161 protein-coding genes, 5 other RNA genes and 10 pseudogenes (1 of these 176 cut by a window edge) are annotated in these 230,686 nt (G+C 64.5%); 74 read left to right on the top strand and 102 right to left on the bottom strand.

All coding sequences use genetic code 11. The features are described from left to right. The 5 genes from treS to ACCQ06_RS00860 form a co-directional block, all read right to left on the bottom strand. Positions 1-741, bottom strand: the beginning of a protein-coding gene (gene treS, locus ACCQ06_RS00880) for a maltose alpha-D-glucosyltransferase (protein WP_316689889.1). Its footprint begins 2,610 nt before the window's first position; only the first 741 of its 3,351 coding nucleotides appear in the window; the start codon lies at positions 739-741; its stop codon lies off the left edge, out of view. After that, positions 738-3,851, bottom strand: coding sequence for a maltotransferase domain-containing protein (locus tag ACCQ06_RS00875; protein WP_316689888.1), 3,114 nt, complete (start codon positions 3,849-3,851; stop codon positions 738-740). The genes treS and ACCQ06_RS00875 overlap by 4 nt, the downstream gene beginning before the upstream one ends. A gap of 566 nt (positions 3,852-4,417) precedes the next feature. Next, the gene (locus ACCQ06_RS00870) at positions 4,418-5,074 is read right to left on the bottom strand and encodes a DUF799 domain-containing protein (protein ID WP_104617412.1); all 657 of its coding nucleotides are present in this window, start codon (positions 5,072-5,074) and stop codon (positions 4,418-4,420) included. Next, positions 5,071-5,439: a DUF4810 domain-containing protein gene (locus tag ACCQ06_RS00865; RefSeq protein WP_104617413.1), complete on the bottom strand. Its 369-nt coding sequence runs from the start codon at positions 5,437-5,439 to the stop codon at positions 5,071-5,073. The genes ACCQ06_RS00870 and ACCQ06_RS00865 overlap by 4 nt, the downstream gene beginning before the upstream one ends. A gap of 18 nt (positions 5,440-5,457) precedes the next feature. Beyond that, entirely contained in the window at positions 5,458-5,955 is a 498-nt protein-coding gene (locus ACCQ06_RS00860) for a CsgG/HfaB family protein (protein WP_238692077.1), read from the bottom strand. Positions 5,956-6,970: 1,015 nt separating this feature from the next. Between ACCQ06_RS00860 and ACCQ06_RS00855 the strand changes: the two genes are divergently transcribed. From ACCQ06_RS00855 to ACCQ06_RS00840, 4 genes and pseudogenes are all read left to right on the top strand, one after another. Beyond that, positions 6,971-8,713: a ShlB/FhaC/HecB family hemolysin secretion/activation protein gene (locus ACCQ06_RS00855; protein WP_316689887.1), complete on the top strand. Its 1,743-nt coding sequence runs from the start codon at positions 6,971-6,973 to the stop codon at positions 8,711-8,713. Positions 8,714-8,735: 22 nt separating this feature from the next. After that, complete coding sequence (locus ACCQ06_RS00850; protein ID WP_316689886.1) at positions 8,736-19,625, top strand: hemagglutinin repeat-containing protein; 10,890 nt, start codon at positions 8,736-8,738, stop codon at positions 19,623-19,625. Positions 19,626-20,373: 748 nt separating this feature from the next. Continuing rightward, positions 20,374-20,559: pseudogene (locus tag ACCQ06_RS00845) on the top strand (hypothetical protein); the annotation flags it as partial. Positions 20,560-20,729: 170 nt separating this feature from the next. Then, positions 20,730-20,992 (top strand): annotated as a pseudogene (locus ACCQ06_RS00840) (hypothetical protein); the annotation flags it as partial. A 776-nt stretch (positions 20,993-21,768) separates the two neighbouring features. On the opposite strand, the gene ACCQ06_RS00835 reads toward ACCQ06_RS00840, so the two are convergent. From ACCQ06_RS00835 to ACCQ06_RS00775, 13 genes and pseudogenes are all read right to left on the bottom strand, one after another. After that, the gene (locus tag ACCQ06_RS00835; RefSeq protein WP_316689885.1) at positions 21,769-22,374 is read right to left on the bottom strand and encodes a hypothetical protein; all 606 of its coding nucleotides are present in this window, start codon (positions 22,372-22,374) and stop codon (positions 21,769-21,771) included. A gap of 78 nt (positions 22,375-22,452) precedes the next feature. After that, a complete protein-coding gene (locus ACCQ06_RS00830; protein WP_316686182.1) occupies positions 22,453-23,667 on the bottom strand; it encodes an IS4 family transposase in 1,215 nt (404 codons plus the stop codon). 190 nt (positions 23,668-23,857) lie between these two features. Further along, positions 23,858-23,956: pseudogene (locus ACCQ06_RS00825) on the bottom strand (IS5/IS1182 family transposase); the annotation flags it as partial. Positions 23,957-24,083: 127 nt separating this feature from the next. After that, on the bottom strand, positions 24,084-24,506 hold the full coding sequence (locus ACCQ06_RS00820) for a hypothetical protein (protein WP_316689884.1): 423 nt from the start codon (positions 24,504-24,506) through the stop codon (positions 24,084-24,086). An 86-nt stretch (positions 24,507-24,592) separates the two neighbouring features. Next, complete coding sequence (locus tag ACCQ06_RS00815; RefSeq protein WP_316689883.1) at positions 24,593-26,476, bottom strand: ATP-dependent nuclease; 1,884 nt, start codon at positions 26,474-26,476, stop codon at positions 24,593-24,595. A gap of 85 nt (positions 26,477-26,561) precedes the next feature. Continuing rightward, positions 26,562-26,762, bottom strand: a complete 201-nt coding sequence (locus ACCQ06_RS00810; RefSeq protein WP_316689882.1) for a KTSC domain-containing protein — start codon at positions 26,760-26,762, stop codon at positions 26,562-26,564. A gap of 53 nt (positions 26,763-26,815) precedes the next feature. Further along, positions 26,816-27,199: a hypothetical protein gene (locus ACCQ06_RS00805; RefSeq protein ID WP_316689881.1), complete on the bottom strand. Its 384-nt coding sequence runs from the start codon at positions 27,197-27,199 to the stop codon at positions 26,816-26,818. Positions 27,200-27,259: 60 nt separating this feature from the next. Continuing rightward, complete coding sequence (locus tag ACCQ06_RS00800; protein ID WP_316689880.1) at positions 27,260-27,469, bottom strand: hypothetical protein; 210 nt, start codon at positions 27,467-27,469, stop codon at positions 27,260-27,262. Between the two features lie 187 nt (positions 27,470-27,656). After that, positions 27,657-31,502 (bottom strand): LamG-like jellyroll fold domain-containing protein, encoded by a 3,846-nt coding sequence (locus ACCQ06_RS00795; protein ID WP_316692468.1) that lies wholly within the window; start codon positions 31,500-31,502, stop codon positions 27,657-27,659. A gap of 207 nt (positions 31,503-31,709) precedes the next feature. Beyond that, on the bottom strand, positions 31,710-32,738 hold the full coding sequence (pelA, locus tag ACCQ06_RS00790) for a pectate lyase (protein WP_316689879.1): 1,029 nt from the start codon (positions 32,736-32,738) through the stop codon (positions 31,710-31,712). After that, positions 32,738-33,715 (bottom strand): pectinesterase family protein, encoded by a 978-nt coding sequence (locus ACCQ06_RS00785; protein WP_104616027.1) that lies wholly within the window; start codon positions 33,713-33,715, stop codon positions 32,738-32,740. The genes pelA and ACCQ06_RS00785 overlap by 1 nt, the downstream gene beginning before the upstream one ends. A gap of 13 nt (positions 33,716-33,728) precedes the next feature. Next, complete coding sequence (locus ACCQ06_RS00780; RefSeq protein WP_316689878.1) at positions 33,729-36,929, bottom strand: TonB-dependent receptor; 3,201 nt, start codon at positions 36,927-36,929, stop codon at positions 33,729-33,731. Positions 36,930-37,113: 184 nt separating this feature from the next. Continuing rightward, complete coding sequence (locus ACCQ06_RS00775) at positions 37,114-39,894, bottom strand: TonB-dependent receptor (RefSeq protein WP_228324564.1); 2,781 nt, start codon at positions 39,892-39,894, stop codon at positions 37,114-37,116. A 285-nt stretch (positions 39,895-40,179) separates the two neighbouring features. On the opposite strand from ACCQ06_RS00775, the gene ACCQ06_RS00770 reads away from it, so the two are divergent. Beyond that, positions 40,180-41,202 carry a PfkB family carbohydrate kinase gene (locus ACCQ06_RS00770; RefSeq protein ID WP_316689877.1) on the top strand — a complete coding sequence of 341 codons (1,023 nt, stop codon included), beginning with the start codon at positions 40,180-40,182 and terminating at the stop codon, positions 41,200-41,202. 185 nt (positions 41,203-41,387) lie between these two features. Here ACCQ06_RS00770 and ACCQ06_RS00765 read toward each other — a convergent pair whose 3' ends face one another. Both ACCQ06_RS00765 and fabV read right to left on the bottom strand, forming a co-directional pair. Next, on the bottom strand, positions 41,388-41,687 hold the full coding sequence (locus ACCQ06_RS00765) for a hypothetical protein (protein ID WP_316689876.1): 300 nt from the start codon (positions 41,685-41,687) through the stop codon (positions 41,388-41,390). 439 nt (positions 41,688-42,126) lie between these two features. Next, positions 42,127-43,335 (bottom strand): enoyl-ACP reductase FabV, encoded by a 1,209-nt coding sequence (gene fabV / locus ACCQ06_RS00760; RefSeq protein ID WP_316689875.1) that lies wholly within the window; start codon positions 43,333-43,335, stop codon positions 42,127-42,129. A 317-nt stretch (positions 43,336-43,652) separates the two neighbouring features. Here fabV and ACCQ06_RS00755 point away from each other — a divergent pair, with 317 nt between their 5' ends. Both ACCQ06_RS00755 and ACCQ06_RS00750 read left to right on the top strand, forming a co-directional pair. Then, on the top strand, positions 43,653-46,991 hold the full coding sequence (locus ACCQ06_RS00755) for an nSTAND1 domain-containing NTPase (RefSeq protein WP_316689874.1): 3,339 nt from the start codon (positions 43,653-43,655) through the stop codon (positions 46,989-46,991). Then, entirely contained in the window at positions 46,988-47,410 is a 423-nt protein-coding gene (locus tag ACCQ06_RS00750) for a hypothetical protein (protein ID WP_104616034.1), read from the top strand. The genes ACCQ06_RS00755 and ACCQ06_RS00750 overlap by 4 nt, the downstream gene beginning before the upstream one ends. Here the strand turns inward: ACCQ06_RS00750 and ACCQ06_RS00745 are convergent. The 4 genes from ACCQ06_RS00745 to ACCQ06_RS00730 form a co-directional block, all read right to left on the bottom strand. Next, a non-coding RNA gene (locus tag ACCQ06_RS00745) (sX9 sRNA) lies at positions 47,405-47,475 on the bottom strand. The two genes, ACCQ06_RS00750 and ACCQ06_RS00745, sit on opposite strands and share 6 nt — an antisense overlap. A gap of 399 nt (positions 47,476-47,874) precedes the next feature. Then, a complete protein-coding gene (locus tag ACCQ06_RS00740; protein WP_228324559.1) occupies positions 47,875-48,126 on the bottom strand; it encodes a hypothetical protein in 252 nt (83 codons plus the stop codon). A 744-nt stretch (positions 48,127-48,870) separates the two neighbouring features. Next, the gene (locus ACCQ06_RS00735; RefSeq protein ID WP_316689873.1) at positions 48,871-49,503 is read right to left on the bottom strand and encodes a response regulator transcription factor; all 633 of its coding nucleotides are present in this window, start codon (positions 49,501-49,503) and stop codon (positions 48,871-48,873) included. Further along, the gene (locus ACCQ06_RS00730; protein ID WP_316692467.1) at positions 49,500-50,726 is read right to left on the bottom strand and encodes a sensor histidine kinase; all 1,227 of its coding nucleotides are present in this window, start codon (positions 50,724-50,726) and stop codon (positions 49,500-49,502) included. The genes ACCQ06_RS00735 and ACCQ06_RS00730 overlap by 4 nt, the downstream gene beginning before the upstream one ends. 33 nt (positions 50,727-50,759) lie before the next feature. Here ACCQ06_RS00730 and ACCQ06_RS00725 point away from each other — a divergent pair, with 33 nt between their 5' ends. The 4 genes from ACCQ06_RS00725 (at position 50,760) to lldD (ending at position 54,880) form a co-directional block, all read left to right on the top strand. Beyond that, the gene (locus ACCQ06_RS00725) at positions 50,760-51,326 is read left to right on the top strand and encodes a methyltransferase family protein (RefSeq protein ID WP_104616037.1); all 567 of its coding nucleotides are present in this window, start codon (positions 50,760-50,762) and stop codon (positions 51,324-51,326) included. Positions 51,327-51,533: 207 nt separating this feature from the next. Further along, entirely contained in the window at positions 51,534-51,956 is a 423-nt protein-coding gene (locus ACCQ06_RS00720) for a DUF2141 domain-containing protein (protein ID WP_228324556.1), read from the top strand. 25 nt (positions 51,957-51,981) lie between these two features. Then, complete coding sequence (locus tag ACCQ06_RS00715) at positions 51,982-53,499, top strand: carotenoid oxygenase family protein (RefSeq protein ID WP_316689872.1); 1,518 nt, start codon at positions 51,982-51,984, stop codon at positions 53,497-53,499. Positions 53,500-53,719: 220 nt separating this feature from the next. Beyond that, entirely contained in the window at positions 53,720-54,880 is a 1,161-nt protein-coding gene (lldD, locus tag ACCQ06_RS00710; RefSeq protein WP_316689871.1) for an FMN-dependent L-lactate dehydrogenase LldD, read from the top strand. A gap of 229 nt (positions 54,881-55,109) precedes the next feature. Here the strand turns inward: lldD and ligD are convergent, their stop codons facing one another. Genes ligD through ACCQ06_RS00695 form a run of 3 tightly spaced genes read right to left on the bottom strand, consistent with a single transcriptional unit; the run spans position 55,110 to position 58,519 of the window. Further along, positions 55,110-57,125 (bottom strand): DNA ligase D, encoded by a 2,016-nt coding sequence (gene ligD, locus ACCQ06_RS00705; protein WP_349810206.1) that lies wholly within the window; start codon positions 57,123-57,125, stop codon positions 55,110-55,112. 39 nt (positions 57,126-57,164) lie between these two features. Further along, a complete protein-coding gene (ku, locus tag ACCQ06_RS00700; RefSeq protein ID WP_316689869.1) occupies positions 57,165-58,121 on the bottom strand; it encodes a non-homologous end joining protein Ku in 957 nt (318 codons plus the stop codon). Next, positions 58,121-58,519: a hypothetical protein gene (locus ACCQ06_RS00695; protein ID WP_316689868.1), complete on the bottom strand. Its 399-nt coding sequence runs from the start codon at positions 58,517-58,519 to the stop codon at positions 58,121-58,123. The genes ku and ACCQ06_RS00695 overlap by 1 nt, the downstream gene beginning before the upstream one ends. Before the next feature lie 152 nt (positions 58,520-58,671). Here ACCQ06_RS00695 and ACCQ06_RS00690 point away from each other — a divergent pair, with 152 nt between their 5' ends. Further along, the gene (locus tag ACCQ06_RS00690; protein WP_316689867.1) at positions 58,672-58,845 is read left to right on the top strand and encodes a hypothetical protein; all 174 of its coding nucleotides are present in this window, start codon (positions 58,672-58,674) and stop codon (positions 58,843-58,845) included. A gap of 33 nt (positions 58,846-58,878) precedes the next feature. Here ACCQ06_RS00690 and ACCQ06_RS00685 read toward each other — a convergent pair whose 3' ends face one another. From ACCQ06_RS00685 to ACCQ06_RS00665, 5 genes are all read right to left on the bottom strand, one after another. Further along, on the bottom strand, positions 58,879-59,271 hold the full coding sequence (locus ACCQ06_RS00685; RefSeq protein ID WP_316689866.1) for a DUF779 domain-containing protein: 393 nt from the start codon (positions 59,269-59,271) through the stop codon (positions 58,879-58,881). Between the two features lie 193 nt (positions 59,272-59,464). Further along, positions 59,465-60,994, bottom strand: a complete 1,530-nt coding sequence (adh, locus tag ACCQ06_RS00680; RefSeq protein ID WP_316689865.1) for an aldehyde dehydrogenase — start codon at positions 60,992-60,994, stop codon at positions 59,465-59,467. A gap of 375 nt (positions 60,995-61,369) precedes the next feature. Further along, complete coding sequence (locus tag ACCQ06_RS00675; RefSeq protein WP_316689864.1) at positions 61,370-61,861, bottom strand: hypothetical protein; 492 nt, start codon at positions 61,859-61,861, stop codon at positions 61,370-61,372. An 88-nt stretch (positions 61,862-61,949) separates the two neighbouring features. Further along, entirely contained in the window at positions 61,950-62,246 is a 297-nt protein-coding gene (locus ACCQ06_RS00670) for a hypothetical protein (protein WP_316689863.1), read from the bottom strand. 137 nt (positions 62,247-62,383) lie between these two features. Continuing rightward, positions 62,384-64,504, bottom strand: a complete 2,121-nt coding sequence (locus tag ACCQ06_RS00665; RefSeq protein WP_316689861.1) for a TonB-dependent receptor family protein — start codon at positions 64,502-64,504, stop codon at positions 62,384-62,386. A gap of 156 nt (positions 64,505-64,660) precedes the next feature. On the opposite strand from ACCQ06_RS00665, the gene ACCQ06_RS00660 reads away from it, so the two are divergent. Both ACCQ06_RS00660 and ACCQ06_RS00655 read left to right on the top strand, forming a co-directional pair. Continuing rightward, on the top strand, positions 64,661-65,863 hold the full coding sequence (locus ACCQ06_RS00660; protein WP_228324546.1) for an amino acid aminotransferase: 1,203 nt from the start codon (positions 64,661-64,663) through the stop codon (positions 65,861-65,863). A 421-nt stretch (positions 65,864-66,284) separates the two neighbouring features. Beyond that, the gene (locus tag ACCQ06_RS00655) at positions 66,285-67,301 is read left to right on the top strand and encodes a class 1 fructose-bisphosphatase (RefSeq protein ID WP_228324545.1); all 1,017 of its coding nucleotides are present in this window, start codon (positions 66,285-66,287) and stop codon (positions 67,299-67,301) included. 258 nt (positions 67,302-67,559) lie between these two features. On the opposite strand, the gene ACCQ06_RS00650 is transcribed toward ACCQ06_RS00655, so the two are convergent. Next, positions 67,560-68,198, bottom strand: coding sequence for a TetR/AcrR family transcriptional regulator (locus tag ACCQ06_RS00650; protein ID WP_104616048.1), 639 nt, complete (start codon positions 68,196-68,198; stop codon positions 67,560-67,562). 176 nt (positions 68,199-68,374) lie between these two features. Here ACCQ06_RS00650 and ACCQ06_RS00645 point away from each other — a divergent pair, with 176 nt between their 5' ends. The 11 genes from ACCQ06_RS00645 (at position 68,375) to ACCQ06_RS00595 (ending at position 85,492) form a co-directional block, all read left to right on the top strand. Then, positions 68,375-69,292, top strand: a complete 918-nt coding sequence (locus ACCQ06_RS00645) for an NmrA family NAD(P)-binding protein (RefSeq protein WP_267191115.1) — start codon at positions 68,375-68,377, stop codon at positions 69,290-69,292. 1 nt (position 69,293) lies between these two features. Continuing rightward, positions 69,294-70,448, top strand: coding sequence for an epoxide hydrolase family protein (locus tag ACCQ06_RS00640; protein WP_104616049.1), 1,155 nt, complete (start codon positions 69,294-69,296; stop codon positions 70,446-70,448). A gap of 485 nt (positions 70,449-70,933) precedes the next feature. Beyond that, entirely contained in the window at positions 70,934-72,562 is a 1,629-nt protein-coding gene (locus ACCQ06_RS00635) for a TldD/PmbA family protein (protein ID WP_316689860.1), read from the top strand. A gap of 1,188 nt (positions 72,563-73,750) precedes the next feature. Next, entirely contained in the window at positions 73,751-75,385 is a 1,635-nt protein-coding gene (locus ACCQ06_RS00630; RefSeq protein ID WP_316689859.1) for a TldD/PmbA family protein, read from the top strand. A gap of 14 nt (positions 75,386-75,399) precedes the next feature. After that, positions 75,400-76,734: a TldD/PmbA family protein gene (locus tag ACCQ06_RS00625; protein ID WP_316689858.1), complete on the top strand. Its 1,335-nt coding sequence runs from the start codon at positions 75,400-75,402 to the stop codon at positions 76,732-76,734. After that, a complete protein-coding gene (locus tag ACCQ06_RS00620; protein ID WP_228324540.1) occupies positions 76,731-77,543 on the top strand; it encodes a DUF4159 domain-containing protein in 813 nt (270 codons plus the stop codon). Before ACCQ06_RS00625 ends, ACCQ06_RS00620 begins: the two co-directional genes overlap by 4 nt. Before the next feature lie 207 nt (positions 77,544-77,750). Further along, a complete protein-coding gene (locus ACCQ06_RS00615) occupies positions 77,751-78,743 on the top strand; it encodes an AAA family ATPase (RefSeq protein ID WP_316689857.1) in 993 nt (330 codons plus the stop codon). Positions 78,744-78,753: 10 nt separating this feature from the next. Further along, positions 78,754-79,650 carry a DUF58 domain-containing protein gene (locus tag ACCQ06_RS00610; RefSeq protein ID WP_316689856.1) on the top strand — a complete coding sequence of 299 codons (897 nt, stop codon included), beginning with the start codon at positions 78,754-78,756 and terminating at the stop codon, positions 79,648-79,650. 666 nt (positions 79,651-80,316) lie between these two features. Next, entirely contained in the window at positions 80,317-81,507 is a 1,191-nt protein-coding gene (locus tag ACCQ06_RS00605; RefSeq protein WP_228324537.1) for a BatA domain-containing protein, read from the top strand. Beyond that, on the top strand, positions 81,504-83,753 hold the full coding sequence (locus tag ACCQ06_RS00600; protein WP_316689854.1) for a hypothetical protein: 2,250 nt from the start codon (positions 81,504-81,506) through the stop codon (positions 83,751-83,753). The genes ACCQ06_RS00605 and ACCQ06_RS00600 overlap by 4 nt, the downstream gene beginning before the upstream one ends. After that, entirely contained in the window at positions 83,750-85,492 is a 1,743-nt protein-coding gene (locus tag ACCQ06_RS00595; protein ID WP_316689853.1) for a carboxypeptidase regulatory-like domain-containing protein, read from the top strand. The genes ACCQ06_RS00600 and ACCQ06_RS00595 overlap by 4 nt, the downstream gene beginning before the upstream one ends. 183 nt (positions 85,493-85,675) lie before the next feature. On the opposite strand, the gene ACCQ06_RS00590 is transcribed toward ACCQ06_RS00595, so the two are convergent. From ACCQ06_RS00590 to ACCQ06_RS00565, 6 genes are all read right to left on the bottom strand, one after another. Beyond that, positions 85,676-86,113, bottom strand: coding sequence for a nuclear transport factor 2 family protein (locus ACCQ06_RS00590; RefSeq protein WP_228324534.1), 438 nt, complete (start codon positions 86,111-86,113; stop codon positions 85,676-85,678). A gap of 92 nt (positions 86,114-86,205) precedes the next feature. Further along, a complete protein-coding gene (locus ACCQ06_RS00585; protein ID WP_316689852.1) occupies positions 86,206-87,579 on the bottom strand; it encodes an NAD-dependent succinate-semialdehyde dehydrogenase in 1,374 nt (457 codons plus the stop codon). Between the two features lie 124 nt (positions 87,580-87,703). Further along, positions 87,704-88,474, bottom strand: coding sequence for an SDR family NAD(P)-dependent oxidoreductase (locus tag ACCQ06_RS00580; protein WP_228324532.1), 771 nt, complete (start codon positions 88,472-88,474; stop codon positions 87,704-87,706). A 342-nt stretch (positions 88,475-88,816) separates the two neighbouring features. Next, complete coding sequence (locus ACCQ06_RS00575) at positions 88,817-89,113, bottom strand: YciI family protein (protein WP_104616060.1); 297 nt, start codon at positions 89,111-89,113, stop codon at positions 88,817-88,819. 45 nt (positions 89,114-89,158) lie between these two features. Further along, a complete protein-coding gene (locus ACCQ06_RS00570) occupies positions 89,159-89,965 on the bottom strand; it encodes an SDR family NAD(P)-dependent oxidoreductase (RefSeq protein WP_104616061.1) in 807 nt (268 codons plus the stop codon). Between the two features lie 107 nt (positions 89,966-90,072). After that, a complete protein-coding gene (locus tag ACCQ06_RS00565) occupies positions 90,073-91,041 on the bottom strand; it encodes an enoyl-CoA hydratase/isomerase family protein (protein ID WP_316689851.1) in 969 nt (322 codons plus the stop codon). 219 nt (positions 91,042-91,260) lie between these two features. On the opposite strand from ACCQ06_RS00565, the gene ACCQ06_RS00560 reads away from it, so the two are divergent. Next, positions 91,261-92,313, top strand: coding sequence for an AraC family transcriptional regulator (locus ACCQ06_RS00560; RefSeq protein WP_228324529.1), 1,053 nt, complete (start codon positions 91,261-91,263; stop codon positions 92,311-92,313). A 183-nt stretch (positions 92,314-92,496) separates the two neighbouring features. On the opposite strand, the gene ACCQ06_RS00555 is transcribed toward ACCQ06_RS00560, so the two are convergent. Both ACCQ06_RS00555 and ACCQ06_RS00550 read right to left on the bottom strand, forming a co-directional pair. Next, the gene (locus ACCQ06_RS00555; RefSeq protein WP_228324528.1) at positions 92,497-93,132 is read right to left on the bottom strand and encodes a DUF938 domain-containing protein; all 636 of its coding nucleotides are present in this window, start codon (positions 93,130-93,132) and stop codon (positions 92,497-92,499) included. A 719-nt stretch (positions 93,133-93,851) separates the two neighbouring features. Further along, complete coding sequence (locus ACCQ06_RS00550; protein ID WP_104616064.1) at positions 93,852-94,646, bottom strand: EcsC family protein; 795 nt, start codon at positions 94,644-94,646, stop codon at positions 93,852-93,854. A gap of 167 nt (positions 94,647-94,813) precedes the next feature. Between ACCQ06_RS00550 and ACCQ06_RS00545 the strand changes: the two genes are divergently transcribed. Next, a complete protein-coding gene (locus tag ACCQ06_RS00545) occupies positions 94,814-95,272 on the top strand; it encodes an SRPBCC family protein (protein WP_170068641.1) in 459 nt (152 codons plus the stop codon). A gap of 13 nt (positions 95,273-95,285) precedes the next feature. Here ACCQ06_RS00545 and proP read toward each other — a convergent pair whose 3' ends face one another. Further along, positions 95,286-96,776: a glycine betaine/L-proline transporter ProP gene (gene proP / locus ACCQ06_RS00540; RefSeq protein ID WP_228324527.1), complete on the bottom strand. Its 1,491-nt coding sequence runs from the start codon at positions 96,774-96,776 to the stop codon at positions 95,286-95,288. 450 nt (positions 96,777-97,226) lie between these two features. Here proP and ACCQ06_RS00535 point away from each other — a divergent pair. After that, positions 97,227-97,301: non-coding RNA, sX9 sRNA (locus tag ACCQ06_RS00535), on the top strand. Positions 97,302-97,385: 84 nt separating this feature from the next. Here the strand turns inward: ACCQ06_RS00535 and ACCQ06_RS00530 are convergent. The 6 genes and pseudogenes from ACCQ06_RS00530 to ACCQ06_RS00505 form a co-directional block, all read right to left on the bottom strand. Then, positions 97,386-97,715, bottom strand: a complete 330-nt coding sequence (locus ACCQ06_RS00530; RefSeq protein WP_228324526.1) for a thioredoxin family protein — start codon at positions 97,713-97,715, stop codon at positions 97,386-97,388. 157 nt (positions 97,716-97,872) lie between these two features. Continuing rightward, a pseudogene (locus tag ACCQ06_RS00525) lies at positions 97,873-98,271 on the bottom strand (host attachment family protein). A gap of 106 nt (positions 98,272-98,377) precedes the next feature. After that, positions 98,378-98,515 (bottom strand): annotated as a pseudogene (locus tag ACCQ06_RS00520) (alpha/beta hydrolase); the annotation flags it as partial. A gap of 231 nt (positions 98,516-98,746) precedes the next feature. After that, on the bottom strand, positions 98,747-102,469 hold the full coding sequence (locus ACCQ06_RS00515) for a M48 family metallopeptidase (protein ID WP_316692466.1): 3,723 nt from the start codon (positions 102,467-102,469) through the stop codon (positions 98,747-98,749). 258 nt (positions 102,470-102,727) lie between these two features. Further along, the gene (locus ACCQ06_RS00510) at positions 102,728-103,168 is read right to left on the bottom strand and encodes an NUDIX domain-containing protein (protein ID WP_104616068.1); all 441 of its coding nucleotides are present in this window, start codon (positions 103,166-103,168) and stop codon (positions 102,728-102,730) included. Between the two features lie 217 nt (positions 103,169-103,385). Then, positions 103,386-104,597, bottom strand: coding sequence for an MFS transporter (locus ACCQ06_RS00505; RefSeq protein WP_316689850.1), 1,212 nt, complete (start codon positions 104,595-104,597; stop codon positions 103,386-103,388). 214 nt (positions 104,598-104,811) lie between these two features. Between ACCQ06_RS00505 and ACCQ06_RS00500 the strand changes: the two genes are divergently transcribed. From ACCQ06_RS00500 to ACCQ06_RS00485, 4 genes are all read left to right on the top strand, one after another. After that, positions 104,812-105,426 carry a TetR/AcrR family transcriptional regulator gene (locus ACCQ06_RS00500; RefSeq protein ID WP_228324525.1) on the top strand — a complete coding sequence of 205 codons (615 nt, stop codon included), beginning with the start codon at positions 104,812-104,814 and terminating at the stop codon, positions 105,424-105,426. A gap of 342 nt (positions 105,427-105,768) precedes the next feature. After that, complete coding sequence (locus ACCQ06_RS00495) at positions 105,769-106,425, top strand: SDR family oxidoreductase (RefSeq protein WP_316689849.1); 657 nt, start codon at positions 105,769-105,771, stop codon at positions 106,423-106,425. Positions 106,426-106,535: 110 nt separating this feature from the next. Next, positions 106,536-107,600 carry a M4 family metallopeptidase gene (locus ACCQ06_RS00490; protein ID WP_316689848.1) on the top strand — a complete coding sequence of 355 codons (1,065 nt, stop codon included), beginning with the start codon at positions 106,536-106,538 and terminating at the stop codon, positions 107,598-107,600. Further along, positions 107,597-107,908 (top strand): protealysin inhibitor emfourin, encoded by a 312-nt coding sequence (locus tag ACCQ06_RS00485; protein ID WP_228324522.1) that lies wholly within the window; start codon positions 107,597-107,599, stop codon positions 107,906-107,908. Before ACCQ06_RS00490 ends, ACCQ06_RS00485 begins: the two co-directional genes overlap by 4 nt. Positions 107,909-108,308: 400 nt before the next feature. On the opposite strand, the gene ACCQ06_RS00480 is transcribed toward ACCQ06_RS00485, so the two are convergent. Beyond that, positions 108,309-108,905, bottom strand: coding sequence for an SRPBCC family protein (locus ACCQ06_RS00480; RefSeq protein WP_372364773.1), 597 nt, complete (start codon positions 108,903-108,905; stop codon positions 108,309-108,311). Positions 108,906-109,029: 124 nt separating this feature from the next. Here ACCQ06_RS00480 and ACCQ06_RS00475 point away from each other — a divergent pair, with 124 nt between their 5' ends. From ACCQ06_RS00475 to ACCQ06_RS00465, 3 genes are all read left to right on the top strand, one after another. After that, positions 109,030-110,163: an HDOD domain-containing protein gene (locus ACCQ06_RS00475; protein ID WP_316689846.1), complete on the top strand. Its 1,134-nt coding sequence runs from the start codon at positions 109,030-109,032 to the stop codon at positions 110,161-110,163. 490 nt (positions 110,164-110,653) lie between these two features. Then, positions 110,654-112,381, top strand: coding sequence for a S10 family serine carboxypeptidase-like protein (locus tag ACCQ06_RS00470; RefSeq protein WP_316689845.1), 1,728 nt, complete (start codon positions 110,654-110,656; stop codon positions 112,379-112,381). A 34-nt stretch (positions 112,382-112,415) separates the two neighbouring features. Then, on the top strand, positions 112,416-112,823 hold the full coding sequence (locus tag ACCQ06_RS00465) for a hypothetical protein (protein WP_316689844.1): 408 nt from the start codon (positions 112,416-112,418) through the stop codon (positions 112,821-112,823). Between the two features lie 108 nt (positions 112,824-112,931). Here the strand turns inward: ACCQ06_RS00465 and ACCQ06_RS00460 are convergent, their stop codons facing one another. Continuing rightward, the gene (locus tag ACCQ06_RS00460) at positions 112,932-115,187 is read right to left on the bottom strand and encodes a PAS domain-containing protein (protein WP_228324517.1); all 2,256 of its coding nucleotides are present in this window, start codon (positions 115,185-115,187) and stop codon (positions 112,932-112,934) included. Between the two features lie 405 nt (positions 115,188-115,592). Between ACCQ06_RS00460 and ACCQ06_RS00455 the strand changes: the two genes are divergently transcribed. Beyond that, the gene (locus ACCQ06_RS00455; protein WP_316689843.1) at positions 115,593-115,772 is read left to right on the top strand and encodes a CsbD family protein; all 180 of its coding nucleotides are present in this window, start codon (positions 115,593-115,595) and stop codon (positions 115,770-115,772) included. A gap of 712 nt (positions 115,773-116,484) precedes the next feature. Here ACCQ06_RS00455 and ACCQ06_RS00450 read toward each other — a convergent pair. Further along, on the bottom strand, positions 116,485-117,108 hold the full coding sequence (locus tag ACCQ06_RS00450) for a dihydrofolate reductase family protein (protein WP_316689842.1): 624 nt from the start codon (positions 117,106-117,108) through the stop codon (positions 116,485-116,487). Between the two features lie 450 nt (positions 117,109-117,558). Here ACCQ06_RS00450 and ACCQ06_RS00445 point away from each other — a divergent pair, with 450 nt between their 5' ends. Then, positions 117,559-118,740, top strand: coding sequence for an MFS transporter (locus tag ACCQ06_RS00445; protein WP_316689841.1), 1,182 nt, complete (start codon positions 117,559-117,561; stop codon positions 118,738-118,740). 240 nt (positions 118,741-118,980) lie between these two features. Next, positions 118,981-119,427, top strand: a complete 447-nt coding sequence (locus tag ACCQ06_RS00440; protein ID WP_316689840.1) for a hypothetical protein — start codon at positions 118,981-118,983, stop codon at positions 119,425-119,427. A gap of 417 nt (positions 119,428-119,844) precedes the next feature. Here ACCQ06_RS00440 and ACCQ06_RS00435 read toward each other — a convergent pair whose 3' ends face one another. The 3 genes and pseudogenes from ACCQ06_RS00435 to ACCQ06_RS00425 all read right to left on the bottom strand — a co-directional run. Continuing rightward, the gene (locus ACCQ06_RS00435; RefSeq protein WP_316689838.1) at positions 119,845-120,492 is read right to left on the bottom strand and encodes a hypothetical protein; all 648 of its coding nucleotides are present in this window, start codon (positions 120,490-120,492) and stop codon (positions 119,845-119,847) included. Positions 120,493-121,046: 554 nt separating this feature from the next. After that, positions 121,047-121,208, bottom strand: coding sequence for a hypothetical protein (locus ACCQ06_RS00430; protein WP_228324512.1), 162 nt, complete (start codon positions 121,206-121,208; stop codon positions 121,047-121,049). Between the two features lie 21 nt (positions 121,209-121,229). Then, a pseudogene (locus ACCQ06_RS00425) lies at positions 121,230-121,873 on the bottom strand (IS5 family transposase); the annotation flags it as partial. A 63-nt stretch (positions 121,874-121,936) separates the two neighbouring features. Between ACCQ06_RS00425 and ACCQ06_RS00420 the strand changes: the two are divergent. Next, positions 121,937-123,039: pseudogene (locus ACCQ06_RS00420) on the top strand (IS3 family transposase). 121 nt (positions 123,040-123,160) lie between these two features. Here ACCQ06_RS00420 and ACCQ06_RS00415 read toward each other — a convergent pair. From ACCQ06_RS00415 to ACCQ06_RS00405, 3 genes and pseudogenes are all read right to left on the bottom strand, one after another. Continuing rightward, positions 123,161-123,573 (bottom strand): annotated as a pseudogene (locus tag ACCQ06_RS00415) (transposase); the annotation flags it as partial. A 65-nt stretch (positions 123,574-123,638) separates the two neighbouring features. Beyond that, positions 123,639-124,288 (bottom strand): annotated as a pseudogene (locus ACCQ06_RS00410) (IS5 family transposase); the annotation flags it as partial. A gap of 194 nt (positions 124,289-124,482) precedes the next feature. Next, positions 124,483-124,782: a nucleotide exchange factor GrpE gene (locus ACCQ06_RS00405; RefSeq protein WP_316689837.1), complete on the bottom strand. Its 300-nt coding sequence runs from the start codon at positions 124,780-124,782 to the stop codon at positions 124,483-124,485. Between the two features lie 153 nt (positions 124,783-124,935). On the opposite strand from ACCQ06_RS00405, the gene ACCQ06_RS00400 reads away from it, so the two are divergent. Together ACCQ06_RS00400 and ACCQ06_RS00395 are read left to right on the top strand one after the other, a co-directional pair. Then, the gene (locus ACCQ06_RS00400; protein ID WP_316689836.1) at positions 124,936-127,023 is read left to right on the top strand and encodes a M13 family metallopeptidase; all 2,088 of its coding nucleotides are present in this window, start codon (positions 124,936-124,938) and stop codon (positions 127,021-127,023) included. Between the two features lie 471 nt (positions 127,024-127,494). Next, positions 127,495-127,674: pseudogene (locus tag ACCQ06_RS00395) on the top strand (NAD(P)H-dependent oxidoreductase); the annotation flags it as partial. Positions 127,675-127,694: 20 nt separating this feature from the next. Here the strand turns inward: ACCQ06_RS00395 and ACCQ06_RS00390 are convergent. The 3 genes from ACCQ06_RS00390 to ACCQ06_RS00380 all read right to left on the bottom strand — a co-directional run bounded on the left by ACCQ06_RS00390 (position 127,695) and on the right by ACCQ06_RS00380 (position 130,027). Next, on the bottom strand, positions 127,695-128,264 hold the full coding sequence (locus ACCQ06_RS00390; protein ID WP_316689835.1) for a hypothetical protein: 570 nt from the start codon (positions 128,262-128,264) through the stop codon (positions 127,695-127,697). 263 nt (positions 128,265-128,527) lie between these two features. Beyond that, entirely contained in the window at positions 128,528-129,241 is a 714-nt protein-coding gene (locus ACCQ06_RS00385) for a hypothetical protein (protein WP_316689834.1), read from the bottom strand. Between the two features lie 132 nt (positions 129,242-129,373). Beyond that, complete coding sequence (locus ACCQ06_RS00380; RefSeq protein ID WP_316689833.1) at positions 129,374-130,027, bottom strand: glutathione S-transferase family protein; 654 nt, start codon at positions 130,025-130,027, stop codon at positions 129,374-129,376. Positions 130,028-130,482: 455 nt separating this feature from the next. On the opposite strand from ACCQ06_RS00380, the gene ACCQ06_RS00375 reads away from it, so the two are divergent. Then, positions 130,483-131,586 (top strand): ATP-grasp fold amidoligase family protein, encoded by a 1,104-nt coding sequence (locus ACCQ06_RS00375; RefSeq protein WP_372364766.1) that lies wholly within the window; start codon positions 130,483-130,485, stop codon positions 131,584-131,586. Positions 131,587-131,973: 387 nt separating this feature from the next. On the opposite strand, the gene trhA is transcribed toward ACCQ06_RS00375, so the two are convergent. Next, positions 131,974-132,639, bottom strand: a complete 666-nt coding sequence (gene trhA, locus ACCQ06_RS00370) for a PAQR family membrane homeostasis protein TrhA (protein ID WP_316689832.1) — start codon at positions 132,637-132,639, stop codon at positions 131,974-131,976. Between the two features lie 177 nt (positions 132,640-132,816). Here trhA and ACCQ06_RS00365 point away from each other — a divergent pair, with 177 nt between their 5' ends. Then, on the top strand, positions 132,817-135,312 hold the full coding sequence (locus tag ACCQ06_RS00365) for a DEAD/DEAH box helicase (protein ID WP_316689831.1): 2,496 nt from the start codon (positions 132,817-132,819) through the stop codon (positions 135,310-135,312). Continuing rightward, positions 135,309-136,823, top strand: coding sequence for a ribonuclease H-like domain-containing protein (locus ACCQ06_RS00360; RefSeq protein ID WP_228325461.1), 1,515 nt, complete (start codon positions 135,309-135,311; stop codon positions 136,821-136,823). Before ACCQ06_RS00365 ends, ACCQ06_RS00360 begins: the two co-directional genes overlap by 4 nt. A 102-nt stretch (positions 136,824-136,925) precedes the next feature. On the opposite strand, the gene ACCQ06_RS00355 is transcribed toward ACCQ06_RS00360, so the two are convergent. The 3 genes from ACCQ06_RS00355 to ACCQ06_RS00345 all read right to left on the bottom strand — a co-directional run bounded on the left by ACCQ06_RS00355 (position 136,926) and on the right by ACCQ06_RS00345 (position 139,855). Continuing rightward, on the bottom strand, positions 136,926-138,071 hold the full coding sequence (locus ACCQ06_RS00355; protein WP_316689830.1) for a saccharopine dehydrogenase family protein: 1,146 nt from the start codon (positions 138,069-138,071) through the stop codon (positions 136,926-136,928). Positions 138,072-138,137: 66 nt separating this feature from the next. Beyond that, complete coding sequence (locus tag ACCQ06_RS00350; protein ID WP_316689829.1) at positions 138,138-138,995, bottom strand: hypothetical protein; 858 nt, start codon at positions 138,993-138,995, stop codon at positions 138,138-138,140. A 305-nt stretch (positions 138,996-139,300) separates the two neighbouring features. Beyond that, on the bottom strand, positions 139,301-139,855 hold the full coding sequence (locus tag ACCQ06_RS00345) for a hypothetical protein (RefSeq protein WP_372364762.1): 555 nt from the start codon (positions 139,853-139,855) through the stop codon (positions 139,301-139,303). Positions 139,856-140,130: 275 nt separating this feature from the next. Here ACCQ06_RS00345 and ACCQ06_RS00340 point away from each other — a divergent pair, with 275 nt between their 5' ends. Further along, the gene (locus tag ACCQ06_RS00340) at positions 140,131-140,397 is read left to right on the top strand and encodes a hypothetical protein (protein WP_372364759.1); all 267 of its coding nucleotides are present in this window, start codon (positions 140,131-140,133) and stop codon (positions 140,395-140,397) included. A gap of 499 nt (positions 140,398-140,896) precedes the next feature. Here ACCQ06_RS00340 and ACCQ06_RS00335 read toward each other — a convergent pair whose 3' ends face one another. The 4 genes from ACCQ06_RS00335 to ACCQ06_RS00320 all read right to left on the bottom strand — a co-directional run bounded on the left by ACCQ06_RS00335 (position 140,897) and on the right by ACCQ06_RS00320 (position 144,931). Beyond that, the gene (locus ACCQ06_RS00335; protein WP_316689826.1) at positions 140,897-142,507 is read right to left on the bottom strand and encodes a M56 family metallopeptidase; all 1,611 of its coding nucleotides are present in this window, start codon (positions 142,505-142,507) and stop codon (positions 140,897-140,899) included. A gap of 3 nt (positions 142,508-142,510) precedes the next feature. Continuing rightward, positions 142,511-142,900: a BlaI/MecI/CopY family transcriptional regulator gene (locus ACCQ06_RS00330; protein ID WP_104617140.1), complete on the bottom strand. Its 390-nt coding sequence runs from the start codon at positions 142,898-142,900 to the stop codon at positions 142,511-142,513. A 681-nt stretch (positions 142,901-143,581) separates the two neighbouring features. Further along, a complete protein-coding gene (locus ACCQ06_RS00325) occupies positions 143,582-144,391 on the bottom strand; it encodes a pirin family protein (RefSeq protein WP_316689825.1) in 810 nt (269 codons plus the stop codon). Between the two features lie 129 nt (positions 144,392-144,520). Further along, the gene (locus ACCQ06_RS00320) at positions 144,521-144,931 is read right to left on the bottom strand and encodes a DoxX family protein (RefSeq protein WP_316689824.1); all 411 of its coding nucleotides are present in this window, start codon (positions 144,929-144,931) and stop codon (positions 144,521-144,523) included. Positions 144,932-145,096: 165 nt separating this feature from the next. Between ACCQ06_RS00320 and ACCQ06_RS00315 the strand changes: the two genes are divergently transcribed. Further along, positions 145,097-145,969 carry a LysR family transcriptional regulator gene (locus ACCQ06_RS00315; RefSeq protein WP_316689823.1) on the top strand — a complete coding sequence of 291 codons (873 nt, stop codon included), beginning with the start codon at positions 145,097-145,099 and terminating at the stop codon, positions 145,967-145,969. Between the two features lie 99 nt (positions 145,970-146,068). Here ACCQ06_RS00315 and ACCQ06_RS00310 read toward each other — a convergent pair whose 3' ends face one another. Continuing rightward, entirely contained in the window at positions 146,069-146,944 is an 876-nt protein-coding gene (locus ACCQ06_RS00310) for a LysR family transcriptional regulator (RefSeq protein ID WP_228325477.1), read from the bottom strand. Between the two features lie 102 nt (positions 146,945-147,046). On the opposite strand from ACCQ06_RS00310, the gene ACCQ06_RS00305 reads away from it, so the two are divergent. Further along, a complete protein-coding gene (locus ACCQ06_RS00305; RefSeq protein WP_228325471.1) occupies positions 147,047-147,982 on the top strand; it encodes an NADP-dependent oxidoreductase in 936 nt (311 codons plus the stop codon). A gap of 35 nt (positions 147,983-148,017) precedes the next feature. Beyond that, complete coding sequence (locus ACCQ06_RS00300; protein ID WP_316689822.1) at positions 148,018-148,887, top strand: NmrA/HSCARG family protein; 870 nt, start codon at positions 148,018-148,020, stop codon at positions 148,885-148,887. 276 nt (positions 148,888-149,163) lie between these two features. Here ACCQ06_RS00300 and ACCQ06_RS00295 read toward each other — a convergent pair whose 3' ends face one another. Further along, positions 149,164-151,563 (bottom strand): penicillin acylase family protein, encoded by a 2,400-nt coding sequence (locus ACCQ06_RS00295; RefSeq protein WP_316689821.1) that lies wholly within the window; start codon positions 151,561-151,563, stop codon positions 149,164-149,166. Between the two features lie 383 nt (positions 151,564-151,946). Between ACCQ06_RS00295 and ACCQ06_RS00290 the strand changes: the two genes are divergently transcribed. Together ACCQ06_RS00290 and ACCQ06_RS00285 are read left to right on the top strand one after the other, a co-directional pair. Continuing rightward, positions 151,947-160,616, top strand: coding sequence for a glycoside hydrolase family 94 protein (locus ACCQ06_RS00290; RefSeq protein ID WP_372364753.1), 8,670 nt, complete (start codon positions 151,947-151,949; stop codon positions 160,614-160,616). After that, entirely contained in the window at positions 160,613-160,834 is a 222-nt protein-coding gene (locus tag ACCQ06_RS00285) for a hypothetical protein (RefSeq protein WP_104617132.1), read from the top strand. The genes ACCQ06_RS00290 and ACCQ06_RS00285 overlap by 4 nt, the downstream gene beginning before the upstream one ends. Positions 160,835-161,429: 595 nt before the next feature. Here the strand turns inward: ACCQ06_RS00285 and ACCQ06_RS00280 are convergent. Further along, entirely contained in the window at positions 161,430-162,353 is a 924-nt protein-coding gene (locus ACCQ06_RS00280) for an IS110 family RNA-guided transposase (protein WP_316687192.1), read from the bottom strand. 760 nt (positions 162,354-163,113) lie between these two features. On the opposite strand from ACCQ06_RS00280, the gene ACCQ06_RS00275 reads away from it, so the two are divergent. Continuing rightward, complete coding sequence (locus ACCQ06_RS00275) at positions 163,114-164,007, top strand: LysR family transcriptional regulator (RefSeq protein ID WP_316689820.1); 894 nt, start codon at positions 163,114-163,116, stop codon at positions 164,005-164,007. 42 nt (positions 164,008-164,049) lie between these two features. On the opposite strand, the gene ACCQ06_RS00270 is transcribed toward ACCQ06_RS00275, so the two are convergent. Together ACCQ06_RS00270 and ACCQ06_RS00265 are read right to left on the bottom strand one after the other, a co-directional pair. After that, positions 164,050-164,664, bottom strand: a complete 615-nt coding sequence (locus ACCQ06_RS00270; protein WP_228324969.1) for an FMN-dependent NADH-azoreductase — start codon at positions 164,662-164,664, stop codon at positions 164,050-164,052. Between the two features lie 248 nt (positions 164,665-164,912). Next, positions 164,913-165,794, bottom strand: coding sequence for a pirin family protein (locus ACCQ06_RS00265; RefSeq protein WP_316689819.1), 882 nt, complete (start codon positions 165,792-165,794; stop codon positions 164,913-164,915). A 369-nt stretch (positions 165,795-166,163) separates the two neighbouring features. Between ACCQ06_RS00265 and ACCQ06_RS00260 the strand changes: the two genes are divergently transcribed. Next, positions 166,164-166,508: a hypothetical protein gene (locus ACCQ06_RS00260; RefSeq protein ID WP_104615586.1), complete on the top strand. Its 345-nt coding sequence runs from the start codon at positions 166,164-166,166 to the stop codon at positions 166,506-166,508. 147 nt (positions 166,509-166,655) lie between these two features. On the opposite strand, the gene ACCQ06_RS00255 is transcribed toward ACCQ06_RS00260, so the two are convergent. The 4 genes from ACCQ06_RS00255 to ACCQ06_RS00240 all read right to left on the bottom strand — a co-directional run bounded on the left by ACCQ06_RS00255 (position 166,656) and on the right by ACCQ06_RS00240 (position 173,468). Further along, positions 166,656-169,748 (bottom strand): efflux RND transporter permease subunit, encoded by a 3,093-nt coding sequence (locus ACCQ06_RS00255; protein ID WP_316689818.1) that lies wholly within the window; start codon positions 169,746-169,748, stop codon positions 166,656-166,658. Then, positions 169,745-170,950 carry an efflux RND transporter periplasmic adaptor subunit gene (locus ACCQ06_RS00250; protein WP_316689817.1) on the bottom strand — a complete coding sequence of 402 codons (1,206 nt, stop codon included), beginning with the start codon at positions 170,948-170,950 and terminating at the stop codon, positions 169,745-169,747. Before ACCQ06_RS00250 ends, ACCQ06_RS00255 begins: the two co-directional genes overlap by 4 nt. A gap of 464 nt (positions 170,951-171,414) precedes the next feature. Continuing rightward, positions 171,415-172,806: an ATP-binding protein gene (locus tag ACCQ06_RS00245; protein ID WP_316689816.1), complete on the bottom strand. Its 1,392-nt coding sequence runs from the start codon at positions 172,804-172,806 to the stop codon at positions 171,415-171,417. Continuing rightward, on the bottom strand, positions 172,803-173,468 hold the full coding sequence (locus ACCQ06_RS00240; RefSeq protein ID WP_104615582.1) for a response regulator transcription factor: 666 nt from the start codon (positions 173,466-173,468) through the stop codon (positions 172,803-172,805). Before ACCQ06_RS00240 ends, ACCQ06_RS00245 begins: the two co-directional genes overlap by 4 nt. Before the next feature lie 390 nt (positions 173,469-173,858). Between ACCQ06_RS00240 and ACCQ06_RS00235 the strand changes: the two genes are divergently transcribed. Both ACCQ06_RS00235 and ACCQ06_RS00230 read left to right on the top strand, forming a co-directional pair. Then, positions 173,859-174,533 (top strand): response regulator transcription factor, encoded by a 675-nt coding sequence (locus ACCQ06_RS00235; RefSeq protein ID WP_228324965.1) that lies wholly within the window; start codon positions 173,859-173,861, stop codon positions 174,531-174,533. Beyond that, positions 174,530-175,894, top strand: a complete 1,365-nt coding sequence (locus ACCQ06_RS00230) for a sensor histidine kinase (RefSeq protein ID WP_316689815.1) — start codon at positions 174,530-174,532, stop codon at positions 175,892-175,894. Before ACCQ06_RS00235 ends, ACCQ06_RS00230 begins: the two co-directional genes overlap by 4 nt. A 75-nt stretch (positions 175,895-175,969) precedes the next feature. Here ACCQ06_RS00230 and ACCQ06_RS00225 read toward each other — a convergent pair whose 3' ends face one another. The 3 genes from ACCQ06_RS00225 to ACCQ06_RS00215 all read right to left on the bottom strand — a co-directional run bounded on the left by ACCQ06_RS00225 (position 175,970) and on the right by ACCQ06_RS00215 (position 180,562). After that, entirely contained in the window at positions 175,970-177,919 is a 1,950-nt protein-coding gene (locus ACCQ06_RS00225) for a MacB family efflux pump subunit (protein ID WP_316689814.1), read from the bottom strand. 70 nt (positions 177,920-177,989) lie between these two features. Continuing rightward, positions 177,990-179,180, bottom strand: coding sequence for an efflux RND transporter periplasmic adaptor subunit (locus ACCQ06_RS00220; RefSeq protein ID WP_211287672.1), 1,191 nt, complete (start codon positions 179,178-179,180; stop codon positions 177,990-177,992). Then, positions 179,177-180,562 (bottom strand): efflux transporter outer membrane subunit, encoded by a 1,386-nt coding sequence (locus ACCQ06_RS00215; RefSeq protein WP_228324962.1) that lies wholly within the window; start codon positions 180,560-180,562, stop codon positions 179,177-179,179. The genes ACCQ06_RS00220 and ACCQ06_RS00215 overlap by 4 nt, the downstream gene beginning before the upstream one ends. Before the next feature lie 428 nt (positions 180,563-180,990). Here ACCQ06_RS00215 and ACCQ06_RS00210 point away from each other — a divergent pair, with 428 nt between their 5' ends. From ACCQ06_RS00210 to ACCQ06_RS00195, 4 genes are all read left to right on the top strand, one after another. Continuing rightward, a complete protein-coding gene (locus ACCQ06_RS00210; RefSeq protein WP_244907798.1) occupies positions 180,991-181,554 on the top strand; it encodes a class I SAM-dependent methyltransferase in 564 nt (187 codons plus the stop codon). A 6-nt stretch (positions 181,555-181,560) separates the two neighbouring features. Then, positions 181,561-182,169, top strand: a complete 609-nt coding sequence (locus tag ACCQ06_RS00205; protein WP_104615576.1) for a DedA family protein — start codon at positions 181,561-181,563, stop codon at positions 182,167-182,169. Positions 182,170-182,714: 545 nt separating this feature from the next. Beyond that, positions 182,715-182,927, top strand: a complete 213-nt coding sequence (locus ACCQ06_RS00200; protein WP_316689811.1) for a hypothetical protein — start codon at positions 182,715-182,717, stop codon at positions 182,925-182,927. 73 nt (positions 182,928-183,000) lie between these two features. Further along, entirely contained in the window at positions 183,001-183,924 is a 924-nt protein-coding gene (locus ACCQ06_RS00195; protein WP_228324961.1) for an MlaA family lipoprotein, read from the top strand. Between the two features lie 132 nt (positions 183,925-184,056). Here ACCQ06_RS00195 and ACCQ06_RS00190 read toward each other — a convergent pair whose 3' ends face one another. Then, a complete protein-coding gene (locus ACCQ06_RS00190) occupies positions 184,057-185,370 on the bottom strand; it encodes a DNA topoisomerase IB (RefSeq protein ID WP_316692463.1) in 1,314 nt (437 codons plus the stop codon). A gap of 56 nt (positions 185,371-185,426) precedes the next feature. On the opposite strand from ACCQ06_RS00190, the gene ACCQ06_RS00185 reads away from it, so the two are divergent. The 5 genes from ACCQ06_RS00185 to ACCQ06_RS00165 all read left to right on the top strand — a co-directional run bounded on the left by ACCQ06_RS00185 (position 185,427) and on the right by ACCQ06_RS00165 (position 192,985). Then, the gene (locus ACCQ06_RS00185) at positions 185,427-185,807 is read left to right on the top strand and encodes an I78 family peptidase inhibitor (RefSeq protein ID WP_104615572.1); all 381 of its coding nucleotides are present in this window, start codon (positions 185,427-185,429) and stop codon (positions 185,805-185,807) included. Positions 185,808-185,867: 60 nt separating this feature from the next. Beyond that, positions 185,868-185,944: non-coding RNA, sX9 sRNA (locus ACCQ06_RS00180), on the top strand. 210 nt (positions 185,945-186,154) lie between these two features. Further along, positions 186,155-190,627: a glutamate synthase large subunit gene (gene gltB, locus ACCQ06_RS00175; protein WP_316689809.1), complete on the top strand. Its 4,473-nt coding sequence runs from the start codon at positions 186,155-186,157 to the stop codon at positions 190,625-190,627. Between the two features lie 431 nt (positions 190,628-191,058). Then, positions 191,059-192,546 (top strand): glutamate synthase small subunit GltD family protein, encoded by a 1,488-nt coding sequence (locus ACCQ06_RS00170; RefSeq protein WP_316689808.1) that lies wholly within the window; start codon positions 191,059-191,061, stop codon positions 192,544-192,546. A gap of 16 nt (positions 192,547-192,562) precedes the next feature. Beyond that, positions 192,563-192,985, top strand: a complete 423-nt coding sequence (locus tag ACCQ06_RS00165; RefSeq protein ID WP_316689807.1) for a hypothetical protein — start codon at positions 192,563-192,565, stop codon at positions 192,983-192,985. A 263-nt stretch (positions 192,986-193,248) separates the two neighbouring features. Here ACCQ06_RS00165 and ACCQ06_RS00160 read toward each other — a convergent pair whose 3' ends face one another. Then, positions 193,249-194,307 carry an NAD(P)-dependent alcohol dehydrogenase gene (locus ACCQ06_RS00160; protein WP_228324956.1) on the bottom strand — a complete coding sequence of 353 codons (1,059 nt, stop codon included), beginning with the start codon at positions 194,305-194,307 and terminating at the stop codon, positions 193,249-193,251. 305 nt (positions 194,308-194,612) lie between these two features. On the opposite strand from ACCQ06_RS00160, the gene ACCQ06_RS00155 reads away from it, so the two are divergent. Beyond that, positions 194,613-195,689, top strand: coding sequence for a glycoside hydrolase family 5 protein (locus ACCQ06_RS00155; RefSeq protein WP_316689806.1), 1,077 nt, complete (start codon positions 194,613-194,615; stop codon positions 195,687-195,689). Between the two features lie 671 nt (positions 195,690-196,360). Further along, entirely contained in the window at positions 196,361-197,410 is a 1,050-nt protein-coding gene (locus tag ACCQ06_RS00150) for a glycoside hydrolase family 5 protein (protein WP_316689805.1), read from the top strand. A 22-nt stretch (positions 197,411-197,432) separates the two neighbouring features. Here ACCQ06_RS00150 and ACCQ06_RS00145 read toward each other — a convergent pair. Next, a non-coding RNA gene (locus ACCQ06_RS00145) (sX9 sRNA) lies at positions 197,433-197,508 on the bottom strand. A gap of 402 nt (positions 197,509-197,910) precedes the next feature. Between ACCQ06_RS00145 and ACCQ06_RS00140 the strand changes: the two genes are divergently transcribed. Both ACCQ06_RS00140 and ACCQ06_RS00135 read left to right on the top strand, forming a co-directional pair. After that, on the top strand, positions 197,911-199,023 hold the full coding sequence (locus tag ACCQ06_RS00140; RefSeq protein ID WP_316689804.1) for a glycoside hydrolase family 5 protein: 1,113 nt from the start codon (positions 197,911-197,913) through the stop codon (positions 199,021-199,023). A gap of 246 nt (positions 199,024-199,269) precedes the next feature. Next, positions 199,270-199,713, top strand: a complete 444-nt coding sequence (locus ACCQ06_RS00135; RefSeq protein ID WP_316689803.1) for a PepSY domain-containing protein — start codon at positions 199,270-199,272, stop codon at positions 199,711-199,713. A gap of 264 nt (positions 199,714-199,977) precedes the next feature. Here the strand turns inward: ACCQ06_RS00135 and ACCQ06_RS00130 are convergent, their stop codons facing one another. Further along, the gene (locus ACCQ06_RS00130) at positions 199,978-201,804 is read right to left on the bottom strand and encodes a M28 family metallopeptidase (protein WP_316689802.1); all 1,827 of its coding nucleotides are present in this window, start codon (positions 201,802-201,804) and stop codon (positions 199,978-199,980) included. A 55-nt stretch (positions 201,805-201,859) separates the two neighbouring features. Beyond that, positions 201,860-202,516 carry a hypothetical protein gene (locus ACCQ06_RS00125; protein ID WP_316689801.1) on the bottom strand — a complete coding sequence of 219 codons (657 nt, stop codon included), beginning with the start codon at positions 202,514-202,516 and terminating at the stop codon, positions 201,860-201,862. Positions 202,517-202,613: 97 nt separating this feature from the next. Between ACCQ06_RS00125 and ACCQ06_RS00120 the strand changes: the two genes are divergently transcribed. Continuing rightward, positions 202,614-203,924: a murein hydrolase activator EnvC family protein gene (locus ACCQ06_RS00120; RefSeq protein ID WP_316689800.1), complete on the top strand. Its 1,311-nt coding sequence runs from the start codon at positions 202,614-202,616 to the stop codon at positions 203,922-203,924. Between the two features lie 505 nt (positions 203,925-204,429). Beyond that, positions 204,430-205,989, top strand: coding sequence for a S41 family peptidase (locus ACCQ06_RS00115; RefSeq protein ID WP_316689799.1), 1,560 nt, complete (start codon positions 204,430-204,432; stop codon positions 205,987-205,989). Between the two features lie 629 nt (positions 205,990-206,618). On the opposite strand, the gene ACCQ06_RS00110 is transcribed toward ACCQ06_RS00115, so the two are convergent. The 3 genes from ACCQ06_RS00110 to ACCQ06_RS00100 form a co-directional block, all read right to left on the bottom strand. Next, positions 206,619-207,602, bottom strand: coding sequence for a D-2-hydroxyacid dehydrogenase family protein (locus ACCQ06_RS00110; protein ID WP_316689798.1), 984 nt, complete (start codon positions 207,600-207,602; stop codon positions 206,619-206,621). Beyond that, positions 207,602-207,919 carry a DUF1820 family protein gene (locus tag ACCQ06_RS00105; protein ID WP_055852962.1) on the bottom strand — a complete coding sequence of 106 codons (318 nt, stop codon included), beginning with the start codon at positions 207,917-207,919 and terminating at the stop codon, positions 207,602-207,604. Before ACCQ06_RS00105 ends, ACCQ06_RS00110 begins: the two co-directional genes overlap by 1 nt. 108 nt (positions 207,920-208,027) lie before the next feature. Then, complete coding sequence (locus ACCQ06_RS00100; protein WP_104615560.1) at positions 208,028-208,720, bottom strand: rhomboid family intramembrane serine protease; 693 nt, start codon at positions 208,718-208,720, stop codon at positions 208,028-208,030. 218 nt (positions 208,721-208,938) lie between these two features. On the opposite strand from ACCQ06_RS00100, the gene ACCQ06_RS00095 reads away from it, so the two are divergent. Further along, positions 208,939-210,279 carry an outer membrane protein transport protein gene (locus ACCQ06_RS00095; protein ID WP_104615559.1) on the top strand — a complete coding sequence of 447 codons (1,341 nt, stop codon included), beginning with the start codon at positions 208,939-208,941 and terminating at the stop codon, positions 210,277-210,279. A gap of 361 nt (positions 210,280-210,640) precedes the next feature. Beyond that, the gene (locus ACCQ06_RS00090; RefSeq protein ID WP_228324948.1) at positions 210,641-211,342 is read left to right on the top strand and encodes a 2OG-Fe(II) oxygenase; all 702 of its coding nucleotides are present in this window, start codon (positions 210,641-210,643) and stop codon (positions 211,340-211,342) included. A gap of 265 nt (positions 211,343-211,607) precedes the next feature. On the opposite strand, the gene ACCQ06_RS00085 is transcribed toward ACCQ06_RS00090, so the two are convergent. Continuing rightward, complete coding sequence (locus ACCQ06_RS00085; protein ID WP_316689797.1) at positions 211,608-212,702, bottom strand: PA0069 family radical SAM protein; 1,095 nt, start codon at positions 212,700-212,702, stop codon at positions 211,608-211,610. A gap of 139 nt (positions 212,703-212,841) precedes the next feature. Here ACCQ06_RS00085 and cls point away from each other — a divergent pair, with 139 nt between their 5' ends. From cls to ACCQ06_RS00070, 3 genes are all read left to right on the top strand, one after another. Further along, positions 212,842-214,302 (top strand): cardiolipin synthase, encoded by a 1,461-nt coding sequence (gene cls, locus ACCQ06_RS00080; protein WP_316689796.1) that lies wholly within the window; start codon positions 212,842-212,844, stop codon positions 214,300-214,302. 71 nt (positions 214,303-214,373) lie between these two features. Further along, positions 214,374-214,643, top strand: a complete 270-nt coding sequence (locus ACCQ06_RS00075) for a hypothetical protein (protein WP_104615556.1) — start codon at positions 214,374-214,376, stop codon at positions 214,641-214,643. An 11-nt stretch (positions 214,644-214,654) separates the two neighbouring features. Then, complete coding sequence (locus ACCQ06_RS00070; protein ID WP_316689795.1) at positions 214,655-215,419, top strand: pyridoxine 5'-phosphate synthase; 765 nt, start codon at positions 214,655-214,657, stop codon at positions 215,417-215,419. A gap of 590 nt (positions 215,420-216,009) precedes the next feature. On the opposite strand, the gene ACCQ06_RS00065 is transcribed toward ACCQ06_RS00070, so the two are convergent. The 13 genes from ACCQ06_RS00065 to dnaA all read right to left on the bottom strand — a co-directional run bounded on the left by ACCQ06_RS00065 (position 216,010) and on the right by dnaA (position 230,686). Beyond that, complete coding sequence (locus tag ACCQ06_RS00065) at positions 216,010-216,417, bottom strand: ExbD/TolR family protein (RefSeq protein ID WP_316689794.1); 408 nt, start codon at positions 216,415-216,417, stop codon at positions 216,010-216,012. A 468-nt stretch (positions 216,418-216,885) separates the two neighbouring features. Further along, a non-coding RNA gene (locus ACCQ06_RS00060) (sX9 sRNA) lies at positions 216,886-216,961 on the bottom strand. Positions 216,962-217,217: 256 nt separating this feature from the next. Continuing rightward, positions 217,218-217,631 carry an ExbD/TolR family protein gene (locus tag ACCQ06_RS00055; protein ID WP_039411682.1) on the bottom strand — a complete coding sequence of 138 codons (414 nt, stop codon included), beginning with the start codon at positions 217,629-217,631 and terminating at the stop codon, positions 217,218-217,220. 3 nt (positions 217,632-217,634) lie between these two features. Then, positions 217,635-218,057: an ExbD/TolR family protein gene (locus tag ACCQ06_RS00050; RefSeq protein WP_005912447.1), complete on the bottom strand. Its 423-nt coding sequence runs from the start codon at positions 218,055-218,057 to the stop codon at positions 217,635-217,637. Positions 218,058-218,103: 46 nt separating this feature from the next. Then, a complete protein-coding gene (gene exbB / locus ACCQ06_RS00045; protein ID WP_005912445.1) occupies positions 218,104-218,865 on the bottom strand; it encodes a TonB-system energizer ExbB in 762 nt (253 codons plus the stop codon). An 85-nt stretch (positions 218,866-218,950) separates the two neighbouring features. Then, positions 218,951-219,622, bottom strand: coding sequence for an energy transducer TonB (locus ACCQ06_RS00040; RefSeq protein WP_033897859.1), 672 nt, complete (start codon positions 219,620-219,622; stop codon positions 218,951-218,953). Between the two features lie 152 nt (positions 219,623-219,774). Then, positions 219,775-220,971 (bottom strand): tetratricopeptide repeat protein, encoded by a 1,197-nt coding sequence (locus ACCQ06_RS00035; RefSeq protein WP_104615553.1) that lies wholly within the window; start codon positions 220,969-220,971, stop codon positions 219,775-219,777. A gap of 286 nt (positions 220,972-221,257) precedes the next feature. Then, positions 221,258-222,064, bottom strand: a complete 807-nt coding sequence (locus ACCQ06_RS00030; RefSeq protein WP_316689769.1) for a M48 family metallopeptidase — start codon at positions 222,062-222,064, stop codon at positions 221,258-221,260. 204 nt (positions 222,065-222,268) lie between these two features. After that, complete coding sequence (locus ACCQ06_RS00025) at positions 222,269-223,105, bottom strand: CPBP family intramembrane glutamic endopeptidase (RefSeq protein ID WP_228324941.1); 837 nt, start codon at positions 223,103-223,105, stop codon at positions 222,269-222,271. A gap of 67 nt (positions 223,106-223,172) precedes the next feature. Further along, positions 223,173-225,617, bottom strand: coding sequence for a DNA topoisomerase (ATP-hydrolyzing) subunit B (gyrB, locus tag ACCQ06_RS00020; RefSeq protein ID WP_316689768.1), 2,445 nt, complete (start codon positions 225,615-225,617; stop codon positions 223,173-223,175). A gap of 256 nt (positions 225,618-225,873) precedes the next feature. Next, a complete protein-coding gene (gene recF / locus ACCQ06_RS00015; RefSeq protein ID WP_104615549.1) occupies positions 225,874-226,980 on the bottom strand; it encodes a DNA replication/repair protein RecF in 1,107 nt (368 codons plus the stop codon). Between the two features lie 1,000 nt (positions 226,981-227,980). Next, entirely contained in the window at positions 227,981-229,081 is a 1,101-nt protein-coding gene (dnaN, locus tag ACCQ06_RS00010) for a DNA polymerase III subunit beta (RefSeq protein WP_005991691.1), read from the bottom strand. A gap of 276 nt (positions 229,082-229,357) precedes the next feature. After that, complete coding sequence (dnaA, locus tag ACCQ06_RS00005; protein WP_055852560.1) at positions 229,358-230,686, bottom strand: chromosomal replication initiator protein DnaA; 1,329 nt, start codon at positions 230,684-230,686, stop codon at positions 229,358-229,360.

Below are 230,686 nucleotides of genomic sequence, written 5' to 3'. Positions count from 1 at the left end.
GGTGGCGCGGATCTTGCGCAGGATGGCGTGGGTCTCGGGCAGGTTTTCGTTGGAGGTGCCGGAGCGCTCGATCAGGTACGGCACCGCGTCCAGACGCAGGCCATCCACACCGCGGTCCAGCCAGAAGCGCATCACTTCCAGCACCGCTTCCAGCACGGCGGGGTTGTCGAAATTCAGGTCCGGCTGATGCGAATAGAACCGATGCCAGAAGTATTGGCCGGCCACCGGGTCCCAGGTCCAGTTGGACTTTTCGGTATCGCAAAAAATGATGCGCGTGCCTTCGTATTCCTGATCGGTGTCCGACCACACGTAGAAGTCGCGCTCCGGCGAGCCGGCCGGCGCGTTGCGTGCACGCTGGAACCACGCATGCTGATCGGAGGTGTGGTTGATCACCAGCTCGGTGACCACGCGAATGCCGCGCGCATGCGCCTGCGCCACCAATTGCTCGAAGTCGGCGATGGTGCCGTAGTCCGGATGCACCGCCATGTATTCGGCGATGTCGTAACCGTCGTCGCGGCGCGGGCTGGGATAGAACGGCAGCAACCAGATGGTGTCCACGCCCAGTTCGGCGATGTAGTCCAGCTTGGAGATCAACCCCGGAAAATCGCCGATGCCATCGTCGTTGGAGTCGAAAAACGACTTGACGTGCACCTGGTAGATGATCGCGTCCTTGTACCAAAGCTGATCTGCGACCACCGCCGATTGTTCTGCGTCGGCCTGTAAAGCGGGAACTGCATTCATGCGACCTCTCCTGCGCGGATGCGCCATAACGCGAACGGTCGCGCTGCCTCTACACGGATGTGCTGATATTTGCCTTGCCACTCGAAGCGGTGCCCATCCCACAGATCTTCCACGGCAACAGTGGCGTGATCGGGCAGGCCCAGCTCCCACAACGGGATTTCGATATCCGCCTCCTGGCCGGCATGCGGGTCAAGGTTGATCGCCACCAGCACCATGCTGCGGCTGCGCGACAGATACCCGGCATCCAGGAACTTGCCGAAATACAGCACCTGGTCGTTATGCGCCTGATAGAAGCGCGTGCCCAGATGCGACTGCAATTCCGGGTGCATGCGCCGCAGCTGATTGAAGCGGGTGATCTCATCGACGATGTCGCCGGGCGCGCGCTCGGGCCAGGCGCGCAGCTGGAATTTCTCCGAGTCCAGATACTCTTCCTTGCCCGGTGCCAGCGGCGTGGCCTCGCACAGTTCAAAGCCCTGGTACATGCCCCACAGGCCCGACAACGTCGTCGCCAATGCAGCGCGGATCAGATGCCCGTTGCGCCCGCTGGTTTGCAGGAACAGCGGATTGATGTCCGGCGTATTGACGAAGAAGTGCGGGCGGAAGCACTCGCGCGGCACGCCTTCGTTCAACTCTTCCACATAGTCCTGCAGCTCGTGCTTGTGGTTACGCCAGGTGAAATAGGTATACGACTGCGAAAAGCCGCACTTGGCCAGGCGGTACATCATCTTCGGGCGGGTAAAGGCTTCGGACAAAAACACCACATCCGGGCGACGCCCACGCACATCGGCAATCAACCACTCCCAGAACGGGAACGGCTTGGTGTGCGGGTTGTCCACGCGAAACAGGGTGATGCCTTCGTTGACCCAGAACAGCACTGCATCGCGCAGCGTGTTCCACAGGTCCGGCACCGCGCCGCTGGCGTAGAAATCGACATTGACGATGTCCTGGTATTTCTTCGGCGGATTTTCCGCATACGGGATGGAGCCATCCGCGCGCCAGGTAAACCAATCCTTGTGATCGCGCAACCACGGATGGTCCGGCGCGCACTGGATCGCAAAGTCCAGCGCCACTTCCAGGCCATGCGCATGCGCGGCCTGGATCAAGCGACGGAAGCCCTCCAGCCCACCCAGCTCGGCATGCACCTCGGTGTGGCCGCCATCGGTGGCACCGATCGCGTACGGGCTGCCCGGCTCGCCATCGACGGCGGTGACCGAGTTGTTGCGGCCCTTGCGGTTTTTCGCCCCGATCGGATGAATCGGCGGCATGTACAGCACATCGAAGTGCATCGCGCGGATGTGCGCTAGCCGCCCGATCACATCGTCGAAGGTGCCGTGCCGTGCCACATCGCCGCTTTGCGAGCGCGGGAACAGCTCGTACCAACTGGCAAAATGCGCCGCGCGACGTTCCGATTCCACCCGGTAGGTCACCGGGGTCTCGGAGCGGAACGGCTTGTCGTCGGCCAATGCCATCGCCTGCGCGGTGTCCGGCTCCAGCACGATGGCCAGCTGCTGCAGCGGCTCGCTCTGCGCACCGATGCGGGTGAGGATGGCCTGCAAGCGCTCGGCCAACGCACCGGTGCTACGCGCATGCGCGGCCTGCACCACGGCCACCGCTTCCTGCACATCGACCGGTAATACCGTGTTGGCCGCGCGCTTCTTTTCCAGATCCGCATGCAAGGTGGCAAAGACATCGCGCCAGCCTTCCACACGGAATTCATAGGTACCGATGCGCTCGAGCGGAAACTCCGCGCGCCAACGGTCGTTGCCCAGCGCACGCATCGGCGCACTGGACCAGGTCTTGGCATCGGCCGGCCGCCACAGCACCGCCACCGCGATGCGGTCGTGCCCGTCGCAGAAGGCATCGGCTTCCACGCAGATGCGGTCGCCTACCGTGCGCTTGACCGGGAAGCGGCCGTTGTCGACCGAGGGCGTCACCGATTCGATGCACACCCGTGGCCAAGTGGCCGCCGTCTGCGCACGCGGGCGCATGCGCGGCACCGCCAGCACGTGTCGCGCCGGCACGCTGCGGTACACGCGCACTTCGCCCGGTTCCAAGGCGTCGAGCGTTGCGCCGGACAAGGTGCGGCCATCCTCGGCCACCAACGCCTCGGCATCGCCCAGCAGCCGCAACAGATCCGATGCCGGCACCGGCACCACATGCCGCGTGTCGCCATTGATCAATAGCAGGGCGGGCAGACCGCCCAACGGTTCCACCGCAATGGCGGTCAAGCCGGTGGATTCGCGCAGCAGCGGGCGCAGCCGCAGGCCGGCATTGCTGGTCGGCGCGCCGTCGGTCGCGCGTATCGACGGCGGCACCGCTTCCAGCTGCGTATCGTCCAGCAACCAGGCACCGCCCAAGGCCAACGCCAGTTGCCCGTGCTGCTCGGGCGAGGCCGCACGCTTGCCATCGGGCGCATCGAGCACCGCGATGACCTGCGACGCCAACGCACGCAGCGCCGTGTCTTCATCGAAGAACCAACTGCCGCGCCCGTCCCACCACGCCAGCGATGAAAACGCTGCATCGAAGCCGGCACCGGACAATTGCTGCAAGGCTTCCAGGCCCAGCCCCGGCGTCCACGCCGCAAACACCACCTCCGGTGCCTGCGCGTGCACGCGCGCGATCAACTCACGCCAGCGCTGCGCCGGCACCTGTTGCGGCTGCAACAACCGGAAACCGCCAACGCCCTGCCCCACCCACTCCAGTAGGCGCGCGCTCCACCACTCCACCAGCGCGGCACCTTCCTGCGCATAGGTAAAGCGCGCCTCGGCCACCTCCGGCGTGGCGCGCGGCTGGCGCGGGTCCGGCACCGCGGTGCTGCGCGCACGAAACCATTGCGGGTTGTCACGCACCACCGCGCTGGCACCGCCGACTTCATCCAGACGCACGTCGATCAGCAGCTTCACACCCGCCTGGCGCGCCGCCCGCACCGCCTCGCGCAGACGGCCGTCCCGCGCGTCGGCACCGGCCGCCGGCTCGATCAACCGCCCTTCCGCATCGCGTGCGAACGGCGCCGCCATCACCACGTAGTCGCAGCCCGCCTCACGGGCCGCCACACAACGCTGCTCCAGCCCGGCAGACCAAGACGCCTCATTGAGAACACAGATCCGCATGGCGCCCCCTCAGCAGACAGCGGCGCGCGAACGCACCGTGACGATGGAAGCAACCCGGGCCGCCCGGGTCTGCAGGCCTACCAGCGCGCGTCTAAGGCGCACCAGTCCGACTACCGTCCAGATCGGCCCCTGCCCACCCGATGCCTGGCCGACTTTTCCTACCGTGACTGCACTCATGCGCAACTCCGCAACGATTCTTGACCCTTGCAGTCAAGCACTTCCATTGCGAATACCGTGTGTCGGTGGAATTGACGAAAATCAAACAAGCGCGGCCGCGGTGATGCACCCGCGTGAGGGTCCGTCTATCAACGGATGCGTGTCCGCCACGCGCGGAGTGGCCAGTGCTGCCACTGTGTCCGCCCGGGACGCGCACCGACTTGAGTCGTCAGATCAAGGGCTCGCACCAACATTAGGCGTGAAAAAGAACACATGTTGCCTGTACGTAAGAGCCTACCGGGACTGCTTGCACACGACCGCGACGCCAGTGTCCACTTGCGCCTCGCCTGCAGCCCGTAACCACCGGACGAATGCGCTGGCGCATCGAAACGGCAGCGCATTCGTTGGCATCAATCCGTGCCGTACCTTGGGTTGTACGGGCCGTACAACAGTCCACCGGAATGGCCGGTCGAGAGCAGACGCTGGCTTGCGACATTGCCGATCTGGTGGCTCCGATCGGTGACCTGATTGATCACCTGGTTGACCGCTGCGGTAACCAGCATGCCGATCAAACCCCCGCCATTGTTCTGATTCTCACCGCTCGATGCCTGTGCCTGTCCCTGCCACAGGGTTGTCCCGGTACGCAGATCGACGAGCTTCGCCTTGGCCGACACAATCACCACGCTGTTGATCACCTGGTATACCGAACCATACTTGTCAACGGTGATATACAGCGCAGCATCGGCACCGAAGATCTCCCGCAACTTATCGGTCGACACATTCTGCGCGTCGTCGGCTACAGTGATGCCGTTCTGTTTGAACGTCTCATACACCGGCGCCACCGGCATCACGTAATACCCTGCCTCTGCCAGCGGCAACGTCGTCACCGACAGCACGCTCAAGCTCGCATCCACATCAGGCGCATTGCTCACAGGCGGCAGCACAAGAATAGAGCGTGGCTTGCTGGCTCTGTACGCGGTGTAGTCGCGTGATACAGGCTGGGTTGCACATGCAGCCATCACCAGGGAAACCGCTGCCACAGCTGCTAATTTCAGCATTTTCTTCATCGCGACTGTCCTTCGTGTTGGAACTTCTTCATCAAAAGATCGACGTATGTCGCAGACTCGGGATACTGCGCTTTCTCGGCGATCAGATTCTCCTGTGCCTTGCTGTCATTGCCAGTCTCCGCATACAGCATGCCCAAATGGACGCGCAGTCCCGGCGGCGTGCTCTTGTTGGAGGACTGCATTACCTGCATGTCCTTCTCCAGTGCCTGAATTTGTTGCTCAGGACTCCCACCCTTGAAGTGACTGTAGACCTGATCCTGGTAACTTCCCCATTGATACAGCGACGCCGACTGGTGGGCACACGCCGTCAATGCCAGTAGCGCACAGACGCTCAGACACCGCCTTGCATAAGACATCTTCTTCATGACTGTTTTATTCCCTGATTACTTGGCCGGCTTCCATGCGCCGGAGTCGATGGCAGCGGTCAGACTATTGACCGCTTCGCGGATAGCCAGGTCCAGTACCTTGCCGTTGAGTGTGGAGTCGTAGCTCGACGTGCCGCCGAAGCCGACAACCTCACGCGTCGACAGCGAGTATTCGCCGGCGCCCTGGACCGAATACACCACTTCGGACGTCGTGCTATCGACCACGTTCAAGCTGACTTTTGCATACGCCACTTGCTGCTTGCCACGCCCGAGGATGCCGAACAGTTGCGTATCACCCACTTCTTTGCGACCAAACTCGGTGACATCGCCCGTCAGCACGTAGTCGGCACCCTTGAGTTGCTGCGCCTGTTGCTTGATCTGCGCTTCCTGCTTGATCTCGCCCATGTTGTCGCGGTCGAGAACACGAAACCGATTGGTCTGCTGCAGATGCGTGACAAGAATGGTCTTGGCCTGGCTACCGAGACGATCGGCACCGTCGGCAAACAGACCGCGCATGAAGGACGACCGGTTATCGAACTTGCCCACCGCGATCGGAGCGCGAACGCCCGAATATGACGTCCCTGCGGTAGCCACGGTTTGCGGCCTGATGTTCTGGTGGCTTTCCGTCGCGCAGCCAGCCAGTCCGGCAAGCAAAACGGATGACACGCACAAACTCAGTACGACATGCCTCATTATTTTTCCTTTAAATGATCGAAAGACAAGATTTTCGGCTTCGGCAGAGCCATTCCATATGTCACTTTTCCAAGCCTGACTCAGATTTTTAAATCACAAAAACTGCATCGGCTTCGGATACCTCATGTAAACCCGCAACTGCACCCGCCGGATTTCGCAAGCATGAAATTCGACGCTGCGTGATTTTCTTGAGAGATGCCCACTGTAGTTCGCCGAGCCGCCGTAGCACCTTTGCAGTTGCGAAAGCGATGTCTGTCCATGAAAGCCCTCACAACAGATATAGAGTGGCAGCTCAAGACAGGCGAGCCGCACCAGGCAAGAAATCAAGGAAAACATGCTCGGCATGCCCTTATCGGCACCGCCGGTAGAAAATTTAGAAAAAATTTTCTACCGGCGGTGCGCACGGGTGGCTCACGGAGTTTTCCCACTTGGGGCTTGGCCTCCCCAGATTCACTCTAATTGAGCTGGCAGTTGCGCCTTATTTTTAAGAGAAAATTAAAATATATATATAAAATATTTCGGTATGCGGCTATTAAACAACAGATATGCCATTGCTTGGCAGTGCACCCCTCTCTATAAGCGCAGATGCAGTTCCCCAGATATCTCTTTGCTTCTTGCCATGCCCCAAGCCGTACAAGTTCCCGAAAAAAGGCTTACTTTGAGTCTGCTCTTTATCGTAGCCGGTTTAAATTTTTCAGATTGATAGCCAGTTATATGGCGCCCACGCAATACGTCAGGATTTTTCCTACAGGCAAGCTCTTCCGTTTGCATTAAAATACCGTTAGGGGCGGCGCGGAGGCGTCAGTACGTCGTTATCGAGTTGGGCGGTCATCTGCACATGGATTCAGGCAAAAAGGGAAGGGCACGCATGCGTGCCACGTGGTGTATTGCGCTTTTTGCGGGCACGGCAGCCCAGGTCTCTGCGCAACAGATCGTCGATCCCGCCGCGCAGGAGTTGTTGCGGCAGCAGGAGCGCGAACGCGTTCTGCGCGAGCAACAGGAAGCGCGGCCGGATGTTCGCCTGAAACGCGCCCCGGACGATGGCGTCGAGCGTCTTCCAACCAATGAATCGCCGTGCTTTCGGATCGAGCGCATCGTGCTCGATGGGCAGGCTGCGGATGAATTCCGTTGGTCATTGAAAGCTGCCAACCCTCGGCAAGACCCCGCCATTGGTCGCTGCCTGGGCACCGACGGCATCAACCTGGTGATGAAGCGTGTGCAGAACGCGGTCATTGCACGCGGCTATGTGACCACGCGCGTGCTAGCCGCGCCGCAGGATCTCACCGGCGGCACCTTGACGTTGTCGCTGGTCCCCGGGCGTGTGCATGCCGCCCGCTTCAGCGACCCGACATCCGCACGTGCAGCGATCGCCAATGCTGTGCCTGCACGTCGCGGCGATCTGCTGAATCTGCGCGACATCGAGCAGGGCCTGGAGAATTTTCAGCGTGTGCCGACCGTGGTTGCCGACATCCAGATCGCTCCTGCCGAAGGCCAGGGAACCGGCCCGGGAGAGAGCGACCTGGCCATTGCGTGGCAACAGCGGTCACGTGTGCGTGCCAGCCTGAGCCTGGACGATGCCGGCAGCGACGCCACCGGCAAACTGCAGGCAAACGGAACACTGTCGCTCGACAATCCCCTGGGCCTCAACGAGTTGTTCTACGTCAGCCTCGGCAAGGGCGTGTTCAATGGTGCCGGCAAGGACACCGATAGCTGGACGGTGCACTACGACGTGCCCTACGACTACTGGCTGTTTGGCGTCACCGCCAGCGCATACGACTACAGCCAGGCAGTGGCCGGCGCGATCGAGACCTATGATTACAGCGGGCGCAGTCGCACTGCCGAAGCGCGCATCGATCGCCTGCTATTTCGCAATGCCACGATCAAGTTCGGGGCGTATGGGCGCGGTTGGTGGCGACAGTCCACCAGCGCCATCGACGACACCGAAATCGAAGTGCAACGGCGGCGCACCGCCGGCTGGGAAGTTGGCCTGAACCACCGCCAGTTCCTTGGCAAAGTCACCCTGGATGCAAGCGTTGCGTATCGACGCGGCACCGGTGCGTTCGATGCATTGCGCGCTCCGGAAGAACTTGCGCGCGCGTTCGACCCGTCGATTCCGCTCGAAGGCACCTCGCGCATGAAACTCATCGTCGCCGATGCCCAGCTGACGGTGCCGTTCCAACTTGGCTCTCAACGTCTGCGTTACAGCGCCTCCTGGCGCGCGCAGTGGAACCGCACGCCATTGGCGCCGCAGGACCGCTTTGCGATCGGTGGGCGCTTCACCGTGCGCGGGTTCGATGGCGAATTGACGCTCAGCGGCGACCGTGGCTGGTCGCTACGCAATGACCTCAGCCTGGCACTCGGTGGCGGGCTAGAAACGTATCTGGGCGCCGATTACGGCCACATCGGTGGGCAGTCCGCGCGCTTTCAGAGCGGCGACCATCTGGCCGGCATGAGCCTGGGCCTGCGCGGAGGATGGCAACACGTCTCCCTAGACGGGTTCGTCGGCGCCGCGTTGGAAAAACCCGCGAACTTCCCGACTGACTACACCACGTTCGGCTTCAGCCTGTCCTGGCGCTACTAAACATTCCACAAGGATTAGTGACATGAATCGCGTCTACCGTCTGGTCTTCAACCGCGCGCTGCGCGTGTGGCAAGTGGCATCCGAGTTGGTCCGTGCACCGGGTGGCAGCACGGGTGTTGCCGCTACGCGCGCGCACAGGCTCACGATGGAGCCACTGCAGTTTGCGATGTTGTGCGCGCTAGGCTTGGTCGGTGTCATCGACCTTGCTCAGGCACAGTCGGCTGGCCGTATCGTGGCCGATCCAGCCGCGCCAGGTGGCGAGCGCCCGACGGTCCTGACCGCTCCCAATGGCGTGCCGATGGTCAACATCACCACGCCGTCGGCCGCAGGCGTGTCGCGCAATCGCTATTCGCAGTTCGACGTCGGCCGCGAAGGCGCCATCCTCAACAATGCCCGTGGACAGACACAGACCCAAATGGGCGGCTGGGTGCAGGGCAACCCGTGGTTGGCCACGGGCAGCGCCAGGGTGATTCTCAATGAGGTCAACGGGCCGGCGAGCCGGCTCAATGGCTACGTGGAAGTCGCCGGGCCTCGCGCAGAAGTGATTATTGCCAATCCAGCCGGCATCCAGGTCGACGGTGGCGGGTTCCTCAACGCCAGCCGGGTGACGCTGACCACCGGCACACCCATCCTCTCCGGCGGGGCGCTGGAAGGCTACCGTGTGACCGGCGGCGCCATCCAGGTGGGCGGTGCGGGCCTGGATACCAGCGGCGCGGATTACACCGATCTGATCACCCGCTCGCTGCAGGTCAACGCCGGCATCTGGGCAAATCAGCTGCAGGCCAGCCTGGGCAACAACGTGGTCAGTGCCGACCAGGCACGCATCGCGCCGCAGGCCGCCACCGGTCAGGCACCCACCTTCGCACTGGACGTCGGCGCGCTGGGCGGCATGTTTGCCAACAAGATCTGGCTGGTCGGCAACGAACGCGGCGTCGGCGTGCGCAATGCCGGCAACATCGGTGCGCAAGCCGGCGAACTGGTCGTCACGGTAGATGGCCGGCTGGAAAACACCGGTGCCTTGCAATCGCGGCAAGACACGCGCATCACCGCAACTGGCGGTATCGCCAATGCCGGCACGCTGAGCGCCACGCGCGAATTGCGCGCGTCCACAGTGGCCGATCTGGACAACAGCGGTGGCGTGCTCAATGCGCAACGGCTACAGATCGATGCGGCTGCATTACGTAACCAGAACGGCACTATCGAGCAGACCGGCGTGCAGGCACTGGCATTGAATGCCGGCAGTGTGCGTAACCGTGCCGATGGCAGCATCGGCGCAATCGCCGCCGTCGCGCCAAGCGACGGTGCAACGCCCGGCACCGGTGGCGACAACAGCGGCAACGGCAACAATGGCAGCACCGACGGTGGAAACGGCGGTACACCGCCTCCCGTCAGCGTGCCGACGCCTGGCATCGTGCCGCTTGCCGCAGGCGCGCTGACCGTCTCCGGCCTGATGGACAACGATGGTGGCCGCATCAACGGAGGCGGCTTGGTGTCGCTGTCTGCTGCAAATGGGCTGGACAACAGTGGCGGGCGGTTGGGCGTGTCCGCACTCAGCGCACGCGGCGACCTGAGCAATCGCGCCGGCACGCTCGCCGTCTATGGCGATGCCGATCTGCAGCTTGGCGCCTTGGTCAACGACCAGGGCCGCCTCACGGTGGCCAATACACTCGGTCTGGACACACAGGCGCTGAGCAATCGAGGCGGTGAACTGCGTCATGCCGGCGGTGCGGCGACCGCCTGGCAGGTGCGCGGGCTGCTGGACAACCAGGGCGGCGTAATTTCCAGTAATGCGGCAGCGCTGCAACTCAGCGCACAGGCAGTGGTCAATGCGCAGGGCCGCATCGAACACGCCGGAACGCAAGGTCTGACGTTGTCGGCGCAGGACTGGTCCGGTGCCGGCGGCAGCATCGCCACACCGGGCGCGCTCACCTGGCGCGCAGGTGCGGTGGATCACCGCAATGCCACGGTAAGCACCACACAGCTCGACCTGCAGGCAACCAGCGTCGATAACCGTGGTGGCGCGCTGCTCTCGACCGGCATTCAACCGGCGACGTTGCAAGTCCGTGACCGCCTCGACAACGGCGATGGCGGCACCATTGCCAGCAATGGCGATCTGCGTCTTGGCGCTGGCACGTTGGGCAACGCGGGTGGCCAGATTCAGCAGGCCGGTAGCGGCATGCTGACCATCGATACCACCGCACTCGAGGGCCGCGCAGGACGCCTGATCAGCAACGGTGGGCTGGCGATCAATGGCGGGCGCATCGATCTTGCGCAGGGCGTCACGTCCGCCCAGCAGATTGGCATCGCTGCGGACACGCTCAGTACCGCGGGCGGCCGCCTGACATCGCTGGGCGATCAGGCGCTGCGACTGACCGTGCGCGACAGCCTGGACAACCGCGATGGCAATCTTGCCAGCAATGCAGGCATCAACATCGTTGCAGGCTCCGTCGATAACCAGCGTGGCGCGATCCTGGCGGCAGGCAGCGAACAGGCCGCCCTGGTCGTGGGCGGCACATTGGACAACAGCGCCGGAACGATTTCCGGCAATGGCGCGGTGCAGCTGCAAGCCGGCAGCGTGATCAATCGCGGCGGCACGGTCGTTGCGGCCAATGGCGCTGCATTGCAGGTCACTGCAAGCAATCTGCTGGACAACAGCCAGGGCGGCCGCCTCGCCGCCAGTGGCAACCTCACCGCACGTGCCTCCACGCTGGACAACCGTGGCGGCGCCATCGAACACGCCGGTACCGGCACCTTGAACGTCGACGCCGATACGCTCCAGGGCGCAGGCGGTAAATTGCTCAGCCTGGGGACGCTGCAGCTGGACGGCGGCGACCTCGCTCTTGGCGCCGGCAGCACCACCCAGGCCGAGCGCATCGTTGTCGATGCCGGCAACCTCAGCACCGCAGGCGGCCAGCTGAGTGCCACCGGTACCGATGCGTTGCGCCTCACCCTGACCGGTGCGCTCAACAACGATGGCGGCGCTATTGCCGGCAACGGCGCGTTCGCCGTGCAGGCAGCGGCACTGTCCAACCGCGGCGGAACCCTGGTGGCCGCTGGCAGCGCCGGCGGCCGTCTCGACATCGGCGGGCAACTGGACAATGCAAACGGCCGCATTGCCAGCAACGGCAATACCCTGCACATCGGTGCAGATCGGCTGATCAATCAGGACGGAACGCTCAGCCACTCCGGTACCGGTGGTCTGGAGATCGCCGTCACACGGCTGGACGGCAGCAAGGGCACCATCGTGACCGGCGGCGCGCTGTCGGTGGCAGCAACCGCGATCGATCACCGTGACGCAACCATCGGTGCAGACAGCGTGGAGCTGCAGGCACAGACCCTGGACAACCGCGGCGGACGCATCGTCGCCAGTGGCAGCACGGCAAGCACTCTCCGCGCCAATGTAGTGAACAATGCCGGCGGCACCATTGCAGGCAATGGCGACCTGTCGCTGACCAGCGATGTGCTGGACAACACACAGGGCACGATCCAGCACGCAGGCAGCGGCCAACTGCAGATCGATGCACAGACACTTGCCGGCAACGCGGGCAAGCTGATCAGCAACGGCAGCCTGCACGTGACCGGCCAGAGCACCGATCTGCGCAATGCCACCACCTCTGCACGCACCATTGCAGTGGACACCGGCAACCTCACCACCGCAGGCGGCCAACTGTCGGCAAGCGGCAACCAGCAGCTGCGGCTGAGCGTTGGCAACACGCTGGACAACACCGGCGGCACCATCGGAGGCAACGGTGTGCTGGCAATCGGCGCACAGACGCTCATCAATACCCAGGGGACGCTGCAGGCCGCAGGTGCGGGGCAGTCCATGCTGAACATCGACCACGCCTTGCACAACCAGCGGGGCAAGATCCTGCTGGCCGGTGACGGGCGTGTCGCCGCTGCAAGCATCGACAACCAGGCCGGTACCTTGCACGCAGCCGGCGGCATGTTGCAGTTGGACGTGGACGGATTGCTCGACAATCGCAGCCAGGGTGTGGTGTCCAGTGCAGCTCAACTCGTCCTGGATGCCGGCACCCTCGATAACGCGGCCGGCAACGTCGTCGCCGGTACCGACCTCACGCTCGTCACCGATAACGCCATGGGCAACAACGGCGGCGCCATCCAGGCGACCAACGCACTGCGCCTGGAAGCGGCCGGTCTTTCCAACCGCGCCGGCAACATCATCGGCGGCAGCGCGGCGGTCGATACGCGGGCGCAACTGCTGGACAACGTCGGCGGCACCATCGGCAGCCAGGTCGGCACGCTGGAGATTCGCAGCGGCGCACTCAACAACGCCGGTGGTCGACTGCAGTCGCAAGCAGCCTTGTTGCTGCAAACCAATGGCCAAGCGATTACCAATACCGGCTCCGGCAGCAATGGCGGCATTCTCGCCAGCGGCCGTCTGCAGGTAGATGGCGGTGCATTGGATAACCGTGGCGGTGCGGTGTTTGCGCAAGGCGATGCACGCCTGACGGTCGCCAGCGTCGATAACAGCGCCGCTGGGGCCTTGAGCGCCGCAGGCAATTTCGCGCTCACCAGCACGAGCATGAATAACGTCGGTGGCCGACTGCAGGCGGGGCAGAACGTCGACCTGACCTTGAACGGTGCGCTCGATAACCAAGCGGGCCTGGTCGCTGCAGGCAACGTACTGACCTTGCATGCGTCCACCGTGGATAACCGCACCACGCGCGGCACCGGCGCACTGGGTCTGCAGGCCGGGCAGTTGCAGCTGCAGGCGCAATCGCTGGATAACCGCCAAGGACAAGTCATCACCGACGCTGCAGGCAACCTGCAACTGACGTCATCGCTCAACAATGCAGGCGGCCAGATTTCCTCTGGCGGCAGCCTGGACATGCGTGCCGATGCAGTCGCCAACAGCGCCGGCCTGCTGCGGTCGGACGGCAACCAGAGCGTGACCGCACGCAACCTGAGCGGCGACGGGCAACTGCAGTCGCAGAGCAATCTCACCCTCAGCTTGCGCGAAGGCCTGACCAACACCGGCGAGATGAGCGCCAACGGCACCCTGGCCATCCAGACCGATGGCGACTTGTCCAATCAAGGCATCCTGCGTGCAGGCAATCTCGACCTGGCTGCGCGCAACGTCGACAACGCCGCCAATGGCGAGATCAGCAGCCAGGGCATCACGCACATCAAGACCGGCGGCCAGCTGGTCAACCGCGGGCTGATCGATGGTGCGGTGACCCACCTGGAAGCCGCCACGCTGGACAACGTCGGCACCGGACGCGTGTATGGCGACCACGTCGCAATCGCCGCCGGTCTGCTGCAGAACCGTGCCGAAACCATTGCCGGCGTCACCCGCGTGGCCACGGTGGCCGCACGCGAGCGCCTGGACCTGGGCGTGGGTCAACTGACCAATACCGATCGTGGCCTGATCTATAGCGATGGCGATGCCGCCATTGGCGGCAGCCTGGATGGCAATCGCCTGGCCACCGGCGTGGCACGGCAGATCGACAACCTGGGCGCTGTGATCGACGTAGCCGGCGATCTCGATCTGCAAGCGACCACAGTCAACAATATTCGCCAGAACGTGGTGGTGACTCAAACCACTACCACCCTGGCGCCGGTGCGCCTGGATCAGCCGACCTGGCGTAACAACGGCGAGAACGACACGTCCAATATTCGTTCGACCAGCAATTACGCGGCCCTCGAGATCTACTATCTCAGTCCTGACGATATTCTTGAGGACACGCCCTACACCACCCCGGACGGCTACCAGGTGCGTCGCGCGGTCATCCGCGTCACGCCACAGACCAGCGCTTATTTCTTCGCACGCGGCGGCATGTATCAAGCCACGGGCGAACGATCGCGCCTGAATTCGCAATCGGGCACGCTGACCATCTACTACACCGGCCGCCAGGACAACCAGGTCAATCCGGACCAGGTGACCGCGGGCGCGGACGACCCGTTCCGAGAGCTGTCGCAGATCCAGCCCGGCTCGCCGGCGTTTCGCTATAACAGCGACACCTTGCAGTACTCCAACGCCTACGGCAACTGCACCACCAATTGCGTGCAGCTATGGGCGCAGTTCGCCTATACCGATCCCGATCACATCCTGATGAATCCGCAGGGCACCGGTGGCGGCAGGCTCAATGACAACGAGCGTTATCGCATGGCCACCCGTACCGTGGTCGAAGATGTATTGCAGCCGGGTGCAGGACCAGAGGCGGTCATCCAGGCCGGCGGCACCCTGCGGATCGGCACCGATGCGTTACGCAACGAATACGCACGCATCGCCGCTGGCGGCGATCTGGCGATCACCGGGCTGACGCGTACCGCCAGTATCACCAACCTCGCCTACACCCTGTTCCGCACACATAGCTTCAGCAACGTCACCACCGCCTACAACGGCACCACCCGGAGCTGGAGCAATCCCTCCATCTCCGAGCAGATTGGCCAGATCGGGAGCCAGCTCACCAGCGGCGGCACGCTGAGCATCGATGTCGGCGATGTGAGCAACCTCAACCAGGGGCGCGACGCACCCAACGTGCGCGATGGCGCAGCAGTTGCCAACCTCAATATTCGCGGGTCGCAAGCAGCGCCCACCGGCACCGGCATGGGTGGCATTGCCGGCCCGGGTGGCGTGGCGACCAATGCCGCCGACCGCGCGCTGGCGGCGGCAACGCAGACCGCAGGACAGAGCGGCGCCGGCAACGTCGGCGGCGTCGGGAGCAGCGGCCCGGTGACGGGCGCACGCGTGGTCGATGCGGCCGGCGGCTCGCCGGACCGTATCGCAATGGGCACGCCCGATACCCGCGCACCCAGCGGCAGCCTGTTCACGCTCAGGCCCGCCAGCGGCAACTATCTGGTCGAAACCGACCCGCAGTTCGCCGATTACCGCAGCTGGCTGGGCTCGGACTATCTGCTCAATCAGATGGGGTATTCCGCCGATGCGGTGCAAAAGCGCCTGGGCGATGGCTTCTACGAACAAAAGCTGGTGCGCGAGCAGATCGGCCAACTCACTGGCCGGCGTTTTCTGGAAGGCTACAAGAGCGACGAAGCCCAGTACCAGGCATTGCTGGATGCCGGCGCCACCGTCGGCAAGGCCTGGAACCTGCGTCCGGGCGTAGCACTGACCGACGCGCAGATGGCCCAGCTCACCAGCGACATCGTCTGGCTGGTGGAGCAGACCGTCACCCTGCCCGACGGCAGCACCACCACCGCCCTCGTACCGCAGGTCTACCTGCGGTTGCGCCCCGGCGACCTGGACGCCGGCGGCGCGCTGCTAGCCGGTGCCAACGTCGACGTCACCCTGGCCGGCGGCCTGAAAAACACCGGCACCATTGCCGGCCGTCAGCTGGTGTCCATCGACGCCGGCCGCATCGAGCACCTGGGCGGCAGCATCAGCGGCGACCAGGTAGGGCTGCGCTCGGCCAGCGACATCCGCATCGAAGGCGCCAGCGTCAGTGCAGTGGATGCGCTGAGCGTTCAGGCGGTCGGCGACATCACCGTTGCCTCCACCGTGGAAACACTCAGCGGCGGCGGCTATCACCAATACACCACCACCCAACTTGAGCGTGTGGCCGGCCTGTACGTCACCGGTGCCAACGGCAACGGCGTGTTGTCGGTCGTGGCAGGCCGCGACGTCAACCTGCAGGCGGCGCAGATTCGCAACGCCGGCACCGACGGCGTCACCCAACTGGTGGCAGGCAACAACCTCACCCTCAGCACGCAGACGCTCTCCAATAGTACAGACACCACCGCCAACGGCCGTAACTTCCAGCGCAGCAGCGAGACCACCCACCTCGGCACCACCGTGCAGGGCGCGGGCAGCGTGGTGCTGGCCGCCGGCAACGATCTCACTCTGACCGCAGCGCAGGTCGGTGCCGGCAAGGTCCTGGCTCTGCAGGCCGGGCGCGACATCAACAGCGTCGCGGCCGTGGACAGCAGCTCGCGCGATCGCAGCACGGTCACCAAGAGCAACTCGCTGGCCACCTCGACCTACGACGAAACCGTGCGCGGCACCCAGCTCGGTGCCGGCGGCGATATCGTCATGCAGGCCGGCCGCGACCTCACCCTGGCCTCCACCGCAGCGGCCAGCCAGACCGGCGGCATCGCGCTGGCGGCCGGCAACGACATCACGCTACTCGCCACGCAGGAGCAGCATGATGCGGTGGTGGAGAAGGAGGTCCGCAAGAAGCAAGCCCTGTCTGGTAAGACTGTCACGACACATGATGAGAGCCATGACAGCCTGGCGATGACCAGCTCGCTCAGCGGCGAGCGGATCTCCGTCGCGGCAGGCAATGATCTGCTGTCGCAAGGTACGCAGATCGTCGGCACCGGCGACGTCGTCCTGGCGGCAGGCAACAACCTGACCCTGGAAACAGCACAGAGCACGCATAGCGAAGCGCATGACAAAAAGACGGTGAAAACCGGCCTGTTCGGTAGCGGCGGCATCGGCTTCACCATCGGCAAGCAAACCGTCAAGACCGAGGCCGACATCGCCGATGTCAGCCACACCGGCACCACGGTCGGTAGCCTGGAGGGCAACGTCACCCTGGTCGCCGGCAACACACTGGCGATCACAGGTAGCGATGTGATGGCGCTGCAGGGCGACATCACCGCCAAGGCCAAGGACATCGCCATCACCGAGGTGCATGACACCTCAAGCAGCGAACAGCGTACCGAGTTCAAGCAAGGCGGTTTGTCGGTGACGTTGAGTGCAGCCGCGCTCAATCTCGCCCAGGCAGCAGTGAACGGTGGCGAGGCTGGCAAGAAGGCCGAAGGCGACTCGCGCATGCAGGCGTTAGCGGGCGCTTCGGCAGCCTACAGCGCCTATGGCGCAAGCCAGGCCGCCAGCAGTGTCATGAACGCCGACACCGCCAAGGGCGCCGCACAAGCGGCCAATGTCAGCATCTCGGTCACGGTGGGCGGCAGCCAGAGCGAGAGCGAGACCAAGCAGCGTAGCTCTACTTCCAAGGGCTCGACGCTGCAGGCCGGCGGCAACGTCAACCTGATCGCCACCGGCGGTGGCCAAGACAGCAACCTCCTGGTGCGCGGCAGCGACATCAAAGCCGGCAACACCCTGCTGCTGGCCGCCGACAACAACATCACCCTGGAGGCAGCGCAGGACACCTTCGAGCAGCACAGCACCAGCAAGAGCAAGAGCGCGGCGATCGGCGTGGCGGTCACTTACGGCCCAGACGGGATGGCCGCCGGTATTACCGCCAGTGCCAGCGGCTCGCGTGGCAAGGCGGACGGCGAAGACATGACCCAGCGCAACAGCCATCTGTCGGCGGGCAAGACCGCAACGATCATCAGCGGCAACGACACCACCCTGAAGGGCGCGGTGCTATCCGCCGACACGGTGCTGGCCGACATCGGTGGCGACCTCACCATCGAGAGCCTGCAGGACACCAGCACCTATGCCAGCAAGGACAAGGCGATCGGCGGCAGCGTGACTTTCGGTCTTGGCTTCAGTGCCAGCGCCAGCTATAGCAGCAACAAGGTCAATGGCGACTTCGCCAGCGTCACCGAGCAAAGCGGCATCCAGGCCGGCGATGGCGGCTTCAACATCCGCGTGGGCGGCAATACAGACCTGAAGGGCGGCGTGATCGCCAGCACCCAGGCGGCCGTAGACGTCGGCGTCAACCGCCTGCAGACCGGTACGCTCACGGTGAGCGACATCACCAACACCAGTCGCTATGAGGCCAAGGGCATCAGCCTCTCGGGTGGATACAGCTCTGACGGCAAAAAAGGCAACGACAAAGAGACACATCCCGGGAGTCAGACTCCCTCTACTGTCGACAAGGGAAGTACGTGGGCAGTCCAGAACTTTGGCGATGACACTAGCCTGGGGGCACCTGGCTTTGCCAGCGAGAAAGGAAGCGAAACAAGCGTGACAAGCAGTGGCATCAGTGGAGGGGCACTAACCATCACCGATACCAACTCGCAACTCGCGCTGACGGGCGCAGGTGTCGAATCAGTCCTTGCAGGACTGAATCGCGATGTATTGACCGGGGACAGCGCAGCAGCTCTGACAAAGAATTGGGATCCTGTTGCCTTGGCAGAAAAAGTACGTAACGAGGCACAGATCACTGCGACCTTCACTGAACAGGCCCGCGGTGCCGTGAACAGTTATGTAGGCTCTAAAAAGGATGCGTTGAGCAAACGTGAGCAGCAAGCGAAGACCCCTGAAGAAGTTGCAGCAATTGCGACTGAGCTGGATGAAATCGAGACGCAAGAAAAGATGCTGAATATCCTGATTGGCGCGGTGACAGGATCGACGACTGGAGCTATCTCTAAAGAAGGGTTAAGCTCTGCCGCAGACTGGATGCGTGAAAAAATGAAAGAGAGTTCTTCGACGTTTGCAGGCGTCATAGATCCCGGTGCTGCAGTCGTCGATCCCACGTCAAAAGACCCGAATGTACTTAACAATGAGAATGGCCCAAGTGTGGGCGTTGATAATGATAGGTATAAATTGGGAGGCACCCGAATCGACTTGGATGCGCTGTGCGGGCCTGATAATGGGCGTTGCTTGAAAAATCCGGATGGTTCATTGGCAATCGTCGACGGTTATGTTCAATGGGACGCCAAGACAGCTGGCAAGTCTCTTTCAGAATTCCTGAATAGTAAAGAAGGTAAGAAGTTGGGCGGACTCACCGGAGGTATTCAAGGAATACAGGGGACCTTGGTAGGCAAGCCATACGCTGCAGGTTCGTGGCAGGATAAACTGATAGAACAGTTTGCCGGTCCGCACGACATGATAGGCGGCCAATTGGCTGGCTTATACGATTCCCAGGGAAACGCGCTTCGCGATAGACCTGCAGCTGTAAAAATATTTCACGAGGCATGGACGGTAGCAGCTATTCCGGTAGCAGCACCATTTGCCATGGCCAAAGCACTTCCGCCTGATGTCTGGAATGCAATTTCAAAGCTTGTATCGGGGTCTCTGTGATCATAGTTCGCTCAATCTTTATTTTACTAATCCTGCAGATTTCCGGTTGCGTTATTGGAAACGGACGCATATGTGGACCACAGACACCACTTGCGCTGTGCGACAAGGAGGCGGAGAAGGCTTTGTATCACGCGACTCCCCTCAGAGATTACTGGAGCAATACTGAGATGCAAGCCGGCGATCTGAAGAACGCTTGGTTAGAGTGCGGTGGAGATGAGCGCGGAGGCTACATCAACGCTCAACGCAGAGCTAACGAAAGCAATTCTAGCTTTATGGAAAGAAATAACGAGGCGTTTGATTCTTTACAACGATGCATGATGGAAAAAAAATATCGTTACGATGGACCATGCGAGCCACCAGCTTGGCGAGCTGCACCTGCGTGTCAGGCGCGGTTATCTGGCACTCAATAAACTTTTCTCTAACAGGAAATCAGGTTCTTATGTGGTGATCGACTAAGCTCCGTATCACTGTAACTTTGCGCACGCGTGCGCAGGCATCTGTGGTTTGCCTTCAGCATTCCGTGCACAACGGTACCAAAATATGTGTACCAGAAATTCCACAGCTGCGATCTTTTCGGTCCGGCGAGTCAGTCATGCATCATCATTATCGGGACGCTATTGATATATGAACGAAATTCTTGACCGTCGACTACGCGCCCAGCGAATCCGAACGCTTTAGCGGTCAACCAGATGGTCTAAGAGTATCGGGCACTGCGAGGGTCTCAGAGGCTTCCTAGCTGCACTCGTACTACAACGATATCCACTGCCCCGAACGCGACGCGTTTCCTCCCGATCGCACCTGGTTTGGGCTTGGACATCGCGGCGGCGAACGCACCGTAGGCTTGTACCTGTGCTGGGCGTCGTGGCGAGGCAAATCCGCCAGCCGCGCGATCAGCAATTATCTGCGCCGCAAGCTGAGTGCGCTGCCGATCTGAGATGGGCAGGTAGCAATCGTCGTCTGCAAGATCGTAAGTTGGTTGCTGCAAAGGTTGCGCACATCCTTGAGGTTGTTGCCGAGTACGACAACGGCCTGTGCACGAGCACACGATGTACAACGCACACCGGCGTTAGGCCACACTAGTGCTCCACCTGATGAGTGATCGCGATGCACAAGGCCTGGTTATGGTTCTGTTGGCTGTCTCGGCGATCGCGCACGCCGCGCCCAGCGATGCCGACGCGGCAGTGTGCCGCAACGGCTTATTCACCAGCAGCCCGTCAGCATTTTCACTCGCAAAGGTTGTGGTGCCACGTCTATACCTGCTCAACGACAGCGATGGCTGCCCCGGCAAGGGCGAGGCGGCATGTAGGCAACGCAGCTACGTGGTGAAGGGCGATGTGGTGGTGCTGGCGCAGCACCGTGTTGGATGGTGCAACCATTCTCCCCAACACTGGCGCCTTGACTGAGTGTGCCACAGCTTGCTGGATGAAGCTTGCCCAGCGACGCAGCGTTGCGTGGTGACGCCGAAGACAAGCGCGATGAGCGAAGCCCGGCAATAACGTAATAAGGGGAAAGCACGAAATTTACCGCAACTTGCAACGGTGATGACTACTGCCGGTTGCCGACCATCTACATGCCAGCGAACCGCCCCAACGCACTGCAGATTGTTGCGGAAGTTAATCATGGCAATTAGTCAAACCATGCTCCGCTCTGCATCACACAGGTCATAGGGGGTGGCTGGAATCTCCAGGCGCGTACAGAGGCGAGTAGAACCTCCTCGTACTCGCCTTGAGGCAAGGCATCTTCGCCCTGGAAATGGATGTTAGAGAACGAGATACGGGGATTTACAACTTTTCCATCTCCAGTGACTTCAAAAACCAGGTCAACTCGACCGCGGTACTTTTTCGATGAGTGCGGCAACTCAAGTGGCGATACGTCACCTAAACGCCTCAACCCAGGATCGCATGAGGGAAAATCTGCATCTCTTACGCAAGCGGCGATAAGTACCGTTGAAAATAAAATTAAGTGCAGCTTTCGAACTAACCTCATAAGCCTACGTCCTTGATTCTCTGGCCGCGCCATCGGCTCGCACTATCCATCAAGATATTAATGCCAGCCCCATAGCACGGAAGTACGTAAGATTTTTAGACACCCATCAGTAGCACGCCACGCCGAGCTAGCGCGAGTATCAGGAAGGTCAGTGTCACTAAGGATATCCTATCTCCCGCGCCTGCTCGCACGTAAAATCGATGTCCGCCTCTGGATTGAGCCTCAGGATGATGGCCTCACTGAGAGGCTGATGAGCAAATAACGCCTTCACTGCATCAAGCGCTACCGGAACCTCAAAGTAGTCTTCAGCCCACTCTTTGTAACCGGGGGGCCCGGAGACAAGCAACCACAGCATTTCATCGGCTCCGTCATCATCAAGACTGCCGAGAACTTTGCTCCAGGCACTGTCCTCTGCTCTACGCCAATAGCAGAACGTGGCGTGTTGCATTGAGAACGCGGACTCATTGAGAAAAGACGAAAACTCGGCCGGAACTTGGGCTCGAATTTCCTGTGGAATGATAGAGCCGCCTGCAACTTCATGGGCAAAGCCCTTGATGGCTGCGCCCGTCTGGTCCAGGAGCAAGAACCACTCATCGCCAGACCCGTTGCGCATTGATGCCATTTCCGCTTTCGCCGCCCATGCGCTATTGAAGCTGTGGTAGCGGCAATCCCATTCCGGGCTAAGAATCGCATCAAGCATGGCGAGTGATTGCGTCACGCGACGCAACTCCGGGATAGGCGGCAGATCGATTGATTCTTGCATGTGCTTAAACTTCTCAATGGAACTTTGAGTTTAACCCGCCACTGAAATCGGAGCAGGCACTTAGGTATCCCCACGTTTTTAAGGTACCAGGGTCATCTGCTCGCGCACTGCGTCGGGCAGTGAGCGCAAGCGTTCTAGCCAGCGTGAGACAGGTTCCATGGGCCAACGTCGGATCAACGCCTCGCGGCCGACACGCAGTGTCGAGTAGAGCTTGCGCTGACTGTTGCGGGGCGACAGCCAGTGCGCGATGCCGGTGGCTTCGCAGCCCAGTCCTGCCAGCCAGCTGGCGAAGGTGGCCAGCGTATTGAGCAACAACAGGATCTGCAAGCGCTCACCGCGACGGGTCAGGCTGTCTTCCATCGCCTGACCGTAGCGATGCGACTTCAGATCCCGAAATGCCAGCTCGATCTGCATCCTTCGTGCGTACAGGTTGACCAACTGCTTTGCGCTGGGCGCTTGCAGTTGTGGGGAGGCGACGATCAGCCACGGCTCGCGCTCACGCGCTGCTGCTTTCAAACTTGATGATGCGCGCGAGACCTTGGCAGGTGAGCGTCGATTGCGTTGCTGACGTCCCTGCGGTGTCTTGGCATAGAGCACCAGACGGCAATCGAGTGGATCGCTGCGATTGGCCTGCATCGGTGGCAATGCGTGTGCACGGTTGGACGCCAGCCCATGCAAGCGTCGGCTATCGATCCATTGCGCTGCATCATCGGGCACGTCTTGCGGCTTGACCTGCGTGCGTCCGCGCAGACGCCCGACCCAATCCCAGCCCATCGCCGAGACCGCGCGAAACCACGGCGTGCGGAATCCGGCATCCGTGACCAGGATTGGACGCACATCGTCTGGAATCAGTTCCTTGAGGTGTTGCAGAAAACGCTTCTCCGCACCAGGCGAGCCTTGCTGTTTCCCAGCAACCACCATGTCCAGCAACGTGAGCGTGCGCCCACCGATCGGCACGGCTGCGCGCAGCAGACACCATGACTTGTCCGGCTTTAGATCGCTCCAGTCGATGACGATCACCGGCTGCGCGCCGCGCAGCAGCCAATGCGCCATGTCCCGCTCGATCACGGATCGTTCGCCCTGCAACGTGCGATTGCGCAGCAGGCGGTCGCATGCCTTGAGGGGCGCACGTACCCGCCTCGCGCCTGGCCATGCGCGTGCAATGTCGATCAAGGTCAGCCGGCCTCCGTGCAACAGCGCCTCAACCGCGCCAAGCAAGGCGCGTCGACGTAATGCATGCATGCCAGAGAGTGAGTGAGACAGGCATTTCTGCAATACTTCGCTGGCGCGCATGGTCGGCACTCTTCTCTGGCTTAGTCACCTTGAAGCGTGCACCATGCGCGCACCTTCTTCCACATCCTGATCCAGCAAGTACTTGATCTCGCAGGAAGAAATGTGGGGAAACCTCAGGGTCGGGTTCACTAATGAAGTCAACCCGACTCGCTCCACCAAAACCTCAACCTGCTCCCGTTATTCTCCGATCCTTCCACGGCACCACCTGATCCATCTCGCACAGGAAAACCTCGCGCCGCATCTGCTTGAGCTTGACGCCGTGCTCCGCGTCGCCGAGAGTCAGCTGCATCGAAATCATCCCCTCGGTTAGTTGATCGATCGTTGCAGATCAGTCTAATTTGTCCCGATCTTCCTTAAATGAAGCTTCCCGCCGCTCTTGGTCAACGTCCTTCTTAAGAAAATCCTACCTTAGGATTTCATTTTTTACCTAGAATTCTTTCCTCTATTTCCTTGATCTCATCATCAAACCACACAGTAGTGACCCGACCATTCTCCGCGAGCGATGCATCTATTTGCGCCCTCTTAAGTTTTATACTTACAATTGCGTTAAGACGCTCAAGTTCAAGTATTTCTCTTTGCAATAGTAAATTTTTCGATTGCGCCACATCTGCCGTGGCAAGTCCTTTACGAGTCTCAGCAAGCTCAACCGACTGGAGATGCACTGCAATTGCTGCGGCACAAAGAGCAAGCCCGGTGAATATCGCATTTGATGCACCGAAAAGATCGCCTAGCACCCCCTTTTCGGGATTATTTTTAAGTAACCAGAAATTGGCGGTGAAAACCAATATTACAAATGCTGGAGCCAGCCAGTACAAAATAGGTACATTTAGACGCTTCATATAATTTACGTATCTATAGATAATTTTTTTAAATTCTAGAAGAAGTCCAGGATAACTTATAAATTCAACTTAGCCCTGTTTTTCGGTTATCGCACCTCCTTCACCCTGACTAAAATATTCGTCAGCATTTCCGGAACCATGCCTCCGGAACGAAGTGTTGCTGCTCGGTAAGCGAGCTGATTTTTTGAAAGATTTAGCCCTGTCTCTGCCTCGACGCTAATGCAAGCAGCTGCCCACTCCGGCCAACTAAAATGCAAAAATCCTTCGAGGTGATCTTCAAATATTGCGACCAAATCAGAGTTAACCGCATCAGGAAAATCCTCTTCAGGAAGTTGGAAGTAGCGCAGCAATTTACGGTTTTCTACTGCGTGATTTCTTCTTTCCTTATCTATGTCAATTTGACTTTTATTATTTTCTTTGGCTCGATCTTCAAATCCCTTATCGGCATCAAAAAGCGCATAAACTGGCACTCCAACTGATTTCAAAATCGCATGAGCAAGCGGAATCGATGCTTTACTACCGACAGAAACAATAGAAATTCCTGCTGCCTCAAGACTCCCGGGAAAGTTTCTATCCCCAATGCCGTAAAATACAGCTGATTCGGTTGTTCCCTCCACGAGAAATGCTCGATTCGCAAACAGAGCTATGGAAAGTTGATCAGCTACATTATGGTCAAGTCTGCGATCAACTACGCCACCATCTACTATGCCATCCAGCTTTTCTTTCACGCCCTCGATAGTAGCAAAATGAACCGTTACAACCGGCACCGCATCTGTCGATCTAGTCAGCCGCCTGACTTGGTGGAAATAGCGCGCTTCTAAAAAGTAAGGACTATGCGTCGCGTAGGCTACCTGAATGCGCTTAGTCGAATCGTCTGCAAGCGATCTTAATACCTTTGCAAAAGTCTGTGCCTGGATAGGATGCTGGAAGAGCTCTGGCTCCTCAATTGCCAGACATATCACTCCCTCGGCTGAGGCTGCACCCGACTGCGCCAAAAGTTGTAGAGCGGAGATCAGTAGCGTGCGTTGAAAGCCGTGTCCTTGACGTTCCACTGCTGTTTCCGTGGTGCCATCGAGTACTGCCACATCAAATGTTGTGCGGGGTGCCCTGAGTTCGACTTCAGCCGGACAAACAGTAATTGTCCGGCCTGGCGCATAAGTTGTAACGACTTCGTTGAGCTGCGTTGTGATAGCCCCAAGCTGCTCTCTGAATTTATCTTGATAGAACTGCTGCTGCTTCGCGCGCGCATCTGCGACGATTTCTGCTATCGCTTCATCAGCAGCAGTGCGATCAATCGAACGCTCAAGAATTCGCCCAATGATACTTGCCTTCCCGTCGATTGACTCTTCGCTTGCACGAAGGTCTGCTGTTACCAGAACGAAGTCGAAGAGTCCGCCCATCTTGCCGCCACTATTGAAGCCAAAGAAGTTGGTCTGCAATGCCTCGGGCGCATCCAAAAGCTGAGCGGTGTGGGCTGCCTCCCAAGTTGTCATCGCTTGATCGACAGCCTGGCCAGTATTTGCTGCTGGAAGCTCAAGCTCAGGACGCTCACGTCGGAGATTCGCGTACAGTTCCTTCTTGGCCGTGGCGCTGCTTGCTCCCTTAATTGGATTAAAATCAAGAAAACCTTTGGCATTGGCGGAAAGCACGTCGATACAATCAGGCGATCGGCGCTTCCACGCAGTGAACGAAGTAACGCCGTCTGGCGCATACTTCCCGAGCGCCTCCCTATCTTTTTCCGTGAGGTCTTCGAAGGTAACTTGAACCTCAATGTCTTCGTCAGCTGCTCCAAAGGAGCAATCATTCGCTGTCAGCGAACCAGGCTTGCCATTGAAGAACCAGTCGAGCGCTCGGAGTACGGTGGACTTGCCAGTACCGTTTGGTCCAATCAAAGTCGTTACGCAATCAAAAGGAATCGTTACGTTTTTTAACGCACGGAAATTTTTGATGCCAACGGATCGGATCTTCATTTCGGACTGTTATCCCTGGTAAATTACGTCATCTTCTTACTTAACCATTGACAAAATCCACTTCCCGACTTTCGAAATTATTTAATCAGCATTGGTATCGATCCCGAATGTGTTCATTGTAGTAGCGACCTTTAGAATTTGCGATGAAAAGCCCTTGGAATATATGTGCTGGCACACCACAGAAGTCGTACGTATCTCCCTGCACAAACTGGATCTTCATACGTAGAGTAGCCGGGTCGTAGCCAATGGCGCTGATGGCTGACGAGGTGACACGAATCATATTCATCGATTTTCCTAGTACTTGAATTGAGTGGCACCACGTCGTGGCAGCTGTTCGAATCAATTGTCGGTACTAAGCTTCGTCATCTTGCGACGGCGAGCCAAGAGCAAGCGGAACATCAGAAGCATCGGAAACGCAAGTACAGCGACTCGCAGCTGAGGCGTCGGTATCACACCCTCTTTCGGCCAAAATGAAAGCCAGATCGCGAGTGCCGCGAGGCAGCACAGTGTCAGCATCAGCAATCGCTTGGCTGCGCGGATAGAAAACGGCGTTGCTAGCGCAGGCGCGGCCACCAAGAGAAATCCGATACCGCTGATCAGGGTACCGGTTTCACCCTCGCGCACTTTTCCAGCCAAAACCAGCGCTATCAGCAGTGCGCCTGCAGCCGCGAGCATGACACCGGCGAGGCCAGCCAGCAGTTTCAGGAGTTTTTGATAGCGCATTCTTCGCGTCCTAGTTCTTGCATTACGCTGCACTTCCGAGTGGCGTTGGCTTGAGGCCTGCTAGGACTTGTGACGCCGATAGTGGTTGTTGGTACTTGTGCTGCGGTAGCTGCCACCCTTATGCGAGGCGCCGTGGCCTGCGCTGTAGTGACCGCCGTGACTGGTGGTGTGGTGCGTGCCGGCGGCCCTGACGCGCGCTTGCGCTGTTGGGGTAAACACACCGAGTGCGGCCACAATCAGTGCCACGATGCTCCATGCCTTGCTCAACATTGTTTCTTCCCCCTGAAGAAATGTGTGGCTTTGCGGCTGCGTTACATGCTGCGTGTTTTGATCCTCGCCGAGTTTTTGGATTGCGTCAATGCGCTTGCGCGAGTGATCGTTGGCTTTATCGGCTTTGCCCTCATCCGCCCTTCGGGCACCTTCTCCCGCGTGCGGGAGAAGGGATTGGTGTGTTGGTTTATGGGCTGTGTTTTGTCGTTGGTGCTGTGGTTGGGGTTGGTAGAGGCAGCGTATTGTTGAGGTCGGTAATCTCTGCGACGTTGCCATCGGTGATGACGCGTAGTTGTGCGGCTTTTAGATTTGTCGCGTTGGGCAGCGGCAGGCGTACCTGCGTGGTGATTGGCTGCAGATCGCGTGGTGCTGCGAGCGCCTGGAACGCGGCTCTTGCCAGCTCCTTCCCACGCCCATCCGCCAACACCACAAACCCGGCCGGCGCATCCGCGTGGCCGAGGCTGTGCACGGTCACTTCGATGGCGTCTGCAGTCATGCGTACGTCGCCGTGGCCGATGCCCAGGTCCGGGCGCAGTTCGACCGGGGTGGTGGCTGCGATGCGTTCGAGCTGCAGGACGGTGGTGCGGGCTGCGGGGAAGTCGATGTCGATGGCCGCGCTTTTTTCGAACGCCACTTCGCGCGTTTTGGCTGGGCTGTCGAGCTTGCCGTCGCCATCGCGGTCCACGCCTTGGGTGACGCGCCATTGGCCTGGGGCGACGTTCCAGCCGGTCATGCTGGCACGCTGAGGTTTACTGGAGGTGTTGTAGGCGATGACGGTGAAGCGGTCTTGCTGCGGTGCGGGGATGGCGATGGCCACTTGCGTGGCGGCCTCTGGATCGGCGAAGCGCCAGCTGACGGTGTGGCCGGGATAAGTCTGATTACGTTTGAGGGCGACGCCGCCCAGGCGGGCGCGTTGCAGGTTGACGGTGGGGGATTCGACGCGGTCGCTCCACCAGTGGCCTTCGGTGTTCATGTAGAAGTTTTGCAGTTTCTCTCTTGCCTCGCTGCGGTAAATGGCGGCGAGATAATCGAGGTTGCCGGTTTGCTCCCAGGCAACAAAGTGCGGGAAGTCCGGGGCGCTGCCGTCGTCTTTATTTGCTGCATCCAGTAGCTTGCCGCTCCAGTCGCTGCGTTTGCCCATGACGTCTAGGAAGTTTTCGTTGAGCAGCGAGAGGCCATTGGGGCCGCTGTTGGCGACGCGGTAGTTGATCGGTTTGAGATAACGCTCGTCGCCGGTGAAGCGGTAGGCGGCCCAGAAGGTGTGCAAGGTGTCGGCGCCGCCGCTGCCTTCGAACAGTTCGCCGCCGCGGGTTTTGCCGGTTTGCCAGTTGATCTCGTTGGGCAGGGCCCAGTTGCCCTTGGCATTGGTGTAGGCATGGGCGAGATAGCCGTCTGCCAGGCCGGTGACGATGCGGCGGCTGTTGGGGTCGGCATTAAAGCCGCCCAGGATGATGGCCGGGTGCACGATGGGGAAGGAATACGGCTTTTGCCATTGCCAGTTGGGCTCGCGGTAGACCTTGCGGCCGCCGAACCAGTTGCTGGCGAACAACAGGTGGCCTTGCGGGTTGACCTGGATGATGGTGTCGAAGGCTTTCACCGTTTCCATCAGGCGCTCGACGGTGCGCGGGTCGCCCCAGTTGAGATACAGCAGGGCGCTGTTGAGGTTGATGCCCTCCTCGTAGGAATGCAGCTCGTCGGTTTCGATGGTGGACAGGCCGTTGGTGAACATGCCGTCGCGGTAGTTGGCATCGGACAGCGCCAGCATGGAGGCGTTGAGGATGTCCGGGTCCACGCCCATCAGGGCGACGCCGGGCCACTGCTGCACCAGGTCCGAGTCGTCGGAGATGCCGCCGCCGAAATCGCCGTAGGCCACCTGGCGCTGGTCGATCCACCAGTGGATGTAGCGGCGGGTAGCGCTGAGGTCTTGCAGCTGCCAGAACGCCCAGGCCGGCACGCCCTTGGGCACTGCCGGCATCTCGACAGGCAGCGTGCCCTGGTTGGCATAGCTGATGTCGTTCCAGTACTGGCGACCGAGGGCGTGGTCCGGGTCGGCGCGCAGCAGGTCGGTGATGTCGGCGTCCAGCCGCTTGTAGAGCAGTTGGCGCTTGGAAGTGGTGTGTTCTTCGACCAAGAAGCCCCAGTTGTCCTTGACCTGATTGAAGCGGTCGGCGACGTGCTCGGTGATGGCCTCGGCGCGTGGTTTGAACACCAGCTGCAACTGGGTGCCGTCGAGTGCGTTGGCATCGAAGCCGTGCGCGGCGGCGGCGATGCTGAGCATCAGGCTGTCGTTGCTCAGGATGCGGTCGCGCAGGTCCAGCCACAGCGTGCGCGGCTGGCCGGGGGTGACCGCGACCGAGACATCGATCATGTCGCGTGCGGGCCAGATGGGGTCTTTGATGCGGATGTTGAGCGGGATGCTGCCGTTGTGGGTGGCCGGCAGGTTCAGCGCCGGCAGGGTGATGGCGATGCCGTCCAGGCCGTCGTGCATGTTTTCCCAGCCGTACGACCAGCTGCGCATCAGCGCCTGGTCCGGCGGCGGGTCGCCCAGGCTGGACGGCACCAGGATGTGCACGATGGGGTGCTGCGCGCCTGCAACGGTCTTGTCGCTGGGGCGCTTGCGGGCCGGTGCCTTGGTGGGCAACGCGATAACGGTCTGCCGCTCGCTCAAGGGGTAGCGGCCGGCGATGTAGTCGCGCAGCGAGGCGAGGTTGTCGTAGTCGGGCTGGATGTCGCTGCGCACGGTGTAGCTGAGTTGCGCGCTGCCTTTGGGCACCTCGCCCGGTTGCACGTTGTAGGCCCAGATTTCCTGGATAGGGGTTTCCTGCGCGGTGTTGGCAAAGCGCAGCGTGCCGCCACGGCGCGGCGCGAACTGGTCCACGCTGCGCACCACCCCTTGCTTGCGCTCGAACAGCGGCTGCGCTGGGGCGTTGGGCGCGGCATAGCTGGCCTGGCCGTAGGCGGCGCCGCGCAGCTCGATGCGGTTGACCGGCTCGTCCGGCAGGGTGAGGTCCAGCGCCTTGCCGCCTTCGACGTAGGTGTTCCAGTCGGGCAGTTGGAAATAGTCGTTGCGCCCCGGCAGACGCGAGCGGTTGTAGACGCCGGGCCAGGTGGTTTCGGCGATGCCGTCGGTGGCCTTCCACATCCATTGCTTGAGGTCGCGCGCGTCGGTGAATTCCACCTTGCGGATGCTGGTGACCGGTGCGTCCAGCACGGGCGGTGCATGGCCGTTGTCCCAACCGAAGCGATGCAGGAAGGCGGCGCTCTGCGCGGCCTGGGTGGGCGGCTCGGCGGTGCTGGGCTCTTGCAGGCGCGCCAGTGCGGCGGCACCGTTGGCATCGAGCATGCGGTCGTAGATGCGGATCTCATCGAAATCGCTGCCGCGCAAAAAGTTGTAGCGGCTTTGCACCTGATGCGGCGACATGACGCGGCCGGCGAGGCCGAATTGGTCGAGTGCGGCATCAAAGTCGAGCGCACCGCCGTTGGCGCAGGGCGCACCGCACTCCACGCGTGCGGCCTCTTTGCCGTCCACGTACAGGCGCACGCCGCGGGTTTCGTCCCAGGCGAAGGCGATGTGGGTCCAGTCGCTGGCAGCGGGATTTTTATCCAGCTTGAAGGAGACGCGGGTGCGCACAAGGTTGGCATCGGTGACGAAGGCATCGAAGCCGTGGCCATTCCAGTCGATGCGCAGCCAGGCCATGTCCCAGCTGGTGTGGTCGGCGTAGCCGACGCGGAAGATCACGAAGGGCGCTTCGCCCACCGGGTAACGCGAGCGCCAGAAGAAACTCAGCGTGCCGCGCTGGGTGTAGAGGTTGCCGGGCGCGTTCCACGACAGCACGCCGTCGTCGGCCCATTCGATGGCATTGCCGCGTTTGCCGGTGGGCACCAGCGCGATCTTGTCGCGGAAGTTGGGCACGCGATCGCCGCGGGCCACATCGGCCTCCAGGCTGCGATCGGCCGAGACCCGGAACAGCAACTCCGGAGCCGTGGAAGTGGCCGCACTTGCCGGCAGCGCGATCAGACACAACACACCCATCCAAACCTTCAGCACACGCACCTCGTCTGTTTCAAAACCACTGCCGCACCGCATGGGCGACAGACACTGCAACGTGGCACCGCAACGCGGCACGCGGCGCATGCTTGGCGGCGAGCACGCGGGCCGGCACGTACGAGAGTACATGCCGTGCCTGCGTGCTGCGCGCGCCAGCGTGCGCCGCGTGCGGAGTTGCGATCGCTGCGTCCACTACAGCCCGTTTGCGGCCTTCCACTTGGGAATCTCGTCCTTCAACAACTTGTCCGGCCAGGTGCCATGCCAGGCATAGCCCACGCGGCGTTCGTTGGGCACCTGCATGTAGTCGGTCAAGGCCTTGCCGTCGCGGTTGGCATACAGGGGGCGTTGATTCTGCAGGTCGTAGAAGCGTGACCATAACGAGGCACCGGGTTGCGCGACCAAGATCACGTCCTTGCCGGTTTCCTGGTTGGGGTCGTCGATTTTCTTGGTGGCCAGATCGCGCATGCGGTGGGTGTCGAACCAGACACCGGCCGATTGCACGGCGGTCTTGATCTTGGCCGACGGGTTGGGCTGGCGCATCAAGAACCGCACGATGCTCACCGACTCGCTGGACGACAACGAGGCCAGCTCGTACGCGCGTGCCTTGGCCGGCTTGAGCGTGACCTCGTCGTACTGCGCGCCCCACACGGTGAGCGTGCTGCCGATCTTGACCTGGGTGGCGAGCACGCATTCCAGGCCTTTGGTCACCGCCTGCACTGCGCGTGCGCCGTGGCTGCTGCGCAATTGCGCGCCGGTGTCGCCCTTGCCCTCGCCGATGTCCTGCAGCAGGTTCAGCACGCGCACCATCGCATCGTCGTTGTAGGTGATCTGATGGTGGTAGGACGACAGGTCCGGATAGAACTGCGGCCAGCCGCCGTTGGCGTACTGCGCCTTGAGCAGATAGTCCACGCCACGGCGTGCGGCAGCGATGTACTTGGCGTTCTTTTCGTTCTTGAAGGCGGTGGACAGGTACGTGATTTCGTACGTGGTGGCCTTGTTGTCGATGGTGGCGTCGTCCTTGCGCCCGGGCTGTTGCAGCTCGGCGATTTCGGCGGCGGTAAAGGTGCGCGTGTAGTCCACCGCCACGCCCTTGTACTGCTTGGACCAACCACCGGAGGCGGTCTGCAGCAGCAACATGTTGTCGGCGATCTTGTCGGCCATGGCCGACAGCGGAGCCAGCAGCAACGCGGTCGTGAATGCGAGTGTCGATAAGCGCATCATCAGAACGGCCTCCAGCTGCCCAGGATGGTGTTGCGGTCCAGCGCGGCGGCCTGCGCAGCGGTGAGTTGGCGCGACCACTTCACGCGGCGCGACGGGTTGGCGCCGTTGCCGCTGCTCTGGTATTCGCTGTAGCGGGCAGTGGCCTCGTTGGCGGTGTTGCCCCAGTTGTTCCAGCCTTCGGGCAGGATGTGTGCGCCGAGCTGGCTGCTGATGAAGCTGACGCTGGCATACGGCCGCCACGGGCGCCCGAGGTGCACGCGCGACACACCGCTGGCCGCGGTGACGCGGGCATTGCGGAACACGAAGCCGCGCGCGCTTTCCTGCGGGGTGGAGGCGGCAGTGAGATAGCCATCGCCCAGCGAATGCAGTTGCACGTTTTCGAACAGCGCGGTGCCGGCGCCGAACACGAAGTCCACGGTGCCTTCGACGTAGCAGTCGAGGAAATACGACAGCTTGGCGCCGCGCAGGTACAGCGTGTCCTGGTAACCGAGGAAGCGCACGTTGCGGAACGCAGCGCGATCGCCATCCACACGCACCGCCACTGCCTGCCCGACCGGGCCGGCGTGATTGCCCAAGGCGAGTTTTTCGGCGGTGAAGTCGTTGCCGGCGATGATGACGCTGGACGAGCCGGAGGTGCCGTATTCGGTGCCGGTGGCCGGATTGATGCGCGAGGCGTAGTTGTCGTAGGTGATGATGGTCTGGGTGGGGCCGGCGCCGATGAGCTTGAGCGCCGGTGCGTTGGACGGCACTACGATCAGTTCCTGGTAGGTGCCCGCGCCGATGTTGATTTGCGCGCGTTTGCCGCCCTGTACGGCGGCGTCGATGGCGGCCTGTACGGTGCGGTAGCCGGCGCTGCCCTGCTTGGCCACGGTGTAGACGGGGTCGGCGGCCAGGGCCAGCGTGCTGCAGAGCGACAGCCCCGCCAGCATGGCGGTGGCGGCGAGGTTGCGTAACACGATCCTGCGATGCAATTGCATTGCTGTGCTCCTGTTAGAACTTGTAGCGCGCGCCGACGTAGTACTGGCGTCCGGTGACGGTGTATTTGTCCGGCAGTTCCAGCGTGGAATCGACGTAGCGACGGTCGGGGGTGTCGAGCAGGTTGATCGCCTCGAAGGTCAGCGATAGGTGATCGTTGAGCTTGTAGGACATGTTGAAATCGACGTTTTCAACGCTGTATTTGCCGGTGACATCGGCGGTGACCAGACGCTTGCCGTCCAGGTCGTAGACGTCCTCCTGGGCGAGGATGTTGTTGATGTAGCCATCGCGATAACTGGTGGACACGCGCGCACTGAAGCGGCCGTCGTCGTAATAGACAGTGGCGTTGTAGGAGTGTGGCGAGAGATTGAGCAGGTCGCGCTCGGTGGTGGTGGTGGTGATGCTGGTATTGCTGTTGCCGGCGGTGCTGAACAGGTAATTGATCGTGGAATCGACCTGGGTGTAGTTGAGCTGCACGCCGAAGTTGCGCCAGAAGCCGGGCAGGAAATCGAAGGCCTGCTGATACGTCAGCTCGAAGCCCTTGAGCGGGCCGCCGGGCGTGTTGAAGTAGCTCTGCACATTGAAGATGGTGTCCGGGGTGAAGCCTGCGGGCAGCAGATCCAGCGAGTAGCCCATCGCTTCCCAGGTGGTGAGCACGCGGGTGCGCTGCACGTAACTCTGGATGTCCTTGTAGAACACCGCCGCCGACAGCAGCGAGCCTTCGCGGAAATACCATTCGGCGCTGAGGTCGTAGTTGGTGGAGCGGAACGGGTCGAGCTTGGGATTGCCCAGATTGATCGAGAAAAAGCGCCCGTCATCGAAGAACTGGGTGGGGCCGCCGCTGACGCTGGGCGACAGGTAGGCCAGCGTGGGGCGTGCCATGGTCTTGGCCGCACCGAAGCGCAGCACGACCTCATCGCTGACGTCCCATGACAGGTTCAACGACGGCAACACATCGCGGTAGTTGTGATTGACGGTGGTGGGCACCAGCAGGCGCTCGCCGGGGTTGGCGGTGGCGCTGGCCACGCCGAAGAACGACTCGCAGTTGGGCGAGATGGCACCGGATGCGGTGGCCGTGCACGGTGCATAGCCGCTGGCGGCGATCTGCGTCTGCACGTAGCGCACGCCCAGGTTGCCGCGCAGCGCGCGACCCCACAGGTCGGTATTGAAATCCAGCTGCAGATACGTGCCCAGGCTCTTTTCGTTGACCGCGAAATTGTTGTTGGACGAGCCGAAATGGCCGACATCGGCCAGGCGGTAATCGCCACCGGGCACGCCGGTATCGCAGTTGCAATTGATGTTGAGCAGGTCGGCGACTTTCTGGAAATCCGGAATGACCCAGGTGGTGGGAAAATTGCCGTTCAAGCTGCGGCCGAAGCCATCCAGATTGGTGCTCAGCTCGTTGACACCCACACCTGCGGGCAAGGCCTGCGCCAGGCGGCCGTAGGAGATGTGCCGCGACTCCGACGTGTCCATGTCGTAGTTCTTGTAGGCCAGCCCGGTGCGAAAGGTGAAGGTGGAATTGATGTTGAATTCCAGATCCAGCTTGGCGGTATCGAAGGTGTTGCTGACCGACTGCGGGTTGAGCCGCACTTCGCTGATGTTGGTGCCGCGCGCGGTGCCGTTGCTGTTGACCGGCACCGCGCCGTAGCCCAGCCATTGCCAGTTGTTGGTATTGCCCGCATCGAACGGGAACGTCATGCTGGGGTAGTCGCCGCCGTTACGCCGGTCGAGCACGAAGCCGTCGAGGTTGGTGTTGTCGAAGCTGACCAGCGAAAACACCGGGCGCTCGTAATCGGAGGTCGAGTGGCCCACCAATGCGTTGAGGCGCACCTGGTCGTTGAAGCGGTGCGCCAGGTCCAGGTTGAACTGCTTGAACTCGGTGGATTCTTCGATGGTGCTGGATTCGGTGCGGAAATCGACGTTGTCGAACACGCCGTAGGTGAGGCGGTTCTGCTCGTCCACCTGCGCTTCGCGCACCGCAATCTGGGTCTTGCCGCCGAAGTTGGCAGTGCGGTGCAGGTTGGCGCCAACCGAATCTTCGCGCTGGTCCTTGTCCAACTTGGAGTACAGCAGGTCGACATTGAGCAGCGTGTCGTCGCTGAATTTGAATTGCAGTGCGCCAGTAACACCGAGCCGCTTGATCTCGTGATCGGTGCGGATATAGCGCGGGTAACGCGGAATCCACGCATCGGTGGCCGTTTCGTAAGCCTGGATGTTTTCCGGCGTGTTGGCCGGGCGCGGGATGCCGGTGCCGCAGGTGGTGGCGCTGATGCCGTAACTGCCCCAGCCGTTGTTGCGGTCCTGGTTGGCCTGCGAACCCACGCCGGCGCGCGTTTCATTCGACAACGGGTTGCGCGGGGTTTGCGGGTTGTAGCCCACTGGCGAGCAGAACCCGTAGGTGCCGTTGTTGGTGGCGGTGCTCTGGTTGGAGTTGCGGTAGTTGCCGTGCTCCCAGCGCACCGGGTTGTAGCCTTCTTCGCGCAGATGGCGCTCGCTGTAGGACACCGACATCAACGCGCCGACGCGACCATCGGCCCAGATGTTGCTGATCAGGCCGGAGAAGCGCGGGTCTTTTTCGCGCGAGAGATCGTTGTAGCCGTATTGCGTGGACGCGGCGGCTTCGAAGCCGTCGAAGTCGAACGGGCGCGAGCCACGCAAATCGACGGTGGCACCCAATGAGCCTTCGTCCATCTGCGCCGACTGGGTCTTGCTGATGGTGACGCGGCTGAACAACTCGGAGGCAAAGGTATTGAAGTCGAAACCACGGCTACGGTTGACGCCATCGCTGCCGCTGCCGGCGGTGGCCAGCGCTTCCAGCCCGTTGATGCGCACGCGGGTGAAATCCGAGCCCAGGCCGCGCACGGAGATCTGCTTGCCCTCGCCGCCTTCGCGGTCGATGGAGACACCGGCGATGCGCTGCATCGATTCGGCCAGATTCAGATCGGGAAACTTGCCGATATCTTCGGCATAGATCGCATCCACCTGCTCCACGCTGTAACGCTTGGCGTCCAGCGATTGCTGCAGGCTTTCGCGGTAGGTGGCCTTGACCTGCACCCGGTCCAGATCCACCGGATCGGTGGGCGTGGTGGGCGAACCGACGGTTTGCGCGGCAGCGCCGACACCGTGCAAGGCCAGCACAATGGCCACCGACAGACGCGCGACGGACAGGCGGGCGCCTGCCGCGTGGGCAGGACGACACGAACGGGCTTGCATGATGCGGCTCTCTCCCTGGCACTGGCTGCAAAGACGCGCTCAGCCCCCCAAGGCCATCGGCGTCGCACGAAACATCCCGCCCACCGCGTTGCATGCGCGCCCGAAAAACCGGGCGCAGGACGTCATCGCGATCAGGCGTTGGAATCAGGCCCGCTGCGCGTGTGCGCAGCGGGCGGACACGCTTTTAGAACTTGTAGCGGGCGCCGAGCAGGAACTGGCGACCGGTTTCACCGTATTGCAGCGGCAACTGGCCGGTGCGCGGCGAGGACACCCACTCGTCGGAGGCTTCGTTGGTGAGATTGATGCCTTCCAGGCTCAACTCCAGCTGCTTGCTGATCTTGTAGCGCAGCGAGGCGTCGATCATGGTGGTGCCGGTCATGCCGTGCACGCCATCGACGTTGAAGCCGGCTTCCGAACCCGGTGCCTGGGTCAGGTAGTCGTCGCGGTTGGTGGCCGACACGCGCCCTGCGAAGGATTCGCCTTCGTAGAACAAGGTGGCATTCCACGACGAGCGCGACAGCCCGAGCAGATCGTTCTTCATCACCGGCGCGCCGCTGCTGGCCAGGTACTGGATCTGCGAATCGACCCAGGTGTAGTTGAGCTGCACGCCCAGGTTGGCCCACTTGCCCGGCAGGAAGGTGAAGGGCTGGGTGTAGTTGGCTTCCACGCCCTTCAATTCGCCGCCCGGGGTATTGAGCGGGATGCTGAAGGCGAAGTCGTCGTTGACGGTGGCGCCGGTGCCGGCCAGCAATTCGGCCGGCAGGCCGCTGCTGGAGTACGGGCGCACTTCGCGCGCGGTCTGGATGAAGCTTTCGATGTCCTTGTAGAACAGGCCGACACCGACCATGGCGCCTTCGTTGAAGTACCACTCCAGGCCGAGGTCGACGTTGGTGGCTTCGATCGGGTCCAGATCCGGGTTGCCGCCGGCCACGGTGCGCGAGCCGCCGGCCACCGCCACGGTGACGCCGGGGGTGAGGCTGCCCAGGCCGGGACGGCTCATGACCTTGGCCGCACCCAGGCGCAGCAGCAGGTCGGGCATCAGCTCGGCAACCAGGTTGAACGAGGGCAGCGTGTTGTTGTATTTGCGGCCCACGGTGGTCAGCGCCGGTGCGTTGTTGATCAACGCATAGCCGGTGGACTCCTGCTCGGTACGCACGTAACGCACGCCGAAGTTACCTGACAGCGGGATGGACCCCAGGTCGGTGGAGAACTCGCCCATCAACCACACGCCGCGGTCCTTTTCTTCGACGCTGCGGCTGTTGTTGACGCGCGGGGCCACTGCAAAGGTGCCGCTGTTGCTGTAGATGCCGAACTGATCGGCCACCGCATCCAGGTTGGGCACGACCCAGGCATTGGGGCTGCCGTTGATGCCCTTGAGCCCGGCCTGTTCGGTCAGGTCTGCCGGCACGATGGTGGTGCCGTTGGCGAAGGTGGGCACGGACAGCTCGTTGGCGCGGCGCAGTTCGACGGTGCTGAAGGTGTAGTTCTTGGCCAGCACGCCGCCCTTGAGACGGAAGCCGGGGCTGATGTTCCAGTTGAAGTCGATCTGCCCGGTGTCGAAGTCGTTATCCACCGACTGCGGGCGCAAACGGATTTCGGCCAGCTCCCAGCCATTGGGATTGGTCGGGTCGATCCCGTAGTTCAGCACCGGCGCGCGGTTGTTGCCGCGGTAGTCGTAGCTGTACCCGTCGACGTCGTACTTGTCCATGATGATGGTGGTCTGGATCGGGTTCTCGTGCGCAGAGCGCGAGGTACCGACCCGGGCATTGACGCTGAAGGCATCGTTGAAACGATGCTCCATGTCGAAGCTGATCTGCTTGAACTCGGTGTTCCACTCGTCGTGGCGGTTTTCGGTACGGATGTCGACGTTGTCGAATTCGCCGTAGACCAGCGCGTTGTTGCGGATCTCGCCGTTGCGCACGATGGTGGCCGGCTTGCCGTCGCGCACTGCACGACGCGGGGTGAGCCCGTCGCGGTTGCGGCTGAAGGAGATCGCTTCGATGTAGTGCTCGTCGCGCTTGGCGTCGATCTTGGAATACAGCATGTCCAGCGACAGCGTGGTGCGGTCGGACGGCTTCCACTGCAGCGAGCCGGTGATGCCCAGGCGCTGCTGGTCGTGGATCTGCTGGGTGTAGCGCGGGAAACGCGGGTGGTAGACATCGGCCGAGCGCGCGGCGGCGAACGGCGAGGTGGCGCTGAAACCGCCGTTGCTGGGGCCATTGGCCCAGCGGCCGGTGTTGGAACCTTCTTCCAGCACTTCGCGCTCGGTGTAGGCCACCGACAGCAAGGCGCCGAAGGTGTTGTCGGCCCAGGTATTGGCGATCAAGCCGGCCACCCGCGGGTTGGCCTTTTCGGCCATCGCGTTGTAAGCGGCCTGGGTGCTGGCAGCGAAGGTGAAGCCGTTGTAGTCGAACGGACGCGCGGTGCGCAGGTCGACGGTGGCGCCCAACGAGCCTTCTTCCACGTCGGCCGAGGCGGTCTTGCGCGCGATCAGCTGCGAGAACAGATCCGAGGCGAACACGTTGAAGTCGAAGCCGCGGCCGCGGTTGGTGCCACCGCTCTGGTCGCCGGCGCCCACGGTGGTGAGCGCTTCCATGCCGTTGATGCGCACGCGGGTGAACTCCGGGCCCAGACCACGCACCGAAATGGCGCGGCCTTCGCCGGCCTCACGGGTGATCACCACGCCGGGGATGCGCTGCAGCGACTCGGCCAGGTTGAGGTCGGGGAACTTGCCGATGTCTTCAGCGACAATCGCATCGACCACGCCGGCTTCGCCGCGCTTGATGTCCAGGGCTTTTTCCACCGAGGCGCGATAGCCGGTCACCGTGACGGTGTCCAGGTCCACGGCCGGTTCTGCAGGCGCTTGGGTGGTTTCTTGTGCTGCCAGGTGGCCGCTCAGCGCCAGGCCGATCGATAACGCCAGCAAGGTAACCGGTGTCTTCCGGTTGGTGGTCCGAAATTGCATGTCCTCCCCTCCCAAGGGTCCATGAACAATGTGAAATGCGGGGGTGTGAGCGGCAATGACACCGCTGGTCAAAACGACGTTACCAGCTGAATCGTCGTTCAACATCTTGCAGCGCAGCAGAAATGGGCAGTGAATTCGCCTAAATGGGGCACAAGCCGTCACGCCGTGTCGCATAGTGGGGCTCGTCGGCGCTCTTGCGGGAAGGCTAGAATGACACCGATGGTCATCGTAACGCGCCACCGGTCCCCCGCCCCGTGACGCACCACACAGCCGAGGTACTGCCGCATGAGTCGAGCCCGCATCCTGTGTTTTGGAGAGTTGTTGCTGCGTCTGGGGGCGCCTGGTCATGAGCTGCTGTTGCAGCAGCCGCGACTGGACGTGCATTGCGGTGGTGCAGAAGCCAACGTCGGCGTGTCGCTGGCGCATTTCGGCCACGACGTGGCCATGGTCAGCACCGTGGCCGACAACCCGCTGGGCGCCGCGGTACTCGGCGAGCTGCGCCGGCACGAGGTCGATACCCGCCATGTGCGGCGGGTGGACGGCCGCATGGGCCTGTACTTTTTGACCACCGGCGCGATCCATCGCCCCAGCGAAGTGGTCTACGACCGCGCCGATTCGGCGTTTGCGCTGGCGTCCGCCGATGCCTACGACTGGCCGGCCCTGCTTGAGGGTGCGCAATGGCTGCATCTGTCCGGGGTGAGCCCGGCGCTGGGCGCCGAGGTGGCGCAGGCCACACTGGCGGCAGCGCGCGCCGCGCGGGCGGCCGGCGTCAAGGTGTCGTTCGACGGCAACTACCGGCCCAAGTTGTGGCAGCGCTGGCAGGGCGATGCGCGCGGCATCCTGCATCAGCTGTTCGACTGCGCCGATGTGGTGTTTGCCGACTACCGCGATATCGGTGTGGTGCTCGGTGGCGAGTTCCCGCAGGACACGCTGGAAGCGCGCGTGGAAGCAGCCGCGCAGCAGGCGTTTGCCGCATTCCCGCAGCTGCAGTTGATGGCCTGCACGCAGCGCGTCGCGCATCACGTGGACCACCACAGCCTGGGCGCGATGCTGGTGCCGCGCGAGGGCGCGGTGGCGCGCGCGCCCAGCGAAGAACTCACCCCCATCATCGACCGCATCGGCGGTGGCGATGCGTTTGCCGCCGGCGTGCTGCACGGCCTGATCGCAGGCTGGTCGTTGGACGACACGGTGCGCTTCGGCCTGGCTGCCGGTTGTTTGAAGCACTCGATTCCAGGCGATTTCAATCCGCTCTCGGTGGCCGATGTGCAGGCCTGTGTGGGCGATGCGCGGTTCGATGTGAAGCGGTGAATCGGGAGTGGGGAATGGGGAATGGGGAATGGGGAATGGGGAATCGTAAGAGCTGAAGCTGGTCGCCTCATCGGTTGAAACGCTGCAGCGCATGAAGCGCGCCGCGGTGCGAACCGACCAGGAGCGACTAACGAAACTGCTGGGCGGCCATGAGGCCGGCCGCTGCATCTGTTCCCCGCTCCACTTCAGATCGGTGCCACACGCCTAGCGCGTGCGCGGCGCTTGTTCGCGAGCCATGCCATGGCGGCGCTCACCACCACCACACACACCGATGCCGGAACGCTAAAAAACGCCGCGATCGGCAGTGCGTTCTGCCAGGGAGGCGCGGAGCCGTCCTGCATCACTACGACGCACACCGCGACTGTGGTGATTAGAAGATTGATGACGGCTTTCAGCGCGCTGTGCAACCGACTAAAGCGCAACAGCACAGCGCAGACGACACTGACGACAAACGCCAGGACGAGATGGGCGATGAGTTTGTCCATTGGGTGCCGGGATTAGGGAGTGATCGTTCGGAAGTGGTGGCGGTATCACTGAAGCAATGCTGCGTGTCTCTGGAAGCGATGAGCAACACGCGGACTGATTCTTTCCCTGCTGGCTCGGGAGAAGCTGGAACACGCTGCCCGAAGGGCGGATGAGGAGACGGTGGCTCGACGTTGCGCCATCCACCGGGTTGGCAATGAAGGCGTCACCGAGCGCGTCGAATCAGTCGCCGGGAGCCGCGCTGCAACACCGCAGCAGCGCGCCGCATCAATGCGCGGCGATAGCACATCCCGCCGCAGGGCCGCGCAACACCACCACGGCCGGCCTCGCGTAAAACGGCCGGCATGACCTGCAGGCCGTTTTCAAAGGCAACGGACCGGGAATTCCAAGCGCGCAGCTACCGCTCTTGCGAATCCCCATTCCCGATTCCCGATTCCCGATTCACCCCAGCTCGATGCAATCGAAGCTCACGTCCGTCGCCACATCGGCGTCGTAATCCACGTCGTCGCGCTCGAAGCCGAACAGCTTGAGGAACTCGTGCTTGTAGCCGGCGTAGTCGGTGAGCGCGAACAGGTTCTCGGTGGTGACCTGCGGCCACAACGCCTTGCAGGCGTCCTGCACGTCGTCGCGCAGTTCCCAGTCGTCCAGGCGCAGGCGGTTTTCGTCATCCAGCTCGGCCGGCTGGCCGTCTTCGCGGTACAGGCGTTCGCGGAACAGGCGGTCCAGCTGGTCGATGGTGCCTTCGTGCAAGCCCTTGTCCTTCATGATCTTGTAGACCATGGAGATGTACAGCGGCATCACCGGAATCGCCGCGCTGGCCTGGGTCACCACCGACTTGAGCACCGCCACATTGGCGCTGCCGCCGCGGGCGGCCAGGCGCGCGTTCAAGCGTTGCGCGGTGTGGTCCAGGTCGACCTTGGCCTTGCCGAGCGCGCCGTGCCAGTAGATCGGCCAGGTGATTTCGGTGCCGATATAGCTGAACGCCACGCTGCGTGCGCCATCGGCGAGCACGCCGGCGCCTTCCAGCGCGTCGATCCACAGCTCCCAATCCTGCCCGCCCATCACGGTGATGGTGTCGTCGATTTCCTGCTCGGTCGCCGGCTCGATCGAGGCCTGGATGATGGCGTCTTTGTTGGTGTCGATGGCCGTGGCGGTGTAGGTGTTGCCGATCGGCTTGAGCGCCGAGCGCTTCACTTCGCCGCTGCCCGGCAGCTTGCGCACCGGCGAGGCCAGCGAATACACCACCAGATCGACGCTGCCGCCCATCTCGGTCTTGATCAGTTCGATCACTTTTTCGCGTGCCGCATCCGAAAACGCATCGCCATTGATCGACTTGCTGTACAGGCCCGCAGCCTTGGCGTGTTTGTCGAAAGCCGCGGAGTTGTACCAGCCGGCGGTGCCGGCCTTGGTGGCGGTGCCGGGTTTTTCGAAGAACACGCCCAGCGTGTCCGCGCCAAACCCGAACGCGGCAGTGATGCGCGAGGCCAGGCCGTAGCCGCTGGACGCGCCGATCACCAAGACTTTCTTCGGGCCGTCGTTGCGCACGCCGCGCGTGCGCGTTGCGGCGATCTGCTCGAGCACATTGCGCTCGCAGCCAAGCGGATGCGTGGTGGTGCAGATGAAGCCGCGCACTTTGGGATGGATGATCAACGTGGACTCCTGGTCAGCAAGATGCTGGCGGCATCTTAATCGGTGCACCGCATGCGAAACAGCCTGATGCGCAACACACGCTGCTGTATGGAAGTCAGCGCACCCCGCGCGCGGCAACCGGCCGGCACGCGCATCGCCCCACTTCCTACCATCGCGCCACGCTCCAACACGCCGCCTTGCGCGCACGCGCAGCCGTGTGGGAAGCGCGACATCGGGCCATTGCTGCCGCAACAGCTGTGCTATTTTCAGGGGCTGCCGTGCCGTGTCTGTTGGCGATTGTCCAGGCCCCTTCCAATTGTACGACCGGTATCCGAACGATGTCTCTTCGTAGCGAGCGCGTCACGCAGCTGAGCTCCGTTCCGCGGTTCCGCCTGGGCCCGCTGCTGGTCGAACCGGAGCGGCTGACGCTGATCGGCGACGGCCAGACCATCACGCTGGAACCGCGCATGATGGAAGTGCTGATCGCACTGGCCGAACGCGCCGGCGAAGTGATCAGCGCCGAGCAGCTGCTGATCGAGGTGTGGCATGGCAGCTTTTACGGCGATAACCCGGTACACAAGACCATCGCGCAGCTGCGCCGCAAGCTGGGCGACGACAGCCGCCAGCCGCGCTTTATCGAAACCATCCGCAAACGCGGCTATCGGTTACTGCCCAAGGTGGTGTTTCCGCAGGAGTATCGCGGCGCGGTGATCGGCACCGGGTCGTGGGCGCAGGGCAGCCCGTACGTGGGCCTGCAGGCGTTCGACCCGACGCATGCAGAAGTGTTTTTCGGCCGCAGCCACGCAATTGCACAAGTCGTTGCGGCGTTGCGCGCGCAGCTGCACAGCCAGCGCGGGCTGGTGCTGGTAAGCGGGGCCAGCGGCTGCGGCAAGACCTCGTTGTTGCGGGCCGGCGTGGTGCCGTTGCTGTCGCACGCCGGCGGGCTGGATGGGCTGGAAGCGGTGGCGGTGACGTACTGCAACCTGGCGCAATGCCGCGGCGGCGATGTGCACGACACGCTCGCGCGCGCACTCGGCGCGTGGTCAATCGCCGAGCGTGCGGTGTTCTCGCCCGCGCAACTGGCACGGCTTGCCGAGTGGCTGCAACACCCTGCCCCGCTGCATGCCGCAATCGGCGAAGCGCTCCGGTACAGCGCCCCGGTACGCGATAGCGCGCAGACCCAACGGCATCTGCTGCTGGTGATCGACCATGCCGAAGCCATGGTGGCCGCACCCGGCATCACCGATGCCGACCGCAATGCGCTGGCCGCTGTATTGCAAGCGCTGTGCAACAGCGCGCATGTGGCAGTGTTACTGCTGACCCGTAGCGACTTTTATCCGCGGCTGATCGATGCCTTGCCGGACATCGTCGACCTCAAACGCGGCGACGGGCATGTGGATCTGCTGCCGCCGCGCGATGGCGAGATCGGCCAGATCATTCGCGTGCCGGCAGCGATGGCCGGGCTGCGCTTCGAAGAAGAGCACGACAGCGTCAGCCGCCTGGACGATGTGCTGCGCGACGCCACCGCGCGCCAGCCCGATGCGTTGCCGTTGTTGCAGCATTTGTTGCATGCGCTGCACGCGCAGCGCAGCGAGGATGGCTTGCTGACGTTTGCGGCCTACCGCGCCTTGGGTGGACTGGAAGGCGCATTGGCGCATCACGCCGAAGCGACCTTTCGTGCGTTGCCGGCCGCCGCGCAGGCAGCACTGGGCGAGGTGCTGACACAGCTGAGCGTCATCCACCCCGACAGCGCTGCGGTGACCGCACGCCGTGCACCCTGGTCGGCATTGCCGGCCGACGGTGCGGCGCATGCGCTGGTCGATGCCTTCGTGCATGCGCGACTGTTCGTCAGCGAACTTGTGGCCGGCGAGCCGGGGTTCGCGGTAGCCCACGAAGCCTTGCTGCGGCAATGGCCACGCGCGGCCGAGTGGATCCACGAAAACCGCCGACTGCTGCAGGCACGCAAGCGCCTGCAACTGGCCGCACAGCGCTGGGCAAGCGAGGGCCGGCGCACCGATCACCTGCTCAACAGCGGGCGCCCGTTGAGCGAAGCGCGCGAAGCCGCACGGCGCATGCCACAGGATCTGGATGCGGTGGATGTGGCGTTCCTGCATGCCTGCGAGCGCTCGCAGCAACGCCGCCGCGGCCTGTATGCGACAGCCGCCACCTTGTTGGTGGTGCTGGCCAGCGCATCGCTGCTGCTCGGTTGGCAGGCGCGCCAGGCCCAGCAAGTGGCAGAAGAGCGCCGCGATCAGGCCCAGCAACTGGTGAGCTACATGCTGGGCGATCTGGCCGAGCAGTTGCGCACGGTGGGCAATCTCAAGCTGCTCGACAGCGTGGGCAGCCGCTCGCTGCGCTATCTGGAAGATCTGCCCAACGCCAGCATGCAACCGGGCGATCTGATCAACCACGCCCGCGCCCTGCGCACCACCGGCGAAGTGCTGATGAATCAGGGCAAGCTGGACGAAGCGCAGGCGGCGTTTACGCGTGCGGCCGCCACCGCCGAGCAGGCACGCCTGCGCGCACCCGACATGCTGGATGCACATGCGGAAACCGGCCAGGCGGCGTATTGGCTGGGGAATATGGCCTATCGCAAGAAGCAGTTCGCGCTGGCGCATACCCATTGGTCGCAATATCTGGCCGCGAGCGAGTGGCTGGTGCGCCGCGTGCCGGCCGATCCTCACTGGCAGCTGGAGCTGTCGTACGCGCTCAACAATCTCGGCATGCTCGCCAACGCGCAGGGCGATGTCGCAACGGCGATCGGGTTTTTCGCGCGCGACATCGCGCTCAAACGTGAACTGGTGATGCGCACCCCGGGCAACGCATCGCTGCGTTATGAATTGATCGACAGCTTGTCCGGGCTGAGCCTGGCGCAGGAAAACCAGGGCTTGCTGGCGCCTGCAGAGCAGGGATATCGCGAACAGATCGCAATGCTGCGCGTGCTGGTGGACAGCGACCCGCAGGCGCAGGCCTGGCAGCGTCGCCTGGCGGTGTCGTTGATCCGCGTCTCCAATCTGGCGTTGGTGCAGGGTCATCTGACCCAGGCGCAGCGCGACGCGCAGGACAGCGTACGCATCCTGCAGCCGCTGGTGGCCTTGCAGCCGGACAATCAGACCTGGCGCAGCGATCTGGGGCATGCCTATACCCAGGCCGGCTGGATCGCCGCATTGGACGGGCAGTCTGCGCAGGCCAGGCAGCAATTGGGTCAGGCGCATCACACCATGGCCAGCCTGTTGCAACAGGCGCAGCCGCTGCCCGACTGGGAATTGCTGGATGCCATCATCGCGCTGCGCTTGCACCACATCCAGGCCGCGCATGCGGGCAGCCTGGATCAGATCGTGGCGCGCGTGGATGCACTGCATCGCGCCAAACCCGACGATCTGTCAGCCATCTCGACGTTGGCACTTGCACTGGTCTGGCAGGGCGAACAACGCGCAGCAGCGGGCGATGACAATGGCGCCCGTGCGGCATGGCAGCGCGCGGTGACGCTGTTTGGCAAGGACATCGGCAACAGCCGCGACAAGAACCTGCTCGACCCCTGGATTCGCGCCCAAGTGCATCTGGGCCAGCGCACTGCTGTTACGCAACAGCTCGGATGGCTGTACCAGGCGGGCTACCGCCACCCGGGGTTTGTCTCCTTCTATGCCCCGCCTCTCAAGGAACAGGACAAGTCATGACGGACTTCAGCATCAAGCTCACGGTTGCACGGGTGGGATTCGGCGGGAATACGGGCGCTGGCGAATACTTCTACAGTTTTGCTCCGGATCTGCTGATTGTCGACAAGGACGACGGCATATCCACGTTGACGTATCACTTCGATGAAACCGTTGTTCCGAAGCATTTCAAGATCAAGAGTCTGCTGACGACCGACGCGTTCAAACAGATCAGTGAACCCGTGATTGCCGCTGGCGGCCGCAGCGTCGAGGTCATCAACGCCAATAGCGTCCCTACACTGATCTTTCTGACCCTCATCGTTGAAGACCCAACCCGCAAGGACAAGAAAGGAAATAAAGTCTGGTTCAGTTGCGATCCCCAGGTCGGCAACGATCCAAAGATCAACCCGCAGGAACGTCCGCCCGTCGATGAAAACGGCTAACAAGACCTAGCAAGCGGCTGCCAGGCGGGTGTGGACGGCGCACAGGGACCGGCATTCGAGAGCGTGGTACGTGCCCGATTCTGAGTACCGGCCGCGCGCGTCTGGGAGTCGCACAGTCATTTTTAGTCGCTCCCCATCTGCTGCTGCGCGCGGTCTGGCGGTTCGCTGCCAGGCGATGTGCCGCTCAGCTAGGTTGAACGGTCGAGCGGGAAGGGCAGCGCAATGCGTGCGACCGTCAGGGCACTGAGCCGTGATGCGCTCACTGCTGGCAAGTGTCGCTGCGAATCAGTCACACCGGCGGCGTTGGATGCCGAGGTGCCAGTCGGTCAGAAATGCGGTCGGCACCGGGAGCGCACTGTCGTGCCGATCGGCGTCTTTGGAAAAGACGGTATGGGCCCGCTGGTTCCCGGCAACCCAGACAGACCGCTGTTTGCCTGCCGGTGGTTGCTCGCTCCCTGCGTTGGTCATAACCAGGCCGGGGACGCGTCGGGGCCGAGCGGATTGCAGGCATCTTTGTCGCAGACGCGGGCTGCGGCGCGCTGCCTGTCCAGCTCGCCAGGACCGAAGACCATGCGCAGAACAGGGTCGACCGCCGACGGCTTGGTCAGCAACGCGGCCTGGGCCCAGGGTGCGGGAAGTTCGGCCTGCGTTGGACCCGACCAGCCCACCATGACGAATAGAACGAAGAGCACGGCAAGGGATCGGGTATGGCGCATGACGGACTCCGCAGCAGACCGGAGCGCGGCGCGTTTCCGGGCGGCGCCAGTGGCCGCCGGATCACCTTGGTGCGTGGCCGCTCGCCAGACCTGACGGCAACCTTACGGTTGCTGTTGGGGGCTGACGGACTTTTAAAACCCCTTTTCAAACAGTTAGATAGCGCGGGTGTATGGAGTGAGGGCTGGTTGACCCTCCAGCTCGCTTGATGTCTCTGCGTCCCTTCACCCGGACCCCGTGAGCTGAGGGAAAAGGGGCTTTTTGGTCACGCTGTTAGGTCAAGCCGGGGGCAACCCTGGAGCGACTGGTCGCTGGCGCCGAGCCATGCGGACTGGCTGCGGGCTGTTACTTCTCCCTTTGCGTGAAGCTGCTCCGCAGGGATGGGCGAGGTTGATGCGAAGCTCCGTGTCGTCAAATTCCACGGGTGGCTTCGCCCCATACCCTCACCCCAACCCCTCTCCCGCAGGAGAGGGGCTTTAGGCTCCCCCCTTATCTGCTCGACAGAAGAAGATTCTCTCCTCGACAGCAGAAGATTTCCCCATCGACATGCTGATCAGCCTTGGTCAACCGGAGGCAGACGACAGGCTTCCCGGTCGCCATGGAGCTCTCCCTTCTCCCATCGGGAGGGAGCTCTTCCTTCTCCCGTCGGGAGAAGGTGCCCCGCAGGGGCGGATGAGGGTACGGGCGAAGCCTCGTGCTCCCACCACGCCTGCGGTTTCGCCTGGCACTTGCCCCAACCCCCGCCCTCAGATCACCCGCAAGGTGATCGCCTTCAGCACCGCGCGGGTGCGGTCGCGGGTGCCGAGCTTTTCCAGGATGGTGGAGACGTAGTTCTTGACCGTGCCTTCGGCCAGGAACAGGGTGCGGGCGATTTCCTTGTTGGAATAGCCGCCGGCCAGCAGGCGCAGGATCGCCACCTCGCGTTCGCTGAAGGTCTCGCTCGGCGCCTGTTGGTCGCGGAACCGGTAACGCGCGCGCACCGGGTCGGTGCTGACCGGTTGCAGCAGGGTTTCGCCGGCGGCGACGCGGGCGATGGCATCGCGCAGGTCTTCCGGGGCGGCGTCCTTGAGCAGGAAGCCCTGCGCGCCGACTTCGGTGGCGCGCAGCAACAGGTCGCTGTCGTCGAAGGTGGTCAGCAGCAGCACGGGGGTGCGGTCGCCGCGGGCGCGCAGTTGCTCCAGCGCCTGGATGCCGTCGACGCCGGGCATGCGGATATCGCTGAGCACCACATCCACCGCGGTGACACTCAGCGCATCCAGCAATGCCTGGCCGTCGTCGGCCTCGCAGACCACCTCCACGCCTTGCTGCTGCAGCAAGGCGCGCAAGCCGGCGCGGACCAGGATCTGGTCGTCGGCCAGGGCGATTCGAAGTGCACTCATAGCGGAACTCTCGCAGTCAGATGCATGCCGCCCGTGGCGGTGAGGCCTAGATCGAGGTGGCCGTGCAGGACCGCCAGGCGTTCGCGCATGCCGGTGATGCCGTTGCCTTCGCGGATGCGCTCGGCGCGGCGGCCGTCGTCTTGAATGTCCACGCGCAGCTGCGCGTTCTCGCAGTGCAGATGCACCGCGACTTCATCGGCATCGGCATGCCGCACGGCGTTGGTCAGCGCCTCCTGCACCAGCCGCAGCAATAACTCCGCCACGCGAGCATCGGTGATGCGCACGTCCGGGTCGATGCGCAGGCGCAGCGCCGGGCGCGGGAACGGGGCGGCCAGCGCGCGCAACGCGGTCTGCAGGTCCAGGCCGCGGTCGTCGCGCATGGACTGCACCACGTTGCGGATGTCGGCCAGCAGTTCGGCAGACAGCTGCTCCAGCACCGCAATGTCGTCGCGCTGCGCCAACGCGGGGTCGGCGCTGAGCAGGCGCAGATTGATGCGCATGGCGGTGAGTTTGTGCCCGGCCACATCGTGCAGCTCGCGCGCCAGGCGCAGGCGTTCGGCGTCGCGTGCGCTGTCGGCCAGCAGCGCGCGTGTGGCCAGCAGGTCGGCGTTGACGTAGGCCAGCGCATCGCGCGCGCGCTCGGCGCTGCGCGCGTAGTTGGCGGTCAGCGCGGCAAAGGCCTGGAAGCTGGTGTAGATGGTCACCATCAGCAGTGGGCGCGGGAGATGCGCCTGCACGAAAATCGCATACATGGCCGCATTGATCACCAGCATCAGCGCCAGCACCTGCGGCGGTTGCCAGCGCATCGCCGCCTGCGCGACCACCAGCACCAGCAACACCGGCGAGGTCCCGGTGCGCGGCTCCAGCCAGACCAAGGCCACCGCCAGCAGTGCCTGCAGCAACAGGGCGCCCTGCTGCGGCAGCGGCCGTGGCGGCAGCAGGTAGCGCAACAGGAACACCAGGGTGAAACCCATCAAGGTGGCCCAGCGCCATCGCGCAGACGGTGAGAGTTCCGGACCGAACGACAGCATGACCGCCGCGATGGTGAGCATGCCGGCCAGGTTCAGCGGTTTGGTGATGTCGCGCAGGAGGGATGTCATGCGGCGATGCTGACCGCCGCGTGGCCGCTCGGCAATGGTGCGCCTGCAGAAAGTGACTTCCGGCAGGTGGGATCGATGACCTGCGGCCCCTGTGCCGGGCGCAGCGCCTGCGCACACTGGCATCACCAACCCACCCCATCGCCACGGAGTCACGCCATGTCTGCTTCCAGTCTGTTTCTCGCACTCAATCTGATCTGGGGCGGCTATGAAGTGCTGCTCAGCCGCCGTCGCCGCGCCAGCGATGGCGGCGCGCACGATCAGGGCACGCTGCAGCAGTTGTGGCGGGTGCTGTATGCGGCGGTGGCCATTGCGGTGGCGCTGGCCTACAGCGGGCTGGCGCACTGGCCGCAGAGCTGGCACGCGCCGCTGCAGTGGGCCGGCTGCGCCTTGATCGGCGGCGGGTTGGCGTTGCGGGTGTGGGCCATCCAGGTGCTGGCACGCTGGTTCACGGTGGATGTGACCATCCAGCCGGACCACCAACTGGTGCGCAGCGGGCCGTATCGTTTGCTGCGTCATCCGTCTTATACCGGCGCGCTGATGGCCTTCTACGGGCTGGCGCTGGGCATGGGCAATGCGTTGTCGGTGGCGGCGATCGTGGTGCCGGTGACGCTGGCGTTCCTGCATCGCATCCGGATCGAAGAAGCCGCACTGCAACGCGCCTTCCCGGTTGCCTACCCGGCCTATGCCGCGCAGAGCCGCCGCTTGCTGCCGCTGGTGTGGTGAGTTGGCAGCAGCGCCTGCAACGCTGCAGGGCTTCGCGCGCTCGCACACCGGTTCGGCCTGCGCCACATGCACGCGGGAGCAGTGCCGCACTGTCTGGTGTCGCTGCGCATCGGCCGATCTGCGACGGCCGCCACCGCTGCCGGGTTGGCGCGCTGCGTACCATCGGGCTGCGCGCGCCGCATCCCCCATCGTTGCCAGGAGAGTTGCATGCTTGCCCGCACTTACGCCGTTGTCGCCTTGGTCAGCCTGCTTGGCAGCGCTGCCGTCAACGCCGCCGATCTGGACGTGGGCATCAGCGGCCTGCGCTCGCAACAGGGCCAGTTACGGATTGCGGTGATCGCCACCGCCGCGCAACTGGACAACGCCCAACCCCCGGTGCAGGCGCAGACGGTGCCGATCACCAGCAGCGCACCGCATATCCAGTTCAAGAATCTGGCGCCCGGGCGCTACGCGGTGATGGTCAATCACGACGAAAACGCCAACGGCAAGCTGGACACCAACCTGATCGGCATGCCGGTGGAAGGCTACGGCTTCAGCAACAACCCCACCGGCATGCGTAAACCCGGCTTCGACGAGATCGTCTTCGACCTGCCGGCCAGCGGCAAACGCCTCAGCGTGCAGATGCGCTGAGGCCCACGCGCGAAAGGAGCCATGCATGCACCGCCGCCGCTTCCTGCAATCGTTACTGGCCGCCACCGGCAGCGCTGCGCTGGGCGGCTTTGCCTTGCGCAGCCTGCCCGCACACGCCGCAGAAGCGGCCGCGTTCCAGGCGCAGTTGCAGCGCACGCCGTGGCTGTTGGGCTGGCGTAGCGTCACCAGCCCCACCCTGGGGCCGGCCACCGCAACGCTGCAGGGCGCATTGCCCGAGGGATTGGCAGGCAGCCTGTATCGCAATGGCCCGGCCTGGACCGAGCGCGCCGGGTTCCGCTACGAACACTGGTTCGACGGCGACGGCATGGTGCACCGCTGGCGGCTGGGCGGCGGCCAGGTGCAGCACCGCGGGCGCATGGTGGCCACCCACAAGTTCACCCAGGAGCAGCAGGCCGGGCGCTTTCTGTATCGCGCGGCCGGCACCTCCGTGCCGAACATGCAGCCGGCGCGCAACAACGACGACGTCAACACCGCCAACATCTCGGTGACGATGCTCAACGGCCGCCTGTTCGCGCTATGGGAAGCCGGCTCGGCGATCGAACTGGACCCGGACGCGCTAAGCACCATCGGCCCGGTCACCTGGCGCGAAGATCTGGCTGCGATGCCGTTTTCTGCGCACCCATTGACCGACCACGATGGCAGCGTCTGGAATGTCGGTTCGATCAGCGTGGTGGGCTCCACCGGCGTGGTGCTCTGGCACCTGGGCGCCGATGCCACGTTGCGCAACGTGCAGCTGCTGCAGACCGACGCGCCCGCCTACATGCACAGCTTTGCGATGACCGATCGCCATCTGATCCTGGTCATGGCGCCGTATCGGCGGCTGGACGGCGACGGCGCGTTTTTCGAGCAAATGCGCTTCACCCCGGATGCGCCCTGCCGGATTGCGGTGGTGCCCAAGGATGCACTGGACCAACCGCGCTGGTTCGAGGCCGACTTTGCGGTGGCCTACCACTTTGCCGATGCCTACGCGCAGCACGACCGCATCGTGGTGCGCACCATCGTGCACACCGATCCGGAAGAAGCCCGCTCGCCGATGCGTGCGGCCATGCACGGCGACCCGAACGCCGCGCCGGCAGCGGTGCAGCTACGCAGCCTGCATCTGGATCTGGCCAGTGGCCGCGCGCACTGGCAGGTGCATCCGGTGGACAACCTGGAACTGCCGCTGTTCGACCACCGCACCCCACGCACGCAGGGCGCACGTCTGTACGCGCCGTGCATCGATGGCCCGAACCAGTCGCCGTTTCTCAACGCCGTGGCCGGCTACGACCTGGAACGCGACCGCCGCCAGGTGCACCGCTACGGCCCGCATGTGCTGGCCGAAGAACATGTGTTCGTCGCCAAGCCGGGCAGCACGCGCCCGGACCAGGGCTGGCTGGTGGGAACGGTGCTCGACACCCAGCGCGCGCGCACCGGGTTGATGGTGCTGGACACACAGCACATCGATGCCGGGCCGATCGCGCAGGCATGGCTGCCTTACGCGATTCCGCTGGGATTCCACGGGCATTTTGTGGCGGCTGCGTAGCGCGGCGGCGGACCTGGCCGCGCTTGTGCCCTATGACCGCTGACAACCTGATCTACCGAGCGACGCATGGCGCGTTGCGAACGACAAGGCCATCGCCACACTGACGAACAGCGTGGCCGTTGTAAGACACGCGTTGCTACCAACAGACGCGCCGCCCATCCCCGCAACACACCGATCGCCTTACACTCAACGGCTACCCCGCAGCTGTCGTCCGTCTTCGATGATCATCTCTGCCGCTTCCGATTACCGTGCCGCCGCGCAGGCGCGCTTGCCGCCGTTCCTGTTCCATTACATCGATGGTGGCGCCTACGCCGAGCACACGCTGCGGCGCAATGTCTCGGATCTGGCCGATATCGCGCTGCGCCAGCGGGTGCTGCGCAACATGTCCGACCTGAGCCTGAGCACCGAGCTGTTCGGCGAAACCCTGGCGATGCCGGTGGCTTTGGCACCGGTCGGGCTCACCGGCATGTATGCGCGGCGCGGCGAAGTGCAGGCCGCACGTGCGGCGGCCGCGCGCGGGATCCCGTTCACCCTCTCCACGGTGTCGGTGTGCCCGATCGAAGAAGTGGCGCCGGCCATCAGCCGGCCGATGTGGTTCCAGCTGTACGTGCTCAAGGACCGCGGCTTCATGCGCAACGCGCTGGAGCGCGCCAAGGCGGCCGGCGTCACCACATTGGTATTCACCGTGGACATGCCCACACCGGGCGCGCGCTACCGCGATGCGCACTCGGGCATGAGCGGGCCCAATGCATCGCTGCGGCGGATGCTACAAGCGGTGACGCATCCGCGCTGGGCGTGGGACGTGGGCCTGCTCGGCAAACCACATGATCTGGGCAATATCTCGGCCTATCGCGGCAGCCCCACCGGCTTGCAGGACTACATCGGCTGGCTCGGCGCCAACTTCGACCCGTCGATCGCCTGGAAAGACCTGGAATGGATCCGCGAGTTCTGGACCGGGCCGATGGTGATCAAGGGCATCCTGGACCCGGACGATGCGCGCGATGCGGTGCGCTTCGGCGCCGACGGCATCGTGGTGTCCAACCACGGCGGGCGCCAGCTCGATGGCGTGTTGTCCAGCGCACGCGCGTTGCCGGCCATTGCCGATGCAGTGAAGGGGCAGCTCAAGATCCTGGCCGACTCGGGCATCCGCAGTGGGCTGGATGTGGTGCGCATGCTCGCGCTCGGTGCCGATGCGGTGTTATTGGGCCGCGCATTCGTCTACGCGCTGGCGGCCGGCGGGCAGGCCGGCGTGGAAAATCTGCTGAGCTTGATCGAGAAGGAAATGCGCGTGGCGATGACGCTGACCGGCACGCATTCGATTGCCGAGATCAGCGGCGATGCGTTGAGCCGGGTGACGCGCGAGAACGCTGTGTCGCCTTGAATCGGGAATCGGGAATCGGTAAAAGCGCTTGGCCGCACTGGTTTTGCTGGGTGCATGCCGGGCAATAAGCAATGGCGGCGTTGTCTGCCATCGCTCTGCGCCTTTTCTCTCAGCCGGCTAGAGCGGCTGCAGTCTTTGCTTGAGCGGGCACGATGCTTCGACATCGGGAAGTACGCGTACTTCCTACGCCGCACTGCTTCTGCGTAGCGACTGCGCGCCATATCAATCGTTAGCGCTTGCCCTCGCCTGTCGGCAACCGTTGCTTCACTGCCAGCACCTCCGCCCACGGGTCCACACGCTGGCGCTTGGCACGTTGCACGGCCTTGTCGATCGGAAATGCATCCGGCCCGCTGATCTTGCCGAGCTCTTCCCAGTGCAGCGGTACCGCGACGGTGGCCTTGTCGCGCGCGCGCAGCGACCACGAACACACGCTGGTGTTGCCGCGGCCGTTGCGTAGCCAGTCGACAAAGATCACGCCATGGCGCTTGGCCTTGCTCATGGTGGCCACGTAACGCGCAGGCGCCTGCGTGGCCAGCGCCTGCGCGAATGCCTCGCAGAAATCGCGCGCCTGCTCCCAGCTGACATCGGGCACGACCGGCACGACGACATGCAGCCCCTTGCCGCCGGATAAGCGCACTGCGCTTTCCAGTCCCGCCGCGCGCAGCTTGGTGCGGATGTCGCGCGCGGCGGCCACCACGGCGGACCAGGCGACCTGTTCGCCCGGATCCAGGTCGAATACCAGGCGGTCCGGATGCTCCGGGTCGTCGACGCACGCCCCCCACGGATGCAGCTCCAGCGTGTTCATCTGCACCAGCTCGAGCAAGCCGGCCGCATCCTCGATATACAAATAATCCTCAGTGCCGCTTTTCTGCTTGAGCGCAATCGCCTCGATATGCGCGCCCAGTTGCCGGCCCTGGTGCTTCTGGAAGAAACAGTCGCCGCCCACGCCATCGGGGCAGCGCAGCAAGGACAGCGGCCGGCGCGCAACCTCCGGCAACACCAGCGGCGCCACGGCGCGGTAGTAGTCCGCCACCTCGCCCTTGCTGATGCCCAGCGCAGGAAACACCACGCGCTCGGGATGGGTGATGGTGACGCCGTCGGTGGACAGCGCCGCCGCTGTCTTCTTCGACGTGGCCGATGCAGTGGTGGTGACGCTCGATGCCACGGATGTCCTGCTCTTGGACGCCGCCTCGCCAGCGCGTGTGCGTGTGCTCGCAACGCTGCTCGTGGTCGTGGAGACTTTTTTGCTCGCGGTCTCCCGCGTCGCCACGCTCGATTTCGCTGCTGCAGCGCGTGTCTTGGTCGCGCGCTTGGTGGGTGCAGCGCGGTCGCCACCCAGATCGATCATCGGTTTGTCCTGCCGTAGCCGCTTGAACGCAGCCTGCCGCAACAACCCTTGCTTGGCCCAGCCACGGAATGCCACTTCGGCGATCAGCGCCGGCCGCACCCAGTGCACGTCGCGCGGACGGCCAGGCAGATGCGATGGCAGTTCCAACGTGGCGGTGTCGCTATGCAACGCACGCAGTTGCGTGGTGATCTTGTCCAGCAATGCGTCATCGAAACCGGTGCCCACGCGGCCCACGTAACGCAGCGCCTTGCCGTCCGGTTGTGCAAGCAGCAACGCACCGAAGCCACTGCGCGCGCCCTTGGGATCTGTGTATCCCACCACCACAAACTCGTCGCTGTCTTCGTGCTTGGTCTTGACCCAATCCGCACCGCGGCCGCCGCGATACGCCGCATCGCTACGCTTGCTGACGATGCCTTCCCAGCCCTTGTCGGCACTGGCCGCGAACACCTCCGGCCCGTGCCCGATCACATGGTCGCTGTAAGCCAACGTGCCCGGTGTGTTGCCTAGCAATGCGCGTAGCAGCTGTTTGCGCTGCAGCAGCGGCGTATCGCGTAGATCGACGCCGGCCACACCGAGCAGATCGAACACGAGATAGCGCAGGGGTTGCCGCGCGCTGCCATCCAGCCGCGCGTCGCGCACCGGCAACGCCTGCAGCGCGCTCACTACCTGCGGGAAGCGGTCGGTCCATGCCTGGTCGTTACGCGAGCGCAGTTGCACACGGCCATCGACCAGATCGGCCAGCAGGCGATACCCATCCCATTTGATTTCATGCAGCCATCCATCGCCGTCTGGGGCCTGCTCGCGCAACAGCGTGAGCTGCGCACGCACGTCGGTCGGACACCGCGCATCGCGTGCGCCATCCAACTTCAGTGCACGCGTACGCCAGGTAGCCTGCATGGGCCTGCGCTTGGTGGCGTGGTCGTGCCGGCCCATCGGCTAGCCGGCCTTGCGGCGCGGTGCGGTTTTTGCAGCGGTTTTCTTGGTCGCCTTGCTCGCCGTCTTCTTGGTGGCTTTCTTGGCGACCTTCTTGGTTGCGGCCTTCCTGGCCGGTGCTGCATTCGAGCCAGCGTTGCTGGTCTTCTTGGCCGGTGTGCGCGTATTGGCCTGCAGGCTTTTCTGCAGCAAGGACATGAAATCCACCACATTGGTGGTGGCGTCTTCATGCTGGGTGGGCTCCACATCCACCTGCGTGGTGCCACCCTTGTCCTGGATGCGCTTGCGCAGGATCTTCTCGAGCTTGCCGCGGAATTCGTCGTGATAGTCCTCCGGCTGCCAGGTGCCGGACATCGACTCGATCAGCTGCCTGGCCATCTGCTGTTCCTTGGGCGTGATGCGGTACTCGCCCACCGCACCGGCCGGCAATTTGAAGTCCTGCGGGTCCACCACTTCCTGTTGATAGCGCAGCAGCAACAGGATCAACGCATCGCCCTGCGGCATCACCGCGGCCAGGTATTCGCGGGTGCGGATCACCACCTTGGCAATACCCACTTTGCCGGTGTCGCGCAGCGTTTCGCGCAGCAGCACATAGCCTTTTTCGGCCTTCTTGCCTGGCACCAGAATGTAGGGCTTTTCGAAATAGCGCGGGTCGATGTCGGCCGCATCGACAAAGGTTTCCACCTCCACCGTCTCGTGGCTTTCCGGCGACGCCGAACGGATGTCCTGCTCTTCGACAATGACGTAGCTGCCCTTGTCGTACTCGAATGCCTTGACGATTTCCTTCCACGGCACTTCATCGCCGGTATCGGCGTTGACGCGCTCGAAGCGGATCGGCTTCTTGTCGCGCGAGTCGAGCATGCGAAAATGCGGGTCCACCTTGCGTTCGCCGGACATCAGCGACACCGGCACGTTGAGCAGGCCGAACGAGAGGGTTCCGGTCCAGATCGGTCGTGCCATCAGTGCGCCGCTCCGTGGATGGCTGCCTCGGGAATATGATCCAGCGCCAGCCACGCGTCTTCGACGATGGTGCGCGCATGCGGCCAGTCCAGGCGCGAGTTGCCGCGCATGCTGTCCCACTGCGCCGCCAGCGCCTGCTCGCAGTGCGCATCGTTGCCGCGCGGCCAGTCTGCAGCGTGGGTGAGGCGGGCGAACGCATAGGCCGGCGACAGATCGCGCCAGGTCGGCCCGCCCCGCCGGCGGCGGCGCTGGTAATCGGCCAGGCTGTAGCACTGGAAGTCCTGCGCCACGCCGACGGCATCGACCGGCGGTCGCTTGCGATGGGTCCGCTTGGGCGCTGCAGGCTCCACCTGTGCACTGAACAGGCGACGGTCGGGACGGCGGTGCTGGGGGCGCATGGTCTGCTCCACGGTGCAGCATTGAGGGCCCACATCAGTAGCGCCGCTGCCGTGATCCAGACGTGAGAAATCCGCTTATATCGTGCGATTTGCGTGCCCTTCACCGCGCACGCGCTGAACTGGCAGCCCATCCAGACACCAGGAGCGGCGCCATGTCCCGCGACCCCTTACGCGACCAACCCACCCAACCGGGCGAACAGCACGGCAAGCGCGATGCCGAGCAGTATGAGGATCGCGGTGCAGGCGATGCACCAGGCCGCTTGATCCCGGCCGATGACGATACCCCGACCAAGACCCCGGGCAGCACACCGGCACCCGAGCGCTGACACCGGCGCGGTCGCCGGGCGAGTCTGGCGACGCTAGGCCCGCCCCGCCGCTTGCAGACGGCGGAATTCGTCATCGCTGAAGAGCCGCGAGCGCACCAGAAAGCGCACGCCTTCGCCATTTTCCAGCGAGAACATGCCGCCACGGCCCGGCACCACATCGATGATCAGCTGGGTGTGCTTCCAGTACTCGAATTGCGGCGCGCTGATGTAGAACGATGCTCCGCCGATCTCGCCCAGCAGCACGTCGCGATCGCCAACGATGAAGTCGCCCACCGCAAAGCACATCGGCGACGAGCCATCGCAACACCCACCGGATTGATGGAACAGCAGATCGCCGTGCCGCGCACGCAGCGTATCGATCAACTGTAATGCTGGCAGCGTGGCCATGACTTGCAATGGCAAGTCGGTTTCGGCAGCAGCTTGCATGGTTTCTCTCCCATAATGACCTCGGGCCGCCATCCCGGGCGCAATGCGCCCCTCGATGAAACAGGGGCGCATGCACGCATGACACGGTTGGCGGCGTCCAACAATTCAGCAGCCTTCCTGCCGTGTTGCACGCGCCGTGTGTCGCGTACAGCTGACGCACAGGCAAGTCGCGCTGCCTGTGCGCCCGGATGGCTCAGAAGAACCCCAGTGCCTTCGGCGAATAGCTCACCAGCAGGTTCTTGGTCTGCTGGTAATGGTCGAGCATCATCTTGTGGTTTTCGCGGCCGATACCCGACTGCTTGTAGCCACCGAACGCGGCATGCGCGGGATAGGCGTGATAGCAGTTGGTCCACACCCGCCCGGCCTGGATCGCGCGGCCCATGCGGTACAACCGCGACGCATCGCGGCTCCACACACCAGCGCCCAGGCCGTAGAGCGTGTCGTTGGCAATCGCCAGCGCCTCGGCTTCGTCCTTGAAGGTGGTGACCGACACCACTGGGCCGAAGATTTCTTCCTGGAACACGCGCATCTTGTTGTGGCCCTTGAACACCGTGGGCTTGACGTAGAAGCCTTCGGCCAAGTCGCCATCGAGCGTATTGCGCTCGCCACCGATCAACACTTGCGCGCCTTCCTGCCTGCCGATGTCGATGTACGACAGGATCTTTTCCAGCTGCTCACTCGATGCCTGCGCGCCGACCATGGTGTTGGGATCGAGCGGATTGCCCTGCTTGATCGCGGCCACGCGCTTGAGCGCTTTTTCCATGAACGTATCGTAGATCGATTCCTGGATCAGCGCGCGCGAGGGGCAAGTGCACACCTCACCTTGATTGAAGGCAAACAGCACAAAACCTTCCACCGCCTTGTCGAGAAAATCATCGTCTTCGGCCATCACATCGGCAAAGAAGATGTTGGGCGATTTACCGCCCAGCTCCAGCGTCACCGGAATCAGGTTCTGGCTGGCGTACTGCATGATCAGCCGGCCGGTGGTGGTTTCGCCGGTGAAGGCGATCTTGGCGATGCGTGGGTTGCTGGCCAGCGGCTTGCCGGCCTCCAACCCAAACCCGTTGACCACGTTGAGCACGCCGGGCGGCAGCAGGTCGCCGATGACCTCCATCAATACCAGGATCGACGCCGGCGTCTGTTCGGCCGGCTTCATCACCACGCAGTTACCGGCGGCCAGTGCAGGTGCCAGTTTCCAGCACGCCATCAGCAACGGGAAATTCCACGGAATGATCTGCCCCACCACGCCGAGCGGCTCGTGGAAATGGTAGGCGATGGTGTCGCTGTCGATCTCGGAAATGCCGCCTTCCTGCGCACGAATCGCACCGGCAAAATAACGGAAGTGATCCACGCACAGCGGTACGTCGGCATTGAGTGTTTCGCGCACCGGTTTGCCGTTGTCCCAGGTTTCGGCATAGGCCAGCAATTCCAGATTCTGCTCGATGCGGTCGGCGATCTTGAGCAGCACATTGGAGCGATCGGTGGTGGAGGTCTTGCCCCAGGCCTCTTTTGCCGCGTGCGCAGCATCCAGCGCCGCTTCGATATCCGGCGCGGTGGAGCGCGCAATCGAGGTAAACACCTTGCCGCTGATCGGCGTGGTGTTGTCGAAATATTGGCCGCCATGCGGCGCAAGCCACGCGCCGCCGATGTAGTTGTCGTAACGCGATTTGAAGATGGACTGCGGGTCGGTATTGAGCGGTTTGGTTGCAGATTGCGCGTTCATCGTGGGCTCCTGCTGAGAGATCGATGCCACGTGTATACCTGCCACGGTGCTAGCGCAATGTGGGCGTAGAAACTGTTGCGCTGCGTCATCCGAAAAACGGTCAGCGAGAAACGCATTACCTTTGAAATACGCTGCAGCGCGTCATCGCACGAGTGATGGGACATCACCTGATGCCGTGTTGCAGTGGACGGCAAGCGGTCGCGGTTGGACGATACCGGCACATGGCAGGACGCCCCCACCTGCCGGCATCGGCGTGACTGACGTCGCCGCCAGATCGCGAGATCGCTGCCCGGTTTGGTCTGCACGCTACCTGTGGTGCGGTACGGCCATGCTCCTGGTGCCTGACCCGATGATTGTCAAGCCACTGCCGGGGAATCAGGGGGTCTTTGCAGCTGATGTGAGCGGCATCGCCGCATCCGGCGGTGCAGCACAGTCGGCAACGGTTTTCATCTGATAGGTGCGCAGCTGCCATGCGGCAGCCGGCGTCTGCTGCCACACATAGACCCAGCGATGCCGCTGACCGGCGTTGCAGGCATCGATAGTGACTTCATCGCGCGGGCGGCCTTGCGACGGCAAAGGCACTGCCGCGGTGGCTGCATCGATGCGTGTGCCCACGGGCCTGTCGAAAAGGACGGTGCTGACGCGAACAGTGCCCAAATCGGCAGCGGCTGGCGGCGGCATCTGCCTGGTTTGGCCGCTCGGCCTGGGTTGCTGCAGCAGCCAAGCATGGATCTGTGCGATGGCCGGGGCACCGGCGGGGTAGTCGTGCACGATGCGCATGTCCATATGGTCTGCCCTGGCCACATTGCAGGCCAGCACACACGCCACCGTCGCCGAAAACACCAAGGCTTGCTTCCAGGCCGTCATCGTTGCGCTCCATGCAGTGGTTGAGTGAACAACGCTATCACGCGTGTGGGGAGTGACGACAGCCTTCTTCGCTTAGCGCGACGCTGCGTCAAGCCGCCGCCGTACCGCCTGCGGCGCGCCATGCCTGCACTGCCGCAAGCACGCGGTTGCCATGCAGCGCGCTGCTATCGCGCACGGCATAGGCCTGTGGTCTGGCTTGTACCTGGGCCGCCAGTTGCGCGCAGGCGGCGTGCGCGTCTGCCAACACATCTGCGCGCTCTATTGCGTTCAACGACAGCAGGATCGAGAAGCCGGTGGCCGACATCGTGCAGTTGATGTCCAGCCAGTAATGGTTGTCCTCGCGCAGGAGAAACCAGTCTGCGGGGGCGTGATCGATGACGCGCATGGCGTGGCCTGGTGTGGTGGGCACAGGTGTGGCGTGTCGATGGCAACCCATGCGTTAGCGAGAGGGCTTCGTCGCGCCCGGGTGCGCTCCTACGGGGGAGCGGGCGCGTTGTTGGACGCGCGCCGCCTGCGGCCTGCTCAGCCGCCAAAATCCCACTGCAGCCCCACCGTATAGGTGCGGTCCGGCCCGGGTTCGTAATAGCGGCCGTTGCCGTCGTTGACGATCACCGAGCCCACGTACTGCCGGTCCAGCGCGTTGTCGATGCGCGCAAACGAGCGCAGCGCCCCGTGCGCAGTGGTCCAGCGGCGCGAGGCTTCCAGATTGACCAACGCATAGCCGGGCGCGCGTTCTGTGGCCAGATCGTTGGCCACGGTGGCGTCGGAGGCCACCGCTTCGGCGGCGAACTGCCACTGCGCCGGCTGCCACTGCCAACGCGCGAACAATTGCTGGCGCGGCACACCGGGCAGGCGCGAGCCGCTGGCTACCGGTGCGGTGGGCGTGGCGCAACCGCTGCTGGCGCAGGTGAGATAGCCATCGCGCACGGTGGCGTCGACAAACGTGTAAGCCAGCTGCACCTGCTGGGTATCGCCCAGCGGTTGCTGCCAACTCAGCTCCGCGCCCTGGCGGCGGGTGGCGCCGATGTTGCGGAAAGTGCTGCGGCCGTTGGTGTTGCTGGCCACCGCCAGTTCGTCGTCGGTGTCGGCGCGAAACAACGCCAGCTGCAGCGCCGCGCCGCTCTGCGCGCGCCACTTACTGCCGACTTCGTAATTGCGGCTCGTGGCCGAGCCCAGATCCAGCGCCAGGCCGGCGCCGCCATCGTTGCGATAGCCCAGCTCGTTGAAGGTAGGCGTTTCGAAGCCGCGTCCGGCCGAGGCGTAAAAACGCAGATCGTCGGTGGCGCGGAACACGATACCGCCCACCGGCGTGGTCGCCGAATAATCGCGCCGCCCGCTGTCGTCGGGATTGCGGCCCACGATGTAGTGATCGTCCGACTTGAAACGCACCTGGCTATGCCGCACGCCCAGCAATGCCGACCAGCGGTCGCTCCACTGCCACCAGGCTTGCGCGAACTGGTCCACGTTTTCGACCTGATCGCGCTGATTGCGGCGCAGCGCGCCCTGCACGCCCAGCGTGGCGCCAACGAAGTTTTCGTAGCCGGTGCGGTGCTGCCGTTGGCGATCGACGTTCGCGCCCACGGTGAGCTGCAGCGGCCGGCCCAGCGCCTGCCCCTGCCACGCCCAGCGCGCGTCGGCGCCTTCGTAATTGCTGTCCAGATCGATCACGCCACCGGCGTGCAGCGGGTTGCGCTGCACCGCCACCGGCACCGCCAGAAACTGCTCCACGCTGCGCTGGCCGCCATAGGCCATCAGCCGCAGCGTCTGGCTGTCCAATTGCTGGGTGAAGATCGCACCGGCCTGCGATTGGCGCACCGATTTGCGGGTATTGAATTGCGTGGCCACCGACGTGGCCTGGCGCGGGTCGGCGTTGAATTGCGCGCGGGTCAGGCCCAGCGGGTCCTGTGCATCGGGCGCGTCGAGATAATTGAGCACCAGATCCAGCCGGCTGCCGGGCGCCAGATCGAAACCGAGCTTTGCGTTGACCGAGTCGCGCTTGGCGCGGCTATGGTCGCGGAAGCCGTCGGTTTCAAAGTGATTGGCGGCCAGGTTGTAGTGCACCGCGCCCTGCTGGCCGAGCAACTGCGCGCCCACATTGACGGTGGCATTGCTGCCGTAGGTGGCACGCAGCCGCCATGGATCATCCGGCTTGCCGTCGGCGCTCCATAGCTGCAGCACGCCGCCGGAAGAGTTGCCGTACAGCGCCGAAAACGGCCCGCGCAGCACTTCCACCCGCTCGGCGCCCAGCACGTTGAAGTGCGACAACTGGCCCTGACCATCGGGCATGCTGGCCGGGATGCCGTCGACCAGCAGGCGCACGCCGCGTACGCCGAAGGTGGAGCGCGCACCGAAGCCGCGGATCGACAGCTGGGTGTCCTGCGCGTAGTTCTGGCGGTCGCGCGCCACCAGCCCGGGGATACCGTCCAGCAGCTCGGACACCTGCGCGCCGCGGCGGTTGTCGTCGTCGGCAGACACCACGGTGAACGAGGCAGGCAAGTCGAAGTCGTCCACCCCGTGCACGCGCGCGGCATCCACCTGCACGGCCGGCAGCAGCTGGGGGGTGGGCTCGGCGGCCAGGGCGGGCGCGACGGCGCTCGCAACGAGCAAGCCGCACGCGGCGGCCAACAAAGTGAGTCTGGGCATGTGCGTAGTGTCCCTCATCGATCCTGTGGCCGTATCGTTGCGTGCGGAACCAAGCATGCTACGCCCGCCACGCCCTGCTACGATGAAGTGGTTTGGCCCAGCAGCAGCCAACGATCCGGAAGTACCCCACTCTTTCGTCCTTCAGTGAGTCATGCCGTGTCCTTCTTTGCAAACGTAGAACAGGTTCCAGGCGACCCCATCCTGGGCCTGACCGAGGCCTACAACGCCGATAGCCGCCCCAACAAGGTCAATCTGGGTGTGGGCATCTATTACGACGAAAACGGGCGCATCCCGCTGTTGCGCGCCGTGCACAAGATCGAGCAACAGCTCGCGCAGGACGCCAAACCGCGCGGCTATCTGCCGATCGACGGCCTGGCTGCCTACGACAAGGCCACCCAGGAGCTGCTGTTCGGTGCCGAATCGGCGCTGGTGGCCTCCGGGCGCGTGGCGACCTCGCAGACCGTCGGCGGCAGCGGTGCGCTGCGCGTGGGCGCGGACCTGCTCAAGAAGCTGCTGCCCACCTCCACCATCGCCATCAGCAACCCGAGCTGGGAAAACCACCGCGCGGTATTCGGTGCGGCCGGCTTCGAGGTGGTGGATTACACCTACTTCGATGCGATGACCCACGGTCTGAATTTCGACGGCATGCTGGCCGATCTGGCAAAACTCGCACCGGGCACGGTGGTGCTGCTGCACGCCTGCTGCCACAACCCCACTGGCGCGGACCTGACCAAGGACCAGTGGAAGCAGGTCGCCGGCCTGCTGAAAGAGCGCAACCTGTTCCCGTTCGTGGACATCGCCTACCAGGGCTTCGACAAGGGCATCGAGGCCGATGCCTACGCGGTGCGCCTGCTCGCTGCCGAAGGCATCGACAACTATGTGGTGGCCAGCTCGTATTCCAAGTCGTTCTCGCTGTATGGCGAGCGCGTGGGCGCGCTGTCGGTGGTCTCGGCCACTGCGGCTGAAGCCAAGGCCGTGCAGTCGCAGGTCAAGCGCATCATCCGCACCATCTATTCCAGCCCGTCCACGCACGGCGCCGCCCTGGTGGCCGGCGTGCTGACCAGCCCGGAACTGCGCGATGTATGGGAGCAGGAATTGACCGAGATGCGCGAGCGCATCCATTCCCTGCGTGCCGGCCTGGTCGAGCGGCTGGCCACGCTGGGCTCGCCGGAATTTGAGTTCATCCAGCGCCAGGCCGGCATGTTCTCGTACTCGGGCCTGACCAAGTCGCAAGTGGATCGCCTGCGCGACGAGTTCGCCATCTACGCCGTGGGCACCGGCCGCATCTGCGTGGCCGCATTGAGCCAGCGCAATCTGGACTATGTGGCACAGGCTGTGGCCACCGTCAGCCGGATGTAAGCGGCCAACGATGCGGTTGACCGCATCGGTCATCCCGCACAAACCAAGCACCGGGAGCGCGCAAGCCTCCCGGTTTTTTTATGCCCGCGCAGCAGAGCCTTTGGCAGGCCTGCGGCCACACGACGCGCTCCACAGCCCACCACGGCCAATGCAGGTGACAGGGCGGCGACGCGTTCCAGGCCCGACGCCGTCGCTTGCCAAAGGCACAAGCAGCGAGCGCTGACAGGCGCTGCGCCCACCAGCCCCGCATGCACGGGAGCAGCCGCGGTATCGACGGGCGACGCGCACTGCCTGCTCCCTTCCCCCGCCCGCGGGGGAAGGTGCCCGAAGGGCGGATGGGGGCAAGCGCAGCAAGTGATCGAAATCTAACGGCGCAATGGCGACAATGGCGGCCCACTTCCTGCACAGGCTGCCCGCCCCCATGTCGCGCCCCTCGCTGACCCGCTTCCTGATCGAAGAACAACACGCCGGCCGTATCGATGCGGAATTGCGCCAGCTCATCACCATCGTCTCGCGCGCCTGCAAGCGCATTTCCATCGCCGTGAGCAAGGGCGCGCTGGGCGGCGTGCTCGGCGATGCCGGCACCGGCAACGTGCAGGGCGAGGCGCAGAAAAAGCTCGACGTGCTGAGCAACGACATCCTGCTCGAAGCCAATGCCTGGGGCGGCCATCTGGCCGCGTGCGCCTCCGAAGAAATGGACCACAGCCAGCCGGTGCCCGACCAATACCCCAGCGGCGATTTCCTGCTGCTGTTCGATCCGCTCGATGGCAGCTCCAACATCGACGTCAACGTCTCGGTCGGCACCATCTTCTCGGTGTTGCGCGCGCCCAAGGGCACCGAAAAGCCCGGCGACGAACACTTCCTGCAGCCGGGCACCCAGCAGGTTGCCGCCGGCTACTGTATCTACGGCCCCAGCACCATGCTGGTACTCACGCTCGGCCACGGCACCCACGCCTTCACCCTGGAGCGCGAAGAAGGCAGCTTCCTGCTGACCCAGGCCGATATGCGCGTGCCCGAAGACACCGCCGAATACGCCATCAACATGTCCAACCAGCGCCACTGGGAGCCGGCGATGCAGGCTTATGTGGGCGATTTGCTGGCCGGTAAGGACGGCACGCGCGGCAAGGACTTCAACATGCGCTGGATCGCCAGCATGGTCGCCGACGTGCACCGCATCCTTACCCGCGGCGGCATCTTCATCTACCCCTGGGACAAGAAGGACGCGTCCAAGCCCGGCAAGCTGCGCCTGATGTACGAAGCCAACCCGATGAGCATGCTGGTGGAACAAGCCGGCGGTGCGGCCACCACCGGGCGCGAACGCATCCTGGACATCCAGCCCACGCAACTGCATCAGCGCGTGCCGGTGTTCCTGGGCTCGAAGAATGAAGTGGCGCAGGCCACGCGGTATCACCTGGATGCGGATCAGGCGCAGGGCTGACGTTCCGGCCCAGGCCACAGGCAACACTGATCCATGCAAGACACCCGCCTCGTGCGGGTGTCTGCGTTTATGCCAACGGCAGATTGCGCAGCACATGATGAAACCGGAGATTTGCCAATCTCACGGCGGGCCTGCTGGCGTTTGCCCAGACCCTCGGCGTCACCGGATATCAGTGACGTTGCCCCTCAATACACGTCGGGGAGGTCGCGCAGTTCTGGTGGTTCGGTCGGGGAGCTTCCTGCGATTTCAAAGGTGTCGCTAAGCACGTCCGGTCTCCAGCTGACCAGCATCTTTGAGTAGCGCAAGCGCCCACTCCACACGGTCCGATGCGGTAGCGATCAGGCTGTCCGGGTGCTCGCCGAGCAGCGCGCGCAGTTGATGCGGGGCAAAGACCAGATCGACGAAGTGGCTTGCCAACGCAGACGGATTGGCAGGTTGATCCGGGCCGTCGAGGATCGCCAGATGCACGCGCCGCACCCCACCCTCCCAGCCAATCCGGTTGACGTCAGCGGCAAGCGCTGGCGCCCGAATGGAGGTGCCGACGACCAAACGCATCATGGCCACCGTCTGGGGGTGTAACGCATGCGCAAGCATCCCCTGGCCTGCGTGTCTCAGGCGCCCCTCCAGACCCATGGGCACACCGGCTGCGGCGGGCAGTGGCTGGGTGTCGACATCGCGACGGATGACCGCTTCAAAAATGGCGTCTTTATTGGCGTAGCGCGCGTAAAAGCTTGCCTTGCCCGCGCCTGCCAGTCGCGCGATGTCCTCACACGAGGTGTCCTCGAAGCCGCGCTCCAGGAACAGTGTCAGTGCCGCATCGAGTAAGCGCCGCTGGACATCGCCGGCCTTATCGAGCGGCGGCCGTCCGCCTTTTGATTTTTGCTTGACCGCGTTCATGGACGAAAAGTTACACGTCGCTTGCATTCCCATCAACTGAACGATATCGTTCAGTTATTCGCTGCATGGTCTGCCAAACAGGCGAATGGCGCAGGTGCTGCGTGACAGAAAGCCTTCTGCTTCTGTCGCAGTTTTCGTTGCCGTTGTTGGCGCAAAAAGACCCAAGCGAGAGGCAAATGGTGAAGACAGAGGTGACATCCCAAATCGTTGTTGCAGGCGCCACCGGCGACCTTGGTTGCCGCATCGCTTTTGCCCTGAAAGAACAGGGGGCCACTGTGGTTGCGCTTGTTCGGCAAGGTGCCGGGAAGGACCGTGTTGCGGCGTTGCAAGACAGGAACATCAAGGTTCAATACGTCGAGATAGACGACGCCAGCGCGTTACGAGAAGCGCTCGAGAATGCGGCGTGCGTTGTTTCTGCGCTCAACGGTCTGGAAGACGTCATGCTGGGTCAACAGGGAAAGCTGTTGCATGCAGCGGTCAGCGCAGGCGTCCCTCGCTTCATCCCGTCTGATTTCTCACTGGACTATACGAAGACACGGCCGGGCGATAATCGAAACCTGGATTTGCGGCGCCGGTTCAGAGACCAACTGGATGCCACACCGATCGCGGCCACCTCGGTGCTGTGCGGCGGTTTTCTGGAACTGCTTGAGGGCAGTGCGCGCCTCGTGGTACCGGGCCGTCGTGTCATGCATTTTGGCGACGCACACCAGCAGCTGGATTTCACCGCCAAAGATGACGTCGCCAGTTACACCGCAGCGGCCGCACTGGATTCCACTGCACCACGCGACCTGCGCATTGCCGGCAACAGCATTTCGCCGAACGACATCGCGCAACTGCTCACCCAACTCACCGGCGAGCGCTATCGCACGCTCAGACCCGGCGGGCTCGGGACGATGTCGGCAATCATTGGTGCGGTGCGTGCGCTCACGCCCGCCAGCGATGCTCCTTTCCCTCCCTGGCAGGGCATGCAGTATCTACGCGACATGATGAGCGGACGCGGCAAATTGGTCCCGTTGGATAACGATCGCTACGGTGCGCGCTCCTGGCAAACAGCCCGCCAGACACTGGCCAAAACGTATGTACGGGAGTCGTGAGATGAGCGATGTCATTGCACCGTTTCACATCCAGGTTGCCCAATCACAGCTGGATGACCTCACACAGCGCCTTGAGCAAACGCGTTGGCCAAGCAGGGAAACAGTCGAGGACCACAGCCAAGGCCCACAGAGCGAGCCCATCCGGCGCCTGGTGGAGCGCTGGCAGTCCGGCTACGACTGGCGTGCGACAGAGCGGTTATTGAACGGCTGGAACAGCAGCCGCACGACGATTGATGGGCTGGAGATCCAGTTCCTGCATGTGCGCTCGCCGGAGCCAAACGCGCTTCCTTTGCTCCTGACGCACGGGTGGCCAGGATCGGTGCTCGAATTCCGCGAGGTCATCGGCCCGTTGAGTGACCCGGTCGCCCATGGCGGGCAGGCGTCGGACGCCTTTCATCTCATCATCCCATCCTTGCCGGGTTTTGGTTTCTCCGCAAAGCCAACGACCCGTGGTTGGGGAGTCGGTCGCACGGCTGCGGCATGGGTCGAGCTGATGCGCCGTTTGGGTTATGGCGAGCGGTGGGCCGCACAGGGCGGCGATTGGGGCAGTGCGATCACCACAGCGCTTGGATTCATGCAGCCACCCGGCCTGGTGGGTATCCATCTGAACATGCTGATGTTCGCGCCTAGCGAGGAGGAGATCGCACACGCCACACCGGCTGAGCAGAAGATGCTCGACGACGCCAAACGCTACTACACCGAATTTTCCGGCTACATGACGCTGCAAAGCACCCGACCGCAGTCGGTAGGCTTCAGCTTGGCGGACTCTCCGGTGGGCCTGGCTGCATGGATCTATGCACTCTTCCAGGACGTCTCCCAAAGCGACGGCGAACCGGAGAACGTGTTCGCCTTGGACCACCTCATCGATGACATCATGCTGTATTGGCTCCCCAACGCAGGACCCAGCTCTGCACGTCTGTATTGGGAAGCCGCGCATGAAGCCAGGACGCAGATGCCTTCGCATCCAATGCCAACGCCGACTGGCATCAGCATGTTTGCGGGCGAGCAGGTGCGCGTTTCCCGGCGCTGGGCAGAGCGACGCTTTGCGGATCTACGCTTTTTCGGAGAAGCGGAGCGTGGCGGACATTTTGCTGCGATGGAGAACCCACTGGCCTTTATCGATCATCTGCAAACAACCTTTCGGTCTCTTCGGTAACGGCTACCGAGTCTCACATGCCCGCAACGCCTTGGTACCCCCGCCATGCTGACGGTGCCGGTGTATCCGCTTTGCATTGAGCGAGCGTTATCGCGGCCAGGGAAGGCCAGCAATGCACCCAACGTCTCACTTCCAACCTGCTGCGTATCAACGACCCACGACGTGATTGCGCACGATGCGATTTCTGCGGTTTTTTTAGTGGTCTTGGCTGCCGCCAGGCGGCATTGCCCGTAGGCCGGCGCCAAGAGCTGACGCACCCTCCATAGATTCGATGTCTCGTCGTTGTGGGGGTTGGTCACAAGCTCCGGAGAACGCCCTGGCACGCTCCCAACACCATGGGGTACGCGACGGACATGACGGCACTGCAGGTGAAGCTGCCAGGCGCGATGCCTGCACTGCCCCCTTGACCGCCAACGCCCCCAGCGGCCAGTCTCGTGGGCTGGCACGGCGGGGGTCGTGTCGCGCGCCTTCAATGGAGAACCGCCGTGGACCGTCGTACCTTCCTCACCCTGTCTAGCATCGGGGCCGCCGGGCTGCTGCTGCCGCATACGCGCCTGATCGCTGCCGAACAATTGCTCAGCCCGGTGGATGCGGCGCGCAACCGCCGCTTGTCCGATACCGCATTGACCAGCGCCAAGGCCGCCGGTGCCAGCTATTGCGATGTGCGCGTGGGCCGGTATCTGCGCCAGTTCGTGATCACGCGCGAGGCGCAGGTGGAGAACGTGGTCAACGCCGAATCCAGTGGCGTTGGCGTGCGCGTGCTGGCTGATGGCGCCTGGGGGTTTGCCGCGACCAACACACTGACCAGCGATGGTGTGGCCGCCGCCACGCGGCAAGCGGTGGCGATTGCCAAGGCCAATGCGCGGCTGGGCGGCACGCCGGTGCAGCTGGCGCCGGTGACGCCGGCCGGGCAGGTCAGTTGGAAGACGCCGATCAAGAAAAACGCGATGGAAGTGCCGCTGCAAGATAAGGTCGCGCTGCTGATGGACGTCAATGCGGCTGCGCTCAACGCCGGTGCCACCTTCGTGGCCTCGCGCATGTTCGCGATCAACGAGCAGAAGTATTTCGCCAGCAGCGATGGCTCTTATATCGATCAGGACGTGCACCGGCTGTGGCTGCCCTTCACCGTGACCGCCGTGGACAAGGCCAGCGGCAAATTCCGTACCCGCGACGGGCTGTCTTCGCCGATGGGCATGGGGTATGAGTATCTGGACGGCGATGCGCGCGAGAAGCACGCACTGCCTGGCGGACTGGTCGGTTATGGGAAAAGCTACGATGCGCGCGAAGACGCCATTGCCGCCGCAAAGCAGGCGCGCGCCAAGCTCACCGCGCCCTCGGTGAAGGCCGGCAAGTACGATCTGGTGATCGACCCGAGCAATCTGTTTCTCACCATCCACGAGTCGGTGGGCCACCCGCTCGAGCTCGATCGTGTGCTGGGCTATGAGGCCAATTACGCCGGCACCAGTTTCGCCACGCTGGACAAGCGCGATGCGAAGTTCCGTTGGGGCAGCGACGCGGTGACCTTTGTCGCCGACAAGACGCAGCCAGGCAGCCTGGGCGCAGTGGGCTACGACGATGAGGGCGTCAAGACCAAGCAATGGGACCTGGTGAAGGACGGCATCCTGGTCGATTACCAATGCACGCGCGATCAGGCGCATCTGCTCGGCAAGACCGCTTCCGACGGCTGCAGTTACGCCGATTCGTGGTCCAACGTGCAGTTCCAGCGCATGCCCAACGTGTCGCTGGCCGCAGGCAAGACGCCACTGGCAGTGGCGGACATGATCAAGAACGTCGAGCGCGGGCTCTACATCCATGGACGCGGTTCGTACTCGATCGATCAGCAGCGCTACAACGCGCAGTTCGGTGGACAGCTGTTCTACGAGATCGAAAACGGCCAGGTCACGCGGTTGGTGGAAGACGGTGCTTACCAAATCCGTACACCCGAATTCTGGAACGCCTGCAGCGCGATCTGCGACGCGCGCGACTTCCGTCTGGGCGGCTCGTTCTTCGATGGCAAGGGGCAACCGAGCCAGGTGTCGGCGGTATCACATGGTTCGGCCACCGCACGCTTCGATGGCATCAACGTGATCAATACCGCGCGTTCGTTGGGCTGAACGTGTGGGACTGAAAGCAGTTGACGGCACGGATTTTTTGTTGGGCTTGGTGTGCCGCCCTCAGATCTTACGAAACACGGCGTGCCTCCATCGCTCGATGGTTCCGTTGGGCACCCAAACCGACACAGTTCGTCGAGGGCGCGGTGCCCTCACCGCACGCGGGACACGCTGTAAATCCATCCTTGGACGCTCCGTGGTGGCATCCATGCCGCCATAGGGTCCCGCAAGCGGTAAGAACACCGCACCAGCACGGTGGTCGGTCGCTTGTTGAAAACCCAACACACCGACCCTCTTCACTGGTCCTTGCCCGTCTACCGTCGCGGGACCTTTGGCGGCATGGATGCCGCCAAAGAGCTTACATGGGCGTACTTGCAGCGTGTCCCGCGATGGTAGGCGGGCAAGGACCATGCAGCGAAACCGCAGCCGTAGCAGTGCGCGACTGAGACATTCACTGTGGTCACTAGGCTCAGAAGCACAGAGACGTCGAGACATACCGCATCTTGGATGCCGTCAAATGCCTGGTGCGTCGGGGATGCGGTGCCCTCACCGCTCGCGGGACACGCTGTAAATCCGTCCATGGACGCTCCGTAGCGGCATCCATGCCGCCACAGGGTCCCGCAAGCGGTAAGGACACCGCACCGGCACGTTGATCGATCGCTTGTTGAAAACCAACACACCGACCCTCTTCACTGGTCCTTGCCCGCCTACCGTCGCGGGACCTTTGGCGGCATGGATGCCGCCAAAGAGCTTACATGGACGTACTTGCAGCGTGTCCCGCGATGGTAGGCGGGCAAGGGCCCTGCAGCCAAAGCGCAGCCCTATCACTGCGCGACTGGAATACCCACTGCGTGTTCAAGCTGTTTGGAACATGTAAGACAACTACTGCGCACAACGCTGCGATCTTCACGGAAGGCGCGATCGTCAACAGGACAAACGCGTGCGGCATCGATCAACCGCGTGTCGCGGCGATGATGTAGCACGCATGTGCAGCCAGTCGTGTTCGCCACGTTTCAAGACAGATCCGCCGCGTCACTGACGTCATGTGGGACATCGCTTACCCACACCCCCCTGCCGAAAGTCATTTGACGCCGCATTCTTCGCCCGGCAAGAATCGGAGATACCGCGTGCAGAGCCGTCTGCGCGTCACCACACCACCTGCGCGCCGCGCGGGACTATTGGGGAGTTGCCGTGCAGCGACGTGATTTCCTGGCCCTGACCGGGCTGACCATGGGCGGGCTGATCGTGCCGGCCTACTTCGGCAAGGCGATTGCCGCCGAACAGTTGTTGACGCCCTTCGATGTGGGCCGCAAGAAGCGCCTGGCCGATGCCGGGCTCACTGCCGCGCGTCAGGCCGGGGCCAGTTATTGCGATGTGCGCATCGGCCGCTATCTGCGCCAGTTCGTGATCACCCGCGAAGACAAGGTGCAGAACGTGGTCAACACCGAATCCATCGGTGCCGGGATCCGCGTGATCTTGGGCGGTGCGTGGGGCTTTGCTGCCACCAACGATCTGACCGAGCAGGGCGTGGCCAAGGCCGCTGCGCAAGCGGCTGCCATCGCCAAGGCCAATGCCAAGGTGCAGGGCACGCCGGTGCAGCTGGCACCCACGCCCGGTGTTGGCGAGGTCAGCTGGAAGACGCCGATCACCAAGAACGCGATGGAGGTGCCGATCAAGGACAAGGTGGACCTGCTGTTGGGCGTGAATGCCGCCGCCACCGCGGCCGGCGCCAGCTTCGTCAACTCGATGCTGTTCGTGGTCAACGAACAAAAGTATTTTGCCAGTACCGATGGCTCCTACATCGACCAGGATGTGCATCGCATCTGGGCGCCGCTGACCGTCACCGCCATCGACAAGGCCAGCGGCAAGTTCCGCACCCGCGAGGGGCTGTCTGCACCGATGGGACTGGGCTACGAATATCTGGATGGCGCAGCCTCGGGCAAGTTCGTCTCGCCCAATGGCGTGGTGAACTACGGCCTGTCCTACGACATGAAGGAAGATGCCATCGCCGCCGCCAAGCAGGCGCAGGAAAAACTCAAGGCGCCGTCGGTGAAGCCGGGCAAGTACGACCTGGTGCTGGACCCGTCGCACACCTGGCTCACCATCCACGAATCGGTGGGCCACCCGCTGGAGCTGGACCGCGTGCTCGGCTACGAGGCCAACTACGCCGGCACCAGCTTCGCCACGCTGGACAAGCTCAAGGCCGGTTTCCAGTACGGCAGCGACAAGGTGCATATCCTCGCCGACAAGACCCAGCCCGGCAGCCTGGGCGCGGTGGGTTACGACGATGAAGGCGTCAAGACCAAGCAGTGGGATCTGATCCGCGACGGCAAGCTGGTGGACTACCAGGCCATCCGCGATCAGGCGCATATCCTCGGCAAGACCGCCTCCGATGGCTGCTGCTATGCCGACTCGTGGTCGAGCGTGCAGTTCCAGCGCATGGCCAATGTGTCGCTGGCTGCCGGCAAGACGCCGCTGAGCGTGAGCGATTTGATCAAGAACGTGGAAAACGGCATCTACATCATCGGCGATGGCTCGTTCTCCATCGACCAACAGCGCTACAACGCGCAGTTCGGGGGGCAGCTGTTCTACGAGATCAAGAACGGTGCCATCACCCGCATGCTCGAAGACGTGGCCTACCAGATCCGCACGCCAGAATTCTGGAATGCCTGCAGCGCGGTGGCCGATCAGCGCGACTACCGCCTGGGCGGTTCGTTCTTCGATGGCAAGGGCCAGCCCAGCCAGTCCTCGGCGGTCTCGCATGGTTCGTCCACCGCACGCTTCGATGGCATCAACGTCATCAGCACCGCCCGCTCGCTCGGCTGACAGGAGAAACCCACATGAGCATCCTTACCGAAGCGCAGGCCAAGGCCATCCTGGACAAGGTCATCAAATTGTCCAAGGCCGACGAGTGCACCGCCACGCTCACCGGCGCGATCGACGGCAATATCCGTTTTGCGCTCAACAACGTGTCCACCAGCGGCATTGTCGACAACACCGATCTGCAGGTGCAGGTGGCGTTCGGCAAGCGCGTGGGCATCGCCACCATCAACGAGTTCGACGATGCATCGCTGGAACGCGTAGTACGCCGCGCCGAAGATCTGGCAAAGCTGGCACCGGAAAACCCCGAGTTCATGCCGGCCGTCGACAAGCAGACCTACAAAGCCAGCCCCACCTTCAGCGAATCCACCGCCGCCATCGACCCGGCATTCCGCGCGCAGGTGGCCGCCGATTCGATCGCCCCGTGCAAGGGCAAGGGATTGATCGCCGCCGGCTTCCTGGAAGACGGCCAGAGCTTTACCGCGTTTGCCAACAGCAAGGGCAACTTCGGCTATCAGCGCGACGCACGCTTCGACTACACCTGCACCGTGCGCACCGAAGACGGCCGCGGCTCGGGCTGGGTGGGGCGCAATCTGAAAGACGCGTCCGACTTCAAGGCCGAGCAGGACGTCCGCATCGCGATGCGCAAGGCCAGCGACTCGGCCGAAGCCAAGGCGCTGGAACCGGGCAAATACACCGTGATTCTGGAGCCGGCAGCAGCGGCCGGCTTGATCTCGTTCATGATGCGCTACTTCGATGCGCGCATGGCCGACGAGGGCCGCAGCTTCCTGTCCAAGAAGGGCGGCGGCAACAAACTGGGCGAGCAGGTGTACGACCCGCGCGTCAACATCACCGCCGACCCGTGGGACGCGCGTGCCGCGGTGATGCCGTGGGACGAAGAAGGGCTGCCACGCGAGAAGATGTCCATCGTCGAAAACGGCAAGGTCGCCAACCTGCAGTATTCGCGCTACTGGGCGCAGAAGAACGGCAAGCGTGCGATCGGCGAGCCGGGCAATCTGCTGATGGCCGGCGGCGACAAGAACATCGCCGAGCTGGTGCGCGGCACCGGAAAGGGCATCCTGGTGACGCGCACCTGGTACATCCGCATGGTCGACCCGCAGACGGTGCTGCTGACCGGGCTGACCCGCGATGGCACCTTTTACATCGAGAACGGGCAGATCAAATACCCGGTGAAGAATTTCCGCTTCAACGAATCGCCGATCATCATGCTCAACAACATCGACGAACTGGGCAAGCCGGTGCGCGTGGCCGGCGATGAATCCAGCTACGTGATGATGATCCCGCCGATGCGGCTGCGCGATTTCACGTTTACCTCGTTGTCGGATGCGGTGTGAGTAGAAGCCGGGAATCGGGAGTCGGGAGTCGGGAATGGGAGAGCAAGAGCCGCTTCTCTCAACCTGAATGTTCACGAGCGCTTCCGGTTCCCGCTGCCCTCCCGGCTCCGACATCGCGCCGCCATTTCCTGCAGCTATTGCTTGGCAGCGCCGCCGGTTTGGCGCTGCCATGGCCGGCACGTGCCGCCGGCAACTACGACTTCTGGTTCACGCGGCTGCGCTACGACTCCGGCGATTGGGATGTGGATGCGCGCATGCCATCCAACCTGATCACCTCGTTGATCGACTACACGCAATTGCGGGTGGACCCGGAAGAACACGTCATCGACCTGGCCGATCCGCGCATGTTGCTGGCGCCCTTCTGCTATCTGGCCGGGCACAAGCTGGTGGAATTCAATCCGGCCGAACGGCGCAATTTCGAACAATACGTGCGCAACGGCGGCTTCGTGTTCGTGGACGACTGCAACCACGATATCGATGGCTTGTTCGCTACCTCGTTCGAGGCGCAGATGACCGCGCTGTTCGGCAAGAGCGCGTTGCAGAAATTACCGAAGAACCATCGCCTTTACAGCGCCTTCTTCAAGTTCCCGGACGGCCCGCCCGCCACTAGCTTCGAGCTCAATGGCTGGGGCGACGATCTGGTGCACGACTATCTCAAGGGCATCAGCATCGATGGAAGATTGGGTGTGCTCTACAGCAACAAGGATTACGGCTGCGAATGGGATTACGACTGGCGCAACAAACGTTTTCTGGCCGAAGACAACACCAAATTCGCGGTCAATATCGTGATGTATGCGTTGACTAACTGACATGCTGCACAGCGCACGATGCGGCCCACCGAAAAAGCGTCGCGCGCGGGCACGCTCCTACGCAAGGCATGTTCCGCCGTGAACCGTCATCGGCATGCAGGTACCAGCACTGCCTTGATGGAAGCGCACGCAATGCAGCTCCACCAGTAACACCGCAGCACGCGCCAAACCGCCGTCCGCACGCCGCCACATCACCAGAGACTCCGCATGACCTCCCCCGACGAAGACAGACTCACTGCACAGCTCTCGCAACTTGGCGCGCTGCGCGCCGCTTTGGCCCAGGCCGTGGTGGGCCAGGCCGCGGTGGTGGAGCAGCTATTGATCGGCCTGCTGTCTGGCGGCCACTGTCTGCTGGAAGGCGCGCCCGGGCTGGGCAAGACGCTGCTGGTGCGCTCGCTCGGCCAGGCATTGGAACTGCAATTCCGCCGCGTGCAGTTCACCCCCGATCTGATGCCCAGCGACATCCTGGGCACCGAGCTGCTGGAAGAAGACCACGGCACCGGGCACCGGCATTTCCGCTTTCAGCAGGGGCCGATCTTCACCAACCTGCTGCTCGCAGACGAACTCAATCGCACCCCGCCCAAGACCCAGGCCGCGCTGCTGGAAGCGATGAGCGAGCGTACCGTCAGCTATGCCGGCACCACCTATGCGTTGCCGGATCCATTCTTCGTGCTGGCCACGCAGAACCCGATCGAGCAGGCCGGCACCTACCCGCTGCCGGAAGCGCAGCTGGACCGCTTTTTACTGCATGTGCGCGTGGAGTACCCCAGCGAGCAGGAAGAGCGCGACATCCTCAGCCAGACCACCGGCAGCGCAAGCGCGCAGGTGCCCAGGGTGATGGATGCGGCCAGCGTGCAGGCGCTGCAGCGGCAAGTGCGGCAGGTGCATGTGGGCGCGGATCTGCTGACCTGGATCAATCGCCTGGTGCGGGCAAGCCGTCCCGGCCCGCAGGCCAGCGATGACGTGCGGCAATGGATCAAATGGGGCGCCGGCCCGCGTGCGGGGCAGTCGCTGGTGCTGGCGTCCAAGGCGCGCGCGTTGCTGCATGGCCGGCTGGCCGCCACGCGCGACGATGTGCTGGCGCTTGCGGCGCCGGTGATGCGGCATCGCTTGTTGCTGTCCTTCGCTGCCGAAGCCGAACAACGCAGTGCCGATGATGTGGTCGCCGCGCTGCTGGGCGCGGTGCCGTTCCCGAGCTGAGCGCAGCGCCATGCATCCACCGCTGCCGGCCCTGATTCCCGCCGATGTGCGCAGCCGTTTGCGCGGCTTGCAGCTGCGTGCGCGTCAGGCGCAGGGCGGGCACGGGATCGGCCAGCACGCCAGCCGCAGCCGCGGCGCCGGGCTGGAATTTGCGCAATACCGCGCCTACGAGCCGGGCGATGCGCTGCGCCAGATCGACTGGAAGCTCTACGCGCGCTCGGACCGGTTTTTCGTGCGCGAAGCCGAACGCGAAAGCCCGCTGACGCTCTGGTTGCTGCTCGATGCCACCGCGTCGGCCGGGCAGACCGACAGCGCGCGGCCGGAGCACACCCGCCTGCAGACGATGGCGACGCTTGCCGCCTGCGCGGCCGAAGTGGCGCTGCAGCAAGGCGACCGTGTCGGCCTGTATGCCTTGCATGGCGGCGGCCTGGTTGCGGTGCCGGCCGGTGTCGGCAGCCGTCAGCGCGACCGGCTGTGGCTGGCCCTGCACGGCCTGCGCGCCGGCGGCCGCTGGCCCGGACTGGAAGCGCTGCGGCCGTTGTGGGAACGCATCGCCGCGCACGATCTGCTGCTGTCCATCGGCGATGGGTTCGATGAAGAACTGGCGAGCGCATTGGAAAAATTCGCCGCCGCGCGCCGTGAAGTACTGCAGCTGCAGGTCCTCACCTGCGACGAACGCGATTTTCAATTCAGCGGTGGGCACCGCTTCCGCGACCCGGAAACCGGCGAAGAACTGCTCGGCGACGGCGCGGCGATGCGCGACGACTACCTGCAACGCTTCGCCGCGGCCCAGCGTGCACGGCAGGCGCGCTGGGCCGCGGCCGGCATCGCGCATGCCGTGCATTACCTGGACGCGCCGGCCGATGCCGCGCTGCGCCAGCTGTTCGGCCAGGGTACGGCTCGATGAGCGTGTGCCTGCGCGGGGCGACGACGGCGCATTCCAGCGCGCGATCGGTCTCGCTGTCGGCAGTGGCGGTACAGCAGCCACCACAGCGGCAAACGCGTCCTGCAGTCAGCGGGCAACGTACGCAGAGGCAGCCATGCGTGCCGGGTAGCATCGCGCGTGGCATGTCGATACCAGCGCGGCGTACAGCGCCATGCGCGATGTATCTGCATCACCCGGGCGACGCATGCACATGAGTGCAGTGCAGACCAACGTTGCGCATGCGCACGCCATGCAACTGCGCATGCCACCGCTGTTGCGATTGCAATCGCAGTTGTGGGGGCAGTTACCTAGGCGAGGTCTTTGCATGGATACAACGCTGACCAACGTCGAGCACGTGCACGCCATGCAACTCTGCATGCCACTGCAGTTGCACTTGCGGCCACAGTTGCCTAGGCAACGTCTTCGCACGAGTACAACGCCGACCACCGTCGCGCGCGCGTGCGGCTTGCAACTCTGGATGCGATTGCGATTGCGATTGCGATTGCGATTGCGGTTGGAGTTGGAGTTGGAGTCACGGCTACAACTGCTGTTGCCGCTGAGCCAGCAAACCCACCCTACCCACAGACACCCGCACACCGGCAGCACCATGCATGCGCTCGCACCCAGCGTCAGCGCAGAGGCAGGGGCATGAACCTGCTGTTGCTGTTCCCCGCCGGGCTCGCGGCATTGGCCGCGTTGCTGCTGCCGCTGCTGATCCATCTGGCGCGGCGTAGCGAGCACCGGCCCACCGATTTCGCGGCGCTGCGCTGGTTGCGTGCAGTGCCGCGCCCGCGCCACCGCGTGCGCCTGGACGAGCTGCCGTTGCTGCTGGTGCGCCTGCTCTTGCTCGCCGCGTTGGCGCTGCTGCTGGCAGAACCGGCGTTGCGTGCGCAGCAGGATTCACGCCCGCGTATCGCAGTGAGCCCGGGTGTGGACCTGGCCGCAGCACGCGCGCTGCCGCAGCCCAAGGATGCGCAATGGGTGTGGCTGGCGCCGGGCTTTGCACCGATCGATGCCAAGGCAGATGTCGCCACCAGCAATGGTGCGCAGGCCGACAGGCCACAACCGGTTAGCAGCCTGCTGCGCGAACTCGATGCCAGCTTGCCTGCAGACGCGCCGCTCAGCGTGATCGTACCCGCGCAGTGGGGCGTGGTGGATGCGCAACGGGTGCAGCTGTCGCGTGCGGTGCAGTGGCAGGTGCTGCCCGGTGCATCGCCGGTGGCCGCCACGCCTGCCAGCGTACCGCTGCGCGTGCAGGCAATTGCCGACGACAGCGCTGCACCGGCCCTGCGTTATCTACGCGCGGTGCATGCCGCCTGGGCACTGCCGGGCAGCTTGCCGGTGGGCACGCCCGCCGATGCCGTGCCGGCGCGCTGGGCACCCGGCACGGTGGTGGCATGGCTGTCGTCCACCGCCCCGCCCGCGCCGGTGCTGGACTGGGTGGCGGCTGGTGGCCAGTTGCTGCTGGATGCGCGCACGCCGGTGTCGCCGGTACTCGCCGCCGCGCTGCAACCTGCCCTTGAACTCCACGAGCAGCCGTTACTCGACGCCGCCGCATTCGGGCATGGACGCCTGCTGCGCTGGGCCGCTCCATTGCAACCGCAGCAGCTGCCGGCGCTGCTGGACGCCGAGTTCCCCACCCGTCTGCACGCCGCATTGCAGCCACCGGCCATCCCGCAACGCGCCCTGGCGCAGACCCTCCAGCCGCAGCGCGGCGGCGCGATCCGGCTGACCACACCACCGTGGCCGCTGGCACCGTGGCTGATCGGTGCGGTGTTGCTGCTGTTTGCGCTCGAGCGTTGGCTGGCCACCGCGCCACGCCGGAGCAGCGCGGCATGAGCATGCCCGCACTGCAGCGCGCCTGGCAGGCCGCACGCCGACGTCGCGCTGCCGGGGTGCTGGTGTTCGGGTGGCCGCTGGCGCTGCTGCCGGGCGCGGGTGCCTGGCGCATGGGCGCACACGCCGCGGTGCTGCCGCTGTTGCTGGTGGGCGTCGCGATGCTGGCCGCCGTCGCGCTGCACGCGGCGCGGCAGCTGGACCAGACCTGGCTGATCCGCCGGCTGGATCGCGAACCGGACCTGGACGACAGCAGCGACCTGCTGTTCGCGCCGGCTGCGCAACTGGGCCCGCTGCAGGCACTGCAACGTCAGCGGCTGGAGCAGCGCCTGCGCAGCACTCCGCGCGATCTGCGCCCGGCTTGGCCGTGGCGGCGCGCGTGGCCCTGGAGCCTGCTCGGCCTGGTCGCCTGCAGCGCGCTGCTGCTGTGGCCACAGCGGGCGCTGCCGCCGGCCGCCCCCGCCGACCGCGTGGCCGCTGCGCGTGCCAGCAGCGGCGCCGCGATGCTGCGTCAGGCGCAGCTGCGCAGCACACCGCCGGCTTACACCGGCCTGCCCGCCGCGCGGCTGCCCGGCCTGGATGCGCGCGTGCCCGCCGGCACCCGGCTGCACTGGCAACTGCAGGTCAGCCCGGCCCCGCGCAACGTGGCGTTGCGGCTCACCGACGGCCGCCTCATCCCGCTGACCCGGCAGGGCAGCAGCGACCAGTGGCAGGGCCAATGGATCGCCACGCGCGCCAACCTGTACCGCATTCTCATCGACGGCACGCCCGCCGACCGCCACCTGCACCGGCTGGACGTGCTGCCGGACCGCCCACCGCAGGTGCGCGTGCTCGCCCCCGAGCAGAGCCTGGTGCTGTGGACGCCGGCCAATGGCGCCTGGGCACTACGCTTCGAAGCCAGCGACGATTACGCCGTGGCCGCCAGCGCCGAGCTGCGCCTGACCCTGGCCCAGGGCAGCGGCGAGAACATCACCTTCAAGACCCAGCGACGCACGCTCACCGGCAGCGGCCAGGCCACCCGCCGCAACTTCGCCGCCACGCTGCAGCCGCAGGCGCTGGGCATGGCCGCTGGCGATGACCTGATCGCGCAGCTCATCGTGCACGACACCCGCCAGCCCGGCCCGCAGGAAGGCCGCAGCGCCAGCGTGATCCTGCGCTGGCCGCCGCCGGAACAGACCATGGCCGCCGGCCTGGAGGCGAGCGTCAAACAGAGCTTGCCGGCCTACTTCCGCAGCCAGCGCCAGATCATCATCGACGCCGAGGCGCTGCTGAAGGAAAAGCCGCGCCTGGACGCGGCCACCTTTCTCAAACGCGCCGACGCCATCGGCGTGGACCAGCGCCTGCTGCGCCTGCGCTACGGCCAGTTCCTGGGCGAAGAAAGCGAAGGCGCGCCAAAGGGCCCGCCGACCGCCGACGCACCGCCCACCAGCGATGCCCCGGCCGATGACCTGCCCACCGCCGACATGCCCACCGCCCATGCGCCAGCCCCGCCGGCCGACCACGCCCATGACGCCACCCAGCCACACGCCGATCACGTCCCCGCCCCCGCCAGCGGCGCCGCTGCCCTGGACGATCACGATCACGCAGATGGACGCCCCGCGCGCAGCGGCTTCGGCCAGGCGCAGGACGTGCTGACCGAATTCGGCCACACCCACGATCACGCCGAAGCGGCCACCTTATTGGACCCGCAAACCCGCGCCCTGCTGCGCGCCGCGCTGGACCAGATGTGGCAGTCCGAAGGCGAACTGCGCCAGGGTCACCCCGAGCGCGCGCTGCCGTTCGCAAACAAGGCGCTGGGCTTCATCAAGCAGGTGCAGCAGGCCGAGCGCATCTATCTGGCACGCGTCGGCACGCAACTGCCGCCGATCGACCCGAGCCGGCGCATGAGCGGCAAACGCGACGGACTGGGCGACCGCCCCGCGGCCCTGGACACCCGCCCGCCACCGGACGCGTCGGCGCTGGCGCTGTGGACCGCGCTGGGCGAAGACGGCGCAGTGCCCGAGGCTGTGCTGGATCGTTACAGCCGCTGGCTGCAGGGCGCCCAGGAGCTGGTGCCCGACCCGCTCAGCGTGGCTGCCGCAGTGGAAACCCTGCGCAGCGCCCCTGCCTGCCTGGGTTGCCGCACGCAGCTGCGCGCATTGATGTGGCCCACGCTCAGCGCGCCGCCAGCACCGGTGCAACGGCGCCCGGCCGCCGACGCGCGTGGTCAGCGCTACCTGGATGCCTTGCGTGAGGTCCCACCACCATGACCCTTGCACCGCCCTGGCTGGTGGCCGCCGTTCTGGCGCTGCTGGTGGTCATCGGCTGGATCCGGCTGCTGCGCGCGCATGCACACCAGCCGCGTGCGCGGGGCAGGCTGTGGTGGTTGCTGGCCGCCCAGCCGATGCTCGCGGCCCTGCTCTATCCGGTGCTGCTGCCGCCACCGCGGGCCGGCACTGCCGGCGTGCTGCAGGTGGCCACGGCAGGCACCCGCGCGGCGCAGATCCGCGCGGGCGCGCAATGGGTTGGGTTGCCGGAGGCTCCGCGCCTGCCCGGGGTGGCGCGCGTGCCGGATCTGGCCACTGCGCTGCGTCGCAACCCCGGCACTGCCAGCGTGTTGGTGCATGGCGACGGCCTGCCCGCGCGCGACCGCGATGGCCTGGCAGGCGTGGCAGTGCAGGCCGCGCTGGGCCCGCCCGTGCGCGGGTTGGTCGCGGCCTGGGCGCCGGCGGCCGTGGCGCCGGGCCAGCTGGTCGCCATCACCGCGCAGGTGCAGGGCATGGCCAATGCGCAGGTGGATCTGCTCGACCCGTCCGGCCAACGCGTCGATCGCGCCCGCCCGGACGCACGTGGCCAGGTGCGCCTGCGCGGCCTGGCGAATGCACCAGGGCAGGTGCTGTTCGCGCTGCAGCTGCGCGATGCCGCCGGCGGCGACCAGGGCCGCCTCAACGTGCCGGTGCAGATCGCCGCCGTGCCGCCGGCCCGGGTGGCGCTGCTGGCCGGTGCGCCGCAGCCGGAGTTCAAGTACCTGCGCCGCTGGGCCAGCGATGCGGGGCTGGCGGCGCGCAGCCAGGTCAGCGTCAGCGCCGGCCTGCAGCTCGGCGATGCGATCAGCCTGGACGCCGCCAGCCTGGACCGGCTGGACGTGCTGGTGCTGGACAGCCGGCGCCTGCTGGCCATGCCCACACCGCAACGGCAAGCGGTGAGCGCAGCGATCGCCCGCGGCCTGGGCGTGCTGGTGCAGGCGGCCGAGCCGGCCGATGCCGCCACCCGCACCGCGCTGGGCGCGCTCGGGCTAGTGGTGACCGGCGGCGACGCCAGCACCGCCGTGACCCTGGCACCGGCGGGCACGCCTGGCGATGCGCGTGCACAGACCGCCCCGCCGCCGCTGCAACGCCGCAACCTGCAGCCGCAAGGCAGCGATGCGGTGATCGCCGCGCGCGCCAGCGACGGCACGGCCCTGGGCTGGTGGCGCAGCGTCGGCCGCGGGCGCATCGGTGTGAGCGTGGTCCAGGACAGTTACACGCTGGTGCTGGCCGGCCAGCGCGCAGTGCATGCGCAGCTCTGGGCGCAATTGCTCGGCGCGGTGGCGCGCCCGGCAGGTGCGCCACCGTCGGCGGTGCAGGAGGGTTGGTCGGGACAACGCATGACCGTGTGCGATCTGACCGCCGACGCCTCTGTGGGCGCGCCCGATGGCAGCCGCCAGCCGCTGCTGGCCGAACGCACCGGCAACCCGGCGCACTGCGCCGGCTACTGGCCGGCAACCACCGGCTGGCATCGGCTGTACGGCGGGCCCAGCCCGCGCTGGATCTATGTGCGCGCGCCCGCCGACGCGCCGGCGCTGTACCGGCATCAACTGCGCGCGCACACATTGGCGCTGGCTGCGGCTGGCGTCTCCACGTCTGCAACAACGCACCCTGCGCCGCAGCCCGGACCGCGCTGGCCCTGGCTGCTGCTATGGCTGGCGGTGGCAACCGCCACGTGGTGGCTGGAACGCAGGCGCGGCTGAGCGGCTGAGCGCCGGCAAGCGTGCGGCTGTGCGTACTGCACTGATCCGCGCTGTCGTTTCGGCGTCACTGCCGTCGTTTCATGGGCCCTGGCATCGCGCGCAGGCAATCATGAGCAGCCACAGCGGTAAGACATCCGTGCTGCGGCGATGCGGTGCCCTTGCCAACCATCCTTTGGGCCGCGCTTACTCGGTTTGCGCGTCGCCGTGCTGCGCGCGTCTTGCCAGTGCCGCGCCCAACGCATCCAGGCCCTCGCGCGGGCGCAGCATCACCACCAATTCCACCAGCTTGCCGTCCGCATCGAAGCGCACCAGGTCGATCCCGAACAGCGTGCTGTCGCCGACGCGTGCGGTGAACTCCAGCGCATGCCCGTCTTCGCCAGCGAAACTGCGCAGATACGCAAAGCTGTCGAAGGCACTGAACACCAGGCGCAGCACGTCGGTCACCGCCTGCCTTCCGCGTAGCGGCTCCAGCTGTGCAGGGGTGTGGTAAGTCACTTGCGCATCCAGCAGTGCCGGCAGCGCGTCCCAGTCGCGCGCCAGCACGATGCGGTGCCAGTGTTGCGCGGGCGCAGGCAGCGCGTGCGGGTTGGTGTGGGTGATGGACGATGCTTCAGGGTGCATGACAACGCTCCGCAATTGCAGTGCACGGCGGTCGCCGCCGTGCACGCGAGAAAGAAAGGCGCCAGGCCATGAGCTGCCAGGCGCCACTGACATCAACCGCCGGCGACAACCACCAGCTTGCGATTGACGAACTCCTTGATGCCGACATCGCCCAGCTCACGCCCGAAACCGGAGCGTTTGATGCCACCGAACGGAAGCTCGGGGCGCGAGGTGGTCGGGGTGTTGATGAACACCATGCCGGTCTCGATCTGCGCTGCCAGTGCGCGCGCGCGCGCGATATCGCCGGAGTAGATCGACCCGCCCAGGCCGAACACCGAATCGTTGGCAAGTGCCGCAGCTGCCGCGTCGTCTTCGACCACGAACAACAGTGCCACCGGGCCAAAGAACTCCTCGTAGAAAGCAGGGTTTTGCGGCGTAACATCGGTCAGCACCGTCGGCGCATAGAAAAATCCGGGCCGATCGATGCGCTGGCCGCCGGTCAGCACGGTGGCGCCGTGGGCGACGGCGGCGTCCACTTGTTTGCTCAGCCCTTCCAGCCCTTCGCGCGAGGCCAGCGGCCCCAGCAGGGTCTGCGCATCCAGCGGGTCGCCCACCGGCGCCGACTGCATGGCATTGACGAACGCATCGGTAAACGCCTGCGCGATGGAGGCGTGGACGATGAAACGCTTCGCACCGGTGCAGACCTGCCCCGCATTGCCCAGCCGCCCGAAGATGGCGCCTTCCACGGCCTTGGGCAGATCGGCATCGTCGAGCACCACGAAGACATCGCTGCCGCCCAGCTCCATCGTCGCCTTCTTCAGCATCTCGCCCGCACGCGCGGCCACCTTGCTGCCGGCGCCTTCCGAGCCGGTCAAGGCCACGCCCTGGATGCGGTCGTCGCCGATCAACTCGGCCACCTTGGCGGCGGAAATATACAGATTGCTCACCGCGCCGTGCGGCGCGCCTGCACGGCGCACCAGCTCTTCAAACAACGCTGCACATTGCGGCACGATGCTGGCGTGCTTGTAGATGACCGGATTGCCCACGGCGATCGCCGGCACCACCACGCGCACCAACTGGTACAGCGGGAAATTCCACGGCTCCACCGCCAGCAGGACGCCGATCGGGTGCAACTCCACCGTTGCCTGCCCCACATCGGTGTGCAGCGGCTGCGGCTTGAGCAAGTCCTCACCCATGCGTGCGTAGTAGCGTGCGATGTCCGCGCACAGATCCGCTTCCATCAGCCCTTGCAGCAGCGGCTTGCCCATCTCTTCGGCCATGGTGCGCGCCAGCAGGTCGCGCTCGCTGGTGATCACCTCGGCCAGCGTGGCCAGGACCGCCAGACGTTGGCTGCGTTCCTGGCGACACCAACTGGAGCGGTACAGTGCGTCGGCCGCGGCCAGCGCGGTTTCCACCTGCGCATCGGTGTGCTCGGGAAAGACGCGAATCACTTGTTCGGTATAGGGGTTAAGCGTTCTGTACGTCATGTCTGATCCTTACGCGGAGGGATGGAACGGGAGACAGCTGGCAACGGCGACGCTGCAGCAACTGCGCTGCAGGCCGATGTGGAAGATTGAAAGACGGCGCTGGTGACAACTGCGCCTGGCGCGATCAACCGCGATAGCGTGCTGCGGGTTCTGCATGACTGAAGCCCTTGGCAAGGGTCATGCGGGCCTGCTCGAAGGCGTCCCAGTCGGCGGCATCGGGCAGCGGCGGGATCGTCACCAGTTCCTTGCGGTCGAAGCCGACCAGCGCGGCATCTACTAGCGCGTCCACTTCCATCACATCCGGGACACGGCTGATGTCCATGCCGGCGCGGGTGTAGATCTCGGTCCGCGTGGCGGCCGGCAACACCGCTTGCAGCTGGATACCCCGGTTGCCCACTTCCACGTGCAGGCTCTGCGACAGTGCCAGCACATACGCCTTGGTCGCGGCGTAGATGCCCGGCGAGTACTCCGGCAACAGCGCCAGTGCAGAAGCGATGTTGATAATCGCACCGTGACCGCGTTCAAGCATGCTCGGCAACGCGGCGCGTGCAAGCAAGGTGGGCACCAATGCATTGAGGCGCAGCAGCTGTTCGAGTGCGGCGGGATCTGCATGCACCAGTCCGCCGCTGAGGCTGGCACCGGCGTTGTTGACCAGGATGTCGATCGGGCCGTCGCTGATGCGCTGGGTCACGCTGTGCAGCTGGGCCGCATCGGTCAGGTCGGCGGTGATCACCTCGACGATGACCGCATGTTCGGCGCGCAGTTGCGCGGCGAGTGCGTCAAGCCTGTCGGTGGCGCGCGCCACCAGCACCAGATGGTGGCCGCGTGCCGCAAACCGGCGTGCGTAGACTGCGCCGATGCCACTGGAGGCGCCGGTTACGAGTGTGGTTGTCATGACAATGCCTTGGTTGCCGAGTGGCGGAGAGCGCTGCAGCAATGGCCGGATGCAATCGTGTTGACGGTCGCTGCTGGAGCGGCGAACAGTGCGTAATGCGCTGTCTTTAAACGGAGGTGGGCAACGTACGTATCGCATGCCGATCCTGAGCGGCGTGCGCGACCAGATGGTGGGGCGCAGCCGCGTGGTTGGCAGCGCCGAGAGCCGCTGGCAACCGGTCACGCGCAGTCGTCAGCTGGTGCGTACGACGCGCCCAGAACAGGAGTATGCGAGTGGCACATGCCGCACCCAACACCGGCCGCGCCCACCTGGCGGTGAGCACAGTCGTCTTGTCGGCTGCGTTTAGTCGCGTGACTTCAGATGCAGCATCGGGTAATGCTCGTAGTGACCGGCACCGTTGCGCACGATCGGGTCCTGCGCAGTGAAGTGCTCGATCTGCTGATCGTCGGCAATGCGGTACAGCGACACGCCATATCCACCAGCCGGGTCCATCACCGGCCCATGCGCCACGATGATGCCCTCGGCCAGCAAGCTGTCCAGAAACAGGCCATGCTGCGTCATCCAGCTCTTTTCGTCCGCGCTCATGGTCTGCAGAAACTCTGCGCGTGGCGGCATGTACTTGCAAAGATAATATTTCACTGCGGTGTCCTAGATCGAAGGTGGTGATACGCAAGGCCTCGCCGCTTACGCGGCGCCGGCAACGCTCTTGAGAATGGAGCTTTCAAACATCTTTGGCGCATAGCTCTGGAGGAACAGGAACATGCCTGTCATCTTGCCGACCGGGTTGCTGAACTTGGGTTGCGTGGCATCCACCAGCTCGGAGATTTTCTTGACCACCGCATCGGGCTGCTCCGCCTCGTCCAGGCCCTTCTGCGTGGCCGCCTGTGCCTTGCGACGATACGCATCGTAGGCGGCAATGCCGCCGCTGGCCGCCGCCACTGCGTTCTTGCCCAGGTTGGTCTTGAACCACACCGGCTCCACCATCGCCACCTGGATGTTGAAGGCGTTGAGCTCGAACCGCAGCGATTTGAAATAGCCTTCCACCGCATGCTTGGAAGCGGCGTAGAACGCCAGGTTCGGCGGGCCGATCAACGCGACGATGGAGCTGACGGTAATGATCTTGCCCGAGCGCTGCTCGCGCAGGTACGGCAGCAACGCATTGGTCACTTTCACCGTGCCCCAGAAATTGGTCTCGAACTGCTGGCGTGCCGCATCCAGCGGAGTTTCTTCGGCCAGGCCGGTGAGCATGTAGCCGGCGTTGTTGACCAGCACATCCAGCTTCTTGATCGAGCGGAACAACTCGCGCGGAAATTCCTCGATGGAGGCGTCGTCGTCGATGTCCAGGCGCAGCAACTTGAACGGCACCTTGGAAGCATGCCGCTCAGGATCGCGACTGGTGCCGACAACGGTGTGGCCTTGCTTGTGCAACATCGTGGCCAGCATCAAACCAAATCCGGACGAGGCGCCGGTGACCAGAATTGTCTTCTTCATTGCTCTCTCTCCGAACCCTAAGTCATGGTGATGAAAAAAGTGGGATCGCAACGGCGTGGTTCGACGCGGCTTTCAGGCAGTAGCCACGGCCGCTGCACAACGGTGCGTTACTTGTTTGTGTCGTCCTGCAATCGGCGGTTGCCTTCGCCGATGTAGTAGCCCATCCGGCTTTCCACGGTGGCCGGGCCGGCCTCCTGGATGAGCTTTCCGAATACCGGCATGCGCGCGCTCAGGCCCGGCCAGGACAACGAGCCGAGAAACGCCTGATTGGCCTCCAGACGTTCTGCTTCCGTAGGCAAGGCGATCGCATCGATGTGGCGCTTGGTTTCCACCAGTGCGGTCTTGTCGAAACTGGCGATGCGCGCGGCAAGTGTGCTGACGAACGGCTGCAGCGCCGCAGCAGGCAATGCGCGGGTCACCCAGCCGAACCGCTCAGCGGTTGCGGCGTCGTAGTCATCGCTGCTCAGGAACACTTCTAGCGTCCTGTCGCGTCCTGCCAGCCGCACCAGATGGTCGGGGCCACCGCCGCCGGGGAACAGGCCCAATCCCACTTCCGGCTGGTCGAACACCGCATCGGTGCTGGCGTAGCGCAGATCCATCGCCAGGGTGAGTTCGTTACCACCACCCTGGGTGCGCCCGTCGATCTGGGCGATGCTGATGAACGGCGCCTTTTGCAGATTGGAAATCAGCTCGACCCATAACGGCTTGGACGCGGCGCCGGTCTGGCTGGCAAAGCCGGCGAACTGGCTGGTGTCGAAGTGATTGATAAAAAAGCCCGGCGTGGTGCTCTTGAAGATCACCACCTTGACCTGTGCGTCCGCGCTCAACGTGGTCACCAGCGCATTCAATTCCACCAGCGTGCGCGGCTCGATCAGATTCAGCGGCGGATTGACATAAGCCACTTCGCGGATGGCAGGCGAGATCTGCCGCACTTGCCACAGCGGCATCGCCGCCTGGCTGGCGGCCGGGTGATGCGTAGTGGCCGCTGGCGCGCCCGGCAGCCCGGCCGCACTGGCCATTGCAACGCTGCCAAGGGTTGCGGCAGACAACACGATCATGCGTTTGAACAGATGCACGTGGATTCCTGAAAGTGACGTGGAGCGTTGCGTGATGGAGGGATAGTCAGGCCTGGCAGCGGGGTAAGCGGCGCTACCGGGGCGCACTATGCGCGGCAATCGGCGCCAACGCTCTAGCCAATCACGCCAAGCATCATGCCGATCGCGCCAACCTGTCGAGATCGGTTTTCGATGTGTTTTTCTGTTGCTTACGCTGCCTGCGACACCTAAGCTTTTTTGATGATTCCTCAAAAAACCTCACTATCCGCACGCCCCGGCTCGATCCTCGATTACGCGATCTGGCCAGGTTGGAGATTGCTGATGCAGGACGCGGGCCTGGCCACTGCGCCGGTCCTACGACGTGCGCAATTGCCGGGCGATCTGTTTTCGCGCGACAACGTGCGCCTGACTCCGGCGATGTTTTTCGACCTCTGGCTTGCCATCGAAGCCGAAGCGCGCTCCATAGATGCGCAACTTCCCGCGCCGCTGCGCATCGCGCGGGTGATGACCAGCGACTGGTTCGACCCGGAGCTGTTTGCCGCGTTATGCAGCGCCAATCTGGGTAACGCGCTCGATCGCATCGGCAGCTTCGTCAAACTCATCGCACCGATGGTGATCGGCGTGGAGCGCGGCAAGACGCAGGCCAATGTCACCATCGGCTTTCTGGACCAGACCAAGCCGCCACCCAATGTCTTTTTGGCCTTCAAACTGGTGTTTTTCGTGCAATTGGCACGCCTTGCCACGCGCACGCCGGTGGTGCCGCTGCAGGTAGGCTGGCCGCTATCCGACGACGACAGCGAGGCCGACAGAGCGTTGTATGCGGAATTTTTCGGCAGGCCGGTGAAGGTCACGGCCGCACCGCTGCTGGTGTTTTCGATGGCCGATATCGAGCGCCCGTTTCTCACCGAGAACCATAAACTCTGGGAGTTTTTCGAACCGTCGTTGCGTCAGCGCCTGGCCGATCTTGATCGCACCGCCAGCATGGTCGAACGCGTCAGGAGCGCTCTGCTCGAAGCCCTGCCCGCAGGCGAAGTGGCGATGCAGGCGGTGAGCAAGCGCCTGGGAGTGAGCAGCCGCACATTGCAGCGCCGCCTGCATGAGGAAGGCACCACGTTTCAACACACGCTGGACAAGGTGCGCGCGGCGCTGGCCGAGCATTATCTGCGCAAGACCATGATGTCCAGCGCAGAGATCGCCTTGCTGCTCGGGTTTGAAGACACCAACTCGTTCGTGCGCGCCTTCCGGCTCTGGACCGGCAAGACGCCGCAGGCGGTTCGCCGCGATCCACCGTAGGAATGAATTGAAGCGATGGCACCGCGTGCGACCTTGCGCGCCGTGCAATGCGGCCTTGACGACAACACGATAGTTGCCAACGGCAGCGCGACAGGTTCGCCGATGCGATGACTGTCGCTGCTGGCGTGGATGCGGTCATCGCCAGCCACTGCACGACCGGCGCGCATCAAGCGCCAACGCGCTCTAATCCCGACGCCACACCCGGCAGCAGTTGTTGGCCGGCATTTCCACATCGTCCACCAGCTGCAGGCCCACCTGCGCCGCCAACGCGTCCACGTCGGCGGCATCGCGAATACCCGATGCCGCATCGCGCGCGCGCAACATCGCATCGAAGTCGCGATTGCTGTCGCTGGTGAACTGACCATCGCGATTGAACGGCCCATACACCACCAGCACTGCCTGCGGTGCCATCACCGCAGGCAAGCCCGCAAACAAGGCCTGCACCTGCGGCCAACCCATGATGTGCAAGGTATTGGCGCTGTAGATCGCATCGAAACCACGCTCACCATCGGGCAGTGCGGGCAAGGCCGGCAGTGGCGCCAGACCAGGCGTGGGCGTCAGCACCGCCTGCATGGCGATCGGCGGCGGCGTGTTGGGCAGCGCGGCCTCATCCAGCCATTGCCGCATGCCCGGCAGATGATCGGCGTGATCGCTGGCCTGCCACTGCAACCACGGCATCGCTGCAGCGAAATGCACCGCATGCTGGCCGGTGCCCGCGCCGATTTCCAGCACGTGATGCCGGTCGGCAAAGTGCATGCGCAGCACCTCCAGGATCGGGGCGCGGTTGCGTGCAGAGGCGGACGAAAATGGCTTTGGCATCAAAAATATCCTGGTGACTTTTTGGTTATCCATCAAAATTGAAGTTGCTGCCGCCAGATGAGCGAAGCGACAATGACGAACGCCTGGAACAGCAGATCACGAAGGTGTGTCCAGAAGAACGAGGGAGCTGCGCAATGCCAAGTGCGGATGATCAGTATCTTCCCCCGCGACACGCACTTCCGCTGTCGACGCCATCTGTTGAGAATTGACCATGCCATTTCACTCGCTTGTGAATTTTAAAGCGCTTTGTGCCTTAGCGTTTCTTGCCGCTGCGCTTCCTGCAGCGCAACCTGCCCGGGCAGCAGCGCAAGTCACCAAGAGAATCAGCTTCGTTGCGCCCGTCGCCTCCAGGTCGCACCACGCACGCGCAGGGAAACCGACGCCCACGGAAGTGATCAATTCATTGAAGAACGCCGCTTTCTCCTATTGCAAAGGCAGCGGAGCATCTGTCACGACGGTTGAGTTGGTCAGTCTGAGGGCAATGAGCACGAACACCACAGGCGTGTGGCCCAAGGTCATGACAACGTGGAACTGCGTCGCCACGCGTTGATGTCTGGCGTTACGTCGACGTTGCCTGTTACCGGTTTGTCTTGACAGACAATGACGTTTGACGATGCATGCCTCTGCTGACGGCATGCAGTGTTGCCAGGGTCTTTGCCTATCCGCTTACACGCTGCCCGAGCTGACGGGCAGCGTCGGCGGATGCGCATCGCAGTCGTTCAACGCGGTGCAGGTAATGCGTCATACGCGCGCCGCACCGCCTCCTCGCCGAACTGCCGTTCCAGCCGACGCACGATGAAGTGCCCGCGTGCCATGGCCTGGAAGTGGCGGATAAAGACCGTGTTAAGGGTGGCGCCGCTCACCGCGCCCACCAAGGGCACCGCCTGCACGGCGAGTTTCTCGCCCACGTTGACCGAGAACTTGGCGGCGATGCGCGAGACCAGCGACACCAAGGCCGGCGCGCCCTTGCTGGCGAAGCCATGCGCAGCGACATGGCGGGCAGCGGCGCTGAGTTGCTGCGCCATGGCCGCCCGCACTGCGAAATAACCCGATTCGGCGCCATCGTCTACCACGCTGCGGCCGCCGTGCGCCAGCACTTCCAGGCAGGCCAGCGCGGTGTCGGGGCTTTGCAGCGATTCGCCTTCGGCGCGCGCGATGTCGGCGATGGAGCGCAGCATCACGGCGGTGGTCAGCGGCAGCTCCACCATCAGGCCCGGCAGGCCGAAGAAGCCGCCGGCACCACCGGCCACGGCCACCGCCAGGGTGTGCCGGGTGGTGGAAGCCGGCCGCAGCGGTTCGCGCTTGCCGCGCAGGCTCAGCAGCGCCGACGTCATGGCCACCTGCAGCGCGCGGCGAGTGAGGCCGTCGATGCTGCGGGTCACCATCTTGGGCAGCCGCTTGGTGATCAAGCTCTCGATCGGCGCGCCCAGCGCGTTGGCCAGCTGGGCTGCGACGCCAGGGTTTTCCAGCAGCGCGTGCGCCCTGGCCAGGTCGCGCTGCGCGGCCACATCCATCACCGGTATCGGAAGCGTCGTCATACCTGCTCTCGTCATAGGGTCTGCGTCGATGGTACCCAGCGCCGTGTGAGCGCCGGACGAGCGGCCGGCCGCAGATCGGCCAAAGCTGCAATTGGCTGGCAAAATGCGCGATCATCGGCGTCCACGCAGGCAATGCCCATCAGATGAACCGTGAGATCCGCCACAGCATCGTGATCGCCGCCGCACCGGAAGTGGTGTCCGCCGCGCTGTCCGAGCCCGTGCAGCTGGCGCGCTGGTGGACGCGCGAGGTGCAGCCGGCCGACGACTGCGTACGCCTGGACTGGAGCAGCCACGGCTGGCAGGTGGTCCTGCGCATCGACGAAGGCGCCGACCATCGGCTGGTGCGCTGGCGCTGCGAGCGCTCCAACATGCGCGACACCGCCGCCTGGGAGGGCACGGTGATGCGCTTCGATCTGATCTCCACCAGCGAGGGCACGCGTGTGGAGTTCGTGCAGTCCGGCTACCGCGACTCGCCATGTCTGGAGGCGTGCACCCAAGGCTGGCAGTACGTCCTGGGCAGCAGCCTCAAGCGCTATGTGGAAACCGGGCAGGGCATGCCCTACCCGGACATGCCCGACACCCGCAACCTCGCACTGGGCTGAGTGAGGCGCGGGTTCATGCGGTGTGCGGCTGGCCCACCGACGGCGCGCCGGGCAGCGGCAACTGCGCATCCACCGTGACCGGGCTATCGGCCTGCAGCAGCGCGCGCGCTTCCGCAGCGCTGGCCACCGCCGGCGGCGAGCCACGCAACGGCAGCCCGGCGGTTTCGCGCACGAACAGCATCGTCACCAGCCCGATCGCCGCCGCCCCCATCAGGTAATACGCCGGCACCAACGGGTCGCCGGTGCGCTCCACCAGCCAAGCAGTGACCAGCGGCGTGGTGCCGCCGAATAACGACACCGACACGTTGAAGCCGATCGACAGGGCGCTGTAGCGCACCGGCGTGTAGAACAGCGCCGGCAAGGTGGACGGCATCGAGCTGGTAAAGCACACCAGCGCCAAACCCAGCAGCATCAAGCCGAGGAAGATCAGCGCATCCGAGCCGCTGCCGATCAGCAGCAGGCACGGAATCGCCAGGGCAAAGAGAGCGATGCACGCGCCGATGATCATCGGCCGGCGCCCCAGTTTGTCGCTGAACATGCCGCCGACGATGTTGAGCGGCATCATCACCAGCATCACCAGGATGATCAGCAGTAGTCCCTTGCTCTCGGCATAGCCCATGGTGACGCTGAGGTAGCTGGGCATATAGGTCAGCAGCATGTAGTCGGTGACGTTGAACACCAGCACCAGGCCGACGCACTTGAGCAGTTGCGGCCAATGCAGGCGCAGCAGGGTCATCAGGCCCTGGCCGGCAGTCTCCCGTTCGCGCTGTTCGGATTGCTCGGTGTAGGCACGAAACGCCGGGGTTTCTTCCAGTTTCATGCGCATGTACAGGCCCAGCAGCCCAAGCGGGCCGGCGATCAAAAAGGGCACGCGCCAGCCCCAATCGAGCATCTGCGCCGGTGTCACGCTCATGTGCAACGCGGTCACCGTGGCGGCACCGGCGATATAGCCGCCCAGCGTGCCGAATTCCAGCCAGCTCCCCATCACACCGCGATTGCGGTCGGTGGCGTATTCGGCAATGAAGGTGGCCGCGCCGCCGTATTCGCCGCCGGTGGAAAAGCCTTGCAGCAAGCGCGCCAGCAACAGCAATGCCGGTGCCCACAAGCCGATACGTTCGTAGGAGGGAATCAGGCCGATGCTGAAGGTGCCCAAGGCCATCAGGATCATCGTCGCCGCCAGCACCTTCTGGCGCCCATAGCGGTCACCCAGCGGGCCGAACACCATGCCGCCGATGGGACGCACCAGAAAGGCGACGGTGAAGGTGGCGAAGGTAGCGATCAACTGCGCAGTGGGATTGCTCGCCGGGAAGAACACCTGCCCCAGCGTCACCGCCAGATAGCCGTACACACCGAAGTCGAACCACTCCATCGCGTTGCCCAGCGCTGCAGCGCTCACCGCGCGGCGCAGCATGCTGCGATCCACCACGGTGACGTCGTCGAGTTGCAGTTGGCGGCGGCGTTTGAACCAACCGAAGTGCGAACGGATCGCGCGCGTGTCGTGCATGTGTTTGGTCTCCAGGTGCGTTGCAGCTGCGGGCCATCGCTGCCCGCTCGTCCTGACAACACACAGGACGCGGCACATCACACACACACGGCAGGAGCACATGCACTGGAGAGGCCGGAGGCATTCCCGGACGGCCGCGTCGACTCAGCGGCGCTGCGGGACAGATGACCAAAGGGATGGGCGTGCGCCCAAGGGCTTGATCAGCGTGTCATGTTACTACAGCAGGCAATGGGCTGCAGACGCGACCGTGCGCGCTGCGGGATCTGCGCCGATTTCAGGCGTTTTACGTTATTTTTGCAATTGCATCGACGGCGGCAACGCCTGCTTCGCGATGACAATGACGAGATTTCGATGCAGTGGTAATGCACGTGTCATGGCACTGCACGCTTGAAGCAGCCAGCACAACGACTGTCCAGTTGCGAGGTGGATGCGGCAGGTGCTCAGTGCGGCATGTACCACTCGTACACTCCAGTTGTGAGTGCGCCATCCGCACCTACCTGACGACTGCTCACTACAGTTTGAGCCGCGCTCAGTTCGTTTATGCGCCGTGACACGCGATCGCGCCAACCGCAGCACATCTACCACCACGCATGCTGCAACAGCGGCGCATCAACCTTTGTCCAGCGCCGCCAGCAAATCTTGCAGATCTTCACGGGTCTGCGGGCGCACCGCGCGCGCGACTTCTTCGCCATCGCGCAGCAGAATCACCGTGGGCCACAGCTTGACGCGAAACGAGCGACCCAGCGGCCGCCCTTTTCCATCTTCGAATTTGCGGTACGCCATCGCGTCATAACCACCCAGCAGTTTCTGCAACAGCGGCTGCGCCGCAATGCAATGCCCACACCAGTCGGTGCCGAATTCCAGTAGCTGCAGCCCGGTCTGGGCATCGATCTCGCCACGCTCCGGTGCCTGTGTGGCGTACTCGCGAACAAACCCCATCGACACTGTCTCCATGACCATAAGTGACCGACACCCTACCGCACAGCCGACCGATCACTGCGCAAGGCGCGTCCGGCAGCGCGGTGCACGAACGCTATCTCCCAGATCCCGACCGCCGGCCGCGCGGGACGAACGGCGCTCGGTTCGATCGTTGCGCTTACGATAACGCGCGCTGGATGTCTTCCAACGGCAGGTTGGTCAGGTCCTTGGCCAGATCGCCGACCAGGCGCTGTTGGGTTTCCTTGTGCAGCAACGGACGGATGCGGCCCAGCGTGGTCGGGTCGGCCACCAGCACCAGATGCGCGTAGTCGTGCTTCAGCGCGCCATCGTTCAAGGCCTGCGAGAGCTGCTTGGCGAAGGTCATTTCATCCCGGTCTGCGGCGGTGAGATCCTGCGGCGCCTTGCCGGCCGGGCCATCGTCGTCGACGTTCTACACATCGGTGCGCGCATGCTGGCGCAGCACGACCTTGGCTTCGTTGCCGGCATTGGTGAACCAGCGCGCTTCGCCGCCGTCGGCCACTACCACCAAGGCTCCCTGAGGAATTTGCAGGCTCATCCGATTTCTCCTGTTTCGATGATCGGTGCGGCATGTGCCGCACCCAGTCGGCCTCAACCTAGGCGAGAAGATGTAAGCACTGTGCCTAGTCGGTGTCAGTGCCGCGTTAGCGTGGCGCGGCCGAGGCTGGCACCTGCAGCCCCAGATGTCGGCTGAAAAAGCGCGCGGTCACGCGCAGCGCCTGCTGGCTTTCCGGCAGCGTGTCGATGCGATGGAACCCGTGGCCCAACCCATCCCACACGTGCGTGCCTGGCGTTGGCAGTCGCGTACGTGCGCGATGGCGCCACACGTTGCATCCCTGCTGAAGACGATCGGCGGCAGGGATGCAGATGCGCATGCAGTGGCGCATCCATCAGACGCGCGCTGTGCACGCGCATCGGCGCTCGGCGTTGGTGCGCCTTTCCCTTCCCCGCACAGCGACTGCTGCATCGCCGGCACGCAGCGGAGCACTGCGTGCCAGCTGCTGTCGCCACGCTCAGCCCAGATACGGCCGCTCGTTGACGAACAGCAAGTTCCGCGCGCCGTCGCGCCATGCTTGCGGACAGCGCTGACCAAGCAACACCGCCGCCATCGCATACGCCACGCCGCGCCCGGTCAGGCTGACCCCCTTCAATGCCGCCTCGGCATCTTGCTGGCTGTTGCCGGCCTGCACCGCGGTAAAGAAACGCGAGATCGCCGTGGCGTCGTCGCCGAGATCGCGCAGGGTGGTGTCGCGCGCTGTCTGCACCGGCCAGCCCTGACGTGCGGCCAAGGCCCACGCAACGGGTGCGGTGAAATAATCGATCCCCGCCTCATCGCCGAGCGCGCGTGCCTGTTGCAGGAGTGCCGCTGGGGCACCCTCCGATGCTGCCGCCAGCCGCACCAGCCGTGCCTGGACCTCGGGGTCTGCCGCAGCGCCCGCCACCGCAGCGTCCAGTTGGCCGGCGGCCAATGCGTGATAGCCCTGGTATGGCGTGTCCTGCGTGCCCTCGCCGCTTGCCAGCGCAAGCATCGAGGCCAACGCCGGCGAGCGCTGCGCCATCGCCGCAAGATCCGGGGCCAAGCCACGGTAACGCTGCAGCCGCACCAGCTGCGGCACGATGTCATCGGCCATCGCCGGAACCTGTGCGACTTGTTCGTAAAGCGCCTGCGCTTCCGGCAAGCGGCCTTGTTCGGCATGCACAGCAGCGGCAGCGCGTTGCAGCCACGGATCGTTCGGCCAGCGCGTGTGTGCGTCGAGGAAGGCCCGATCGCGCGCCGCCGGGTCGCTGCCGCAACGGATCGCCGCGTACTGCAATGCCGGCGCGTCGGGGCGGGCCAGGGCCATCGCGGTGTGCTGTTTGCAGACCTGCGCCCGCTGCTGCGCAGTGGCGGTGTCCTGCTGGACGCGCAAGGCCACCACATCCAGCGGGTCGCGCTGCAGGCGCTCGGCCAGGATCGCCGGCACCGCCTGCGGCGCCGCGCCGTGCAGGCGATCCAGCCATTGCTCCAGATAGGCCGATTGCGCGCCATCCCAGCGTGCGTGCGCCTGCATCAGCGCCAGATCCTGCGCTGGTGTCAGCTCGCCCAGCAGTTGATGCGGTGGCCGATCGGACACCGCAGTCACCACATCGCGGTACTGGCTGCCCTTGCCACTGACCGTTTGCGGCGGCTCGCTGAAGACCGCCTGCGCGGTGGTGCGTTCCCAGCGTGCGTTGTCGAGATGGCGTGTGCTGTCTTCTGCAGCCGCGCCATAGCTGGCGCGCCAGTGCAGCAGCAGCGCGGCGCCGGCCACGTTGTAGGCAAACTGGCCGCCGTGCCCGCCGCTGGGCGCATCGAAGGTTTCGATCACCCCGCCCGCCGCCGAGCGCGTGCTGATGTGGTGGCTTGCCTGCTCTGCCAGCTGGAACACATGCCGACCGTTGGGCGGCAGCGAGGCGATCTGGTCGTCGATGCGCACCGTCACCGTCTGCTGCAAGCCGTTGTAGGCCACCACCTCGGCCAGGCCGACCGTGCCGCCGGCCCACAACACCCCGGCCACGATGGACGCGGCCACCGCAACGCGCGCGATGGAGGGAAACAGGCCGTCGGCGGCCAGAAAGCGCTGCCACAGGTTTTGTTTGAGGTTGCGCTGGCGCTCCTCGCCCGGCAGACGCACCGGATAGTCTGCAGGTGCCGCCGCCGGTGTATCGCTGGTGGGCGCAAGCGTGCCGTGGCGCACCTGCTCGGCCACCGCGTCTTCGGCGTGCAGCAACTGCTCCAGGCTGGCATCGCGCAACTCGCCCAGCGCGCTCATGGTGACCTGCACCCAGCCCTTGGCCGCGTCCATCCACGGGTTGATATTGGTTTCGTCGGCCTCGGACAGCCGGAACTCCGGCAGGCACTGCTGCCACTGTTCTTTGCCCAGGGCAGCGGCCAGAGGGGCATTCAAGCGCATGTGCGCGACCTGTTCGTACACCCGGTGCAGCACCCGTTGCAGCTCATTGCACGCGGCCACCAGCTGGCGCAGCTCCTTGGCCGACACCCGGCCATCGGCGATCACGCTGTGGAAGGTCTGCAGATACAGCAGATGCGCATCGTCCAGATCGGCGAGGGTGTGGTCGGTGTAATGCAGCACGGCCAGGTAGCCACGCAACAGCTCGGGCCAGCCGCCGCCGAGGGTGTGGGCTGCCGCCAGATGCACGCTGCGGCAGCGTCGGTCGTGGCCGCTGACCCGCGCACGCAACACCTGCAGTTCGTCATCGAGTGTTGCGATCACCGCAGGCAGCTGCGCGCGCGTCAGGCTGGTGCCTTTCCAGGTCACCACGCCGCCATTTGCACGCAGCCCGCCGTCCATCAAGGCCTGCAGGCTGGCGCGTTGCCGCTCGCGTTCGCGCAGTTGCTCGATGGCCTGGCCATCCTCAGGCAGGTACAGCCCATCCAGCGCCTGCAGCAGATCGCCCTGCGGCAGCGGATCGGCATACAGCTCGGCCACGGTTCGCGCAGCGCGGGTGCAGGAGCGGCCCAGGTACAGGCCTTGATAGCGCCGCGATAACGACAGGGCCGCAAACTCGCGTTCCAGCGCGGCCAGCGACACCTCGATGTCGACACAGGTGGGCGCCTGCCCGTTGAACAAGCCAAGCGAGACCTGCTCGCGCAGCGCGTGTGCGTTGCGCAGCACGTCCATCGCCGGGCGTGCGTCGATCGGGCAGGCGATGTAGTGACGCTTGAGGTTTTCTTCGCGCGCTGCGCTGGGCGGATGGGTGGCCCACATCTGCGAGGGTTGTGCGATGTCGTTCTGAAACAGCCGGTACGCGTGCGCCGCATCCTCGGGTACCGCCGGTACCACGCCGTGGCCGGGGTCGTTCAAGACCACGCGCATGTGTTCGATGATGCGCGACTGGATGGCGAACAGATCCTTGACTGGCCGGTCCTGCGCAAACTCGCGCCCGGCAAAGCGCAGCGCGCGCTGCCAGCCGTCGTCGGCCGCTTCCAGCTTGTGCAGCGCATGCACCAGCGCGTCGCTGCCGGTGAGCGAGGCGGCCACCAGATCGGCCTGATATTCCATCTCGCGCGATAGCGCACGCTGCGCCAGCACCACGCCGCGGAAGGTGATTTCGACCAGGGAGCGGATCGACCACACGATCAACGACAGGCCCCAGCCGATCCACGCCACGCGCAGGTCGATCCGCGACAGCGTTGCCAACAGCTTGTCCAGGGCATCGCGCTTGCCCACGATATGCGCGGCGATCTGCTGGGCGATGTAGACCCAGCGGCCGACCGCCATCGTGCGCTGCGCGAAGTGGCCGAATTCGTGCGCGAGCACGGCCTTCAATTCGCCCAGGTTCAGCACATTGATCAGGCCCAGGCCGATATCCAGGTTCTTGCGCGAGGGCAGCAGCAGGTTGAGCAGCGACAGGTCGTAGAACACGCCGGCGTTGACCTGTGCCGACAGGTACACCTTATGCGGACGCGGCGCGCCGGCTTCGTCGGCCAACCGATGCAGGAAGGCGAACAGCTCTGGTTGCTCGGCCGGGCGCAGTTCCAGCGCGCGGGTATCGCGTTCGGCACGCTTGTTGAACACCAATGCCTTGGCCATGAAGACGGCCAGAAACGCGGCGCCTGCGGCCACCAGCCACAGCCACACGGCCTGCTCGCCGCCGGAGCCCTGCAGCAGCCCGGACGCCAGCCGGTAGGCTGTCCAACCGAACCACCCCAGCAATCCCAGATACACGGCGATGAAGCCGCCCAGCCCGAGCATGGCCAGCCAGGCATTGCGTCGGTATTTGCTGCTGGGTGCGGTGAGCCGTTCCGGCACCACCGCCGGGCCTTGCGGATACAGCGATTCCATTCTTCGTCCCTGTAATGAGTAACCGGGCGCCACGCAGTCAATCGGCATCCCGGCCTGGTGATTCGATCTCCGGGCGCGATCTCCCCCGCCCCGGAAGCGCCGAAAATAGCGGACTGGCGCTGCAAAATCCATGCGTGCCTGCGGGTAGCCCGCAGGCACCACCACGTGTCAGGCGGGCTGTGGATCCTGTTCCGCCTGGACTTGCTGCACCGCCTGCCTTGCCGAGCGGGTCAGCGGCGTGGGCAGCGCGTCCAGGGCAAACCAGCCGATATCCAGCAGCACCTGCGGTTCGCGCAGTTCGGCGGTCTCGCTGCCTTCGATGGTGGCCAGATACACCGGCGCCACCCAATGCTGCGGCGGGTCCATGTCCGGCTCGAAGTGGCTGACCACGCACAGCACGCGCTGCGGATGCACCTGCAGGCCGGTTTCTTCCAGCACTTCGCGCACTACCGTGGCTTCCACCGTTTCCATCCAGTCCACCTTGCCGCCGGGCAGGCCCCAATGCCCCTGCTCGGGCGCCCGCCCGCGCAATACCAGCAGCAAGTGGCCATCGGCGCGTTGGATGAAGGCACCGCAGCCAACGCGGGCACGCAGATCGGAATGGGGCATGAGCTGTCTCGTGAGCGGGCCGGTAATTGTCCCAGATGTGGCGGTACGGGTAACGCGGTCGCGCGCGGGTTGGCACTGTTGCGGCGTGGGTGGCGTCCCCGTCCACCGCTCACGTCTTCCAGGTACAGCTCACCTGCATCGCGCCTGGGCGTCAGCGCGTGCCTTGCCGCGCAGCGCCACCGCCGCCTGACACTGGGCGCAACGTCCCTCGCACGCGCTAGTGGTCAGAAACCGCTGCGCGCGCGCCGGCCGCAAATCCGTGGGTGCGTGCGGACCATGCAATCGCCCATCCGATTGCCAGCAACACTGCCATGGCGGTCGGAAAGCTCTGCGCTCCCCAATGCTCCAGCAGCACTCCTCCCAACACGCCACCGCCGGCGATGACGCTGTTCCAGGCCACGACATTAAGCGACAGCGCGACATCGGCGCCGTCGCCTGCGCTATCGGCAAGCGCGGTTTGCAACAGGGTCGCCGCACCGCCGAAGGTCAGCCCCCAGACCGCGACGCACGCATACACGACCGGCTGCACTCCCTGCAGCAAGGCCAGCACCACCGACACCCCAAAGAACGTCGCCAACGACACCAGCACGGTGCTGCGCAGATGCTGTTCCACCAACTTGCCGGCGATACCGATGCCCACCAGGGCCGCCATGCCGAAGGTCAGCAGCAGCACGTCCACGCGATGGCCAAGGCCTGCACGTGCGGCGAACGGTGCCACGTAGGTGTAGAGAATGTTGTGCGCCAGCATCCAGGCCATCACCGTGGCAAGCACCGGGCGGACGCCGGGCGTGCCGAGCACCTTGCGCAACGGCACCCGTTGCGTGGCCGCCTGGCCGGGGTAGTCCGGCACCTTGAGCAACACCCAAACGATCAGCGCGACCGTTAGTGCCGACATGGCCGCGAACGCGGTGCGCCAGCCGATCAGCCCGCCCATCCAGGTTCCCAACGGCACGCCGAGCGACAGCGCAATCGGCGTGCCCACCATCGCAATCGCCATGGCCTTGCCCTGCTGTTCCGGTTGCACCATGCGCCGGGCGTACCCGGCAAGCAGGCTCCACGCCAAGCCCGCCGCTGCGCCAGCGAAGAACCGTGCCACCAGGGTCAGACCGTAATGGGTGGACAGCGCGGTGACGGAGTTGAACACCAGAAAGCCGACGATGGTGAGCAACAGGACGCGACGACGACGCCAGTGCTGGGTGGCGATAGTCAACGGGATCGCCGCCAGCAGCGAACCCACCGCATAGGCGGTCACGGTCTGCCCGGCGAGCGCGGGGGTCACTGCCAAGCCGTCGGAGATCTGCGGCAGCAAGCCAGCCGGCAGGGTTTCGGTCACGATGCAGATGAAGCCGGTCATGGCCAAGGCCAGCAGCGCGGCGATGGGTAGCGGAGCAGCACCGGCAGGTGCCGGCGAGGCAGTGGAAGAGGTCACAAGAGATCCTTGGTCATGAGCAATGAAATTCTTTATTTATATATCGATCGATACATATCTGAGAAAAAAAAGAGACCCGCTGTGCAGGCCTGTCGACATCGTCGTCTCGCGACGCCGCAAGATATGTATCGATAGATATAAATCTAGGTCGGCAGGACTTGGTTGTCAATGACATATGTATCGAATAGTATTTATCTAAGCGGCGGAGCGCGTTATGGCACAGATGGGCAGACCACGGACCTTCGATCGGGATGTCGCGGTGGAGGAGGCACTGCATTTGTTCTGGGAACAGGGTTACGAGTCGACGTCGCTCAGCCAGCTCAAGGCTGCGATCGGCGGCGGAATCACCGCGCCCAGCTTTTATGCAGCGTTCGGCTCCAAGGAAGCGCTCTACAAAGAATGCATGGAGCGCTATCTGGCGACTTACGCGCAGGTCACGCATTGTTTGTGGGATGCGTCGCTTGCGCCAAGACAGGCGCTGGAACTTGCGCTGCGGCGCTCGGCCAAGATGCAGTGCGAGCGCGGGCATCCAAAGGGCTGCATGGTTGCCTTAGGGGTCATGAGCGCGCCCTCCCCTGAACTGGCTGCGATCTCGACCCCGCTGACGCGGTCGCGCGCGCGGACACGTGCGGGCATCCGCGCCTGCGTGGAGCGGGCAATTGCCAGCGGAGAATTGGCAGCCGACCTCGATGCAGCCGCATTGACCTGCGTCTTCGACAGCTTCCTGCTTGGGCTTTCCACGCTCGCCAGGGATGGCGTGGGCTTCAAGCTGATGGATGCAGCCATCGCGCAGGTGCTGCAGCTGTGGGATCACAACAGCGCTGCATAGCCGATGCCTGGCAATCGTTCGGTGCGGCAGCGCGTATGCATCGCCCGACGCGCCGCATCCACGGCAGCGACAACACGTATCGCTGGATGGCGGCTCCCATCAGAGAACGGTGACACTGCATGGCGAGCGCTCCTCAGCGTGGGATGGACGGTGTCGTGCCCCGGCAGTGCTGCGCTCTGCTTACTGCCTCTGGTCGCTGACAGCGTTCTTCGTATCTGCAAACCTTGCCCGCTCGATCCATCGGAAGACTCGCACGCCTCTGCGCTGACATCGTCTTAGCGTCGCATTGGCGAGGATGATCGCCCTCGGCGCTGTGTCGGCGCGCATCGGTTGGAGTTGTGCATGTCTCGTATCCTCGTCATCGGTGCCCACGGCAAGGTGGCACGTTTACTCACCCCACTGCTGTTGAACGGCGGCCACCACGTCACCGCGCTGTTCCGCAATCCCGAGCACGAAGGCGATGTGATTGCCGATGGCGCCACGCCGGTGGTGTTCGACATCGAACACGCCGATACCGACGCCATCGCCGCGCAGCTGACCGGCCACGATGCGGTGGTGTGGTCGGCCGGTGCCGGTGGCGGCGATGCCGCGCGCACCTATGCGGTGGACCGCGACGCGGCCATCCGTTCGATGCATGCGGCCGAACAGGCCCGCGTGCGCCGCTACGTGATGGTGTCGTATCTCGGCGCCGGGCTGGAACACGGCATCGGCCCGGACGACGGGTTCTTCGCCTATGCGCAGGCCAAGGCCACGGCGGATGCGCATCTACGCAGCACCCATCTGGACTGGACCGTGCTCGGCCCCGGCCGGCTGACGCTTGATCCGCCGTCGGGCCGCATCACCCGCGACCCGGGCAGCGATGCCGACGGTGGCGTCTCGCGTGCCAACGTGGCCCAGGTGATCGCCGCAGCACTGGCAACGCCGGCCACCATCGGCAAGACGGTCGGCTTTATCGACGGGCAGACCCCGATCCAGGACGCCTTGTCGCAGCTGGACTGAACGCCAGGCCTGTCGCAACCCGCTGCACGGGCGCAACACGACCAGGCCTAACGTTTTCCTAAACCCGGCCTCGGCATAGTCGCGGGCGCACCCCACTGTGGAGTCCGCTGATGTCTGCGCCCCTCGCCCCGCGCCGTGCCGGCATCCTGCCGCCGTATCTGCTGGACCATATGGCACAGGCGGCGCCCGAACATGCACGCCATTGCGCGCAACTGTCCCGCCAGATCACCGCCCACCTGCGCCAGCAGCGCGCGCGTGGGCCACTGGCACGCGCACAGGCACTCGCAGCGGATGCCGCACCGGCCATGCAAGCGGTGCGGCGGCGTATCTACGATGCGCAACAGGGCACCGCATTGCCCGGCATCCTGGTCCGCGACGAGGGCGCTGCGGCCACCGATGATGTGGCAGTGACCGAGGCCTACGATTCTCTCGGTGCCACGCACGAGTTCTTCCAGACCGTCTACGGGCGCAATTCCATCGATGGCGCAGGCATGCCGTTGATCGGCAGCGTGCATTACGAGCGTAACTACGACAACGCGTTCTGGGATGGCGAGCAGATGGTGTTCGGCGATGGCGATGGCGAGGTCTTCAACCGCTTCACCATCGCCATCGATGTGGTGGGCCATGAGCTCGCTCACGGCGTCACCGAACGCACTGCCAACCTGATCTACCAGGGGCAATCGGGCGCATTGAACGAATCGGTGTCGGATGTGTTCGGGGTGCTGATCAAGCAGTACACGTTGCACCAAACCGCAAGCGAGGCCGACTGGATCATCGGCGCAGGCCTGCTGATGCCCGGCATCAACGGAGTGGGCCTGCGCTCGATGCGGGCGCCCGGCAGCGCGTACGATGACCCTGCACTGGGAAAAGACCCGCAACCGGCCACGATGGCCGACTACGTCAACACACAGGAGGACGATGGCGGCGTGCACTACAACTCGGGCATCCCCAATCACGCGTTCTATCGCGCTGCGGTCGCGATCGGTGGCGCTGCGTGGGAGACAACCGGCCGCATCTGGTACCGCACGTTCACCGGTGGCGAACTCGCCGCAACTGCGGATTTCGCCACCTTTGCCGCACGCACCGTCACTGTCGCCAGCACCGATTACGGCGCTGACAGCGCAGAGACACGCGCCGTGCAACAGGCCTGGCGCGACGTGGGCGTGCTCGCATGAGTGCACAGCGGCCGCCGGTGGAGTTGGGCGTGACGCTACGTCTTGCACGCGAGGGCGGCGTGGCGGCATTCCCGGCCATGCGCCGCGAGCGGCAACTGCCAATGGATGCGTTGGACGATGCGCAGCGGCTGCGCCTGCGCGCGTTGCTGGACCAATGCCTGGTGCATGCGTTGCCGCGCCCGCAGGCGGGTGGCGGCGACCGGCGCTATTTCAGCATCGCCTGGGACGGTGCCAGCGAACCGTTGCGCATTCCCGAAGAACATGCGCCGGCCGAAATCGTGCGGCTGTGGAAGCAGGGCACGCTGTAGCGCGGTGTGCTGAGCGTGCGCTTGGTGCGCCGCGCGCGCATACCGCACAAACGAAGACACCGTGCAGTGCACGGTGTCTGTCGAAGATGGTCCAACTGCGGATGCCTGCACCCTTTAAGCTGCCTAGATGCTCTAGAACTGCACAGCTGGTGACGCATGGTGGGGATCGGTGCGTTAGCGCAACGTGCAGCGCAGTGGTCAGCTTGAAGACACACCCATCATTGCTGCAGTGCAGCCATTGCAGCGACTATCGTCCCACCCCTTGCGGCAGTTGATACCGCGGTCGTTGCGCACGCTCAGCCTGCCTGTGCGCACGCCAACCACCAGATGCACGGGTGATAACTGCCCATGCGCAACACGGCTGCGCGCACGTCGCCAAGCGTCTCTCGTGCTGGCGCGCTCAGTGCTGCGGTTGCGCTTCCACCAGATGCGCCAGCAACGTCAACGAGTCCTGCCACCCCAAGTAGCAGGCGTATAGCGGAATCTGCTCGGGGATGCCTTGCTGCACGATGTGCACATCGGTGCCGCAGGGCAGCGCGTGCAGCTGTACGGTGGTCAGCATGGTGCCCGGCAACGCAGGGTCGTCGAATACATCGTTGTAGCGCAGCAAGGCGCTGGGCTGCAGCTCCAGATAGGTGCCGCCAAAGGCATGCCGCTGACCATTGGCGAAGTTGGTAAACGCCATCCGGAAGGTGCCGCCCACCTGCGCATCCAGGTGTTCGACGTTGCCGGTGAAGCCGGCCGGTGGCAGCCACTTGGCCAATGCATCGGCATCGAGGAAGGCGCGGTAGATGCGCTCGGGGCTGGCACGTACGACACGGTGGAGCGTCACTGTGGACATCGGGCACTCGCTTGGCTGGCAGAGGACACCCATCATGCTACCGATCGATGACGCTGGAGTGCAGCTGCAGCCCGGGTGAAGCAGGCGCTGGCGGGCGACGCGGCAGGCGCTGCGTGGCCCGCGATCGCACCGAATGCGTCGGGGATGGCGTGGCATGGCGCCTGCCAGGCCGCGCTTCTTGCCAGACATCCACGGTCACGCGGTGCACGCGCCACTGCGCGCGACATTGCCGCCGCGCTCGCCATCGCCGATAGTCGCGGCATTCATCAGACAACGACCTATGATGCTCGCGATTGTGTTGCTGCTTGTTGCCGGACTTGTCGCTGTAGCGATGATTGTCGGTGCCATCGTGTGGTGGATGCGCCAGCCCGAGCCCACTGCCCCGGCAGTCGGCGGTTCCGCCGCGCCTGACGCGCCGGCACCGATCGCGATGGACGAGCAAGCGCCGCCGCCAGCGCGTGCCGCGGCACAGCCCTTGCAGCCCGAGCCGCCGCCGATGCGTCCGCTCTTGCGCCGCATGTATGCCGCCGTGATGGCCAACCCGTCGCTGGCCGACGGCAGCCTGCCCAGCGACCCCGCACAGGTCGCCGTGCTGGAAGTGGCGACCGCCGCGCTCGACCATGTCGACCTGCGCCCGCAGCTGTTGCCGCGTCGCCCGCACCTGTTGCCGCAGCTGATGCGCGCGGTCAACGACCCGGACGCGTCCGGGCGCGGGATCGCCGCGATCATCGCGCAAGACCCCGCGCTGTCGGCCAACCTGCTGCGCATCGCCAACAGTGCGCTGTACCGCCCGCAAGGCGCGCCACTGGAAAGCCTGGAGCGCGCGGTGGTGCACATCGGCACCGAGGGCGTGCGCCAGATCGTTGCCGCTGCGGTGATGCAACCGGTGCTGAGCCTGGATGGCGGCCTGCACTCGCGGCTGCCCGCGGCGGTATGGGACTACGCGCTGCGCACCGCCACCGCGGCGGCCGCCTATATGCGCGAGCGCGGCGGCGACACCTTGTCGGCGCAGCTGGCCGGCCTGCTGCAGGGGCTGGGCGCGGTGGTGATCCTGCGCGTATTGCGCGACGCCTATGCCGAACGCCCCGGCCTGCCCTACAGCCTGGAGGTAGCCGCAGCCCTGGTCGAGCGCCACACCGCCGCAGTGGCCAAGACCATCGCCACCACCTGGGAGCTGCCGGCAGTGCTGGGCACCGCACTGGACGAACAGCGCCCCGAGCACGACAGCAGCTTGTTGGCCACCTCGCTGGGGCGCGCACTCCGCTACGGGCGCCTGGCCGCCGCGCTGGCCATGCTGGCTCGCCATGGCGCCGAGCAGCAAGACCATGCCCTCAGCGTGCTCGCCACGCTGGAACCGGACGACGCAGTCAATGCGGCGTTATGGCAACGGCTGGTGGCTGCCAGCGTGGAGTAGACCGGCAGCTGCCTGCCGTTGGCTCGCGCATCGCATGCATTGGCCGTCGTCCGCGCAAGCGTTGCGCTGCTGGCCTGCACCGATGCGCCGACCGGCTGATCACGCAGCCAGGCCGGACGCATCTGCCGGACCCGCTCCCCGCTCAACGCGCATCGCCTCGGCGCGCAGCCACGCGAACAATCCGACTGCCTGATCTGCCGGACGGTCTGGTGCCGCCATGGGGCGCGCGGGAGCGATGTCGAGTCGGTCACAACGCGTTGCACCGGCGCTGGCCAGCGCCGTTTCCACTTCGCTCGCCATGCCGTGGCTTCGCATCGCAGTCTCCGAGGCGGCCGGCAGGCTCCACAAGCTAAGCACCGGTCTGATCCGCTCGCTGCATCACGACCTTGGGATGACATGCCGGCTGCAACGCACGTGCGCAATGACCGTGCGCGGCGGGTGCGTGTGATCGCCACACCCTCGCAGCGCCTCCCTCTGCCACAGGTGCACCATGTCCCAGCGCAATGTCGGTACCGTGCGACATCCGCTTGTCCTGCTGTTTGGTCTCTTGCTGGCTGTGCCGCACTGCGTTGGCGCGCAGCAGCCGGTGCAGGCGGCCAGTGCCGACACCCCGTATATCGATCGCATCGCCTATTCGATCAAGGCCGATGCCGGGCTGGATGCCAGCGTCGCCAACGAACGCTCTGCGCTCATGCATTACCTGTGGCGCGGCAAGCAGGACACCGTGGCCTACAGCGTGCGTACCGGCCACCTGATTGCGCGCGACGCTGCCGGACAACCGCAAGCGACCTTGTCGTATGTGGCCTACACCGCGCCGGCGCGCAACGGCAAACCGCGGCCGCTGACATTTTTCTACAACGGTGGTCCTGGCTCGTCGGCCTCGCTGTTGCATCTGGCCTCGTTCGCACCCAAGCGCATGGCTACCGCAGCGCCAGGCTTCGGCAGCTGGCCCAATTACCCGATGGTGGACAATGCCGAGAGCCTGATCGCCAGCACCGACATGGTGTTTATCGACCCACCGGGTACCGGCCTGTCGCAGGCGATCTTGCCCAACACCAATGCCAGCTTCTGGGGCAGCGATGCCGATGTGCGGGTGATGCGCGACTTCATCCAGCGCTATGTGCAGGTCAATCGCCGTGCCAACGCGCCGCTGTATCTGTTCGGCGAATCCTATGGCACCACCCGCTCCGCCATGCTGGCGCTGGCGCTGGAATCGGCTGGGGTACGTTTGCGCGGCATCGTGCTGCAGTCGTCGTGCCTAAACTACTACGCCGACGCGATTCAGAGCGGCGGGCTGTATTACCCGGATTATGCAAAAGGCATGAAATACAGCGGCGACACCATCGGCGGCTATTTTCCCAGTTACGCCGCAGTCGCCGCATACCACAAGCAGACCGAGGTCAGCGCAAGCGATGAGTTCTATGCGCTGCAGATGCGCGCGTTCGTCAGCGTGGTGCACGCGGAGTTTCAGCGCTACGGGCCCACCTGGGTGCTCAGTCAGTACGGGTTTCCAACCATCCTGGGCAAACCGGTGCAACCCGGTGCAGCGGTGCTGACGCGGTGGCGGCCACTGTCCGGGCTGACCACGCAGGCCCTGCAAGGCTACTTCTCGTTGGCCTCGTTCAATCAAGGCCTGCTGCCCGGCACTACCATCGGCCGCTACGACGGGCGCGTTAGCCTGCCCAACAGCGACGGGCGGCTGAAGAACGATGGCGATCCGTCCAACATCCTGATCGAGCGCCCCCTGGCCAACGCACTGGCCCAGCAGTTCCCCACCTATCTGGGGTATAGCGCGCCCAACGCCACCTACACCTCGCTCAACATGGACATCATCAGCGTCTGGGACTTCCGCCATGCAGGCCGGCTGCTGCCCGATACCTTGCCGGACCTGCTCGGCGCGCTGCGCCTGAATCCGGCGCTCAAGGTATTTGCGGTCAGCGGTTATCACGATCTTGCAACGCCGTTCTACAGCAACGAAAAACAACTCGCGCGGCTGCGCACCATCCGCAATCTCGATGCCGATGTGCAGGTGGCCACTTACGCGGGCGGCCACATGACCTATCTCGACGACAACTCGCGCCCCAAGTTGCAGGCCGACCTCACCGCGTACTACGCCAACGCGCCGATCGCCGATGCCGTGCCGTTGGCCTTGCTGGATTCGCCATGGCCGGACAACCGCAACGTCAATGCCGCGACTGCTGCAACCGCAACGCCATGAGCGCGCTCCGCTCATCCATCGCGAGGAACTCCTGATGCGCCTGCTCCGCTGCCTCCGTTACGCCACCGCCATGCTTGCCGTGGTGGCCACCACCGTCAGTGCGCAAGCGCTGCCGCCGCAACGCGTCGCTTCCATCACATCCAACGCCCACCACGGAGGGATCGATGGCCCATTCATGCCCACCGCGCAGCTCGGCCTCGAAGCCGAGCGCGCGGACAGCACCGGCGACACGCTGGAAGACCAGGCGCAACAGCGCATCACCAGCACGCTCGGCGCCGACGGTGCACTGGCGCATCGCGATGCGCTCACCAAACAGCAGGCGCAAGCGCGCGGGCTGGGGTTTGTAGCCACGCACTTCGAGCAGATCGATCGCAGCGGCAGCGGTCGTGTCACGCTGCAGGACGTCGAGGCGTACTTGCGCGATCAACGTCGCGACAAGTGATGCAGACCACTGCAGCCGCCAGTGAACACCGCCTCTGCCATGGACGCATGGCGGCAGCAGGGTCGCGGCGCAGGCACTCGCCGCGAGGGCGAGTGCCTGCCAGCGCACTCACGCCTGCGCGGCGATCAGCTCCTTCACCCGGGCGGTCAGCACGCTCACGCTGAAAGGTTTGGTCAGCACCGCCATGCCCGCTTCCAGGTGGCGGTCGTCCAGCAAGGCGTTTTCGGCAAACCCGGTAATGAACAGCACCTTGAGCCCGGCGCGGTGGGCGCGGCCGGCGTCGGCCATCTGACGGCCGTTCATGCCGCCGGGCAGGCCCACGTCGCTGATCAGCAGATCGATGCGCGCGTCCGATTGCAGCAGGCCCAGGCCCGCCACGCTGTCGCCGGCTTCGATGACGGTATAGCCCAACTCCTGCAACACCTCGGCCAACAGCAGACGGATGGACGCCTCGTCGTCGACGATCAACACCGTCTCGCCGGCATCGGTGGGCGTGAGTTGTAGCGGGTCGGTATGGGCATCGGGCTGCATTGCATCGCCCAGGTGGCGCGGCAGATACAAACATACGCTGGAGCCCTTGCCCACTTCCGACTGGATCCGCACCTGCCCGCCGGATTGCTTGGCAAAGCCATAGATCATCGACAGCCCCAGCCCGGTGCCTTCGCCCAGCGGCTTGGTGGTGAAGAACGGGTCGAACGCGCGCGCCACCACGTCCGGCGGCATGCCGGTGCCGGTGTCGCCGACGCACAGCCACAGGTACGGGCCCTGGCGCATGCCCAGTTGCCGTGCCATGTCGTGGTCGATCCAGTGGTTGCCGGTCTCGATCCGCAGACAGCCGCCATTGGGCATGGCATCGCGCGCGTTGATGCACAGATTGAGCAGTGCGTTTTCCAGCTGCGAGGCGTCCACCAGCGCGGGCCACAGCGCGGCGTTGGGCGTGTACTCCACCTGGATGCCTGGGCCCACCGTGCGCTGTACCAACTCCAGGATATCGACGATCAACTGGCTGACATTGGTCGGCTTGGGCAACAAGGTCTGCCGCCGTGCAAACGCCAGCAAACGGTGCGTCAACGCCGCCGCGCGCGTGGTGGCGCTCTGCGCGATGCCCAGATAGCGCGGCAACTCCGCAAAGCGCTGCTGCTCCACGCGCAGCATCATCAATTCCAGTGCGCCGGAAATGCCGGCCAGCAGATTGTTGAAGTCGTGCGCCAGCCCCCCGGTGAGCTGACCCACCGCTTCCATCTTCTGCGCTTGGCGCAGCGCTTCTTCGGCCACCATCAGCTCGCGCGTGCGCGCGGTGACGCGCTGTTCCAGCGTCTGGCTCAGATCGCGCAGCGCGGCCAACGCACGGTCGCGTTCTTCGGACAAGGCGTGGCGTGCGTCGATATCCAGCAGCACGCCGGGAAATCGCAGCGGCGTGCCGTCCGGCGCATGTTCGACACGGCCGTTGGCTTCCAGCCAGTAGTAATTCCCATCGCGACGCTTGACCCGGTACTGGTGCGCATACGCACCGCCACGCGCAATCGCCTTGCTGATCGCCGCACGCAAGCCATCTCTGTCGTCCGGGTGCACCGTGGCGATGACCTGCTCCAACGGCAGGCCGGTGCGACTGCACGACGGATCGAAGCCGAAGGTGTCGGCGAAGGCTTCGTCCACCGAAAACGCATCGTTTGGCAGATCCCAGATCCAGGTGCCGATGATCGCCCCGGCGGCCAGTGCCAACTGCACGCGCTCGGCATTGCGGCGCGCAACGGTCTCCGCTTCCAGCGCGCGATCGCGCTCGCTGGTACGGCTCACCACTTCATGCACCAGATGCGTGTTCGCATTGCTCAGCATCGCGTTCTGAATCTCGCGATGACGCTCGGCCGCCACTTGCGCGGTGGTTTCGATGGCGATGTTCAACAGCCCCACGATGCTGCCGTCTTCTCCGCGGATGGGCGAGGCGGTGGAATTCCAGTACGTGGTTTCACGCACGCCGTTGCGCACCATCGGCAACGAAACAACACCCTGGCCGTAGCCGTCGCCGGTCCGCATCACCTGTGCAAAATCCTCGGCGATGGGCGCATAGGTTTCGCCCCAGACCTCGGCCACCGGTTGCCCCAGTGCGTACGGATGGCGGTCGCCCAACGATTGCAGATACACATCGTTGTAGAACAGGCGCAGTTGCGGCCCCCACAGCACTGCGCCCAACAACCTGGCGTTGAGCATCATCGATAACGCCGTGCGCAGCGATTGCGGCCAGGTGTGCGGGTCGCCCATCGGCGTGGCCGCCCAGTCGTGCGCACGGATCGCCGCCCCCATGACGCCACCGCCGGAGAGGAATTCCAGACCGCTCGGCTCGATGGCGGGGTGCGCTGTGCTCACGTGGTAGCGGCCGTGCCTGGTTGTGAAGTGGCCGCATTGTGGCACGCGCTCCTGCACGGAATGTGCAGTGGCTGTGCACTGCCGTCGGCGTCAGAACGGAGGTGGTTGCGCTGGCGCGTGCAATCGCGCCGTTAGCCGGCAGCGCCCCGCGGCAGCGATCCTGGCCGGCCAAGTCCGACATCGTATTCAGCGTGCTGCTGGCCAATGTGTGGCCACCAGCTAGCAAGTACCTCGCCGTGTTAGACCGATCGCCCGGGGACGCGACTGTGACGCCGCCAGTCGCAGCGTCATATTGGATGCATGAAGCGCGCGGCACTCGCAACAGGGCGGCCAAATGCGAGCGCACATCATGCTCACACCGGCCCAGAGAGACTGGCCGGGTTCCCAAACTACGAGAAACGTCCCATGGATAAGAACCGTATCGAAGGCACCGCCAAGCAGATCAAGGGCTCGGTCAAGGAAGCCGTCGGCCGCGTCACCGGCGACAAGAGCACCGAGCTGGAAGGCGCCGCCGAAAAGAATATCGGCAAGGTGCAGGCCATGGCCGGTGAAGTAGCCGACAAGGTGCGTAACGCTGCCAAGTAAGGGTTTGTGAGTTGGAAGAATGCGAGAAACTGGCGCAACGCGTTGACGGCAGTCACTGAAAAGCAACGCGTCGATGGCCTCGGTCAGGAGCAGTGTGATTGTGGCGGGCAGGAGCTTAGCCGGCCGAATCGAGCAGTCACTTGGTTGGCCGGATGAGGTGTCTGGACGGATGAAGTGCCTGCATTATCTGCTTGCTACGACAGATAATCCGCTCGCTACGATCCGCCCCGCTCATTAACTCGCATTAGACGGCGCTACAGCGCTCGATACTTGCACCCCAGAGTACCCAACAATCAACGACGCCCCGACTGAATCGGGGCGTCGTTGTTTTTATCGTATCCAGTCAAAAACCAAATGACCTGAGCAAGCGAAAACCAGCTAACGCACGTCCGGCAAGTCAACCAAAGCACGTGCAGCCATTCCCTTCTCCCCTCGGGAGAAGGTGGCCCGAAGGGCCGGATGAGGGTACGGGCAAAGCCTGATGTAACTGAGCCATCACGTGTGGCCGTACCCTCACCCCACCCCCTCTCCCGCGGGGAGAGGGGGTGGTCACCGCATATGTCCAGCAAGCGCTGTCACAGCGCCTTTTTTCCTGTGCCACGTGGTGCGCACCAATGATTGCTATCGCTGCAACCAATAGCGCGCGGCACTGTTTTTATCGTTCGCCCGATGCCAGCAACTGTGCACTGGAAGATGACGCCGACGCCCTTGCTCACACCGGCCGATACGTCTGCGCCATAAACCCGCTTGGAAAGGTCTTGGTGCCGATCAGCGTGAGTGGCAGTGGTGCGGGTAGACCATCGAAGATCGGCAAGCCCTTGCCCAGCACGATCGGGTACACGCCCAGCACGTACTCATCGACTAGCTTGTGCGCAATCAAACTGCGCGCAAACGCCGCACCGCCATGCGCGATGATCGGCTTGTCGCCGTGCGCCTTGAGCTTGGCCACTTCTTCAGCCAGATCGCCACTGACCACATACGCCTGCGACCAACTCTGCGCGCCATCCTGCAATGGTGCGCCTGCCGCGTTGGCCTGTGCCTGCGCAGCCTGGAGCGCGGTAACAGCCGCTTCCAATACTGCTGCGCCCTGCGCAGAGAACACCGCCTTGGGGATCTGATTCATCGGCGGCGCAAACGGGGAGGTGGCCGTTGGCCAGAAAGTCGCCATACCCTGAAAGACGTGGCTGCCCATGATGTGCAGGCTGGCCTCCCACGCAGTGGCAACCTTCCAGGCGATCGCCTCCTGGTCACCGCTGAACATCCAGTCCACCTCGCCGTCCGGCCCGCTGACAAAGCTGTCCAACGACACCGACATCATCAATTTCAGCTCGCGCATTGCAGTTTCCTCGTGCGCCCCGGCAGGAGCGAGACGGCGGTGGGCGGGATACCAGCCTTGCAACAACGACGAACGGACTGTACGAAATTCGACATGCGTGTGCACTGACTGCCTGCGGCTATACAGACCGTCCGGCAGCGAGCGCGACCTTGCTGCAGGGGTGGGACAGTCTTGGTCCCTGCTTCTGACGATCAAAGGAGCTTCGCTGGCATCTTTTGGGGTACTCCCGCGTCATATGTCCAGGCATACCTGATCGACTCGCGAGCGAGAGCAGCGGGCAGGCACCTGCAGTAAGCTCATCGTCACGACACGACCGCGTCTGATTGGGTCCCGTGCCATGCCAGCAGCCGTAGACACCAGGCATTACTCACCTTCAGCTCGGCGTCCGCGACCAATAGCGCGATACGCATCCGCAAGGCGCATCCGATGACACACGCCGTGCCAGCACCCATGCGACCCAGCACTGCGCTGGTGGTGATCATCGTGGCGCAGTTGCTCGGCACCTCGTTATGGTTTTCGGCCAATAGCGCGGCCGACGATGTGATGCGGCAGTGGGGCGTGGGTGCGGCGGCCATCGGGTTGCTGACCATGGCCACGCAGGTGGGTTTTATCCTGGGTACGTTGAGCTTTGCGCTGAGCGGGTTGGCCGACCGGTTCGCGGCCAGCCGCATCTTTGCCAGCTGCGCGGTAGCCGGGGCGGCGTGCAATCTGGGCTTTGCGGTGTTTGCCAGCGGTGTCGCCACGGGGATGGTGTGGCGCTTTGCGGTGGGACTGTGCCTGTCTGGCATCTACCCGATCGGGATGAAGCTGGTGGTGCAGTGGGCACCGCAACATGCGGGCAAGGCGCTGGCATGGCTGGTCGGCATGCTGACGCTGGGCACCGCGTTGCCGCAGGGCATCAAGGCAGTGGGTGGCGCGTTGCCGTGGCAGACACCGATGCTGGTGGCGTCGGTACTGGCGGTGATTGCCGCAGTGATGATCCTGCGACTGGGGCAAGCTGCGTCTGCGCCGCGACGGGCGGGCGGCAAGCTGGCGTTCGGTGCGGTATTGCAGGCATTTTCGCTGAAGGACTTTCGCGCGGCCACGTTTGGCTACTTCGGCCACATGTGGGAGTTGTATGCGATGTGGACGCTGACGCCGCTGTTGATCACCCGCGCCGGGTTGGCGCAGGCGCTTGGGGTGAGCACAGCCACGTTGGCGTTTGCGGTGATTGCCGCAGGCGCCGTCGGCTGCGTGCTGGGCGGGCAGTTGAGTACGCGCATCGGCAGCGCGCGCGTGGCAGCAGTGGCGTTGCTGATGTCGGCACTGTGTTGCCTGGCGTTTCCGTGGGTGGGTGCGCAGTCGGGCTATGCGGCACTGGCGTTGATGCTGGTGTGGGGCGCCAGTGTAGTGGCGGACTCGCCGCAGTTTTCAGCATTGGCCGCACGTGCGTGTCCGCCCGCCATCGTGGGCAGCGCGTTGTCGATGCAGAACGCGATCGGCTTTGCGATCACGGTGGTGGCGATCGGCGTGACCACGCGGTATGTGGACGCGCTGGGGCTGCACATCGCGTGGGTATTGCTACCTGGCCCGCTGCTTGGGTTGGTGGCGCTGATGCCGTTGTGGCGCAGGCGGCCAGCAACGTCAGCGTGATGTGATGCTAAACGCGAGCGCCACGCGGTGTGGTGCAGTGCCCTACCCGGCAGGGGGCATCGCAGTCGGCAGAAGTGGCGCTAGATGCCGCGCGCACAGTTGAGGTGGCCGATCTTTCGTAGCGGCCTGCTTGTGTCGTAGCGGCGATAGACGTCAGAGACGGACCTGAGCACTAAGCGAACTGAACCACCCGCGCATGCAACACGTGGGCTAGGATCGGTGCGGGCCGGGGGGAACACCATGGACAGGATCACCATCGCGCGCCGTGGCGCGCTGGCGCTGACAGCGCTGTGCATGCTCGCGTGCGCACAAGGCGCGCCGGCACAGAGCATGCGCTCAGCCACAGGCAAGGCGAACAGCAAGTACATCCCGCCAACGCGGCAACCGTACAACTCCATGGCCCGCGACACCACGCCGTTCAATTGCGACCAATACCGCGCGCACCCGCATCCGGGCATGGTGCGTTACTGCCAGAGCATCGAGAACATGATGCTGCGTAACGAGGCGCGCAACCAGGGGCGCCCCGCTCCGTCGGATTCCATCATTGCGCTGCCGGGCCTGGGCACAGCAGAAGCCAAACAGCTGGGTTATGCCTGCGTGGGCGGGCAAGCGATGAAGCGGCTGCGCAATGGTTGGGAGCAGGTATCGGCTGCTGCGGGTGAGTGGCAGCGGTGTCAGGGTGGATAAGTGAACCTATTCTCCGCCAGCTCTGAACAAGGCCAACATCCGCCAGGAAACAGCGGCGCTGATCAGAAATGAAATCCCCACCGCTAGCACCAGAGCGAGGCGCAGTGGCGTACGGCTAAACCCGCCCACTAGATGCCCACTTGGCCAGGAGGCACGGACATCCCGGCACAAAGGCGAAGTGTACGACGGGTTTCGTTCCGTGAAGACCAGTTCAAGGCAAATCTTGAGCACGTAGGCGGCAAGGCGCTGACCTGATCCCCATGCAGCTAGACCGCGCTGACGCCCACCAAAAATCGTGTCAGTAGCACAAAACCGATCATTGCCAGAGTTGCAAACACAAAACCATTGACAGTGAGGTGAGAGCGGTTGCCGTGGCTGTCAGGTGGGCGACCGCTCGCTACCTTTTGTTAGGCGCTTTTAATCCGGTTTCTTCCAGTTCGGATTATTCCCCAATGTTGGGTATCGCCTGACCAGCGTTTGCAGTGCGTCGGCCAATGCAACCGGGTCTTCGCGTCTCTCCCTGACAGTGCCTAAGACCCCTCGTGGCAGAGGCGCCATTTCCGTAAGATTTTTAAGAAGATTCACTATGCGTCTCCCATGGTCTTCGCTAGGCGCATCGTATGTCTCCTCGATCCCGGACACCATGTTCGCAACCTGCGCTGCCACGTCTTGCTTGAGGATCAGGCCCTCCTCTAGCTGCAAGAACTTTGTATCGCCGCCTGCCTTGGCCACCTGGATCTCGAGGTCCACATCCGCCGCGAGTTGCCGCATCTGTTTGAACATGTGGTGGCCTGCGTAGTGCTCGATGCCGTCGACAGGCGGCGCGGCTGCGTCTGGGTTCGCATAATGCGCCGCGATCCGGTTCTGGATCCGCTTAATTTTTTCAGCAATATCGTCGCTACCGCCAACCGCACTTTTCCCGAGTGCACAATCACTCATGCGCTTGAGTAACTTGTGTGCTGACGTGTGCACGGCATGGAGGGCTTCATTATTGAGAGTGGGGGCAATGGCATTAAGCAATGTGTGCGCCATCCCCTGCATCTCCAACAGAATGCGAGTTTCCAAGCCCGATCGCTGTGGCCGCGTTGGCTGTGACGTCGTTGGCCGCGATGGGGTTGGCTGTGACGTTGGCCGTGATGGGGTTGACGAGCGCGGCGGGCGACGCTGCAGTCCATGCAATGGCGAATGATTCGGCAAGGGTGCGGATGGCGCCGGCAGCTGCGGCGTCCCCTGGAGCGTGGGTTCGTGCTGCGTGTAGGTCACGTGCGCGTGGGTGCTACTGACATTGTTTCGAAGACAGTTTCCCATCGGGTTTTTCCACTACTTCAATCATGGGAGACGAGTACATCAGAGCGAATCCCGGCACTGCGCAAGCAAATGCGAATGAGCGGTTGTCGATCCGAAGCGACCCCCTGCTGGTCAGCAATGCACAAGAACCCCTTCGTTACAAAGCACGCGCCCAGCTGCCATAGGCGGGCAGGCGATGCAGCGACTGCGTAACGGGTGGGAGCAGGTGTCTGCGGGTGCAGGTGGATGACAGCGGTGTCAGCGTGGCTAGGTGGCTCAGGTTGGCAGGCGTGAGGGCTTGGTGCATCTGCCCGGCTGCTTGTGATGTGCCGCTAAGGCGCACAAGCCGTGTGCTCCACCAGTTGCTCAAGGATCTCGCGCACTGCGTTGGCGGCGTCGAAGATGGCCTGGCCCAAGGTTGGCGACGTCTGTGCGTGCAGGCACTGTGGGGCGCTCATGGCGATCACGTCACCGTGCGCGGCGATGGTGCGCATCAGGCGGTCGAGTTGGTCGATTTAGGGCCTGTTAACACATCCGAAGCCCATCAACACTAGGACGAAGCTGAGGAATCCAAGAAACATGACATCCAGCTTCTCGAAGCGCGAGAAAATCCGTCGGTAGCCTTTCAAGCGGCGGAACAGTCTCTCCACTTCGTTGCGCCGCTTGTACATCTCCCGGTTGTATTCCCAAGGCTCGACCCGATTGGATTTCGGCGGGACCACCGGCACGAAGCCAAGATCGAGCGCCAACTGGCGGGTTTCGTTGCCTTCGTAAGCACGGTCCATCAACAGCTGAATCGGCCGCTCCACTGGCCCCAAGTGTTCAAGCAACGCGCGGCCTGCAGGTGCGTCATGCACGTTACCAGGCGTCAATCCAAAGGTGATGGCTGTTCGAGCATCTGCGGCAACCATATGAATCCTGGTGTTCCATCCACCGCGGGACTTGCCGACGGCCTGCGGGCCGCTTTTTATAATGCACCCGTGCCATCGGGATGGACCTTGACGCTGGTGGAGTCCAGCGAGACTGCTTCGATTTTGATGCGCACGATCTGGGACTTCTGCAATTGGGTGAACATCCGGTCCAGCACACCCGCCTTGGCCCAACGGTTCACGCGTGTGTACACCGTGTGCCAGTTGCCAAAGCGCTTGGGTAGGCGACGTCCCCCCAATTTTGAGTAGCACCTCAGTTTGGAGTCCAATTCCCTATCCCGAGGAGATTGGATGTGAAGAAGCGTTTTTCCGAAGAGCAGATCATCGGCTTCCTGCGCGAGGCTGAAGCGGGCGTGGCCATCAAGGACCTTTGCCGGCGGCATGGCTTCAGTGAGGCCTCGTACTACCTGTGGCGCAGCAAGTTCGGCGGGATGAGCGTGCCCGATGCCAAGCGGCTCAAGGACCTTGAGGCCGAGAACACGCGACTGAAGAAGTTGCTGGCCGAGCAGCTATTCGAGAACGACCTGATCAAGGATGCGTTGCGAAAAAAGTGGTGAGCGCACCGGCACGTCGTACGCTGGTGTGCGAGTGGATCGGGCGTGGTGCCAGCGAGCGTCGTGCCTTGGCAGTGATCGGCATGAGCGCCAGCGCGCTGCGCTATTGCCCACGCCAAGACCGCAACGGCGAACTGCGCGAGCGCATTCTTGCGTTTGCGCATCGCCATCGCCGCTACGGCGTGGGGGTGATCTATCTCAAGCTGCGACAGGAAGGACGCCTGGTGAACTACAAGCGCGTGGAGCGGTTGTATCGCGAGCAGCAGCTACAAGTCCGGCGTCGCAAGCGCAAGAAGGTACCGGTTGGCGAGCGTCAGCCACTGCTGCGGCCAGCGCAGGCCAACCAGGTGTGATCGATGGACTTCGTCTTCGACCGCACCGCCGAAGGCCGGGTGATCAAGTGTCTGGTGATCGTGGACGACGCAACGCACGAAGCGGTCGCCATCGAGGTGGAGCGCGCGATCTCCGGGCACGGTGTTGCACGCGTGCTGGATCGGTTGGCAGAGAGTCGCGGCCTGCCGCAGGTGATCCGCACCGACAACGGCAAGGAGTTTTGCGGTAAGGCCATGGTCGTCTGGGCGCATGCCCGTGGCGTGCAGTTGCGGCTCATCCAGCCAGGCAAACCGAACCAGAACGCCTACGTCGAATCCTTCAACGGCCGGCTACGCGACGAATGCCTCAACGAGCACTGGTTCCCGACGTTGCTGCATGCGCGCACCGAGATCGAACGCTGGCGACGCGAATACAACGAGGACTGACCCAAGAAAGCAATTGGCGGCATGACGCCGTCCGCTTATGCCCAACATCTGGCAAACACCGATATCATCAACCCCGGACTCTAAACCCGATCGCTACTCAGGGCGGGGGGACGTCGTCGGAAAAACGCTTCTTCACATCCAATCTCCTCGGGATAGGGAATTGGACTCCAAACTGAGGTGCTACTCAAAATTGGGGGGACGTCGACAGTGCAATGACCTCCTCGTCGCGATCAGGACGACGCCGATAGCGCGCCGTCGAGCGAGCCACGCCAACGACCGCACAGGCCCGGCGCTCGCTCCAGCCATGTTGCTCGACGAGCCAGGCAAGAAGCGGGCGTTTATGCGCCGGGTCTACAGCTTTTTTGCGATGACATCCTTGAGTGCATGGTTTTCCATCGCAAGCTCGGCGTACATGCGTTTGAGCTTGCTGTGCTCGGTCTCCAGGTCGCGAAGGCGCTGCACATCAGCTACCTCCATGCCACCGTACTTGGACTTGCAGACGTAGTACGTCGCGTCGGAAATACCCAGCTCACGGCACACATCCTTGACCTGGCGGCCGCCCTCAACCTGCTTCAGCGTGGCGACAATCTGGCTTTCTGTGAACTTGCTCTTGCGCATCGTTGGTCTCCTCGGTGGCTAGTGTGCCCGGAGACCTGTAGTGATGGATGGATCAATTTTACGGGGAGTCGACAGTTGCGCTCGATCCCCTTGCGTGCAATCCGCGCACGGATGCCGCGCTGTTTGAGGAAGGTGCGACACCGTTGGATGTCGTCGGCCTTGTCGGCATGCAGCTTGCCGGGCCAGCGTCGCGGACGCCCTGGTTTTCCGCAGATGTGCGGCAAGGCGTCGACCAGCTCCTCAAACACCACCGAGTCGTGCCGATGAGCCCCGGTGACGCACACCGCCAAGGGGACGCCGTTGCGGTCGACGATCAGATGCCGTTTGCTGCCGAGTTTTCCACGATCGGTCGGGTTCGGGCCGGTGTAGGCGCCCCCCGGGGGGCGGCCACACTGGCCGCGTCCAGACTCGCTCGGCTCAGATCCAGCCGCTCGGCGCGACGTCGCTCGGCCAGCAGCACCTGATGCAGACGATGCCACACACCGGCAGCTTGCCAATCGCGCAACCGGCGCCAGCAGGTCATGCCGCTGCCATAGCCGAGTTCGATGGGTAGGTCTTCCCAGGGAATGCCCGTACGCAAGACATAGATGATGCCGTTGAGGGCTTGCTGATCACTGATACGCGGCCGTCCACCTTTGGGCGAACGCTTCACGTGCGGAATCAGTGGCTCGATGCGCTTCCACAGCGCAATGGGGATCTCTTTGCGACGTGTCATGTACGCAATTTTGTCATCGGCGAGGCAAGATTCAAGCGGTTTTGTTAGCCGCTCTAAGCAGGAGAGCTGACGCAACGAAAATCTTCATAGAAGCTCTACCGACCACCGCTAGACCAGCAAGGGTAAGCAACCTGGTCCCGATTCGTTGCCTGGAATAAGCTGTGCCGCAAGGCGGCGTCGGCAGGATTGAATTGTCAGCTACCGTAGTCGATCAGGCATGTGGCTTGCGGAAGTTCTGCAATGAACTGCGCTAACTGCTCGTTGCGAGAGGCCGACCGGATAGCAGCTGCCTCTTGTGCGCATGTCCGAATGAGGGCGTCCTTTTCTTCTGCCGATGAAGATTGCAGCTGTGCTGTCATCTCCTCCATCGCTCCAATTGCAGAGTCCGGATCAACGACGTCATCACCGGAAAACTCTAGGAAGACAAACGCAGCAATAAGGGATTTGCAGAGATTTTCCATAAAGATCGACGAGTTGGATTCCTGAGTGGACAAAGAATGACTCTACCTCTTTGTTTGCGGTAGCCATACAGTCGCACTGGCCGGTCAATCTGAACGTGGATCCTCAACTTTACTCACCTGCAACTGGCACACCCTGATACGTCGACTAAGCTGAGCGAGCGACTTCCTCGACTTATTGCGGCCCCTATGCCAATTCCAAAAAAAACCACGATCACGCTGGCCATTCTTATGGCGTTAACGGGCTGCAAGCAGGCCGGCGACCAAGCGATGACAGCCAAGCAAGCCACACCTTCGCCAGCCGCCAAACCGGCCGTGTCGGCGCTGGATCTCAACGAATTGGACACCGGTGTGGACCCGTGCCAGGACTTGAATGGGTTTGCCAACGGCAAGGCCTTGGCGAAGGGGATTCCGGCCAACGAGACCGGCATTGGCACCTCGTATGACATTTACAATGCAAGTTACAAGGATAAGCACGCTATTGCGGAGGGGGCGTTGCACTCGCACGCCGCCGACGGCGCGATCGAACAGCTGGTCGGCACGTTCTATGCCTCCGGCATGGATGAGGCGACGATTCAGACCTTGGGCCTGACACCGATCAAACAGCGACTGGACACGATCGATGCCTTGAGCAGCACACAGGACATCGTCGGTTTCATCACCGCACGTCACGCCCAGGGCGCAACACCGTTATTCCGTTTTGTTGCGCAGCCTGATAATCAGGACACGTCGAAGATGGTGGCTTATGTCTACGTAGAAGGCCTGACGTTGCCCTCGAAGGACTATTACAGCGATCCGCAGTATGCCGCTATCCGTCAGGCGTATCTTGCCTATATCACACAGTCGTTTGTGCTGGCGGGAACTCCAGCCGATCAAGCGTCCGTGCAGGCAGCACACGTCTTGCAGCTGGAGAGCCGGCTGGCCACCGCGTTACTGGCACCGTCCGAGCTGCGGGATCCGCACAAGATGTACCAGTGGCTCAGCGTCTCCGAGGCCAATGCGCTGACCCCGTATTTTCCCTGGGACACCTTCATGCAGGCGCAAGGCATCCAGCCACAGAAAGGGCTGGCGTTGTCGCAAGTGGCGTTCCTCAAGAACTTCGATTCACTTCTGCACACCGCACCGGTAGCGGAGTGGAAGTCGTACCTGCGCTTCCATGCCATCGATGATGCCGCCCCCGCACTGAGCAAGCCGTTTGCTGACAATCACTTCGCTTTCTATTCAAAGACCCTGGAAGGCCGGCAAACAGAACCGCCGCGCTGGAGAGAGGTGATCGATTCCATGGATGCAACGATTGGAGAAGCCATGGGGCAGCTCTACGTTGCCAGTAAATTTTCTGCTGCATCCAAGCAGCACGCACTCGAGCTGGTACAAAATCTGCAGGAAGCCATGCGCGCGCGCCTGGAACGTGCCGATTGGATGAGCGCCCCGACCAAGGCCGAGGCCTTGAAGAAGCTGGCCAACATGCTGCCCAAGATCGGATACCCCGATACATGGCGGGATTGGTCCGGGCTTCGGTTGGAGCGGGGCGCGTACCTTCGCAATATCGAGAGCGCCGCTGCGTTCAATCACAAGAACGAACTAGCGAAAATCGGCAAGCCTGCCAACCGACGCGGTTGGGGCGAAGTGCTGCCGCAGACGGTGAATGCGTACTACAACCCCACCGAAAACAGCATCGTCTTTCCTGCAGTGATCCTGCAGGCGCCGCTGTTCGACGTCCATGCCGACGATGCGCTGAATTATGGTGGGATCGGCGGCTTTATCGGGCACGAGATCAGTCATGGCTTCGATGACAAGGGCAGCCAGTTCGATGAAACCGGCGCGACGCGAAATTGGTGGCTGGCGGCAGATCGCAAGGCATTCGAAGCCCGCACCCGCAAGATCCTTGACCAGGTCAACGGCTACGTGCCGCTCAAGAGCAAGCCTGAGCTGCGCGTCAACGGGCAGCTCGTGCTCGGCGAAAGCATCGCAGACTTCACGGGCATCAACCTTGCGTACGATGCGCTCATGCTGGACCTGAAAAAACACCCGGAGCGCAACGTCGCCATCGACGGCTATACGCCCGAGCAGCGTTTCTTCATCAACTGGGCCCGGCTTTTCCGCAATGCGCGGCGAGAGGAAGCACAGGTGAAGGCACTCAATTCCGATCCACATCCGCCCAGCGTCATGCGCGTCAATGCGGGGCCTTCCAACATGCCGCAGTTTGCCAAGGCGTTTTCCTGCAAGCCGGGCGATGCGATGGCCCGCTCCGACCTGGAACGCGCCCAGGTCTGGTGATGCTGCGGTACGGCGGCAAGTGGCAGCGCGCGAAGGGCCAGACCCCGCTTCCAGGTCATTGTGCCAAACACCGGGCGTTTGCTGACGCAGCACAGGCATGGTCGCTGGGCTTGATGTATCGCGTCGGTCCAGCGGGCACCCGGTGTGAGAGAGCTCGACACTGGGCTTGTTTCAGCACGACCGCTCCGCAGGCAACCGGCATCGAACCGGCCGCCTGCGCAAACGGCGTGGGTGAGCGGCTGCTTGCCGGGCGCGTGCGTTGAAAACAGCAGATCGACGTACCGCGATCTGAGTCAGCTAAGCGATCGATGCCCACTGTGTCTGCCGTAGCAGCAGGTTATTCAAAAGGCCGTGGAGACGGCTGCCGGTTCTTGGCGTAGGTCTGGTACAGCCCTGCGGCGCGCTCGTCTGCAACGACGTTTTCGATGCTGCTCAGCCCCTTCGCGGCGATTGCCGTCGCGGACGACCGCCTACGCACGCCACGGCTGCTTTGCTGCGATGAAGATGCAGATTGTCGAAGGCATTTTCGATTTTTGCGGTGCGCCGGTGCGCACCACGGAGTTGCTGACAGTACCGGACCCCGCATTCCCGCAATCGCACCTTGCCACCGCGTGCGCGGTGGGTGAGCGGGTGTTTGCTACCAAGGCGTGAATAGGTCGCGTTGATACGACTTAAGGCCTTGTGGGTACGCCGGATGCCTTGCTGGGGGCTAGATACGCAGCATCTATGTGCACTGTGTTGGCAGTCGCTTGCTGCCAAGCTGCGCGTAGCGAATCGCGAGACGCATCCGCGAAGGCTGATCGTGGCCTGTTCAAATGCAGCACCGGGCTACGCAGGCTCACGGTGTAGGTTTGCCCAGGCGTGAGTCTATAGTTGCGTTGCAGGTCCACCGTGATGACCAGGCGCTGGCCTGGCGCGATGATGACGTAATCATCTTCCGGTGCATTTTCCAGATTGACGTAGATTCCGTAGTACTGCGCCTCGCTGCCGCTGGCATCGCGCAGGCTCAGCACGTTGTTCATCATCAAGCCCTGCCTGTTCAAGCGCGGGAAACTTTGATCGAGCAGCTCCACCGCCTGGTCGCCATCGTTCTGGACGACGATTTGCAGACGCATCGCTTGCTCGGGCAACTGAGCACTCTGTGCAGGTTGCTTGAGCTGCACGTGCAACCTGCCGGCTGCAATGACGGGGCTGCTGCAAAGTAGAGCGGTGGCAATCAGGAGTGCGGCCCAGGGCTTCATCGACGGTCCTTGTGCTTGGTGGGTGGCGCTTGGGTTGCTGTCTTGCGTGGCGTTTACGATGACGCCATTACGCGCCGCTCGAATTTGGTGCCTCACTCGGCTCATCTCCCGGTGAGAGCGTGGAGTCTGCGCATGCATCGGTGCCGTTGATCACCCACTATGTGACGGACGGGATGTCGGGCGATAACTAGTCACCTTTCTCTCGTTTCCGTCGCCGGGTTGATGACTCCTCATCTCCTCAACCTGCCCGCATCAAGGGATGCTTATTCAAACGGCCGCGGAGAAGGTTGCCGGTTCTTGGCGTAAGTCTGGTACAGCCCTGCGGCGCGCTCGTCTGCGACGACGTTTTCGATGCTGCTCAGCCCCTTCGCGGCGATGGCCGACGAGGCCTTGCCATCGCCCAATAGGTAGGCCAGGCGCAGATACGCCGCGCTATCCACCAGGTTCTTGTGCTCAGTGTCGCTGGCGTAGACCTCGGCCAGGCCGTAGTAGGCGTACAGGTTTCCGGTGGCTGCGGCCTTGCTCAAGATCGCCAGGCCTGAGTAGAAGCGGCCGCTCACTGCGGTCTTGGTGCCATAGAGCACCGTTGCGGCCTTGTTGCCTGCTTGCGATCCGGCCTTTAGCTGGGCCAGGTCCATGCGGTCCAGTCGCGCGCGTTCGGCGTGCGAAGGGTAGCCGTGGGTCAGCAGCCACTGCGCTTCTGCCCGCGAGTTGGCCACCAACGGGCTGCTGATTGAGCACGCGTGTGCGCCACGCTCGCACAGGTACTGCGCTGTGTCGGCGCCGGTTGCAGCTGGATGGGCAACCGCTGCTGGTGTTGGGTTGTTTGAAGCGGCAGTGCGGTTGGCCGTGGCTGCGTTGCGGCCGGGCGCACTGGCGGTTGATGCGGCATCGGCTTGGGTGTGTTGCTGTGCGCGTGCGCAGCCGGCCAAGGCCACTGCAACGATTGCCGCGAACAGGATGCCGGTCGGTCTCATCTCACTCTACCTTGTGGATGCGGTGACGACGGCAGTTATCCGTCATCGCCGCCATTGCGCGTTGCTGACGAATGCGCACCTTGGCGTGCAGCGATTGCGTGGTCAAGACCGATGCAACCACGCTGCTTGCGATCAGGCCGGTGCGCCACCGTCGCCATTGATCGCCCATTGCGCAGCAAACGCGCGTTGATACGCCGGCCGGCTTTCGCCACGCGCGACGTAGGCCTGCAGGTTGGGGAAGGAGTCCAGCAGGCCGGTGAGTTTGATGCGGATGAGCACGGAGATCATCAGCAGGTCGCCGGCGTTGAAGTCGCCTTCCAGCCAGGTGCTGTCGCGCAGATGGGCGCTCAGATGCTGCAGGCGGCGGTTGATGCGTTTTTGCAGCAGCGGCAAGCGCTCTGCCATCCACGGTTTGTCGGCTTCCAGTAGCAGGGCGTTGCCTAGTTCCAGCATCGGCGGCTCGACGGTGTTGAGGGCGGCAAACATCCAGGCGATGGCACGGGCACGGGCGTTGTGGTCGTGCGACAGCAAGCCAGCATGGTGCTGGGCGATGTGCAGCACGATGGCGCCGGTTTCGAACAAGGCCAAGCCATCCTGCTCGAAGGTGGGGATCTGGCCGAACGGGTGGATGGCCAGGTGCGCCGGTTCCTTGATCGCACGGAACGGCAGCAGGCGCACCGCATAAGGTTGGCCCACTTCTTCCAACGCCCAACGCACACGGGTGTCGCGGACCAGCCCCTTGCCGCCGTCGGGCGAGCGCTCGAACGCGGTGATGGTGATCGTCATGGTCGAAAGACTCCCTGTGGCCGGCGGCTGAGGACATAGCGTACGCCGGCGCCATACGTGGGGCGCTGCCGGCAATGACCCGGCTTCGATGGGGCGTCGATCGGTTGTCCGCCTCGCCTGCGCTGCCGCCACAAAGGTCGCGGCAAGCGCCGCATCCCTACGCATTGGTGTGGCGGTGGCAAATCTGGCGGCGGCAAGTACCCGACCAGCCAACGCGCTCACACCGCCGATCTCGGGCGCAGCACGGTCCGTCCAAAACCCTTTTGCACTGCACAACGGTAGCGGCCGGTTGCCCGGTTGGCACCCGGTTTTTAGGCGTAAAGCGCCTGTGCCTTTGCGTAATCAGGCCGATTGAGACGTTTTGCCATCTTCATCTCACTTCACCGTTATACCGTGCTCTACATCACACATTTGTGTGACGGAACGCACATTTATAGCCGAGAAGGAGAGCCGTCATGATCGATCAGGGACTGGGGTTGCAGACGCAGCCTATGGGGACGCGAAGCGCTGCAGGACAGGCGTGGGCCGGGTGTTTCCCCAGCTCGGCAACGCCACTTGCCAACACCCCGCCGGTGCGTCTGCCGCCCGCACCCGCGCCCCGCCCAGACGGGCTCACCCTCAAACGCCTGTTGCGTAAAAGCGCGCGCCGCCTGGTGCGGACGCTGCCCTGGCGGCATCAGGACCGGCTGTACTTCTTGAACACGTTCGGGCGGCTGCCCAATCTGTACCACCCCACCTGCTTCAACGAAAAAGTGCTGTACCGCAAATGCGTGCACGGCGATTACCCGCTGTATCAGCGGCTGGCGGACAAGGTGACGGTGCGGCCGTATGTGGCGGCGCGGATCGGCCAGGCGCATCTGATCCCGATGCTGCTGGACAGCGCCAACCCCGACGATCTGCTGCGCCTGCCGCGCTGGGAGCAGACAGTGATCAAGGCCAATCACGGCGCGAGCATGGTGGAAGTGGTGCGCGATGAGCCGGACGCGGCGCAGCGGCAGCGCATCGTGGCGCGCTGCAAGGACTGGCTGCGCACCGACTTTTCCGACATGGAGCGCGAGATCCATTACCACAACATCCCGCCGCGCATTCTGGTGGAGCAATACATCGGCGACGCGCAGCAGGTGCCGGTGGATTACAAGTTCCATATGTTCCGGCAGCCGGATGGCCGGTTTCAGTACGTGCTGCAGGTGATCTACGGCCGCTTCGATACGCCCAAGCTGTCGATGACGTTCTTTGTCGACAACCTGCACACGCCGTTCCACCGCATCCGCGACGACGGCCGCTCGCCGCCGTGCGCACCGGCGCTGCTGGAGCAGGCGCTGGAATTGAGCAAGGTGCTGGCGAGCGACTTCGATTACGTGCGCGTGGATTGGTACATCCAGCAGGGGCAGGTCTACTTCGGCGAACTCACCTTCACTCCCGGCGCAGGCATGGTCACCGGCCTGGACCGCGGGCTGGACCGGATGATGGGCGATATGTGGGTGCAGCGGCGCGCACCGGTGGAAGCGCGATTGCCGGCATATGGCATGGGTATGGGCATGCGGGTGCCGGTGCGGTGAGAGCTGCGCATGAACTTCCGTTTCCGGGTGAGTGGCACGCGCAGGTCTGCGTCCACGTGCGCAGACGCAGACCTGCGCGGGACGAGTGAGCCATCGCGCCATGATTGCGCTTGCCTACGCGTGACCTCGGCTGCGGCGTTCAATCACTGCGTGCCGCCACGCGCAATGCTGTCGCAGAGAGTCACGTGCCAACGCAGGCAGCCGTCACTTTCAATGTGACACGTGATGCGCACAGGCAGGCCGTGCTGCGCGTGCAAGATCGGCTAACGCTCGCGCTCGGTCGCTTGGCGCTTGAGTGTGGCAACGCGTTCGCCAGGCATGGTGAACCGTGAAACCTCACGCAGCATGCGGCCATCGCACCCCATCGATCGATGACGTGCGACGCCACTACGTCGCATCCACCACCGGGCGCAGGCACAGCCAGATCGCATACCAGTGCGACAGCGCGCCGCCCAACACGTGGGCATGCCAGATGGCGCGGTTGTAGACCATGGATTTGCGCACGTAGAACGTCACGCCCACGGTGTAGAACGCGCCGCCGGCGACGATGAGCCAGAGCACCGCGCTGTCCAGGCCGGCGATCATCTGGTCGACCACCACGATCCCGGCCCAGCCCAGCAACAGGTAAATCGCCACCCAGAAGCCCTTGGCGATGCCAGGCAAGCACAGTTTGGCGAACACGCCGAGCAAGGCCACGCACCAGACCGTCAGGATCATGGCCCAGCGCCAGCTGCCATCGAGCGCGACCAAGAAGAACGGCGTATACGAGCCGGCAATCATCACGAAGATGCCGGCGTGGTCGAACTTGCGCAGCATCGGCTGGCGCAGCGGCGGGGCGAAGTTGTACGCCGCCGAGCAGGCGAACATGGTCAGCAGGCCCAGCGCATACACGCAGGTGGCCAGCAACATGGTCTGGTTGGCGTGGGCGCGCCACACCATCCAGACGCCGCCGACGATGGACAGGAACAGGCCGGCGGTATGCACGATGACATCGGCACGGCGGGCAGCAGGGGTTTTGTAGTGCGGAGCAATGGCGCTGGGGGGCACGGGCACGGCGGGTCTTCGAGATGGGGGGCGCCCAGCAGCGTGCAGCGGCGGCGTGACGCGGTGGGGGCAACAGGATACCCGCTTGCTGAATCCGCTCAGTGAGGCAGGCTGGGCGGTTGCCCGCTGGTCTCATACCCTGAGACCTCTTTGATGTTTGATCTCCCGCTTTGGGAGCTATGCCGTATGCCTCCGTTTGCCCTCGCTCCCCGCACCGAAACCGCCGAACGCGCGCTGGCCACCACCGATGGCCGGCCCAGCCGCGATGGCGCACTGCTCACCGAACGCCTGGAACGCCGCTACCACGACCGCATCACCGGCAGCTTCACCCTGCCCGGGCGCGAAGGCAGCTACGCGCCGATCCCCGACGATGTGCCCAGCGCGCTGGCGGACGCCTTGCGCGCGCGCGGCATCAGCCAGCTCTACAGCCACCAGGCCGACGCCTGGGCGGCGACGCAGCGCGGCGAGCATGTGGCGATCGTGACGCCCACCGCGTCGGGCAAATCGCTGTGCTACACGCTACCCGTAGTGAGCGCGGCAATGACCGCCGGCGCCAAGGCGCTGTATCTGTTTCCCACCAAAGCGCTGGCGCAGGACCAGGTGGCCGAGCTGCTGGAGTTGAACCGCGCCGGCGAGCTGGGGGTCAAAGCCTTTACCTTCGACGGCGATACGCCCGGCGATGCGCGCCAGGCGATCCGCCTGCATGGCGACATCGTGGTGAGCAACCCGGACATGCTGCACCAGGCGATCCTGCCGCATCACACCAAGTGGGCGCAGTTCTTCGAGAACCTGCGCTATGTGGTGATCGATGAGATCCACACCTACCGCGGCGTATTCGGCAGCCATGTCACCAATGTGCTGCGCCGGCTCAAACGCATCTGCGCGTTCTATGGCGCCAACCCGCAGTTCATTTTGTGCTCGGCCACCATCGGCAACCCGCATGCGCACGCGCAGGCCCTGATCGAAGAACAGGTGCATGCGATCACCGAATCCGGCGCGCCCACCGGCGACAAGCACGTGCTGTTGTGGAACCCGCCGGTGGTCAATGCCGATCTTGGCCTGCGCGCGTCGGCACGCTCGCAGAGCAACCGCATTGCGCGCATTGCGATCAAGAGTGGGTTGAAGACGCTGGTGTTCGCGCAGACGCGCTTGATGGTAGAGGTGCTGACCAAATACCTCAAAGACATCTTCGACCACGACCCGCGCAAACCGGCGCGCATCCGTGCGTATCGCGGTGGGTATCTGCCCACCGAGCGGCGCGAGGTGGAGCGGGCAATGCGCGCGGGCAACATCGACGGCATCGTATCCACCTCTGCGCTGGAACTGGGCGTGGATATCGGCGCGCTGGACGTGGTGATCCTCAATGGCTACCCCGGCAGCGTGGCGGCCACCTGGCAGCGCTTCGGCCGCGCCGGGCGGCGCCAGCAACCGGCGCTGGGCGTACTGGTGGCCAGCTCGCAACCGCTGGATCAATACGTGGTGCGCCACCCGGATTTCTTTGCCGATGCCTCGCCCGAACATGCGCGTATCGCGCCGGATCAACCGCTGATCCTGTTCGATCACATCCGCTGCGCGGCGTTCGAATTGCCGTTCATTGCCAGCGAGCCGTTCGGGCCGATCGACCCGCTGGTGTTTCTGGAAGCATTGGCCGAGAGCGAAGTGATCCATCAGGAAGGCGACCGCTGGGAATGGATCGCCGACAGCTACCCGGCCAATGCGGTGAGCCTGCGCTCGGTGGCCGACGGCAACTTCGTGGTGGTGGACAAGACCGACGGCAAGCAGCAGATCATCGCCGAGGTGGATTATTCCGCCGCTGCGCTCACCCTGTACGAAGGCGCCATCCACATGGTGCAGAGCACCCCGTACCAGGTGGAACGGCTGGATTGGGAAGGCCGCAAGGCGTACGTGACGCGCACGCATGTGGACTACTACACCGACAGCATCGACTACACCAAGTTGAAGGTGCTGGACCGCTTCGACGGCGGCGTGGCCGGGCGCGGCGACTCGCACCATGGCGAAGTGCATGTGGTGCGGCGCGTGTCCGGCTACAAGAAGATCCGCTACTACACGCATGAAAACATCGGCTACGGCCCGGTCAATCTGCCCGACCAGGAATTGCACACCACTGCGGTGTGGTGGCAATTGCCGCAGGCCACGCTGGGCAAGGCGTTCGCGTCCAAGCAGGATGCGCTGGATGGATTTCTGGGTGCGGCGTATGCGCTGCATGTGGTGGCCACGGTGGCGGTGATGGCCGATGCGCGCGACCTGCAAAAGGCGGTGGGCAATGGCGACGGCGCGTGGTTTGCGGTGGCCGACCAAACCGGGCGCGGGCAACTGCGTGGGGTGGAAGAAGGCGAGCAAGGCGCGGTAGAACTGCAGCAGGCGTTCGTGCCCACGGTGTATCTGTATGACAACTTCCCCGGCGGCGTGGGCTTGAGCGAGCCGCTGTGGCTGCGTCAGGCCGAGCTGCTGCAGCGTGCGGACGAGCTGGTGCGCGGTTGCGATTGCACGGCCGGCTGCCCGGCCTGCGTGGGCCCGGTGCTGGCCGCGCATGAAGAAGGCAAAGGCGAGTCGCCCAAGTCGTTGGCATTGACGGTGTTGGCGCTGTTGTTCGATGCCGATGCGCCGTTGCCCCATGCCACCCAGGTGGACGACGACCTGGCGCTGGACGTGCTTGCATGAGGGTGAATGCAGACCGGCTGCGCGTGCTACGTCGGCAGGCGGGGCACGCGGATGTGCGCGAACCGGTGGCGGTTGCACATGCCGGTGCAGTGGACGATGCGGTCGGGTCGGCTGCGGTCGATGCAGCGGCCGATGCACACCCGCTGCACTCGGCAGTGGTCGGGCGAACCGCTGGTGATGCACTGGGTGCGGGTGGTGCAGTTGATGCGGCAGGCGATGCGCGCACGCGTGCCACAGGCGACCTGCCTGCGGCGGCGCAGCCGGCACGTGAGCCGGCAGGCCCGGTGTCTGGTAGCGATCCTGGGGTGAGCGCAGAACGTTTGCGCTTACTGCGCCGCCAGGTCGGCGGGCTAACGCCCACGGCACGCAAGGACGATGCGGTGATGCCGACACGTGCGCAACGCCAGCCTGCGTCGGGTCCTGCTGCGTCGGCCTCACGCGCTTCGCGCGAGGCCGTTGCGCGAAGCACGCAGCCCGGCAGCGCAGATGTTGTCGGTGCACCGCGTCCCCCGCACACCGCACCGGCCATGACGCGCCGCGCCTTGCAGGCGCCGGATGCCGCAGCACCTGCGCGCGATAGCTCGGCGTTTGCCTGGGTGGACCACGATGTGCGTCACAAGCCGGCAGGCGCGGCGGCCGATGCGGCAGCGCGCCTGCCGGCTGTGCGCGCGGCACCTGCGCTGCCCACATCCAACCCGGCACCGCAGCGACGCACCGACATCGCCGGCTTGCGCAAGATGATCGGCCTGCGCGAACGTGCGGTGTCGGCGCACACGCCGGTGCGCGCGCCGTCCACCGATCGGTATCTGCCCGGTAACGAGATCGCACCGGGATTGCATCTGATCGAAGCGTTCCTGCCGCAGCCGATTCCATGCGAACCGCTCTCGCTGGCCTTCGCCAAACGCGAGGATGCGCTGCAGCCAGAGCACGTGCTGTTCTTCGACACCGAAACCACCGGCCTGGCCGGCGGCACCGGCACACGCGCCTTCATGATCGGGGTTGCGCAGTGGTGCACCGATGCTACGCAAGGCGGCGGCTTGCGCGTGCGCCAGCTGATGATGTCCACCATGGCCGCCGAGAGCGCCATGCTGGAGTTGTTCTGCACCTGGCTCACGCCGCAGACGGTGCTGTGCAGCTACAACGGCCGCTGCTACGACGCGCCGCTGTTGAAGACGCGGTACCGGCTGGCGCGCCGCGGCGACCCGATTTCCGCATTGGATCATGTGGATCTGTTGTTCCCCACCCGCCGCCGGTATCGCGGCACCTGGGAGAACTGCAAGCTGTCCACCATCGAGCGGCAGCTGCTGCGCGTGGTGCGCGAAGACGACCTGCCTGGCTCCGAAGCGCCGGCAGCGTGGCTGAGCTACCTACGCGGCGGCAGCGCGCGCAACCTGCGCCGCGTGGCCGAGCACAACCACCAGGATGTGGTGACGTTGTCGCTATTGATGCAGCGGCTGGTGGCGGTGGAGGCGCAGGACAGAGAAGTGATTCCGTTGATGGAGTCGGTGTAGCGGTCTGGGGCGAGCGCGGGCGGTGTTGGTGGCGCGTCGGCATCTACACGCATGCGCGCGGATCTGTGCCGACTTCGCACGGCAGCACGCTGTCGCTACGATTCACGGTGTGGGGTGCAACCGCCCCCGTCCTGACGGACGCGTCTCCACCACGTCGGTGTGCATCTGCCAGGCGGCAAATTCCTGCTCGAAGTCGGCCAGGGTCAGCAGCCCCATGCAGGCGTGCGCGCCGCTGGGCAGCACCTGCCCTGCGGCGAGTTTGCGCACCAGCAGGATCGCAGCGAAGCAGGGGATTTCCGGGCCGTGCAACATCGCCGCGGTGAGGTCCCAACGCACGGTGAGCGGCTGTCCATCGCGCTCGCCGGCCAGCTCCACGCGCATGCCGCCCAGGTCGGTGCCGAAGCGGTCGAACCAGCGCCCTGCGCGTGCGAACGCTGGCGCCAGACGCGGTATCGGCACCGGGACACCGCGCTGGCGTAACCAGGCCAGCGCGGCCAGGCAGCGCTGCAGGAACGACACCTCCAGCGCGGCGCGAAACTGCACGCTACGCACGCCGGGGTAGCGCTGCGGCAGCAGGTCGTGGTCGGGCACATCGCAGGGCGATGCCAGCCGCGGTGCCAGCTGTGCAAACTGCACACGCTGCGGCGATGCCCAGCCCACCACGGTCTGCCAACGGCCCTCGCTCCACGACGTAAACGGCGTGCCGCAGTACGACAGCGCCGCACGCACGGTGGCCAGCCCCAGCGGCGTGCCCTGCGCGGGCGCGATCACCATGCCAATGGCGTGCAGGGTCGACAAGCGCGGCAGCAGTGCGTCGATCACTGCACTGGACAGTGCGGGTAAGGTGCTGGCACCGCTGATCGCCACGCGACCAGCGTGCTGTGCCAGGTCGTGCAATGCGGCCGGAAAATCGCGCACGAACGCGCGGCCGTCGGCCAGGTCGATGTAGTGCATGCCGGCCTGCAGACAGCTGCGCGCCACCGCATAGTCCTGGCCCTGGAATGGCCCGGCGGTGTGCACCACCACATCGGCGGCAGTGGCGGCCAGGCGCGTGGCGAAATCGTCGGCGGCACTATCCAGCCGGCATGCGGAAATACGGCCGGGCGCAGCTTCGGGCCAGGTCGCTGCGATCGCGCCGGGATGGCGCCCGGCAGCAATGACATGCAGGTGTGGCAAGGCGGCCAGCGCCCGCACGATGCGCGCACCGAAGTGCCCATAGCCACCCAACACCACCACCCGGTACGTCATCGCCTGCTCGCCCTTCCGCCAATGCCCTGCAGTATCGGCGAACCGTGGCCGCCGCGATCAACGCGATCAACGCGTCACAGGGCTTGCCAGGCCGTTGCGGATGGCCTCACGCATGACGTGCCGCGCCTGGTCGTCTGCACGCGCGCTGGCCGCGGCCTGTTGCGTGGCCAGATCGGCCTGCTGCGCAGCGAGCGCTTGCTGTTGCGTGGCCAATGCCTCGATCTGCTGCTGCGTGCTGCGTTGCCTGGCCGCGTTGGCCTGCTGCGTCGTGGACGTGGCCGGCCGCGCCGCAGCGGTGTCGCGCGTGAGCGAGGCACGTGCCTGCGCAACGGCAGCGGCCGCATCACGTGCCGCCACGGTGGCCATCTGCGTTCCCAACGCCGCTTGCTGCTCGCCCAGCCGGCCCTGCCGCTCGCCCAGCGCACCTTGGGCTTCGCCCAGCTGGCTGACCGGCGCGTACAGCACGCGGATGCGCTGCAGGGTGGCCGGATCGCGCACCACGTAGCTCTTGCCACCGTTACGAAACCACAGCAGTGCGCCCGTGTTGCCGGCCAGGCGACGTGCGCGGGCCAGATCCTCGGTGGAGCCATGCATCAGGGCCTCGCCGTCTTCAATCAGCACATACGCATCCTGATCGGGGCGATCCGACAGGGTGAGATGGCCATACGTGGTCACGTCGCCGGCCGGCGTGCGCGTGGGTGTCGCTGGTGGTGCCGGTGCGTGCGGTGCAGTGGGCATCGCGGTCGCGGCAACTGCAGCGAACGGGGCCAATGCAATGGCAGGTGTTTGCGTACCGAATGCCGGCGCAGTTTCTGGCTGACCGGCTGATCGCGCGGCCAGACATGGCGTCAGCACGCTGGTGAGCGCAAGCGCCAGGATGGCCGCCACGCCAGCGCGTGCCGATACAGGGGTGATGTGCCACATGGGAATTTCCTTGTGTGGATAAGCTTGGGAAAATCTGTCGTATCGATGCGCAAGTGCTACGCACGATCTCGTCTTGCAGTGCTACCGATTGCAGTGCGGCAGCGGCGAAGCGAACGCAGGTTTGGCGTTGCTTGCACATGTCGTTGCTAGGTGCTCGACAAGCACGGCTTGCGGTTGTTGGTGCTGTCTGACGAATGCCTCGCGTTGCAAGCGTGGTGCACTGGCCGCAGCAGCACGTTGTGCGCCGTTGAAGAGGCAGCCGTCACGGTAAGCCTGCGTCTACGCCGGTTCGCAGCTGCTGCTAGCTAGCCAGTCACCCGCGTCGCCCGGCCACTGGCAAGTGCTTCGCGCAGGACGCTCAGCGCCTGGCGGGTGGCCAGTCGCGTGGCGCCGGCCTGTTTTCTGGCGAGCACGGCCTGCTGTTGCGTCAACAGGCGCTGCTGCTCTTCCAGGGCCTGTGTGTCGTTGGCAGCGGCCTGCACCGGTTGCGCCGCTGTTGCCACAGACGCAGGCGTACCAGCGGCGGCGAGTTGCGCGGCAAGCGCTTGCTGACGCGCTTGCACACTGTCCTGGGCCGCGCGCAGTTGCAGGCTGCGCGCATAGCCAGTGCGCAGCCGATGCAGCAGGCCCGGATCGCGCACGACGTATTGCACACCGTTGGCCCGGAACCACAGCACCCAGCCATTGGCGTTGATATACCGACGTGCGGTCTGCAGATCGTCGGTGGTGCCGTGCATGAGATGGCGCTCGCCCTGCAGCAGCACATAGGCATCGCCATCGTCCTGGAGGTCCTGCGCGTTGCTGCCGCAAGCGGCTTTGGTCGATCGCGCGCCGGATGCGACGTGCCTGAGGCGTGGCATCGAAAGCGCAGGCGTTGGTGTGGGCATCACTGCGGGAGAGATCGGCGCAGCCGGGGGAGCCAGAGGCGCGTTTGGATGCGCGGGCTGTGCAGGCGCGACCGGTGCTGGCGTTGCCACGGACGTGGCGGAGGCCGATGGCGCCGAAGGGGCGACCGGCGCAGCAGCGGATGCGAAGGTCGAAGCAGCGCGCGGCGCAGCGTGATGGGCCGGCGCAGGCCCTGCGGACGGTAACGGCATCGCGGCTGCGTTGGCTGCGTTGGCTGCTACTACCGGTAATGTTGCTCTGGCTGGGTTTGTTGTTGCTGTTGTTGCTGTTGTTGCTGTTGTTGCTGTTGTTGCTGTTGTTGCTGTTGTTGCTGTTGTTGCTGTTGTTGCTGTTGTTGCTGTTGTTGCTGTTGTTGCTGTTGTTGCTGTTGTTGCTGCCGGTGCTGCCGGTGCTGCCGGTGCTGCCGGTGCTGCCGGTGCTGCCATCAGCATGGGCGCAGCGAGCGCGCCGAGAGCAAGCAGCAAGGCGCGGCGCAGACGCTGCTGTGGGAACGTAATCTGATGCATGTGCGATCTCCTTGGGGATGTGGGTGCCGCCCGCCGGTAGCGGTCAGGCGGATGGGGCAATAGCGAACACACGGCCACGGCGTTGCCGACGCTGGTTGCGTCGAGACGTGCTGAGTCGATGAGCGGGTACGTGGCTTAACCCGCGTGAGTGGAGTGCGGTGTCTGGTGCTGTGCGCGATCACTGCAGTGGTCGCGCTGGATAAAACGGTCGATCAGGTGGAGCGGTTACCGAACACCTGCACTGCCAGTGGACGAGCCAGCTACTGCCGCTTCTGTCATGCCCAGCGGCAAGCCGTGAGGTGCCTGCATGCCGGCCGCCGCCGGCGCAGAACAATCAGCGATCAGCCATCACCAGCGCCGTGTCTACCGGGCACGGCGCTGCCTACCTGGCGACTGCAGGCCATACCTCACGCCTGGCTGGTGCGCTACGCGTTGGATCTCCTGACGCGCACTGCCGTGGCAATGCGCGCTGTGCTGCGGCGCAGGTCGCTAGTTGTCTTGGTCCGTGCCGGCCGCGGAATGTTGGGCACGCGCGGCGTTGCGGCGGTCCTGGCGTGCGGCTTCCTTGTCCGCTTCGGCCTGATGGCGGCTCAACTCGGCTGCCTGGCGGGCGGCGGCAACATAGGCGTATTGCGCGTTGCGTTGTTGCAACGCCACCTCGCGGATCTGCTGCGCCGCTTCACGCACCTGCTGCTGCGCGTCCTGCTTGGCCTGCTCCAGCTCGGGGCCGAGCGACTCCAGTTGCTCGCGTGCTTCTACCAATGCGTCCTGCGCCGCCTGCAGCTCGTCCTGGCGCATCTGTGCATGCAGATCGCTCGCCTCGACGGCCTGCTGTGCGGCGGCCCGTGCCTCCACATCAGCGGCCTGCGCACTGCGCGTGGCCTCGTCGATGGCGTCGCGGACGTCTTGCTGTGCATCGGCATCCCAGCCGGTGGTCTCCATGTGCCAGCTGTCTTGCGCGCCCGGCGCATCCAGCACGCCCGCCAGCACGCCGTTTGCCGGTGACGCGGGAACTGCAGGAGCGGCCGGTGCCGCAGGCGCTGCCTGCAGCTGCAGTGGCGCAGCGCCATCGGCACTGCGCATGCCGTGCGACATCGCCGGCGATGCGCTGGCGGTGACCACGACCGGCTGCAGCGCAGGCGACGCCAGCGGCGCGGGCATGGCGACCAGACGCAGCGGTGCCACGCCCAGGACCGCCACCGCGACCAGCGCACGCGCGCCCCAGCCCGGTGTAGCGTTGGTGTTTTGCAACATGATCAAGCGGCGCTTGAGGCTCAGAAAACTCGGCGATGCGCTGGACACCCCGGCCACCGGCGCTGCAGACACCCCAAGGCTGACCAGCAGGCGGCCATAGTCGTGACGGCAGCGCACGTGACCGGCGACCACCGCCGCATCGCAGGCAGCTTCGCGGGCGATGGCGTATTCGCGCGCGGCCAGATGCAGCAGCGGATGGAAAAAGAACACGTGCTGCGCCAATGCCGGCAGCAGCCCCCACAACAGATCCTGCCGACGCAGATGCACCAGCTCGTGGGTCAGCGCCATGTCCAACTCATCGTCGCTGATGCTGGCCAGGCGACGGGACGGCAGCAACAACACTGGCCGCCACAGGCCGATGAGTTGTGGCGAATCGATCTGCGCGCTCAGGCGCAACGGCGGTGCGTGGCGCAAGCCGTGCGCATCGGCGGCCAGTTGCAGGGCCGCCAGCAGCGCTTGATCGGTGCACGGCTCGGTGGCCTGCACCTGGCGGCGGCTGATCCGCCACGCCACGGCGCTGCGCGCCAGCATCACCACCACACCGGCCAACCAGGCCGCCACCACCCAGCGGACCCACAGCGACGGCGATGCACTCGGCAGCGCCGTGACCGTGTCCCCAACCGCCTGCGCCACCGGTGCGGCGGCCGGCAACACCGCCAGCTCGACCGGCGCCACGAACAGGCCCAACACCGCCTGCAGCCCCACCATCCACCACAGCCAACACTGCGTGGATGCCGGCAGGCGCGGCATGGCTTTGCACAGCAGCCACACCACCGCCACCAGCGCGGCCGATTGCAGGCTGGTCATCGCCAGCCGCTGCACCACCACTTCGAACAGGCTCTGCATGACTCAGCTCTCCTTGCGCTGCGATTGCAGCTTGGCGACCAATGCTTCGAGTTCGGCCAGCTCGGTATCGCTGACCTCGTCGGCGCGCTGCGACATCCACGCCACAAACGGCGATACCGAGCCCTGCAGCGTCTTTTCCACGAACTGCCCCACCGCACCGCGCACCACGTCGTCCTGCCCGGCGGTGGCGCTGTAGCGGTACATGCCATCGACTTGCCTGCGCCGCAGGAAGCCCTTGGTACGCAAACGCTCCATCATGGTCAGCACGGTCGAGCGCGCCAGCCCGCGCGGCTCGCCGAACGCGGCCGCCACTTCGCCCACGCTGGCGTGGCGCTGTTCTTCGATGTATTGCAGCAGGGCCAGCTCCTGGTCCCCGATGGTCTTAGCGCTCATCTCGTGCCCCATGACTACAGATGTCGCTACCGTAGACATGACTACAGCTGTCGTCAATAGGTCGGATGGCAGGGGGTCGTACGGATGATGACTTCAAAAGCAGAGGCCGCTGATCGCTTTGATGCTGCCAATAAGGCGGATGTGGAAACACTGCCATAGGCCAAACGCTCCGATCAGTCGATGCGTACCGGGCATCGCAGTCGAAGCACTTGGGCTATCGCAGTGCCTTCAACACCCCATTGTCGTACGTGCCTTCCAAAGCGGTTGTCAGATCGCAGCGCCGCTGGTGACCCTTGGCACCCCAGGGGCGATGGCCTGACTGTGGCGAGCTGCGACGCAATCAACGGACCAAGGAACGTTGATCCAGGCGTTGTCGTTGAACCGATGACAGCGCCGCTTGAGCGGGTACCGGCATCAAGCGTCGATGCGCCTGGCATGTATCAAAGCCGGGATTAGACGTCCGCAGAGTCCTTGCAGAACCAGGCATCAGCTTTGCGGCCCGCAACGTCACTGTGCAACGGTGTCTGATGGGAACAGGGTTACCCGACGCAGGGACAACCACCACACAACATCGATTGAAGCGCCGCGTCGGAAACGTGCCGATGTCGCTTCAAACAGCGAGGCCTTTACTCATTGCCAGGAGTAAAGGCGTCTCGTGCCGCTTGCCCTTGAGCATCGCGTTTACTTGAATACCGGCGTCGTGCCGGAAGCAGTCGTGCGGTCGCCTGCTGCCTGCATCTGTTTCCCAAGCGTGCGGATGCGCTCTTCACCGATGGCGAGCGCGTGTGCAGTGGTGTGCACCGAGTAATAGCCAAGGTGCAGTGGGTGCGGATGTGGAATGGCCGAGCCGAGCACGAAGACTGCATCGCTGTTGCCAGGCGCCTGCAGCACGATGGGCGCGCCGTTATCGGCAAAGACCACCAGTTCGCCGCGTTGCAGCAGCTCACCGGCATCAAGGGTGCCACTGGCTACTGCCAACCACCCGACCAAATGACAGGCAGGCGGGTGGTAGGTCCAGCGTTCGCCGGGTTTCAAGGTGACCAATAGGTAATTGATGCCGTCAGGGGCATCGACCGGACTCTGCGCGCCCTCGTAGCGACCGATCACCACATGCGCGGGGCCGGTCTCGGCCATGTGCTGCGCTTCGATGTAATGGCTTTGCGGTTCCGCCAGCTCCACGGCTTCAGGCAGTGCCAGCCATAGTTGAAATCCCTGGATGCAGGAGGCGTCGGCTGGCGGAACCATTTCTTTGCCATGCCACACGCCGATTCCGGCACGCATCCATTCCACTCCGCCATAGGCAATCGTGCCGCGACCGGTTGTCTGGTCGTGGTAATGCATGCTGCCTTCGGTAAAGACCGTGACGGTGGCGATGCCCGAATGCGGATGCAGCGGCATGCCCGACATCGTGTGGATGACCGAACCCTGCGCATCGAAGATGTCGAGGAACACAAACGGCTTCAGCACCTGCCCAAGATCGGACGGGCTCATGAGCCGGGTGATGGGGCCGCCGGAGCTGTTGCCGCGTCTGCGGTGGACGATGGCGCGCGGCGCGGCAGCTGGCGCTTCTGTGGCGGGGAACGAAGGCTGCAATGAGAGAGTGCGCATGGCAGGCCCCGATCAAACCGAACGCGTTGCGCGCAGCACCGCGGCAATGCGGGCGCGATGCAACCAGGCGATTGTCGCGGTCACCGCCATCAGCAAGATCGCCGGCACCGGGCTGCCGCCGATAACGAACAGATGCACACCGGTCGCCACCAACATCATGGCCGCAAGCAGTGCACCGCTGAGCGCAAACGTTGTCGGTAGCAGCAATGCGATTGCCCCGATGATTTCGATCGCACCGGTCACGATGCGCAACCACTGACCGAGGCCGATGTGATCGAACACCTCGACCATCATCGGAACGCCGGCCAGCTTGACCGCACCCGCAGCGAAGAACGCCACGGCGGCGAACACGCGCAGGGTCCAGGAAAGGCCGCGAATGAATCGCCCGGCACTGGGCTGGTTGGGAATGGACGAGGTGTGCATGAGGTGTCTCTCGAGAAAGGATGTGGGCGAGGGGGCCGGGGTGGACGCGAATGGCGTTCCCGGTCAGAGCGTCTTGCCTGGCGCCCGTGAGCCCACTGTGGCGTTCCGAATACAGCTAAGCTAGCCGCGCGAAGCGACATGCCGTGTCGCAGAAACAGGGACGCCATGGAATTCGAAGACCTGCGGACGTTCGTCGAGGTGGCAGACGCGGGCGGGGTCTCGCCAGCAGCCAGGCGCCTGGGGGTTGCCAAGTCCATCGTCAGCCGCCGTCTCATTCGGCTCGAGGACGCTTTGGGGATCCAATTGCTCGCGCGCACCACGCGGGGCGCTGCCGTCACCGAGGCAGGCGCGACGTTTCGCGAGCATGCCGCGCGGATGGTTGCCGAGATGGACGTGGCGCGCGAGACCATCTTGCCCGCGGGCGATCTGCGTGGCCGCCTGCGTATCGCCGCGCCGCTGACGTTCGGCCCTACTCATTTGGCGCCGGTGCTTGCCGAACTGGCCAGCCGGCATCCGGCGTTGCAGATACATGCCTGCTACAGCGACCGCTTTATCGACATCGTCGCCGACGGTTTCGACTGTGCGATCCGGTTGGGATATCTCACCGATTCGAATCTGGTCGCGCGCCGCGTGGCGCCGATGCGCGGCAGCTTGATGGCCACTCCCGCGTACCTGCGCAAACATGGCGAACCTGATACGCCACAGGCGCTGCTGACGCACGAGGCGCTGCTGCAAGGCACGGAAAGCTGGCGGTTCATGGACGGCGACAAGCTGGTGACGATCCATCCACGCGGGCGCTTCAAGGCCGACAACGGCACTGCGATTGCGGCAGCGGCGCTTGCCGGACTCGGGATCGCGGCACTGCCGGATTTTCTCGTGGCCGAGCATCTTGCCTCCGGCGCGCTGGTTCGCGTCATGCCCAGGTACCCGTCTCCCGAGGCCGGGCTTTACGTCGTGCGGGCGCCTGCCGCGCATCCTGCGCGCAAGATCCGTGTTCTGACCGATCTGTTGATCGAACGCTTCGGTGGTGGTGTTTGAAGCACGGCGGCGCCATTTTGGGGTGATGCCGCCCCTCTCGCCTGGCCGCGACGTCGGCCGGCCGGCACGCACTGGCCCGCGCAGCCAGATGCAGCCGCCCTAGCCCTTCAGCACCAGCGATACATCGGGATATCTATCGCAGATGAAGTCCACGAAGGCACGCACCTTCGGCGCCGCCAACCGTCTGGACGTGTGCAATACCCACAATGCGGGCTCCACGCCGGAGACCGTGCCCCACTGCACCAGCTCACCGCAGGCGAGTTGATTCCATGCGATCGACTGCGGAATCAACGCCACGCCGCCACCTGCAAGCGCCGCATCGCGGACCATCAGGAACGAGGAAAACCTCAACCGTGGAATGGGCTCCAGGACCAGGCGCCCGTCATCCAGAGCCCATGTGGTCGGTTGGAAGCTCGACGTTACGACAGCGGCAATTGGCGCGACCGCGCTGCTGGTTGGCATGGCGATGCTGGGCGCGGCGACCACAACCAGCCGATCCTTGGCAAAACAGCGACCGACCAGGCTGCTGTCCGGGCTGGGGTTGATGCGGATGGCCACATCGAACTGTTCTTCCACCAGATCGACCGTGCGGTCCTCTGCCACCACCTCCAGCGTGATCTCCGGGTAAGCCGCACAAAACTCTGCGCCGATGCGCCCCATCGCCAATTGCGAGAACAGCACCGGAGACGCCACACGCAGACGGCCGCGCGGCGTTGAAAGCCCTTCGCGCGCAGCCGCCATGGCCTCGGCCACCTCGCTCAGCGGGACCTCGGTGCGCTCCATCAGCAACTGTCCGGCCTCTGTGAGCCGGAGGCCACGGGCGCTGCGCTCGACCAAGCGCACCCCCAGTTGCTCCTCGAGCTCGGCGATGCGACGGGACAGGGTCGCCTTCGACCGGCCACTGGCACGGCTGGCCTTTCCCAGGCCCTGGTTCGCTGCGACCAGGGCGAAATCGATCAATGCATTCAGATCCATGGTGTTCCAGATTTGAAACCAGGCGTCTATAGATTGGCGTCTTCGTATTACCTGCGCAACGCCATACAGTTTGTTCATCGCAACGCCAGACGAGCAACTGTCATGAGCACCACCCAACGCGCAGTCGTGATTCGGGCCTACGGCGGCGCCGATGCCGCCGAAGTGGCCACCACCGCAATGCCCCACGCCGGAGCCGGCCAGGTGCTGGTGCGCATCCGCGCCGCCGGCATCAACGGCATCGACTGGAAAGTCCGCGCAGGCTTGGTGCGGGAGGTCTTTACGCTGCCCTTGCCGGCCGTGCTGGGCGCCGAACTGGCCGGTGTGGTCGAGGCCGTCGGGCTCGGTGCCACGCGCTTTCAGGTCGGTGACCGGGTCATGGGCGCCATGGGCGCGCTCGGCGCATTTGCCGAGTTCATTGCGGTAGACCAGACCAAACTCGCACGCACTCCCGATGGCCTGGACGACGTGCATGCCGCTGCCATGCCGGTTGCTGCGGTGGCCGCCTGGAAGAGCCTGCACCACGCAGGCCCGCTCGCGGCAGGCCAGCGGATCCTGATCCATGGCGCAGCAGGCGGGCTGGGCGGCTATGCGGTGCAGTACGCCAAGCGCGCTGGGGCGCAGGTGGTCGCAAGCGCATCCACCGAGCACGTCGACTACGTGCGCAGCCTCGGCGCGGACCAAGTCATCGACTATCGATCGCAACGCTTTGAAGACCTCGTTGGCGACATCGACCTGGTGCTGGACTACGTCGGCGGCGATGTCCTGGACCGCTCGTGGCAAGTGCTCGCGCCGCACGGCGCGATCGTCGGCACCACCTCGCCGGACATCCTGGCCCGCACACCGCGTGGCCGCCGTGGCCTGTGGTTCATGAACACCCCGGACGTCGCGCTGCTGGAAACCCTGGCCGCACAAGTGGCCAGCGGCGCGCTGACATCCAAGGTCGGCGAGATCGTCGGTTTCGCCGAAATCCCGTCAGCAATCGAACGCAATCGCACCGCTTCGCGAGCCGGCAAGGTCGTGGCGGACATGTCGCACTAACTCACCCATCTACCCATCCACAGCAGGAGCGTCACATGAGCATTCTCGTTACCGGTGCCACCGGCACCATCGGTTCCCTCGTCGTCCAGGGCCTGGCCGACGCCGGCGCGCAGGTCCACGCACTGGTGCGCCAGACAGGCAAACGCGCATTTCCAGCCGGCGTCACCGAGGTTGTGGCAGACCTCACCGACGTTGCATCGATGCGCGCAGCACTGTCGTCGGCACGCACCTTGTTCCTGTTGAATGCGGTGACACCGGACGAAGTGACGCAGGCGCTGATCGCATTGAATCTTGCCCAGGAAGCAGGCATCGAACGCATCGTCTACCTATCGGTGATCCATGCCGACACATTCACCAACGTGCCGCACTTCACCGGCAAGCACACGGTCGAGCGCATGATCGAAAGCCTGAATATTCCTGCGACGATTCTGCGTCCGGCGTACTTCATGCAGAACGAGGCGATGATCCAGAAGACTATCGAAGGCTACGGCGTCTATCCGATGCCGATCGGCGCGACCGGTGTTGCCATGATCGATGCGCGCGACATTGCAGACATCGCGGTGATCGAGTTGCTGCGACGCGACCGCGCACCTGCAGCACTTGAGCGCGTCACGCTTGAGCTGGTGGGCCCGCATGCCGTGACCGGCGCTTCCGTCGCGAAGACCTGGAGTTCAGCACTCGGTCGCGAGATCGCCTACGCCGGCGACGACGTGGCGGCATTCGAAGCACAGATGGCTGCGTATGGCCCCTCCTGGCTGGCATACGACATGCGCCTGATGATGGCCGGCATCCAGACATTCGGCATGCAGGCAGCAGATGGCACGGTGGAAAAATTGCAGGCGATCCTGGGCCGCCCGCTGCGCTCCTATGAAGACTTCGTGCGCGAGTCAACCGCGCGGGTTTAAGCGCAGGGCACGCAGCAAGCGGGGTTAGTCCACGCTTGCTGCGCGTGTGCTGGTTCGGGTTCTGATTTCCGCTTGCAACATAGTGAGTGCGAGCGCCTGCGGAACGACGCAGGCGCTCGGGTGGAGTTAACGACGCAGGCTTTCTTCGGGCAATGGCTGCGCAGTCCACTGCTTGGACCTCGATGCCGCTTCAGGCCTTGGTCCCTGCATGCCAGATGCGCGTTGAAGGTCATCTGCGCTCTTCTTAGCCGACGGTCTGCTGCAGCCATCCACCGATCAGCGTGGCGTGGCCGGCACCAGATCGAACACTTGCTCGGTCGCCGCGTCGACCGCCGCACGCGTGTACAGCAACGGGAAATATTTGCCGTGCAGCCACAGTGGCGCCAGATCGCGGTAATGCGGGCTGGCCGGGTCGCCGGATTGGCCGGGGTAGTTCACCGCACGCGAATTGTCCCAGTCGCCCAGGTCGATGATCAAACGTGCGGACGGGCCGATGGTCTGGCGGAAATCTTTGGGGTCGTAGCTGGATTGATTGGGCGTGTACGGGCTGCCGCCCTTGGCGAATGGGCCGACATCCAGCCGCGCGCGTTCGCTGCCGAGCGCTGCGCTCATCGCATGGGTAACGGTGTTGGTGTGCAGCTTGCCCCACTGCCATTGCGCCGGATCCGGCCCTTGCCGGTCGACCAGCGATTGATAGGCGCTGCGCAGCGACTCCAGCAGCAACTGGTCGCGGCGTGCGGCGGGGGTTGGACCGAATGCGGCGCCCGGATGCTCCAGCGCATCCATCAGCACCGCGGCATCGGGCATGCCGAAGGTGGCCGCCTCTGCCGGCCGCAGGACCAGCGCTTTGTAAGCCGCGCCGAGATAGCTGCTGAACCACACTTCTTCCAGCGCGGCAGCGGCAGAAGTCGCACCGACCTCACCGTTCCACGGCCGCAGCAGTGCCAATGCCGCGTTGGTCGCCGGGTCCTGCGCGTGCAGCGGTTGCAGCAAGGCCACCAGCCGCTGTGCCAACAACGACACCTGGTCGTTCTGCAACTGCTGCGAATCCTGCAGGGTGACCTTGGGCAACCGCGCGAGTACCTGGGTGATGCGTGCGTGCCGCGCGTCGTTGGCCCATTCGAAGCCGATCTTGCGCGCCAGGGATGGATCGCCGGCCGGCAGATTCATCTCGTTGGACGTGGTGATGAAGCCGGAGGCGGGGTTCTTCGACGAGGGCAGCACATCGCTGTTCCAGAAGCCGTTCCACTCGTAGCGGCCATCGCCGGGAACCGGCAGCAACCCATCCGAACGTTCGCGGCGCGGGGTCATGCCGGCCGTCGCCCAACCGATGGTGCCGTGCACATCGGCATAGAGCTGATTCACCGACGGCGCGCCCCAGTGCGCGAGCGCGTCCTTGAACTGCTCGAACGATGCGCTGCGCAGATAACGCAGCGACCCCAGGTACGGCGCACTACCGGGTTGGCTCCAGACCGAGCGAATGGCGTAGGCCATGTGCTTGTCCGCATCGACATAGATCACCGGCCCATGCCGGGTGAATTGCAGCTCCACCGGTACCGATGCAGCGTCGCGCACCGCAATGGACTCGTGCTGCGTGCGCATCGGTTCCCAATGGCCCTGGTACCAATACGACGTGTGATCGGCCGGGTTCAGACGATAGACGTAGAGATCTTCCTGATCGATGTTGAAGATGGTCAGGCCGAAAGCGCTGGTGCGGTTGTGGCCGATCGCGATGCCCGGCGCGGTGGGCTCGCCGGCGCCGATGATGTCCAGCCCCGGGCTGTTGAGATGCACGAAGTAACGCAGGCTGGGCACGGTGTACGCGCGGTGCGGGTCGTCCGCCAACACTGCATGACCGGTGGCCGATTTGTGCGGGGCAATCACCCAGTTGTTGCTGCCTTCTGCAGCGGCTTCTTCTTCCGGACGGAGTGCTGCGATGTCTGCGATGGCGCTGCGCGGGTGGGTATCGGGGCTCAGCCTGGGGCTTTGCGTGGCCAGTTCGTAGACTTTCAACACCCCGTCCGGAACGCAGGGATCCAGTCCTTCGGGCACCTTCGTGGTCCAGGCCGGCTGCAGTTTCAGCCGGATCGCGTCGACGCGCAGCGCGGCCTTGCAGGCGACCTTGGCGCGGGCGACCTCGCTTTTGACGTTGCGGCTCAAACCGGTGGTGCGGATGCGCAATACGTCCTCGGGCGACCATGTCTGCGGCCGGTAGCCGAAGGTGCGGAATTCGTACGGCAACGCCTGTGGGTGCGCCTCCAGCCAGGCGATATAGGCATTGATGCCGGCAACGAATCGGCTGACGTCGCGCTGTGCATCGGGGCCGTAACTGGCCCATTCGGCGTGCATGTCGCCGCGATACAGAAACAGCCGCGACGCGCGGTCCTGTTCGACATAGGCCGGCCCGAACGCATCGGCCAGATGGCCCAGCCCTTTGCGGCGCAGCAGGTCGAGCTGAAACAGGCGGTCGCGCGCGACGTTGAATCCCTGTACGAAGAATGCGTCGTTATCGGTGCGGGCGTAAATGTGCGCTACGCCCCAGCGGTCGACGCGAATCTGCGCCGGCTGCTCCAGTCCGGCCACGGTCATGGACGATTGCGATGGCGCGGCGTTGCCGTGCAGGCTCAGGCTGCTCAGCAGCAGGCACAGTACCCACCGGTGTGTCGTGTGGAGCATGGATGACGCCTTGTGAATGCATGAAGGGAAGATGCCGCACGCCTGCGTGCGCGGAAACAGGCAGCGCTATAGCGTGCCGCATTGGCAGCGTGTGCTCACACCGAATGCAGAATGCCGGGCGCGCCAAGCGAATCATGCCGGCAACGACCTGCAGCGCGGGTGCAGTTCAAAGCATCGCGCTAAATGTGCACACGCGCACATGACTGTCGCGTCGGCTTGATCGCACGCTGCACGCCTGCGTTCGACGATGCCATCCACCGCCATCCACCGCCAACATCACCCGGCAGCGCGCGTTGCACATGCATCCCCGTTCACATGCCGCCTGACGCGAGCGCGCATGATCGTCGCTCTAGCGGCACCGATGCTGCACAGGCAATGTCTCCATGCCGCCAAAGCGGAAAGCGTCTGCGTTCTCTCTCTGGTGGCAATCGATTACCCAACCAGCAGTATCACTGCAAGCCCATCCGGTCCGTGATGCGGTCGCACCTGGCGTGGCCTTGCTCGGCGACGAGCAAATGGAAACGCTGGCGCGCACGCTGGCAACCTCGCACGCGCTCTATACCGGCCCGGCACGCGAGCTGTTGTTGTCGGGGCTCAAGTTCAACCAACGCGCGCTCGACGGTGCGGCGTCGCGCCTGACCGAGATGGTCGCCGCTGGCGTGCGGCTGCACCCTGCCGGCGACTGGTTGCTGGACAATTATTATCTGGTCGAAGAGCAGATGCGCCTGGCGCGCCAGCATCTTCCGCCGGGTTACAGCCGCCAGTTGCCGCGCCTGCGCACGCCAAGCTCGATCGGTCTGCCGCGGGTCTACGAGTTGGGTTTGCAAGTGGTGGCGCATGGCGACGGGCGCGTGGATGCAATCACGCTGAGCCGTTTCATTGCGGCCTATCAACAGGTGGCGCCGCTCAAACTGGGCGAACTGTGGGCCATTCCGATCATGTTGCGGCTGGCCTTGATCGACAACCTGCGCCGCATTGCCGACGGCATCATGCGCGACGGGCGCGACACTGCCCTGGCTGCGCAGTGGGCGGTCATGCTCAATGCCACCGCCGCCACGCAGCCCAAGGATGTGGTGGTGGTGGTGGCCGACATGGCGCGCTCGCAGCCGCCGGCCAGCGGCGCATTCGTTGCCGAACTGACCCGCGGCATCCAGGGCCGCGGCCCGGTGTTGTCGATGGCCAGCGCCTGGGTGGAACAGTGGCTGGCCAGCGAGGGCGACAGCGTCGAAGGGAGGGTGCATGCCGAAAGCCAGCGCCAGGCGGCCGAGCAGGTGTCGATCAGCAACAGCATCGGCAGCCTGCGCTTTCTCGATGAAATGGATTGGCGCGAATTCGTCGAAAGTATGAGCGTGGTCGAGCAGCGCCTGCGCAGCGATCCGGCCGATGTGTATGCGCGCATGGATTTCCAGACCCGCGATGCCTACCGGCATGTGGTGGAGCGCCTGGCTCAGCGCATGCAGTGCGACGAACCGGCGGTGGCCGACACCGTGCTGCGACTGGCCGCGCAAGCGCATGCGGCAGAGCCGGTGGCCGCACACGTGGGTTACTACCTGGTGGATGCGGGATTGCCGCTGTTGCGTGCCGCGCTGGGCGATCCATCCACGTCCGCGCGCCCCACGCCATTGCCGCGCGGGCGGCGCGCACGCCGCGTTGCGCTGCCGGTGTATCTGTTGCCGATCGCATTGATCGCCCTGCTCTGGACCGGCCTCTTGCTGCAGGGCGTGAGCGCACTGCCAGCGGCGCTGTGGTGGATCACCGCCGGTCTCGCGCTGCTGGCCGCCAGCGAGCTGGCCATCGCCCTGGTCAACTGGGTGGCGACGCTGTGGGTGCGCCCGCATCCGTTGCCGCGCATGGACCTCCGCCTGGGCATTCCACCGGATTGCCGCACGCTGGTGGTGATGCCGAGCATGCTGGCCGGTGCCGATGCCATCGATGAGCTGGTCGGCGCATTGGAGGTGCATTACCTGGCCAACCGCGACGCGCAGCTCTATTTCGCGCTGCTCACCGATTTTCTCGATGCCGCGCAGGCGCTGTTGCCGACGGACATGGCGCTGGTGGCGCATGCGGCGCAGCACATCGACCGGCTCAACGCGGCGTATGCCGACGCGCATGGCGATCGGTTCTTTCTGCTGCACCGCGCCCGCCAATGGAACGCGGGCGAAGGGTGCTGGATGGGCGCAGAGCGCAAGCGCGGCAAGCTCGAAGCGCTCAACCGCCTGCTCTGCGCCGACGATGCGCCGCTACAGGCAGCCAGCGACTTCCTGCAGGTGCAGGGCGATGTCGCCGCACTGGTGCAGGTGCGCTATGTGATCACGCTCGACAGCGACACCCATCTGCCCCGCGATGCGGCGCGCGCATTGGTCGGGGCGATGTCGCATCCGTTGAACATGCCGCGCAGGGATGCGTCCGGGCAGATCGTGCAAGCCGGTTACGGCATTCTGCAGCCTGGCCTGGGCACCGGCATGAGCGAGGGCGGCGAATCGCGCTTTGCGCGCATGTTCGGGATCGAACCGGGCATCGACCCGTACACGCGCGTGGTGTCGGACGTGTATCAGGACCTGTTCGGCGAAGGCTCGTTCATCGGCAAGGGCATCTATGCGGTGGCGACCTTCGAGCAGGTGCTGGCCGGCCGCTTCCCCGACAACCGCGTGCTCAGCCACGACCTGCTGGAAGGTTGCTATGTGCGCGCCGGTTTGCTCAGCGACGTGCGCCTGTACGAGCGTCATCCGCAGCGCTATGCCACCGATGCCAAGCGTCGCGCGCGCTGGGTGCGCGGCGACTGGCAGTTGTTGCCGTGGCTGCTGCCGTGGGTGCCCGACCGGGGTGGCCGGCACGCGCGCAATCCGCTGTCGTGGTTGTCGCGCGGCAAGCTGCTGGACAACCTGCGCCGCAGCCTGGTGGCACCGGCCGCCTTCGGCCTGTTGCTGATCGGCTGGCTGTGCTCGCCCACGCCGCTGCGCTGGACCGCGTGGCTGCTGGTGCTGTGGCTGCTGCCGGGGCTGTGTTCGGCGCTGTATGCGCTGGCGCACCCACCCGAAGGTCTGGGGTTGCGTCATCACGCGCGCCAGGTGGGCGCGGGGCTGCGTCAGACCCTGCTGCGCACCGGCGTGGTGCTAGCGTGCCTGCCGTTCGAGGCGGGACTGCAACTGGCGGCCATCGCCCGCACGCTGCTGCGGATGGCCATCACCCAGCGCCATCTGTTGCAGTGGGCACCGTCCAGCGAAGTGGAACGCAGCGCGCGCAGCGGCAATGCCGAGCATCGCCTGATGGCCGGCGCCGCCTGCGCCGCGGCGCTGGTGATCGCGGCGGTGGCGTGGTGGTCGCCGGCGGCGTTGTGGGCGGCACTGCCGCTTGGCGTGGTATGGATGGGCGCGCCTTGGCTGATGGCCTGGCTGGGCGAGCAGCCCGCCGCGCCGGTGGCGCAGCTGTCGCAGGAACAGCGCGATTTCCTGGGCAGGTTGTCGCGGCGCACCTGGGCGTTTTTCGAAACCCACTGCAGCGCGCAGCACCATTGGCTGCCGCCGGACAACGTGCAGGAATATCCGGTCACGGTGGTGGCAAACCGCACCTCGCCGACCAATATCGGCCTGGGCCTGCTGGCCAACCTGGCCGCCTACGATCTGGGCTACCTGCCCGTGGCCGGCGTCATGACCCGCGTGGCCGATACGCTGGCCACACTGGAATCGCTGCCGCGCCACCGCGGGCATTTCTACAACTGGTACGACACCGAAACGCTGGCGCCGCTGTTGCCGCGCTATGTCTCCACCGTCGACAGCGGCAACCTGGCCGGCCATCTGTTGACGCTGCGGCAAGGCTTGCTGGCGCTGGTGGATGCGCCAGCGGTATCGATGGCGGTGTTCGATGGGTTGGCCGACACGCTTGGCGTGCTGAGCATGCAAGCGACGCCGCGCAGCGATGCCGCCACTGCCGCACTGGGTGGGATGACGCAGCGCGTGCAGGCGATCCGCAACCAGCCCACGCCGACCCTGCACCAGGCCGATGCCGCCCTGCGGCTGCTGTTGGCACAGAGCCAATCGCTGCTGGCGTCGATGCCGAGCATCGGCGATGACGAAGAACCGTGGCCGCAGCGCTTGGTGGACTGTTGCAAGGCGACGTTGGACGAGTTGAGCCAGTGCACGCCGGCACTTGCCAGCCCGCCTCCGCACACAGCGGAAGCGCCCTCCCAGGCGATCGCCACGCTGCGGCAACTCGCCGACGGCAGCCAGCCGCCGCAGGTGCAGACCTGGGCCGCAGCCCGTGTGCAGGAGCTGCAGCGGCTTGCGCATGTGGCCGGGCAGTTGGCGCAGATGGACTACGATTTTCTCTACAACCGTGCCCAGCAGTTGATGTCGATCGGCTACAACGTCGACGACCGGCGCCTGGATAGCGGCCATTACGACCTGCTGGCCTCGGAGGCGCGCTTGGGGCTCTTCGTGGCCATCGCCCAGGGCAAGCTGCCGCAGGACAGCTGGTTCGCGCTCGGGCGCACGCTGACCGACACCGGCACCGAGCCGACGCTGCTGTCGTGGAGCGGCTCGATGTTCGAGTACCTGATGCCCGACCTGGTGATGCCCAGCTACCCGCAGACGCTGCTGAGCCGCTCGATGCGTGGCGCGGTGCAGGCGCAGATCCGCTACGGCGCGGCGCGCGATGTGCCGTGGGGCGTGTCCGAATCGGGCTACAACACGGTCGATACGCGGCGCAATTATCAATACCGCGCGTTCGGTGTGCCCGGGCTCGGACTCAAGCGCGGGCTGGGCCAGGATCTGGTGATCGCGCCCTATGCCAGCGCGATGGCGTTGATGGTCGAACCGGATGCGGCCTGCCGCAATCTGCAGCAACAGCAGGCGCTGGGCTTCGGCGGCCGCTTCGGTCTGTACGAGGCGATCGATTACACGCCCTCGCGGGTGCCGCGTGGCGAACAACACGCCGTGGTGCGCTCGTTCATGTCGCATCACCAGGGCATGGCGCTGCTGGCGCTGGATCACGTATTGCGCGATGCGCCGATGCAACAACGCTTTGTCGCCGATCCGCAATTCCAGGCCACGTTGTTGCTGTTGCAGGAGCGCGCACCGCGTGCCGGCGTCTACGTCAAAGGCCTGGTCGAAGCAGCCGAACGCCCGGTCGCCACCGAGGCGGGCATGGCGTTGCGTATCCATCGCGACCCCAACATGGCGCAGCCGGCGTTGCAACTGCTCTCCAACGGGCGTTACCACGGCATGTTGACCTCGGCCGGCGGTGGCTACAGCCGCGCGCGCGACATGGCGGTCACCCGCTGGCGCGAGGACGGCACCCGCGATCACTGGGGCACGTTCTGCTATCTGCGCGATGTGGACAGCGGCGCGGTGTGGTCGGCCGCGCATCAACCGACCTGCGTGCCGGTAGAGCGCTACGAAGCGATCTTTTCCGATGCAAAAGCCGAATTCAAGGGCAGCCACCAGCGCTACGACAGCCATCTGGAAATCGCCATTTCCGCCGAAGACGATGTGGAACTGCGCCGCTTGCGCATCCGCAACCGCTCGCGGCAGACGCGAGTCATCGAGATCACCACCTACGCCGAAGTGGTGCTGGCGCCGGCCGCCTCCGATGAGGCGCATCCGGCTTTCAGCAACCTGTTCGTGCAGACCGAGATCCTGGCCGACCGACAGGCCCTGTTGTGCACACGCCGCCCGCGCGGGCACGACGAGGCGCAACCGTGGATGCTGCATCTGGTGGCGGTACACGATGCCGATGTGGCGACGATCTCCTACGAGACCGACCGCGCCGCGTTCATCGGGCGCGGACGCAGCACCCGCAACCCGGCGGCCCTGAGCGAACAGACCGCGCTGTCGGGCGCGGCCGGCTCGGTGCTGGACCCGATCGTGGCGATCCGTTGCCGTCTTTCGCTGGCGCCCGATCAGCAGGCGCAGGTCGACATGGTCTATGGCGTGGGCACCCAACGCGCCGCTTGCACCGCGTTGATCGACAAGTACCGCGACCGCCGTCTGGCCGACCGGGTGTTCGATCTGGCGCTGACCCAGAGCCAGGTCACGCGCCGGCAGATCAATGCTTCGCTCGCCGATGCGATGCGCTACGAGCGGCTGGCCGCGCGCGTGCTGTTCGTCGACCCGCAACTGCGCGCCGACAACGAGGTGCTGCTGCACAACCACCGCGGCCAGTCGGCGCTGTGGAGTCACGCCATCTCCGGCGATCTGCCGATCGTGCTGTTGCGCATCACCGACCCGGACAATCTCGAACTGGCGCGCCAGCTGGTGCAGGCGCACGCGTATTGGCGCCTGAAAGGCCTGCGTGCGGATCTGGTGATCTGGAACGAAAGCCAGGCCGGCTATCGCCAGCAGTTGCAGGACGCCATCCTGGGCCTGATCGCCGCCGACCCCGAAGCCAATGTACTCGACCGCCCCGGCGGCATCTTCGTGCGCGCCATCGAACACATTTCGCAGGAAGACCGCGTGCTGTTGCAGACCGTGGCACGCGCGATCCTGAGCGATGCCAACGGCACCCTGGACGCGCAACTGCAGCGCCACCCCAGCGCACGTGCGCACCCGCCGCTGCTGGAGCCGATCCAGCAGCTGGACAGCGCCGAGGCGTTGGCCAGCACGCATGCCGCTTACCTGGACCACACCCTGCAGGCCGCAGCCGAAGAAGCGGTGCTGTTCGACAACGGCCTGGGCGCTTTTGCCGCCGACGGCCGCGAATACCGCATCACCCTGGACGAAGGCACCGCCACGCCGGCGCCGTGGTGCAACGTGATGGCCAATGCGCAGTTCGGCAGCGTGGTCAGCGACAGCAGCCCCGGTTACAGCTGGGCCGAGAACGCGCACGAATTCCGGCTCACGCCGTGGCATAACGACCCGGTCGGCGATGCCTCCAGCGAAGCGTTCTATCTGCGCGACGACGACACCGGGCAAGTGTGGTCGCCGATGGCGCTGCCATGCCGTGGCAGCGGGCGCTATACGGTGCGCCACGGCTTCGGCTACAGCGTCTGCAGCCATATCGAACACGGCATCGGCAGCGAGCTTTGGGTGTTCGTCGATGTGGAGCGGCCGATCAAGTTCAGCCATCTGCGGCTGAAGAATCTGTCCGGGCGTCCGCGCCGGCTCAGCGTCACCGGGTATGTGGAATGGGTGCTCGGCGACATCCGCGCACGCTCGCAACTGCATGTGGTCAGCGAGGTGGATCTGGGCAGCAGCGTGCTGACCGCGCGCAACCCGTACAACACCGAATTCGACGGGCGCGTGGCGTTCTTCGATGCCGATGCGCCCAGCCGCAGCATCACTGCCGACCGCAATGAGTTCCTCGGGCGCAACGGCAGCATGGCCGCCCCCGCCGCGCTCACTCGGCAGCGGCTGTCCGGGCGCGTCGGTGCCGGCCTGGACCCCTGCGCGGCGATCCAGATTCCAGTGACGCTGGCGGCCGAACAGAGCTTCGAAACGGTGTTCCGCCTGGGTGCGGCCGCCGATCGCGCCAGCGCACTGACGCTGGCACGTCAAAGCCGTGGCGTGGCCACCGCGCACACCGCCTTGCTGGCGGTGCGTGCGCATTGGCAGCAGACTCTGGGCACCGTGCAGGTGAGCACGCCCGATGCGGCGGTGGATCTGCTGGCCAATGGCTGGCTGCTCTACCAGACCATCGCCTGCCGGTTCCTGGCACGCAGCGGCTACTACCAGTCCGGTGGCGCGTTCGGCTTCCGCGACCAGTTGCAGGACAGCATGGCGATGGTGCACGCGCAGCCGGCGCTCACCCGGGCGCATCTGCTGCGCTGCGCCGCGCATCAGTTCGTACAGGGCGATGTGCAGCATTGGTGGCACCCGCCGCAGGATCGCGGCGTGCGCACGCAGTGTTCGGACGATTTTCTGTGGTTGCCGCAGGCGCTGTGCCGCTATCTGGACACCACCGCCGATACCAGCGTGCTGGATGAGCGCGTGGGCTTCATCGACGGGCGCGAACTCAAGCCCGACGAAGAATCCTATTACGACCTGCCGCAGCTCACCGGCAATAGGCAGTCGCTGTATGCGCATAGCGTGCTCGCGCTGCAACGTGGCATGGCGCGGCTGGGCGAGCGCGGCCTGCCGCTGATCGGCAGCGGCGACTGGAACGACGGCATGAACCGGGTCGGCAAGGATGGCAAGGGCGAGAGCGTGTGGCTGGGCTTTTTCCTCTACGACACGCTGCTGCGGTTCGCAGACGTGGCCGCGCAGCGCGACGATGCGGCATTCGCCGCCACCTGTCGCACGCATGCACAATCCTTGCGCGCGTCGCTGGAACAGCACGCCTGGGATGGTGGCTGGTATCGGCGTGCGTGGTTCGACGATGGCACTCCGCTGGGCGCAAGCGACTCGGACGAATGCCGTATCGATTCGTTGTCGCAGAGCTGGGCGGTGCTGTCCGGCGCGATGGACCCGGCGCGCATCGCACAGGCGATGGCCGCGATGCACCAGCATCTGGTCGACACCGACGCCGGCATCGTCAAGCTGCTGATGCCGCCGTTCGATCGCACCGAACACGACCCCGGCTATATCCGTGGCTACGTCCCCGGCGTGCGCGAAAACGGCGGCCAGTACACCCATGCAGCGGTGTGGGCGACGATGGCCTTCGCCCAGCTCGGCGACAGCGCGCGGGCCTGGCAACTGGCCGGTATGATCAACCCGATCCATCACGCCCGCGATGCTGCCGGCGCCCAGCGTTACAAGGCCGAACCCTATGTGCTGGCCGCCGATGTCTACGCGGTCGCGCCGCACGCCGGCCGCGGCGGCTGGAGCTGGTACACCGGCGCGGCCGGCTGGATGTACCGGCTGCTGACCGAATCGCTGCTGGGCCTGCAACGGCATGGCGAACGCATGCACATCGTGCCGTGCATCCCGGCCGGCTGGCCGGGCTACCAGCTGCGGTATCGCTTCGGCGCCAGCACCTACGTCATCGATGTCACCCAACGCCCAGGTGGCGCGGCGCGGCTGGAGCTCGACGGTGTGGTGCAGGCCGAGCTTGCTTTCACTCTCATCGACGACGGGGCGGTCCACGCTGTGGCGCTGGACTGGCCCGGAGATGCGACATGAGCTTGCGCACACGTACCCACACCAATCATCAGCTCTCCGAGCTGGGCAAGATGCTGTCGGTCTGGCCGCAGCGGGTGCGCGACCCCAGCCAGTTCTGGCCGCAGTTCGATGCACTGGCGCAGGATATTCTGGACGAAGCCGCCGACGCCGACCTGCAGCGGGTGCAGGACCGCCTGCAACAGTTGCTGCACCGTCATGGGCTCACGCGCACGCAATAAGCGTCCCGCAAGCGGCGAGAATGCCGCACCAGAAAGTTGGTCGGTTGCCGGGTAAAAAGCTGAGCGTCTTGCAAGTTGCATGGGCTTGGTGGTGCGGGTCGCAGAGCGACACGATAGCTAACCAATCAGAAGAACGTCCTGCATTGCCTGCACTATGCGCACCGACCATTTCGACTGGTCGTTGCCCGCTCACCATCGCGGGACTTTATGCGTCATGGATGCCGCAGAAGAGCTTACATCGGCGTACTTGCAGCGTGTCCCGCGACGGTGAGCAGGCAAGTGCACTGCAACCAAGCTGCAGATCACTCGCTTTGCATCTGATCTATCCGAAATATCTCATTCCATCGAGACACGCTGCAAAGGCAGCCAAGGATTCGAGTTGTAGAGGCGTTTAGATACCGTCACACGCTGAGTGAGTCGAGTGTGCGGTGCCCTCGCCGCTCGCGGGACACGCCGCAAGTACGTCCCTGTAGCAACTGTGTTGGTCAGGACCTCAATCCGCGACCTTTGATCAGTTTCCTTCGGGCGTGTTCATCGGTAGGTGCCGGCCGCTGGCTAGCACGCTTTTGCGTTTACTCACGGCCGCCGAGTGCGCTCAGGTGGGCTGCAGAGCGGCTCTTTGATCGCGCACGCGCGCATTGAGGATGACCAGCATCTTGCGCATCACCGCCACGAGGGCGACCTTGCCTTCCTTGCCGCGTGTGCGCAGCGATCTGTAAAAATCGCGCAGACCTGGCTCGTGCCGAGCCGAGGACATCGCCGCCATATACAGCGCCTGCCGGATATCGGCTCGGCCTCCGCCGATCCCCCGTTTACCACGCATCGCGCCGCTGTCGCGCGAGAGCGGGGCAACGCCAACCAATCGGGAGATTTGCTTTCCGCTGAGCGTCCCAAGCTCCGGTAACCGGGACACCAGCACGGCCAGCAGCACCGGACCGACCCCTTTGAGCGTCTTCAACGCGGCCAGGTGCGGTTGCTCGATGAGCAGCGTCTTCAGCTGCCCGGCGATCAGGTTGTCTAGCCGCGCCACGCTGCGCACAAGCTGGTTCACGTTGCCCTGCAGGATCTTTCGTAGCGCTTTTTCCGCAACCTGCAGCAACTGCTGCCTTGCTGCTTTCAGCAGTTCGACCAGTTGCCGACGGGCACGTACATGCTCGCCCAGATCGCGCTGCCAGGGTTCCAGTGGAACATACCGATGGAGTTCCATCTTCTCGGCCATGCAGGCCAACATGGCCGCGTCCAGCCGGTCAGTCTTGGCCAGTCCCAAACCGTTGGCCAGGTTGCGTGCCCGTTGTGCATTGACGCGCGCTACCGGCAGTGCGGCGTGATGCAAGGCATCCAGCGCTGCCAGCTCGTAGCCCCCGGTCGCCTCCAGCACCACCTGCCGCACCGACAGCGTCTTCAGCCAATCGACACGCTTCCGATGACCGCCTGCGGTGTTGGTGAACTGACGGGTTTGGCCTCGAAAAACGGCAACGTCCAGAAAGTGTTTGCACACATCGATCCCGATTCCGCTCATGGGAAATCTCCGCTAGGCTAAAAATGTCGAGAGCTCCCTCGCTTGCCCAGTCTTATCGTTTCGAGTGTCAGCTCGGGCAACTGTTCGGGCGAATCAAGGGAGAATCCGGCGTGGGTACCAAGCTACATGGCGATCGCTGAGATCCAGGCTCTGACGGCAGCCCACGCCGGCTCTCGACACCTAAACTGCCAGATTCCGAACAGATAAGGCTCGGTGGCGGCATCCATGCCGCCACACGGTCCCGCAAGCGGCGAGGACACCGCACCAGAACGTTGGTCGGCGGGCGCGTGAAAGCTGCTTGTAGCGCGTTGCACATCAAACGTTGCGCCGGCGCGTGATGATCCGACAACGCGCATCAAACACTGCTCCTACCGTGCACACCGACCATCTGCATGGTCCTTGGCCGCCCACCGTCGCGGGACCTGACGCGGCATGGATGCCGCGTAAGAGCTGACAAGGACGTACTTGCAGCGTATCCCGCGATGGTGGGCGGGCAACGGCCCCGCAGCAAGCACGCAGCACCAATGCTCTACGCATGCCTTACCACACCGTTCCACCACATCTGAGCAGGCAAGATTTTGCAACTTAGCTTCGTTAGACGCAGCGTCAAAATCTCAATCAACCGAGCGCGGGCAACAAGGCATGACGCGCTTTGCTGGCAGTGCATCTGATCCGCCGCATGCAGTGCCGTACGCCGCCATGATCGACTGCGCGCAGGCACCACGCTTAGACTCCGCGTTTACATGCGCCAAGGCTGCTGGTGATCGATCTCAATGACATCGCGCTGTACGTGCAGGTGGTGCGCAGCGGCAGCTTTGCCGAAGCCGCGCGCCGGCTCGGCACCGCCCCCAACAGCGTGAGCCGACGCGTGCAGCAGTTGGAAGCGCAGCTGGACACGCGCCTGATGCAGCGCTCCACCCGCAAGCTGACCTTGACCGATGCCGGGCAAGCCTTCTTCGAACGTTGCGCCGATGCGGTGGACGGGCTGACCTCGGCCGGGCAGAGCCTGGCGGCCGATGGCGACGAAGCCGCCGGGCTGGTGCGGGTGGCGGCACCCGCGGATTTTCTGGATGTTTTCCGTATCGAATGGGTCGGCGAATTTCTCGCAGCGCACCCGCGCGTGCGCCTGGAATTCGTGCTCAACGATGCCAAGGCCGATCTGATCGCCGAACGCATCGATGTGGCCTTCCGTGGCGGCACATTGCCGGACCTGGGGTATGTCGGCCGCCAGATCCTGGCCGACAACAGCGACCTGCTGGTCGCCAGCCCAGGCTATCTGCAGGCGCGCGGCAGACCGTTGCAGGTGGACGACTTGCGTCAGCACGACGGCATCGGCTTCCCGCACCCAAGCGGGCAGATGACCTGGACGCTGATCGGGCCGTCCGGGCTTGCCGAGCAGGTGCAGGTGCAGGCGCGTTTTGCTGCCACCACAGCGCGCGCCTTGCGCCTGGCGGCTGTGGCCGGGCTCGGCATCGCGCTACTGCCGCAGGCACTCGCGCGCCCGGACATCGAACAGGGCCGCCTGAGCGTGGTGCTGCCGGATTTCCAACGCCGCGGTCAGGGCCTGCACGCGCTCTACCCAAGCCGACGGCATCTGCCGCGTGCGGTCTCGGCGTTTATCCAGGCCGTGACCGTGCGATTGAATGCACTGTAGGCGCATGGGCAGTAGCAACGCCGCTCGCGGCGTCGCGCCAGCTCAGGCAGCCAGCCCATCGATCTGCTGATGGGCAACGGCAAGACCCGCTTCACGTCCCTCCTTGCCGGTGGCCAGACCCTCGGCAACGATGACCTCCGGATGATGCAGGCCGACGAAGCCCAGCGCGGTGCGCATGTAGGTTTCGGCATGCTCCAGCGACGCCAGCGGCGAGCCGGCAGCATAGAACCCACCGCGCGCCACCGCCAGGATCACCCGCTTGTCGCCGGCCAGCCCTTCGAGCACACCTTCGGACGTATAGCGGAAGGTCTTGCCGGCCACCAGCACGCGATCGATCCAGGCCTTGAGCTGGGTCGGCACGCTGAAGTTGTACAGCGCCACACCGATCACCACGGTGTCGGCATCCAGAAATTCCTGCAGCACCGCCGCACCATTGGCCAGGTCGGCGGCCAGTTCCGGCGTCTGATCGGCCGTGGGATTCTGCTGCGCAGCCAGGTGCGCGCCGGACAGATGCGCGATCGGGTTGGCGGCCAGATCGCGATGGGTAACGGTGACATCGCCGTTGCGCTGTTGCAGCTTGGCAACGATGCGTGCGCTGAGCTGACGGCTCGCCGAATGGTCGCCGAGGATGCTGGAATCGAGATGAAGCAGTTTCATTGGTAATGCCTTTGCTGGATAGGTGGCGGTGTAATGGGTCGGCGATGCATGGCGGGGGTGTGCGCGCATCGACGGTTGGGCGGTGCAGGCCATCGTTGAAGACCTGACGCCATGACTCGGGCGTGCGGGTTTGAAGGCGCGTTGCCTTCAGCACGATCGGCAGTGCGCTGTGTTGCCTGGCAAGCGCTGCGTGTTTGACGCCGCAGGTGCCGGGCAGCCATGTCTCGGCTGCCCGGCATGCGCGCGACTCAGGCCAGGCGGCCTTTGGCGCGCAATTGCGCGCCGATGCGGCGGATCTCCGCCTCGCCCTGCGCCAGTGCGGCGGTGCTGGTATGCACCGAGTAGTGGCCCATGACCAGGTCGTGCGGGTGCTTGACCGCCGAGCCCAGCACAAAGCTGGTCGCACCGACCGCCACCACATCGATGGCCTGCTCGGCATCCTTGAACACCGCCATCTCGCCGCTGCCGATGCTCTCGGCCGCTTCAAGTTGGCCGGTGTGCACCGCGATCCAGGCCACGCTGTGGCCGGCCGGCGGCACGTAACGCCAGCGCTCCCCGTCCTGCAGTTGCACGCTCAGGTAGGTCATGTCGGCCGGCGCCGGAATCTTGCTTTCCAACGCGCCGTAGCGACCCAGCAGCACACGCACCGGCCCGGCCACCGGCACATCGGCCGGCGACAGATACAGGCTTTGCGCCGGGGCGTTCTCTTCGGCTGCGGGCAATGCGACCCAAAGCTGGAAGCCCTTGGCCGAGGACTGGCCGACCGGCACACCGTCGTGCCACACGCCATTGCCGGCACGCATCCATTCCACACCGCCGGTAGGCAGCGTGCCCTGCTTGCCGGTGCTGTCCTCGTAGCCGACCTCGCCCTCCATCAGGTAGGTGAGCGTGGCAATGCCCGAATGCGGATGCATGCCCATCGGTGCTTCTCCCACGGACGGCTTGACGGTGAACAGGTCCAGGAACACGAACGGCTTGACCAGCTGGCCCAGATCGCCCGGGCTCATCAACCGGGTGATCGGGCCGCGGGTGCTGCCGCGGGTGCGAAACACCACCGGGCGCGGCGGCGCCTGCATGCTTGTCTCGCGCTGCGGCTGATCGGCGTAGGCGGTGGCCAGTTGTGCGTTCATGACAGATCTCTTTGCGGTGGTGGAGCCAGCTGCTCCGGTGATGCAAAGCGTAGAGATGCGCCTATTGATCGACTAGCCGGAAGATTGGGAGTGGAGTCGTCCAAAAATCGAAGTAATCCAGCCCACGTCAGGTCTCCTCGCGACGTGCGAACGCACCGGCGGTCGCCGCACCGCTTGCGCTGCATGCCCGATTAGGGCGGTCGCGCTGCCTGGATGGGTTCGCTCGGTGATCCAGATGCGCGTCGCCCACCCACCAGTCCACGCGCGCACAGCCTTGCGGTGCGGGCGCCGCGCCCCAGCGGGCGACCTTCATGCCATGCCAACAACGGATTCTTCACGCTTGCGCCATTCTTCCGCTGGAGATCTCCGATGATCCGCACCCTTGCCCCGCTCGCTGCCGTCCTGTTGCTCTCGGCCTGTGCCTCCAACCAGGTGGCGCAGGTGCAACCCATCGATGGCGCGATCTCCGGCCAGTGCCATATCGAAAAGGTCCGCGGCATCGTGGGTCTGGCCGCGGCGGCGCAGACCGTGGAGCGTGCACGCGTCGATAGCGACAGCCTGCAGGTCAGCGTGCGGCGCGGCGAACGCGCCACCGGCGGCACCACCGCCAGCGGCCTGGCCGACCCGGCGCAGGGCGCCAGCGAAAGCGGCGGCGATCAGCTGAGCATCGAAACCGGCCCGACCAACAACATCACCGCGGTGTATTGCGGCTGACGGCAAGGCGCGTGGCTGCGAAGCGCTTGCGTGCGATCGCGGCCGCCGCGCTTCGCCGTTTGAACTGCATCGCGCACCTGGGGTGGCTTTGAACTGCAAGGTGACGGCAGCTAGTGGTGCGTCGCTGTCACGTCTTGTTTACCGCGCTTAGTCCGCCGCACGCGCTTGGCCGCCCGGATCGTCATCCGCCCGCCCAAACGCGCCGCGCCAACGCCGATGCAGCCAGGTTTGGCCATCGTGGATGCAGCTGAAAACAGCGGGCACCACCACCAGGCACAGCAGGGTCGAACTGATCAATCCCCCGATCACCGCGATGGCCATCGGCTGGCGGAAACTGGCATCGGCACCGAAACCCAACGCAATCGGCAGCATGCCGGCGATCATAGCCACGGTGGTCATCACGATCGGGCGCGCGCGCTTGTGGCACGCATCCACCAACGCGGCGTCGACCGACGCGGCGCCATCGCGGATCGCGATCACCGCGTATTCCACCAACAGAATCGAGTTCTTGGTGACGATGCCCATCAGCATCACCAGGCCGATCATCGACGGCACATCGAGCTCGCTGCCGCACAGCAACAGCGCAATGAAGGCGCCGCCGAGCGAGAGCGGAATGGCCGACAGGATCGTCAGTGGCTGGAAAAAATCGTTGAACAGCAGGATCAGCACGCACAGCATGCACAAGGTGGCGATCGCGATCGCCAGCAGCAAGCCGGACGACAATTCCGCCGCCACTTCGGCATCGCCGGACTGGATCAGCGACACGTTCGCCGGCAGGTGCTGGATGGCAGGGCGCGTGGTGGCCAAGGCCAGCGCCTTGCTCAACGGCATGTCGCCCAGGTCGGCGCTCACCGTGACGTAGCGTTGGCGATCGTAGCGATTGATCTCGGTCGGCCCGCTCTCCATCGCCAACACCGCCACGCTGGACAACGGCACCAGCCCATTGCGCGATGGCACGCGCAGGTTGGACAACGCCTCCAGATCGGCACTGACCCGGTCGGGAACCTGCACGCGGATATTGATCTGCCGGTTGTCCAGATTGAGCTTGGCAAGTTGCGGTTCGAAATCGCCGCTGGTCGCAGTGCGCAGGGTCTGGCCGATATCGGCGCTGCTCACACCATAACGGGCGGTCTGGCGCTGGATCGGCCGCGCCACCAGTTCCGGGCGTTGCAGGCCTGCGGTGGTGCGCACACCCGACAGGCCGGCCGAGCGCAATTGGCTTGCGAACGCAGCGACGGTGGCATTGAGGGCATCTTCCGATTCGCTGGTGAGAATCATCGACAGGTGTTCGCCCGGCCCGCCGCCGCTCACGGTGACGCGTGCGCCGGTGATGTTGACCAGCACCCGCCGCACCGCGCGCTCGATCTGCGCCTGCGCCGCACGCGTCTTGCGCGGCGACAGCACCAGGGTCATCTCGGCCTTGCGCACCTCGGCCACCTGCGCATCGCGCCCGCCCGCAGTGCCGCCGATGCTGGTGAACACCGCGCCGACGCCGTCGATGCGGCCCACCGCCGCACGCACCCGCTCGGTGACCTGGCGGGTCTGCGCGATGTCGCTTTCCGGCCCCAGCTCGACGCTAACGGTGATGAAGCCGCGGTCGCTGGGCGGCACCAGGCCCTTGGACAGCAACGGCAACAACGCCAGCGACAACAGCAGAAACACGCCGGCGGCGCCCAACGTCGCCGCGCGATGCCGCAAGCTCCACTGCACCATCTGCAGATAGCGGGCGGTCAGCGCGCCGGTCGCCGGCTCGGATGGATCGCTATGCCGCGCGCGGAGAAAGGTGGCCGCCATGATCGGGGTGATCAGCCGCGCCACCATCAACGAGGCAACCACCGCAATCACCGCGGTCCAGCCGAACTGTTTGAAGAACAACCCCGGGATGCCGCCCATCAACGTGGTCGGCACAAACACCACCACCAGGGTGGCGGTGGTGGCCATGACCACCAGGGCGATTTCGTTGACCGCATCGGCGGTGGCCTGAAACGCGGATTTGCCCATCCGCCGATGGCGTTCGATGTTTTCGATCTCGACAATGGCGTCGTCGACCAGGATGCCGACCACCACTGCCAGGGCCAGCAAGGTCAGCGTATTGAGCGAGTAGTCCAGCCACCACATCACCGCAAACGCCGGCAGGATGGACAACGGCAGCGCCGATGCGGCGATCAGGGTCGCGCGCCAGTCGCGCAGGAACAGCCACACCACCAGCACCGCCAGCAGCGCGCCCTCGTACAGCATCGACATCGAGCCTTCGAATTGCTCCAGGGTATAGGCCACGCTGCCGGAGACCGGAGTGACGCGCAGCGAGGGGTCGCTGTGTTGCAACTGCTGCAGCGCCTGCGCAACGCCTTCGGCGATTTTGGTCTCGTCGAAGCCCTTGGTGCGATACAGGCTGAGCCCGATCACCGGCTTACCGTCGAGCAGCGCGGCCTGCCGACGGTCGGCGATGCCGTCGCGCACCCGCGCGATCTGCTCCAGGCGCACGCTGCCGCCGGTGGCGAGCGCAATCGACATGCCAGGCAATTGCGCGGCCTGCTGCACACCGGCCAGCGTGCGTACCGATTGCTCGGCGCCGCCCAGTTGCACGCGTCCGCCGGAGGAATCCTGCTGGGTCTGTTGCAGCGCGCGCGACACATCCGACGTGGTCACCCCCAGTGCGGTCATCTGCACCGGATCCACCTCCACCCGGATCTCGCGCTGCACACCGCCCAGGCGTTGCACGCGACCCACGCCAGGCACCTTCAGCAGCGCCTTGCTCATGCTGTCGTCGACATACCAGGACAACGCGGTCTCATCCAGCGTTGTCGATGTCACCGCATAGGTCAGGATCGGCGTGCCGGTTTCGGTTACTGCAATGATGGCCGGCTGCAGCAGTTCCGGCGGCAACGACGAACGCACCCGGTCGACCGCATCCTTGGTTTCGATCAACGCATCGGACAGCGATTTTTCCAGGTGGAATTCGGCCACGATCTGCACCTGTCCATCGCTGATGGTGGTGCGCAGATGGCGTAGGCCGCTGACGGTGGCGATGGAGTCTTCCACCTTGCGCGCCACCTCGGTTTCCAGCTGCGCCGGTGCCGCCCCCGGCTGCGTCAGCGCGACGGTGACGGTGGGCAGGTCCATATCCGGCAGCGCCTGGATGGAGAGATTGCGAAAGCCGTGCACGCCCGCCAGCGTCAGCAGGAAGAACAGCAACACCGCAGGAATGGGATTGCGCAGCGACCAGGTAGCGAAGTTCATCGTGGCGCACGTGGAATCAGTTGCATGCCGACCAGCGGGCCGGCCGGCGTGGTCTTGACCAACACCGTGTCGCCATCGGCAAGCAACCCGGCGCCCTGCGCCACGATGCGCTCGCCGCTGGCCCATGGCTGCAGCAATTCGACGTCGGTGCCGAGCCGCCGCCCTACCGTCACCGCTTGCGCGCGCACCCTGGACGCGGCGCCGCTGCCGACGATGCGGAACACCAGACTGCGGCCATCGCGCACCACCACACTCGACGCCGGCACCACCAGCGCGCGGCTGGGCGGCAACGCCACCGCGCCGTCGACGTACATCCCGCCGCGCAGCAGGCTGTCGGGCTGGATATCCGCATACACCACGCCAAGCCGGGAGCGCGCATCCAGCAGCGGCGCGATCTGGCGCACGCGTGCCACGGCGGCACTGCCGTCGGGCAGCCGCAGCCGGACGTCCTGGCCTACGGCGATCCGCGCGATCTGCTCGGGTGTGAACTCTCCACGCCATTCCAGGCGCCCCTGCCGCACCAGCCGAAACAGTTCCTGGCCGCTGCTGGCCACAGCGCCCAGCGTGGCGCTCTGCGCGCTGATCAACCCGTCGTCGGGGGCGGTGATGTCGGCTTGCTGCAGCTGCAGCCGGTTGGCATCCAGCTGCGCCTGCGCCACCGCGATCTGGGTGGTGGCGGTCACCGCTTCGGTCACGTAGCGCTGCACTTCCTGGTCGCTCATCGCCCCGGCCGCCTGCACGCGCACGGCACGTATGCGATTGGTATCGGCCTGGTGTGCAGCCGCCTGCGCCTTGGCCAGCTCCGCACGCAGTTCTGCACGTGCCGCCAGCAGGGTTGCGGTATCGAAACGCGCCAGCAGCTGCCCGCGCGTCACCACATCGCCGACCGCCACGTTGAGCGTCACCAGCCGTAGCCCGTTGCTTTGCGCACTGATCACCGCCTCCTGCCAGGGCGCCACGATCCCGGTCGCCGACAGCGTGCTTGGCCACTCCACCTGGCGTGGGGTGATCGCCGTGACCGACAACGCGCTGATCGGAAGCGCTTGGTTAAGCGGCTGCGCGCGCGTGGACCACCACCAGCCAGAGGCGATGGCGCCGCTGGCCAGCAGACACCACAGCAGCGGCATTGCGACGCGTCGCCGTCCGCGTTTGGATGCCGCAGCGGTGGAGCGCGCGCTGGACGTTGTGTCGGTTGGGGTCATGGTCGTTACGCGATCTGAGGCGAAGGGGGGACATCAAAACGCCGGACTCCCGTCGGACGCCTGGATGCGTGACCGCACCGCGGCATTGCGCTGAAGGGCAGCCGGGCTGACGCCACCTCTGGCGTCAGCCCGGCTGCCAAGGCGTTGGCGTTGGCAAGGTCGGCACTGCAACGTAGGCGACCAGCGGATCTCAAGCGCCAGCGAAGCGTGGCTGGGTGGCATCCTTTCAAACGGCCGTTAAAGAACTTTTAGTGCGTTGAAGAATTCTTTAAGCGCACCGGGGCGGCTGGGCGAAGCGTTCAGCCTCAGCCGCCAGCGCAGTCGCGCCGTGCTGCACTAGGTTGATGACGTGCAAGCTCCCATCGCCTACACCACGGCCGCCGCAGCGAAATGCACGACCCGCGCCTCGATCACGCGCATCAAGGCCCTGCACTCAATGCATGCCACAGACCAAAGGCACCTGCTCAGCCCTCGGCGCGGCCTGGAAAGACGATGCGCACACTGAACCCGCGCCCGCTCAGGCCAGGTCCGGTCTCGATACGGGCCTGGTGCAGATCCGCGATACCGGCGACCAACGACAGCCCGATGCCACTGCCGCGGACGGGGGTGCCGGCCACGCGGTGGAAGCGGACGAAGATCGCCTCGCGCTCCGACTCGGGGACACCGGGTCCATCGTCGGCGACCTGCAGATAGACATCGCCGACGGCATCTGCGCCGTCTTCACTCGTCGCATCGGCAACATAGCCGCAGCTGATCAGGATATTGCCGCCCTCTGACGTATAGCGCATCGCGTTATCAACCAGATTGCGTAGCAAGATGCCGATCTCGTCCACGTTGCACGCAACGACACAGCTATGGATGTCCAGATACAGCGCGCGCCCGTTCTGCGTCGCATGCACCTCGAATTCCTGTGCCACGTGATGCACCAGCACACTGAGTTCGGTCGGTTGATGCATCGATGCGCTGCGTCCCGCGTTCAACCGCGCCAGATCCAGTAATTGCTCGGACAAGCGCGTGCTGCGCTTGGCCACTTGCAGCAGCTTCAACAGCGCCTGATTCTTGCTTTGCGGATCTTGCGCGCCCAGCGCGATTTCGGCCTGCGCCTGCAATGCCGACAGCGGCGTGCGCAGCTCATGCGCGGCGTCGCCGATAAACCGGCGTTCGCCTTCGATCGCCGCATCCAGCCGTTCCAGCACATGATTGAACGACGCCACCAGCGCATGTATTTCGCGCGGGAGTCTGGACAACGGCAACGGGGTGAGGTCCAGCTGCTTGCGCCGCCGCAATGCCTTGCCCAGCGCTCTGACCGGCTGCAGCGAATGACGCACCACGCACCACATCACCACGCCCGCCACCACCACCAGAAAGGTGGCCAAGGCGAGCGCATGCAACGCTTCGTGGCGCAGGTCCGCATCCACCACGCTCTGCGGGTTGCCGACCTGCACGCTGACACGGCCGGTTCTGTCGGTGACCGAGTACACCCGCCAGTGTTCGCCCTGGATGAGGGTGGTGGCCGCCCCATCGGTAAACGATGGCTGCAGCGCCGAATCGGGCGCGCCAGGCGTGCGTGCCACCATCGTTGTGCGGTCGATCCAGACCTGGAACACCAACTGTTCGCGCGCACCGGTGAAGGTGTCCGGCAATTGCAGGCCCGGACCGGCCCTCTGGTCGAACCTGCTCTTGGCCGGAATGGTGATCAGCATCTGCGTGGCGATGGCTTCGAGCTTTTCGTCCCACGTACTCTTCAGATTGAGCGAGAGCAGCGTGAGCACCAGCGCGATGACCGCGACCCAGCACAAGGCAATGACGCTGACGATCACCATGAACAGCTGCGCAGTGATGGATTGGGGTCTCATCCGGTCGGCTGCCCCACCACGTAACCCAGGCCGTGCACGGTTCTGATCAGGTCCTCGCCCAGCTTGCGCCGCAACTGATGGATGAACACCGCAATGGTATTGCTCTCCAGCTCGCTGGTCGGCCCGTACACCAGGTCCTGCAGACGGTCGCGGGTCAGCACATGGCCGGGGCGTTCGATCAACGCCAGCAGCGTGCGGTATTCGTGTGCGCTCAACACCACATCGACACCGGCCCTGCTCACCGTGCGGCGGCTCCGGTCCACCTTCACGTCGCCGAAGCTGAAGATCGGCACCACGCTGCCCTGGCTGCGCCGAATGACCGACCGCACGCGCGCCCACAACTCGTCGAACTGGAACGGCTTGACCAGATAATCGTCCGCACCGGCGTCCAGACCGACGATGCGCTCACTCAGCTGCCCGCGTGCGGTCAGGATCAACACCGGAGTGGGGTCGCACCGGGCGCGCATGCCGCGCAGCACCGACAGCCCCGACTCGCCGGGAAGCCCCAGGTCCAGCAGCACTGCCGCATAGGGATGATCGATCAGCGCCACCTGCGCCGCAGCGGCATCCACGACATGGTCCACCTCCCACCCGCCCTGCTGTGCGCCATCGCAGATGGTGTCGCCCAACATGGCGTCGTCTTCGACAAGGAGCAGCTTCATTCGGTGCTGGTCGGTAGGCACTAGGGGGCCACAGCATCCTGGAGTGAGTTTAATTCTGCATTAAGCGGTCCGCGATGGCGGCCGGGTCCGCCAGTGTCGCGCGCGGGCTGGGCAGTTGCGTCCTGGCACTGTGCCTGTCGCAGTCAGTCGACAACCGACACGCTTGCGCCAGGAAAGCGGACATATGCAGGCAGGCAGGTAGGCGAAAACGCCGGCCGCAACCCGCCACTGCGGTCGATCGGCTGCACCGCCTTGCGCTCCAGTCCGCCATGCCCCCCCGCTCGCTGCAGGTACCAAGTCCTGCGGTAGGCTGGGGCGTCGCATGCCGGGACATGTTCACGACAGGTCGCGGGTGTAGAAGGACCGATCCATCGGGGCAGGAGCGCAACCATGAAGGTGCTTTTGATCGAGGACGAGCCCGAGATGGCGTCTGCCATCCGCGACGTCCTGGCAACGTACAACATGATCGTGGATCACGCCCCGACCTTGGCAGCGGCGGCCAGCGCGGCCGCACTGGGTGCGTTCGACGTGATGATTCTCGATCGGCAATTGCCCGACGGCGATGGCTTGCGGTTTCTCAAGACCCTGCGCGAGCAGGGCAATGTCACCCCCGTGCTGGTGCTCACCGCGCTGGCCGAGTTGTCCGAACGCGTGGTCGGCCTGGACATCGGCGCAGACGATTACCTTGCCAAGCCCTTCGCGGTGGAAGAACTGATGGCCCGGCTGCGCGCACTGGTCCGCCGGCCGGCGCATTTGCAGACCGATATTGTCACTGCCGGCAACCTGTCCTACGACTTCGTCAATCGCACCGCCAGCATCGGCGGCGAGGCGCTGGATCTCAAACGCAGGGAGTTGCTGGTGCTTGAAGCGTTACTCAAGCGCGTCGGACGCATGGTGCCGCGCGGCACGCTGATGCAGGCGGTGTTTTCGATGGACGACGACGTGCAACCGAATGCGCTGGACACCCACGTCTCGCGGTTGCGCCGCAAGCTGTCCGATGCGGGTAGCGCGCTTGCGATCAATGTGGTGCGCGGCGTCGGCTACATGTTGAGTGTAAGCGCATGACCTACAAGCCGCCGTCGTTGCGATGGCGTCTGGTGCGTGGCCTGGCCGCCGCGCAGACCGCCATGATCGCGCTGGCCGGAGTCGTCATCTTCGTCCTGGTCATCCAGGCCACGATGGAGTTTCCCAACGGCAACCTGACCTACGAGTTGCAGACCCTGGAAACGCTCACGCGGTCGATCGCGCACGACCGCGCGGGTCGGCTGTACATGCGCCCGAGCGCAGACATGTCCGAGCTACGTGCCAAGTCGACCACGTTGTGGTTCATCGTCACCGACAAACACGGGCAGCGCCTTACGGAGGGAACGCCGCCAGCGGGCATCCAGCCGGCGCTGTCCGCACTGCCGTTGGTGGAGTCCGCAAGCTTCGATGTGGGCGGTGCCAGCACCACCGACACGCGCGCAAGCGTGGCCTGGGTAGAGTCGGATGCCGGGCAGGTGCAGATCGCATTCTGGGCACGCGGACCGGTGAGCACGTGGGAACTGCTGCGGCTGGCCTTGCCGGTGCTGTGGCAAACCCTGTTGATCATTGCGCTGGTCTCGGTGTCCACCATGCTGGTGATGCCGCTTGCGGTGAAGCGCGGCCTCAAGGGGCTGGACAAGGCGGCGCAAGAGGCCAGATCGATCGATTTTCATCGCACCGGCATGCGCCTGGGCATTGACCAGGTACCAGCCGAAGTGGCGCCCTTCGTGCAGGCCATCAACGACGCCCTGGCGCGCCTGGACACTGCGTTGGCCAAGCACAAGCGGTTCATCGCCGATGCCGCGCACGAACTGCGCACCCCCGTGGCGATTCTGACCACGCGCCTGTCCGCGCTTCCGGCCAGCCCCTTGCGGACGCGGCTGATGGAAGATGCCGTCCGCCTCGGCGCACTGACCGGGCAGCTGCTGGATATCCAGCGGCTCGACTCCGACACCATCGTGTTTTCGCGTCTGAATCTGGCCACGATCGCCGAACGCGTGGTACTCGATCTGGCGCCGTTGGCATTCGCCGCAGGCTACCAAGTGACGTTCGAGACCGATGCTGCGGTGGTGCCCGTCGATGGCGATGAAGTGTCCATCGAGCGCGCACTCACCAACCTGATCCAGAATGCGATCAGCTATGGCGGGCGTCAGGGAACGATCACGATCCGGGTCTCGGCAACAGGCGCGGTGGATGTCGCCGACGAAGGATGCGGGGTCAAGGATTCCGAGCGCGAACGCATCTTCGAGGCGTTTCATCGTGACAGCAAGGACGGCCGTGGCGCCGGCCTGGGACTGGACCTGGTGCAAACCATCATGCGGCACCATGGCGGCAGCGTGTTGCTGGTCCCGGACAGCGCAGCGGGTGCCTGCTTCCGGCTGGTGTTTCCTGCGCCGGTGTAATGCCGGCATCCCTGCGCGGTCTTGCCTGGAGATGACCGCAGCGGGGCTTGTTCATCCACCTCACCGCAGCGTGCATCAGCTGCGTGCCAGCGCCTTGATCGGATCCAGGCGTGCCGCACGCCGCGCCGGCAGAAAACCAAACACCACGCCGATCGCTGTGGACACGGTGAACGCGCCGATGATCGACCACTGCGAGAACACCATTCCGAAACTCGGGCTCACCCAAGCGACGAGGACGCCCGCACCCAGTGCCAGCGCCACGCCCAGGGTGCCGCCGACCAGACAGACCAGCGTCGCTTCGATCAGGAACTGGCGCAGAATGTCGGACTGACGCGCACCCACCGCCATCCGCACGCCGATCTCCTGAATCCGCTCGGTCACCGACACCAGCATGATGTTCATCACCCCGATGCCGCCGACCAGCAACGAGATCAGCGCGATGGAGGAAATCAGCAACGTGATGGTGCGGGTGGTCTGTTCGACGGTCTTGCGCACGCTGTCGGAATTGGACAGAAAGAAATCCCGGCGCCCATGCCGTTGCAGCAGCAGTGTGTCGATACCACGCTCAGCCACCGCGCTTGGCACCTGGGTCGAGACACGCACCGTCAGGCTGCGCACGCGCGCATCGCCGGAGACGCGCGCCATCACCGTGGTGTAGGGCAGCCACACGTTGAGCGAGGTGTCGCCGGCAAACCCCGAGATCGGCCTGGCAGTGACGCCAACGACCCGCAGCGGCACCGCTCCCACCAGAATCACCTTGCCCAGCGCCGATGCGCTGCCCGGAAACAGCGCACGTTGGGTGGCCTGGTCGATGACCGCCTCCGGCGCCCTGGCCTGGATCGCATGCGCGTCGAACCCGCGCCCCTGCGCGAACGTGTAACCACGCACCCGGAAAAACTGATAGCCCACCCCGGTGATGCTGGCGGCGACGTCGTGGCGCCCATAGCGCAGGCCGGCGCTGGTGGAGATCGAGGGCGTGGCGCTGTCCACGTACTCCAGCCCGGCGATGGCGACCGCATCGTCGGCACTGAGCGTACGCACCGTATCGGCCGTACGATCGCCGATGCTCGCCCCCGGCATCACTTCGATCGTATTGGTGCCCAGCGCATCGATGTCGGACAGGATCGACCGCCGCGACCCTTCGCCGAGCGCAACCACCGACACCACCGACGAGATGCCGATGATGATGCCCAGCATGGTCAACAAGGTCCGCAGGCGATGGTTGAACATCGAACGCAGCGCCATCTGGCCGGCTTCGGCAAAGCGCCCCAGCAGGTCTGCCAGGCGCCCCGCCCTATCGGCGACCACGGTGTCCTTGAGCGCGGTGCGAGGGGTCGCCGGACGCAGCTGGCGGTCGGCCACGATCTGGCCGTCGCGGATCTCGATGATGCGTTGCGCATGCGCCGCCACCTCGGGGTCGTGCGTGACCAGGATGATGGTGTGACCTGCCGCGTGCAGCTCCTGCAGTACCGTCATGACCTCCTTGCCGCTGGCTTGATCCAGTGCGCCGGTCGGCTCGTCGGCCAGAATGACCTCGCCGCCATTCATCAGCGCGCGGGCGATCGACACGCGTTGTTGCTGCCCGCCGGACAGCTGCCCCGGCCGGTGGTGCAGCCGTGTGCCCAGTCCCAGACGCTCCAGCAAGGCCTGCGCGCGCGCGCGGCGCGCACTGGCCGCGGTCCCGTTGTAGATCGCAGGGATTTCGACATTGCCGATCGCATCCAGCTCCCCCAGCAGCTGATAGCGCTGGAAAATGAAGCCGAAGTGGGCACGCCGCAGACGCGCCAGGCTGTCCGGATCCAGTTGACCAATGTCCTGCCCGGCGACCTGGTAGCTCCCGTGCGTCGGGCGATCCAGGCAGCCCAGGATGTTCATCAAGGTGGATTTGCCCGAGCCCGATGGCCCCATGATGGCGACCATTTCCCCGGCGTGGATGCGCAGCGTGACATCGCGCAGGATCGCAACGCTGCCGTCGGCAGACGGAAACTCTTTGCAAAGCGCGCTCACTTGCAACAGTGCGGACATGACGCAGGCTCCAATGATGGATGTGGGCAGGCGGTGCATGAGCGCCTGCCCGTGACAACGCGACGACGCATCAAGGCGTCTGCGCAGGCAGATCGAGATCGCTGGTGATCACCCTCTCGCCCAGCTCAAGGCCTGCGATCACCTGTGCGTTGATGCGGTTATTGAGCCCCACACGGATGCGGCGCATCTGCCGCCCGCCATCGGCGGTCAGCACGTGGACCACATAGCTTCCATCGGCGGTGCGCTCGCCCAGCGCGCCACTCGGGATGAGGCGTGCACCGCGTGCGCGTGCCAACACGATCGTGGTCTGCGCGGTCATATCGATGCGCAGGGTGCGATGCGGATTGGGCACATCGAAGATGCCATTGAAGTACACCGCATTGGACGCGGCACTGGTCGCCTGGCCCGCCACGACGCCGGAGGCATCGCTGGCGATCGTGGTCGGACCCGGCTCCAATGCAGACAGCACCGCGCGATAGCGGGTGTCGGGCTCGCCCAGCAAGGTGAAATAGACGCCCATCCCGGCCGATACCCGGGTGACATCGGCTTCGGAGATCTGCGCCTTGACGGTCATGGTGTCCAGACGGGCGAGCTTGATGATGGTCGGTGCGCTCTGGTTGGCATTCACCGTTTGTCCCTGCTCGGTGACGATGGCCACCACTTCGCCATCCATTGGCGCCACCACGCGTGTGTAGCTCAGATTGAGCTCGGCGGTGCTTGCCGCGATCGTGGCTTGCTCCCGCTCCGCGCGTAATGCCTGGATGTCTGCGCGCACCGTCGCCAGCGTGGCTTCTGCCGCCTCGGCATCGACCCTGGCTACCGCATCCTCTGCCATCAATGCGCGCTGGCGACGGTCCGCCAGGGTGGCCTGGCGCAAGCTCGCCAACCGTGCCGTCAACCTGGCGTCGGCGCTGCGCACTTGCGCCTGTGCAGTGCGCAGCGCGTTCTGCTGCGGCAACGCGTCGATCTCGGCGATCGGCTGCCCTTTCTTGACCGAGTCTCCAAGTTTGACGTGCAGGGCCACTACCTGGCCGGTGACCTGCGCGCCAACGCTCACCAACTGCGAGGCGTTGATCCTGCCGGTCGCCAGCACGGTCTCTTCGATATCCCCCAGCACCACCGCCGAGCTGGCCACCTGCGGTGCAACCGGTGCAGGAAACAACTGCGCCTTCACCAGCCAGCCGACGAACAGCGACAGCACCACAATCGACCACCAACGGTAGCGCCCGAGGTGCTGCAACCACAGCATGGAGCGGCTCATGGCGCGCTGCCTCCCCGCGTGGGTGCCTGCATCCATTCGCCACCCAGCACGCGATAGGCGGTCACCAGGTTGCTGTCGCGTAACAGGGTGGTGTCCAGCAAGGCCTGCTGCGCCACATACAACGCACGCTCGGCATTCAGCAGGTCGACCAATCCGGTCTGCCCGCGCTCGTATCTGGCGGCGGCAATGCGCACCTGCCTGCTTGCGGCGTCGATCAGTTGCGTCTGCGCCTGCAGTCGCGCAGCGATGCTCCCCCCGATGGCCAACGCATCGGCCATATCGCGGAACGCGATCTGCAGCGTCTTCTGATACTGCGCCTGGGCGATTTGGGTATCGAGCTCGGTCACCTTCAGGTTGGCGCGGTTGGCGCCGTGATCGAACAGTGGCACCGCTGCGGAGGCGGCGATGTTCCAGCCACCTCCGCCAAGCAGCGTAGACAACGCCGTGCTGGTGTTGCCGTAGCTGCCGGTCAGGGCAATGCGGGGGAAGAATCGTGCGCGCGCAACCCCGATATCGGCATTGGCGCCGATCAGCGCATGCTCTGCGGCCATGACATCGGGGCGACGCAGCAGCAGTGACGACGGAACCCCTGCCGGCAACGGACCGTTGAGCGACAGTGCTGCATGACCACGCGCGTCGGCGTCGGGCAACAGCGTCTCGGGTACCTCGGCACCGACCAGCAAGGTCAGCGCATTGCGATCTTGCTGCAGCTGCGCTTCCAGGCCAGCCTGCTCGGTGCCGATCTGCGCCAACGCGGTGTCCGCCTGCGCCAACTCCAGCCCGCTGATCGCACCCTGGTTATAACGGGCCAGCGTCAACTCGTACACCCGTTGCAGATTACCCGCGGTCTTGTTCACCAACGCAAAGCGTTGCTGATCTGCATCCAGTCTCAGCCATGCAGTCGCCACTTCGGCGATCAGGCTGAGCGAGGCAGTGCGTCGATTCTCATCGCTCTGAAGAACATCCTGCAAGGCCGCTTCCTTGAGATTTTTCACGCGTCCAAAGAAGTCCAGCTCATAGCTGGCAAACCCGAGCGATACCGAAAGTTGACCTTGCTGACGACTGGCATCGACGCCGTTACCGTCCAGTGTCACTGTCGGCAGCGTCTCGGCGTCACGCAACCGGTAGCTCGCCCTGGCGCGCTGCACGTTGAGCATCGCAAGCGCCAGGTCCTGATTGCGCTCAAGTGCAAGCGCGACGGTATCGCGCAGGCGTGGGTTGGCGAACACCTCGCTCGGCGTTTTGATCGCAAAGTCATGTTCGAAGGTCGCTTGCTGTTGCGGGATCCGTGGCGACGGCCGCACGTACTGCGGCGCCAGGTTGGCGCAGCCACCCAGCGCCAGCAACGCCATCGCATAGGCGATGTTGGCTGAAAGTCTCATCGTGTTCTCAAACGTCGTTATGCAGCGGTAACGTGCATCGCATGTGGCGCGTATCGAGGCGGCAGTGCGACAGCACAGGCAGGAGTCGGTTGCCGCGCATGCTGGCAGCGCTCTCTGTCGATAGCCTGTCTGCTGCCGTGTTTAGTCCACCGTTACCCAGTGCATTCAGCCAACGGCAGCCATCGTCGGTCGCGCGAGGTGTTCTTTACCGCGCAAGGTTGCGACGATGCATCGCTGCCGAGCTGTAGTCGATACTGATGCGTGGCTGAACTTTCAATCACGGTTCGGCATCAACGACAGACTGCGGACAGATTGATGCCCTAGCCTTGTGATGCCGACTGCGTGTCGTCCATCGATCGGATGACTGTTGCGTTTCGCAGATTGGCCTAACTCTTTCAACGCTGTGAGGATAGATGGCACGTTCGTATATGGCTTCGTTTCTTCGCGAATGGATCACGGCCCCCTGTTCCGTTGCGGCAATCCTTCCTTCCGGACGTGCACTGTCCTCCATCATCACCTCCGAACTCTCGGAGCGTACCGGGCGTGTCCTGGAACTTGGTCCGGGTACCGGCGCGTTTACCCGGGCGATGATCGACAAGGGCGTGCGCGAAAAGAATCTCATTCTGCTCGAATACAACCAGAGGTTTGCATCGCTGCTCACGCAGCGCTTCCCGCACGCGTCAGTGCTGCAGATGGATGTCACCGATCTTGAATCGGTACCCCGCTTCGATGGAGCCTGCGTCGATGCAGTGGTATGCGGCCTTGGCTTCTTAAACATGCCCGCACATCAGGTGGCCGCCATCGTGCGTGGCGCCTTCCTGCATCTCAAGCCGGGCGGACGCATGTATCTGTTTACCTACGGCTTCAAATGCTCGGTGCCAGCGCACATTCTCGATGCGCTCGATCTGGAGGCCGTCAAGATCGGGCGCACGTATTGGAACGTCCCGCCAGCGACGACCTATCGTCTGCAGCGCCGCGCGTACACAGGCTAGGCCACCATGCAGACCAACGACGTATTGACGCTAGTGCTGAGCTTCGGCCTGCCAGGCGTGCTGGCGATGTCCTACCTCGAAAAATTCATCCCGGTGATCCCCTCCTATCTGATGCTGATGGTTGTCGGAATGACCGCCGAGAGCGTGCCGGCGCTGCTGGCGGTGTGGGCTATCAGCGTGGCCGGATCGGTACTGGCGACGGTCAGCTGGTATGAAATCGGCCGTGCGCTCGGTAACGATCACGTGCGCGCCCTGGTACGCAACTACGGCCGTTTCGTGTTTCTGCGCATCGCTACCTACGACCGCCTTGCGCTGTCGTACCGACGCAACGATTTCCGGGTCACGCTGGCCGGTCAGGCGATCCCGGTGGCACGGATCTATCTCGCCTTGCCGGCAGGCGTGATCCGGGTGCGCTTCTGGACCTTCCTGCTCGCCGCAGCGCTTGGAATTGCAGGCTACAACCTGTGCTTTCTGTTGGTCGGCTTCTGCCTGCGCGGAACCGGACATGATCCGCTGATCACCGGCATGGTCATCGCCGCAGCGCTGGTCGCATTGGAATGTGTGGTGTTCTTTTCGATACGCAAGAAATCGCGTGCCAAATCGTTGAACGTCTAGTCGGCTGGCGTGTTCCGCCGCGGTGATGACATCGAACCGCTTCGCTGGTTGCGCGCGGTGTCCTTGCATGCTCCGACATTGATGGCCATGCGTACTTAGGGTGCGATTGAGCGCTGCACAGCGCTCACGAGCACTGACGTGGATGGGCAAAGCGCATTGCAATGTATCGGCAGCACGCCGGACGAAGCGTATGAGGCCCATGCCGTGCAGTGATGCATGTCGTCCACCCGCATCGCTGCATGTCCAGCATGTGCTATCCGGGAAATCGAGGCGTATGCGCGATACCACGCCACGCGTTACCTGCCGCCTTTGTGCCGGAGCCGATCGAGTCGTCCGGTACACGCTCGCAGAAGGTATTCGTGAACGCATGCCTATCAATGGCAAGCGATCAAAAAACTCTTAAAACGTGATCCGCAGCGAATCCATAGGATCACTTCCAGCAACCTCGCTGCAGCACCGCCACCTCGCCATCGCATCCATCTGGCCGCTCGTCAGAGGCCGATGCGGTGTCGAGCGACTGCAGCCTCATCTCTTCGGAGCGCAGCATGATTTCCCAACGCCCCTCCACCGTTTCACGGCGGCCGTCGCCCACCAGCAATCGGCAGGCATGGCAGGACCTGCCAGATCTGCAGCATTACCACGCCAGGCGTCAGCGGCTGACGCAGCTGCGCTGGATGGCCGGCATTGCCGGCGGCGCAGTCGCCGTGTTGTGGGCCGGCCCGTTGCTGTGGTCGTGCATGTGCCGCCTGCTGACCTAGGGCGATCACGCAGCTGGTCGCGGTTGTGTCGTGCCCTTCTCCCTTGCATCACTTACCCCACAAGGACCCTGCAATGACGATTCCCCGTTACCTGGTGGCTGCCGGCACGCTGCTGTTGCTATCGGCCTGCGCGAGCCGCCCCGCCGCGCCGCAGACATCGATGCGGACCTCGATCGGCCCGGCGTCGACGGCAACATTGGTGATGCCGCCCGCTGCGCAGCCGCTGCCTGGCCCGTCCGATCAACAGCTGGTAGCGAGCGATCGCCCCATCGATAGCGATGCTGGCGACGCAGCGCCGGCATCGCCGGATGCAGCACTTGCAGCTCCCGCCGTGTCTGCAGCGGCCGCTCCCATTACCGCCGCCGAGCAGGATGCGCAAGCGCTCTACAGTGCCGCACCGGTGCGCGACCCGTGGGAGGGTTACAACCGCAAGATCCACGCATTCAACAACGGTGCCGACAAGGTGCTGTTCCGTCCCGTCGCAGTCGCCTACGACAAGGTCACACCCAAGCCGGTCAAGACCGGGATCAGGAACATGTTTTCCAATTTCGGTCAGCCGGGCACTGCGGTCAGTCAGGTGTTGCAGGGCCGCCCGGTCAAGGCAGCGCAGTCGCTTGGGCGCTTCGTGGTCAACAGTACCGTTGGGGTCGCCGGGCTGTTCGATCCGGCCAGCCGCTTCGGCATGCCCAAATATAACGAGGATGTCGGACAAGCATTTGCGACATGGGGCTGGGACAACTCGCGCTACTTCGTAATGCCGATCCTGGGGCCAGGCACGGTACGCGATACCTTTGGTCGCGTCGCCGACCAGCAGCTGACGCCGATCAACTACATGAACAATGCGCGCGTTGCCAATTCCCTGATCGGCCTGCAACTCACCGACGGCCGCGCCCGCATGCTGCCGATGGACGCGCTGCGACGCGATGCCGTGGACGATTACAGCTTCGTGCGCGATGCCTGGGCGCAGCGCCGTCAACAGCAGATTGCAGACGACTGATCGCAGCCAACACGCTGCGTGCGCGGTAACTCAGCGTACGCGTTCACGCGCTGGATCAGCAGCTTGCCAGTCACAGCAAGCAGCCTGTGGTTCCCAACGACCTCACCAGCGCTCTCGCAAAGATCCGCAGCATCACGCAGCACGCTTACGGCGGCTGGGCTTGGGATTAGGCTTCGGCGTAGCCGCCTTGCCCGACTTGGTGGCCTTGCGTTGCGTGCTGCGCGAGTCGGTCAGAAAGCGCAGCGTGGCCGCTTCCCACTGGCGCTCGCCGCGCACGCCGCTGGCTATCGCCTGCAGTTGCCCGGCGCGCCAGCCTTCGAACACGCAAGGGTCGATGTAGGCCTTGCGACACACCGATGGCGTGTTGCCCAGTGCATCGGCTACCTCGCGGATGACATCGTTCTGCACCTGCATGAGCGCGCGTTCGCTGCTGCGCTCGGGCAGCGGCAAACGCGCCAGGCGCTGCAATGCGGCCAGCGTGCCGCCCCAGGTGCGGAAATCCTTGGCGGTGAAATCCTCGCCCATCGCTTCGCGCAGATAGTCGTTGACCTCGCCCGAATCCACTGGCTGCAGCTGGCCGTCGTCGTCGCGATACTGAAACAGCGATTGCCCCGGCAGCTGCTGACATTGCCGGATCAGTTTGACCAGGTGCTTGTCGTCCACTTCGATGTCGTGATCCTGGCCGCTCTTGCCGCGGAATTTGAGCCGTGCCCGCCCGCCTTTCAAAAATTCCATGTGGCGATTGCGTAGCGTGGTCAGCCCGTACGAGCGATTGCTGCGCGCGTATTCGGCATTGCCCACGCGCACCAAGGTGTCGGCCAGCAGCGCGACCACAATCGCCAGCACCTTCTCACGCGGAAAGCCGGGCAGCGCCAGATCGCGTCGCAAGCGCCGCCGCAGTTTGGGCAGTGCCGTGCCGAAGGCGATTACCCGCTCGAACTTGCCTTCGCCACGCACCTGCGCCCAATCGGCGTGATAGCGGTACTGCTTGCGCCGCCGCGCGTCGCGCCCGGTGGCCTGCAGATGGCCGTTGGGTTTGGCGCAGATCCACACCTCTGTATAGGCCGGCGGAATGGCCAACGCGCGGATGCGCTGCAAGGTGTCGGCATCGGCGATGCGCTGCCCGTCGGCACTGCGGTAGCTGAAGCTCTTGCCCGCCTTGCGCCGGCTGATGCCTGGCTGCTGATCGTTGACATAGGTCAGCCCTGCCGCCCGCGCGGTGGCCTTGGCCTGTGCCACCGCGGCCACGGTGGCGACGGCGGCCGTTGCGACGACCGCACCGGTGGCGGCGGTGGCGAGCGTGCCGGCGGCACTGGCCGTGGCGGCGACATTGCGAACAACACGTTTGGCTTTCATTGCGTACAGGTCGAAGGACTGGCACCGATTGTTGGGCCGCGCAGCGCTAGGCCGCGTCAACGCAACGACAACGCCGTGTGGGCAAGCGATGCCCGCGGCGCAACTTTGTGCTTATGCTTGGGCATCCCCCTTTGCTGGAGTCATCGATGCGCGCTGTCCTGCCTATTGCCCGCCTGGCTTGCACCTTGGTCGTGCTGACTGCATTGACCGCCTGCAATAAACCGCAACCCGATGAGCAGGAAGCCGTCGCGGCCAACGCACAGCAGGCGGCCGAGCAAGCCTCCGCGCCGGTGCCGGATGCAGCGCCGGAAGCGCCGCCGATCGGCAGTTGCGACGCCACCCAGGTGCAGTCGCTGGTCGGCCAGCCCATCACCGATGCGGTGGGCGAGCAGGCCCGCAGCGACGCCGGCGCCAAGTCGGTGCGCGTGCTCAAACCCGGTCAGATGGTGACGATGGAATTCAACGGCGAACGGCTCAATTTCGAAGTGGACGCCAAGAACATCATCACCGCGGTGCGTTGCGGCTAAGAGCAGCTAACAACCCTGCTGTGTAGCCGCCAGGCGGGCGCTGCCGGTGCTCGGTGCGGCATGGTCCACGCGTCCACTCCGGTTCTGAGCGCGCCGTCCACACCCACCTGACGACTGCTCGCTACGTTTTGTTAGCCACTCCAGGGCTGCGCTGGCGCCTGTCGCCCGACAGGCGCCAAGCCAGCTGGCACAAGGGATTGCGACAGGCCTCGTTGCAGCTGTAACGGTGTATTGCGGCACCGCATCAACTGTGGTCTAGTCGATCATCCGGTGACCTCTTCGAAACGCTCCACGGATCGAGCGGTGCAACGTCGTCGCCGCTCTCCCAAGATCGCAAAGAGGCAGACATGGCCCCCCGCACTCGCCAAGGGCTCAACGACTACGGTCTCTACAACAGCGCGCGCGACGAACGCGACGCCTGTGGTTTTGGCATGGTCGCCCAGCTGGACGACCAACCTTCCCGTTCGCTGGTAGACACCGCGATTGCGGCGCTCTCGCGCATGACCCACCGCGGCGGTGTGGCCGCCGACGGGCTCACCGGCGATGGCTGCGGCCTGCTGATCCGCAAACCCGATGCCTTCCTGCGCGGGCTGGCCCGCGATGCCGGCATCCCGCTGGGCACGCGCTATGCGGCCGGTGTGGTGTTCCTGCCGCTGGACGAAGCCGAGGCAGCGCGCTGTCGCGCCGAACTGGAAGCGCAGCTGCACACTGCCGGCGTGCAGCTGCGCGGCTGGCGCGTGGTGCCCACCGACGACAGCGTGTGCGGCCAGCTGGCGCGCGACACCCTGCCGCGCATCGAACAAGTGTTTGTCGATGCCGGTCCCGAACAGACCGAAGACGGCTTCACCCTGGCGCTGTTTCTGGCGCGTCGGCGCGCCGAGCAGGCGCTGCGCGAGGTGGACAACTTCTACGTCACCACGCTCTCGCCCAATGGCATCAGCTACAAGGGCATGGTGCTGCCGGACAAGCTGAGCACGTTCTATCCGGACCTGCAGCGCAGCGATCTGTCGTCCAGCGCGATCGTGTTTCACCAGCGCTTTTCCACCAACACGCTGCCGCGCTGGCCGCTGGCGCATCCGTTCCGCCTGCTCGCGCACAACGGCGAAATCAACACCATCGAGGGCAACCGCCGCTGGGCGCAGGCGCGCAGCAAGGTGTGGCAGACCCCGCGCTTCGATATCGCCGAGTTCGATCCGGTGATCTCCATGCACGGTTCGGACTCGCAGAGCCTGGACAACATGCTGGAGCTGCTGATCGCCGGTGGCATGGACCTGCTGCAGGCGCTGCGCATCCTGGTGCCGCCGGCGACCCAGTCGCTGGAGTTCAAGGACGCCGATCTGGCTGCGTTCTACGAGTTCTACGGCCTCAACACCGAGCCGTGGGACGGCCCGGCCGGCATCGTGGCCTGCGACAGCCGCTATGCCGCCTGCATGCTCGATCGCAACGGCCTGCGCCCCGCGCGCTGGATGCTGACCTCCGACCGCCACTTCCTGGTGGCCTCCGAGGCCGGCGTATGGGAGCTGCCGGCCGAGCGCATCACCCGCAAGGGCAAGCTGGGCCCGGGCGAGATGATGGCGATCGATCTCAAGCGCGGCGACCTGCTCGATTCCGATGCCATCGACCGCATCAACCGGGCGCGTGCGCCGTACAAGCAATGGCTCCAGCAGGGCGTGACCTATCTGCAGACCGAGCTGATCGACCCCTCGCTGGTGGAAGAACCCTTCAGCGAGCAGACCCTGCGCAGCTACCACAAGCTGTTCCAGCTCAGCACCGAGGAAGTGGAGCAGATCCTGCGCCCGCTGGCCGAGACAGAGCAGGAAGCCACCGGCTCGATGGGCGACGACACCCCGATGGCGGTGCTCAGCCGCCAGACCCGGCCGCTGTACGACTACTTCCGCCAGGCGTTCGCGCAGGTCACCAACCCGCCGATCGACCCGCTGCGCGAAGGCATCGCGATGTCGCTCACCACCCAGCTCGGCAAGGAGACCAACATCTTCCACGCCGGTGCGGAGACGGTGAACCACGTCATCCTGAATTCGCCGGTGCTCAGCCAGCGCAAGCTGCGCCAGCTGCTGAAGATGGAGCAGTACGTCGCGCGCAATCGCCTGATCGACCTGTCCTACAGCGTCGAAGAAGGCCTGAAGGCCGGCCTGGAACGCATCTGCCAGGAAGTGGAAGCCGCCGCCCGCGACGGCGCGGTGATGCTGCTGCTGTCCGACCGTTACCCGGTGCCGGACCGGCCGATGGCGCATGCGCTGCTGGCCACCGGCGCGGTGCATCACCACCTGTGCAAGGTGGGCCTGCGCTGCGACGTCAACCTGATCATCGAAACCGGCACCGCGCGCGATGCGCACCACATGGCCTGCCTGCTCGGCTTCGGTGCCACCGCGGTGTACCCGTATCTGGCCTACCAGACCCTGTTCGATCTGGGCCGGCGCGGCATCCTGCAGCTGAGCAAGGGCGGCGAGCAGTCGCAGATCGGCCGCCGCTACCGCAAGGGCATCTACAAGGGCCTGTCCAAGATCATCTCCAAGATGGGCATCTGCACCATCGCCAGCTACCGTGGCGCGCAGCTGTTCGAGATCGTCGGGCTGGACCCGGACGTGGTGGAGCTGTGCTTTGCCGACACCCCCGCACGCATCGGTGGCGTCAATCTGGGGCGGCTGGACACCGAGGCGCGCGAGCTCACCGCACGCGCCTGGAACGACCAGCTCAAGCCGGAAGTGGGCGGCCTGCTCAAGTACGTGCACGGCGGCGAGTACCACATGTACAACCCGGACGTGGTCATGACGCTGCAGCGCGCCACCCGTACCGGCGATGCCGACGACTGGCAAAAATACGTGGACGCGGTGCACTCGCGCCCGGCCTCCACGCTGCGCGATCTGGTCCAGCTCAAGCGTGCCGACACCCCCACCCCGCTGGACGAGGTGGCCCCGGCCGAAGATGTGTTGCGCCGCTTCGACACCGCCGCGATCAGCCTGGGCGCGTTGTCGCCCGAAGCGCACGAGGCGCTGGCCATTGCGATGAACCGCCTGGGCGGGCGCAGCAATTCCGGCGAAGGCGGCGAAGACCCGGCCCGCTATGGCACCGAAAAGCGCTCCAAGATCAAGCAGGTGGCCTCCGGCCGCTTTGGCGTGACCCCGGAATACCTGGTCAACGCCGAAGTGCTGCAGATCAAGGTCGCCCAGGGCGCCAAGCCCGGCGAAGGCGGCCAGCTGCCCGGCCACAAGGTCAACGAGTTGATCGCCCGCCTGCGCTACGCCAAGCCTGGCATCGGCCTGATCAGCCCGCCGCCGCATCACGACATCTATTCGATCGAAGACCTGGCCCAGCTGATCTACGACCTCAAGCAGGTCAACCCGACCGCGCTGGTGTCGGTGAAGCTGGTCGCGCATGCCGGCGTCGGCACGATTGCCGCCGGCGTGGTCAAGGCCGGTGCCGATCTGATCACCGTGTCCGGCCATGACGGCGGCACCGGCGCCAGCCCGGTCAGCTCGATCCGCTATGCCGGCGTGCCGTGGGAACTGGGCGTGGCCGAGTCGCACCAGGCGCTGGTGGCCAACGACCTGCGCGAGCGCACCATCCTGCAGACCGATGGCGGCCTGAAGACCGGCCTGGACGTGGTCAAGGCCGCGCTGCTGGGCGCCGACAGCTTCGGCTTCGGCACCGCGCCGATGATCGTGCTGGGCTGCAAATACCTGCGCATCTGTCACCTCAACAACTGCGCCACCGGCGTGGCCACCCAGGACGAGCGCCTGCGTGCGAACTACTTCACCGGTCTGCCGGAGCGTGTGGAGCACTTCTTCCGCCTGCTGGCCGAAGAAGTGCGGCAGTGGTTGTCGTACCTGGGGGTGCGTTCGCTGGATGAAATCGTCGGCCGCACCGATCTGCTGGAACAGCTGGAGGTCTCCCCGCGCGCAGGCGTCAAGGTCGATCTGTCGCGCCTGCTCACCCATGCGCGCTACGACGGTAGGCATTGCGCCGCCCAACGCCTGTACGAATCACCGGACAGCCTGGCCACGCAGATGGACGGCCTGCTTGCCGATGCCATCGCCAACAAGACCGGCGGCGACCATCGCTTCTTGATCCACAACACCGACCGCTCGATCGGTGCGCGCCTGTCCGGCACCATCGCGCGCGCCCACGGCAACCACGGCATGAGCGATGCGCCGTTGAACCTGCGCTTCCGCGGCACCGCCGGGCAGAGCTTCGGCGCGTTCAACGCCGGTGGCCTGCAGCTGGAGCTGGAAGGCGAGGCCAACGACTACGTCGGCAAGGGCATGGCCGGCGGCCGGCTGGTGGTGCGTCCGCCGCGTGGCGCGCGCTTCGAGGCGCGCAGCACCCCGATCGTCGGCAACACCTGCCTGTACGGCGCCACCGGCGGCGAGCTGTTCGCCGCCGGCCGCGCGGGCGAGCGCTTTGCGGTGCGCAACTCCGGCGCGCTGGCGGTGGTGGAAGGCGCTGGGGACCATTGCTGCGAATACATGACCGACGGCGTGGTGCTGGTGCTGGGCAAGGTGGGCCTGAACTTCGGCGCCGGCTTCACCGGTGGCCTGGCCTACGTGCTGGATATCGAACGCGACTTCGTGGACCGCTACAACCACGAGCTGATCGACATCCACCGCGTCTCCGCCGAGGGCTTCGAGAACCATCGCCAGCATCTGCACACCCTGATCAGCCGCCACCGCGAGCTGACCGGCAGCATCTGGGCGCAGCAGATCCTGGACGAGTTCCGCGACTACATCGGCAAGTTCTGGCTGGTCAAACCCAAGGCCGCCAGCATCGAGTCGCTGACCGAGTCGCTGCGGCGCGCCGCCTGAGTTGTGCCCCCCTCTCCCGCCTGCGGGAGAGGGGGAATGGGGGTGAGGGCGCAGGCCCGCCAACCCTCATCCGCCCCTTCGGGGCACCTTCTCCCGCACGCGGGAGAAGGACAGCCGCAACCGCAATGCTGACAGCGCATCGTCAGAGTCATCGCAGTACTCCCCTCTCCCGCCTGCGGGAGAGGGGGCGGGGTGAGGGCTTGTGGCCCGCAACCCTCATCCGCCCTTTCGGGGCACCTTCTCCCGTAGACGGGAGAAGGTGCCGGCAATCGCAATGCTGACAGCGCATCGTCAGAATCATCGCAGTACTCCCCTCTCCCGCGCGCGGGAGAGGGGCCGGGGGTGAGGGCACAGGCCTCGCCGACCCTTATCCGCCCCTTGGGGCACCTTCTCCCTTACACGGTGGAAGGGAATCAGCCACGGATTTTCTTATGAGCCGCAAGCAAGCCTTCCAATTCCTCGACCTGCCGCGAACCATGCCCACCCGCATCCCGGTGGAGTTGCGCACGTCCGGCGACTGGGGCGAGTTGTACGGCAAGTTCGACAAGGCAGACGCGCAGTACCAGTCCGGCCGCTGTCTGGACTGCGGCAACCCCTACTGCAGCTGGAAGTGCCCGGTGCACAACGCCATCCCGCAGTGGCTGCAGCTGGTGCAGGAAAACCGCATCGAGGAAGCCGCCGCGCTGTGCCATTCCACCAATCCGCTGCCGGAAGTGTGCGGGCGCGTGTGTCCGCAAGACCGTCTGTGCGAAGGCAGCTGCACGCTGGAAGAATTCGGCGCGGTCACCATCGGCGCGGTGGAAAAGTACATCGTCGACACCGCCTTCAAGATGGGCTGGCGCCCGGATCTGGGCAACGTGCAGCCCACTGGCTGGCGCGTGGCGGTGATCGGGGCCGGCCCGGCCGGGCTGTCGTGTGCGGACAGGTTGGCGCGCGCCGGTATCGAAGCGGTGGTCTACGACCGCTACGAGCAGATCGGCGGGCTGCTGCAGTTCGGCATCCCTAGCTTCAAGCTGGACAAGTCGGTGATCGGCAAGCGTCGCCAGATCCTCGAAGGCATGGGCGTGCAGTTTCGCCTGGGCGTAGAGATCGGCCGCGACGTCAGCATCGAGCAGTTGCTGGGCGAATACGATGCCGTGTTCCTGGGCACCGGTGCCTACCGCTACACCGATGGCGGCCTGCCCGGGCAAGACCTGAAGAATGTGCTGCCGGCGCTGCCGTTCCTGGTGCAGAACAGCCGCATCGTCAGCGGCAACGACCCGCACGGCCGCCCGATCGCCGGCTGGGAAGACCAGATGGCCCTGCCCGACCTCAACGGCAAGCGCGTGGTGGTGCTGGGCGGCGGCGACACCGGCATGGACTGCGTGCGTAGCGCCATCCGCCTGGGCGCGGCCAAGGTCACCTGCGCCTACCGCCGCGACGAAGCCAGCATGCCCGGCTCGGCACGCGAAGTGGCCAACGCGCGCGAAGAAGGCGTGCGCTTCCTGTTCAACCGCCAGCCGCTGTCGATCGAATCCGGCGCCGACGACGAAGCCATCGGCGTCACCGTGGTCGAAACCCACCTCGGCGAACCCGATGCCAACGGCCGCCGCAACGCGGTGCCGGTCGAAGGCAGTGAATCGCTGCTGGAAGCGGACGTGGTGATCATTGCCTTCGGCTTCTCCCCGACCCTGCCCGACTGGTTGGCCTCGCAAGGCGTGGAAGCCGGCAGCAACGGCCGCATCTTCGCCCCGGCCGATGCCAACAACGGAGAGCGCCTGCCCTACCAGACCACCAACCCGCGCCTGTTCGCCGGCGGCGACTGCGTCCGCGGCGCCGACCTGGTCGTGACGGCCGTCGCCGAAGGCCGCGATGCGGCGGCAAGCATCGTGCAGCTGCTGGGCGTCAAAGCGCAGGTCAAGGAGCCGGCTGCGGCGTGATCATTGAGGTATTGCAGTGAGCCTTTCGACACTCTCGGCAGAAGAGATTGCAGGCAATCAGTTGCTTGCAGCAATTCGGCTATGGCAAACGAAAGATTATTTATCCTCGCTCACGCTTGCCGGCGCTGCAGAAGAAATTCTGGGTAAGCGCCTTCGCAAGCTCAATCAAGATCCTTCATTCGATCAGTTGCGTAGCCTCGTCGTGGCCGTCGCCCGCTCGGAAGGTGAAACCAATCCGGATCTAGAGAAGATCACTGGTAACATGCTCAACAACACCCGCAATACGCTCAAACATTATTGTGGAGATGACTCGCTCATGTTTGATCTCCGTTCTGATTGCCTTGAAATGCTTAAGCGTGCAATTGCGAACTATGAAGCTCTAACGGGTACATTTCTAGCTGAGGCAATGCTTGTGTGGGAGAGCGAGCGTGAGAACTAAGAACTTATTCAAGTATTAGCTCGCAAGAAAACCCAAATAGCGACTTGCAGTGGATTTGGCATCGCTCAGAAAATATCTACGCTTTCAGTAAGCTCGGCTATATGTCCGCGCAATGGCCGCAATCCAACAGGATCCAGTACGATCGCCTGTTGCTCAACAATTTAGATATGGTGGTCGTTCGTTTATTTATTGGCGAAGCACTGATAACGCTTGCGCCGAAGAACGACGCAAACGCTAGCATTAGAACCTGACGCAACAACCAATCAGGCCGCCTTATCCAGCGTGGCCATGTCGATCACGAAGCGGTACTTCACGTCGCTCTTGAGCATGCGCTCGTAGGCCTCGTTGATCTGGTCGGCGCGGATGGTTTCGATGTCCGAGACGATGTTGTGCTTGGCGCAGAAGTCCAGCATTTCCTGGGTCTGGCGGATGCCGCCGATCAGCGAGCCGGCCAGGGTGCGGCGCTTCATCACCAGGTTGAACACGGCCGGCGACGGGTGCGATTCCTCGGGCACGCCCACCAGCACCATGGCGCCGTCGCGCTTGAGTGCATTGATGAACGGGTCCAGGTTATGCGGGGCGGCCACGGTGTTGAGGATGAAATCCAGGGTGTTGTACTGCGCCGCCATCTGCGCTTCGTCCTTGGAGATCACCACTTCGCTGGCGCCCAGGCGCATCGCATCGGCGCGCTTGTTCTCTGAGGTGGTGAACAGCACCACGGTGGCGCCCATCGCCTTGGCGATCTTCACGCCCATGTGGCCCAGGCCACCCAGGCCGACCACGCCCACCTTCTGTCCCGGGCCCACCTTCCAGTGCGCCAGCGGCGAATAGGTGGTGATGCCGGCGCACAGCAGCGGCGCCACGGCAGCCAGATTGTCGGTGTGCGAGATGCGCAGCACGTACTTCTGGTCGACCACGATATGGTCGGAGTAACCGCCGTAGGTGTTCTCGCCGCCGCCGAACATCGGGCCGTTGTAGGTGCCGGTGAAACCGGCTTCGCAGTATTGCTCTTCGCCTTCCTGGCAGGAGGCGCAGCTGCGGCAGCTGTCGACCATGCAGCCGACGCCGGCCAGGTCGCCAACCTTGAAGCCGGTGACGGCATCACCGACGGCGGTCACACGGCCGACGATCTCGTGGCCCGGCACCGCCGGATACCGCGTGTTGTGCCATTCGTTGCGTGCGGTATGCAGGTCCGAATGGCACACGCCGCAATAGGCGATCTCGATCTGCACATCGTCGGGGCCGGGCGCGCGGCGTTCGAACACGAACGGGGCAAGCGGCTGGTCGGCGGCTTGGGCGGCAAAGGCGTGGGCTTGGCTCATGGGAGGCTCCGGGGCGTGATGTCGTTCGCACATGCGAACAACAGAAGAAAATCGAGTCGGTAGCTTAAGACAGCGACCCGTCGCGCTCCTGCGACAGTGCGTCTTGTGTGTCGTGTTGCGAACGCTACCGGAGCAACATCATGCGCTTCGCAGGTGTTCTATCCCGATCAAATCCATGTTGCAGGCGTGAATGGCACGCTAACGCGCGAGCTTCTAGGCTCATCAGCTACCCGATCGCCCTGCACCATTCCAGCTGGCCGTGCCCTCCCCCGCGGCCACCCACGTCGATGCCGAAGGAGGCTTCCATGTTCCGCGCTCCCCAAAAATTCCCGAGTTTACGTCGCGCCGCGCTCGCACTGACCTTGCTCGCTGCACTGCCGTTGGCGCACGCCAAAGAGCCCAATGGTCCGAACAAGGAGTCTGCCGGCTTGAAATATGTCGGCGTCAATCTGTCCGGCGCCGAGTTCAACTCGCGCAAGAAGCCCGGCACCTTGTTCAAGGATTACACCTACCCGGCCGCATCGGATTTCAGCTATTTCGCCGGCAAGGGCATGAATACGATCCGCCTGCCGTTTCTGTGGGAGCGCCTGCAACCTCAACTCAACGGCGAACTGGATAACGCGCAGCTTGGGCTGATCAAGAAATCGCTCGAAGCGGCCAAGGCGAACAAGCAGTTCCTGATCCTGGATCTGCACAACTACGCCAAATACAACGGCAAGCGCCTGGGCACCGACGAAGTGTCCGCTACCGCACTGGCCGATCTGTGGCGGCGGCTGGCGCTGGAGTTCAAGGACGACAAGTCGGTGATCTTCGGGCTGATGAATGAGCCCAACGGCATCTCCGCAACCGACTGGGCCACGGCGGCACAGGGTGCGATCAACGCGATCCGCAAGACCGGCGCCCGCAATCTGATCCTGGTGCCGGGCACGGCCTACACCGGCGCGCACAGCTGGCGCAGCAACAGTTACGGCGGCTCCAACGCCAAGGCGCTGACCATCCTCAAGGACCCCGGCAACAACCTGGCCTTCGAAGCGCACCAGTATCTGGACAACGACTACAGCGGCACCAAGCCCGAATGCACCAGCGACAGCGTGGGCGAAGAAAAGCTGCGTGGCTTTACCGACTGGCTGCGCGAGAACAAGCAGAAGGGCTTTCTGGGCGAATTCGGCACCGCCAACAATCCGGTCTGCGACAAGGCGCTGGAAGGCATGCTGACCTACATGGAAAACAACAGCGACGTGTGGCTGGGCTGGACTTGGTGGGCCGCAGGCGCCTGGTGGAAGCCGGATTACTTCTTCACCGTGCAGCCCGGCAAGGACGGCAGCGACAAGCCGCAGATCAAGATTCTGAGCAAGTACGCACGCCGCGCCAGCAAGCGCTGATGGCAGCGGTGTAAGCGGCAAAACGCGGGCGATGCTATGTGATCGCCCGCTTTTTTTGCGTCGCCTTGCAGTGTCCACGGTTCCGGGTGGATATCGGGCAGCACAGCAGCTGATCGATGGCAGCCAGGCGGTGGACGAAAGTTGGCGCGATGTGGACCTCGGCACGCCGATGCTGCAGGTCCGGTTTCGGTGGATGCAGCTGCCGTTGTCGCCGAGAGCGTTGCCATCTTGAAGATGGATGCACCGCCATCGACCAACATCATGGCGGTGCATCGCCCGCTAGGCGCGCAAAGCACAATCACCGCACCCGCGTGCTACGCGATTGCAGTGCTCGGCGCATGCAGGCACGTCTGCGCACGCGCGTTGCGTCGTGCGTGTCCGTGCACGCCAGCGTTGACGCAGTCTCTGTCATCGCTTCAACACCGATGCATTGATGCGACCAATACCATTGCGAAGTTGCAGCAGAGCCGCTGATTCAAGGCGTTCTCGCAACGTGCGCAGTGCATCGACAAAAACAGCTCGCAACTGCGAAGCACCGCACAGCTTGCTGCAGTGATACCTCGCATCCGTAGTTGCGCGCGGCAGATGCGCATAGGCTGAGGTCGATGCGTGTGCTTGCGAACAACTGCGATGCAGCGCATCTCCCCCCGTAGATGCTTCAGGAGTTCCCCATGTCCCCCTCCCCCACCTGGCCGCGCCAGCTGCTGTGCTGTGCGCTGGCCGTGCTGTTGCTGGCTGCGCTCCCCCGCGCGCAGGCGCAAGGCGGTGCGCTGCGTTATGCAGGCATCAATCTGTCCGGCGCAGAAATCGCCTCGGCAAAACGCCCCGGCGTCGTCACTGTCGATTATCGCTACCCAACTCCCGGCGAATACCAGCACTTCGCCAACACCGGCATGAACGTGGTGCGACTACCCGTGTTGTGGGAACGGCTGCAACCCAAGCCGCAAGGCGCACTGGACCCCGCACAGCTGGCGCTGATCCAGCAGGCCGTGGCCAACGCCAAGGCCGCGCACATGGTGTTGATCGTGGATATCCACAACTACGCCAAATATTACGGGCAGAAGATCGGCACCCAGCGCGTGCCGATCAGTACCTTCACCGACCTGTGGAAGCGGTTGGCGGTGGCCTTCAAGAACGATAACGCGGTGATCTTCGGGCTGATGAACGAGCCCTACGACATTGCGCCGCAGAACTGGGCCGCTGCCGCGCAGGCAGCGATCGACGGCATCCGCGCCACCGGCGCCAACAACCTGATCCTGGTGCCTGGGGCGCTGTGGTCCGGAGCGCACAGTTGGTATTCCACCGTCGCCGGGCAATCCAATGCTGTGGCACTGGCCACGATCCACGACCCGCTCAACCGCTACGCCGTCGAGGCGCACCAGTATCTGGATACCGACTCCAGCGGCACCAGCGCCGGCTGTGTGAGCGCTACCATCGGTGCGGAGCGCTTGCGCAGTTTTACCGCTTGGCTGCGTCTCCAGCGCAAGCGTGGATTCTTGGGTGAATTTGGCGCATCAACCAACCCGACCTGCATGCGCGCGCTCGATGGCATGCTGCGGTATCTGGAGGCCAACCGCGATGTCTGGCTGGGTTCCAGCGTGTGGGCGGCCGGCGCCTGGTGGCGTGCCGATTACCCCTTCAACCTGCAGCCCGATAGCAGCGGACGCGACAAACCGCAGATGTCCATCTTGAGTGCGCATGCGCGTCGCATCGCACGCTGATTCACGTCAGCCCGCTTGGAGCGATCCGTAAAACGTAACGAGCGATTGCCAAGCGGGTGGTGCTGGCGCATCGGAACCGGCGTGTCAGGGTGGGACACGCCGATTTCCGGCTCCGGCCGCGCCGGTTTGGTAGGCGCATCTTTGTTTCATGAGTCACTTTATCAGCGATGCCGTGCTCGCGACGGCATCGTGTTTATTGACATGCCGCATGGCCGCGCCGCTGCGATGGCGCCACACAACTGACGCATCGCCCAATAACGCCGGTATCTCGGCACATACCCCTACGTATCCGGCCAATACCGCAGGCTGGTGATAACCGGCATGCACGCATACACCGTTTTCTTGCGCATTCAGTGCGCAGTAGTTCGCATTTCGCGACTAAATGCCTGAAATGTCACGATTTGGCACACGTGATGCATTGCAACAGGCAGATGCAGCGCACCTCGCGCCGATCGCACGCCATTGGGGCGGCGATGCATCTACCCGCCAGGAGTTGCTTCATGTCACGTCCTTCTTTCTCACTACGCCACCTTGCCCTGTGCGCCTTGTGTTTCATGTTGCTGGCCGGGCTGTCGTCCGCGCATGCACAAACACATGCACTGACTTATGCCGGCGTCAATTTGTCCGGCGCCGAATTCGCATCCTCCAAAAAACCCGGCGTACTCAATAAGGACTATATGTACGCCTCGGCCGGCGATTACACGTATTTCGCCGGCGTCGGAATGAATACGATCCGCTTGCCCATCTTGTGGGAACGTCTGCAACCCAGCGCGCGCAGCGAACTGGATCCGGCGCAGCTGGCGCTGGTGCAACAGGCGGTGGCGCGCGCCAAGGCCGCAGGCATGTATCTGGTGATCGATATCCACAATTACGCCAAGTATTACGGTTACAGGATTGGCGGACCGGAAGTACCGGTGGCCACCTTTACCGACCTGTGGCGCCGTCTTGCGCTGGCATTCAATGGCGACAACACGGTGATCTTCGGGCTGATGAACGAGCCCAACAATATCTCGTCAAGCGAATGGGCCAGCACCGCGCAGGCCGCCATCGATGCGATTCGCAGGACAGGTGCCAATAATCTGATCCTGGTGCCCGGCGCCTTGTGGACCGGGGCGCACAGCTGGTATTCGCCCACCAGCGATGGCTACTCCAACGCCACCGCGCTGGCGGCCATCAAGGATCCGCTCAACCGCTACGCATTCGAAGTGCATCAGTATCTGGACGCCGATTCCAGCGGCACTAGCAGCGTGTGCGTCAGCTCCACTGTCGGCGCCGAGCGTTTGCGCAATTTCACCGCATGGCTGCGCACCAATGGCAAGCGCGGCTTTCTGGCCGAGTTCGGTACCGCCAATAACCAGGTCTGCAATGAGGCGCTGCGAGGCATGCTCGGCTACATGGAAAGCAATGCCGACGTGTGGTTGGGTTGGACGTGGTGGGCGGCCGGTTCGTGGTGGAACCTGTCCTACGCATACAACGTGCATCCGAACAAGGACGGCACCGACAAACCGCAGATGACGATCCTTTCGCCACAGGCCGCACGCGCAACCCGTGCACCCGGCACTGCCGCTGCACGTCTGGCTGCACCCGCACCTGCGGCGCGCACAACGCGCTGAACACGCGATATGACAAGCCGCCGCAAGGCGGCTTTTTTCATTGGATGACTTGAGCGGCGGTGGTCGACATCTGTCATGCGATGCCGACGCACTGAAACCGGAATGTCAATCCAGAGTGCAGGAGCGATGAAGAGCGACCGCGATTTTTCAGTTAACTGAATTTTTCTCACTGAATCGTCGATGTTTTCACCCCGCCACGATCCCGCGGCGGCCAGCATGGTCGCACTTCACAGTAGGAGCCTACCCATGGCACATCGCATGATGACCACCGCACTGATCGGCGCATTGACGCTTGTTTCGCAGGGTGCGTTTGCGCAAGACGCCGCAAAGCCGGCCAAGGCGCTCACCTCCAACGAGGTGACCAGCATGTTGACCGCCAAGGGCTACACCAAGGTGCACGACGTCAAGTTCGAGCACGGCGTGTGGACCGCCGATGCCCGTAGCGGCGATGGCAAGGATGTGGATGTGCACATCGATCCTGTCACTGGCCGCGTCTATGGCGACCAGACCACGTCGCGACTGAACGACGCCGACGTGCGTGCGGCACTGTCCACCGGCGGCTATGCGGACGTGCACGACCTCAAGTTCAAGGACGGCCTGTGGAAGACCGATGCAAAGCGCAACGGGCAGAAGGTTGAGTTGCACGTGGATCCCGACGACGGGCACGTGGTCAGCGTCGACAACGACTGAGTGTGTTTGAGCGCGGGTGCGTCGGGCGGGCAGGGCAGTGCGCTGGTTGCGCTGCTTGATGACCAGCAGTTGCAGCCCGCACCGTATCGATGCAGATTCTGGCGACGCCAGCGTGTGTGCCAGCCGGCGCTCCATTGCTAACCATTGCGCATCGCTAACCACCAAGCACGACTGAAAACAAAGGGCCTCCAATTGGAGGCCCTTTGTCTCGCGCGCCACTCGCTTCAGCTGCCAGCGCCTGCACCACAGCGCGCGCAGCATCCCTCACCGCGCAGGCGCGGCGTTCTTTGCATCTGCCTGCTTGGCATTGTTTGGCTTCGCATTCTTAGGATCGGTGTTGCCTGCGGCCGGCTGCGCTGCCGCGGCGCCTGCGCCCGGCTTGCCGGCCAGCATGCGGTCGCGTGCGGCCTTGAACGGGTTGCCGGGGTACCAATTGGGCCAGCTATCGCCAGCGGCGACTTGCTTGCCGACACCGTACACCGCTTGCAGATCTTCGATGGTGCCGTCGAGCTTCCAGGTGGCCGCATCGTACTCGTCGCCCGGCGCGTGATAGCGATTGCGGCCGTAATCCTGGGCGGCCGCACGTCCGGCTGCGGTGCCACCGTCGCGCAGGTCTTCGCCACCATCGGCATACAGCGCCGGCACGCCGGCCTTGGCGAAGTTGAAGTGGTCCGAGCGGAAGTACGAGCCGCTTTCCGGCGTGGCCTCGGCGTGCAGCGTGCGGCCCTGCATCGCGGCGATCGGCTTGAGAATGTCTTCCAGTTCCGAGCTGCCCATGCCCACCACGGTGACATCGCGTGCGCGCCCGGCCACCGACATCGCGTCCAGGTTGATCACCGCAGCGATCTTGTCCAAAGGGAAGCTCGGGTTGGCCACGTAGTACTTGGAGCCGAGCAAACCGGATTCTTCCAGCGTCACTGCCACAAACACCACCGAGCGCGCCGGCTTGGGGTCCTGATGCGCAAAGGCATCGGCGATTTCCAGGATGCCGGCCACGCCGGTGGCGTTGTCCACCGCGCCGTTGTAGATGTTGTCGCCGCTCTCGCCTGGATGTTTGCCCAGGTGATCCCAGTGCGCCATGTACAGCACCGCCTCGTCTGCGTGGCTGCTGCCGGGCAGCACACCGACCACGTTGCGCGAGGTCTTTTCGGCGATGCTGCTCTTCAGGTCCACCGACCAGTTGGCCTTCAGCGGCACCGGCTTGAAGCCGCGCTTGCTGGCGTCCTTGTAGGCCTGCGCCAGGTCCAGCCCGGCGTTGGCGAACAATTGCTTGGCGGTGTCGGCGCTGATCCAGCCCTGTACCGGCAGGCGCGGATCCGGGTCGTCCTTGGCCGGCAGATCGTATTGCGGGCCGGACCAGGAGTTTTTGACCACGTCCCAGCCGTAGCTGGCACCGGGCGTGTCGTGCACGATCAACGCCGCCGCTGCGCCCTTGCGCGCGGCCTCTTCGAATTTGTAGGTCCAGCGCCCGTAATAGGTCATGCGCTTGCCGTCGAACAACTTGGCATCGCCGGTATGGAAGCCCGGGTCGTTGACGAACATCACCACCGTCTTGCCTTTCCAGTCCTGGCCGGCGTAATCGTTCCATTGTTGCTCGGGCGCATCCACGCCGTAGCCGACGAAGACCAGCTCGCTATTGTCCAGCTTGACCTCGGGCTGGCCGGTGCGCGTGCCCACCACGATGTCGGTGCCGAAGGCGAGGGTGCGGGTCTGCTCGCCGCTGCGCAGGCTGGGCGCGGTGCCCGCATCGGCGGTGGTTTCCACCATCGGCACTTCCTGGAACCAGCTATCGCCATTGCCCGGCTGCAAGCCGATGCGCTGCATCTGGTCGCGGATATAGGTCACGGTCTTTTCTTCGCCGGGCGTACCCGGGCCGCGTCCTTCGAAGTCGTCCGACGCCAGCGTCTTGACCAGCTCGGCAAAGTCGCCGCTGGTCAGCTCCGGCGAGAACGCGTGCCGGCTGACCGGTGCGCTGGGCGTGGTATCGGCTGGCGCTTGCACGGCCGGTGCAGACGGCGTGTCGGCCGATTCGCGTTTGCAACCGGCCAGGGCCAGGGTCGCGGCCAGGCACAACAGGATCTTGCGGGGCATCGGAACTCCTCGTGCAGCGGAGTCCCGATCTTAGAACGTGCGCGTGGTGAGCGCGTCAGTCCTTGGGTGCCACGTCCGACTCGAAGCTGCGTGCGGTGGCACCGGTGACCGCGCCGATCTTGGCGGTGCGATGCACGTACAGATCTACATCGCGCTCGAAGTGGAGCGGCCCATCGACCACCGCCTTGGGGCCGATCACCACGCGCGGTTTGCGCGAGGGCTTGAAGGAAAAGCTGAAGTTCGGCTTGGTCACCTCGATGCCGCCATGCACATGCGAACCCACGCCCACGGTGATGTCGCCATTGACCGTCTCGATGTCCTTGCCGAGGTCGGTTTCGACCAGGCCGATACTGCCGTTGACCGTTTCCACGCCACCGCTGACCTGGCTGCCGCGCTCGACCAACACGCTGCCGTTGACAGTTTCCAGCCCACCGGAGACGGTGACCTTCTGGCCCAGCGAAATCGCGCCGTTGACCGTGGACACGCCGCCAGTGCGGGCACCATCGCCGATCGTGATTTTGCCGTTGACCGTTTCCACATCCCTGGTCTGCGCACCGGCGCCGATCTCGATGGAGCCGTTGACCGTTTCCAGGCCGCCGTAGGTCTTGCCGGCCTCGGCGCTGATGCTGCCGTTGACCTTGCTGATGCCCTCATCGGCCCAGGCGGTTGAGCCGGCCAGGGACAATGCCAGGAGGAGATACTGGAGCTTCATGCTGAACCTCGCGCGGTGGCGGCTGTCTTGGGCGTGGCGGCGATCACACCATGCTTGGCTACAATCGCGCACCTGCCTGAAGTCACTGGATCGTTCGTTGCCCCTTTCGCCCGCACCGCTGCCGCGTCCGCCGCTCGTCTCCGTCTCCGTCTCCGCCACCGGCGTCGGGCGCAGCTGGCTGGCCGCGAGCGTGCTGGCTTGCATGCTGCTCGGCAGCGCCGGCGCGGGCGCGCAAAACCAGCGCGAGACCGAGCGCAAGCTGCAGCAGCTGCGCGATGAGCTCAAGACCATCAGCGCCGACCGGCGCGAGCTGGAAGGCAAGCGCGGCACCGCCGCGCAGCAACTGCGCCAGGCCGACGAAAAGGTCGCCAAGACCTCGCGCGCCCTGAGCGAAACCGAAGCGGCGATGCGTGCACAGGAACAACATCTATCCACGTTGCAACAGGAGCGCGCGCAATTGCAGCGCGGCCTGCAGAACCAGCGCGCGCAGCTGGCCGCATTGTTGCGCGCCGCCGATCAGGTGGGCCGCAACGCGCCGTTGAAGGTGCTGCTGTCGCAGGACACGGTGGGCGATGCCAACCGCATGCTCGCCGATCACCGCTACGTGCAGAACGCACGTGCGCAGCGGATCCACGCGCTGACCACGCAGCTGGATGCGCTGACCAAGGTGGAACAGGACATCGCCACCCGGCGCCAGGCGCTGGACGCCGCGCGCGCGCAGCAAAAGGCGCAGGCTGCCACCTTGCAGAAGGACCGCTCGCAGCAGGCGGCCACCGTGGCGCAGCTGGACGATCGCTACAAACAACGTGCCGAGCGCGAAAAGGCGCTGGGCCAGGATGCCAAGTCGCTGGAGCAACTGCTCGCCAATTTGCGCGCGGCCGCGGCCAAGGCCGAAGCCGAACGCCGCGCCGCCGCCAAGCGCGCGGCCGCCGAAGCCGCCGCGCAGGCCAAACGCGGCAAGACCGATCGCCCGGAGCGTCCCGGCAAGACCCCGCCCAAGGTCATCGCCAGCGCGCCGGCGCCCAAGGTCGGTGGGCTCAGCTGGCCGGTGGCGGGCAATCTGCTGGCACGCTTCAACGCCACACTGCCCGACGGTCACACCAGCAAGGGCGTGCTGATCGGCGCGCCCAAGGGCAGCACGGTCACCGCGGTAGCCGACGGCACGGTGGTGTTTTCCGACTGGATGACCGGCTACGGCATGATCCTGATCGTGGACCACGGCAACGGCTACATGAGCCTGTACGCGCACAACGACACCTTGCTGCGCGATGCCGGTGCGGCGATCAAACGCGGCGAAGCGGTGGCCAAGGTCGGCAGTTCGGGCGGGCAGGGCGTGCCGGCGCTGTACTTCGAATTGCGGCGCAATGGGCAGCCTGTCGACCCGTCGAGTTGGTTGCAGCGGCGCTGATCGCTGCGTGCGTGCGCGTGTCCAGACACTGGGCATCGCACAGATCGCTCACGCACGGCCGGTCGTTGCCGTACTCGCTGATCAGCGTCGGTTCGGTGTCGCGTAGGGTCCGGTCATCGCATCGACCAGGCGCTGCTCGCCAGCGTGTTGGGGCGGCATCGCACCGATGCAGCGTGTTTGGCCGCTGCGCCATGCCACCAATCCCGCAGGATCTTGCAGCGCGGCGGTGTGCGGAGACGCACCGGGGCAGTGCCTGACACCGCGTTCTGTCGCCGACGGATAGATGCAGCCAGATCCCCATGCGCTGCACGCGGGCCGCACGCGGATGGCAGCGACCGGCCGGCGCCAAGGCCTGGCACCTCCACGTTTGTATGGCCTGCCCGCTGGCCGCAACCGAACGGCCCCTGCAACCTGCGCGCAATTCAACGCGGATTTACCGCTGCTTCGCGCATAATCCGCTCAGCTCCGTCGTGCGGGGCGTCTTATCTCTTTGTCGGAGTGCTTCATGCGCGTAGCCGTCCTGTCCGTTGCCCTGTCGCTGGCCTTGTTCGCGTCGCCTGGTTGGGCGCAGACCGCCCGTCCCGCCGCCGCCGCCCAGGCCACTGCGGACGATCCGGAAGCCAATGAAGCCGCCGTCTCCAAGGTGCCGCTCGACGAAATCCGCCGCTTCGTGGCGGTGTACAACGCGGTCAAGCAGGCCTACGTCGACCCGGTCGAAGACAAGAAGCTGATGCACGCTGCGGTGCGCGGCCTGCTCTCGGACCTGGACCCGCACAGCACCTACTTCGACAAGGAAGATGCCGAAGCCTTCGACGAACAGGCTACCGGCGCCTATGACGGCATCGGCGTGGAGCTGCTGCAGCAACAGGACAACACGCTCAAGGTAATCGCGCCGATCGACGACACCCCGGCTGCGCGTGCCGGCATTCGCGCAGGCGATGTGATCGTGGCCATCGACGGCAAGCCGATCGATGCCAGCAAGGCGATGGAACCGCTGCGCGGCGAATCCGGCAGCAAGGTCACCCTGACCATCGTGCGCGACAAGACGCCCAAGCCGTTCGATGTGACCCTGCAGCGCCAGACCATCCGCGTGGCCAGCGTGCGCAGCAAGCTGCTGGAGCCGGGCTACGGCTACATCCGTATCAGCACCTTCCAGGCCGATACCGGCGCCGATTTCCAGAAAAACCTCAAGCAGCTGCAGGCCGGCGGAAAACTGCGCGGGCTGGTACTGGATCTGCGCAGCAACCCGGGCGGTCTGCTGACCTCGGCCGTGCAGGTGGCCGACGATCTGCTCGACAAGGGCAACATCGTCAGCACCCGCGGGCGGATTTCGATCAGCGACGCCAAGTTCGATGCCACCCCGGGCGACCTGCTCGGCGGCGCACCGGTGGTGGTGCTGGTGGACGCCGGCTCGGCCAGCGCGTCGGAAGTGCTGGCCGGCGCGCTGCGCGACAACCAGCGCGCGCGCATCATCGGCAGCCGCACCTTCGGCAAGGGCTCGGTGCAGACCGTGCTGCCGCTGGACAACGGCGACTCGGTCAAGCTCACCACCGCGCGTTATTACACGCCCAGCGGCAAGTCGATCCAGGCCAGCGGCATCGTGCCGGAAGTGCAACTCATGCCCGAACCGCAGCCGGGCGACGCCGACGTGCCGGCCAGCCTGACCGACTACAGCGAAGCCACCTTGCCGGGGCACCTGCGCGGCGACGACGAAGGCGAAGAAGGCTATAGCGCCGGCGATGTGCTGCCGGGCGACGGCCCGATTGCTGCAGCGCTGTCCGAACTCAAGCAGCCCGGCTCGGCCGCCAAGGCGCAGGCCGCGCTCAAGGCAAAAGCCCAGGCCGCGCAAAAGGCGAGGGCAGCCACCAAGGCGGCCGCCGAGCCCAAGCCGGCAGCAGCGCATCCGGCGGCGACCGACAAGGCCAAGCCAACCGACCCAGCCAAGCCGGCAGCGCCAAAGGAAAAAAACACGCCAGCCACCCCAGCTGACCCGGCCAAGCCCGCAGCACCTGCCGAACCGGCCGCGCCTACGGATACGCCGGCACCGGTCGAACCGACCAAATAAGCGGCGCGAAAAGATGCGTGTGCGATCGGCGCTATGCAGATCGCACGCCTGCCACCGGCCGCGTGTGCGCCAGTGTGTGCAGCCCGTCCGATCAAACCTGGCGTCGCATTGCAGAACAGGCAGCGCGCTCTGCGGGTATCGCGTTTGACGCTGCATCGTTTGATGACTGCCGTAATGGCTGCAGTGCAGAACACGCGCACGACGCGGCGTATCCCGAATGTTCGTCATCGTGTGAGTGAGTGGCAGCGCCAGTCACTGGCGGAATGCTGCTTTTGCTAGAGGCGCTATCGCCATTCCGGACGGAATGTCGCTGCACGCTACGCGTGGATATTTGCGCGGAAACAATCGCGCGTTTGCGCGCCTGCTCGGCAGAAACAGCGCGTTCGATCCGGCGCATTCGTCGTTCAATCACTCGCTCAGAGCTGCATTGATCGCGCAATCGTCGCTCTTTGCAGGTCGACCGGTTGCATGGGCATGCCTGTGGCCTGCAGCACCGTGTCGGACGCTGGTTGAAGCCCGACCCAATCCAGCGCGCTTGCAACCCTGTCCATGCTTTCCTGTGCGCGTCGCTGCGCCTTCGCGTGCGTAGTTCTTAGCGGATGCATATTCGACTCACCAAGCAAAACGCGCTAGCGCGTCATCGCCAACACTTCAGGATTGACCAGATTGCGCGGGGTGCCGGCGGCAAAGGCAAGCACATTATCGAAGGCCGCTTCGAAATACAGTGCGTAGCTGTCGCGCTCCACATACCCCAGGTGCGGTGTGGCCAGCACGCGCGGGTGCTGCAGGAGCGGGTCGCGCGGGTCCACCGGCTCGCGCTCGAACACATCCACCGCCGCCTGCCCGGGCCGGCCGGCATCCAGTGCGGCCAGCAATGCACCGGGGGCGAGTAATTCGGCACGGCTGGTGTTGATCAGCAAGGCATCGGAGCGCATGCGGCCCAGGTCTTGCGCAGTCACCTGATAGCGCGTCTGCGCGGTGAGCCGGCGATGCAGCGACAGCACATCGCTGCGCTCGAACAGCTCCTGGCGACTGGCCGCAATCGCGTATCCATCGCGCGCCGCCTGCGCGCACGATGCTTCGCCGCCCCACACCAGCACCTGCATGCCGAACGCGCGCCCGAACCCGGCCACGCGTTGACCGATGCGCCCATAGCTCCAGATCCCCAGCGTGCGCCCATGCAGCGATCGGCCCAGGCCGGGGTCGCCAATCGCTTGCCAGCGGCCCTGGTGCAACGCGCGCTGATACTCGGTCAGGCGGCGGCTGGCCGACAGGATCAGCGCCCAGGTCAGCTCGGCCGGCGCCACCGGCGAACCGACACCTTCGGCCACCGCCACCCCGAACTCGGTGCACGCGGCCACATCCACATGCGTGCCCACGCGTCCGGTCTGACTGATCAGCTTGAGCCGCGGCAACCGCCGCAACAGCGTCGCATCCACGCGGGTGCGCTCGCGGATCAGCACCAGCGCATCGGCTTCGACCAGGCGCTCGGCCCATTCGTTGGGATCGGTGGCCAATGCACCGAGCACCTGCACATCGTGGCCCTGCAGCCGCTGCAGACAGGGCAGCTGACGCACTGCGCCCTGGTAATCGTCGGGCACCAGGATGCGCATCAACGTGGCTTGGTCGGCACCGGAAAGGCCACCACCTTGTCGCCGGTGGTGGCATCGCGGATCACCGACTGGCCTTTCTTTTCCACTTCTTCGATACGCACGATGCTCTGCATCGGCAGGTGCAGGGTCTTGGTATTGCCAAACTCTTCGCGCAGGCGTTCTTCGGTGGGATCCACCACCAGGCCGTCGTGCACGTCGAACACCAGCTCGCCGATCTGGTTGAAGCCCCACAGATGGCTGCCGGTCACTTCGTGCGCGTAGAGCTCGTACACCTTGCCGTGATTGAGAAAGGTGACTTTGTACAAGGGCTTGGACATGCGCCGATTATAGGCGCGCCATCGCGATGGACGCAGCGTACGCGCGTTGGCCTGCCACACGCGCACGCGTCGCCACACGTCCGCGTCCCCGATGCGTCGCTTGCCGCGCTAAAACCCGTGGCGCTTGCGCAAGCGTCGCGCGATGGCCGCACGCACGTACAGCCCGTAGACGATGCCGAACAGGAAGCCGGCGATGTGCGCCGACCACGCCACCATGCCGAACGCCGGGCCGATGTAGGCGAACACCACCTGCAGCAGTGCCCAGGCACCGATCAGCAACGGTGCCGGCACGCGGATGAATTCCAGAAAGACCCCCAGCGGCAGCACCACGCCCAGCTTGGCGCCGGGGAACAACGCCAGGTAGGTACCGATCAACGCCGACACCGCGCCGGAGGCGCCGATGATCACCCGGTCCGGCGTGCCGATCGCAAAGATCGCCGCCAGGTTGGAGGCCGCGCCGCCCACCAGAAACAGCAGCAGCAAGCGCCACGGCCCCAGGATGCGCTCGGCCGGCAGCCCGAAGATCAGCAGGAACACCAGGTTGCCGAGCAGATGCGACCAATCCGCGTGCAGGAACAACGCCGTGAACAGCCGCAGCACGCTGCCATCGCGCAAGGTCGCCCACCAGTCGCCCAGATTGGAGACGCCGCTGGACAGCGCGCCCCAGTCCAGCCACAGCGTATTGCGCGCTTCGCCCGGCCGGCTGATCGACCACAGATAGGCCAGCCACACCGTGGCGAACAACAGCGGCACCGCCCAGCGCGGGGTGGGTTTCTTGCGGGAGGGGAGGGAAACGAACATCGGAGACGCACAATAGCCGGTCCACGGGCCTGAACCCAGCCCCAACCCAACCGCGTGTTCAGGACGCAAGTCGTTATTGTTCGGTTAATCGTGGTGGGTATACTGCGTACGGCGTCGTATGTCGGGGGGGGGTCTCCGGCGCGCTCCAGGCACTGGATTGGTGCTGGGCGCGGGCGCTGAACCGACCATTGCAGTCTTTATCCGGAGAGCTACAACTCATGTCTACCGCTTCCACTCTGAGCCGCGCCACCCTGCTGGCTGTTGGTATCGCTGGCGTTCTGGCCGTTGGCCAGGCGCACGGCGCCGCATTCCAGCTCAAGGAAAACAGCGCCAAGGGCCTCGGCCGCGCATTCGCAGGTTCGGGCAGCGCCCCGGACGACGCCTCGATCATCGTCAACAACCCGGCCGGCATGCGCCAGCTGGACGGTCGCCTGTTCCAGGCCGACGTCAGCGCCATCCACTTCTCGGCCAAGTTCACGCCCGAGAGCGGCAACTACGCCAACGGCGCCCCGGTCTCCGGCGGCAACGGCGGCGACGCTGGCACCATCGCGCCGGTCCCGGCGATGTATTTCCACCTGCCGTTCGGCGAGAACAACAACATGCACCTGGGCACCTCGCTCACCGTGCCGTTCGGCTTCAAGACCGAATACGACCGTGACTGGGTGGGCCGCTACCACGGCACCAAGACCGAGCTGCAGGCGATCGACTTCAACGTCGCGTTCTCCTACGACGTGAACCCGTACGTGTCCTTCGGCGCCTCGGTGTTCGCCGAACGTCTGGATATCGATCTGGCCAATGCCGTGGACTTCGGCAGCATCCTTGCCGCGCGCCGCGTGCCGGGCTTTGCGCCGGGCAGCGCCGACGGCTACTCGCGCATCAAGGGCGACAGCACCGAAGTGGGCTTCACCCTCGGTGGCTTGTTCAGCATCGACGAGAACACCCACATCGGCTTCAGCTACCGCTCGGAAGTGGAGCACAAGATCACCGACGGCGATGCCGACTTCACCACGCCGGGCAATGCCGCTGCCGTGCTTGCCCGCGCCGCACCGGGCACCTTCATCGACACCAAGGGTCGCGCCACGGTCAAGCTGCCCGCCAGCGCCACCGCCAGCTTCACGCATAACGTGAACGAGCAGTGGTCGATCATGGCCGACGTCACCCGCACCGCCTGGAGCAAGTTCGACCAGGTGACCGTGGACTTCGCCTCCAACCAGCCCGACAGCGTGCTGGACTTCTCCTACCGCGACACCACCTTCGCCTCGATCGGTGCCGACTACCGCATGAGCGACACGCTGACTCTGCGTGGCGGCCTGGCCTACGACCAGACCCCGACCACCGCCGAGCACCGTGACGTGCGCGTGCCCGATTCCAGCCGCAAGTGGGTCTCGCTGGGTCTGAGCTGGCGTCCGTCGCAGCAGGCCGAATACAACTTCGGTTACACCCATCTGTTTGTCAGCGACCCCACCAGCGACACCCGCAGCGCCACCGGCGACCGCCTGGCGGGTAGCTACGATGTGCAGGGCAACATCCTGGCTGCCTCGATCAACTACAAGTTCTGATCGTCGCAAACCGCGTTGTGTGAAGAAAAACCCCGCTTCGGCGGGGTTTTTCTTTGGGGGCTGTGTGTTGGCATGGTGCGTGGGCACACTGGGCGGCTGGGCCGATAAGCTGCATCGACGGACGCGTTGCGCGGTGATCTTGTTGCTGGCCGTTTTGGGGCTACGTCATCTCCGCAATCACAGCGCGACGCCGCCGACCTAACAAAGCGACGGCGATCAGTGATGGGCGACATTCCGCCGACGCAGCACGGTGATCGAAGGCGCGCGGACTTCCGAGCGTCAATGCATGAGGCTCGACGCATTGGAAATCCTTTGATCACGCTGCTTACCGCAGCGCGTTTACATTGCTATGGTCGTGCGCATGAGCCAACCCGACTTTATCCAGATCACCGACAACGCCATCTCTGCCGCCGATTGCGCCGCGATCGTGCAGCGCATGCGCGACAGTCAGCAGCTGCATCCGGGCCGCATCGGTGGCGGCGTGTTTCCCGAACTCAAACACAGCCGCGATCTACGCATCAGCGGTGTGGCCGAGTGGGCCGAAGTGGAAAGCCGCCTGCAACAGGCGGTGTTCGACGGTGTGCTGACCTATCTGCGCCAGTATCCGCAGGCGCTGATCTCGCCGTTGATGCTGCAGGTCACCACCGCCGACGGTACACCGCATCGGCTGGTGGCCGAGGACATCGCGCAGATGAGCGACCAGGCGCTGGGCGATCTGGCGCGCACTTGCCTGCGTCCGGGCGCGATCAATCTGCAGTGGTACACCGCCGACCAGGGCGGCTACCCGTATTGGCATTGCGAGCTGTATCCACGCGATGCCAGCGCCGACACGCTGCATCGGCACCTGCTGTGGACGCTGTATCTCAACGAGGACTTCGAGCAGGGCGAAACCGAATTCCTGTTCCAGCAACGCAAGGCCCGCCCGCGCACCGGCAGCCTGTTGATCGCCCCCACTGCCTTCACCCACACCCACCGCGGCAACCGCCCGGTCGGCGGCGACAAGTTCATCGCCACCAGCTGGATCCTGTTCCAATCGGCGCAGGCGCTTTACGGCGGGGAATAGGGAATCGGGAGTGGGGAATCGCAACGGCAACAGCGGCGCGTCGTTGCTGTTGCCTGGCGGCTTTCATTCCTATGGCTGATTGCTACTGCCAGAACAGCCGTCTTGGGTTGATCCGCGTGTCTGCGCGAGTGACAACAGCACGTTCATCGCGATCAACCAGATCGCCCCAGACATTGCAGACGTTTCATATCAGCCAAGCGGAACTGATCGGTAGAAGCGCCACTGCCGTTGCGAATCCCAAATCCCAACTCCCCAATCCCGGCAGCTAAAACAACTGCCCCTGCGGCGAGTCGGGTACCGGCTTGGCCGGGGCGGCAGGGCGGCGGAAGGCGCTGCAGTCCAGTGCCGGCATCGCGCGCGTCTCGAATCCTGCGCGGCGATGCGCGAGCGCAAAGCGGCGCGCCAGCAGATCGGCATACACGCCTTGCCCACGCAAGCGGGTGCCGAAGCTGCTGGCGTAATCCTTGCCGCCGCGGAGCTGCTGGATGGTGCTCATCACATGCGCGGCGCGCTGCGGGTGATGGGTCTGCAGCCAGTCGCGGAACAAGGGCGCCACTTCGTGCGGCAGCCGCAGCAGCACATAGCCGGCACTGCTCGCACCCGCGTCGGCAGCGGCCTGCAGAATCGCTTCCAGCTCATGGTCGTTGATCCACGGGATCACCGGCGCGGCCATCACGCCCACCGGCACGCCGGCCTCGTGCAGGGTGCGCATCGCGCGCAGACGCGCATGCGGTGCGGAGGCACGCGGCTCCAGCTTGGCCGACACCTGCGGGTCCAGCGTGGTCACCGAAAAATACACGTTGACCAAATTCTCGCGCGCCAACGGTGCAAGCAGATCCAGATCGCGTGTCACCAACGCATTTTTGGTGATCAGCGTGAACGGGTGCCGCGTTTCCCACAGTACTTCGATCAATTGCCGCGTCAGTGCGCGCTTGCGCTCGATCGGCTGATACGCATCGGTGTTGATGCCCAGCGCGATCGGGCTGGGCACATAGCTTGGCCGCGCCAACTCGCGCCGCAGCAGGTCCGGCGCGTTGGTCTTGGCGAACAGCTTGGTCTCGAAATCCAGCCCGGGCGACAGATTGAGATACGCGTGCGAGGGCCGCGCAAAGCAGTAACTGCAGCCGTGCTCGCAGCCGCGATACGGGTTGACCGATTGCGAGAAGCCGATGTCCGGCGACTGGTTGCGGCTGATGATGCTGCGCGCGGTCTCCTCCGTGACCTGCGTGCGCAGCACGCCTGCAGCGAACTCCTCGCTGTCGTCCACGTGCCAGCCATCGTCCACAGCCTGCTCGGTGGTGACCTCGAACCGTCCGGGCAGATAACCGGTCGCACCCCGGCCCTTGATTGCGCTTGCCATCGACGCATCGTACGGCCGGCAGGTCTCATACGCCGCGACCAGGCGTTCGACACAATGAAGCTTTCAGGCCGGTGTCGATGCGCCACCGCATTGGCGCCACGGTCATCGCAGCAAGGCGCACGCGCCGTAGAATCCGCGCATGCTCGCATTTGCTCAGGGCGCGTGGGATTGGCTGGCCAACATTCCCCATCTCGAAGCGCTCCTCCTCGCCGCCTACGTGCTCTACCTGCTGTGGATCGCCAGCTGGATCGTGCTGCAGAAGCGCGAGCCGGTGGCCACGCTGAGTTGGGTGCTGTCGTTGGCCGCGTTGCCGTACCTGGGGCTGCTGATCTATTACTGGCTTGGCCCGCAAAAAGTGAAACGCCAGCGGCTGCGGCGCGGGCGCTCGCGTTCGGGGATGGAAAGCTACAGCAGCGTCTGCCCGCCGGATGCCGATTGCACCGAGCTGGCCAAGATCGCCCAGTCCACCACCGGGCTGGCGCCGAGCAGCGCCACCGAAGTGCATTGGCTAGTGGATGGCGCGGCGACCTATGCGGCCATCATCGAAGCGATCCGCAGCGCTCGCGACCACATCCATCTGGAGTACTACATCTTCCAGCCCGACCACAGCGGCACCGCGATCTGCGATGCGCTGATGGAACGCGCCCGCGCCGGGGTGAAGGTGCGCCTGTTGATGGACGCGATCGGCTCCTCGGCGATGACCCGGCGCGCGCTGCGCACGCTGCGCGATGCCGGTGTGGAAACCGCCTGGTTCCATCCGTCGCAGTTCCTCAAGCCCTTCAAGCGGCCATGGCTGAACCTGCGTACCCACCGCAAGCTGCTGGTGGTCGACGGCCGCATCGGCTTCACCGGTGGCATCAACGTCACCGACGAAGAGAACGAGCAGGTGCGTAGCGATGCCTACCGCGACCTGCATGTGCGCTTGCAGGGCCACGTGGTGCGCAGCCTGCAGCTGGTCTTCCTGGAAGACTGGCTGTATGCCACCCGGCAGAAGCGCGCCGCCTTCCACGGCCAGCAGCTCTGGCCAGAAGAGGTGCCCACGCGCGCGCAGGGCATGGTGGATGCACAGGTGCTGGTGTCCGGGCCGGATTCGTCGTGGGAAGCCATCCACCGCCTGATGGTCGCCGCCATCCACGAGGCCAAGCACCGGGTCTGGCTGGTCACGCCGTATTTCGTTCCCGGCGAGGCCGCGCGCATGGCGTTGACCTCGGCCGCGCTGGGCGGCCTGGACGTGCGCCTGCTGGTGCCGCGCGTCAGCGACTCGCGCCTGGTGACCTATGCCGCGCGCTCGTATTTCGACGAACTGCTCGAAGCCGGCGTGCGCATCTACGAGTACGGCCCGCGCATGCTGCACACCAAGGCGCTGCTGGCCGACGACGAGGTCTGCATCGTCGGTAGCGCCAATTTCGACAGCCGCAGCTTTCGGCTGAATTTCGAGCTGTCGATGCTGTTCCGCGACCAGGCGGTGGCCGCCGAGCTGGCCGGGATGATCGACACCGACATGCAACAGGCGCAGGAAGTGCGCTTTGTGCATCGCCGTCCGCTGTGGCGCTCGCGTCTGCCCGAAGCCTTCGCGCGGCTGCTGTCGCCGTTGCTCTGAGCCGCCCCCGGCCCACGTGGAACCAGAGCGGGCGCGGCGCTACACTGCCGCCACTCATTGGGGAGCTCGTCATGCACTGGCTGTTTCTGCTTATGGCACTGGGTGCGCTGGTGCTGGCTTTCAGCACGCCGCACGTGTGGTTGCTGGTGGTGTCGCTATTGGTGGCGTTGCTGTTGCTGCTGTTGTGGACCCGCGGCTGGTTCGCCGCGCGCATGGACGATACCCAGCGCGACACCAGCAGCATGATCGACCCGGCCGAACTGCGCCGGCTGCGCGAGCTGGCCGAGGCCCGCAAGGCCGCGGCGCTGGCAGCAACCCGCGACGGCGAGCCGCAAGCTTAGAGAACGATGTCGTGACCCAGCTCAGCGTCAACGTCAACAAGATCGCGGTAGTGCGCAACTCCCGCGGTGGGCACGACCCCGATGTGGTGCAGGCGGCACGCACCTGCATCGCCTCCGGCGCGCACGGCATTACCGTGCATCCGCGTCCGGACCAACGGCATATCCGCGCCGACGACGTGCTGGCGCTGAGCGCGCTCACGCGCGAGCACGGTGTCGAGTTCAATATCGAAGGCAATCCATTCGCACCGCCGCGCGCCGGCTATCCGGGGCTGCTGGAGCTGTGCCGTGCCACACGCCCGGAGCAGGTCACCTTGGTACCCGACGGCGATGGACAGCTGACCTCCGACCACGGTTTCGATTTTGCGCAGGACACCGCGCACCTGGGCGAACTGATCGCTGCGTTCAAGGCGCTCGGTAGCCGGGTCAGCCTGTTTGTGGATGCCGGCAATCCGCGTCTTGACCAGGCTGCCGCGCTGGGGGCGGACCGTATCGAGTTGTACACCGGTCCGTACGCGCACGCGCATGTCAGCGGGCAGCCGCAGACCGAACTGGCTCTGTTTGCCGACGCCGCACGGCGTGCCTCTGCCGCAGGCTTGGGAATCAACGCCGGGCATGATCTATCGCAAACCAACCTTGGCGATTTTCTCGCCACCGTGCCCGGCGTGCTGGAAGTGTCGATCGGCCACGCGCTGATCAGCGAGGCCTTGTATGCAGGCCTGGATGCGACCGTGCGGGCATATGTGCAGCTGCTGCGCGGCGTGGGTACGCACACGTAGGCCATCGCGTGTAGTTTTCGTAGCTGTGTTTTTCGTATTCGGTGTTTGGTTCGCCAAAGCTGCGCGGCGCACCGAGTGGCTGCGTTAGACGATGCGCCTTGCAGCGACGCTTGCGTGCACCTTCCAAAAACTGTCAAGAGAACGTAGTGAGCAGTGGGCAGGTGGGTGTACACAGCGCACTCAGAGCCGCAATGCATGCGTGGTACATGCCGAATCACGCACCAGCCGCGCCCGCCTGTTGGCTGCGTAGTAGGTCTATTTTCCGATCTAGTCTGTTAACCACTCAAGGTCTGCCAAATACTCTCTCTACGCCGTCCGGCCGGTTGGCCGCAGCCTGTTGGCCGCAGACAAGCAAGGCCAGAGAAGAACGCCGCTTGGCGCCAGGACGGGGATGCACACGCCGCGGCGCCTGAGGATCAACCCACACCGCAGACTGTAACGCTGCCAACGATGCGTCACGGCAAGCCAGTCGGATGGGCGAGCGGTGCTGCATTGTTTCCACATCCATCGCGACTGGCTCACGCAGCGTATCGAGCTACGCTGCGTGAGCCGGTCGGACGCCTGCACTGCACGCGCTGTCCCTTCGCGACTTATTGCACGAAAGCGATGCGCTCTACCTGCGCGTTCTTGGCTGCTGCCAGCACCTTGGCCAGAACCGCGTATTGGGCATCCTGATTGGCAGCGATACGTACCTCCGGCTGATTGCCGGCCGTCTGGCGCATCTGTTCGATCAAACGCGGCTGCAGGTCCTGCAAGCTCACCGGGCTGGCATTCCAGAACACCTGGCCGTCGGCATCGAGCCGCAAGGCGATCGGTGCAGGCGGCTCCAGCGGCACGCGCGGCTGGCGGGTGGACTGCGGCAGATCCAGCGTGATCGTGCGCGTCACCATCGGCGCGGTGACGATAAAGATGATCAACAACACCAACATGACATCCACCAGCGGCGTGACATTGATCTCCGCCAGTGGTCCCCGATTCCCTGTTGTACTGAAAGCCATGACTGCCTCCGGTGCCGTTGTGATCGTGGGTGTTGCATGGCCGAGCATACACCTGGAAACACGCCATGGAAGAGGCATCGAGTTTTGTAGCAGCATTGACGGCCGTGAACGTGGGAGCGGGGTGTTTCTGCGAAGAATCGCGCGCCCAAGCAGACGCATAGCTGATCGCATAAACGTTTGGATTCGTGGTCCGGCTGCATGCAATGTGTTGTGTAGCTAGCTGTTGTCTAACTCATCGCCCAAAAGTGTCGATCCACAATGTGTAAACATCCGACGTTGCTCTCTGATTGGTCTTTATGTGGCTCTACGCAACGCCAGGCGTTTGTACACACATATACCGCCTTGCCCGCGTCATTGGTAGTCGCCACCATTTCAGAGAGCGGTGCGGATTAAGCAAAGATAATCTCGAAGCGAGAAAGTCGCTTTCATTGACATTATCTGCAATGAGAAGTCTTCTGCATAAAGAACGGCCAACAGAACGTAGCGAGCAGTTGTCAAGCGGTGTGGATGGTGCGCTAAAAACCGGAGTGTACGAGTGGTGCATGCCGCTCCCGACCACCAGCCGCGTCCACGTGGCGGTGAGCACAGCCGTTTTGTTAGCTCTTCTAAATCGCTTCCGGCTATTCTCGGTATCTCGCGCCTGCAAGGAGAACAGTCCACCTGCTTTCTCATGTGATCAAGCAGATGAGATCGCAGATGCGCTGTCACCAACCCACATGTCGCAGGCAAAAAAAACGCCACCGTTGCCGGTGGCGTTGCAGTCGCGTCATGACTGTTGTGTTGCGGTATTGCAGATGCGTTTACTGCTGCATGAAACCGATTTTCTTCATCTGCGAGTTCTTCGCAGCGGCCAGTACCTTCGCCATCACTTCGTACTCCGCATCCTGATTTGCATCGATGCGCAGTTCCGGCTGATTGGTCGGATCGGCCTGGACCACTTCTTCCATCTTCTGCTGCAACTGATCAACCGGCGTCGGGCTGTTGTTCCAGAACACCTGGTTGCTCGCGTCGATCCGCAATTCGATCGGCGGCGGCGGCTCAGTCGTCTGCGGTGGCGGGTTGAGCACCCGCTGCGGCAGATCCACGGCGATCGGATACGTCATGATCGGCGCGGTCACAATGAAGATGATCAGCAGCACCAGCATCACGTCCACGAGGGGCGTGACGTTGATGTCGGCCATCGGCCCACGGCTTCCACCAGTACTAAATGCCATGGCTTACTGCCCCTTCACTTTGGTTGCAACGAAACCGACGTCCAGCATGCCCTGACCCTGCGCGATCTTGGTGATCTCGTTGATCGTACGCATTTTGGTCGTGCGGTCGCCGCGCAGGTTGAGCGGCGGCTGAGGGGTCTGCTGTGCTGCGGTGGACAGGCGCGACTCCAGGGCTTCCTTGGAAATCGGCTCGTCGTTCCAGTACAGCGACCCATCTTCCTTGACGGCCAGAGTGATCGGCGCGGCGCGTTTCTCCGCATCTTCCTTCTGGATCAAGTTGGCCTCTGGCAGCTCCACCTTGACCTTATGGGACATCAGCGGTGCCGTAATGATGAAGATGATCAGCAGCACCAGCATGACGTCCACCAGGGGCGTCACATTGATGTCGGCCATCGGGCCACCGCTGTTTCCACTACTGAAGGCCATAACGGGCTCCGTCTAAATCGTTGCGAAGGCGTTCTTTACGACCGGATTAGCGAACGCGCGAACCGGTGGCGAAGAAGTCGTGCAGGTCGTGAGCAAAGGTGTCGAACTTGGCGATCACCGAGCTGTTGACCTTGGAGAAGAAGTTGAACGCGAACACGGCCGGGATAGCGACGAACAGACCGATCGCGGTCATGATCAGCGCTTCACCCACCGGGCCGGCAACGGCGTCGATGGAGGCCGAACCGGTTGCACCGATCTTGATCAGCGCGCCATAGATGCCCCACACGGTACCGAGCAGACCGACGAACGGCGCGGTCGCACCGACGGTGGCCAGCAGGGTCATGCCCGACTGCAGCTTGGTGCTTTCGCGGGTCACGGCCTGACGCAGGGCGCGGTCGACGAACTCCGAACGGCTCAGGCTCTCGCCCAGACCACCGGTGCTGCCTTCGGCACGCTGGTGGTGAGCAGCAGCCTGGGCTGCGTCCAGCGCGATCTTCGAGAACGGCTCGGAAGCTGGCTGTTCTTCCATTGCGCGGATCGCGTCCTGGGCATTCGGGGCATCCCAGAATGCGGTGGTGACGCGGTCAGCCGCGCTCTTCAGGCGGGTGGCGCGGAAGATGTTGATGACAGTCCAGTACCAGGAGGCGGCGGACATAGCGATCAGGGTGATCAACACGACCCAAGACACGGCGAAGTCGCCGGGGCTGGAGGTCATTTCCGTGATCAAGTGCTCGAAGCCCATCTGCGACAGAGCGGCCGACGGATTGGAGCCCCCTGCAGCGGCGGCGATAAAGAATTCCTGCAGCATGACGCTTACCTTTGTTGTGTGTGGTGATGAAGGGTGGAGCGAAAGGAAGACAGGATCCTGGGCCGGCCGTAGCCGGCCCGTGGGATCAGTTCAGAGCAAAGTTGACCGGGACGCGGACACGTCCGGCGGCTTTCTGCCCGTTGACAGTGGAAGCGTTGAACTTCCACTTGCGTGCTGCGTCCATCGCGGCACGGTCAAGGTCGCGGTTGCGGCTGGACTTTTCGACCGACACATTGGTCACGTTGCCGCTCGCATCCACATCCACGATCAGGATGACCTCACCTTGGACGCCGGCACGGAACGCTGCTGGCGGGTACTTCGGCGGGTTCATGTTCTTGGACGAGATATCGACACTGGCGCCGATGTCACTCGGCGGTTGCGGCGGAGACGGCGGGCTCGGCGGCGTGACGATATCGCTAGGACGCGGTTCGGGAACATCGACCACCGGCGCTTCCGGCGGCGGCGGAACCGGTGACGGCTTCGGCGGCGACAGATTCTTGACCGGCGGTGGCGGCTTGTCTTCCGGCGGCGGCGGCGGCGGCGGCGGCGGGGGAGGAGGTGGTGCATCCACCAGGGTCACCATGGTGGTGCGCTCCTTCTCTGCCGGAGCCTTCGGCGCCACTGCAGGGATCAGCAACATCATCAGTGCAGTGAGGTGCAGGGCAATTACAAAAGCAATACCGATAATGCGGGCCCAGCTCAGACCCTGGTTCCCGGCATCATAGTCATGCCTGTGGATAACGAGTTGTTCCGTCATGCGCCAATGGCTCTTTCAGTGGGGGCCCGGATCACTGTGATGATCCCCAGGTTTTCGGACGGCTTTGACACCGCAGGAACTCCCAAGCTTATACCAATCCCGAGTCCTGTAACCACTAAAAACACAGGGATTTCGGGGGTTTATTTTCTTTTCTACTTCAGGTTGATGATCTTCTTGGCGTCTTCGGGTTTTTTGACGCCCTTAGCGATCGCCTGCTGCGCGGCCTGCTTGGCCTCCGGGATGCGACCTTCCGAATGCAGCACCTTGGCCAGATTCAGATAGGTCTCGCCGTCCTTGGAAAGCGGTGCGGCTTTCTGCCAGTTCTCGATCGCCTTCGGCACATCCTCGCTGTAGTAATAGGACTGTGCCAGCGCAAGGTATGTCTGATAATCGGGCTTGAGGATGCCTTTTTGCATACCTTCATTGATGACCGCGATGACGTCCTTTTCCTTGTTCTCGGTGTTGGCGTAGATGGAATACAACTGCTTGTATTCCTTTTCTTCGGTCAACTGGCCCGCGGCACGCAGCTTGTCCATCACGCCGGCAGCCTTGTCCATCTGATCGGCCTGCATGTACATGCTGGCCAGATTGAGTTGGGCCTTCTTGTCGTTGGGCGTCTTGGCGGCGAGTGCCTCGGCGGCGGCCACGGCTTCACCGGTCTGGCCAGCTTCGGCGTACGAGGCCATCAGCAACTGGTTCCAGGTGTCCTTCGGCTCGGGCGAGGCGGCGATGGCCTGCTTCAATACCGGAATCGCTTCCTTGTAGCGCTCAGCCTGGTACAGCGCCTGACCCTTGAGGATCAGGTCTTCCGGACGCTGCGACTTGCTCTCGTCCAGATACTTGTCCAGCGTGGCCAGACCTTCGGCCTGCTGATCGTCCTGCAGCTGCAGCTGCGCCAGCATCAACATCGACTGGAACTGGCCGTTGTTGTCCAGCGCATTCAGGCCGATGGCCTGTTGCAGATACTTCTTGGCGCCGGCGGTGTCGTCCAAGTTGTAGGCGGCCTGCGCGGCCAACTGGGCGGCCAGCGCCTTGTCGGCTTCGTTGGCGGCGCTGTTGGCCAGGATCTCGTCGGCCTGGCTGCGCACGCCCGGGTAATCTTCGCCCTTGTTGAAGGTTTCGATCAGCTTCTGCAGCTTGCTGCTCAACTTGGACGACGGCTTGATCGTCGGTGCCTGACGGGTCGACTGCGGATACAGTTCTTCGGCCTTGCCGTTGCCCTTGGACTTACGCGCGGCACGCTCGGAAGAGCGGTCCGACTGCGCGACCGCATCGGTCACCACAGCCCCGCCCAGGGACGCTGCGATGAACAGGGACAACAGGGCTTGCTTGCGGTTGAGCAGTTTCATGTTTCACCTCGGACGAGCCGCCGTTGGGCGGTGCGAAAAGCGGAATGGAAGCTGTACGAAAAATCTGAGCCGGCAAACTTAGCAGAAAGTCTCAGTTCCCGAAAACGGTTTCCATGTTGTGGTGCGGCAATCGGGACGTAGGGCATGCGCTTAGGGCGGCTAACGGTAAGGCATCGGAAGTGAGCGTGCGGTGGCGGCTGCGCGTCACTACGCGCCTGCAGCAGCAGGCAACTGGACGATCTTGGATACACGTCAGCATCGATGGCAGCGTCCCTTCGCCAAGCACCTAACCGCACCGTGGAGCGCGTCCGGCCTGCCGAGCCTGCTGGTACACCGGTTCGAGCTGATTGACGTCGGCCTGCAGCTCGCGAATGCGGTTGGTCGGGTCGGGGTGGGTGGACAGCCATTGCGGTTGGCGACTGCCGCTGGCAGCCATCATGTTCTGCCACAGCGTGACCGCCTGGGCCGGGTCGAAGCCGGCTTGCGCCATCAGGCGCTGACCGACCACGTCAGCTTCGCTTTCCTGGGTGCGCGAGCCGGGCAGCAGGAACACCGTCTGCGCGGTCATGCCGCCGACCTGGTTCACCGCACTGGCCGCGCCATCGCCATAGGCTGCGCCAGCAAGGGCGCCGATGATGCCCAGGCCGGTCTGTGCGCCGAGCTGGCGGGTGATGCGTTCTTCATGGTGGCGCGAAATCACGTGCCCGATTTCGTGCCCCAGCACGGCAGCCAGCTGGTCCTGCGTCCTGGCCACAGTGAAGATGCCGGTGTTGACCCCGACCTTGCCGCCAGGCAAGGCGAAGGCGTTGGCTTCGTCATCGACGAACAAAGCGGTTTCCCACTTGGTTTCGCGCCATTGCGGCGGCAATTGCGCCACCAGTGCATTGACCACGCACTGCACGTAGGCGTTCTGCTTGCCGTCGGTGCTGACTTTTTCCTTGGCCTTGGTCTGCGCGAACGACTGCGCGCCCAACTGGTCGAGCTGCTCCTGCGACACCCCACCCACCACCTGTCGGCGGCCGGTCGGCGAAGTTGTGGTGGCACATGCCGTCAACGCGAGCACGGCAACAACGATCAACAGCCTGGCTTTCATTCGATCCCCCTGACTCAGGCGACCATTTTGGCAGGCTCGTCTTAACTTTTCGTCAAGCGGCCTGGATCGGCCAGCAAAACGCAGCGATCAGCGATCAGATAGACGCTCATGGGGCGCTCGGTGTGGCGGCGAACGTGCCGGGCAGATGGATCACAAGCGCCGACTCCACTGGCCTGGAAGCACCAGTCGCGGGGCTGAGCCGGCTTAGCCGATCCCGAAAAAGTACAGCGCGGCCAGGGCGGTGGCGTTGTTGATACCGTGCGCGGCGATCGGCGCCCACAGCGTGCCGGTGCGCCAGTACAGCCAGGCGAATGCTGCGCCCATGCTGCCGTAGACCAGCCAGAGCTGCGCGATGGCGGCCGGGCCATTGCCGCTGATGCCTGGGACTTCATGCACCAGCGCAAACAGTGCGCCGCTCAGGACGACCCCCAGCCAGGGGCGGCCGGCGGCCAGCAGGCGACCGAACAACACACGCCGAAACAACAGTTCCTCGTAGGCCGGGGCAATCACCACCGCGAACAGCACCAGGGCCCACGGCCACTGCTGGATGGCTTCTTCCATCAGCGGCAGATTGGTCGGCACCGGTTTGATCCCCAGTGCCGAGGCGGCCACGCTGACCAAGTTGCTGAGCACAAAGACCGCAATGGCGATCAGCGCGGTCCAGCCCCAGGTGGACGCACGGCGTGCCGCTGCGCGCGAGGCCACCTGCTCAACGGGCGTGGCGCGGCGACGCCAGTAGTACAGCAGCACCGCCGGCGTGGCGGTGCTGACCAGGGCAGTGAGCAATTGCACCATCACCCCGGGTTGGCCGATGGCGGCCATGACCTCGGCAGGAGAGGGCGTCAGGCCCTGCGCCTTGGCGGTCTGCGCGTACCCGATGCCCCGTATCGCCCCCCAGATCGCAAAACCGGCCACGCTCAGGCTGAGCAACAGGCCGACAGCGATCAACACGTCGATCGCGAAACCGAGCAGCACGGGAGGCAGCGGGGGGCGGCCGGCAGCGGGGCGCGGTGCCGGGGAGAGCGGAAGGTCTGTGCTCATCGTCGTCCTGAAAACACCGGGTCGCCGGCACAACGCCGCAGCGTTGCGCCGGTAAGACACAGGCGGCTCAGATATCCAGGTTGGACACCTTCAGCGCGTTGTCCTCGATGAAGTCGCGCCGCGGCTCCACCACATCGCCCATCAAGGTGCTGAAGATCTGGTCCGCGGCCACCGCGTCCTCGATGCGCACCTGCAACAGCCGGCGTGTGTCCGGGTTGACCGTGGTTTCCCACAACTGCTCGGCATTCATTTCGCCCAGGCCCTTGAAGCGCTGCACCTGACGGCCGCGCTTGGCCTCTTCCAACAGCCAGGCGTGCGCCTGGGCGAAGCTGGTGATCGGGTGGGTCTTGTTGCCACGCACGATCTGCGCACCTTCGCGGATCAGGTCGTTCAGTGCCAGCGACACTTCGCGCAGCGGACGCAGCTCGCCGCTTTCGAACGCGCCCATGGGCAGCACCTGGGTGAACTCCTCACCCATGTGCCGGCGGATGGCGACCAGGGTTGCGGCGGTGTTTTCCGTCGCCGGATTGAAGCGCAACTGGTAACGCGCAGTGCCCAGGGTGCCGCGGTTGAGCACCGCCTGTAGCGCATCCAGGGTGGGATGCACATCGCCTTCGGCCTGCAGTTGCGCCACATCCAGCGGCGGCAGGTCGATCAGCGCGGTGAGCAGGGCCGGGTCGTAACGATGTGCGTTGCGGGCGATCGCCTCGTTGGCGCCGGTGTACAGCAACAGCAGCTTCTCCAGCGCTTCGCCGGTGATCGGCGGCTCGTCGGTGGCCGGAATCAAGGCTGCGCCTTCGACCGCGTTGCTGGCAAGGTACGCATTCAGCGCCGCGTCGTCCTTCAGATACAGCTCGCTCTTGCCCTGCTTGAGCTTGTACAGCGGCGGCAGGCCGATGTAGATGTAGCCGCGCTCGATCAGCTCCGGCATCTGCCGGTAGAAGAACGTCAGCAGCAGGGTGCGGATGTGCGAGCCGTCCACGTCGGCGTCGGTCATCAGGATGATGCGGTGGTAGCGCAGCTTGTCCGGGTTGTACTCGTCGCGGCCGATGCCGGTGCCGAGCGCGGTGATCAGTGTGCCGACCTGGTCGGAGGCCAGCATGCGGTCGAAGCGCGCACGCTCGACGTTGAGGATCTTGCCGCGCAGCGGCAGCACCGCCTGGTTCTTGCGGTTACGGCCTTGCTTGGCCGAGCCACCTGCCGAGTCACCCTCGACGATGAACAGTTCCGACAGCGCCGGATCTTTTTCCTGGCAGTCGGCCAGCTTGCCCGGCAGGCCGGCGATGTCCAGCGCGCCCTTGCGGCGGGTCAGATCGCGCGCCTTGCGGGCGGCTTCGCGCGCACGCGCGGCATCGACGATCTTGCCGGTGATGGCCTTGGCTTCGTTCGGATTCTCCTGCAGGAACTCCTGCAGGCGCGCACCGAAGGCATTTTCCACCGCCGGGCGCACGTCCGAGCTGACCAGCTTTTCCTTGGTCTGCGAAGAGAAGCTGGGGTCGGGCACCTTCACCGACAGCACCGCGATCATGCCTTCGCGCATGTCGTCGCCGGTCAGCGCGACCTTGGCCTGCTTGGCGATGCCGTTCTGCTCGATGTACTGGCTCAACACGCGCGTCAGCGCTGCACGGAAGCCGGCCAAGTGGGTGCCGCCATCCTTCTGTGGGATGTTGTTGGTGAAGCAGTACATGGTTTCCTGGTAGGCGTCGGTCCATTGCAGGGCCACGTCCACCACGATGCCGTTGTGCTCGCCGGTTACCGAGATCACGTTGGGGTGCAGCGGCGACTTGAGCTGTGCCAGATGCTCGACGAAGCTGCGGATGCCGCCTTCGTAATGGAAATCGTCGCGACGGCCTTCGCCGCGCTCGTCGATCAGCGCGATCTTGACGCCGGAATTGAGGAACGACAGTTCGCGCAGGCGGCGCGCCAGGATGTCGTAGTGAAACTCGACATCGCTGAAGATGGCCACGGCCGGCTTGAAGCGCAACGTGGTGCCGCGCTTGGTCGAGGCTTCCAGCTGCTTGAGCGGGTACTGGGGCTCGCCCAGCGCGTATTCCTGCTGGTAGTGGAACCCGTCGCGCCAGATGTCCAGCCACAGGTGCTCGGACAACGCGTTAACCACCGACACGCCCACGCCGTGCAGGCCGCCGGACACTTTGTAGCTGTTGTCATCGAACTTGCCACCGGCATGCAGCACGGTGAGGATCACCTCGGCCGCCGAGACGCCTTCTTCCTTGTGGATGTCGACCGGCACACCGCGCCCGTTGTCGGACACCGCCACCGAGCCATCGACCAGAATCTTCACCACGATGTCGTCGGCGTGGCCAGCCAAGGCTTCGTCGACGGAGTTGTCGACCACTTCGAACACCATGTGATGCAGGCCGGTGCCGTCATGGACGTCACCGATGTACATGCCGGGGCGCTTGCGGACGGCTTCCAGGCCGCGTAGCACGGTGATCTTGCTGGAGTCGTAAGTGCCGTTGGGTGTCGTCGGGGTGTTCTGTTCGTCGGTCATGCGCGTGCCGTTAACTCCACAACACGGGCGCCAACGGCAACACGCCGCTTCGCACCGTGGGAAAAGGGGGATAGCCCGTTAATTATACCAGTCGGCCCGCTCTGGCCGTGGGCTTGGCGCGTCTGTCAAAGGCACGTTCCCCGTGGCCAGGTTGGCGCGGCTGGGGTGTGGTGCGCCTGTCCTGCTCGTCCACTCCAGGCCTGAACGCGCCGTCCACCCGGCCTGACGGTGACTCGCTCCACTTGGCTAGGTGCCTTTAGTCAGCCGCGACCCCAGGGCTGACGTTGCCGTGTTCCACGTGGAACCGATGCAGAAGTTTGCCGGCCTCAGCCAGGCCGGGAGGCGTTTCCGTCGCAGTGATCAGCACTTGCGCTGGTGCGGCGGCAAGGCGCTGCAGCACGCTGGCCTGATGGTGCCGATCGAGCTCAGAGCCGAGGTCATCCAGCGCAATCACTGGCCACTCGCCGCGCTCGTGCGCGAAATCCTCGGCCTGAGCGAGCAGGCAGGCCAGGGCGGTCAGCTTGGCTTGGCCACGCGACAGCGCGTCCTTGCCGGGAAGCGCGTCAAAGCGGGGCGCCCAGTCGGCGCGATGCGGGCCTTGCGAGGTGTATCCGTTCTGGCGGTCGCGGTCGCGCGCCAGCAGGAGTGCGTCCGCCAGCGAGACCTCGTGGCGCTTCCAACCCGGCGCGAACTCCAGCGCAGACAGCCCAAGTGAGGGAGCAATCGCATTGGCGACCGGTACCAGGCGTTCCTGTAGCCGATCGAGGTAGCGCAAGCGTCTGGAGGTCAGCGTTTCCCCTGATTCGGCAAGCTCATGATCCCAGGCATCGAGCATCCGCGGCTGCGCTCCCTGTTTAAGCAGGGCATTGCGCTGCTTGAGTGCCCGCGCGTAACGACGCCAAAGCGCCAGAAAGTCAGGTTCCACGTGGAACAAACCCCAATCCAGGAACCGACGGCGCGGCTCACCGCCACCGCTGATGAGGACATGACTTCCCGGTTCGAACGTGACCACCGCCAGTGCGGCGCAAAGCGAGCCGAGTTGCGCAACGTCCTCCCCATCAAGCCGCCCCGTCCATTCCTGCCCACTGTGGCGTAAGCCTGCACGTCGTGTGCGTTCCCCGGCTTCTCCGATGCGTTCGCGCCATTCGACGAACACTTCCAGATCGGTGGCGCCTTGCTGGATCAGCCCATCGCGCACCCGCCCACGGAAACTGCGGCCATACGCCATCAAATGCAGTGCTTCAAGCACGCTGGTCTTGCCGGCGCCGTTGTCACCGGTCAACAAGTTCAGGCTGCTGGCGGGGTAGAGGTCGACTGTCTCGAAGCGACGAAGCCGATGGATGGACAACCGCACGACGTGCATCGATCAATCTGCTCCGGGCTGTGATCCGGATCCCCGGTCGGTGCGCAGGATACGTGATCGGCCCCAAATACGCGCGAGGACCAGGCGCAAGCTCGACCGGACAGCCTGGGGATAACCTGGGGACAAAATCAACGTTTGAAGAGGCCTTTCGGCTTATCCACAGGTTGCAAGTCCGTAATCAGGGGGTAAAACACAGGGTTTCGAGGCCATGAAGTTCAATTAAAACAAGAGCTTGACCTACTTCTACGCGAAATCTGGCCCTACCATCACCACCAAGCTCTTAAGTTATTTCTATTTTTAAAAGCAAAGCTCGATGTGCATAAGTCAAAAAAGTGCGTTCGAGCAGCACGAAAACAGACTTCGTGAAAACTGCCCGTTCTCCGAACTCCGCAGAACAAGTTCGGCGGTCAGCAAGGCGATCACATCGGAGAACGCATTTAGGGAAGAAATTCTCTGTATTCTCATTTAGCTTGAGACAAAGATTCTGAGGTTCACATGTAGCGCTTTGCCTCGGCGCAGTCGAAACGCGAGAGCGTCATGCTGTGCGTTGGCAAAACGGAGACAGCGTAGATTTCATGCGCAGCTGGTCGTTAATGCGACCAAAGTGACCCCACGCCTAGTCTCGACGCGCTTAGTCGGACGAAAGCCATGCGATGTGCACCGACTGCCCACTGACGCAGATACCCTTGCAACGCTTGTTGCGCCAGTGCGATTGCCGTCCCAGGGACCGCGCTGTGCGCTGATTCCAGCATACTTCGGCTAGGAAGATGACAAGACCGCTGAGGCGTACGAGTCATGCGGGCGTACGTAAAGCAACGTCAATTTTCCCATCAATCTGCAGCGAACAGCCTCTGCATGCGGAACGGATTCTTCCCACCCCCAAATCCCTTCGCTGTGGTCATTGCCGAAGCTCTTCAGCTCACGCGGGCGCTACCTGACACCCTGGACACAAAAAAGCCCGACTCTCGCCGGGCTTTCATGTTCCACGTGGAACGCAACGTCAGAGACGCAGCGGCATGACCACATGGCGGGACTTCTCGCTGCTTGCCTCGCGCACCAGGGCGGACGAATTCGCGTCTCTTAGCTGGATCACCACATGCTCGTCGCGCAATGCCGACAACGCATCCAGCAGGTAGTTCACGTTGAAGCCGATTGCCAGATCGTCGACCTTGGTATCAGCTTCGATTTCTTCCTGCGCCTCTTCCTGCTCGGGATTGTGCGCGCTGATCTTCAACTGGCCTGGAGATACCTCCACGCGAACGCCACGGTACTTCTCGTTCGACAGGATCGCCGCACGCTGCAACGACGCACGCAGCGCCTCGCGGTCGACCTTGACCTCACGGTCGGCGCCGATCGGAATCACCGCTTCGTAATCCGGAAAACGGCCATCGATGAGCTTGGAGGTGAAGGTCACATCGCCGCGCTTGACGCGGATATGACTGCGACCGACTTCCAGCTCGACCTCACGGTCGGCCGCTTCCAGCAACCGCAGCAACTCGGTCACGCCCTTGCGCGGCACGATGATCTGGCGCTTGGCGCCGCCGGCTTTTTCCAACTCGGTTTCGCACAGCGCCAGACGGTGACCGTCTGTGGCCACACAGCGCAGCAGGCCGTCGCGCAGATCGAACAACAAGCCATTGAGGTAATAGCGTACGTCCTGCTGGGCCATCGCAAACGCCGTACGTTCGATCAGCTCCTTCAACGCCGCTTCCGGCACGGCAACGCGTTCGGTCGCCTCGACTTCGTCCACCGAGGGGAAGTCGTTGGCCGGCAACGTCGCCAGGGTGAAGCGGCTGCGTCCGGCCTGCACGGTGACCTTGTCGCCGGTCTGCGAGATGGTGACGCGGCTGCCATCGGGCAGGGCGCGCAGGATGTCGAACAGTTTGCGCGCCGGGATCGTGGTTTCACCATCCTGCGCGTCTTCCACCATCGTGCGCGAGATCATTTCCACTTCCAGGTCCGTGCCCGTCAACGACACCTGGCCGTCCTTCACCTGCACCAGCAGGTTTGCCAGGACTGGCAGGGTTTGACGGCGTTCGACCACGTTGACCACCTGGGCCAACGGTTTGAGGAAGGCTTCGCGCTGCAGTGTAAAACGCATGTGGTTCCGTGCCCCTATGCTTTAAAAAATAATGGATAAATCAAAAGCTTGGTGGTGATGGTAGGGCCGTTTTCAGCGGATAACCACCATAACTCTCTGTTTCCAAAAGAATTTCAGCACCCAAAAGCCGTTGGACTAATGCCCCTGGTCTGCTAGGAAAACCTGTGGATAGTTTTCCGCCCGGATTGCAGGGCAACGTTATCCACAGATTCTCCCGCATTTGACCCCAACTCATCCACGCTTTTTTCCAAACGTGCCGGCAAGGGCAGCAATCCCTCACTCGCTGAGCTTGCGAATCAGCTTTTCCCAATCCTCGCGCAGCTTGCCATCGGCCTCCATCAGCGTGCGGATCTGCCGGCAGGCATGCAGCACGGTGGTGTGGTCACGCCCGGCAAACGCGTCGCCGATCTCGGGCAGGCTGTGTTCGGTCAGTTCCTTGGCCAGTGCCATCGCGACCTGGCGCGGGCGTGCCAGCGAACGGGTGCGCCGCTTGGAGAGCAGGTCCTTCATCTGCAGCCCGTAGTAGTCCGCCACGGTCTTCTGGATGTTGGGGATGCCGATCGCCTGCTGCTGGGCCCGCAGCAGGTCGCGCAGCGTCTCCTGGGCGAACTCCACGGTGATCGCACGGCCAGTGAAGTTGGCGCGTGCCACCAGCGTGTTGAGCGCGCCTTCCAGATCGCGCACGTTCGAGCGCATCTTCTTGGCGATCAAAAACGCCACGTCGTCGGGAATGTCGGCACCGCGCTCGCGCGCCTTGGCCAGCACGATCGCCGCGCGGGTTTCGAAATCCGGTGGATCGATCGCCACCGACAGGCCCCAGGCCAGACGCGACTTCAGCCGCGGCTCCAGGCCCTCGACTTCGCGCGGGTAGCGGTCGCAGGTCAGGATGATCTGTTGGCGGCCATCGAACAGCGCGTTGAAGGTGTGGAAGAACTCTTCCTGCGTGCGGTCCTTGCCGGCAAAAAACTGGATGTCGTCGATCAACAGCGCATCGATCTGCTGGAACTGGCGCTTGAATTGGTCCATCGCCTTGTCCTGCAGCGCCCGGATCATCGCGCTGAAGAACTGCTCCGAGCGCAGATACATCACCTTGGCGGCTGGATTGGCCTGGCGCAGTGCGTTGCCTGCGGCAAACATCAGGTGGGTCTTGCCCAACCCGGTGCTTCCGTACAGCAGCAGCGGGTTGTGCGCGCGATCGCCCGGCTTCTGCGCCGCCTGGATTGCCGCCGCCAGACCGAGCTGGTTGCTACGGCCTTCCACAAAATTGGCGAAGGTGTAGTGCGAATCCAGGTTGCCGGCAAACGGCACGATCGGCGCGGCGACCGGCGCACTGGGCGCGGCCATCGGTGCCGGTAACGGATCGGGCGCACGGGGGCGCGAGCCCACGGCCAGCGCCACTTCGCCATTGCCGGCGAAATACGCCAGCAATTCGCGGATCCGCGGCAGGTAGCGTTCACGGACCTGGTCGACGATGAAGGCGTTCGGCGCGTACAGCACGATGCTGTCGCCGCGGTCTTCGGCCTGCAGGGGTTTCAACCAGGTGTGGACATCTTCGGGCGGGAATTCAGCTTCAAGACGTTCCAGACAGCGGGGCCAAGCATCCAT

It is taken from the genome of Xanthomonas sp. NCPPB 4467 (assembly GCF_041475665.2).
Classification (GTDB): Bacteria; Pseudomonadota; Gammaproteobacteria; order Xanthomonadales; family Xanthomonadaceae; genus Xanthomonas; species Xanthomonas dyei.
Note: the sequence above shows the minus strand (reverse complement) of the source record. Positions and strands in the feature narration are given on the sequence as shown.

Bases quoted from the DNA above. Each gene is read 5' to 3' on its own strand.
- ACCQ06_RS00875 (WP_316689888.1), bottom strand. From the start codon at position 3,851: ATGCGGATCTGTGTTCTCAATGAGGCGTCTTGGTCTGCCGGGCTGGAG.
- ACCQ06_RS00870 (WP_104617412.1), bottom strand. From the start codon at position 5,074: ATGAAGAAAATGCTGAAATTAGCAGCTGTGGCAGCGGTTTCCCTGGTG.
- ACCQ06_RS00865 (WP_104617413.1), bottom strand. From the start codon at position 5,439: ATGAAGAAGATGTCTTATGCAAGGCGGTGTCTGAGCGTCTGTGCGCTA.
- ACCQ06_RS00860 (WP_238692077.1), bottom strand. From the start codon at position 5,955: ATGCGCGGTCTGTTTGCCGACGGTGCCGATCGTCTCGGTAGCCAGGCC.
- ACCQ06_RS00855 (WP_316689887.1), top strand. From the start codon at position 6,971: ATGGATTCAGGCAAAAAGGGAAGGGCACGCATGCGTGCCACGTGGTGT.
- ACCQ06_RS00850 (WP_316689886.1), top strand. From the start codon at position 8,736: ATGAATCGCGTCTACCGTCTGGTCTTCAACCGCGCGCTGCGCGTGTGG.
- ACCQ06_RS00835 (WP_316689885.1), bottom strand. From the start codon at position 22,374: ATGCAAGAATCAATCGATCTGCCGCCTATCCCGGAGTTGCGTCGCGTG.
- ACCQ06_RS00830 (WP_316686182.1), bottom strand. From the start codon at position 23,667: ATGCGCGCCAGCGAAGTATTGCAGAAATGCCTGTCTCACTCACTCTCT.
- ACCQ06_RS00820 (WP_316689884.1), bottom strand. From the start codon at position 24,506: ATGAAGCGTCTAAATGTACCTATTTTGTACTGGCTGGCTCCAGCATTT.
- ACCQ06_RS00815 (WP_316689883.1), bottom strand. From the start codon at position 26,476: ATGAAGATCCGATCCGTTGGCATCAAAAATTTCCGTGCGTTAAAAAAC.
- ACCQ06_RS00810 (WP_316689882.1), bottom strand. From the start codon at position 26,762: ATGAATATGATTCGTGTCACCTCGTCAGCCATCAGCGCCATTGGCTAC.
- ACCQ06_RS00805 (WP_316689881.1), bottom strand. From the start codon at position 27,199: ATGCGCTATCAAAAACTCCTGAAACTGCTGGCTGGCCTCGCCGGTGTC.
- ACCQ06_RS00800 (WP_316689880.1), bottom strand. From the start codon at position 27,469: ATGTTGAGCAAGGCATGGAGCATCGTGGCACTGATTGTGGCCGCACTC.
- ACCQ06_RS00795 (WP_316692468.1), bottom strand. From the start codon at position 31,502: ATGGGTGTGTTGTGTCTGATCGCGCTGCCGGCAAGTGCGGCCACTTCC.
- pelA (WP_316689879.1), bottom strand. From the start codon at position 32,738: ATGATGCGCTTATCGACACTCGCATTCACGACCGCGTTGCTGCTGGCT.
- ACCQ06_RS00785 (WP_104616027.1), bottom strand. From the start codon at position 33,715: ATGCAATTGCATCGCAGGATCGTGTTACGCAACCTCGCCGCCACCGCC.
- ACCQ06_RS00780 (WP_316689878.1), bottom strand. From the start codon at position 36,929: ATGCAAGCCCGTTCGTGTCGTCCTGCCCACGCGGCAGGCGCCCGCCTG.
- ACCQ06_RS00775 (WP_228324564.1), bottom strand. From the start codon at position 39,894: ATGCAATTTCGGACCACCAACCGGAAGACACCGGTTACCTTGCTGGCG.
- ACCQ06_RS00770 (WP_316689877.1), top strand. From the start codon at position 40,180: ATGAGTCGAGCCCGCATCCTGTGTTTTGGAGAGTTGTTGCTGCGTCTG.
- ACCQ06_RS00765 (WP_316689876.1), bottom strand. From the start codon at position 41,687: ATGGACAAACTCATCGCCCATCTCGTCCTGGCGTTTGTCGTCAGTGTC.
- ACCQ06_RS00755 (WP_316689874.1), top strand. From the start codon at position 43,653: ATGTCTCTTCGTAGCGAGCGCGTCACGCAGCTGAGCTCCGTTCCGCGG.
- ACCQ06_RS00750 (WP_104616034.1), top strand. From the start codon at position 46,988: ATGACGGACTTCAGCATCAAGCTCACGGTTGCACGGGTGGGATTCGGC.
- ACCQ06_RS00740 (WP_228324559.1), bottom strand. From the start codon at position 48,126: ATGCGCCATACCCGATCCCTTGCCGTGCTCTTCGTTCTATTCGTCATG.
- ACCQ06_RS00735 (WP_316689873.1), bottom strand. From the start codon at position 49,503: ATGAGTGCACTTCGAATCGCCCTGGCCGACGACCAGATCCTGGTCCGC.
- ACCQ06_RS00730 (WP_316692467.1), bottom strand. From the start codon at position 50,726: ATGCCAGTGTGCGCAGGCGCTGCGCCCGGCACAGGGGCCGCAGGTCAT.
- ACCQ06_RS00725 (WP_104616037.1), top strand. From the start codon at position 50,760: ATGTCTGCTTCCAGTCTGTTTCTCGCACTCAATCTGATCTGGGGCGGC.
- ACCQ06_RS00720 (WP_228324556.1), top strand. From the start codon at position 51,534: ATGCTTGCCCGCACTTACGCCGTTGTCGCCTTGGTCAGCCTGCTTGGC.
- ACCQ06_RS00715 (WP_316689872.1), top strand. From the start codon at position 51,982: ATGCACCGCCGCCGCTTCCTGCAATCGTTACTGGCCGCCACCGGCAGC.
- lldD (WP_316689871.1), top strand. From the start codon at position 53,720: ATGATCATCTCTGCCGCTTCCGATTACCGTGCCGCCGCGCAGGCGCGC.
- ligD (WP_349810206.1), bottom strand. From the start codon at position 57,125: ATGCAGGCTACCTGGCGTACGCGTGCACTGAAGTTGGATGGCGCACGC.
- ku (WP_316689869.1), bottom strand. From the start codon at position 58,121: ATGGCACGACCGATCTGGACCGGAACCCTCTCGTTCGGCCTGCTCAAC.
- ACCQ06_RS00695 (WP_316689868.1), bottom strand. From the start codon at position 58,519: ATGCGCCCCCAGCACCGCCGTCCCGACCGTCGCCTGTTCAGTGCACAG.
- ACCQ06_RS00690 (WP_316689867.1), top strand. From the start codon at position 58,672: ATGTCCCGCGACCCCTTACGCGACCAACCCACCCAACCGGGCGAACAG.
- ACCQ06_RS00685 (WP_316689866.1), bottom strand. From the start codon at position 59,271: ATGCAAGCTGCTGCCGAAACCGACTTGCCATTGCAAGTCATGGCCACG.
- adh (WP_316689865.1), bottom strand. From the start codon at position 60,994: ATGAACGCGCAATCTGCAACCAAACCGCTCAATACCGACCCGCAGTCC.
- ACCQ06_RS00675 (WP_316689864.1), bottom strand. From the start codon at position 61,861: ATGACGGCCTGGAAGCAAGCCTTGGTGTTTTCGGCGACGGTGGCGTGT.
- ACCQ06_RS00670 (WP_316689863.1), bottom strand. From the start codon at position 62,246: ATGCGCGTCATCGATCACGCCCCCGCAGACTGGTTTCTCCTGCGCGAG.
- ACCQ06_RS00665 (WP_316689861.1), bottom strand. From the start codon at position 64,504: ATGCCCAGACTCACTTTGTTGGCCGCCGCGTGCGGCTTGCTCGTTGCG.
- ACCQ06_RS00655 (WP_228324545.1), top strand. From the start codon at position 66,285: ATGTCGCGCCCCTCGCTGACCCGCTTCCTGATCGAAGAACAACACGCC.
- ACCQ06_RS00650 (WP_104616048.1), bottom strand. From the start codon at position 68,198: ATGAACGCGGTCAAGCAAAAATCAAAAGGCGGACGGCCGCCGCTCGAT.
- ACCQ06_RS00645 (WP_267191115.1), top strand. From the start codon at position 68,375: ATGGTGAAGACAGAGGTGACATCCCAAATCGTTGTTGCAGGCGCCACC.
- ACCQ06_RS00640 (WP_104616049.1), top strand. From the start codon at position 69,294: ATGAGCGATGTCATTGCACCGTTTCACATCCAGGTTGCCCAATCACAG.
- ACCQ06_RS00625 (WP_316689858.1), top strand. From the start codon at position 75,400: ATGAGCATCCTTACCGAAGCGCAGGCCAAGGCCATCCTGGACAAGGTC.
- ACCQ06_RS00615 (WP_316689857.1), top strand. From the start codon at position 77,751: ATGACCTCCCCCGACGAAGACAGACTCACTGCACAGCTCTCGCAACTT.
- ACCQ06_RS00610 (WP_316689856.1), top strand. From the start codon at position 78,754: ATGCATCCACCGCTGCCGGCCCTGATTCCCGCCGATGTGCGCAGCCGT.
- ACCQ06_RS00605 (WP_228324537.1), top strand. From the start codon at position 80,317: ATGAACCTGCTGTTGCTGTTCCCCGCCGGGCTCGCGGCATTGGCCGCG.
- ACCQ06_RS00600 (WP_316689854.1), top strand. From the start codon at position 81,504: ATGAGCATGCCCGCACTGCAGCGCGCCTGGCAGGCCGCACGCCGACGT.
- ACCQ06_RS00595 (WP_316689853.1), top strand. From the start codon at position 83,750: ATGACCCTTGCACCGCCCTGGCTGGTGGCCGCCGTTCTGGCGCTGCTG.
- ACCQ06_RS00590 (WP_228324534.1), bottom strand. From the start codon at position 86,113: ATGCACCCTGAAGCATCGTCCATCACCCACACCAACCCGCACGCGCTG.
- ACCQ06_RS00585 (WP_316689852.1), bottom strand. From the start codon at position 87,579: ATGACGTACAGAACGCTTAACCCCTATACCGAACAAGTGATTCGCGTC.
- ACCQ06_RS00580 (WP_228324532.1), bottom strand. From the start codon at position 88,474: ATGACAACCACACTCGTAACCGGCGCCTCCAGTGGCATCGGCGCAGTC.
- ACCQ06_RS00570 (WP_104616061.1), bottom strand. From the start codon at position 89,965: ATGAAGAAGACAATTCTGGTCACCGGCGCCTCGTCCGGATTTGGTTTG.
- ACCQ06_RS00560 (WP_228324529.1), top strand. From the start codon at position 91,261: ATGATTCCTCAAAAAACCTCACTATCCGCACGCCCCGGCTCGATCCTC.
- ACCQ06_RS00555 (WP_228324528.1), bottom strand. From the start codon at position 93,132: ATGCCAAAGCCATTTTCGTCCGCCTCTGCACGCAACCGCGCCCCGATC.
- ACCQ06_RS00550 (WP_104616064.1), bottom strand. From the start codon at position 94,646: ATGGATGTGGCCGCGCAGCGCGACCTGGCCAGGGCGCACGCGCTGCTG.
- ACCQ06_RS00545 (WP_170068641.1), top strand. From the start codon at position 94,814: ATGAACCGTGAGATCCGCCACAGCATCGTGATCGCCGCCGCACCGGAA.
- proP (WP_228324527.1), bottom strand. From the start codon at position 96,776: ATGCACGACACGCGCGCGATCCGTTCGCACTTCGGTTGGTTCAAACGC.
- ACCQ06_RS00530 (WP_228324526.1), bottom strand. From the start codon at position 97,715: ATGGGGTTTGTTCGCGAGTACGCCACACAGGCACCGGAGCGTGGCGAG.
- ACCQ06_RS00515 (WP_316692466.1), bottom strand. From the start codon at position 102,469: ATGCTCGGGCTGGGCGGCTTCATCGCCGTGTATCTGGGATTGCTGGGG.
- ACCQ06_RS00510 (WP_104616068.1), bottom strand. From the start codon at position 103,168: ATGCCCCATTCCGATCTGCGTGCCCGCGTTGGCTGCGGTGCCTTCATC.
- ACCQ06_RS00500 (WP_228324525.1), top strand. From the start codon at position 104,812: ATGGCACAGATGGGCAGACCACGGACCTTCGATCGGGATGTCGCGGTG.
- ACCQ06_RS00495 (WP_316689849.1), top strand. From the start codon at position 105,769: ATGTCTCGTATCCTCGTCATCGGTGCCCACGGCAAGGTGGCACGTTTA.
- ACCQ06_RS00490 (WP_316689848.1), top strand. From the start codon at position 106,536: ATGTCTGCGCCCCTCGCCCCGCGCCGTGCCGGCATCCTGCCGCCGTAT.
- ACCQ06_RS00485 (WP_228324522.1), top strand. From the start codon at position 107,597: ATGAGTGCACAGCGGCCGCCGGTGGAGTTGGGCGTGACGCTACGTCTT.
- ACCQ06_RS00480 (WP_372364773.1), bottom strand. From the start codon at position 108,905: ATGCCACGCCATCCCCGACGCATTCGGTGCGATCGCGGGCCACGCAGC.
- ACCQ06_RS00475 (WP_316689846.1), top strand. From the start codon at position 109,030: ATGATGCTCGCGATTGTGTTGCTGCTTGTTGCCGGACTTGTCGCTGTA.
- ACCQ06_RS00470 (WP_316689845.1), top strand. From the start codon at position 110,654: ATGTCCCAGCGCAATGTCGGTACCGTGCGACATCCGCTTGTCCTGCTG.
- ACCQ06_RS00465 (WP_316689844.1), top strand. From the start codon at position 112,416: ATGCGCCTGCTCCGCTGCCTCCGTTACGCCACCGCCATGCTTGCCGTG.
- ACCQ06_RS00455 (WP_316689843.1), top strand. From the start codon at position 115,593: ATGGATAAGAACCGTATCGAAGGCACCGCCAAGCAGATCAAGGGCTCG.
- ACCQ06_RS00450 (WP_316689842.1), bottom strand. From the start codon at position 117,108: ATGCGCGAGCTGAAATTGATGATGTCGGTGTCGTTGGACAGCTTTGTC.
- ACCQ06_RS00445 (WP_316689841.1), top strand. From the start codon at position 117,559: ATGCGACCCAGCACTGCGCTGGTGGTGATCATCGTGGCGCAGTTGCTC.
- ACCQ06_RS00440 (WP_316689840.1), top strand. From the start codon at position 118,981: ATGGACAGGATCACCATCGCGCGCCGTGGCGCGCTGGCGCTGACAGCG.
- ACCQ06_RS00430 (WP_228324512.1), bottom strand. From the start codon at position 121,208: ATGCGCACCATCGCCGCGCACGGTGACGTGATCGCCATGAGCGCCCCA.
- ACCQ06_RS00400 (WP_316689836.1), top strand. From the start codon at position 124,936: ATGCCAATTCCAAAAAAAACCACGATCACGCTGGCCATTCTTATGGCG.
- ACCQ06_RS00390 (WP_316689835.1), bottom strand. From the start codon at position 128,264: ATGAAGCCCTGGGCCGCACTCCTGATTGCCACCGCTCTACTTTGCAGC.
- ACCQ06_RS00385 (WP_316689834.1), bottom strand. From the start codon at position 129,241: ATGAGACCGACCGGCATCCTGTTCGCGGCAATCGTTGCAGTGGCCTTG.
- ACCQ06_RS00380 (WP_316689833.1), bottom strand. From the start codon at position 130,027: ATGACGATCACCATCACCGCGTTCGAGCGCTCGCCCGACGGCGGCAAG.
- ACCQ06_RS00375 (WP_372364766.1), top strand. From the start codon at position 130,483: ATGATCGATCAGGGACTGGGGTTGCAGACGCAGCCTATGGGGACGCGA.
- ACCQ06_RS00365 (WP_316689831.1), top strand. From the start codon at position 132,817: ATGCCTCCGTTTGCCCTCGCTCCCCGCACCGAAACCGCCGAACGCGCG.
- ACCQ06_RS00360 (WP_228325461.1), top strand. From the start codon at position 135,309: ATGAGGGTGAATGCAGACCGGCTGCGCGTGCTACGTCGGCAGGCGGGG.
- ACCQ06_RS00355 (WP_316689830.1), bottom strand. From the start codon at position 138,071: ATGACGTACCGGGTGGTGGTGTTGGGTGGCTATGGGCACTTCGGTGCG.
- ACCQ06_RS00350 (WP_316689829.1), bottom strand. From the start codon at position 138,995: ATGTGGCACATCACCCCTGTATCGGCACGCGCTGGCGTGGCGGCCATC.
- ACCQ06_RS00345 (WP_372364762.1), bottom strand. From the start codon at position 139,855: ATGCCACGCCTCAGGCACGTCGCATCCGGCGCGCGATCGACCAAAGCC.
- ACCQ06_RS00340 (WP_372364759.1), top strand. From the start codon at position 140,131: ATGTTGCTCTGGCTGGGTTTGTTGTTGCTGTTGTTGCTGTTGTTGCTG.
- ACCQ06_RS00335 (WP_316689826.1), bottom strand. From the start codon at position 142,507: ATGCAGAGCCTGTTCGAAGTGGTGGTGCAGCGGCTGGCGATGACCAGC.
- ACCQ06_RS00330 (WP_104617140.1), bottom strand. From the start codon at position 142,900: ATGAGCGCTAAGACCATCGGGGACCAGGAGCTGGCCCTGCTGCAATAC.
- ACCQ06_RS00325 (WP_316689825.1), bottom strand. From the start codon at position 144,391: ATGAGCCCGTCCGATCTTGGGCAGGTGCTGAAGCCGTTTGTGTTCCTC.
- ACCQ06_RS00320 (WP_316689824.1), bottom strand. From the start codon at position 144,931: ATGCACACCTCGTCCATTCCCAACCAGCCCAGTGCCGGGCGATTCATT.
- ACCQ06_RS00315 (WP_316689823.1), top strand. From the start codon at position 145,097: ATGGAATTCGAAGACCTGCGGACGTTCGTCGAGGTGGCAGACGCGGGC.
- ACCQ06_RS00310 (WP_228325477.1), bottom strand. From the start codon at position 146,944: ATGGATCTGAATGCATTGATCGATTTCGCCCTGGTCGCAGCGAACCAG.
- ACCQ06_RS00305 (WP_228325471.1), top strand. From the start codon at position 147,047: ATGAGCACCACCCAACGCGCAGTCGTGATTCGGGCCTACGGCGGCGCC.
- ACCQ06_RS00300 (WP_316689822.1), top strand. From the start codon at position 148,018: ATGAGCATTCTCGTTACCGGTGCCACCGGCACCATCGGTTCCCTCGTC.
- ACCQ06_RS00295 (WP_316689821.1), bottom strand. From the start codon at position 151,563: ATGCTCCACACGACACACCGGTGGGTACTGTGCCTGCTGCTGAGCAGC.
- ACCQ06_RS00290 (WP_372364753.1), top strand. From the start codon at position 151,947: ATGCCGCCAAAGCGGAAAGCGTCTGCGTTCTCTCTCTGGTGGCAATCG.
- ACCQ06_RS00285 (WP_104617132.1), top strand. From the start codon at position 160,613: ATGAGCTTGCGCACACGTACCCACACCAATCATCAGCTCTCCGAGCTG.
- ACCQ06_RS00280 (WP_316687192.1), bottom strand. From the start codon at position 162,353: ATGAGCGGAATCGGGATCGATGTGTGCAAACACTTTCTGGACGTTGCC.
- ACCQ06_RS00270 (WP_228324969.1), bottom strand. From the start codon at position 164,664: ATGAAACTGCTTCATCTCGATTCCAGCATCCTCGGCGACCATTCGGCG.
- ACCQ06_RS00265 (WP_316689819.1), bottom strand. From the start codon at position 165,794: ATGAACGCACAACTGGCCACCGCCTACGCCGATCAGCCGCAGCGCGAG.
- ACCQ06_RS00260 (WP_104615586.1), top strand. From the start codon at position 166,164: ATGATCCGCACCCTTGCCCCGCTCGCTGCCGTCCTGTTGCTCTCGGCC.
- ACCQ06_RS00255 (WP_316689818.1), bottom strand. From the start codon at position 169,748: ATGAACTTCGCTACCTGGTCGCTGCGCAATCCCATTCCTGCGGTGTTG.
- ACCQ06_RS00250 (WP_316689817.1), bottom strand. From the start codon at position 170,950: ATGACCCCAACCGACACAACGTCCAGCGCGCGCTCCACCGCTGCGGCA.
- ACCQ06_RS00245 (WP_316689816.1), bottom strand. From the start codon at position 172,806: ATGAGACCCCAATCCATCACTGCGCAGCTGTTCATGGTGATCGTCAGC.
- ACCQ06_RS00240 (WP_104615582.1), bottom strand. From the start codon at position 173,468: ATGAAGCTGCTCCTTGTCGAAGACGACGCCATGTTGGGCGACACCATC.
- ACCQ06_RS00235 (WP_228324965.1), top strand. From the start codon at position 173,859: ATGAAGGTGCTTTTGATCGAGGACGAGCCCGAGATGGCGTCTGCCATC.
- ACCQ06_RS00230 (WP_316689815.1), top strand. From the start codon at position 174,530: ATGACCTACAAGCCGCCGTCGTTGCGATGGCGTCTGGTGCGTGGCCTG.
- ACCQ06_RS00225 (WP_316689814.1), bottom strand. From the start codon at position 177,919: ATGTCCGCACTGTTGCAAGTGAGCGCGCTTTGCAAAGAGTTTCCGTCT.
- ACCQ06_RS00220 (WP_211287672.1), bottom strand. From the start codon at position 179,180: ATGAGCCGCTCCATGCTGTGGTTGCAGCACCTCGGGCGCTACCGTTGG.
- ACCQ06_RS00215 (WP_228324962.1), bottom strand. From the start codon at position 180,562: ATGAGACTTTCAGCCAACATCGCCTATGCGATGGCGTTGCTGGCGCTG.
- ACCQ06_RS00210 (WP_244907798.1), top strand. From the start codon at position 180,991: ATGGCTTCGTTTCTTCGCGAATGGATCACGGCCCCCTGTTCCGTTGCG.
- ACCQ06_RS00205 (WP_104615576.1), top strand. From the start codon at position 181,561: ATGCAGACCAACGACGTATTGACGCTAGTGCTGAGCTTCGGCCTGCCA.
- ACCQ06_RS00200 (WP_316689811.1), top strand. From the start codon at position 182,715: ATGATTTCCCAACGCCCCTCCACCGTTTCACGGCGGCCGTCGCCCACC.
- ACCQ06_RS00195 (WP_228324961.1), top strand. From the start codon at position 183,001: ATGACGATTCCCCGTTACCTGGTGGCTGCCGGCACGCTGCTGTTGCTA.
- ACCQ06_RS00185 (WP_104615572.1), top strand. From the start codon at position 185,427: ATGCGCGCTGTCCTGCCTATTGCCCGCCTGGCTTGCACCTTGGTCGTG.
- gltB (WP_316689809.1), top strand. From the start codon at position 186,155: ATGGCCCCCCGCACTCGCCAAGGGCTCAACGACTACGGTCTCTACAAC.
- ACCQ06_RS00170 (WP_316689808.1), top strand. From the start codon at position 191,059: ATGAGCCGCAAGCAAGCCTTCCAATTCCTCGACCTGCCGCGAACCATG.
- ACCQ06_RS00160 (WP_228324956.1), bottom strand. From the start codon at position 194,307: ATGAGCCAAGCCCACGCCTTTGCCGCCCAAGCCGCCGACCAGCCGCTT.
- ACCQ06_RS00155 (WP_316689806.1), top strand. From the start codon at position 194,613: ATGTTCCGCGCTCCCCAAAAATTCCCGAGTTTACGTCGCGCCGCGCTC.
- ACCQ06_RS00150 (WP_316689805.1), top strand. From the start codon at position 196,361: ATGTCCCCCTCCCCCACCTGGCCGCGCCAGCTGCTGTGCTGTGCGCTG.
- ACCQ06_RS00140 (WP_316689804.1), top strand. From the start codon at position 197,911: ATGTCACGTCCTTCTTTCTCACTACGCCACCTTGCCCTGTGCGCCTTG.
- ACCQ06_RS00135 (WP_316689803.1), top strand. From the start codon at position 199,270: ATGGCACATCGCATGATGACCACCGCACTGATCGGCGCATTGACGCTT.
- ACCQ06_RS00130 (WP_316689802.1), bottom strand. From the start codon at position 201,804: ATGCCCCGCAAGATCCTGTTGTGCCTGGCCGCGACCCTGGCCCTGGCC.
- ACCQ06_RS00125 (WP_316689801.1), bottom strand. From the start codon at position 202,516: ATGAAGCTCCAGTATCTCCTCCTGGCATTGTCCCTGGCCGGCTCAACC.
- ACCQ06_RS00115 (WP_316689799.1), top strand. From the start codon at position 204,430: ATGCGCGTAGCCGTCCTGTCCGTTGCCCTGTCGCTGGCCTTGTTCGCG.
- ACCQ06_RS00110 (WP_316689798.1), bottom strand. From the start codon at position 207,602: ATGCGCATCCTGGTGCCCGACGATTACCAGGGCGCAGTGCGTCAGCTG.
- ACCQ06_RS00105 (WP_055852962.1), bottom strand. From the start codon at position 207,919: ATGTCCAAGCCCTTGTACAAAGTCACCTTTCTCAATCACGGCAAGGTG.
- ACCQ06_RS00100 (WP_104615560.1), bottom strand. From the start codon at position 208,720: ATGTTCGTTTCCCTCCCCTCCCGCAAGAAACCCACCCCGCGCTGGGCG.
- ACCQ06_RS00095 (WP_104615559.1), top strand. From the start codon at position 208,939: ATGTCTACCGCTTCCACTCTGAGCCGCGCCACCCTGCTGGCTGTTGGT.
- ACCQ06_RS00090 (WP_228324948.1), top strand. From the start codon at position 210,641: ATGAGCCAACCCGACTTTATCCAGATCACCGACAACGCCATCTCTGCC.
- ACCQ06_RS00085 (WP_316689797.1), bottom strand. From the start codon at position 212,702: ATGGCAAGCGCAATCAAGGGCCGGGGTGCGACCGGTTATCTGCCCGGA.
- cls (WP_316689796.1), top strand. From the start codon at position 212,842: ATGCTCGCATTTGCTCAGGGCGCGTGGGATTGGCTGGCCAACATTCCC.
- ACCQ06_RS00075 (WP_104615556.1), top strand. From the start codon at position 214,374: ATGCACTGGCTGTTTCTGCTTATGGCACTGGGTGCGCTGGTGCTGGCT.
- ACCQ06_RS00065 (WP_316689794.1), bottom strand. From the start codon at position 216,417: ATGGCTTTCAGTACAACAGGGAATCGGGGACCACTGGCGGAGATCAAT.
- ACCQ06_RS00055 (WP_039411682.1), bottom strand. From the start codon at position 217,631: ATGGCATTTAGTACTGGTGGAAGCCGTGGGCCGATGGCCGACATCAAC.
- ACCQ06_RS00050 (WP_005912447.1), bottom strand. From the start codon at position 218,057: ATGGCCTTCAGTAGTGGAAACAGCGGTGGCCCGATGGCCGACATCAAT.
- exbB (WP_005912445.1), bottom strand. From the start codon at position 218,865: ATGCTGCAGGAATTCTTTATCGCCGCCGCTGCAGGGGGCTCCAATCCG.
- ACCQ06_RS00040 (WP_033897859.1), bottom strand. From the start codon at position 219,622: ATGACGGAACAACTCGTTATCCACAGGCATGACTATGATGCCGGGAAC.
- ACCQ06_RS00035 (WP_104615553.1), bottom strand. From the start codon at position 220,971: ATGAAACTGCTCAACCGCAAGCAAGCCCTGTTGTCCCTGTTCATCGCA.
- ACCQ06_RS00030 (WP_316689769.1), bottom strand. From the start codon at position 222,064: ATGAAAGCCAGGCTGTTGATCGTTGTTGCCGTGCTCGCGTTGACGGCA.
- ACCQ06_RS00025 (WP_228324941.1), bottom strand. From the start codon at position 223,105: ATGAGCACAGACCTTCCGCTCTCCCCGGCACCGCGCCCCGCTGCCGGC.
- gyrB (WP_316689768.1), bottom strand. From the start codon at position 225,617: ATGACCGACGAACAGAACACCCCGACGACACCCAACGGCACTTACGAC.
- recF (WP_104615549.1), bottom strand. From the start codon at position 226,980: ATGCACGTCGTGCGGTTGTCCATCCATCGGCTTCGTCGCTTCGAGACA.
- dnaN (WP_005991691.1), bottom strand. From the start codon at position 229,081: ATGCGTTTTACACTGCAGCGCGAAGCCTTCCTCAAACCGTTGGCCCAG.
- dnaA (WP_055852560.1), bottom strand. From the start codon at position 230,686: ATGGATGCTTGGCCCCGCTGTCTGGAACGTCTTGAAGCTGAATTCCCG.